The organism is Kitasatospora sp. NPDC051702, assembly GCF_040681575.1.
Classification (GTDB): domain Bacteria; phylum Actinomycetota; class Actinomycetes; order Streptomycetales; family Streptomycetaceae; genus Kitasatospora.
Genome location: NZ_JBFAZB010000003.1, coordinates 1 through 226,882, shown reverse-complemented (window position 1 = coordinate 226,882; position 226,882 = coordinate 1). Strand labels below are relative to the sequence as shown.

General features: G+C 73.9%; 204 protein-coding genes, 1 other RNA gene, 1 pseudogene and 4 riboswitches (1 of these 210 cut by a window edge). Of the genes and pseudogenes, 107 read left to right on the top strand and 99 right to left on the bottom strand.

The window, feature by feature from the left end; translation table 11 throughout:
* From ftsW to rsmH, 8 genes are all read right to left on the bottom strand, one after another.
* Positions 1 to 1,067 carry the 5' portion of a putative lipid II flippase FtsW gene (gene ftsW, locus AB0N04_RS04530; RefSeq protein WP_360207674.1) on the bottom strand. It extends 199 nt beyond the left edge of the window, so the window shows 1,067 of its 1,266 coding nt (coding positions 1-1,067); its start codon is at positions 1,065 to 1,067; its stop codon lies beyond the left edge, outside the window.
* Positions 1,068 to 1,262: 195 nt separating this feature from the next.
* Entirely contained in the window at positions 1,263 to 2,717 is a 1,455-nt protein-coding gene (gene murD, locus AB0N04_RS04525; protein WP_360207341.1) for a UDP-N-acetylmuramoyl-L-alanine--D-glutamate ligase, read from the bottom strand.
* Complete coding sequence (gene mraY / locus AB0N04_RS04520; protein ID WP_360207344.1) at positions 2,714 to 3,775, bottom strand: phospho-N-acetylmuramoyl-pentapeptide-transferase; 1,062 nt, start codon at positions 3,773 to 3,775, stop codon at positions 2,714 to 2,716. Before mraY ends, murD begins: the two co-directional genes overlap by 4 nt.
* On the bottom strand, positions 3,775 to 5,178 hold the full coding sequence (murF, locus tag AB0N04_RS04515) for a UDP-N-acetylmuramoyl-tripeptide--D-alanyl-D-alanine ligase (RefSeq protein WP_360207347.1): 1,404 nt from the start codon (positions 5,176 to 5,178) through the stop codon (positions 3,775 to 3,777). Before murF ends, mraY begins: the two co-directional genes overlap by 1 nt.
* A complete protein-coding gene (locus AB0N04_RS04510; protein ID WP_360207350.1) occupies positions 5,175 to 6,740 on the bottom strand; it encodes a UDP-N-acetylmuramoyl-L-alanyl-D-glutamate--2,6-diaminopimelate ligase in 1,566 nt (521 codons plus the stop codon). The genes murF and AB0N04_RS04510 overlap by 4 nt, the downstream gene beginning before the upstream one ends.
* A 93-nt stretch (positions 6,741 to 6,833) precedes the next feature.
* The gene (locus AB0N04_RS04505; protein ID WP_360207353.1) at positions 6,834 to 9,110 is read right to left on the bottom strand and encodes a penicillin-binding transpeptidase domain-containing protein; all 2,277 of its coding nucleotides are present in this window, start codon (positions 9,108 to 9,110) and stop codon (positions 6,834 to 6,836) included.
* Entirely contained in the window at positions 9,107 to 9,604 is a 498-nt protein-coding gene (locus AB0N04_RS04500; protein WP_360207355.1) for a hypothetical protein, read from the bottom strand. Before AB0N04_RS04500 ends, AB0N04_RS04505 begins: the two co-directional genes overlap by 4 nt.
* A gap of 158 nt (positions 9,605 to 9,762) precedes the next feature.
* Positions 9,763 to 10,737, bottom strand: a complete 975-nt coding sequence (rsmH, locus tag AB0N04_RS04495; protein ID WP_360207358.1) for a 16S rRNA (cytosine(1402)-N(4))-methyltransferase RsmH — start codon at positions 10,735 to 10,737, stop codon at positions 9,763 to 9,765.
* A 598-nt stretch (positions 10,738 to 11,335) separates the two neighbouring features.
* On the opposite strand from rsmH, the gene AB0N04_RS04490 reads away from it, so the two are divergent.
* From AB0N04_RS04490 to AB0N04_RS04475, 4 genes are all read left to right on the top strand, one after another.
* Positions 11,336 to 11,878 carry a carbonic anhydrase gene (locus tag AB0N04_RS04490; RefSeq protein ID WP_360207360.1) on the top strand — a complete coding sequence of 181 codons (543 nt, stop codon included), beginning with the start codon at positions 11,336 to 11,338 and terminating at the stop codon, positions 11,876 to 11,878.
* 348 nt (positions 11,879 to 12,226) lie between these two features.
* Positions 12,227 to 13,198 carry a MoxR family ATPase gene (locus tag AB0N04_RS04485; protein ID WP_360207677.1) on the top strand — a complete coding sequence of 324 codons (972 nt, stop codon included), beginning with the start codon at positions 12,227 to 12,229 and terminating at the stop codon, positions 13,196 to 13,198.
* 1 nt (position 13,199) lies between these two features.
* On the top strand, positions 13,200 to 14,519 hold the full coding sequence (locus AB0N04_RS04480; protein ID WP_360207363.1) for a DUF58 domain-containing protein: 1,320 nt from the start codon (positions 13,200 to 13,202) through the stop codon (positions 14,517 to 14,519).
* On the top strand, positions 14,516 to 16,951 hold the full coding sequence (locus AB0N04_RS04475; RefSeq protein ID WP_360207365.1) for a transglutaminaseTgpA domain-containing protein: 2,436 nt from the start codon (positions 14,516 to 14,518) through the stop codon (positions 16,949 to 16,951). Before AB0N04_RS04480 ends, AB0N04_RS04475 begins: the two co-directional genes overlap by 4 nt.
* Positions 16,952 to 17,053: 102 nt before the next feature.
* On the opposite strand, the gene AB0N04_RS04470 is transcribed toward AB0N04_RS04475, so the two are convergent.
* From AB0N04_RS04470 to AB0N04_RS04460, 3 genes are all read right to left on the bottom strand, one after another.
* Positions 17,054 to 17,443: a DUF3040 domain-containing protein gene (locus AB0N04_RS04470; RefSeq protein ID WP_360207367.1), complete on the bottom strand. Its 390-nt coding sequence runs from the start codon at positions 17,441 to 17,443 to the stop codon at positions 17,054 to 17,056.
* A gap of 408 nt (positions 17,444 to 17,851) precedes the next feature.
* Complete coding sequence (locus AB0N04_RS04465) at positions 17,852 to 18,604, bottom strand: methyltransferase domain-containing protein (RefSeq protein ID WP_360207370.1); 753 nt, start codon at positions 18,602 to 18,604, stop codon at positions 17,852 to 17,854.
* 45 nt (positions 18,605 to 18,649) lie between these two features.
* Complete coding sequence (locus AB0N04_RS04460) at positions 18,650 to 19,210, bottom strand: SAV_6107 family HEPN domain-containing protein (protein WP_360207372.1); 561 nt, start codon at positions 19,208 to 19,210, stop codon at positions 18,650 to 18,652.
* Between the two features lie 575 nt (positions 19,211 to 19,785).
* Between AB0N04_RS04460 and AB0N04_RS04455 the strand changes: the two genes are divergently transcribed.
* On the top strand, positions 19,786 to 20,424 hold the full coding sequence (locus AB0N04_RS04455; RefSeq protein WP_360207375.1) for a DUF4126 domain-containing protein: 639 nt from the start codon (positions 19,786 to 19,788) through the stop codon (positions 20,422 to 20,424).
* A gap of 31 nt (positions 20,425 to 20,455) precedes the next feature.
* Positions 20,456 to 21,946: an NAD(P)/FAD-dependent oxidoreductase gene (locus AB0N04_RS04450; RefSeq protein ID WP_360207378.1), complete on the top strand. Its 1,491-nt coding sequence runs from the start codon at positions 20,456 to 20,458 to the stop codon at positions 21,944 to 21,946.
* Positions 21,947 to 22,001: 55 nt separating this feature from the next.
* Here AB0N04_RS04450 and AB0N04_RS04445 read toward each other — a convergent pair whose 3' ends face one another.
* Both AB0N04_RS04445 and metF read right to left on the bottom strand, forming a co-directional pair.
* Entirely contained in the window at positions 22,002 to 22,886 is an 885-nt protein-coding gene (locus tag AB0N04_RS04445; RefSeq protein ID WP_360207380.1) for a hypothetical protein, read from the bottom strand.
* A gap of 203 nt (positions 22,887 to 23,089) precedes the next feature.
* Positions 23,090 to 24,010, bottom strand: coding sequence for a methylenetetrahydrofolate reductase [NAD(P)H] (gene metF, locus AB0N04_RS04440; protein ID WP_360207383.1), 921 nt, complete (start codon positions 24,008 to 24,010; stop codon positions 23,090 to 23,092).
* A 185-nt stretch (positions 24,011 to 24,195) separates the two neighbouring features.
* Between metF and AB0N04_RS04435 the strand changes: the two genes are divergently transcribed.
* Entirely contained in the window at positions 24,196 to 25,302 is a 1,107-nt protein-coding gene (locus AB0N04_RS04435) for a polyprenyl synthetase family protein (protein WP_360207386.1), read from the top strand.
* A gap of 29 nt (positions 25,303 to 25,331) precedes the next feature.
* Here AB0N04_RS04435 and thiE read toward each other — a convergent pair whose 3' ends face one another.
* Genes thiE through AB0N04_RS04420 form a run of 3 tightly spaced genes read right to left on the bottom strand, consistent with a single transcriptional unit; the run spans position 25,332 to position 27,612 of the window.
* The gene (gene thiE / locus AB0N04_RS04430) at positions 25,332 to 25,994 is read right to left on the bottom strand and encodes a thiamine phosphate synthase (protein WP_360207389.1); all 663 of its coding nucleotides are present in this window, start codon (positions 25,992 to 25,994) and stop codon (positions 25,332 to 25,334) included.
* On the bottom strand, positions 25,991 to 26,356 hold the full coding sequence (locus AB0N04_RS04425; protein WP_360207391.1) for an Rv2175c family DNA-binding protein: 366 nt from the start codon (positions 26,354 to 26,356) through the stop codon (positions 25,991 to 25,993). Before AB0N04_RS04425 ends, thiE begins: the two co-directional genes overlap by 4 nt.
* 47 nt (positions 26,357 to 26,403) lie before the next feature.
* Positions 26,404 to 27,612 carry an FAD-dependent oxidoreductase gene (locus tag AB0N04_RS04420; protein WP_360207394.1) on the bottom strand — a complete coding sequence of 403 codons (1,209 nt, stop codon included), beginning with the start codon at positions 27,610 to 27,612 and terminating at the stop codon, positions 26,404 to 26,406.
* A gap of 147 nt (positions 27,613 to 27,759) precedes the next feature.
* Positions 27,760 to 27,872, top strand: a riboswitch (TPP riboswitch).
* Between AB0N04_RS04420 and thiO the strand changes: the two genes are divergently transcribed.
* From thiO to pknB, 4 genes are all read left to right on the top strand, one after another.
* Complete coding sequence (thiO, locus tag AB0N04_RS04415) at positions 27,867 to 29,048, top strand: glycine oxidase ThiO (protein ID WP_360207396.1); 1,182 nt, start codon at positions 27,867 to 27,869, stop codon at positions 29,046 to 29,048. (Overlaps the previous riboswitch by 6 nt.)
* A complete protein-coding gene (gene thiS, locus AB0N04_RS04410; RefSeq protein ID WP_360207399.1) occupies positions 29,045 to 29,254 on the top strand; it encodes a sulfur carrier protein ThiS in 210 nt (69 codons plus the stop codon). Before thiO ends, thiS begins: the two co-directional genes overlap by 4 nt.
* A 2-nt stretch (positions 29,255 to 29,256) precedes the next feature.
* Positions 29,257 to 30,054 (top strand): thiazole synthase, encoded by a 798-nt coding sequence (locus AB0N04_RS04405; RefSeq protein WP_360207402.1) that lies wholly within the window; start codon positions 29,257 to 29,259, stop codon positions 30,052 to 30,054.
* A 120-nt stretch (positions 30,055 to 30,174) separates the two neighbouring features.
* Positions 30,175 to 31,953 (top strand): Stk1 family PASTA domain-containing Ser/Thr kinase, encoded by a 1,779-nt coding sequence (pknB, locus tag AB0N04_RS04400; RefSeq protein ID WP_360207680.1) that lies wholly within the window; start codon positions 30,175 to 30,177, stop codon positions 31,951 to 31,953.
* Between the two features lie 15 nt (positions 31,954 to 31,968).
* Here pknB and AB0N04_RS04395 read toward each other — a convergent pair whose 3' ends face one another.
* Entirely contained in the window at positions 31,969 to 32,598 is a 630-nt protein-coding gene (locus tag AB0N04_RS04395) for a molybdopterin-dependent oxidoreductase (RefSeq protein WP_360207404.1), read from the bottom strand.
* 229 nt (positions 32,599 to 32,827) lie between these two features.
* Between AB0N04_RS04395 and bfr the strand changes: the two genes are divergently transcribed.
* Positions 32,828 to 33,307, top strand: coding sequence for a bacterioferritin (gene bfr / locus AB0N04_RS04390; protein ID WP_030239990.1), 480 nt, complete (start codon positions 32,828 to 32,830; stop codon positions 33,305 to 33,307).
* Positions 33,308 to 33,327: 20 nt separating this feature from the next.
* On the opposite strand, the gene AB0N04_RS04385 is transcribed toward bfr, so the two are convergent.
* Together AB0N04_RS04385 and AB0N04_RS04380 are read right to left on the bottom strand one after the other, a co-directional pair.
* Positions 33,328 to 33,609, bottom strand: coding sequence for a (2Fe-2S)-binding protein (locus AB0N04_RS04385; protein WP_360207407.1), 282 nt, complete (start codon positions 33,607 to 33,609; stop codon positions 33,328 to 33,330).
* Between the two features lie 181 nt (positions 33,610 to 33,790).
* Positions 33,791 to 35,125, bottom strand: a complete 1,335-nt coding sequence (locus AB0N04_RS04380; RefSeq protein ID WP_360207409.1) for a class II 3-deoxy-7-phosphoheptulonate synthase — start codon at positions 35,123 to 35,125, stop codon at positions 33,791 to 33,793.
* Positions 35,126 to 35,428: 303 nt separating this feature from the next.
* Between AB0N04_RS04380 and AB0N04_RS04375 the strand changes: the two genes are divergently transcribed.
* Positions 35,429 to 37,363: an anthranilate synthase family protein gene (locus AB0N04_RS04375; RefSeq protein WP_360207412.1), complete on the top strand. Its 1,935-nt coding sequence runs from the start codon at positions 35,429 to 35,431 to the stop codon at positions 37,361 to 37,363.
* A gap of 57 nt (positions 37,364 to 37,420) precedes the next feature.
* Here AB0N04_RS04375 and AB0N04_RS04370 read toward each other — a convergent pair whose 3' ends face one another.
* From AB0N04_RS04370 to AB0N04_RS04360, 3 genes are read right to left on the bottom strand one after another with little or no spacing between them, the layout of a single operon-like run.
* Positions 37,421 to 38,101 carry a response regulator transcription factor gene (locus tag AB0N04_RS04370; RefSeq protein WP_360207414.1) on the bottom strand — a complete coding sequence of 227 codons (681 nt, stop codon included), beginning with the start codon at positions 38,099 to 38,101 and terminating at the stop codon, positions 37,421 to 37,423.
* The gene (locus tag AB0N04_RS04365; protein ID WP_360207417.1) at positions 38,079 to 39,305 is read right to left on the bottom strand and encodes a DUF5931 domain-containing protein; all 1,227 of its coding nucleotides are present in this window, start codon (positions 39,303 to 39,305) and stop codon (positions 38,079 to 38,081) included. Before AB0N04_RS04365 ends, AB0N04_RS04370 begins: the two co-directional genes overlap by 23 nt.
* A gap of 34 nt (positions 39,306 to 39,339) precedes the next feature.
* Positions 39,340 to 40,167: a lysophospholipid acyltransferase family protein gene (locus tag AB0N04_RS04360; protein ID WP_360207420.1), complete on the bottom strand. Its 828-nt coding sequence runs from the start codon at positions 40,165 to 40,167 to the stop codon at positions 39,340 to 39,342.
* Between the two features lie 221 nt (positions 40,168 to 40,388).
* On the opposite strand from AB0N04_RS04360, the gene AB0N04_RS04355 reads away from it, so the two are divergent.
* Positions 40,389 to 41,183 carry an alpha/beta fold hydrolase gene (locus tag AB0N04_RS04355; RefSeq protein ID WP_360207423.1) on the top strand — a complete coding sequence of 265 codons (795 nt, stop codon included), beginning with the start codon at positions 40,389 to 40,391 and terminating at the stop codon, positions 41,181 to 41,183.
* A 10-nt stretch (positions 41,184 to 41,193) separates the two neighbouring features.
* Positions 41,194 to 41,982 carry a hypothetical protein gene (locus tag AB0N04_RS04350; RefSeq protein WP_360207425.1) on the top strand — a complete coding sequence of 263 codons (789 nt, stop codon included), beginning with the start codon at positions 41,194 to 41,196 and terminating at the stop codon, positions 41,980 to 41,982.
* 25 nt (positions 41,983 to 42,007) lie between these two features.
* On the opposite strand, the gene AB0N04_RS04345 is transcribed toward AB0N04_RS04350, so the two are convergent.
* The 5 genes from AB0N04_RS04345 to AB0N04_RS04325 form a co-directional block, all read right to left on the bottom strand.
* The gene (locus AB0N04_RS04345) at positions 42,008 to 42,769 is read right to left on the bottom strand and encodes an endonuclease/exonuclease/phosphatase family protein (protein ID WP_360207427.1); all 762 of its coding nucleotides are present in this window, start codon (positions 42,767 to 42,769) and stop codon (positions 42,008 to 42,010) included.
* Between the two features lie 136 nt (positions 42,770 to 42,905).
* Positions 42,906 to 43,850, bottom strand: coding sequence for an ROK family glucokinase (locus AB0N04_RS04340; RefSeq protein WP_360207429.1), 945 nt, complete (start codon positions 43,848 to 43,850; stop codon positions 42,906 to 42,908).
* A gap of 192 nt (positions 43,851 to 44,042) precedes the next feature.
* Positions 44,043 to 44,420, bottom strand: coding sequence for a DUF5304 family protein (locus tag AB0N04_RS04335; protein ID WP_360207431.1), 378 nt, complete (start codon positions 44,418 to 44,420; stop codon positions 44,043 to 44,045).
* 223 nt (positions 44,421 to 44,643) lie between these two features.
* Entirely contained in the window at positions 44,644 to 45,816 is a 1,173-nt protein-coding gene (locus tag AB0N04_RS04330; protein WP_360207434.1) for an ArsA-related P-loop ATPase, read from the bottom strand.
* A gap of 25 nt (positions 45,817 to 45,841) precedes the next feature.
* Positions 45,842 to 46,303: an SRPBCC family protein gene (locus AB0N04_RS04325; RefSeq protein WP_360207436.1), complete on the bottom strand. Its 462-nt coding sequence runs from the start codon at positions 46,301 to 46,303 to the stop codon at positions 45,842 to 45,844.
* Positions 46,304 to 46,625: 322 nt separating this feature from the next.
* Here AB0N04_RS04325 and AB0N04_RS04320 point away from each other — a divergent pair, with 322 nt between their 5' ends.
* Positions 46,626 to 48,419: a long-chain fatty acid--CoA ligase gene (locus AB0N04_RS04320; protein WP_360207439.1), complete on the top strand. Its 1,794-nt coding sequence runs from the start codon at positions 46,626 to 46,628 to the stop codon at positions 48,417 to 48,419.
* A 50-nt stretch (positions 48,420 to 48,469) separates the two neighbouring features.
* On the opposite strand, the gene AB0N04_RS04315 is transcribed toward AB0N04_RS04320, so the two are convergent.
* Positions 48,470 to 49,606: a glycosyltransferase family 4 protein gene (locus AB0N04_RS04315; RefSeq protein WP_360207441.1), complete on the bottom strand. Its 1,137-nt coding sequence runs from the start codon at positions 49,604 to 49,606 to the stop codon at positions 48,470 to 48,472.
* 243 nt (positions 49,607 to 49,849) lie between these two features.
* Between AB0N04_RS04315 and AB0N04_RS04310 the strand changes: the two genes are divergently transcribed.
* Complete coding sequence (locus AB0N04_RS04310; protein WP_360207444.1) at positions 49,850 to 51,265, top strand: glycosyltransferase 87 family protein; 1,416 nt, start codon at positions 49,850 to 49,852, stop codon at positions 51,263 to 51,265.
* 79 nt (positions 51,266 to 51,344) lie between these two features.
* On the opposite strand, the gene AB0N04_RS04305 is transcribed toward AB0N04_RS04310, so the two are convergent.
* The 6 genes from AB0N04_RS04305 to AB0N04_RS04280 form a co-directional block, all read right to left on the bottom strand.
* A complete protein-coding gene (locus AB0N04_RS04305) occupies positions 51,345 to 52,412 on the bottom strand; it encodes a hypothetical protein (RefSeq protein WP_360207446.1) in 1,068 nt (355 codons plus the stop codon).
* A gap of 176 nt (positions 52,413 to 52,588) precedes the next feature.
* Entirely contained in the window at positions 52,589 to 53,635 is a 1,047-nt protein-coding gene (locus AB0N04_RS04300; RefSeq protein ID WP_360207448.1) for an NlpC/P60 family protein, read from the bottom strand.
* 227 nt (positions 53,636 to 53,862) lie between these two features.
* Positions 53,863 to 55,005, bottom strand: a complete 1,143-nt coding sequence (locus AB0N04_RS04295) for an NlpC/P60 family protein (protein WP_360207451.1) — start codon at positions 55,003 to 55,005, stop codon at positions 53,863 to 53,865.
* Between the two features lie 10 nt (positions 55,006 to 55,015).
* Positions 55,016 to 55,169: riboswitch (cyclic di-AMP (ydaO/yuaA leader) on the bottom strand.
* 346 nt (positions 55,170 to 55,515) lie between these two features.
* Entirely contained in the window at positions 55,516 to 56,553 is a 1,038-nt protein-coding gene (locus tag AB0N04_RS04290) for an NlpC/P60 family protein (RefSeq protein ID WP_360207454.1), read from the bottom strand.
* A 198-nt stretch (positions 56,554 to 56,751) separates the two neighbouring features.
* On the bottom strand, positions 56,752 to 58,113 hold the full coding sequence (locus AB0N04_RS04285) for an NYN domain-containing protein (RefSeq protein WP_360207683.1): 1,362 nt from the start codon (positions 58,111 to 58,113) through the stop codon (positions 56,752 to 56,754).
* Positions 58,114 to 58,350: 237 nt separating this feature from the next.
* The gene (locus AB0N04_RS04280; RefSeq protein WP_360207456.1) at positions 58,351 to 58,614 is read right to left on the bottom strand and encodes a hypothetical protein; all 264 of its coding nucleotides are present in this window, start codon (positions 58,612 to 58,614) and stop codon (positions 58,351 to 58,353) included.
* Positions 58,615 to 58,845: 231 nt separating this feature from the next.
* On the opposite strand from AB0N04_RS04280, the gene AB0N04_RS04275 reads away from it, so the two are divergent.
* Positions 58,846 to 59,628, top strand: a complete 783-nt coding sequence (locus AB0N04_RS04275) for a rhomboid family intramembrane serine protease (RefSeq protein WP_360207459.1) — start codon at positions 58,846 to 58,848, stop codon at positions 59,626 to 59,628.
* A gap of 39 nt (positions 59,629 to 59,667) precedes the next feature.
* Entirely contained in the window at positions 59,668 to 59,949 is a 282-nt protein-coding gene (locus AB0N04_RS04270) for an Lrp/AsnC ligand binding domain-containing protein (protein WP_030240061.1), read from the top strand.
* A gap of 22 nt (positions 59,950 to 59,971) precedes the next feature.
* Here the strand turns inward: AB0N04_RS04270 and AB0N04_RS04265 are convergent, their stop codons facing one another.
* The 3 genes from AB0N04_RS04265 to AB0N04_RS04255 form a co-directional block, all read right to left on the bottom strand.
* Complete coding sequence (locus AB0N04_RS04265; RefSeq protein WP_360207462.1) at positions 59,972 to 61,336, bottom strand: aminotransferase class V-fold PLP-dependent enzyme; 1,365 nt, start codon at positions 61,334 to 61,336, stop codon at positions 59,972 to 59,974.
* A 50-nt stretch (positions 61,337 to 61,386) separates the two neighbouring features.
* Positions 61,387 to 61,504: riboswitch (SAM riboswitch) on the bottom strand.
* A 115-nt stretch (positions 61,505 to 61,619) separates the two neighbouring features.
* Positions 61,620 to 62,696 (bottom strand): anthranilate phosphoribosyltransferase, encoded by a 1,077-nt coding sequence (trpD, locus tag AB0N04_RS04260; RefSeq protein ID WP_360207464.1) that lies wholly within the window; start codon positions 62,694 to 62,696, stop codon positions 61,620 to 61,622.
* Between the two features lie 137 nt (positions 62,697 to 62,833).
* The gene (locus AB0N04_RS04255) at positions 62,834 to 63,259 is read right to left on the bottom strand and encodes a hypothetical protein (RefSeq protein WP_360207467.1); all 426 of its coding nucleotides are present in this window, start codon (positions 63,257 to 63,259) and stop codon (positions 62,834 to 62,836) included.
* Positions 63,260 to 63,655: 396 nt separating this feature from the next.
* On the opposite strand from AB0N04_RS04255, the gene AB0N04_RS04250 reads away from it, so the two are divergent.
* From AB0N04_RS04250 to AB0N04_RS04230, 5 genes are all read left to right on the top strand, one after another.
* Positions 63,656 to 64,276: a heme-copper oxidase subunit III gene (locus tag AB0N04_RS04250; RefSeq protein WP_360207470.1), complete on the top strand. Its 621-nt coding sequence runs from the start codon at positions 63,656 to 63,658 to the stop codon at positions 64,274 to 64,276.
* A gap of 187 nt (positions 64,277 to 64,463) precedes the next feature.
* Positions 64,464 to 65,273, top strand: a complete 810-nt coding sequence (locus tag AB0N04_RS04245; RefSeq protein ID WP_360207472.1) for a c-type cytochrome — start codon at positions 64,464 to 64,466, stop codon at positions 65,271 to 65,273.
* An 8-nt stretch (positions 65,274 to 65,281) separates the two neighbouring features.
* Positions 65,282 to 66,334, top strand: a complete 1,053-nt coding sequence (locus tag AB0N04_RS04240; RefSeq protein ID WP_360207475.1) for a Rieske 2Fe-2S domain-containing protein — start codon at positions 65,282 to 65,284, stop codon at positions 66,332 to 66,334.
* On the top strand, positions 66,331 to 67,992 hold the full coding sequence (locus AB0N04_RS04235) for a ubiquinol-cytochrome c reductase cytochrome b subunit (protein WP_360207478.1): 1,662 nt from the start codon (positions 66,331 to 66,333) through the stop codon (positions 67,990 to 67,992). The genes AB0N04_RS04240 and AB0N04_RS04235 overlap by 4 nt, the downstream gene beginning before the upstream one ends.
* A gap of 162 nt (positions 67,993 to 68,154) precedes the next feature.
* Positions 68,155 to 68,526, top strand: coding sequence for a GntR family transcriptional regulator (locus AB0N04_RS04230; protein WP_360207481.1), 372 nt, complete (start codon positions 68,155 to 68,157; stop codon positions 68,524 to 68,526).
* A gap of 40 nt (positions 68,527 to 68,566) precedes the next feature.
* Here AB0N04_RS04230 and AB0N04_RS04225 read toward each other — a convergent pair whose 3' ends face one another.
* The 4 genes from AB0N04_RS04225 to coxB form a co-directional block, all read right to left on the bottom strand.
* A complete protein-coding gene (locus tag AB0N04_RS04225) occupies positions 68,567 to 69,823 on the bottom strand; it encodes an Ig-like domain-containing protein (protein WP_360207483.1) in 1,257 nt (418 codons plus the stop codon).
* Between the two features lie 176 nt (positions 69,824 to 69,999).
* Positions 70,000 to 70,416, bottom strand: coding sequence for a cytochrome c oxidase subunit 4 (locus tag AB0N04_RS04220; RefSeq protein ID WP_360207486.1), 417 nt, complete (start codon positions 70,414 to 70,416; stop codon positions 70,000 to 70,002).
* Entirely contained in the window at positions 70,416 to 72,098 is a 1,683-nt protein-coding gene (gene ctaD, locus AB0N04_RS04215; protein WP_360207685.1) for a cytochrome c oxidase subunit I, read from the bottom strand. Before ctaD ends, AB0N04_RS04220 begins: the two co-directional genes overlap by 1 nt.
* An 89-nt stretch (positions 72,099 to 72,187) precedes the next feature.
* Complete coding sequence (coxB, locus tag AB0N04_RS04210) at positions 72,188 to 73,042, bottom strand: cytochrome c oxidase subunit II (RefSeq protein ID WP_360207488.1); 855 nt, start codon at positions 73,040 to 73,042, stop codon at positions 72,188 to 72,190.
* A gap of 362 nt (positions 73,043 to 73,404) precedes the next feature.
* On the opposite strand from coxB, the gene AB0N04_RS04205 reads away from it, so the two are divergent.
* Complete coding sequence (locus AB0N04_RS04205) at positions 73,405 to 74,814, top strand: aminotransferase class V-fold PLP-dependent enzyme (RefSeq protein ID WP_360207490.1); 1,410 nt, start codon at positions 73,405 to 73,407, stop codon at positions 74,812 to 74,814.
* A 9-nt stretch (positions 74,815 to 74,823) separates the two neighbouring features.
* On the opposite strand, the gene AB0N04_RS04200 is transcribed toward AB0N04_RS04205, so the two are convergent.
* On the bottom strand, positions 74,824 to 75,801 hold the full coding sequence (locus AB0N04_RS04200; RefSeq protein ID WP_360207492.1) for a carbohydrate kinase family protein: 978 nt from the start codon (positions 75,799 to 75,801) through the stop codon (positions 74,824 to 74,826).
* Between the two features lie 280 nt (positions 75,802 to 76,081).
* Here AB0N04_RS04200 and AB0N04_RS04195 point away from each other — a divergent pair, with 280 nt between their 5' ends.
* A complete protein-coding gene (locus tag AB0N04_RS04195; protein WP_360207495.1) occupies positions 76,082 to 76,291 on the top strand; it encodes a hypothetical protein in 210 nt (69 codons plus the stop codon).
* Positions 76,292 to 76,431: 140 nt separating this feature from the next.
* Positions 76,432 to 77,130, top strand: a complete 699-nt coding sequence (locus AB0N04_RS04190; protein ID WP_360207497.1) for a hypothetical protein — start codon at positions 76,432 to 76,434, stop codon at positions 77,128 to 77,130.
* 105 nt (positions 77,131 to 77,235) lie between these two features.
* On the opposite strand, the gene erpA is transcribed toward AB0N04_RS04190, so the two are convergent.
* Entirely contained in the window at positions 77,236 to 77,589 is a 354-nt protein-coding gene (gene erpA / locus AB0N04_RS04185; protein ID WP_030391519.1) for an iron-sulfur cluster insertion protein ErpA, read from the bottom strand.
* Positions 77,590 to 77,836: 247 nt separating this feature from the next.
* Between erpA and AB0N04_RS04180 the strand changes: the two genes are divergently transcribed.
* Entirely contained in the window at positions 77,837 to 78,697 is an 861-nt protein-coding gene (locus AB0N04_RS04180; protein ID WP_360207688.1) for a GNAT family N-acetyltransferase, read from the top strand.
* A gap of 126 nt (positions 78,698 to 78,823) precedes the next feature.
* Here AB0N04_RS04180 and AB0N04_RS04175 read toward each other — a convergent pair whose 3' ends face one another.
* The 3 genes from AB0N04_RS04175 to AB0N04_RS04165 all read right to left on the bottom strand — a co-directional run bounded on the left by AB0N04_RS04175 (position 78,824) and on the right by AB0N04_RS04165 (position 81,953).
* Entirely contained in the window at positions 78,824 to 80,191 is a 1,368-nt protein-coding gene (locus AB0N04_RS04175) for a pyridoxal-dependent decarboxylase (protein WP_360207500.1), read from the bottom strand.
* 210 nt (positions 80,192 to 80,401) lie between these two features.
* A complete protein-coding gene (locus tag AB0N04_RS04170; RefSeq protein WP_360207502.1) occupies positions 80,402 to 80,866 on the bottom strand; it encodes an Lrp/AsnC family transcriptional regulator in 465 nt (154 codons plus the stop codon).
* 163 nt (positions 80,867 to 81,029) lie between these two features.
* Complete coding sequence (locus AB0N04_RS04165) at positions 81,030 to 81,953, bottom strand: NADP-dependent oxidoreductase (protein ID WP_360207505.1); 924 nt, start codon at positions 81,951 to 81,953, stop codon at positions 81,030 to 81,032.
* Between the two features lie 193 nt (positions 81,954 to 82,146).
* On the opposite strand from AB0N04_RS04165, the gene nadA reads away from it, so the two are divergent.
* Complete coding sequence (gene nadA, locus AB0N04_RS04160; RefSeq protein ID WP_360207508.1) at positions 82,147 to 83,331, top strand: quinolinate synthase NadA; 1,185 nt, start codon at positions 82,147 to 82,149, stop codon at positions 83,329 to 83,331.
* A 107-nt stretch (positions 83,332 to 83,438) separates the two neighbouring features.
* Here the strand turns inward: nadA and AB0N04_RS04155 are convergent, their stop codons facing one another.
* Together AB0N04_RS04155 and AB0N04_RS04150 are read right to left on the bottom strand one after the other, a co-directional pair.
* Entirely contained in the window at positions 83,439 to 83,732 is a 294-nt protein-coding gene (locus tag AB0N04_RS04155; RefSeq protein ID WP_360207510.1) for a hypothetical protein, read from the bottom strand.
* 38 nt (positions 83,733 to 83,770) lie between these two features.
* The gene (locus AB0N04_RS04150) at positions 83,771 to 84,574 is read right to left on the bottom strand and encodes a PspA/IM30 family protein (protein ID WP_360207513.1); all 804 of its coding nucleotides are present in this window, start codon (positions 84,572 to 84,574) and stop codon (positions 83,771 to 83,773) included.
* Positions 84,575 to 84,862: 288 nt separating this feature from the next.
* Here AB0N04_RS04150 and AB0N04_RS04145 point away from each other — a divergent pair, with 288 nt between their 5' ends.
* The gene (locus AB0N04_RS04145) at positions 84,863 to 85,459 is read left to right on the top strand and encodes a DUF3043 domain-containing protein (RefSeq protein ID WP_360207515.1); all 597 of its coding nucleotides are present in this window, start codon (positions 84,863 to 84,865) and stop codon (positions 85,457 to 85,459) included.
* Positions 85,460 to 85,656: 197 nt separating this feature from the next.
* Entirely contained in the window at positions 85,657 to 86,355 is a 699-nt protein-coding gene (locus tag AB0N04_RS04140; protein WP_360207691.1) for a methyltransferase domain-containing protein, read from the top strand.
* A 17-nt stretch (positions 86,356 to 86,372) separates the two neighbouring features.
* Here the strand turns inward: AB0N04_RS04140 and AB0N04_RS04135 are convergent, their stop codons facing one another.
* The gene (locus AB0N04_RS04135) at positions 86,373 to 86,573 is read right to left on the bottom strand and encodes a hypothetical protein (RefSeq protein WP_360207518.1); all 201 of its coding nucleotides are present in this window, start codon (positions 86,571 to 86,573) and stop codon (positions 86,373 to 86,375) included.
* Positions 86,574 to 86,704: 131 nt separating this feature from the next.
* On the opposite strand from AB0N04_RS04135, the pseudogene cobU reads away from it, so the two are divergent.
* The 7 genes and pseudogenes from cobU to AB0N04_RS04100 form a co-directional block, all read left to right on the top strand.
* Positions 86,705 to 87,259: pseudogene (cobU, locus tag AB0N04_RS04130) on the top strand (bifunctional adenosylcobinamide kinase/adenosylcobinamide-phosphate guanylyltransferase); the annotation flags it as partial.
* A gap of 69 nt (positions 87,260 to 87,328) precedes the next feature.
* Positions 87,329 to 88,444: a nicotinate-nucleotide--dimethylbenzimidazole phosphoribosyltransferase gene (locus AB0N04_RS04125; RefSeq protein ID WP_360207521.1), complete on the top strand. Its 1,116-nt coding sequence runs from the start codon at positions 87,329 to 87,331 to the stop codon at positions 88,442 to 88,444.
* 96 nt (positions 88,445 to 88,540) lie between these two features.
* Complete coding sequence (locus AB0N04_RS04120; RefSeq protein WP_360207524.1) at positions 88,541 to 89,320, top strand: adenosylcobinamide-GDP ribazoletransferase; 780 nt, start codon at positions 88,541 to 88,543, stop codon at positions 89,318 to 89,320.
* Positions 89,321 to 89,577: 257 nt separating this feature from the next.
* The gene (locus AB0N04_RS04115) at positions 89,578 to 91,083 is read left to right on the top strand and encodes a leucyl aminopeptidase (protein WP_360207527.1); all 1,506 of its coding nucleotides are present in this window, start codon (positions 89,578 to 89,580) and stop codon (positions 91,081 to 91,083) included.
* A 382-nt stretch (positions 91,084 to 91,465) separates the two neighbouring features.
* Complete coding sequence (lpdA, locus tag AB0N04_RS04110; protein ID WP_360207530.1) at positions 91,466 to 92,872, top strand: dihydrolipoyl dehydrogenase; 1,407 nt, start codon at positions 91,466 to 91,468, stop codon at positions 92,870 to 92,872.
* Positions 92,873 to 92,933: 61 nt separating this feature from the next.
* Positions 92,934 to 94,709: a 2-oxoglutarate dehydrogenase, E2 component, dihydrolipoamide succinyltransferase gene (gene sucB, locus AB0N04_RS04105; protein WP_363363218.1), complete on the top strand. Its 1,776-nt coding sequence runs from the start codon at positions 92,934 to 92,936 to the stop codon at positions 94,707 to 94,709.
* Between the two features lie 199 nt (positions 94,710 to 94,908).
* The gene (locus AB0N04_RS04100) at positions 94,909 to 95,424 is read left to right on the top strand and encodes a DUF4240 domain-containing protein (RefSeq protein WP_360207536.1); all 516 of its coding nucleotides are present in this window, start codon (positions 94,909 to 94,911) and stop codon (positions 95,422 to 95,424) included.
* Between the two features lie 39 nt (positions 95,425 to 95,463).
* Here AB0N04_RS04100 and AB0N04_RS04095 read toward each other — a convergent pair whose 3' ends face one another.
* Both AB0N04_RS04095 and AB0N04_RS04090 read right to left on the bottom strand, forming a co-directional pair.
* Positions 95,464 to 96,522 (bottom strand): DUF2510 domain-containing protein, encoded by a 1,059-nt coding sequence (locus tag AB0N04_RS04095; RefSeq protein ID WP_360207539.1) that lies wholly within the window; start codon positions 96,520 to 96,522, stop codon positions 95,464 to 95,466.
* Between the two features lie 112 nt (positions 96,523 to 96,634).
* Positions 96,635 to 97,138 (bottom strand): GNAT family N-acetyltransferase, encoded by a 504-nt coding sequence (locus tag AB0N04_RS04090; protein WP_360207541.1) that lies wholly within the window; start codon positions 97,136 to 97,138, stop codon positions 96,635 to 96,637.
* Positions 97,139 to 97,210: 72 nt separating this feature from the next.
* Between AB0N04_RS04090 and AB0N04_RS04085 the strand changes: the two genes are divergently transcribed.
* On the top strand, positions 97,211 to 98,116 hold the full coding sequence (locus tag AB0N04_RS04085; protein ID WP_360207544.1) for a TIGR01777 family oxidoreductase: 906 nt from the start codon (positions 97,211 to 97,213) through the stop codon (positions 98,114 to 98,116).
* A 503-nt stretch (positions 98,117 to 98,619) separates the two neighbouring features.
* Positions 98,620 to 99,948, top strand: a complete 1,329-nt coding sequence (locus AB0N04_RS04080) for an NAD(P)/FAD-dependent oxidoreductase (RefSeq protein ID WP_360207546.1) — start codon at positions 98,620 to 98,622, stop codon at positions 99,946 to 99,948.
* A gap of 155 nt (positions 99,949 to 100,103) precedes the next feature.
* Here AB0N04_RS04080 and AB0N04_RS04075 read toward each other — a convergent pair whose 3' ends face one another.
* Positions 100,104 to 101,996 carry a regulator gene (locus tag AB0N04_RS04075; RefSeq protein ID WP_360207549.1) on the bottom strand — a complete coding sequence of 631 codons (1,893 nt, stop codon included), beginning with the start codon at positions 101,994 to 101,996 and terminating at the stop codon, positions 100,104 to 100,106.
* A gap of 309 nt (positions 101,997 to 102,305) precedes the next feature.
* Between AB0N04_RS04075 and AB0N04_RS04070 the strand changes: the two genes are divergently transcribed.
* The 7 genes from AB0N04_RS04070 (at position 102,306) to AB0N04_RS04040 (ending at position 110,185) form a co-directional block, all read left to right on the top strand.
* Entirely contained in the window at positions 102,306 to 103,067 is a 762-nt protein-coding gene (locus tag AB0N04_RS04070) for a 3-hydroxybutyrate dehydrogenase (protein ID WP_360207552.1), read from the top strand.
* A gap of 128 nt (positions 103,068 to 103,195) precedes the next feature.
* The gene (locus AB0N04_RS04065) at positions 103,196 to 104,581 is read left to right on the top strand and encodes an MFS transporter (protein ID WP_360207555.1); all 1,386 of its coding nucleotides are present in this window, start codon (positions 103,196 to 103,198) and stop codon (positions 104,579 to 104,581) included.
* Positions 104,582 to 104,679: 98 nt separating this feature from the next.
* The gene (locus tag AB0N04_RS04060; RefSeq protein WP_360207557.1) at positions 104,680 to 106,731 is read left to right on the top strand and encodes a GAF domain-containing protein; all 2,052 of its coding nucleotides are present in this window, start codon (positions 104,680 to 104,682) and stop codon (positions 106,729 to 106,731) included.
* A gap of 210 nt (positions 106,732 to 106,941) precedes the next feature.
* The gene (lipB, locus tag AB0N04_RS04055; RefSeq protein ID WP_360207559.1) at positions 106,942 to 107,739 is read left to right on the top strand and encodes a lipoyl(octanoyl) transferase LipB; all 798 of its coding nucleotides are present in this window, start codon (positions 106,942 to 106,944) and stop codon (positions 107,737 to 107,739) included.
* 167 nt (positions 107,740 to 107,906) lie between these two features.
* Entirely contained in the window at positions 107,907 to 108,860 is a 954-nt protein-coding gene (locus AB0N04_RS04050; RefSeq protein WP_360207562.1) for a lipoyl synthase, read from the top strand.
* A gap of 109 nt (positions 108,861 to 108,969) precedes the next feature.
* On the top strand, positions 108,970 to 109,206 hold the full coding sequence (locus AB0N04_RS04045; RefSeq protein ID WP_360207694.1) for a hypothetical protein: 237 nt from the start codon (positions 108,970 to 108,972) through the stop codon (positions 109,204 to 109,206).
* Positions 109,207 to 109,495: 289 nt separating this feature from the next.
* A complete protein-coding gene (locus AB0N04_RS04040) occupies positions 109,496 to 110,185 on the top strand; it encodes a DUF4191 domain-containing protein (RefSeq protein ID WP_360207564.1) in 690 nt (229 codons plus the stop codon).
* 197 nt (positions 110,186 to 110,382) lie between these two features.
* Here AB0N04_RS04040 and AB0N04_RS04035 read toward each other — a convergent pair whose 3' ends face one another.
* On the bottom strand, positions 110,383 to 110,850 hold the full coding sequence (locus AB0N04_RS04035; protein WP_360207567.1) for an RDD family protein: 468 nt from the start codon (positions 110,848 to 110,850) through the stop codon (positions 110,383 to 110,385).
* 263 nt (positions 110,851 to 111,113) lie between these two features.
* Here AB0N04_RS04035 and glnA point away from each other — a divergent pair, with 263 nt between their 5' ends.
* Complete coding sequence (gene glnA, locus AB0N04_RS04030) at positions 111,114 to 112,526, top strand: type I glutamate--ammonia ligase (RefSeq protein WP_360207570.1); 1,413 nt, start codon at positions 111,114 to 111,116, stop codon at positions 112,524 to 112,526.
* 116 nt (positions 112,527 to 112,642) lie between these two features.
* On the opposite strand, the gene AB0N04_RS04025 is transcribed toward glnA, so the two are convergent.
* Both AB0N04_RS04025 and AB0N04_RS04020 read right to left on the bottom strand, forming a co-directional pair.
* Positions 112,643 to 113,740, bottom strand: coding sequence for a PP2C family protein-serine/threonine phosphatase (locus AB0N04_RS04025; RefSeq protein WP_360207572.1), 1,098 nt, complete (start codon positions 113,738 to 113,740; stop codon positions 112,643 to 112,645).
* Between the two features lie 213 nt (positions 113,741 to 113,953).
* Positions 113,954 to 115,171 (bottom strand): cytochrome P450, encoded by a 1,218-nt coding sequence (locus AB0N04_RS04020; protein WP_360207575.1) that lies wholly within the window; start codon positions 115,169 to 115,171, stop codon positions 113,954 to 113,956.
* A gap of 171 nt (positions 115,172 to 115,342) precedes the next feature.
* Between AB0N04_RS04020 and AB0N04_RS04015 the strand changes: the two genes are divergently transcribed.
* Positions 115,343 to 115,699 carry an arsenate reductase family protein gene (locus AB0N04_RS04015; RefSeq protein ID WP_360207577.1) on the top strand — a complete coding sequence of 119 codons (357 nt, stop codon included), beginning with the start codon at positions 115,343 to 115,345 and terminating at the stop codon, positions 115,697 to 115,699.
* A gap of 60 nt (positions 115,700 to 115,759) precedes the next feature.
* Here the strand turns inward: AB0N04_RS04015 and AB0N04_RS04010 are convergent, their stop codons facing one another.
* Positions 115,760 to 116,230 (bottom strand): pyridoxamine 5'-phosphate oxidase family protein, encoded by a 471-nt coding sequence (locus AB0N04_RS04010; protein WP_360207579.1) that lies wholly within the window; start codon positions 116,228 to 116,230, stop codon positions 115,760 to 115,762.
* A 79-nt stretch (positions 116,231 to 116,309) separates the two neighbouring features.
* Here AB0N04_RS04010 and AB0N04_RS04005 point away from each other — a divergent pair, with 79 nt between their 5' ends.
* Together AB0N04_RS04005 and AB0N04_RS04000 are read left to right on the top strand one after the other, a co-directional pair.
* Complete coding sequence (locus AB0N04_RS04005) at positions 116,310 to 116,858, top strand: DUF1697 domain-containing protein (RefSeq protein ID WP_360207582.1); 549 nt, start codon at positions 116,310 to 116,312, stop codon at positions 116,856 to 116,858.
* A 184-nt stretch (positions 116,859 to 117,042) separates the two neighbouring features.
* Positions 117,043 to 117,591 (top strand): DUF1707 and FHA domain-containing protein, encoded by a 549-nt coding sequence (locus AB0N04_RS04000; RefSeq protein ID WP_360207585.1) that lies wholly within the window; start codon positions 117,043 to 117,045, stop codon positions 117,589 to 117,591.
* Between the two features lie 80 nt (positions 117,592 to 117,671).
* On the opposite strand, the gene AB0N04_RS03995 is transcribed toward AB0N04_RS04000, so the two are convergent.
* Positions 117,672 to 118,634: a DUF1152 domain-containing protein gene (locus tag AB0N04_RS03995; protein ID WP_360207588.1), complete on the bottom strand. Its 963-nt coding sequence runs from the start codon at positions 118,632 to 118,634 to the stop codon at positions 117,672 to 117,674.
* A gap of 79 nt (positions 118,635 to 118,713) precedes the next feature.
* On the opposite strand from AB0N04_RS03995, the gene AB0N04_RS03990 reads away from it, so the two are divergent.
* The gene (locus AB0N04_RS03990; RefSeq protein ID WP_360207591.1) at positions 118,714 to 119,307 is read left to right on the top strand and encodes a hypothetical protein; all 594 of its coding nucleotides are present in this window, start codon (positions 118,714 to 118,716) and stop codon (positions 119,305 to 119,307) included.
* Between the two features lie 238 nt (positions 119,308 to 119,545).
* On the opposite strand, the gene AB0N04_RS03985 is transcribed toward AB0N04_RS03990, so the two are convergent.
* Both AB0N04_RS03985 and AB0N04_RS03980 read right to left on the bottom strand, forming a co-directional pair.
* Positions 119,546 to 120,349: a hemerythrin domain-containing protein gene (locus tag AB0N04_RS03985; RefSeq protein WP_360207594.1), complete on the bottom strand. Its 804-nt coding sequence runs from the start codon at positions 120,347 to 120,349 to the stop codon at positions 119,546 to 119,548.
* 339 nt (positions 120,350 to 120,688) lie between these two features.
* Positions 120,689 to 121,747, bottom strand: coding sequence for an alpha/beta hydrolase-fold protein (locus AB0N04_RS03980; protein WP_360207596.1), 1,059 nt, complete (start codon positions 121,745 to 121,747; stop codon positions 120,689 to 120,691).
* Between the two features lie 471 nt (positions 121,748 to 122,218).
* Between AB0N04_RS03980 and AB0N04_RS03975 the strand changes: the two genes are divergently transcribed.
* Positions 122,219 to 122,962: an SDR family oxidoreductase gene (locus AB0N04_RS03975; protein WP_360207599.1), complete on the top strand. Its 744-nt coding sequence runs from the start codon at positions 122,219 to 122,221 to the stop codon at positions 122,960 to 122,962.
* A 97-nt stretch (positions 122,963 to 123,059) separates the two neighbouring features.
* Here AB0N04_RS03975 and AB0N04_RS03970 read toward each other — a convergent pair whose 3' ends face one another.
* From AB0N04_RS03970 to pulA, 4 genes are all read right to left on the bottom strand, one after another.
* A complete protein-coding gene (locus AB0N04_RS03970) occupies positions 123,060 to 123,281 on the bottom strand; it encodes a hypothetical protein (protein ID WP_360207602.1) in 222 nt (73 codons plus the stop codon).
* Between the two features lie 157 nt (positions 123,282 to 123,438).
* Positions 123,439 to 125,178 (bottom strand): carbohydrate-binding module family 20 domain-containing protein, encoded by a 1,740-nt coding sequence (locus tag AB0N04_RS03965; RefSeq protein ID WP_360207604.1) that lies wholly within the window; start codon positions 125,176 to 125,178, stop codon positions 123,439 to 123,441.
* A 326-nt stretch (positions 125,179 to 125,504) separates the two neighbouring features.
* Positions 125,505 to 127,841: a M4 family metallopeptidase gene (locus tag AB0N04_RS03960; protein ID WP_360207607.1), complete on the bottom strand. Its 2,337-nt coding sequence runs from the start codon at positions 127,839 to 127,841 to the stop codon at positions 125,505 to 125,507.
* 562 nt (positions 127,842 to 128,403) lie between these two features.
* Positions 128,404 to 133,905, bottom strand: a complete 5,502-nt coding sequence (gene pulA / locus AB0N04_RS03955) for a pullulanase-type alpha-1,6-glucosidase (RefSeq protein WP_360207610.1) — start codon at positions 133,903 to 133,905, stop codon at positions 128,404 to 128,406.
* 316 nt (positions 133,906 to 134,221) lie between these two features.
* On the opposite strand from pulA, the gene AB0N04_RS03950 reads away from it, so the two are divergent.
* A complete protein-coding gene (locus tag AB0N04_RS03950) occupies positions 134,222 to 135,187 on the top strand; it encodes a phosphatase PAP2 family protein (protein WP_360207612.1) in 966 nt (321 codons plus the stop codon).
* Between the two features lie 141 nt (positions 135,188 to 135,328).
* Here AB0N04_RS03950 and AB0N04_RS03945 read toward each other — a convergent pair whose 3' ends face one another.
* Positions 135,329 to 138,361: a bifunctional [glutamine synthetase] adenylyltransferase/[glutamine synthetase]-adenylyl-L-tyrosine phosphorylase gene (locus AB0N04_RS03945; protein WP_360207615.1), complete on the bottom strand. Its 3,033-nt coding sequence runs from the start codon at positions 138,359 to 138,361 to the stop codon at positions 135,329 to 135,331.
* A 197-nt stretch (positions 138,362 to 138,558) separates the two neighbouring features.
* Entirely contained in the window at positions 138,559 to 138,780 is a 222-nt protein-coding gene (locus tag AB0N04_RS03940) for a hypothetical protein (protein WP_363363203.1), read from the bottom strand.
* Between the two features lie 273 nt (positions 138,781 to 139,053).
* Between AB0N04_RS03940 and AB0N04_RS03935 the strand changes: the two genes are divergently transcribed.
* The 4 genes from AB0N04_RS03935 (at position 139,054) to AB0N04_RS03920 (ending at position 142,728) form a co-directional block, all read left to right on the top strand.
* Positions 139,054 to 140,013, top strand: coding sequence for a hypothetical protein (locus tag AB0N04_RS03935; RefSeq protein WP_360207618.1), 960 nt, complete (start codon positions 139,054 to 139,056; stop codon positions 140,011 to 140,013).
* A gap of 177 nt (positions 140,014 to 140,190) precedes the next feature.
* Positions 140,191 to 140,592 carry a hypothetical protein gene (locus AB0N04_RS03930; RefSeq protein WP_360207621.1) on the top strand — a complete coding sequence of 134 codons (402 nt, stop codon included), beginning with the start codon at positions 140,191 to 140,193 and terminating at the stop codon, positions 140,590 to 140,592.
* 634 nt (positions 140,593 to 141,226) lie between these two features.
* Positions 141,227 to 141,886, top strand: coding sequence for an HAD family hydrolase (locus tag AB0N04_RS03925; protein WP_360207624.1), 660 nt, complete (start codon positions 141,227 to 141,229; stop codon positions 141,884 to 141,886).
* Positions 141,883 to 142,728: a DUF1932 domain-containing protein gene (locus AB0N04_RS03920; RefSeq protein WP_363363199.1), complete on the top strand. Its 846-nt coding sequence runs from the start codon at positions 141,883 to 141,885 to the stop codon at positions 142,726 to 142,728. Before AB0N04_RS03925 ends, AB0N04_RS03920 begins: the two co-directional genes overlap by 4 nt.
* An 18-nt stretch (positions 142,729 to 142,746) precedes the next feature.
* Here the strand turns inward: AB0N04_RS03920 and AB0N04_RS03915 are convergent, their stop codons facing one another.
* From AB0N04_RS03915 to AB0N04_RS03905, 3 genes are all read right to left on the bottom strand, one after another.
* Positions 142,747 to 143,160 carry a guanylate kinase gene (locus AB0N04_RS03915; RefSeq protein ID WP_360207630.1) on the bottom strand — a complete coding sequence of 138 codons (414 nt, stop codon included), beginning with the start codon at positions 143,158 to 143,160 and terminating at the stop codon, positions 142,747 to 142,749.
* 134 nt (positions 143,161 to 143,294) lie between these two features.
* The gene (locus AB0N04_RS03910; protein ID WP_360207633.1) at positions 143,295 to 144,296 is read right to left on the bottom strand and encodes an AAA family ATPase; all 1,002 of its coding nucleotides are present in this window, start codon (positions 144,294 to 144,296) and stop codon (positions 143,295 to 143,297) included.
* Between the two features lie 264 nt (positions 144,297 to 144,560).
* Positions 144,561 to 144,908 carry a GntR family transcriptional regulator gene (locus tag AB0N04_RS03905; protein ID WP_360207635.1) on the bottom strand — a complete coding sequence of 116 codons (348 nt, stop codon included), beginning with the start codon at positions 144,906 to 144,908 and terminating at the stop codon, positions 144,561 to 144,563.
* A gap of 333 nt (positions 144,909 to 145,241) precedes the next feature.
* On the opposite strand from AB0N04_RS03905, the gene AB0N04_RS03900 reads away from it, so the two are divergent.
* From AB0N04_RS03900 to AB0N04_RS03845, 12 genes are all read left to right on the top strand, one after another.
* Entirely contained in the window at positions 145,242 to 145,844 is a 603-nt protein-coding gene (locus AB0N04_RS03900) for a hypothetical protein (protein WP_360207638.1), read from the top strand.
* 143 nt (positions 145,845 to 145,987) lie between these two features.
* Positions 145,988 to 146,245 carry a hypothetical protein gene (locus AB0N04_RS03895; protein ID WP_360207641.1) on the top strand — a complete coding sequence of 86 codons (258 nt, stop codon included), beginning with the start codon at positions 145,988 to 145,990 and terminating at the stop codon, positions 146,243 to 146,245.
* 94 nt (positions 146,246 to 146,339) lie between these two features.
* Positions 146,340 to 147,365, top strand: coding sequence for a DUF2637 domain-containing protein (locus AB0N04_RS03890; RefSeq protein ID WP_360207644.1), 1,026 nt, complete (start codon positions 146,340 to 146,342; stop codon positions 147,363 to 147,365).
* Positions 147,362 to 147,718 carry a hypothetical protein gene (locus AB0N04_RS03885; RefSeq protein ID WP_360207647.1) on the top strand — a complete coding sequence of 119 codons (357 nt, stop codon included), beginning with the start codon at positions 147,362 to 147,364 and terminating at the stop codon, positions 147,716 to 147,718. Before AB0N04_RS03890 ends, AB0N04_RS03885 begins: the two co-directional genes overlap by 4 nt.
* A gap of 3 nt (positions 147,719 to 147,721) precedes the next feature.
* Positions 147,722 to 148,102 (top strand): RRQRL motif-containing zinc-binding protein, encoded by a 381-nt coding sequence (locus AB0N04_RS03880; protein WP_360207650.1) that lies wholly within the window; start codon positions 147,722 to 147,724, stop codon positions 148,100 to 148,102.
* Positions 148,103 to 148,151: 49 nt separating this feature from the next.
* Complete coding sequence (locus AB0N04_RS03875) at positions 148,152 to 148,574, top strand: RNase adapter RapZ (protein ID WP_360207653.1); 423 nt, start codon at positions 148,152 to 148,154, stop codon at positions 148,572 to 148,574.
* 803 nt (positions 148,575 to 149,377) lie between these two features.
* Complete coding sequence (locus AB0N04_RS03870; RefSeq protein WP_360207656.1) at positions 149,378 to 150,415, top strand: hypothetical protein; 1,038 nt, start codon at positions 149,378 to 149,380, stop codon at positions 150,413 to 150,415.
* A gap of 106 nt (positions 150,416 to 150,521) precedes the next feature.
* Positions 150,522 to 152,759, top strand: a complete 2,238-nt coding sequence (locus tag AB0N04_RS03865; protein WP_363363191.1) for a hypothetical protein — start codon at positions 150,522 to 150,524, stop codon at positions 152,757 to 152,759.
* A 256-nt stretch (positions 152,760 to 153,015) separates the two neighbouring features.
* On the top strand, positions 153,016 to 153,201 hold the full coding sequence (locus tag AB0N04_RS03860) for a hypothetical protein (RefSeq protein ID WP_363363190.1): 186 nt from the start codon (positions 153,016 to 153,018) through the stop codon (positions 153,199 to 153,201).
* 15 nt (positions 153,202 to 153,216) lie between these two features.
* A complete protein-coding gene (locus tag AB0N04_RS03855; protein ID WP_360211304.1) occupies positions 153,217 to 153,420 on the top strand; it encodes a hypothetical protein in 204 nt (67 codons plus the stop codon).
* Entirely contained in the window at positions 153,417 to 153,692 is a 276-nt protein-coding gene (locus tag AB0N04_RS03850) for a hypothetical protein (protein ID WP_360214626.1), read from the top strand. Before AB0N04_RS03855 ends, AB0N04_RS03850 begins: the two co-directional genes overlap by 4 nt.
* 15 nt (positions 153,693 to 153,707) lie before the next feature.
* On the top strand, positions 153,708 to 153,860 hold the full coding sequence (locus AB0N04_RS03845; RefSeq protein WP_360214624.1) for a hypothetical protein: 153 nt from the start codon (positions 153,708 to 153,710) through the stop codon (positions 153,858 to 153,860).
* 89 nt (positions 153,861 to 153,949) lie between these two features.
* Here the strand turns inward: AB0N04_RS03845 and AB0N04_RS03840 are convergent, their stop codons facing one another.
* Positions 153,950 to 155,002 carry a hypothetical protein gene (locus tag AB0N04_RS03840; RefSeq protein WP_360214622.1) on the bottom strand — a complete coding sequence of 351 codons (1,053 nt, stop codon included), beginning with the start codon at positions 155,000 to 155,002 and terminating at the stop codon, positions 153,950 to 153,952.
* A 156-nt stretch (positions 155,003 to 155,158) separates the two neighbouring features.
* On the opposite strand from AB0N04_RS03840, the gene AB0N04_RS03835 reads away from it, so the two are divergent.
* The 6 genes from AB0N04_RS03835 (at position 155,159) to AB0N04_RS03810 (ending at position 160,255) form a co-directional block, all read left to right on the top strand.
* A complete protein-coding gene (locus AB0N04_RS03835) occupies positions 155,159 to 155,752 on the top strand; it encodes a hypothetical protein (protein WP_360214620.1) in 594 nt (197 codons plus the stop codon).
* Entirely contained in the window at positions 155,749 to 156,111 is a 363-nt protein-coding gene (locus tag AB0N04_RS03830; protein ID WP_360214618.1) for a hypothetical protein, read from the top strand. Before AB0N04_RS03835 ends, AB0N04_RS03830 begins: the two co-directional genes overlap by 4 nt.
* Before the next feature lie 17 nt (positions 156,112 to 156,128).
* Positions 156,129 to 156,398: a hypothetical protein gene (locus tag AB0N04_RS03825; RefSeq protein WP_360214616.1), complete on the top strand. Its 270-nt coding sequence runs from the start codon at positions 156,129 to 156,131 to the stop codon at positions 156,396 to 156,398.
* A gap of 87 nt (positions 156,399 to 156,485) precedes the next feature.
* Positions 156,486 to 158,480, top strand: a complete 1,995-nt coding sequence (locus AB0N04_RS03820; protein WP_360214614.1) for a DUF3987 domain-containing protein — start codon at positions 156,486 to 156,488, stop codon at positions 158,478 to 158,480.
* A 266-nt stretch (positions 158,481 to 158,746) separates the two neighbouring features.
* On the top strand, positions 158,747 to 158,974 hold the full coding sequence (locus AB0N04_RS03815) for a helix-turn-helix domain-containing protein (RefSeq protein ID WP_360214612.1): 228 nt from the start codon (positions 158,747 to 158,749) through the stop codon (positions 158,972 to 158,974).
* Positions 158,975 to 158,977: 3 nt separating this feature from the next.
* A complete protein-coding gene (locus AB0N04_RS03810) occupies positions 158,978 to 160,255 on the top strand; it encodes a site-specific integrase (protein WP_360214610.1) in 1,278 nt (425 codons plus the stop codon).
* A gap of 75 nt (positions 160,256 to 160,330) precedes the next feature.
* Here the strand turns inward: AB0N04_RS03810 and AB0N04_RS03805 are convergent, their stop codons facing one another.
* Positions 160,331 to 161,692 carry a glutamine synthetase family protein gene (locus AB0N04_RS03805; protein ID WP_360214608.1) on the bottom strand — a complete coding sequence of 454 codons (1,362 nt, stop codon included), beginning with the start codon at positions 161,690 to 161,692 and terminating at the stop codon, positions 160,331 to 160,333.
* 174 nt (positions 161,693 to 161,866) lie between these two features.
* Here AB0N04_RS03805 and AB0N04_RS03800 point away from each other — a divergent pair, with 174 nt between their 5' ends.
* Positions 161,867 to 163,621: an NAD+ synthase gene (locus tag AB0N04_RS03800; protein ID WP_360214606.1), complete on the top strand. Its 1,755-nt coding sequence runs from the start codon at positions 161,867 to 161,869 to the stop codon at positions 163,619 to 163,621.
* Positions 163,622 to 163,647: 26 nt separating this feature from the next.
* Here the strand turns inward: AB0N04_RS03800 and AB0N04_RS03795 are convergent, their stop codons facing one another.
* From AB0N04_RS03795 to AB0N04_RS03785, 3 genes are all read right to left on the bottom strand, one after another.
* Positions 163,648 to 164,703, bottom strand: a complete 1,056-nt coding sequence (locus tag AB0N04_RS03795; protein WP_360214604.1) for an endonuclease/exonuclease/phosphatase family protein — start codon at positions 164,701 to 164,703, stop codon at positions 163,648 to 163,650.
* Positions 164,704 to 164,992: 289 nt separating this feature from the next.
* Positions 164,993 to 165,631 (bottom strand): TetR/AcrR family transcriptional regulator, encoded by a 639-nt coding sequence (locus AB0N04_RS03790; RefSeq protein ID WP_360214602.1) that lies wholly within the window; start codon positions 165,629 to 165,631, stop codon positions 164,993 to 164,995.
* Between the two features lie 165 nt (positions 165,632 to 165,796).
* Positions 165,797 to 167,407: an MFS transporter gene (locus AB0N04_RS03785; RefSeq protein WP_360214600.1), complete on the bottom strand. Its 1,611-nt coding sequence runs from the start codon at positions 167,405 to 167,407 to the stop codon at positions 165,797 to 165,799.
* Between the two features lie 279 nt (positions 167,408 to 167,686).
* On the opposite strand from AB0N04_RS03785, the gene panB reads away from it, so the two are divergent.
* The 3 genes from panB (at position 167,687) to AB0N04_RS03770 (ending at position 170,606) form a co-directional block, all read left to right on the top strand.
* A complete protein-coding gene (gene panB / locus AB0N04_RS03780; RefSeq protein ID WP_360214598.1) occupies positions 167,687 to 168,556 on the top strand; it encodes a 3-methyl-2-oxobutanoate hydroxymethyltransferase in 870 nt (289 codons plus the stop codon).
* Between the two features lie 233 nt (positions 168,557 to 168,789).
* Complete coding sequence (locus AB0N04_RS03775) at positions 168,790 to 169,797, top strand: ATP-binding cassette domain-containing protein (RefSeq protein WP_360214596.1); 1,008 nt, start codon at positions 168,790 to 168,792, stop codon at positions 169,795 to 169,797.
* Positions 169,794 to 170,606 carry an ABC transporter permease gene (locus AB0N04_RS03770; protein WP_360214594.1) on the top strand — a complete coding sequence of 271 codons (813 nt, stop codon included), beginning with the start codon at positions 169,794 to 169,796 and terminating at the stop codon, positions 170,604 to 170,606. The genes AB0N04_RS03775 and AB0N04_RS03770 overlap by 4 nt, the downstream gene beginning before the upstream one ends.
* 220 nt (positions 170,607 to 170,826) lie before the next feature.
* Here AB0N04_RS03770 and AB0N04_RS03765 read toward each other — a convergent pair whose 3' ends face one another.
* Complete coding sequence (locus AB0N04_RS03765) at positions 170,827 to 174,201, bottom strand: BTAD domain-containing putative transcriptional regulator (RefSeq protein ID WP_360214592.1); 3,375 nt, start codon at positions 174,199 to 174,201, stop codon at positions 170,827 to 170,829.
* A gap of 274 nt (positions 174,202 to 174,475) precedes the next feature.
* Here AB0N04_RS03765 and AB0N04_RS03760 point away from each other — a divergent pair, with 274 nt between their 5' ends.
* A complete protein-coding gene (locus AB0N04_RS03760; protein ID WP_360214590.1) occupies positions 174,476 to 175,291 on the top strand; it encodes a site-2 protease family protein in 816 nt (271 codons plus the stop codon).
* A gap of 92 nt (positions 175,292 to 175,383) precedes the next feature.
* Here the strand turns inward: AB0N04_RS03760 and AB0N04_RS03755 are convergent, their stop codons facing one another.
* Together AB0N04_RS03755 and npdG are read right to left on the bottom strand one after the other, a co-directional pair.
* The gene (locus AB0N04_RS03755) at positions 175,384 to 175,575 is read right to left on the bottom strand and encodes a hypothetical protein (RefSeq protein WP_360214588.1); all 192 of its coding nucleotides are present in this window, start codon (positions 175,573 to 175,575) and stop codon (positions 175,384 to 175,386) included.
* Positions 175,576 to 175,687: 112 nt separating this feature from the next.
* Positions 175,688 to 176,380, bottom strand: coding sequence for an NADPH-dependent F420 reductase (npdG, locus tag AB0N04_RS03750; RefSeq protein WP_360214586.1), 693 nt, complete (start codon positions 176,378 to 176,380; stop codon positions 175,688 to 175,690).
* 47 nt (positions 176,381 to 176,427) lie between these two features.
* Between npdG and AB0N04_RS03745 the strand changes: the two genes are divergently transcribed.
* Together AB0N04_RS03745 and AB0N04_RS03740 are read left to right on the top strand one after the other, a co-directional pair.
* Positions 176,428 to 177,033: a hypothetical protein gene (locus AB0N04_RS03745; RefSeq protein WP_360214584.1), complete on the top strand. Its 606-nt coding sequence runs from the start codon at positions 176,428 to 176,430 to the stop codon at positions 177,031 to 177,033.
* Positions 177,034 to 177,154: 121 nt separating this feature from the next.
* Positions 177,155 to 178,558, top strand: a complete 1,404-nt coding sequence (locus tag AB0N04_RS03740; protein WP_360214582.1) for an MFS transporter — start codon at positions 177,155 to 177,157, stop codon at positions 178,556 to 178,558.
* 14 nt (positions 178,559 to 178,572) lie between these two features.
* Here the strand turns inward: AB0N04_RS03740 and AB0N04_RS03735 are convergent, their stop codons facing one another.
* Positions 178,573 to 178,809: a hypothetical protein gene (locus tag AB0N04_RS03735; protein WP_360214580.1), complete on the bottom strand. Its 237-nt coding sequence runs from the start codon at positions 178,807 to 178,809 to the stop codon at positions 178,573 to 178,575.
* A 104-nt stretch (positions 178,810 to 178,913) separates the two neighbouring features.
* On the opposite strand from AB0N04_RS03735, the gene map reads away from it, so the two are divergent.
* Positions 178,914 to 179,759 (top strand): type I methionyl aminopeptidase, encoded by an 846-nt coding sequence (map, locus tag AB0N04_RS03730; protein WP_360214578.1) that lies wholly within the window; start codon positions 178,914 to 178,916, stop codon positions 179,757 to 179,759.
* Between the two features lie 21 nt (positions 179,760 to 179,780).
* Here map and AB0N04_RS03725 read toward each other — a convergent pair whose 3' ends face one another.
* The gene (locus AB0N04_RS03725) at positions 179,781 to 180,482 is read right to left on the bottom strand and encodes a bifunctional DNA primase/polymerase (protein WP_360214576.1); all 702 of its coding nucleotides are present in this window, start codon (positions 180,480 to 180,482) and stop codon (positions 179,781 to 179,783) included.
* A 499-nt stretch (positions 180,483 to 180,981) separates the two neighbouring features.
* Between AB0N04_RS03725 and AB0N04_RS03720 the strand changes: the two genes are divergently transcribed.
* Both AB0N04_RS03720 and AB0N04_RS03715 read left to right on the top strand, forming a co-directional pair.
* Positions 180,982 to 181,212, top strand: a complete 231-nt coding sequence (locus AB0N04_RS03720) for a hypothetical protein (protein ID WP_360214574.1) — start codon at positions 180,982 to 180,984, stop codon at positions 181,210 to 181,212.
* Between the two features lie 54 nt (positions 181,213 to 181,266).
* Entirely contained in the window at positions 181,267 to 181,464 is a 198-nt protein-coding gene (locus tag AB0N04_RS03715; RefSeq protein WP_360214572.1) for a hypothetical protein, read from the top strand.
* Between the two features lie 48 nt (positions 181,465 to 181,512).
* On the opposite strand, the gene AB0N04_RS03710 is transcribed toward AB0N04_RS03715, so the two are convergent.
* Positions 181,513 to 182,172: a helix-turn-helix transcriptional regulator gene (locus AB0N04_RS03710; RefSeq protein ID WP_360214570.1), complete on the bottom strand. Its 660-nt coding sequence runs from the start codon at positions 182,170 to 182,172 to the stop codon at positions 181,513 to 181,515.
* 166 nt (positions 182,173 to 182,338) lie between these two features.
* Here AB0N04_RS03710 and AB0N04_RS03705 point away from each other — a divergent pair, with 166 nt between their 5' ends.
* Together AB0N04_RS03705 and AB0N04_RS03700 are read left to right on the top strand one after the other, a co-directional pair.
* Positions 182,339 to 182,737 carry an ACT domain-containing protein gene (locus AB0N04_RS03705; RefSeq protein WP_360214568.1) on the top strand — a complete coding sequence of 133 codons (399 nt, stop codon included), beginning with the start codon at positions 182,339 to 182,341 and terminating at the stop codon, positions 182,735 to 182,737.
* Positions 182,738 to 182,838: 101 nt separating this feature from the next.
* Entirely contained in the window at positions 182,839 to 183,096 is a 258-nt protein-coding gene (locus AB0N04_RS03700) for a Prokaryotic metallothionein (RefSeq protein WP_360214566.1), read from the top strand.
* Positions 183,097 to 183,204: 108 nt separating this feature from the next.
* On the opposite strand, the gene rnpB is transcribed toward AB0N04_RS03700, so the two are convergent.
* From rnpB to AB0N04_RS03675, 5 genes are all read right to left on the bottom strand, one after another.
* Positions 183,205 to 183,603: RNase P RNA component class A (gene rnpB, locus AB0N04_RS03695), an RNA gene on the bottom strand.
* 13 nt (positions 183,604 to 183,616) lie between these two features.
* A complete protein-coding gene (locus tag AB0N04_RS03690; protein ID WP_360214564.1) occupies positions 183,617 to 185,104 on the bottom strand; it encodes an MFS transporter in 1,488 nt (495 codons plus the stop codon).
* Positions 185,105 to 185,131: 27 nt separating this feature from the next.
* Positions 185,132 to 186,604, bottom strand: a complete 1,473-nt coding sequence (locus AB0N04_RS03685) for an RNB domain-containing ribonuclease (protein ID WP_360214562.1) — start codon at positions 186,602 to 186,604, stop codon at positions 185,132 to 185,134.
* Positions 186,605 to 186,670: 66 nt separating this feature from the next.
* Positions 186,671 to 187,042: a Fic family protein gene (locus AB0N04_RS03680; protein WP_360214560.1), complete on the bottom strand. Its 372-nt coding sequence runs from the start codon at positions 187,040 to 187,042 to the stop codon at positions 186,671 to 186,673.
* Positions 187,039 to 187,449 (bottom strand): hypothetical protein, encoded by a 411-nt coding sequence (locus AB0N04_RS03675; protein WP_360214558.1) that lies wholly within the window; start codon positions 187,447 to 187,449, stop codon positions 187,039 to 187,041. The genes AB0N04_RS03680 and AB0N04_RS03675 overlap by 4 nt, the downstream gene beginning before the upstream one ends.
* 230 nt (positions 187,450 to 187,679) lie before the next feature.
* On the opposite strand from AB0N04_RS03675, the gene yaaA reads away from it, so the two are divergent.
* On the top strand, positions 187,680 to 188,465 hold the full coding sequence (gene yaaA, locus AB0N04_RS03670; protein WP_360214556.1) for a peroxide stress protein YaaA: 786 nt from the start codon (positions 187,680 to 187,682) through the stop codon (positions 188,463 to 188,465).
* A gap of 65 nt (positions 188,466 to 188,530) precedes the next feature.
* Here the strand turns inward: yaaA and AB0N04_RS03665 are convergent, their stop codons facing one another.
* Genes AB0N04_RS03665 through AB0N04_RS03655 form a run of 3 tightly spaced genes read right to left on the bottom strand, consistent with a single transcriptional unit; the run spans position 188,531 to position 191,275 of the window.
* Positions 188,531 to 189,667, bottom strand: a complete 1,137-nt coding sequence (locus AB0N04_RS03665; RefSeq protein WP_360214554.1) for a bifunctional RNase H/acid phosphatase — start codon at positions 189,665 to 189,667, stop codon at positions 188,531 to 188,533.
* 4 nt (positions 189,668 to 189,671) lie between these two features.
* Positions 189,672 to 190,415 carry a C4-type zinc ribbon domain-containing protein gene (locus AB0N04_RS03660; RefSeq protein WP_360214552.1) on the bottom strand — a complete coding sequence of 248 codons (744 nt, stop codon included), beginning with the start codon at positions 190,413 to 190,415 and terminating at the stop codon, positions 189,672 to 189,674.
* Positions 190,416 to 190,438: 23 nt separating this feature from the next.
* Positions 190,439 to 191,275 carry a Nif3-like dinuclear metal center hexameric protein gene (locus AB0N04_RS03655; RefSeq protein ID WP_360214550.1) on the bottom strand — a complete coding sequence of 279 codons (837 nt, stop codon included), beginning with the start codon at positions 191,273 to 191,275 and terminating at the stop codon, positions 190,439 to 190,441.
* An 871-nt stretch (positions 191,276 to 192,146) separates the two neighbouring features.
* On the opposite strand from AB0N04_RS03655, the gene AB0N04_RS03650 reads away from it, so the two are divergent.
* Both AB0N04_RS03650 and AB0N04_RS03645 read left to right on the top strand, forming a co-directional pair.
* A complete protein-coding gene (locus tag AB0N04_RS03650; RefSeq protein ID WP_360214548.1) occupies positions 192,147 to 194,138 on the top strand; it encodes an alpha/beta fold hydrolase in 1,992 nt (663 codons plus the stop codon).
* A gap of 200 nt (positions 194,139 to 194,338) precedes the next feature.
* Positions 194,339 to 194,512, top strand: coding sequence for a hypothetical protein (locus AB0N04_RS03645; RefSeq protein ID WP_360214546.1), 174 nt, complete (start codon positions 194,339 to 194,341; stop codon positions 194,510 to 194,512).
* A gap of 71 nt (positions 194,513 to 194,583) precedes the next feature.
* Here AB0N04_RS03645 and AB0N04_RS03640 read toward each other — a convergent pair whose 3' ends face one another.
* A complete protein-coding gene (locus AB0N04_RS03640) occupies positions 194,584 to 195,672 on the bottom strand; it encodes a Zn-dependent alcohol dehydrogenase (protein ID WP_360214544.1) in 1,089 nt (362 codons plus the stop codon).
* A gap of 183 nt (positions 195,673 to 195,855) precedes the next feature.
* Here AB0N04_RS03640 and AB0N04_RS03635 point away from each other — a divergent pair, with 183 nt between their 5' ends.
* The 4 genes from AB0N04_RS03635 (at position 195,856) to AB0N04_RS03620 (ending at position 200,164) form a co-directional block, all read left to right on the top strand.
* A complete protein-coding gene (locus tag AB0N04_RS03635; RefSeq protein ID WP_360214542.1) occupies positions 195,856 to 196,509 on the top strand; it encodes a class I SAM-dependent methyltransferase in 654 nt (217 codons plus the stop codon).
* Positions 196,510 to 196,774: 265 nt separating this feature from the next.
* The gene (locus AB0N04_RS03630) at positions 196,775 to 198,055 is read left to right on the top strand and encodes a hypothetical protein (RefSeq protein WP_360214540.1); all 1,281 of its coding nucleotides are present in this window, start codon (positions 196,775 to 196,777) and stop codon (positions 198,053 to 198,055) included.
* A gap of 7 nt (positions 198,056 to 198,062) precedes the next feature.
* Positions 198,063 to 199,070 carry an N-acetylmuramoyl-L-alanine amidase gene (locus AB0N04_RS03625; RefSeq protein WP_360214538.1) on the top strand — a complete coding sequence of 336 codons (1,008 nt, stop codon included), beginning with the start codon at positions 198,063 to 198,065 and terminating at the stop codon, positions 199,068 to 199,070.
* A 197-nt stretch (positions 199,071 to 199,267) separates the two neighbouring features.
* Positions 199,268 to 200,164, top strand: a complete 897-nt coding sequence (locus AB0N04_RS03620; protein ID WP_360214536.1) for a hypothetical protein — start codon at positions 199,268 to 199,270, stop codon at positions 200,162 to 200,164.
* A 111-nt stretch (positions 200,165 to 200,275) separates the two neighbouring features.
* Here the strand turns inward: AB0N04_RS03620 and AB0N04_RS03615 are convergent, their stop codons facing one another.
* The 3 genes from AB0N04_RS03615 to AB0N04_RS03605 form a co-directional block, all read right to left on the bottom strand.
* Entirely contained in the window at positions 200,276 to 201,337 is a 1,062-nt protein-coding gene (locus AB0N04_RS03615) for a prenyltransferase (RefSeq protein ID WP_360214534.1), read from the bottom strand.
* A complete protein-coding gene (locus tag AB0N04_RS03610; RefSeq protein WP_360214532.1) occupies positions 201,334 to 202,068 on the bottom strand; it encodes a class I SAM-dependent methyltransferase in 735 nt (244 codons plus the stop codon). Before AB0N04_RS03610 ends, AB0N04_RS03615 begins: the two co-directional genes overlap by 4 nt.
* Before the next feature lie 125 nt (positions 202,069 to 202,193).
* Complete coding sequence (locus AB0N04_RS03605; RefSeq protein ID WP_360214530.1) at positions 202,194 to 203,504, bottom strand: glycosyltransferase family 4 protein; 1,311 nt, start codon at positions 203,502 to 203,504, stop codon at positions 202,194 to 202,196.
* 221 nt (positions 203,505 to 203,725) lie between these two features.
* Between AB0N04_RS03605 and AB0N04_RS03600 the strand changes: the two genes are divergently transcribed.
* The 6 genes from AB0N04_RS03600 to AB0N04_RS03575 all read left to right on the top strand — a co-directional run bounded on the left by AB0N04_RS03600 (position 203,726) and on the right by AB0N04_RS03575 (position 210,376).
* Positions 203,726 to 204,355, top strand: a complete 630-nt coding sequence (locus AB0N04_RS03600; protein ID WP_360214528.1) for a TetR family transcriptional regulator — start codon at positions 203,726 to 203,728, stop codon at positions 204,353 to 204,355.
* 135 nt (positions 204,356 to 204,490) lie between these two features.
* A riboswitch (cobalamin riboswitch) is annotated at positions 204,491 to 204,565 on the top strand.
* Positions 204,566 to 204,682: 117 nt separating this feature from the next.
* Positions 204,683 to 205,924 carry a prenyltransferase/squalene oxidase repeat-containing protein gene (locus tag AB0N04_RS03595; protein WP_360214526.1) on the top strand — a complete coding sequence of 414 codons (1,242 nt, stop codon included), beginning with the start codon at positions 204,683 to 204,685 and terminating at the stop codon, positions 205,922 to 205,924.
* Positions 205,925 to 206,031: 107 nt separating this feature from the next.
* Positions 206,032 to 206,658, top strand: coding sequence for an SCO2322 family protein (locus tag AB0N04_RS03590; RefSeq protein WP_360214632.1), 627 nt, complete (start codon positions 206,032 to 206,034; stop codon positions 206,656 to 206,658).
* Between the two features lie 63 nt (positions 206,659 to 206,721).
* Positions 206,722 to 207,825 (top strand): energy-coupling factor transporter transmembrane protein EcfT, encoded by a 1,104-nt coding sequence (locus AB0N04_RS03585; RefSeq protein WP_360214524.1) that lies wholly within the window; start codon positions 206,722 to 206,724, stop codon positions 207,823 to 207,825.
* On the top strand, positions 207,822 to 209,423 hold the full coding sequence (locus tag AB0N04_RS03580) for an ATP-binding cassette domain-containing protein (RefSeq protein ID WP_360214522.1): 1,602 nt from the start codon (positions 207,822 to 207,824) through the stop codon (positions 209,421 to 209,423). The genes AB0N04_RS03585 and AB0N04_RS03580 overlap by 4 nt, the downstream gene beginning before the upstream one ends.
* A gap of 74 nt (positions 209,424 to 209,497) precedes the next feature.
* Positions 209,498 to 210,376 (top strand): ECF transporter S component, encoded by an 879-nt coding sequence (locus AB0N04_RS03575; protein WP_360214519.1) that lies wholly within the window; start codon positions 209,498 to 209,500, stop codon positions 210,374 to 210,376.
* A 57-nt stretch (positions 210,377 to 210,433) separates the two neighbouring features.
* Here AB0N04_RS03575 and AB0N04_RS03570 read toward each other — a convergent pair whose 3' ends face one another.
* Positions 210,434 to 211,189, bottom strand: coding sequence for an SDR family NAD(P)-dependent oxidoreductase (locus AB0N04_RS03570; protein ID WP_360214517.1), 756 nt, complete (start codon positions 211,187 to 211,189; stop codon positions 210,434 to 210,436).
* 89 nt (positions 211,190 to 211,278) lie between these two features.
* On the opposite strand from AB0N04_RS03570, the gene AB0N04_RS03565 reads away from it, so the two are divergent.
* The 3 genes from AB0N04_RS03565 to AB0N04_RS03555 all read left to right on the top strand — a co-directional run bounded on the left by AB0N04_RS03565 (position 211,279) and on the right by AB0N04_RS03555 (position 216,353).
* Positions 211,279 to 212,229 (top strand): helix-turn-helix transcriptional regulator, encoded by a 951-nt coding sequence (locus AB0N04_RS03565; RefSeq protein WP_360214516.1) that lies wholly within the window; start codon positions 211,279 to 211,281, stop codon positions 212,227 to 212,229.
* A gap of 277 nt (positions 212,230 to 212,506) precedes the next feature.
* Positions 212,507 to 215,323 carry a glycoside hydrolase family 3 C-terminal domain-containing protein gene (locus tag AB0N04_RS03560; RefSeq protein WP_360214514.1) on the top strand — a complete coding sequence of 939 codons (2,817 nt, stop codon included), beginning with the start codon at positions 212,507 to 212,509 and terminating at the stop codon, positions 215,321 to 215,323.
* 151 nt (positions 215,324 to 215,474) lie between these two features.
* On the top strand, positions 215,475 to 216,353 hold the full coding sequence (locus tag AB0N04_RS03555) for a LysR family transcriptional regulator (protein ID WP_360214512.1): 879 nt from the start codon (positions 215,475 to 215,477) through the stop codon (positions 216,351 to 216,353).
* Between the two features lie 76 nt (positions 216,354 to 216,429).
* Here AB0N04_RS03555 and AB0N04_RS03550 read toward each other — a convergent pair whose 3' ends face one another.
* Both AB0N04_RS03550 and AB0N04_RS03545 read right to left on the bottom strand, forming a co-directional pair.
* Positions 216,430 to 216,753, bottom strand: a complete 324-nt coding sequence (locus AB0N04_RS03550; protein WP_360214510.1) for an antibiotic biosynthesis monooxygenase — start codon at positions 216,751 to 216,753, stop codon at positions 216,430 to 216,432.
* Between the two features lie 90 nt (positions 216,754 to 216,843).
* Positions 216,844 to 217,254, bottom strand: a complete 411-nt coding sequence (locus tag AB0N04_RS03545) for a cupin (protein WP_360214508.1) — start codon at positions 217,252 to 217,254, stop codon at positions 216,844 to 216,846.
* Positions 217,255 to 217,317: 63 nt separating this feature from the next.
* Here AB0N04_RS03545 and AB0N04_RS03540 point away from each other — a divergent pair, with 63 nt between their 5' ends.
* The gene (locus tag AB0N04_RS03540) at positions 217,318 to 217,794 is read left to right on the top strand and encodes a MarR family winged helix-turn-helix transcriptional regulator (RefSeq protein WP_360214506.1); all 477 of its coding nucleotides are present in this window, start codon (positions 217,318 to 217,320) and stop codon (positions 217,792 to 217,794) included.
* 60 nt (positions 217,795 to 217,854) lie between these two features.
* Here the strand turns inward: AB0N04_RS03540 and AB0N04_RS03535 are convergent, their stop codons facing one another.
* Positions 217,855 to 219,819, bottom strand: coding sequence for an MFS transporter (locus AB0N04_RS03535; protein ID WP_360214630.1), 1,965 nt, complete (start codon positions 219,817 to 219,819; stop codon positions 217,855 to 217,857).
* A 430-nt stretch (positions 219,820 to 220,249) separates the two neighbouring features.
* Between AB0N04_RS03535 and AB0N04_RS03530 the strand changes: the two genes are divergently transcribed.
* The gene (locus AB0N04_RS03530) at positions 220,250 to 221,344 is read left to right on the top strand and encodes a hypothetical protein (protein ID WP_360214504.1); all 1,095 of its coding nucleotides are present in this window, start codon (positions 220,250 to 220,252) and stop codon (positions 221,342 to 221,344) included.
* A gap of 83 nt (positions 221,345 to 221,427) precedes the next feature.
* Here AB0N04_RS03530 and AB0N04_RS03525 read toward each other — a convergent pair whose 3' ends face one another.
* From AB0N04_RS03525 to AB0N04_RS03510, 4 genes are all read right to left on the bottom strand, one after another.
* Complete coding sequence (locus AB0N04_RS03525) at positions 221,428 to 222,018, bottom strand: TMEM165/GDT1 family protein (protein ID WP_360214628.1); 591 nt, start codon at positions 222,016 to 222,018, stop codon at positions 221,428 to 221,430.
* 199 nt (positions 222,019 to 222,217) lie between these two features.
* Positions 222,218 to 223,027, bottom strand: coding sequence for an ABC transporter permease (locus AB0N04_RS03520; protein ID WP_360214502.1), 810 nt, complete (start codon positions 223,025 to 223,027; stop codon positions 222,218 to 222,220).
* On the bottom strand, positions 223,006 to 224,532 hold the full coding sequence (locus AB0N04_RS03515; protein ID WP_360214500.1) for a phospholipid carrier-dependent glycosyltransferase: 1,527 nt from the start codon (positions 224,530 to 224,532) through the stop codon (positions 223,006 to 223,008). Before AB0N04_RS03515 ends, AB0N04_RS03520 begins: the two co-directional genes overlap by 22 nt.
* Positions 224,533 to 224,773: 241 nt before the next feature.
* Positions 224,774 to 226,066 (bottom strand): MFS transporter, encoded by a 1,293-nt coding sequence (locus AB0N04_RS03510; RefSeq protein WP_360214498.1) that lies wholly within the window; start codon positions 226,064 to 226,066, stop codon positions 224,774 to 224,776.
* A 158-nt stretch (positions 226,067 to 226,224) separates the two neighbouring features.
* Here AB0N04_RS03510 and AB0N04_RS03505 point away from each other — a divergent pair, with 158 nt between their 5' ends.
* A complete protein-coding gene (locus AB0N04_RS03505) occupies positions 226,225 to 226,785 on the top strand; it encodes a MarR family transcriptional regulator (protein ID WP_360214496.1) in 561 nt (186 codons plus the stop codon).
* The last annotated feature ends 97 nt before the right edge of the window (positions 226,786 to 226,882 follow it).

Here is a 226,882-nt window from a genome sequence, read left to right as displayed (position 1 = left end):
GAGAACAGCGGGAGCGGGACGCCCGCGATGGGCAGCAGTCCCAGCGCCGACCCCAGGTTGATCATGGCCTGCGCCATGATCCAGGTGGTGGCGGCTCCCGCGGCGTACCTGACGAAGGGGTCCCTCGTACCGATGGCCACACGGATACCCGCGTAGCCTAGTGCCGCGAAGAGGCCGATCACCGACAGCGTCCCCACCAGGCCCAGTTCCTCGCCGGTCGCGGCGAAGATGAAGTCGGTGTGCGCCTCGGGCAGCTGGCCCCACTTCTCGACGCCGGCGCCCAGCCCGGTGCCGAAGCCGCCGCCGTTCGCGAACGCGAAGACGCCGTGCAGGGCCTGGAAGCAGGCCCCCTCCGGGTCGAGCTTGGTGACGCCGATGCAGCTCAGCCGCTCGGCGCGGTGCGGGACGGTCACCACCAGCGCGGTGCAGACCACGACCGCCACCCCGAGGGTGGCCACGAACAGCCGCAGCGGCGCCCCGACCATCCAGAGCAGCGCGAACAGCATCGCCACCAGGATCATCGAGGTGCCCATGTCGCCGCCGAACATGATCAGCGCGAGCAGCAGCAGGGCCCCCGGCACCAGCGGGACGAGCAGGTGCTTCCAGGAGGTCAGGGTGCCGGCCTTCTGCTTGCGGGCGAGCAGGTCGGCGCCCCAGAGCACCAGTGCGAGCTTGGCGAACTCGGAGGGCTGGAACTGGAAGAACCCGAAGTCCAGCCAGTTCTGGTTGCCGTTGATCCGCACCCCGATGCCGGGCACGGCGACCAGTGTGAGCGCGCCGATCACCCCGAACATCACCGGGTAGACGATCACCCGCAGCACGGCCAGCGGCACGGAGGCGAAGCCGATCAGCAGGACCAGCCCCAGGGTGGCCGCGACCAGCTGTTTGAGGAAGTAGTACTGGGCCGAGTGGTGCTGGCCCAGCGCGAGGATCTGCGAGGCCGAGAAGACCATCATCAGGCCGAGGACGACCAGCAGCAGCGTGGTGCCGACGACCAGCAGGTAGGGCGTGAGCGGGCGGTCCAGCCAGTACCGCAGCCGGTCCCGGAAGGCCCGGACCCGGGCCAGCGGCCCGGCCGACTTGTACTTGGTCGTGGTGGCGGAGATCACTCGCCACGGCTCGGCGGCACCCTGCTCCGAAACGCCGGAATCCGCTCTGCCCTGCCCCGCCACCACGCCCCTACCCGTTCTCCCTGTACGCGGCTCGTCCGCCCGCGGGCCGCTCCGATCCGGCGCCGACGGTCGTCGGCGCGGTCCCGAGGCTCACTCGCCGGTGTCCGCCAGCTCCCGGACGGCCGCCGCGAAGAGGTCGCCGCGCTCGCCGTAGTTGGTGAACATGTCCATCGAGGCGCAGGCCGGCGCCAGCAGCACCGTGTCACCCGATCGGGCGAGCGACGCGGCCGCACGGACCACTTCGGCCATCGCCACCGCGCCAGTCTGGCCCTCGGCCGCCTCGATCACCGGGACATCCGGAGCGTGTCGCTCCAGCGCCTCCCTGATCAGCGCGCGGTCCTGGCCGATCAGGACGGCCCCCCGCAGCCGCTCGGCCGCGCCCTGGACGAGGTCGTCGAAGGTCGCGCCCTTGGCCAGGCCGCCGGCGATCCAGACGATCGGCCGGTAGGCGGCCAGCGAGGCGGCGGCGGCGTGGGTGTTGGTGGCCTTGGAGTCGTCGATGTAGGCGACCTCGCGGACCACCCCGACCTCGGCGATCCGGTGCGCGTCCGGGCGGAAGGCCCGCAGGCCCTCCCGGACGGCCTTCGGCTCGACGCCGTAGGCCCGGGCCAGCGCCGCCGCGGCGAGCGCGTTGGCGATGTTGTGCGGGGCCGGCGGGTTGACGTCCTCGACGGAGCCGAGCTCGGCCGCGCTCTTGGCCCGGTCGGCCACGAACGCGCGGTCCACCAGCAGGCCGTCGACCACGCCGAGGTTGGACAGGCCGGGGGCACCGAGGCCGAAGCCGACCGCCCGGCAGCCCTCCTCGACGTCGGCCTCGCGGACCAGCGCCTCGGTGGCCGGGTCGGCCAGGTTGTACACGCAGGCGACGACGTTGCCCTCGTAGATCCGGCCCTTGTCGGCGGCGTAGGCCTCCATCGAGCCGTGCCAGTCGAGGTGGTCGGGGGCCAGGTTGAGCACGGCCGCCGAGTACGGGCGCAGCGAGGGCGCCCAGTGCAGCTGGTAGCTGGAGAGCTCGACGGCGAGCACGTCGTACGGCTCCTCGGCGAGCACCGCGTCCAGCACCGAGACCCCGACGTTGCCGACGGCGGCGGTGCGCCGGCCGGCGGCCGTGAGGATCGAGGCGAGCATCTGGACGGTGGTGGTCTTGCCGTTGGTGCCGGTGACGGCCAGCCAGGGGGCCGGCTCTCCGGTGCCGGGCAGCGGGCGGCGCAGCCGCCAGGCCAGCTCGACGTCGCCCCAGACCGGGACACCGGCGGCGTCGGCGGCGGCGAACAGCGGGCTGTCCGGGGCCCAGCCGGGCGAGGTGACGATCAGCCGGGTGCCCTCGGGCAGGCTGTCGCCGTCGCCGAGGCGCACCGCGGCGCCCAGCGCCTCCAGTTCGGCGGCCCGGGCGACCAGGCCCGGGCCGCTGCCGCCGTCCACCACGGTGACCGCGGCGCCGAGGCCGCGCAGCACCCGCGCGGCGCTGATGCCGGAGACGCCGAGGCCGGCGACGACGACGGGCAGGTCGGTGAAGTCGGGGTCCGTCAGCCCGGGGTCGGTCATCCGGTCACCCATCCCGCGTAGAAGAGGCCGAGGCCGACGGCCACGCAGAGGCCCTGGATGATCCAGAACCGGACCACGATCAGGACCTCGGTCCAGCCCTTGAGTTCGAAGTGGTGCTGCAACGGGGCCATCTTGAAGACGCGCTTGCCGGTCATCCGGAAGGAGCCGACCTGGATGATCACCGACAGGGTGATGATCACGTAGAGGCCGCCGAGCAGCGCGACCAGCAGCTCGGTGCGCGAGCAGATCGCCAGACCGGCCAGGGCGCCGCCGAGGGCGAGCGAGCCGGTGTCGCCCATGAAGATCTTGGCGGGCGAGGTGTTCCACCACAGGAAGCCGAAGCAGGAGCCCATCAGGGCGGCGGCGACGACGGCGAGGTCCAGCGGGTCGCGGACGTCGTAGCAGTTGGCGGTGGCGGTGATGGAGTAGGCGCAGCTCTGGGTGTACTCCCAGATGCCGATGAAGGTGTAGGCGCCGAAGACCATCACCGACGCACCGGTGGCCAGGCCGTCCAGACCGTCCGTCAGGTTCACGCCGTTCGACATCGCGGCGATCATGAAGTACGCGAAGATGACGAACAGCACCGGGCCGATGGACCAGCCGTAGTCCCGCACGAAGGACAGGTGCTGGGAGGCCGGGGCCAGCCCGCGGTCGTCCTGGAACTGCAGCGCCAGCACGGCGAACCCGAGGCCGACGATCGACTGGCCGGCCAGCTTCGCCTTGGCCCGCAGACCGAGCGAGCGGCGCTTGACCACCTTGATGTAGTCGTCCAGGAAGCCGACCAGGCCGAGCCCGGCCGTCAGGAAGAGCACCAGCAGCCCGGAGACGGTGGGGCTCTCGCCCGTTATCGCCTTGGTCGCGAAGTACGCGATCAGGGTCGCCAGGATGAAGGCGATGCCGCCCATGGTGGGCGTGCCCTTCTTGCTGTGGTGCGCCTTCGGGCCGTCGTCGCGGATGTACTGGCCGTAGCCGTGCTTGGCGAGCAGCTTGATCAGGGCGGGGGTACCGAGCAGCGACAGGATCAGACCGATCATGCCGGAGAAGAGGATCTGCTTCATTACTCGGCCACACCGTCCGCGAGGAGGGCCTCGGCCACCTTCTCCAGTCCCACCGAACGGGACGCCTTCACCAGGACCACATCCCCCGGGAGCAGCTGACTGCGCAGCAGCTCGACCGCCGCGTCCGCGTCGGACACCAGCACCGACTCCTCACCCCACGAACCTTCGTTCCTCGCGCCGAGTTCCATGCAGGCCGCCTCGCGTCCGCCGACCGCCACCAGCTTGGTGACGTCGAGCCGGACCGCGAGCCGCCCGATGGCGTCGTGCTCGGCCAGGCTGTCCTCGCCGAGCTCCCGCATCTCGCCGAGCACCGCCCAGGTGCGACGGCGCTCCGGACCGCGGCCCCCCATCGAGACCAGCGCCCGCAGCGCGGCCCGCATCGAGTCGGGGTTCGCGTTGTAGGCGTCGTTGACGACGGTGACACCATCGGCCCGGTCGACGACCTCCATGCGCCAGCGGGACAGCGCACCCGCCTCGCCCAGGGCTGTCGCGGTGTCGTCGACGGACATCCCGAGCTCCACCGCCACCGCGGCGGCGGCGAGGGCGTTCGAGACGTGGTGCTCACCGTACAGGCGCAGCTGCACGGGCGCGGAACCGGCCGGGGTGGTGAGCGTGAACGATGGCCGGCCGGTGGCGTCCAGGCGAACGTCCGTGGCCCGGACGTGGGCGTCCGGTGATTCGCCGAACAGGACCACCTTCGCCCTGGTACGGGACGTCATCGCGCGCACCAGCCGGTCGTCCGCGTTGAGGATCGCGGTGCCCTCGGCGGGCAGCGCCTCGACGAGCTCGCCCTTGGCCTCGGCGATCGCCTCCTGGGAGCCGAACTCGCCGACGTGCGCGGTGCCGACGTTCAGCACCAGGCCGATCCGGGGCGGGGTGATCGTGGTGAGGTACTGGATGTCGCCCTTGTGCCGGGCGCCCATCTCCATGACCAGGTGCCGGGTGCCGGCCTCGACCCGCAGCGCGGTCATCGGGTGGCCGATCTCGTTGTTCAGCGAGCCGGGCGGGTAGACGGTCTCGCCCAGGCGCTGGAGCAGCTGGGCGATCAGGTCCTTGGTGCTGGTCTTGCCGGCCGAGCCGGTCAGCGCGACCACGGCGGTGGCCTCGGCGCGGGCGACGACGGCGCGGGCCAGCTTGCCGAGGGCGTCCACCACGCTGTCGACCATGACGGCGGGGACGCCGACCGGGCGGGAGGCCAGCACCGCGACGGCGCCGGCCGCGACGGCGGTCGCCGCGTAGTCGTGGCCGTCCACGTGCTCGCCGACGAAGGCCGCGAACAGGCCGCCGGGGCGCACCTTCCGCGAGTCGACCTCGACCGGGCCGGTCACCAGGGTGTCGGGGTCGGCGCCGTCCAGGGTTCCCCCGACTGCGGCGGCCACCTCGGCGAGGGTCAGTGCGATCACTGCTGCTCTACTCCTCGGTCGCCCCGGGCGGCCGTGGCCTGCGTGACGGACTCGCGCAGCACCTCCCGGTCGTCGAAGGGGCGGATCTCGTCTCGTACGTACTGGCCGAGCTCGTGGCCCTTGCCGGCCACCAGCACGGTGTCCCCGGCGCGGGCGCGCGCGACGGCGAGCCGGATCGCCTCCGCCCGGTCCGGGACGACCAGGACGGCCCCGCGCTCCGCCTCCGGCACCGCGGCGGCGCCGTCGAGCATGGTGGCGAGGATCGCCAGCGGGTCCTCGCTGCGCGGGTTGTCACTGGTCAGCAGGGCGGTGTCGGCGAGCCGGGCGGCGATGGCGCCCATCGGCCCGCGCTTGTGCGGGTCGCGGTCGCCGCCGCAGCCCACGACGACGTGCAGCCGGCCCTTGGTGACCTCGCGCAGCGAGCCGAGGACGGCCCGCAGGGCGTCCGGCTTGTGCGCGTAGTCGACCACCGCGACGAAGGGCTGTCCGGCGTCCACCCGCTCCAGCCGGCCCGGCACGCCGGGGACGGCGGCGACGCCGGCGACGGCCTGTTCCAGCGGCAGCCCGGCGGCGACCAGCAGGGTGATCGCGGCCACCGTGTTGGCGACGTTGAAGGGGCCGGGCAGCGGCGCGACGGCGTCGGCCTCGGCGCCGTCCGGGCCGAGCAGCCGGAAGGTGGAGCTCACCGGGCCCAGCTGGACGTCCACGGCCCGCCAGTCGGCCTCGACGGCACCGTTCGCGGAGAAGGTGGTCACCGGGATCTCGGCCTCGGCGGCCAGCCGGCGCCCGTACTCGTCGTCCAGGTTGACCACGCCGTGGCGGGACTTGCCGGGCTGGAAGAGCCGGGCCTTCGCCTGGAAGTAGTCCTCCATGTCCGGGTGGAAGTCGAGGTGTTCGGGCGTGAGGTTGTTGAACAGGGAGACGTCGTACGCCACCCCGTCGGTGCGGCCGTAGACCAGGGCGTGGCTGGAGACCTCCATGGTCACCGCGTCGGCGCCGCGCTCGGCCATCACGGCGAGGATCGCGTGCAGGTCGGTGGCCTCGGGGGTGGTGCGCTCGCTCTTGATCCGCTCGCTGCCGACCCGCATCTCGACGGTGCCGATCACCCCGGGGGCCCGCCCGGCGCCGCGCAGACCGCCCTCGACCAGGTAGGAGGTGGTGGTCTTGCCGTTGGTGCCGGTCAGCCCGATCATCAGCAGCCGCTCGGACGGACGGCCGTAGACGGCGGCCGCCAGTTCGCCCATCCGGGCCCGCGGCCGGTCGACGACGAGCAGCGGCAGACCGGTGCCGGCCGCCAGCTCGGCGCCGGCCGGGTCGGTGAGCAGCGCCACCGCACCCGCCGCCGCGGCCTGCGCCGCGAAGGCCGCGCCGTGGTGGTTGGCGCCGGGGAAGGCCACGTACACGTCGCCCGGGCGCACCGCGCGGGAGTCGTGGGTGACGCCGCTGACGGCACCCCCCTCGACGGGGTCGAGGCCCAGCTGGCGGGCCAGCTCGGCGAGCGGCAGGGCGGCGGTCCCGGCCGGGCGCGGCGGACTCACGGTGATTTGATCGGGTTTCGGCACGGCGGGAAGGCTATCCGCCGAAGGGTGCCCAGGGCCAAACCGGGCCTTCGCCGCGCCGTCGTCCAGGCCGGCCCGTTCGTTGCTCATCCTCGCTCACGGCTTCCACTCGACGGGCAGGTTCGGCGCCTGGCTGCCGCTCGGCGGGACCTGCAGGGTCTTCAGGGTGAACTCCATCACCTGCTTGAACACCGGGCCGCAGAGCTGGCCGCCGAAGTGGCCGTTGACCGGGCCCTGCAGGGTGCAGGAGACGGTCACCCGGGGTGCGTCGGCGGGGGCGAACCCGATGAAGGAGGAGGTGTAGCCGTCGTAGCCGACGCCGTTGGCGGCGCCCCGGTCGGCGGTGCCGGTCTTGCCGGCGACCCGGTAGCCGGGGATGGCCGCCTTGCCGCCGGTGCCCTGCTCGTCGTCGACGACCGACTCCAGCATCGAGGTGAGGGTCTTCGCGGTCTGCTCGCCGACCACCCGGGTCTGCTCGCCCGGCGGGGTCGGGGTGTACCGGCCGTCCGGGCTGGTGACGCCCTGGACGATGCTCGGCGCGACCCGGACGCCACCGTTGGCGATGGTCGAGTAGACCGAGGTCGCCTGCAGCGCGTTCATCTGCAGCGGGCCCTGGCCGAACGAGATGTTGTACTTCTCCGAGGCGACCAGGTCCTCCGGCTTCTTCAGCATCCCGGAGGCCTCCCCCGGGAAGTTCAGCCCGGTCGGCCGGCCGACGCCGAACTTGCGCATGTAGGAGTCCAGGACCTTGTTGGACTCCAGCTGGTCGGCGCCGAGCGTCTCGATCGCCTCGATGGTGCCGATGTTGGAGGACTTGGCGAGCACCCCGGCCAGCGTCAGGTACCAGGGGTCGTGAGGGACGTCGTCCTTGAACTGCTGCCCGGCCCGGACCAGCCGGTTGGGCACGGTGACCTTGGTGTCCCAGTTGGCCTTGCCGGTGTCCAGCACGGCGGCCAGGCTCATCACCTTGGCGGTGCTGCCCGGCTCGTAGGCGTCGACCAGCGCCGGGTTGCCCAGCTGCGACTGCTTGGCGGTGCTGAGGTCGTTCGGGTTGATGCCGGGGGCGGTGGCCATGGCGAGGACCTGGCCGGTCTTGACGTCCTGGACGACGACGTAGCCCTTCTCCGCCCCCGAGTTGGCCACCTGGTCGGTGATCGCCCGCTGGGCGGCCCACTGGACGTCCCGGTTGATGGTGAGCTTGATGTCGTTGCCGGGGACGGCCGGGTCCCTCGACCCGCCCGCGGTGGGCACCAGCCGGCCGCCGGACTGGGCGTAGCTGCTGTGCCCGTCCTTGCCCGCCAGCTGCTTCTGGTACTGCAGCTCCAGGCCGCCCGCGCCCTCGCCCTCGCCGTTGACGAAGCCGACCAGGTTGGCGGCCAGGCCGTCGGCCGGGTAGACCCGCTTCTGGGTCTCCCGGTTGAACACGCCGGCCAGCGGGTTGGCGCACTCGTTGTCGACCCGGGTGCGGCCGCCCTGGTCGGCGGGCTTGCCCAGGAGCCGCTTCTGGGCCTGGCAGGTGCGCGAACCGGCCTGCTTCTCCAGGCCCGCCTTGAGGTCGCTGATCTGGTTCTTGGCGGCCGGGGTCTGCTGGGCGGCGAGCCGCTTGTAGCGGGTCTTGGGGGTGTGCAGGTCCGCGGCGATCCGGTCCTTGGGCACGCCGATGATCGGCGACAGCAGCGCCGCCGCCTGCTCCGGGGCGTCGGGGATGCCGGTCGCCTCCGGGGTGAACATCGCCGGGTCGGCGGTGATGTCGTACGCGTCGACGGTGGTGGCCAGGGCGACGCCGTCGGAGGACGTTATCGAGCCGCGCTCGGCGGTGATCGGGATGTTGAGGTAGCGGTTGGTGTTGGCGTCCGCGGCCAGCGCGTCGGCGTCCAGCAGCTGGAGCTGCACCAGGCGCCCGGCGAACACCGAGAACACCAGCGACATCGCCACGGTGATCACTCGCAGGCGGCGCTTGGGCTCGGCCAGCCGGAGCGCCCTGGGGCGCTGCAGCGGGCGGCGCGGGCGGACGGCGGCCTGGCTGCGGGCCGGCGGTCGGCCCTCGGGGCGGCGCTGCTGCGGCGCCCGCGGGGTGCGGGCGGCGCCGGCCCCGGCGGGCTGCGCCTTGGCGGACGGACTGCGGCCGGGCTGCTGCGACCGGGCGGGCTGGGCCTTGGCGGCGGACTGCCCGCGGCCGGACTGCGGTTTGGCGGGCTGCGGCTTGGCGGGCTGGGCCTTCGGCTGCCCCTTGGCCGGCTGCCCCTTGGCGGGCTGGGCCTTGGCGCCGGACTGGCCGCGCGGCGCACCCGCGCGGGGCGCGGCGCCCTTGGGCGCCGGGCGGCGGCCGTTGCCGGAGCCCGAGCCGCCGGAGGGCTGACGTGGCGTGCTCATCGGCCGGCACCCCCGCTCGGCTGCGGAGCGGGCGCGACCGGGGAGGCCGGGTTGATCTGGACGACGGAGTCGCCGGCCGTCGCGGCCGGGCTCGGCGGCGCGGAGGGCGCGGCCGGGGCCGACGGGGCGGGCGCCGGAGCGCTCGGCTGGCCGGCCGCCGGAGGCTGCTGCTTCACCGGCCACGGCTCGACCGTCGACCGCTTCACCGGCGGGCTGTCCTGCGCCGGTCCGGGCGTGCCGATCACCTTGCCGCCGTTCGGGACGTCCAGGAAGGCCATCCCGCCGGCCGGGACCATGCCCATCTCGGCGGCCCGCTTCGCCAGCGCGTCCGGCGCCGAGCTCTGGTCGATCTGGTGCTGGAGGCCTTGCTGCTCGTCGGTCGCCACGGTGGTCTGCTTCTGCAGCCGGGACAGCTCGAAGGAGCCCTCGTTGAGCGCCGTGTTCAGCGCCAGCAGCCCGAGCAGCCCCGCCGCCAGCAGCACCACCACGAGCACGGCGAAGGGCGTGCGCCCCCGTACCGGACGCCGCCCCGGCCGGACCGTGATCCGTGCCCTGCCCTGTCCGGGGAGTGCTCCCCGCCCCGCCCGGACCTCACCGGCCACCGGCCCCACCGCTCTCCTCCGCCCTTCGGAACCCCACCGGGGCAAACGCCTCAGCCCCGCTTGCTACGGTCCCTGATCCTCTCCGCCACCCGCAGCCGCACGGGCGCGGCGCGCCGGTTCTCCTCGATCTCCTGCTCCGTGGCCAGCTCGGCACCACGGGTGATCAGCTTGAGCCAGGGCTGGTGCTCCTCCGGGATGAAGGGCAGCCCCGGCGGCGCGGTGTTGGTCGCCCCCGCGGCGAAGTACTGCTTCACCAGGCGGTCCTCCAGCGACTGGTAGGACATCACGGCGATCCGGCCGCCGACCGCGAGGACGTCCAGCGCCCCCGGGATCGCCCGGTCCAGGACCTCCAGCTCGCCGTTGACCTCGATCCGCAGCGCCTGGAACGTCCGCTTGGCCGGGTTCCCACCGGTCCGCCGGGTCGCCGCCGGGATGGCGTTGCGCACCAACTCGACCAGACGCGCGCTGTTGGTGAACGGTTCCTTCTCCCGCTCCCGCAGGATCACCGAGGCGATCTTCCCGGCGAAGCGCTCCTCGCCGTACACCTTGAGGATCCGGGCCAGGTCGCCGTGGCTGTAGGTGTTCAGCACCTCGGCCGCGCTGATCCCCCGGGTCTGGTCCATCCGCATGTCCAGCGGCGCGTCCTGCGCGTAGGCGAAGCCGCGGTCCGCCTCGTCCAGCTGCATCGAGGAGACGCCGAGGTCGAACAGCACGCCGTCGATCCGGTCGATGCCCAGGCGCTCCAGCACCTCGGGGATCTCGTCGTAGACCGCGTGCACCAGGGTCGCCCGGTCGCCGAAGGGGGCGAGCCGCTCGCCGGACAGCTTGAGCGCCTGCGGGTCGCGGTCCACCGCGACCAGCCGCACCTCGGGGAACTGGGCGAGCAGCGCCTCGCTGTGCCCGCCGAGGCCCAGGGTGGCGTCCACCACCACCGCCCCGGGGCGCGAGATCGCCGGCGCCAGCGCGTCCATGCACCGCTGCAGCATCACCGGAACGTGCTTGGGGCCCGGCTCATTGGTGGTCATGCGCGGTGGCGCCCTTCCTCAGGTGCGAAGCAGCCCGACGTCCGGGAGCTGGGACCATTCTCGCCCACCGGTTCACGGCACGACGACGCGGCCCGTGGTCCCCGCCCGCTCAGGGGGAAGGTCATGACCGCCCGGCGCCGGGGAAGGTGCGCCAGGTGGGCACGGAGCGGGTGGAGGCCACGGACCGCGTCGGGCCGGGCGCACCGACCGGACGGGCCCGGTTGACGGGCCCCGGCGGGTGTGCTCCACTGCGCCGCAACTCTATCGCCCAGGCCCCGGCAGTCAATGGTCCGCTCCGGCGCACCACCCGGGCGGCGGTACGGATCACCGCAGGTCGCGGCCGTGGGGGCGGCCCCGGTCCGGCACCGGCCGGGGGCCCTCGCGAAACACCGCGCGCCCCACCCCCGCGGCCGGCCCGGGAGCCCGGCCGCACCGGCCCCGGCACCGGCCCCGGCACGGGCACCGGCGCATGCACCCGTGCAGGCCGGCACCACCCCGGGGCCGGGCCGCCCGTTGTGGCGATGCACCCGATCGCGGCGGCTCGTTCTGTAGCTCCTCACCCCACCGCACGGGCCAGGACGGCACTAACGTCACCACCATGACAGTGACACCCGACCGGCCCACGCCGACCGCCGCTGCCGACTCCCCCAGCCCCGCCGTCATCGACCGCTTCGTCACGGCCAACCGCGAGTACGCGGTGACCTTCCGGGACGGCGGCATGGACGCCCGCCCGGTCCAGCGGATCGCCGTGGTGGCCTGCATGGACGCCCGCCTCGACCTGTTCGCGGCGCTCGGCCTCGAACTGGGCGACGCCCACGTCATCCGCAACGCGGGCGGCGTCGTCACCGACGACACCATCCGCTCCCTCACCATCAGCCAGCGCGCCCTCGGCACCCGCTCGGTCGCGCTGATCCACCACACCGGCTGCGGCCTGCTCGGCCTCACCGAGGACTTCCGCCGGGAGCTGGAACTGGAGGTCGGCCAGCGCCCGCAGTGGGCGGTGGAGTCCTTCGTCGACCTGGACGGCGACGTCCGCCAGTCCATGCAGCGGGTCCGCACCTCCCCGTTCCTGCTGCACACCGACGACGTCCGTGGCTTCGTCTTCGACGTCCACACCGGACTGCTGCGCGAGATCCACTGACGGCCGGCGCCCCGCCCGCCCCTCCCGGCCGACGGCGTCCGGGCCGGCGGGGCCTCCCGGCGGCCGCCCCGCTCCCGAGGGTGACTTCTGACCTCCGCACGGGGGAGAATGCGCCTGCCGGTCGGACCCCGAACCACCTGGGGCGGCCAGGCCGCAGGCCGCGCCGGGCGCCGGATCCCCGATCGGAACCGCCCCCGGAACGGCCGCGTCAAGCATGGGGTGGGGTCCGGCCTCGGGGTGAGGCGGGCACAGCGTGCCAGGGAGCGTAAACGGGTGACGAGCTACAGCGATCAGGCCGGTCTCGGCGGTCCCGCGGGGGGCGGCCAGGGGGCGGACGGTTACCACCGGATCGGACTTCCCGAGCTCGCCGCGGTCGTGGACCGGGTCCGCGCCAACATCGAGAGCGTCATCGAGGGCAAGCCGGAGGCCGTCCGGATCGCGCTGACCGTCCTGCTCGCCGAGGGCCACCTGCTGCTCGAGGACGTGCCCGGCGTCGGCAAGACCATGCTGGCCAAGGCGCTCGCCCGCTCGGTCGACTGCACGGTGCGCCGCATCCAGTTCACGCCCGACCTGCTGCCCTCGGACGTGACCGGCACCAACATCTACGACCAGCACCAGCGCGACTTCGAGTTCCGCCCGGGCGCGATCTTCGCGCAGATCGTCGTCGGCGACGAGATCAACCGGGCCTCGCCCAAGACCCAGTCCGCGCTCCTGGAGTCCATGGAGGAGCGCCAGGTCACCATCGACGGCACCAGCTACGAGCTGCCGTCCCCGTTCATGGTCGTGGCCACCCAGAACCCGGTCGAGATGGAGGGCACCTACCCCCTCCCGGAGGCCCAGCGGGACCGCTTCATGGCCCGGATCTCGATCGGCTACCCGAGCCCCGAGGCCGAGTTCGCGATGCTCGACGTCCACGCCGGCGCCAGCCCGCTGGAGGACCTCCAGCCGGTCGCGCACGCCGCCGACATCCTCAAGCTGATCGACCTGGTCCGCACCGTGCACATCGCCGACCCGGTCCGCCGCTACGCCGTCGACCTGGTCGGCGCCACCCGCAGCAGCCACGAGCTGCGCCTGGGCGCCTCGCCGCGCGCCACCCTGCACCTGGTCCGGGCCGCCCGCGCCGCCGCCGCGCTCGACGGGCGCGACTACGTCACCCCGGACGACATCCAGCGCCTCGCCGTGCCCGTCCTCGCGCACCGCCTGATGCCGACCGCCGAGACCCAGCTCAGCCGCCGCACCTCCGAGCAGATCGTGACCGACCTGGTCGCCCGGCTCCCGCTGCCGCGCCCGCAGGGCGGCCCGGCCGTCCGGAGGGGCTGAGGTGCCGTCCGACCCGACGTCAGGCGTGCGGGCCGGGCTGCGCGGCCTCACCACCCGGGGGCGTTCCTTCCTCGCCGCCGGCATCACCGCGGTGCTCTGCGCCTACCTGCTCGACCAGGACGCGCTGCTGCGCGTGGGCCTGCTGCTCGCCGCCCTGCCGCTGGCCGCCGCGATGGTGGTCGCCAACACCCGCTACCGGGTGGCCAGCGGGCGCCGGCTGAGCCCGCGCCGGGCCGTGGCCGGCCAGGAGGCCCGGGTCCACCTGCGGGTCGACAACGTCTCCCGGGTGCCCACCGGCCTGCTGCTCCTGGAGGACAAGGTCCCGTACGTGCTCGGGCCGCGCCCGCGCTTCGTCCTGGACCGGGTCGAACCGCGCGGCTACCGCGAGGTCTCCTACCGGGTCCGCTCGGACCTGCGCGGCCGCTACCCGCTCGGGCCGCTCCAGCTGCGGCTGTCCGACCCGTTCGGCATGTGCGAGGTCAACCGCTCCTTCTCCGCCTCCGACGTCCTCACCGTCGTGCCCCGGATCCAGGCCCTGCCGCACGTGCGGCTCAGCGGCGAGTGGGCCGGGCAGGGCGAGAGCCGCTCCCGCACGCTGGCGCTGGCCGGCGACGACGACGTGATCCTGCGCGAGTACCGCCCCGGCGACGACCTGCGCCGGGTGCACTGGAAGTCCACCGCCCGGTACGGCGAGCTGATGGTGCGCCGCGAGGAGCAGCCGCAGCGCGCCCGGGCGACCGTCCTGCTGGACACCCGCGAGATCGGCCACCGGGGCAGCGGCCCCGCCTCGTCCTTCGAGTGGGCGGTCAGCTGCGCCGCCTCCGTCGCCGCGCACCTGCTGGAACGCGGCTACCAGACCCGGCTGCTCACCGACACCGGCCAGAGCGTCCCCGGCCCCGGCACCGGCGGCACCAACACCGCCGCCGACTCCTCCGGGCTGATCCTGGACGCCCTCGCGATCGCCGACCTGTCCGACGGCGGCGGGCTCTCCCGCGCCGAGGAGCCGCTGCGCGCCGGCGGCGAGGGCCTGCTGGTCGCCGTCCTCGGCGACCTGGACGAGGAGCAGGCCACCCGGCTGGCCCGGCTGCGCAGCCGCACCGGCGGGGCCGTCGCCCTGCTGCTCGACACCGGCACCTGGGCGGGCCTGCGGATGCTCGCCCCGGACACCGGCGGCGAGCAGTTCCAGGCCCGCGTCCGGCAGCTGCGCGAGGCCGGCTGGACCGTCCTGCCGGTCCGCTCCGGTGACTCCCTCCCGGACCTGTGGCGGGCCGCCGACGGCGCCAGGACGACCTCCCCCTACCGAGAAGAGGCCGGCGCGTGACCACCCGGGCCAAACTGACCGTGTACTCGGCGCTGGCCACCGCCCTCGCCTCGCTCTGTCTGACCCCGCTGCTCACCACCAGCAGCTGGATCGCCCACGCCTTCCTGGTGGTCGTGGTGATCGCCGCGGCCGGCGCGGGCCTGCGCCGCTCCCCGCTGTACCGCTGGACGGTCCCGGTCGGGCAGCTGCTGGTGCTGCTCCTGCTGCTGCTCGTCGGCTTCGCCGGCTCCGGCGCCCTCTGGGGCGGCCTGGTGCCCGGCCCGTCCTCGATGCGCGTCCTCGACCAGGTCTTCGCCTCCGGTCTGGACGACATCCAGCAGTACGCGATCCCGGCACCGCCCAACGCCGGCCTGCGGCTGATCCTGGTCGCCTCGATCGGCCTGGTCGCCGTGGCCGTGGACACCATCGCGGTGACGTACCGGCACTCGGCGCTGGCCGGGCTGCCGCTGCTGGCCCTGTACTCGGTCGGCAACGGCCTGGCCGGGGACCGCGGCAGCTGGCTCTGGTTCGGCCTGGCCGCGGCCGGCTACCTGGTGCTGCTGTTCGCCGAGGGCCAGGACCGGGTGTCCCGCTGGGGCCGGGTCTTCCGGGGCACCTCGCGCGGCACCGAGGGCGGGCGGGCGGTCGGCGTGGGCGGCCAGCAGATCGGCATCCTCGCGCTCGTCGCGGCCCTGCTGCTGCCCGCCCTGCTCCCGCACTGGGAGTCCGGCCTGATCGGGTCCGGCTCGGCCGGGCCCGGCGGCAAGGGCGGCTACGGCGCCGCCACCAGCCTCGACCCGCTGGTCAGCCTGGAGTCGGAGGTCACCAAGCCCACCGACACCGAGCTGCTCAGCTACACCCTGGACACCGAACTCGCCGACCAGATCTACCTGCGGACCGGTTCGCTGGACCAGTTCGACGGCACCAACTGGAAGCTCAGCAGCACCGCGGTCACCGACCTCCCGACCACCCTGCCCTCCCCCGAGGGCCTGCGGGACGCCAACCTCCCGCGGATCGAGGGCGAGTTCCGGATCGGCAACCAGCTGGAGAAGAGCTGGCTGCCGATGCCCTACCCGGCCGCCACCGTGCAGGTCCCCAACCGGTCCGACTGGAAGCTCGACCCGCTGACCCGCACCGTCGTCCCGACCAACGACCGGGCGATCCGCGGCCTGAGCTACCACGTCACCGCCCTGGACCTGCGCCCCACCGCGAACGAGCTGCGCACCGTGCCGCTCGCCCCGCAGGACATCCGCGAGCGCTACACCGCCGTCCCCGCCGACCTGCCCCCGGTGGTCGCCCAGCAGGCCCGGGCGGTCACCGCCAACGCCCAGAACGACTACGACCGGGCGACGGCCCTGGTGAACTACTTCACCAGCTCGCAGTTCACCTACGACACCACGGTCAGCGGCGGCACCGGCAACAACGCGATCGCCGTCTTCCTGCGCGACCGCAGGGGCTTCTGCGTCCACTTCGCCTCCACCATGGCGGCGATGGCCCGCGTGCTGAAGATCCCGGCCCGGGTCGCGGTCGGATTCACCCCCGGCGACGCCAAGGGCGGGAACGTCTACTCGGTGAACGGCCGGATGTACCACGCCTGGCCCGAGCTCTACTTCTCGGGCTTCGGCTGGATGCGCTTCGAGCCCACCCCGAGCCGCGGCGTCCAGCCCCGCTACACCGAGCAGTCCAGCGTCCCGACCACCGCCCCGACCCAGCAGCCGACCGCGGCCCCGCAGAGCTCGGCGGCCGTCCCGGCGCCGACCACCAGCAAGGACTGCGACGCCAAGCTGCGTCAGATGGGCGAGTGCGGCGACAAGGGCAAGGCCGTCAGCAGCGCCGCCGACGACTCCTGGCTGCTCTCCGCCCAGGTGCTGGGCACCGCCGCCACCGTGCTGCTGGTGCTGGTGCTGCTGCTGGTGCCGATGTTCTGGCGCACGGCGCTGCGCCGGCGCCGCCTCGGTGGCGGCGGGCGCCGCCGCCCCGGCGGCAGCGGCCCGGCCGAGCTGGCCGACGCCCAGGTGCTGGCCGCCTGGGACGAGCTGGTCGACTCCGCCTGGGACCTCGGGATTCCCCCGGACGAGTCGCGCACTCCGCGCTCGGCCGCCCGGCGGATCGCCGAGGAGGCGGACCTGGACGCGGAGTCGGCGGCGGCCACCGGCCGTCTGGCACTGGCCACCGAGCGGGTGCTCTACGCCCCGTCCGGCCAGGTCACCACCGCCCCGCTGGCGGCCGACGTCCGGACGGCCCGGCAGGGCCTGCTGGCCACCGCCGGCCGGGCCGGGCGGACCAGGGCGGTGCTGCTGCCGCCGTCCTCGGCGCAGTTGTGGTGGCGGATCTCCGAGGCGCTGCTCACGGCGCGTACGGCGGCCGGCAACCGGACGGCCCGGCTCTCCGCGGCGATCACCGGCCCGGTGCGGCGGCTGACCTCCCGGCGCGGGCGCGACGGGGAGTCCTGACGGGGCCGCGCCCGGACGCGCGAAACGCCGGGGCGGGCAGTCGGACCGACTGCCCGCCCCGGCGTTCGTTCCGGCCGGCGCGCCCGGCGCCGTGCCGTGCGCTCAGAACCCGCCGGTCTGCTCGTCCCGGCGGCGCTGCCAGCGCTGCTCCACGCGGTCCATCATCCCGGCCTTGCGGCGCGGTGCGGCGGCCGGCCGGGGGCCGGAGCCCTGGCTCGCGGGCCCGCGGCGCCAACCCGTCACGGCGAACACCGCGCACCCGAGCATCACCAGGAAACCCACGACGCTGACCCAGATCTGGTCCGGGACGACCATGCCGCCCATCAGCAGGCCGATGCCCACCACGAAGCCGCCGACGGCCAGGTAGACCCGCCGACGGGTGTAGGTGCGCAGCCCGGTTCCCTCAAGCGCAGACGCGAATTTGGGATCTTCGGCATACAGCGCTCGCTCCATCTGGTCGAGCAGTCGCTGCTCGTGCTCCGAGAGCGGCACGGAGTCCTCCTACTCGTCGGTCGCGGGTGCGACCGGTCCGCCGACCCGGTCGGGGCGGCAAGTCCAATCAGCCATCGGTGCACACGGTCGGACGCCTGTGCGGGGGACCCGGCCCGTGTCGTCCATATGCCCCACGCATCCGGCTGTCATGCTTTCCGGCTTTACCCAGATCATACGGTCCGTGGGCCCGTTACGGGGTGGTCTGCGCCGCGTGGGACGGGCCACTTCGACCGGGCGGGGCCGCATCATCCTCAACGCGGTGGGGCGCGGACAAGTGCCCGAACGGGTGGAATCCATCCGGAGCTGGGGAGGTTCCGGAGCGCAGCGCGGCGACCGGCCGTCGTACGGGAAGCGAACCGCCGCCGCACGGTGCGCGAACCGTACGGCGGCGGAGGGGCCCGGAACGTCTCAGCCGAGCGTGGCCAGCAGGTGCAGCTGGGTCGCCACGGCGTGGAAGGCGGGCTGCGCGGCGGCGGCCTCCTCCAGCTTCAGCAGCGCCTCCATCGCGCCCGGCTCGGTGTCCACCAGCACACCGGGGACGAGGTCCGCGAAGACCCGGACGCCGTGCACGGACTCGACCGTCAGGCCCGCGCCCTCGGCCAGCAGGCCGAGCTCCTCGCCGGTGAAGCGGCGCGGCATCGGGTCCTGCTCGCCCCAGCGGCCGTCGGCGGCGGACAGCACCGTCCGGGCCTCGGTGAAGTGCCCGGACAGCGCGCGGGCCAGCACGGCGCCGTTGCGGTTGGCGGCCAGCAGGCTGACCAGGCCGCCCTTGCGCAGGGTGCCGGCGAGGCTGCCGAGCGCCTCCGCCGGGTCGTCCACGACCTCCAGCACTCCGTGGCAGAGCACCGCGTCCACCGTGCCCGGGGCGACCAGCTCGGGCAGCGTCTGGGTGTCGCCCTGGACGGCCCGGACCAGCTCCGTCACCCCGGCCTCGGCGGCGCGGCGCTCGAGGGCGAACAGCGCGTCGGGGCTGGGGTCGACCACGGTGACCCGGTGGCCCAGCTTGGCCACCGGCACGGCGAAGTTGCCGGTGCCGCCGCCGGTGTCGACCACGTCGAGCACCGGCTGGTCCAGCTCGGCCGCCCGCTTCTCCAGGGCTGCCCGCACCACCTCCCACACCACGGCGGTACGCAGGGCACTGCGGGGACGCGTCGGGTACACGGTGGGGCTCCTTGGCACGTGCAGATCGATCAGGATGCCTCCACCTTAGACCGACCGGTTGACGGGGCCCGTCACCACCGGCGGGTCGTCCACGTCCAGGGGTAACCGCGGGGCCGGCGGCGCCGGGCGCAGGCCCAGCAGCCGTTCGACCAGGCGCAGGAACAGGGCGGAGTTGCGGACCAGGTCATCGGCGTCGCGGGCGCTCGCAGCGCCCCTGATCCCGGCCTCGGCGGCGGCCCGGCGGCGCGCGCCCGCGCCGTAGTAGACGGCCCACTCGGCCAGCTCGGGGGCCACCTCGGGCAGCACCTCCCAGGCGCTGCGGATGGCTCTGCGCCGGCGCGGGTCCTTCTCCGGCCGGCCGCGCACCGCCAGCACGGCCGCCACGGTGCGCAGCGCCGCCAGGTGGGCCGCCGCGTACCGCTCCAGCGGATCCTCCAGGGCGCGCGCCTGGTCGAGGGTGCGGTGGGCGTCGGCCAGCAGGTCGAGGGCGGCGGGCGGCGCGGCCGTCCGGCGCAGGACGGGATGGACGTCGCCGCCGCGCGGCGGGTGCGGCAGGGCGGCGGAGTGGAGGCGGGCGGTGACGGGCTCAGGACGGCTGACGGTCATGGTCTCCCCCGTTCCGAGGCAGCGCGCGGACCGGGCGGTCCGTGCTCCTCCATCGTGAACGGGACCACTGACAACGCGGCCGGAAACGGGTGCCGGCGGCCGGCGCGGGCCTGTCCCCCCAGGTCCCGCGCCGCCGCCGTGCGCCGCCGCTCCGCCCCTCCCCCGAGGGCGGTGGTGGCGAGCTCCCCCCGAGCTCCCCCCACAGTGGCCGGTCTCCCCCCGGCCCGCTCCGCCGCCCCGTGTCGGCGGTGCGGTGACCGTGACCGGCACCCGAGGCGGACCACCGCCGCCGCCCCTCCGGCCCCTCGTGGCCGACTGGGGCGGACGTGGTCCGCCGACCGGTCCGTCGGCGCCCGACGCGCCGCCGTCCCGGTGCCCCTACTCTCCCGTCCCGAGGGGCCCCGGGGCCATCCGCTGACGTACTCAACCGCGGATCTGAGTATCCGTACTCAGATCCCCCGCGGCCGGTCCGCCGACGGCCGGAACCGGCGGGTCGGCGGGGGACGTCCCGGTACGGTACGGCGTGCAGTGCTCGAACGGAACGGGGGGAGCCACATCATGAGGAGGGGGAGACGATGACGGTCCTGCCGCTGATCTTCACCAGCGGACTCGCCAGCGGCATCAACGCCTACGCGGTGGTGCTGCTGCTCGGACTGCTGGGCCGGTTCGCCGGCGCGGACTCGGTGCCGCCCGCACTGGAACGCACCGACGTGCTGATCGCCGCCGCCGTGCTCTTCCTGCTGGAGGCGGTGGCCGACAAGATCCCGTTCGTGGACAGCCTCTGGGACTCCGTCCACACCGTCATCCGGCCGATCGCCGGCGCCACCGTCGGCGCCCTGATCGCGAGCGCCGACCCGGGCTCGCTGGGCGAGGTCGCGGCCGGTGCCATGGGCGGCACGACGGCACTGGTCAGCCATCTGGTGAAGGCCTCGCTGCGGATGGCCGTCAACACCTCGCCCGAGCCGGCCAGCAACATCGCGGTCAGCATGGCGGAGGACGTCTCGGTGGCGGGCCTGGTGACGCTGGCGATCTTCCATCCCTGGCTGGCCGCATCGATCGCCGCCGTCCTGCTCGCCGCGGGGCTGCTGCTGGTCTGGTTCGCGATCAACCGGATCCGGGCCTTCCGGGCCCGCCGCCGGGAGCGCCGCGCCGCCCGCGAGCAGCGCGAACAGCCCGGCCGGCCGTCGGAGGAGCAGTACGCCCGGCGTTTCTAGGCCGTGACCGCGGCGTCCTAGGATCAGTGCCATGGCACGGATCGTCATCATCGGCGCAGGAATGAGCGGGCTCGCGGCGGCCTCGCGGCTGGGCACCCTCGGACACCGGGTGACGGTCTGCGAGGCCGCCGGCACGTACGGGGGCATGGTCGGCCGGTACGAGCGCGACGGCTTCGCCTTCGACACCGGCCCCGGCCTGCTCACCCTCCCGGCCGTCTACCGCGACCTCGCCCTGAAGACCGGCCGGGAGCCGCTGGAGCAGCTCGTCGACCTGGCACCGGTGGACCCGGAGAGCCGGCACCTGTTCCCGGACGGCACGGCCGTCGACCTGCCCAACGCCTCCCGCGGCGGCGTCAGCCAGGCCCTGGACGCCGCCTTCGGCGCCGGCTCCGGCGCCCGCTGGAGCGAGGTCATGAACCACGGCCGGACGGTCTGGGAGGCGACCCGCCGCCCGCTCCTGGAGGAGCCGCTGCCCGCCGACCCGACCCCGCTGCACACCGACCCGTACCCCGTCCCGCCGCGGCGCGGCCTGCTCGCCAGGCTCGGCCGGCCGCGCCCGTGGACCCTGGCCGACGTCGCCGCCCGGGAGCTCGGCGGCCACCCCGGCCTCACCGCGCTGCTGCACGAGCACGCGCTGCGGTTCGGGCTGCACCCGCACACCGCTCCGGCCAGCGCCACCGTGCTGCCGTACATGGAGCAGTCCTTCGGCGTCTGGTACGTCCGCGGGGGTCTGCGGGCGCTGGCCGACGCCGTCCACCGGCGCTGCGAGCAGCGCGGGGTCGCGTTCCGCTTCGACACCGCGGTCACCCGGGTGGTCGTCGAGGAGGGCCGGGCCCGCGGTGTCGAGACCGCGGCCGGCCGGATCGACGCCGACCTGGTGATCGCCGCGACGGACGCCCGGACCCTCCTCGACCCCCGGAGCGCCGGCCTCCCCGCGCCGGCCGGCACCGGGCCGACCCCGGCGCCGGGCCGCTTCGGCGTGCTGCTCGCCCTGCGCGGCCCCCGGCCGGCGGGCGCCCCGCACCGGACCGTCGTGCACGCCGCCGACCCGGCGGCCGAGTCGGCCGTCCTGGCCGGCGCGGCCGCGCCCTGCGACCGCCCGACGGTGCAGGTGCTCCGCCCGGACGACCCGTCGCTGCGGCCGGACGACGGCCACGAGAGCGTGGTGCTGACCGCGACCGTGCCCGCCCAGGGCGCCGTCGACTGGACGGTCCCGGGGGTCGCTGAACGCTACGCCGACCGGCTGCTCGACCACGTCGACGCGGCCGGGCTCGGCCTGCGCGAGCGGGTGCTGTGGCGGGTCGTCCGCACCCCGGAGACCACGTTCCGGGAGACCGGCGCCCCCGGCGGCTCCGTCCCGGCCCCGGCCCTCGCCGGGCCCGCGGGCGAGTGGCTGCGGCTCCCCAACGAGTCCCCGACACCCGGCCTGTACCTCGTCGGCGGGTCGGCCCACCCGGGCGGCGGGCTGGCCCGCACCGGAATGTCGGCCTGCATCGCCGCGAACCTCGTCGGCCCGGCCTGAGCCCGGCCTGAGTCCGGCCTGAGCCCGGCCCGGGGCCCGCGCGGGCGGGCTCCGGTCAGCCCTGGTGCCAGGTGTTCTGCTGCTGGTAGCCGTAGGCGTGCTGGTCGTAGGCCTGCTGCTGGGGGATCCCCTGCTGGTGCTGCTGCTCCGGGTGCTGCTGGTGCTGCTGCTGGTCGGGGTGCTGCCAGTTCTGCTGCTGGTCCCAGCCGGCCTGCTGCTGCGGGTAGGCCTGGTACTGGTCCTGCTGCTGGTAGCCCGCGTACGGGTCCTGGACCTGCTGCTGGGGGTAACCGCCGTAGCCCTGGTCGTAGGCGAAGGCGGGCTGCTGCTGGGTCTGCCACTGCTGCTGGTCGTAGGCCGGCTGCTGCTGGGGCTGCACGGCGTCGTAGCCGGCCTGGTAGGCCTCGGCGTAGGGGTCGTGCGACTGCTGCTGCTCGTAGTAGGACTGGGCGTAGACGCCGTCCTGGGCGAGCTCCTGCATCTCGAAGGCGGCGGTCTGCTCGACCTCGGGGGCGGCCTCGGCGGCCGGGGCGACGGCCTCCGGCAGCGGGGGCTCCTCGACGGCGCTGACCTCGCCGACCCGGGGGGCGGCGGCCTCGACCGCGGCCACCGCGACGGCGCCGCCGGTCAGGGCGCCCAGCAGGGGCACCTTGGCGAGCGGGCCGGGCAGGCTGCCGTCGGCCTTGCGCAGCGACCAGCCGCCCTGGTGGCCGCGCTTCACCGAGAGGGTGACGAAGGTCTGGCCGACGGCGAACAGGGCGGCGCCGGCGCCGATCACCGGGACCGACCCGAGGACCATGCCGGCGGCCACCGCGAGGAAGCCGACCAGGGCGAGGGCCCGCCAGTGCAGCGGGGCGCGGTTCTGCAGCAGCACCTCCGCGAGGAGCCAGAGCGCCACCACCGCCAACGCGACGTACAGCAGCAGGTATCCGATGCCCATCCGCCCGCTACCTCCAGTCGCGTGCCCGCGCGCGCCGCGCGTGTGCGGCGACTGTACCGGTTCAACGGCCGGGGTACCGCATCGCGTTCCCGCCGCTCGGGAGCGGGGCGCACACGACCGAGCCCGGCACCGGCGGACCGGTGACGGGCTCGTGGGGGTGCGGCCGGGTGCGCGTCCGGGTGGGCGCGGCGCCGGGCGCCGCGTCAGGCGTGGCGCTGGTGCAGGCCCAGGTTCTGGTAGATCTCCAGCGTCGCCGTGGAGTGGTTGAGGGTGATGAAGTGCAGGCCGGGCGCACCCTCGGCGAGGAGCCGCTCCGCCATCGCGGTGGCGTGCTCCATGCCGATCGCCCGCAGCGCCGCCGGGTCGTCGATGGCGGCCCGCAGTCGGGCCTCCAGGTCGACGGGGAAGGCGGAGCCGCTCAGCTGCGGGAAGCGCTCCAGCTGCCGGGCGTTGGTGACGGGCATGATCTCCGGGATGATCGGCGTCTCGCAGCCGGCGGCGGTGACCCGGTCGCGCAGCCGCAGGTAGTCGTCGACCTCGAAGAACATCTGGGTGATCGCGTAGTCGGCGCCGGCCCGGATCTTCCCGACGAAGTGCCGGATGTCCTCGTCCCAGTCGGTCGAGCGCGGGTGCATGTTCGGCGAGGCCGCGACGCCGACGCAGAAGTCGCCGATGCCCTTGATCAGTTCGACCAGCTCGTACGCGTAGGTGACGCCCTCCGGGTGGCTGACCCACTCGCCCGTCGGGTCGCCGGGCGGGTCGCCCCGGACCGCGAGGACGTTGCGGACGCCCTGGTCGGCGTACTGGCCGATGATGTTGCGCAGCTCGGCGACCGAGTGGTCGACGGCCGTCAGGTGGGCGACCGGGGTGAGCGTGGTCTCGGTGGCGATCCGGCCGACCATGTTGACGGTGCGCTCGCGCGAGGAGCCGCCGGCGCCGTACGTCATGCAGACGAAGTTGGGGTCGAGCGGTTCGAGGCGGCGGATGGCGTCCCAGAGCTTCTGCTCCCCGGCTTCGGTGCGCGGGGGCATGAACTCGAAGGAGAAGGACCGCTTTCCGGCCGCCAGGAGCTCGCGGACCGTCTGTGCGCGGTCCGGTCTGGTGGAAGCGATTCCGAGTGCCATGCTGGCAGGTTATCCGGCGTTCGAAGGGGCCGGACAACTCGGTTCCACGGATTGAGACACCTGGTGGACGCCGTTCGGGTGGCCCTACCGGCCGGTAGGTCCGGGCCCGAACACCTGCTCGCACAGCCGTTCCCAGCCGCCCCGCTACGCTTGCTGCACCCCCAGCGAACCAGCGGAGCCTCATCGTGACCTCGTCCAGCAACCGGCCGGCCAACCCCATTGACGTGGAGGACGTCCGCACCCGCGTCAACGCCGCCCTCGCCGCGTTCATGGACGGCCAGGCCGCCCTGCTGGACAAGATCTCCCCCCAGCTGGCCCCCGCCACGGACGCCCTGCGCGACTTCCTGCTGGACGGCGGCAAGCGGCTGCGCCCGGCCTTCTGCTACTGGGGCTGGCGCGGCGCCGGCGGCCCGGCCGACGGCGCGGGGATCGCCAACGCGGCCGCCGCCCTCGAACTGCTCCAGGCGAGTGCCCTGGTGCACGACGACCTGATGGACCGCAGCGACACCCGCCGCGGCCTGCCCTCCGTCCACCGCCGCTTCGAGGCCCTGCACCGGGACAGCGGCTGGCGCGGCGACCGCGAGCAGTACGGGGCCTCGGCCGCGGTGCTGCTCGGCGACCTGCTGCTGATCTGGTGCGACGAGCTGTTCCTGCGCTCCGGCCTGGAGCCGGCGGCGGTGCTGGCCGCCAAGCCGGTGTTCGACCTGATGCGCACCGAGGTCATGGTCGGCCAGTACCTGGACGTGCTGGAGCCGGTGGCCGGCGACTCGGCGGACGCGGGCGCGCTGGAGCGGGCGCAGGCCGTGCTGCACTACAAGTCGGCGAAGTACACGATCGAGCGGCCGCTGCAGGTCGGCGCGCTGCTGGCCGGGGCCGGGCCGGAGCTGGTGGCGGCGTTCGGGGCGTTCGGCCTGCCGCTGGGCGAGGCGTTCCAGCTGCGCGACGACCTGCTCGGCGTCTTCGGCGATCCGGCGGTCACCGGCAAGCCCGCCGGGGACGACCTGCGCGAGGGCAAGCGGACCCTGCTGGTGGCGCACGCGATGCGCGGCCTGTCCGCCGCCGACGCCCGGCACCTGGACGAGCGCCTCGGCGCGCCGGACCTCGCCCCCGAGGAGGTCGCCGGGCTGCGCGCCCTGGTCGCCCGCAGCGGCGCGCCCGAACGGGTGGAGCGCCGGATCGAGGAACTGATGCGGCAGTCGCTGACCGCGCTGGAGGCGGCGCCGCTCGCCGACGAGCGGGCCCGGGCGGTGCTGCTGGCGCTGGCCGAGGCCGCCACCGTCCGCAAGTACTGAGGCACCGCGGACAGCGGCGGACGACGGGGTCAGGCCGCGCGCACCCGGCGCGACAGCTCGGCGGCGGCGGCCCGCGGGTCGTCCGCCGCGGTGATGGCGCGCACCACCACGATCCGGCGGGCGCCGGCGGCGAGCACCTCGTCGAGGTTCCCGAGGTCGATCCCGCCGATGGCGAACCACGGCCGGTCGGTGTCCCGCGCGGCCGCGTAGGAGACCAGGCCGATGCCCGGCGCCGGGCGGCCCGGCTTGGTCGGGGTCGGCCAGACCGGACCGGTGCAGAAGTAGTCCACGCCGGGCTCGGCGATCGCCGCGTCCACCTCGGACTCGGCGTGGCAGGACCGCCCGATCAGCACGTCCTCGCCGAGGATCGCCCGGGCGGCCGGCACCGGCAGGTCGTCCTGCCCGAGGTGCAGCACGTCCGGCCGGGCCGTGTGGGCGACGTCGGCGCGGTCGTTGACGGACAGCAGCTTGCCGTGGCGCCGGCACGCGTCCGCGAAGACCTCCAGGGCCTCCAGTTCCTGCCGCGCCTCCAGGCCCTTGTCCCGGAGCTGGACGACGTCCACCCCGCCGGACAGCGCCGCGTCGAGGAACTCGGCCAGGTCGCCCTGCTCGCGCCGGGCGTCGGTGCACAGGTACAGCCGGGCGTCGGCCAGCCGGGCCCGGGGGCCGGCGGCCGGCGCGGGGGTCGTCACAGCGCCATCGCCTGGGCGCGCCGCTTCACCTCGGTCGCCCGGTTCTCGCAGAGGGCCTGCGCCGGGGTCCCGGGCAGCGACGGGTCCTCGGTGAACATCCACTCGACGATCTCCTCGTCGCTGAACCCGCTGTCGCGCAGCACCGTCAGCAGGCCGACCAGGTGCTTGACCGGGCCCTCCTCGTCGATGAACGCGGCCGGGACCTGCAGCGACTTGTTGGGTCCGCGGCGTACCGCGATCAGCTCACCCTTCTTGACCATGTTGCGGACCTCGGTGACGAGCACGCCCCACCGCTCGGAGATGTCGGGCAGGTACAGCCACTCGGGGACCAGGGCATCAGTCTTCGCATCGATCTCACTCACGGCACCAGACTGCCACCTCGACGGGCCCCCGCGCACCAAGGGGCCGGTCAGAGGGCGGCGGCGGCCTTCAGCGGCACGGCCGGATCCGCCGCGCGGACCGGGTCCAGGGCGGTGCCGCGCTCGATCAGCCGCCGGCCCTGGGTGAGGTCGCGCGGCCGGTCGACGGTCAGCAGCGCGCTCGGCACCCCGTCGCGCAGCCAGAGCACCGCCCAGGAGGCGTCCCCGGGGCCGCCGCGCCACAGCATCCGGTCGCCCGCGGCGTGCCGCCCGGCGTACTGGACCATCCGCCCGAACTGCTCCGACCAGAAGTACGGCACCGGGTCGTACGGCGGCGCCTCCGCGCCGAGCACCGCGGCCGCCGCCGCCTCGCCGGACTGCAGCGCGTGGTCCCAGTGCTGGACGGCCAGCCGGGCACCGACCCGGGCGGAGGGGTAGCTGACGCAGTCGCCGGCCGCGAAGACGCCCGGCGCGCCCGTGCGCAGGCGCTCGTCGACCAGCACCGCGCCGGTGCCGTCCAGCTCGACGCCGGAGCCGGCCAGCCAGTCGGTCGCGGGCCGGGCCCCGACCCCGACCACCACCTCGTCGGCGGCCAGGTGCGAGCCGTCCGCCAGCAGCACCGAGCCGGACTCCACGGCGGCGACGCCGACCCCGCAGCGCAGCTCGACACCCGCCTCGGCGTACCAGGCGGCCATCGCCGAACCGACCTCGGTCGGCAGCGCACCGGGCAGCGGGGCCGGGCCCGCCTCCACCACCGTCACCGTGCAGCCGGCCTCGCGGGCCGCGGTGGCCACCTCGGCGCCGATCCAGCCCGCGCCGACCAGCACCAGGCGCAGCCCGGGCCGCAGCAGGGCCCGCAGCGCGAGCGCGTCGTCCAGGGTGTGCAGCAGGTGCGCGCGCTCGGCGCCGGGCAGCCGCCGCGGGGTGGCGCCGGTGGCGATCACCAGTGCGCCGTAGGGGAGTTCACCGCCGTCGGTGTGCAGCACGCCGGGGGTGAGGCCGGTGGCGCGGCGGCCGGTGAGCAGCTCGATGCCGAGGTGCGGGTAGTCGATGTCGAGGGGGGTGGCGTCGGTCTTGCCGAGCAGCACCTCCTTGGACAGCGGCGGCCGGTCGTACGGCGCGTGCCGCTCCTCGCCGACCAGCACGATCCGCCCCCGCCAGCCGCCCTGCCGCAGCTTGAGGGCGCACTGCGCCCCGGCCAGCCCGGCTCCGACGACGACCACCTGATCCGTTCCGCTCAGCTCTGCCACGCCCGTCACTGTACTCAGCGCCCTCGACGCCCGGTCGAGGCGTCCACCAGGGGGACCGCACGCCCGCCCGGCCGGCCGCGGGCACCCCCACCTGCGCACTCTCCGTCCACCCCTCGTACACGCCTTCGGCCGGGCCGACCACCGGCGTTATGGTGGGGGCACGATCACGGGAGCCCGGCGGACCGGGCTGAGAGGCGGGCTGGCACGGCCTGCGACCGTCCGAACCTGATCCGGGTCATACCGGCGAAGGGAGAAGAGCAGCTTTGACACGCTTGGCATCGGGCGCCCGCGCCGACGTGCTGGTGGTCGGCGGGGGCCTGATCGGTCTCGCCGTCGCCTGGCGGGCGGCGCAGCGCGGACTGGCGACGGTCGTGGTCGACCCCTCCCCCGGCGGCGGGGCGGCCCGGGTCGCGGCCGGGATGCTCGCGCCGGTCACCGAGCTGCAGTACGGCGAGGAGCCGTTGCTGCGCCTCGGCATGGCCTCGAACGAGCGGTACGCCGCCTTCGCCGCCGAACTGACCGAGGCGAGCGGCGGCGCGGACACCGGCTACCGGCGGTGCGGCACGCTCGCCGTGGCGCTGGACTCCGACGACCGGGCGGAACTGCGCGAACTGCACGCCTTCCACCAGCGGCTCGGCCTGGACTCGACCTGGCTGACCGGCCGGGAGGCCCGCCGCATGGAGCCGATGCTCGCCCCCGGCGTGCGCGGCGGCCTGCACGTCGCCGACGACCACCAGGTGGACGGCCGCCGGCTGCTCGCCGCGCTGCTGCTGGCCGGCGAGGCCGCGGGCGTGGTCGTGCGGCGCACCCCGGCGGTCGAGCTGCTGGTCGAGGGCGACCGGGCGGTGGGGGTGCGGCTCGGCGACGGCGGGGCGGTGACCGCCGACCGGGTGGTGCTCGCGGCCGGCCCGCACAGCCACCGGCTGCCCGGCCTGCCGGACGGGGTGCTGCCGCCCGTCCGCCCGGTGAAGGGGCAGATCCTGCGGCTGCAGGTGCCCGGGGCGTACCGGCCGTTCCTGTCCCGCAACGTCCGCGCCGTGGTGCGCGGGCAGCACCTGTACCTGGTGCCCCGGGAGGACGGCGAGCTGGTGATCGGCGCGACCACCGAGGAACAGGGCTACGACACCACGGTGACCGCCGGCGGGGTCTACGAACTACTGCGCGACGCACACGAGTTGGTCCCCGGGATCACCGAACTCCCGCTACTGGAGACCTCCGCCGGGCTGCGCCCCGGCTCGCCGGACAACGCGCCGCTGCTGGGCCCGACCGCCCTGCCCGGACTGGTCGCCGCCACCGGCCACTACCGCAACGGGGTGCTGCTCGCCCCGGTGACCGCCGACCTGCTCGCCGAGTACCTGGCGACCGGCGAACTCCCCGAGCTGGCACAGCCGTTCACCCCCACCCGGTTCTCCCCCGACCGCTCCACCACGAAGGCCTCCGCATGACCGAGATCGCACTGACCGTCAACGGCGAGCCCCGCCGGGTGCCCGCCACGACCACCCTCGCCGAGGTGGTGGCCACCCTCAGCACGGCCCACTCCGGCGTCGCCGCCGCGCTCAACGAGGCCGTGGTGCCCCGGGGTTCGTGGTCCGACACGGCGCTGTCCGCGGGCGACCGGATCGAGATCCTCACCGCCGTCCAGGGAGGCTGACCATGGCCGACGACCTGCTGACCATCGCCGGGGCGACCTTCGGCTCCCGGCTGATCATGGGCACCGGTGGCGCCCCGAGCCTGGAGGTCCTGGAGCGCGCGCTGCTGACCTCCGGCACCGAGCTCACCACCGTGGCGATGCGCCGGGTGGACGCCTCCACCCAGGGCTCCGTCCTGGACGTGCTGACCCGCAACGGCATCCGCGTGCTGCCCAACACGGCCGGCTGCTACACCGCCGGGGAGGCCGTGCTGACCGCCCGGCTGGCCCGCGAGGCGCTCGGCACCGACTGGGTGAAGCTGGAGGTGATCGCCGACGAGCGGACCCTCCTGCCGGACCCGATCGAGCTGCTGGACGCCGCCGAGACCCTCGTCGACGACGGCTTCACGGTGCTCCCGTACACCAACGACGACCCGGTGCTGGCCCGCAAGCTGGAGGACGTCGGCTGCGCGGCGATCATGCCGCTCGGCTCGCCGATCGGCTCCGGCCTGGGCATCCGCAACCCGCACAACTTCCAGCTGATCGTGGAGGGCGCGAACGTCCCGGTGATCCTGGACGCGGGCGCCGGAACCGCCTCCGACGTCGCGCTGGCGATGGAGCTGGGCTGCGCGGCCGTGATGCTCGCCTCCGCGGTGACCAGGGCGCAGGACCCGGTGCTGATGGCCGAGGCGATGCGGCACGCCGCCGAGGCCGGCCGGCTCGCGTTCCGGGCCGGCCGCATCCCGCGCCGCTTCCACGCCGAGGCCTCCTCGGCGATGGCCGGCCGGGCGGACCTGGACACCCGCGAGCGCCCCGCCTTCTGACGCCGGAACACCCGCGGCGCCCGGGGGCGTCCCGTGTCACAAGCCGGGCACAGCCGGGCCCGGGGGCGGTGTCCCCAGGGTCCGGTGCGCGCCCGCGGCACTAGACTCCCCCGGGTGGACATGGCACTGCACGACCCGCTGATCGGTACCCTGCTGGACGGCCGGTACCGGGTCGAGCAGCGCATCGCGACCGGCGGGATGTCCACCGTCTACAAGGGCACCGACACCCGGCTGGACCGGGTCGTCGCCCTCAAGGTGATGCACCCCTCGCTGGCCGGTGACGACGGCTTCACCGCCCGGTTCATCCGCGAGGCCAAGGCCGTCGCCCGGCTCACCCACCCCAACGTGGTCAACGTCTTCGACCAGGGCGCGGACGGCGGGAACGTCTTCCTCGCGATGGAGTACGTGCCCGGCCGCACGCTGCGCGACCTGCTGCGCGACCGCGGCGCGCTGTCCGTCCGGGCCGCGCTGGACGTGCTGGAGCCGGTGCTCGCCGCCCTGGGCGCCGCCCACCGGGCCGGGCTGGTGCACCGCGACGTCAAGCCGGAGAACGTGCTGATCACCGAGGGCGGCCTGGTCAAGGTCGCCGACTTCGGCCTGGTCCGGGTGCTCGGCACCGCGGACGGCGCCCCCACCTCGACCAGCACCGCGACCGGCGGCACCGTCCTGGGCACCGTCTCCTACCTCGCTCCCGAGCAGATCCTCCCGGACGCCCCCACCGACCAGCGGGTCGACGTCTACGCGGCCGGCATCCTGCTCTACGAGATGCTCACCGGCCGCCGCCCGCACACCGGCGACAACCCCGTCCAGGTCATGTACAAGCACCTGCACGAGGACGTCCCGGCCCCCTCGCTGACCGCCCCGGCCGTCCCCGCCGCGCTGGACGCGATAGTGGCCGGCGCCTGCGCGCGGACGGCCGACGCCCGCCCGTACGACGCGGTCGAGCTGCTCGCCGCCCTGCAGCGGGTCCGCCGCACGCTCACCCCGGCCGAGCTGGACGCCGAGCCGCCGGCCTCCACCCGGCCCAGCCCGCGCTACCCGACCAGCGAGCCGACCTCGGTCATCCAGCCGCTGCCGCACCCGGCCGACGCCCCGCCGCCCGAGCGCACCAGCGTGCTGGACGTCCCGGCGGACCTGATGGACCAGCTGCTGGTCGAGCCGCGCCCGTACGACGAGCCGACCCCGGTGCGCCGGCGCCGCCCCGGACGGCTGCGCCGCGTCCCGCGCCGCCCGCTGCTCTGGGTCGCCGCGCTGAGCGCCCTGGTGCTGGCGGTCGGCGGCGTCACCTACGGCCTCTCCGAGGGCCTGTACGGACCGGTGCCCGGTGTGCTCGGCAAGGACCGGGCCGAGGCGCAGCGGATCCTGGACAAGGAGGGCATGCACGGCCGGTTCGTCGAGGCGTTCAGCGAGAGCGTCCCGGCCGGGCAGGTCATCGCCACCGACCCCGGGGTGGGGGCGCGGGCCCGCAAGAGCGACACCGTGACGGTGACCGTCTCCAAGGGCCCCAAGCGGATCGCCGTGCCGGACGTCACCGGCAAGCCCGCCGGCCAGGCGGCCGAGGCGCTGGCCGCCGCCCAGCTGACCAGGGGCGGGGTGACCGAGACCTACGACGACACCGTGCCGGAGGGCGCGGTGATCAGCAGCTCTCCGGCGGCCGGGCAGCTGCTGCAGGAGAACGCCGCGGTGTCGCTGGTGGTCAGCAAGGGCATGGTGCCCGTGCCCGACGTCACCGGCATGAGCAAGGACGACGCGGCGAAGACCCTGCAGGCGGCCGGTTTCACGATGCAGACCACCGGGGTCAACCTGTTCGGCACGGGCAAGGTGTCCGGCCAGTCCCCCGCGGCCGGCGAGCGCCGCCCGCAGCACACCGCGGTGACGGTCAACTTCCCGTTCTTCTAGAGCGGGTCGGGCGGCTCAGCGGAGCGGGCCGTCGCCCGGCTCCTCCTGGTAGGAGTAGCGCTGCTCACGCCACGGGTCGGCCAGGTTGTGGTAGCCGCGCTCCTCCCAGAAGCCGCGGCGGTCGGCCCGCATGTACTCCACCGCGCGGACCCACTTGGGGCCCTTCCAGGCGTACAGCTGCGGGACGACCAGCCGGACCGGGAAGCCGTGTTCGGCGGTCAGCGTCTCGCCGTTGCGGTGGGTGGCCAGGACCGTCCGCGGGTCGGCGAAGTCGGCCAGCCGCAGGTTGGCGCTGTAGCCGTACTCGGCCCAGACCATGACGTGGGTGACGCCGGGCGCGGGGGGCACCAGGTCGAGCAGGGCGGCCGCCGGCACACCCGTCCACTCGTTGCCGAGCAGCGTGAACTTGGTGACGCAGTGCAGGTCGGCGACGACGGTGGTGCGGGGCAGGGTCTGGAAGGCGGTGAAGTCCCAGCTGTGCTTCTCCGCCGAGGCGGTCGCGCCGAACACCTGGAGGTCCCAGGTCAGCGGTTTGAAGCGGGGCACCGGACCGTAGTGCAGGGCGGGCCAGCCGCGCTGCGCGCGCTGCCCCGGGGGGATCCTCGGGTCAGACGGCGGAAGTGGTTCTTGTTCGGACTGACCCATGGCTCCATGGTGACAGACGGCGGCCGGGGCCCGGCGCGCGCCCCTTCTGCGGGCTGCACGCCCCGCTCGTACGGGCCAACGGTCGGCTGACCCCGGAACCTTCCCGGCTAAATCGGATATTCCGACACATGTCCTAGTGAGTGTGAACTTACTGGAATTTCCGCCCACCCCGGTGCCAGGATGCGCAACGCGGGACCCACCGCAGGCCGAAGCGCAGGGAGGCAGCGCCATGCAGGGCGATCCAGAGGTCATCGAGTTCCTCAACGAGCAGCTCACCGCGGAGCTCACCGCGATCAACCAGTACTTCCTGCACGCCAAGATGCAGGAGAACTTCGGCTGGACGAAGCTCGCCAAGTACACCCGGCACGAGTCCTTCGACGAGATGAAGCACGCCGAGACCCTCACCGACCGGATCCTCTTCCTGGACGGGCTGCCGAACTACCAACGGCTGTTCCACGTCCGGATCGGCCAGACGGTCAAGGAGATGTTCGAGGCGGACCGCCAGGTCGAGGTCGAGGCGATCGACCGCCTGAAGCGCGGGATCGTGGTGATGCGCGCCAAGAACGACGTCACCTCGGCGAACATCTTCGAGGACATCCTGGCGGACGAGGAGCACCACATCGACTACCTCGACACCCAGCTGGAGCTCCTGGAGAAGCTCGGCGAGGCGCTCTACCTCGCCCAGCTGATCGAGCAGCCGGAGTCCTGAGGCGCCGGAGCCCTGAGGCCTCAGGCCGCGCGCAGCACCCTGACCGGGGCCGGCGCCCCGGACGCCGGCGGGGCCTGCTCCGGGGCCTCCGGATCGGCCAGGCCGAGCTTCGCGGCGAGCCGGGCGGTCGGGCACGGCCGGGCGCCGTGCTCGCCGAGCAGCGCCTGGATCCGGCGGACGCAGGACCCGCAGTCGGTGCCGGCCTTGCAGCCCCTGGCGATCTGGCGGGGGCTGTCGGCACCGGCGTCGATCGCCTTCTTCACCTGGTCCTCGGTGACCGCATGGCACATGCACACGTACATCGCAGGTCTCCCGGGGGGGGGTGGAGCGGATTGGATCTTGACTAAGGCTTGCCTTAGTTCACTAAGCCTCACCTTACCCGGCGATCCGGGCACGAAAAAGCCCCTCCGGGCTCGGGAATCCCGAAACCGGAGGGGCCTTCGTCACATCTCGGTGATCGCCCCGCTCTCCGGGGCGGCCGCCTCACTGCCCGCGGTACATCTCCGCGACCAGGAACGCCAGGTCCAGCGACTGGCTGCGGTTGAGCCGCGGGTCGCAGGCCGTCTCGTAGCGCTGGTGCAGGTCGTCGACCAGCACCTCGTCGCCGCCGCCGACGCACTCGGTCACGTCGTCGCCGGTCAGCTCCACGTGGATGCCGCCCGGGTGGGTGCCGAGCGCGCGGTGCACCTCGAAGAAGCCCTTGACCTCGTCGAGCACGTCGTCGAAGCGGCGGGTCTTGTGGCCGCTGGAGGCCTCGAAGGTGTTGCCGTGCATCGGGTCGCAGATCCACACCGGCTGCGCGCCGGAGGCGGTGACCTTCTCCACCAGGGTGGGCAGGTGCTCGCGGACCTTGCCGGCACCCATCCGGGTGATGAAGGTCAGGCGGCCCGGCTCGCGCTCCGGGTCCAGCTTCTCGATCAGGGTCAGCGCCTCGTCGACCGAGGTGGTCGGGCCGAGCTTCACCCCGATCGGGTTGCGGACCTTCGAGGCGAACTCGATGTGCGCGTGGTCCAGCTGACGGGTGCGCTCGCCGATCCACACCATGTGGCCGGAGACGTCGTACAGCTCGCCGGTGCGCGAGTCCACACGGGTCATCGCGGTCTCGTAGTCGAGGATCAGCGCCTCGTGCGAGGAGTAGAACTCGACGGTCCTGAACTCCTCCGGGGCGACGCCGCAGGCGTTCATGAACGCCAGGGCGTTGTCGATCTCCCGGGCGAGCTGCTCGTAGCGCTGGCCGGCCGGCGAGTTGCGCACGAAGTCCTGGTTCCAGGCGTGCACCTGGCGCAGGTCCGCGTAACCACCGGTGGTGAAGGCGCGCACCAGGTTGAGCGTCGCGGCGGACGCGTTGTACATCCGCTTCAGGCGCTCCGGGTCCGGGATGCGGGACTCGGGGGTGAACTCGAAGCCGTTCACCGAGTCGCCGCGGTAGACCGGGAGGGTGACGCCGTCCCGGGTCTCGGTCGACTTGGAGCGCGGCTTGGAGTACTGGCCGGCGATGCGGCCGACCTTCACGACCGGCACCGAGGCGGCGTACGTCAGCACCGCCGCCATCTGCAGCAGGGTCTTCAGCTTGTTGCGGATGTGCTCCGCCGAGACGCCGTCGAAGGCCTCGGCACAGTCACCGCCCTGCAGCAGGAACGCCTCACCACGCGCCACGGCTCCGAGCCGGGCGCGCAGCTGGTCGCACTCGCCGGCGAAGACGAGCGGCGGATAGGAGGCGAGCTCGGCAAGGGTCTTGCGCAGAGCCTCTTGGTCCGGCCATTCAGGCTGCTGCGCCGCGGGCAGGGACTGCCAGGAGTGGGGATTCGTCACGGTCACACCGCCAAGGCTACGGGGTGACGCGAGCGATTCGTGACCATTGCCCGAGGGATGAGACACGACTCGGACAATCACGTGACGGGGCTCACCCGCCCGGCCCCATCCGCTACGCTCGAGCCATGCACGCGCCCCACACCCACTCCTGGTGGTGGGCCTCCCCCAAGGGTGGCCCACCGATCGCGCGTTCCTAGACGAACACGACGGCCGCCCCTCGGGGCGGCCGTCGGCGTCTGAGCAGCCGGCCCTCCGGGAGCGGATCCACGCACCGCACCTCGCCAGTCCACCCGGAAGGAAGCCGTTCCCGTGACCACCGCCGCCGATCTGCTCACCCGTCTCACCTCCCCCGGCGCCCCCGCCTTCGCCCTGCTGCACCGCCGCACCCCGCGGCTCGCCCCGGACACCGTCGAGGTGCTGCTGGGCACCGTCGACGAGTACCCGCACCTCGCCGACCTGCCGGTCCGCACCGGCGTGCCGGCCGCCGGCCCCGTCCACGACCTGCTCGCACTCGTCCCGTACCGGCAGATCCGCGAGCGCGGCTTCGAGGCACACGACGACGGCACCCCGCTGCAGGCCCTCTCGGTGACCGAGCAGTTCGCCCTGCCGTTGGCCGAATTCAACTCCGCCCTACCGCAGTTGCCGGTGAACCTCACCGGCGGCTCGTTCGACGTCGACGACGAGGCCTACGCGGCGATCGTCCGCCGGGTGATCGAGGACGAGATCGGCAACGGCGAGGGCGCCAACTTCGTGATCCGGCGCGACTTCCGCGCCACGCTCGAGGACTTCTCCCCCGCGCTCGCCCTCTCCCTGTTCCGGCGCCTGCTGGAGCAGGAGCGCGGCGCGTACTGGACGTTCCTGGTGCACACCGGCGAGCGCGTGCTGGTCGGCGCCTCCCCGGAGGTGCACGTCCGGCAGAGCGGCGGCACCGTCGTGATGAACCCGATCTCGGGGACGTACCGCTATCCGGCCGGCGGCTCGGACATCGACTCGCTGCTCCACTTCCTCCACGACCCCAAGGAGCTGGAGGAGTTGACGATGGTCGTCGACGAGGAACTGAAGATGATGTGCACCGTCGGCGACCTCGGCGGGCAGGTGCTCGGACCCCGCCTCAAGGAGATGTCCCACCTGGCGCACACCGAGTACGAGCTGCGCGGGCGCACCTCGCTGGACGTCCGCGAGGTGCTCCGCGAGACGATGTTCGCCGCCACCGTCACCGGCAGCCCGGTGCAGAACGCCACCCGGGTCATCAAGCGCTACGAGCCGGGCGGGCGCGGCTACTACTCCGGCGCGCTGGCGCTGATCGGCCGCTCCGCCAGCGGCGGGCAGCTGCTCGACTCCCCGATCTGCATCCGCACCGCCGACATCGACCCGGCCACCGGCGGCCTGGTCGTCCGGGTCGGCGCCACGCTGGTGCGCCACTCCGTCCCGGAGTCCGAGGTCGCCGAGACCCACGCCAAGGCCGCCGGGGTGCTCACCGCCATCGGCGCCCGGCCCGCCCCCGCCCGACTGCCCGGCCCCACCGGCCCCCGGCTGGCCGACGACCACCGGGTCCAGGCCGCGCTGGACGCCCGGCGGGCCGACCTCGCACCGTTCTGGCTGCGGATGCAGACCCCGGCGGTGGTCACCGAGCCCGCGCCGACCCTGGTCGTCGACGGCGAGGACACCTTCACCGCGATGCTCTCCCACCTGCTCACCTCGATCGGCCACCGGGTCACCGTGGTGCGCTACGACCGGCCGGCGCTGCGCGAGCTCGTCGCGGCGCACGACGGCCCGCTGGTGCTCGGCCCCGGACCGGGCGACCCGGCCCTCGCGGACGACCCCAAGATGGCCCTGCTGCGGCCGGTCGTCGCCGACGCGCTGGCCGCCGCCCGCTCCGGTGCCCGCAGCGCGCCGCTGCTCGCGGTCTGCCTCAGCCACCAGCTGCTCTCCGCCGAGCTCGGACTGGGCCTGGGCCGCAAGGCCGTCCCGTACCAGGGGGCGCAGGAGAGCATCGACCTCTTCGGCACCAAGCGGACGGTCGGCTTCTACAACGCGTTCACCGCGCGCTGCTCGGACGCCGACGCGGCCCGGCTGGCCGCCGAGGGCGTCGAGGTCGCCCGGGACGCCGTCACCGGCGACGTGCACGCCCTGCGCGGACCGGGCTTCGCGGGCCTCCAGTTCCACCCCGAGTCGGTGCTGACCCGCGACGGCGTGGACATCGTGGCGGGCCTGCTGCGCGAAACGGCGGCCGTCCGGCGCTGAGCGGGCGGCCGGCGGGCCGTCCCGGGCCGGGCGCTCGGGGCGGCCCGCGGCCGGCCGTCAGATCTCGTCGTCCAGGCCCTGCTCGATCGCGTAGCGGACCAGCTCCACCCGGTTGTGCAGCTGCAGCTTGCCGAGCGTGTTCTGCACGTGGTTCTGCACCGTCCGGTGCGACAGCACCAGCCGGTCGGCGATCTGCCGGTACGACAGGCCCTTGGCGACCAGGCGCAGCACCTCGGTCTCCCGGGCGGTCAGCTGCGGGACGGCCGGGGCGGAGGCGGGGGCCGGCTCGGTGGCCAGCCGGCGGAACTCGCCCAGCACCAGGCCCGCCAGGCCGGGCGTGAACACGGCGTCGCCGACGGCCGTACGGCGCACCGCGTCCAACAGCTCCTCCCGCCCGGCCGACTTCACCAGGTACCCGGTCGCCCCGGACTTCACCGCCTCCAGCACGTCCTGGTGCTCGCCGCTGGCCGACAACACCAGCACCCGCACCGCCGGATCGGCCGCGACCACCTGGCGGCACACCTCCGCGCCGGACAGGCCGGGCAGGTTGAGGTCCAGCACGACGACCTGCGGCGTGCAGGCGCGGGCCCGGCGGACGGCCTCCTCGCCGTCGCCCGCGGTGGCCACCACGTCCAGTCCGGCCTCCGCGAGGTCGCGCGAGACGGCGTCGCGCCACATCGGGTGGTCGTCCACGACCATCACCCGCACCGGCCGGTCAGTCGACGGCTGATCGGTCATCAGAACCCTTCCTCGGGACGCGCAGTTCCACCTCGACGCCCTCCCCGGGCGCCGAGTACAGCTCGGCCGTGCCGCCGAGGTCCAGCAGCCGGCCGCGGATGGACTGGGAGACGCCCAGCCGCCCGGCCCGCTCGGCCTCGCCGAGCCGGCCGGGGGCGAAGCCGGGGCCGTCGTCACGGATGCTGACCGTGACGGCCTCCGGCTCGTCCTCCACCAGGATCCAGGCCCGGGCCGGCTCCCCGGCGTGCCGGCGCACGTTGTCCACGGCCGCGCCGACCGCTGCGGCGAGTTCGCCCGCCGCCGGGGCGGGCAGCAGCACCGGGGTGCCGGGGGCGGAGAGCGTGATCCGTTCGTCGGCGTACGGGCGCAGCAGGGCGGTGAGGTCCTGCGGCTCGTCGGCCGCGCACTGCGGCGCGCGCTGTCCGGGGATCGGGCCCCCGGTCATCAACGCCCGCAGGGCGCGCTCCTGCTCGCCGGCCAGCCGGCCGAGTTCGGCGAAGTCCGCGCCGGCGTCGGCCTTCCCGGTGAGCTCGGAGCCGCGGCGCTGGACCAGCGCGAGCACCTGGAGCACGCCGTCGTGGATGTCGCGGGAGAGCCGCTCGCGCTCCCGGGTGGCGGCCTCGACCTGGAGCGCCCGGGTGAGCGTGGCCTCGCTGGCGCGGGCCAGTTCGATGACGTAGCCGATGGCGCAGCCGGCCACCATCAGCAGCACGATGTTGTGGATGTTGTCGCTGGTCGGGCCGCCGTGGCCGAGGATGTTGGCCACGCCGATCACCGAGCCGGAGGCGGCGGCCCAGCGCCAGCCCCCCTTGCCGGCGAAGCCGAGCACCGTGCCGGCGGCCCAGATGGTCGGCAGGGTGGGCGCGCCGTGGCTGATCCGGACCGGGTCGTCGGTCATCCCGCTCATCACGATGCCGGTGACGGCGAGGGCGAGGTCGGTGCCGAGCACCCACCGGGTGCAGCGCTGCGGGCCGGCGAAGGCCCGGGTGCTGGCGAGGGTCCAGAGGGTGAGCGCCCCGAGGAAGATCCAGCCGGCGACGGGGTGCAGGAAGTGCAGGTAGGAGTTGAGGTAGCGGAGCAGGGCGTAGCCGAGGGCCAGCAGCCGGAAGTAGGAGATGGCCTTCCAGAGCGGCAGTTCGACGGACATGCCCCCGGCCGCGACCGTGCCGCCGACCGCCGCGCCGGTTCTCCCGCCGTCCGTCATCCGTCCGCGCTCCCCCTGGCCCGTGCGGGCGGCGTCAGGCCGACCCGGTGTCCTTCTGCTGCTGCTCGGCGGCCTTCTCGGCCTCGGCCGCCGCCTTCTCGGCCTTCTCCGCCTCCGCGGCCTCGGCCTTCTCGGCCTTGGCGGCCGCCTTGCGCTCGGCGTCGGCCTTCTTCTTGTCGTCCGCGATCTGCCGCTTGGCGGCGGTCGCGTAGATGTCCACGTACTCCTGGCCGGAGAGCCGCATGATCTCGTACATCACCTCGTCCGTCACCGAACGGAGGATGAAGCGGTCGTTCTCCATGCCGTGGTAGCGGGAGAAGTCGAGCGGGCGGCCGATCCGGATGCCGGGACGGATCCCGAAGTTGGGGACCACCTGGCCGGGGGGCTGCACCTTCTCCGTGTCGATCATGGCGACCGGGATGACCGGCGCGCCGGTGGCCAGCGCGACGCGGGCCAGGCCGCCGACCTTGCCTCGGTAGAGCTTGCCGTCGGGCGAGCGGGTGCCCTCGGGGTAGACGCCGAACAGCTCGCCGCGGTCCAGCACCGCGATGGCGCTGCGGATCGCGGCCTCGCCGGCGCCGCGCACGCCGGAGCGGTCCACCGGCAGCTGGCCGACGCCCTTGAAGAAGGCGGCGGTCAGCCGGCCCTTGAGGCCCGGGGTGTTGAAGTACTCGGCCTTCGCGATGAAGGTCACCCGGCGCCTGATCAGCGCGGGGAAGAAGAAGGAGTCCGAGAAGGACAGGTGGTTGCTCGCGATGATCGCCGCACCCTCGGTGGGGATGTTCTCCTCACCTTCGATCCACGGCCGGAAGAAGATCCGAAGCAGTGGCGCGACGATCATCTTCATCAGTCGGTAGAACAACCCGGGCCTCCTGTTATGCGGACCGGTCGATCCTAATGCCCCGCGGCCGCCGCCCGCGCCGCGCCCCGCCCCGACGGGCCGCTGCCGGGGCCGGTCCGGCCGGGCACGGGGCCGCCGTCGGGGGTGTACGTCCCGGCCGGGGGCGTGGGACGATGCGGATTCCGCAGCTTCCCGTCCAGCGCCCCCTCCCCCAGCGCCACCCGCCCGCGAAGGAGCCCGCCATGCCGTTGCTGCCCGGTGTCGAACCGTACCGCCACCAGGGCGGACCGGTCGGGGTCCTGCTGTGCCACGGCTTCACCGGCTCCCCGCAGTCGATGCGGCCCTGGGCGCAGGAGCTGGCCGCGGCCGGGTTCACCGTCTCGCTGCCGCTGCTGCCCGGGCACGGCACCCGCTGGCAGGACATGCAGGTCACCCGGTGGGAGGACTGGTACGCGGAGGTGGAGCGCGAGCTGCTGGCGCTCGCCGCCGAGTGCGAGCAGGTCTTCGTCTGCGCCCTGTCGATGGGCGGTGCGCTGGCGCTGCGGCTGGCCGCGGTGCACGGCGCGACGGTCTCCGGGCTGGTCCTGGTCAACCCGTCGGTGCGCTCGGACACCCCCGCCAGTGTGTTGCTGCCGGTTCTGCGGCACCTCCTGCCGAGCGTGCCCGGCATCGCCGACGACATCGCCCGGCCCGGCGTGACGGAGCTCGGGTACGACCGGACGCCGCTGAACGCCGCGTGGTCGCTGGCCCGGCTGTGGCGGGACGTCCAGCAGCGGCTGCCGCAGGTGACCCAGCCGGTGCTGCTCTTCCGCAGTCCGCAGGACCACGTCGTCTCCGCGGCCAACTCCGACCTGGTGCTCGCCCGGATATCCTCGACCGACGTGACGGAGCGGCTGTGCCAGCGCAGTTTCCACGTCGCGACGCTGGACCACGACGCACCGGAAATATTCGCGGCCAGCCGGGACTTCATCCGACGGCTGGCTCCCGCGCGTTCGGCGGGCGTCACCCGGGTCGAATCCGACGATCACCATGGCTGAAGGGCCGGAAGTGCACGAGAGCAGCACGGCGGGCGGCGGGGACGAGGCACCCCGCGAGGACGGCGCGACGAAGGACGGCAGCACCGGGGAGGGCAGCACCGGGGAGGCCGGCGCGCAGAGCGCCGGGCCCGTCGACGGTGCGCCCGCCGGCGGTGCCCCCTCCGGCCCCACCGCGGCGGGGGGCGGCACCGCGAAGGCCGTCGACCGGCCGGTCCCGGAGCGGGCCGGCGAACCGGCCGACGAGCCGGCGGAGCCCCGCACCCGGCGCGCCCCCGAGCGCAGCCAGGCCGAGCAGGACGAGATCTTCGCCGCCCTGGTGGCCCAGTTCGACGACCCGGTGGACCTCACCAACCCCGACTGGCCGGAGGTCGAGAACCTCCGGGCGCAGGGCGATCTGAAGGGCGGTTTCAAGGACGGCGTCGGCCCCCGGACCGACCCGGACGACCTCGCCGACCTCGCCCCGCAGCCGCGCCCCCGCTCGGGCCGCCCGGTGCTGCCGGCGGCGGACTCCGGCCCGCGCGACTTCGAGCTGGCCGAGGAGACCGACGAGGGCCACTACGTCCCGCCGGAGCCCCCGCCGCTGCCGCCGGCCGACACGACCGCCAAGTTCGCCTGGCTCGCCGTGCTCGGCGGCCCCGCCCTGCTGCTGTTCGACGCGGTGGTCTGGCGGGAGATCTCCGGCTGGCCGGCCTGGGTCGGGGTCACCGCGTTCCTCGGCGGCTTCGTCACCCTGGTCACCCGGATGAAGGACCGCGACGAGGACGAGCCGGAGGACCCGGACCACGGCGCGGTCGTCTGAGCCCGGCCCGCCGGGCCCGGCGGGATCAGCCGGACGGGCCCCGGCCGGCCGGCAGTTCCAGCACCGCGAGCACCGGCAGGTGGTCCGTCGCGGCGCGCAGGTCGGAATCGGTGACGCCGGGGAGCCCGTGCGGCACCCCGCAGCCGAGGACGGTCGTCCCCGGGGTGGCGAAGACGGCGTCGATCCGCTGGTAGGGGCGTTCGGGGACGGACGTGAACTCGCCGCCCCAGGGCGCGGCCGGGTGCCCGTCCTGCAGCCGCGAGGCCAGCAGCCGCCAGCCGGGGCCGTCCGGGTGCTCGTTGAAGTCCCCCGCCACGATGCCGTGTTCGGCGATCCGGAGCTGGTCGAGGAGCAGTTCGAACTGGCCGTACCGCTCGTCGGCGTCCAGGCTGAGGTGGCAGCTGGTCAGGCTGAACGGGGCCGAGTCCGGCAGTCGCAGCAGCGCGGTGGCGAAGCCGCGGGCGTGCAGGCCGCGGGTCTTGGGCAGCAGCCGGTCGTACACGCCGAGCAGCCGGACCGCGCCGGGCCGGCCGAGCAGCAGCGGCCCGGCGGCGGTGCGCCCGCCGCCGGCCAGGACGGCCGTGCCGGTGCTGCGGGCGAGCCAGGCGGCCTGGCCCTCGGGCCGCCAGTAGCGCGGTGACTCCTGGATGCAGACGACGTCGGGTGCGCAGGCCCGGATCACCCGGGCCAGGGCCCGCCGGTCGTCCCGCAGGGAGCGGACGTTGTAGCTGAGCAGCCTGAGCCGGCGCGGGCCGGCCGGCGGCGGTTCCAGCGGTGGCGTGGTCATGGTCCTCCCCGGTCGCGGTCGCTGGGACGACCGTACGGCAGGGGCCGTCCGGGGCGTGCGACGGCGGCGGCGCGTCCGGGAACTGGTCGGGGTCCGGTCGCACCGCCGCCGGCGGGCTTCGGGGTGGGGTCGGGCGTCAGACGGTGCGGGCCAGGTCGGCGGCGCCGACGATGCCTGCGGCCGAGCCCATGGAGGCCAGCACGACCTCGGCGCGCGGGCGGTGCACGCCACCGGTCAGGTAGTGCTCGAAGGCCTTGGCGACCGGGTCGAGCAGCAGCCGGCCGGAGTCGGAGACGCCGCCGCCGAGGACGAAGACGCCCGGGTCGAAGAGGGCGGCGAGGTCGGCCATGCCGCGGCCGAGCCAGTCGGCCAGTTCGGCGTAGCACTCCAGGGCGAGCGGGTCGCCGGCCTCGGCGGCCTCGGTGATGTGGATGCCGCGGATGGTCTCGGCGACGCCGTCGTTGAGCTCCAGCATCCGCCGGCCGAGCACCGGGTTGGCGGCGGCCTTCTCGCGGCCGTAGCGGCGCAGCGCCCGCCCGGAGCCGTACTGCTCCCAGCAGCCCTTGCCGCCGCACCCGCAGGCCAGGCCGTCGGGGACCATGTTGAGGTGGCCGATCTCGCCGGCGACGCCGAACCGGCCGCGGTGCAGGCGGCCGTCGAGGACGATGCCGCCGCCGATGCCGGTGCCGACGGTGATCAGCACCATGTCCTGGTGGTCGGCGGCGGCGCCGAAGCGGAACTCGGCCCAGGCGGCGCAGTTGGCGTCGTTCTCGACGGCGGCGTCCAGGCCGGTGAGCTCCTCGATCCGCTGGCGCAGCGGCTCGTTCTCCCAGTCGATGTTGGGCGCGAAGATCACCGTGGAGCGGTCGCTGTCCACGAAGCCGGGGGCACCGACGCCGACCGCGCCCACGCCGGGGTGCTGCTCCTTGAGTTCGCGCACGGCCTGCGCGATGGCATCGACGGCCCACTGCGGGTCGGCCGGGGTGGGCACCCTGGTCCTGGCCAGGATCTCGCCCGCCTCGTCGACCACGCCTGCCGCGATCTTGGTCCCGCCGACATCGACGCCGATGGTCAGAGCCATGTGTCCCTCAGCTATTCACTCGTTCCCGCTGGACGGAACGGTACCGCCCAACCCGGCCCCCGTACACAGCCTCGCATACATTAACCGAAGCCAATTCTGGGCCAACCGGGCCGCCATGCTTCAAAAGTCGTATCGAAGTTCCCGTAACGTCACGCATGAGAGCAACGCGATCACCGTTCGAAGGTTACGGATTCACTGCTTGGCGGACGGCTCGTCAGGGGAGTCGAGGTCGATCCGCTCGGTCGGGGCGCTCTCGCCGGCGGTCCAACGGTGCTCGTGGCCGGTCACGGCGGCGCGGTAGGCGGCCAGCAGTTCGGACCCCGCGGCAGCCAGTCCGGAGCCCGCGGCGGCGAGGTGCCCGTAGACCTCGGGCTGCTGGGTGCGCAGCCGGTCGGCCAGCCCGGAGAGGGTGATGAGGGTGTCGGCGCTCGCCTCCTGCGCCTTCTGCCCGACGGCCGTGGCGAGCCTGCGCACCTCGTCCACCAGCGGGCCCAGCTCCGGACCGAACGGGTGGGCCTGCGGGCCGCCCTGCTCGGCAGTGGGCTCGGTCCGGTCGTCGGTGCTGGTCATCGCGGGCGCCTCCTCAGCCGTGGCCGCACCCCGCGGCCCTCGGGGCCGACGGTACCCGACGGCCGGAAGGCGCCGGGTCGGGCCGGGAGGCGGGGCAGGGCGGGGGCACGGCAGGGGCGGGGCGGCGTCGGGACGGGTCGCGGGGCCGGTGCCGGAAGGGGAGGCGGTGCCGGAAGGGGAGCGGGACCGGCCGCCGAGGGGCCGGGCGGCGTCGGGTGCGGTGTCAGCCCCGGGGCCAGAGCGCCGGGTCGGGCGCGAACCGCACCGAGAGCGCCCCGTCGTGCAGGCCCGCGCCGGCCACCGTGCAGCGGCGCAGCGCCGACGGCAGCGCCAGCACCCGGCGGTGCGCACCGAGGCCGACCACCAACTCGTCACCGCGGCGCACCAGGTCCAGGTCGGCCCGGTCGGCCCCGGGCAGATCCAGGTGCCAGACCAGCAGGCCCTCCTCGGCCAGCCGGTCCTCGACCGTCCAGGGCTCCGGGGCGAGCCGCTCCGGCCCGGGCCCGTCCCCGTACAGCCGGTCGGCGACCGACTCCAGGGTGGCGTCGGCCGGTCCGGTGGTCAGCACGGGGGCGTCCGTCGCCGCGGCGAGGTCGGCCAGCTCCTCCCGGCGGCGCCGGGCCAGCCCGGCCAGCCACGGGTCCGGCGAGTCCGCGGCGGCCTCCGGCAGCACGCCGTGCACCACGACCGCGTCCGGCCGGTGCCCGTGCAGGGCCAGCCCGGCCCGGATCCGGCGCAGCTCCCGGTAGGGGTGGCCGTCGGCCGGCACGACCAGCCGCACGCTGGTGCCGGGCGCGGTGATCGCGGCCCGGGACTCGGCGAGCACCGCGGACGCCTTGGTCCGCCCCTCGTACAACCACTCGGCGGGCATCGGGACGCCGGCCAGCCCCGCCAGCAGCGGGCGCAGCGCCCGGGCGGCCTGCCGCTGCTCGGGGACGAGCCGGTCCAGGTAGCGCTGGAGCTGCTCGGGCAGGGCGAGGGTGGCGATCAGCTCGGCGGGCGGCGGGGCCAGCACCACCAGGACGTCCTGGTCGGCGGCGGGCAGGGCGCGCAGCAGGGCGATCCGGGCGATGCCCGGCAGGGCGGTCAGTTCATCGGGGTCGAGCTGCTCGGCGCCGAGCAGGTCGAGGGCGGGCTTGAGCCGGGCGGTCAGCTCCCCGGCGGCGTAGCGGAAGGCGGCCTGCTCGTCGATCCGGGAGACGCTCAGACCGGGTTCGTAGCCGACGGGTTCCGGGTCCAGGCGCACCCCGAGGACGCCGTCCAGGGAGCGGTGCGGGTCGTCGGCGGCCAGCAGCCAGGTGCGGTGGCCGCGCCGGGCGGCGTGCAGGGCGGTGGCCGCGGCCACCGCGGGCGCGCCCGCGTCGCCGCTGACCAGGATGGTGCGCGTCGCCGTCATGCCGTCCGACCCCCGTTCCGTGCCGTCAGCCCTGCGCGGGCTTCTTGCCCTCGGCGTCCTCGACCCGCTTCTTCAGACCGGCCAGGGCGCGGTCGATGATGACCTTCTCGGCCTTGCGCTTGATCATGCCGAGCATCGGGATCTTGACGTCCACGGCGAGCTGGTACGTCACCTCGGTACGGCCGCCGGAGAGCGGGGCGAGCGTGTAGGAGCCGTCCAGCGAGCGGAGCATCTGGCTGCGCACCAGCGTCCAGCCGACCTCGCGGTCGCCGTCCCAGGTGTAGGCGAGGACGTGTTCGTCGCGGATGGCACCGGCGTCGAGCAGCAGACGCACCTTGGCGGCGCGGCCGTTCTCGCCGGTCTCGAGGACCTCGATCTCCTTGACCTCGCCGGTCCAGGCCGGGTAGGCGGCGAAGTCGGCGATCACGGCCATGACCGTGGCCGGGGTCGCGTCGATGGTGATGCTCGACCTGGTGTGCTCCGCCATGGAATGGCCCTCCGCCTCGTCCCTCTGCCTGCCGGTCCGGTCGAGCGATCGATCCGGTCCGCCCGGAGCAGGCTATCGCGACCGGGGATCGGCCCGGCCGCGCCCCTTTCCCGCGGGAGCGCCGGTCGGCGGACGCCGGGGCAGGCTACCGGCCGGTCACCGCGGGGCTACCGTAGGGTGCCATTCGAACGACCCGGTCACGGCCTGGTCCGACCCGGCCCGGGTGTGACACTTCGAACACCGGAGCCGACCCCCCTGGTCGAAGCTGCCTACCGGGCAGTAACGTCCTGCCGTCCCGCAGCGTCGCGAACGAGGAGCAGTCTTGCTCGACTTCAGCCTTCCGGCCCTCTACCAGGTACCGAGCGGCGGTAACCTCTCCGACCTCGTGCACCAGAACGCCGAGCGGCACCCGGACGTCGCCGTCCTCAGCCGCAAGGTGGACGGCCAGTGGCAGGAGTTGACCGCCGCACAGTTCCTCGTCGAGGTGCGGGCGGCCGCGAAGGGCCTGATCGCCGCCGGGATCCGCCCCGGAGACCGGGTCGGCGTCATGTCCCGGACCCGCTACGAGTGGACGCTGCTGGACTTCGCGATCTGGTCGGCCGGGGCCGTCACCGTGCCGGTGTACGAGACCTCCTCCGCCGAGCAGGTCGAGTGGATCCTCGGCGACTCCGGCGCGGTCGCCGTTCTCACCGAGACCGACCAGCACGCCGCGGTGGTCGAGGAGGTCCGCGGCCGGCTGCCGGAGCTGCGGCACGCCTGGCAGATCGAGCGGGGCGCGGTCGCCGCACTCGCCGAGGCCGGCCGCGAGGTCGCCGACGAGACCGTCACCGAGCGCCGCTCGACGGCCACCGCCGACTCGCTCGCCACCATCGTCTACACCTCCGGCACCACCGGCCGCCCGAAGGGCTGCCAGCTGACGCACCGCAACTTCATGGCCGAGTGCGGCAACGTGGTGGAGCGCCTGGCCCCGCTGTTCCGCACCGGCGAGAGCTCCGTCCTGCTGTTCCTGCCGCTGGCCCACGTGCTCGGCCGGATCGCCGAGATCGCCCCGGCGATGGCGCCGATCAAGCTCGGCCACGTCTCCGACATCAAGGACGTCACCGCCGAGCTGGCCGCCTTCCGGCCGACCCTGATCCTGGGCGTGCCGAGAGTCTTCGAGAAGGTCTACAACACCGCCCGCGCCAAGGCCCAGGCCGACGGCAAGGGCAAGATCTTCGACAAGGCCGCCGAGACCGCGATCGCCTACAGCCGGGCGCTGGACGCCGGCGGCGCGGGTCTCGTCCTGCGGATCAAGCACGCGGTCTTCGACAAGCTGGTCTACAGCAAGCTGCGCGCCGCGCTCGGCGGCCGGGCCACCCACGCCATCTCCGGCGGCGCGCCGCTCGGCGAGCGGCTCGGGCACTTCTACCGGGGCATCGGCTTCACCGTCCTGGAGGGCTACGGCCTGACCGAGACCTGCGCCGCCACCGCCTTCAACCCGTGGGACAAGCCGAAGATCGGCACCGTCGGCCAGCCGGTGCCCGGCGCCGACGTCCGGATCGCCGAGGACGGCGAGGTCTTCTTCCGGGGCCCGCACGTCTTCACCGGCTACTGGAACAACCCGCAGGCCACCGCCGACACCCTGAAGGACGGCTGGATCGCCACCGGCGACCTCGGCTCGCTGGACTCCGAGGGCTACCTCACCATCACCGGCCGCAAGAAGGAGATCATCGTCACGGCCGGCGGCAAGAACGTCGCCCCCGCCGTGATCGAGGACCGGATCCGGGCCCACGCGCTGGTCGGCGAGGTCATGGTGGTCGGCGACCGCAAGCCCTTCGTGGCCTGCCTGATCACCGTCGACCCGGACTTCTTCCCGAAGTGGAAGGAGCTCAACGGCAAGCCCGCCACCGCCACCGTCGCCGAGCTCAGCCAGGACCCGGACCTGCTGGCCGCCCTGCAGGCCGCCGTGGACGACGGCAACGCGGCGGTCTCGCACGCCGAGGCGGTCAAGAAGTTCCGCCTGCTGGACACCGAGTTCTCCGAGGAGAGCGGCCACCTGACGCCCTCGCTCAAGCTCAAGCGCAACGTCGTGCTGAAGGACCACGCCGCCGACATCGAGGCGATCTACCAGCGCTGACGCGGTACCGCGCGGGGCCCGGCTCGACGAGCCGGGCCCCCGCGCGCGTGTCAGCCCGCCAGCAGCGAGGTCAACCGCCCGGCCAGCAGGTCCCAGCGCCAGGAGCGCTCCACCCAGCGCCGTCCGGCCTCGCCCATCCGCCGCCGCAGCTCCTCGTCGCGCAGCAGCCGGACGATCCGCTCGGCGGCCGCGTCGGCCGAGCCGCCCGGCACCACGTACCCGGTCTCGCCCTCCAGCACCGCGTCCGGCGCACCTCCGGAGTCGCCCGCGACCACCGGCAGGCCGGTCGCCGAGGCCTCCAGGTAGACGATGCCCAGGCCCTCGACGTCCAGCCCCCCGCGCCGGGTGCGGCAGGGCATCGCGAAGACGTCCCCGGCGCCGTAGTGGGCGGGCAGCTCGGACCACGGCACCGAGCCGGTGAAGCGCACCGCGGAGCGCACGCCCCGGGCGTCGGCCAGCTTCTCCAGGTCCGCCCGGTACGGGCCGCCGCCGACGATCAGCAGCACCGCGTCCGGCACGTCCACCAGGATCTGCGGCATCGCCTCGATCAGGGTGTCCTGCCCCTTGCGCGGCACCAGCCGGGAGACGCAGACCACCACCGGCCGGTCCGCCAGCCCGAGCCGACGGCGCACCTCGGCGCCCCCCGAACCCGGGTGGAAGGTCGTCTCGTCCACGCCCGGCGGCAGCTGCACCATCCGGGCCGCCGCCTGCGGTCCGACCGCGCCCGCGATCCGGGAGCGGGTGTACTCGCCCAGGTAGGTCAGCACGTCGGTGCCCGCACCGATCCGCCGCAGCAGCTGCCGGGCGGCCGGCAGCTGCGCCCAGGCGGCCTCGTGCCCGTGCGTCATGCCCAGCAGCCGGCCGGCGCCCGCGCGGCGCAGCGCGGGAGCCATCAGTCCGAGCGGGGCGGCGGCGCCGAACCAGACGGAGTCGCACTTCTCCGCCCGCAGGATCTCGGCCGCCCGCCGGGTGACCCTGGGTGTGGGAACCATCACCTTCGTGCGGTCGCGGATCACCGGGAACGGCTGCTCCGCGTCGAAGCGGGCCACCTCGCTGCCGTCCCGCCAGGTCGAGGCGTACACCACGACGCTCCCTGCGGGCTGACGCACGGCCATGTTGTGCACGAAGGCCTGGATGCCGCCGGGGCGGGGCGGGAAGTCATTGGTGACGATCAAGGTTCTGTGCATCAGGCCACGGCTCGCTCGGTCGGGGGGTGCTCGGTGTACCGCTGGGTGATCCGTACGATAGGTCAACACCATGACCCGCCGGGAACGGATCCGCGCACGGCAACCGTTTCACCCCCGGGTCAGTCCTAGAACCTAGGCGGCCGATGGCGGCCCGGCCGACCACGCGCCGGGCCGCCACCGCCCGCCCGGGCGTCCGTCGCACGGCGCCTCCGGTGGGACGTCCGAGACGAACGAGGGAGCGCAGTGGAGTTGGCCCCGGCCACCGAGCCCGGTACACCCAGCGGCGCCGCCGGCCCCGGCCGGACGCCGGCCGTCCGGCAGGAGCCGGTCCGTGCCCCCGGCCGCCCCCTCGGGGCGCTCGCCGCGCTCGGCGCCACCTGGCTGGCCACCCGGACGGTGCTGGTGCTGCTGATGACCGGCGTGGTGAAGGGGCCCGGCGGGGACATCACCGCCGACGTCTGGATGATCTACCACGCCTGGTACGGCGTGCTGCAGACCGGCACCTTCCCGTTCGACGACGTGACCTGGCAGTACCCGCCCGGCGCCGCCCTGGTGATCCTCCTGCCGGGCCTGCTGCCCTGGTCCTACCTGGTCTCCTTCTGGGTGATCTGCGGGATCGCCGACGTCGCCGCCACGGCCCTGCTGGTGCGCACCGGCCTGCGCCGCGGCCGCGCGCTCACCGGCGCCTGGCTCTGGGTGGTGGCCGTGCCGCTGCTCGGCCCGATGGTCTACAACCGCCTGGACATCATCGTCACCGCGATCGCGCTGGCCGGACTGCTGGCCCTGGTCCGCCGCCCGGCGATCGGCGGGATGCTGCTCGGCCTGGGCGGGATCGTGAAGATCTGGCCGCTGCTCGGCCTGATGGGCACCCCCTCCGGCCGGCGCACCCGCCGCTCCTGGACGCTGGCCGCGGCCACCGCCGTCTCGGTGGGCTTCCTGCTCGCCGCCGGGATGAACGGCGCCTTCGGCTTCCTGGCGTTCCAGAAGGAGCGCGGCATCGAGGTGGAGTCGCTCGGCGCGCTGCCGCTGCACTTCGCCCGGCTGGCGGGCGCCTGGGACGGGAAGGTCACCATGAACTACGGCTCGCCCGAGATGCTCGGGCCGTGGGTCCCGGTGATCAGCAAGGTGATGATGGCCGGCACCCTGCTGGGCTTCGCCTGGCTGCTGCTGTGGCGCTTCACCGCCAAGCGCCGCAACGCGGCCACCATGTACGACGCGGCGCTGTGCGCCCTGCTCATCTTCACCGTGACCAGCCGGGTGATCAGCCCGCAGTACCTGGTCTGGCTGATCGGCGTCGCCGCCGTCTGCCTCACCGTGCACGGCACCAGCCAGCGGCCGGTGGCGCTGCTGCTCCTGATCGCCTGCCCGCTGACGCTCGCCGAGTTCCCGCTGATGTTCAGCCGGATCCTGTCCAGCGAGCCCTGGGGCGTCACCGTGCTCGGCCTGCGCAACCTGCTGCTGCTGGCCGCCACCCTGCTGTCCTGCGTCCGGCTCTGGCGCTCCACCCGCGGCCCGGTCCAGCTGCCCGCCACGGTGGTGCTGACCACGCCCGAGCCGGTGCCGGCCGGTGTCTACCCGGTGCGTCCGGGCATCGCCTACGAGCAGGACCTCCTGGACGGCATCGACCGGCCCGGGGCACCCGCCGAGCAGCGGCGCTGACGGCGGCGTCCGCGCGGCCCGGCCCGGCGTCCAGCCCGCACGGCCCGGCGCTCGGCGCCCCCGCCTCGACGCCCCGGCCTCAGCGCCCCAGCGCGGCCACCTCGTCCAGCCAGAGCCGGGTGAACCCGTCCAGGCCCACGCCCAGTTCCGAGCGCAGCAGCCCGTCCAGCCACCGCTCCCGGTCCTCCCCCGGCCCCGCGGCGGCGACCGCCCGGTAGAACGCCACCAGGCGGTCGGCCCCGTACCTGCGCGCCAGCAGCTCGCAGGCCAGCCAGGCCTGTTCGTAGGCCTGCGCGATGCCGTCGGCGCCCGCGGCGAACGCCCCGTCGGCCGGCAGCGCGGTGGGCAGCCGGCCCGCGGCGACGTCCCGGGCCAGCTCGGGCGCGATCTGCTGCGGGCTGCGGCCGGAGCCCCGGTAGGCGGTCCAGTCGGCCACGCCCTCGGAGAGCCACAGCGGCGTCCAGGGCCGGGTGTCGGCCCGGGTGGCGACGTGGGTGGCCTCGTGGGTGACGACCACCTGGCGGCCGAACCCGCTGAGCCGCCCCCACGCCTCGGGGTTGACGGTCACCCGGTCCGCCGGGGTGCGCCGGGGCGCGCCGGGGGCGGCCACGGTGACGGCGGCCATGCCCGCCCAGCCGGCCGGATCGCCCTCCAGCAGCCGGGCGAACTCGGCCTCCGTCGTGGTCAGTTCGAGCAGCAGCCGGCCGGCCCAGGCGGACCCCCAGACCTCGCTCACGGCGGGTACCGCCCGGTCGGCCACGGTGACCAGCTCGGCCGGGTCGGGCCCGCCGGCGAGCGCGAGCACCAGGCAGTGCGCGCCCGGCGCGGACCGCACGGTGCCGAGGTCCCAGAGCGCCGGGGGCCCGCTCGCGGCCTCCTCCCGCTCGACCCGCCAGCCGCCCCCGCCCCGGCCCCCGGCCTCGCCTCCGCCACCGCCTACGGCCCCGAGCCGGTCCCGGACGAGGGTGATCCGGCGCGGGTGGACGACGGGGTACTCGTCGTAGCCGGTGATCCGGACCGCCAGGTCGGCGGCGGCGGTCAGCCCGTCCGGTCCGGCGGCGGCACCGAGGACCAGGTTGCGGTACTCCGCCACCGCCTCCGCCGGGCCCGACCGGGTCGGCAGCGTCCGCGCCCGCTCGGCCAGCACCGCGGCCACCTCGGCACGCCGGTCCGCCGCCTGCCGGGCCGCCGTCTGTGGAACCGGGGGCGCCGGAGCGGCCGGCGGCAGCGACAGCTGGGCCAGCCCGCCGACCGCGAGCAGCAGCGCGGCTCGCCGCGACAGCCCGCGGCGGGGTATGTCGACCGGATCGGACGGCGGCGGGCTCAGAGCCGGACCACCCCGGCGACCGGCATCGCGTTGACGCTCTCGTAGCGGACCTTGGCGCCCGGGTAGGGGGCGTGCACGATCACCCCGCCGCCGGCGTACATCCCGACGTGGTGCATGTCCCGGTAGAAGATCACCAGGTCTCCCGGCCGCGCTTCGGAGAGGCTGACCCGCTGGCCGGCGTACGCCTGGGCCTGCGAGGTGCGCGGCAGGGTCACTCCGGCCTGCCGCCAGCTGTAGTACATCAGACCGGAGCAGTCGAAGGCGCGCGGCCCGGTGGAGCCGTAGACGTAGGGCGAGCCGATCATCCGCACCGCGGCGGCCAGTGCGGCCGCCCCGCGCTCGGAGGCGGGCGGGGCGCTGCCGAGGTCCAGCCGGTCGGTGCCACGGGTGGCCCGCTGCTCGGCGTCCCTGGCGTCCTGGGCGGCCAGCCGGGCGCGCTCGGCGGCGCCCAGGCTGTTGAGCAGCCGCTGCGCCTTGGCGAGCCGCTGCTGGACCTGCTGCTTGCCCTCGGCGAGCGAGCGGCGGGCCTGTTCCAGTTCGGCGAGCTTGCCGGAGGTCTCGGTGCGGCGCTGGTCGAGCCGGCGCTGGCGGGTGACCAGCTCGTGCAGGGTCTCCTGCTGCCGCTCGGCGGCCTGGTCCAGGGTGCGGGCCCGGGTCAGGTAGCCCTCGGGGTCGGTGGAGAGCATCAGCTGGACGGTCTGTGCCAGGCCGCCGCCGCGGTACTCGGCGCCGGCCACGCTCGCCAGGTCGCCGCGCAGCTGGTTGAGCTGTTCCTGGCCGACGGCGATCTCGCCCTGGAGGGCGGTCGTCTCGCCCTGGAGGCGCTGCTGGGCCTCCAGCGCGGCGTTGTACCGCTCGGACGCCTGCTCGGCCTCGTCGTAGAGCTGTTCGACCTGCGCCTTGACGTCCTTGCGGCTGGGCGGCTCGGGCGCCCCGGGGGCGGCCTGGGCACTGCCGCCGGTCGTGACGCCCAGGGCGGTGGTGGCGGCCGCGGTCAGCACCAGCGCACGGGCGAGCAGTTGGGAACGGCGGTGCACGGGCATGGCGGCGGCGGCTCCAGTCCTGCGGCACGGCCCCGCCGCCGCACCCGGTGGGCGGTCTGGAAGCGGGAGTCCGGTGGCAGACGTTAGCGAGTCCGGGCAAGCGAGTCCAAACCCCTCCGGACCCGAATATTCGACCACCAATCGGACATCCGTCCGTGCCCGGTGGAAAAGCCGCAGGCCCGGCCCTCCGTGACGGAGGGCCGGGCCCGGGTGCTCCGGAGCGGGGATCAGACCCGCACGATGGAGGCCAGCGGCATGTTGGAGACCGCCTCGTAGCGCACCGACGCACCCGGCTTGGGCGCGTGCAGCACCTGGCCGTTGCCGGCGTAGATCCCCACGTGGTGGGCGTCGCTGTAGAAGATGAGCAGGTCGCCGGGCTGCGCCTGGGAGAGGTCGCTGCCGATCCGGGTGCCGGCACCGGCCTGCTCCTGCGAGGTCCGCGGGAGCGACACGCCGGCCTGGTTGAACGCCCAGACCATCAGGCCCGAGCAGTCGAACGAGCTGGGGCCGGTGGCGCCGTAGACGTACGGCGAGCCGACCTTGGTGGCGGCGATGGACAGCGCCGCGGCACCGCGGGAGCTGCCGGCGGCGACCGGCTTGGGGGCGGGCGCCGAGGTGGTCGGGGCGCTCAGGTCGGTGCGGTTGCTGTCCCGCGAGGAGCGGTCGGCGGCCTGCTGCGCGGCCTGCTGCTGGGCGGCCTTCGCGGCGGCGTCGGCCTTGGCCTTGGCCTCGGCGGCGGCCTTCTCCTCGGCCGCGCGGAGCGCCTGGCGCTCCTGCTCGGTCAGCGTGTTGAGGAGGTCCTGCGCGGCCTTGAGCTTGCCCTGGACCTCGTCCTTGGCGGCCTTCAGCTGCTGAGTGGTGGTCTCCATCTCGGCGAGCTTGCCCTGGGCCTCGGTGCGCACCTGGTCGAGCTTGCGCTGCTCGTCCTGGAGCTGCTTCAGCTGCCCCTTCTGGGTGTCACCGGCCTGGTTCAGCGTGCCGGCCTGGTTGAGGAAGTTGTCCGGGCTCGCGGAGAACATCAGCTGGACGGTCTGGGATATGCCGCCGTTGCGGTACTGCTCGCCGGCGATCTCGGCCAGGCCGCCCTGCAGGTCGGTCACCTGCGCCTGCTGCCGCGCCACCTGGTCCTGCAGGCCGGTGACCTGCTTCTGCAGCTCCTGCTGCTTCTCCTGGGCGGCGTTGAGCTTCTCGGTGGCGACCTCGGCCTGCTCGTTGAGCTGGTCGACCTGCTCCTTGACCTGGTCCTTGGTCGGCTGCGGGTCGGCGTGGGCGCCGGACTGCGCGGACAGCGCGACCGCCGCGGCGGCGACACCGGTCAGGATCGACACCCTGGCGCGGCCGGCGGGCTTGGGACGACGATGGGACGCCACGAAGGCGGGCTCCTTCTTCCTACGTCCGCCTACCGGGTGAGCTGACGGGTTCGGGCCGGAAGCGGGCCCTACGGCGCCTCACGGCCGTTCCACCGGCCGACCTGACGCCGATTCACCCCGGAGGAACGTGGTTCCCCGGCTCCGCTCCACAGCGCCCCCGACCACTGGGCTCCCCGCCGGGCGGCCCTTCGGCCTGCCCCGCTGCTTCGCGAACTCGACGGAAACCACCGCCGCCACCCTGGCTGGGCGATCGACAGTGCGGTGGTTCGAGGCACGACCCTAGTAACTGAACCGTGATCCGTTCAAATCCTTGTCAGAAAAAAGATGGAAGAAGACCCAAGTTCATTTGTGAATATGACCGATGGTGATCACCACCGCACGCAAAGCTGATCGGCTTTCATCGCAAGGCCGTTCAGGAACCCGGGGCGCGCAGAAATCCGAACGCCACCCCCGGTCGGGAGTGGCGGGGATCACAGGGCCGGCGACGGCCCCGCGGCGGCTGTCCCGCCGTCAGACCCGGCGGATGGTGTTGATCGGCATCGCGTCGGCCTTCATCACCTTCACCACGTCACCGGTGTGCGGGGCGTGCACCACCATGCCGTTGCCGATGTACATCCCGACGTGGTGCCGGTCGCTGCCGTAGATCACCAGGTCGCCCGGCTGGGCCTGGTCCAGCGAGGGCACCCGGGTGCCGACGTTGCCCTGCTCCTGCGAGGTGCGCGGCAGCGAGACGCCGGCCTGAGCGTACGACCAGACCATCAGGCCCGAGCAGTCGAAGGTGGTCGAGCCGGTGGCGCCCCAGACGTACGGCGAACCCTGCTTGCTCATCGCCTTGGCGACGGCCACGGCCGCGTACCCGCTCGCGGGCGGCAGGCTGCTGAGGTCGACCCGGTCCGCGCCGCGCGAGGCCCGGTCGTCCTGCGCCTGCTGGGCGCGCAGCGCGGCCCGCTCGGAGGCGCTGAGCGAGTTCAGCAGGTCCTGGGCGGCCTTGAGCTTCTGGTTGACGTCCGACTTGGCCTGGTTCAGGTCCTTGGTCGTGGAGTCCAGCGAGGCCAGCACGGCGGCGGCCTCGGCCTTCTCCTGGTCCAGCCGGCGCTGCTGGTCCAGCAGCCCCTTGAGCGCCTCGGCCTGGCTGGTGCTGGCCTGCTGGACGCTGGAGGCCTTGTCCAGGTACCCGGACGGGTCGGAGGAGAGCATCAGCTGGACGGACGGGTCGATGCCGCCGGTGCGGTACTGCTCGCCCGCCACCTCGGCCAGGCCCGTCTGCAGCTGGGTCATCTGCTCCTGGCTGCGGGCCACCTGGTCCTGCAGCTGGTCGGCCTGCTTGCGGAGCTGGTCGGACCGCTCCTTGGCGCCGTTGTACTTCTCGGCCGCCTGCTCCTGCTCCTGCTGGAGCTGGTCGATCTGCGCCTTGACGTCCGTCTTGTTCGGCTGGGGCGCGGCGTGCGCGGCCACCTGGGCGGAGAGGGCGACCGCGGTCGCAGCAGCAGCGGTGAGCACGGAGACCCGCGCGCGGCTCGGCTGCTTGGGACGGCGGTGGGAGGCCAAGGACCGGCTCCTTCTTCCATCGGCCTCACCCGATCAGGTGAGAATCCGGAAAATAGGTTTGACGCCAGACCCTAGTGAAGATCCAAGGGATTTTCCACTCCCCCGATGGCGTGAACTCCACCCTCCCGCTGACTTCACGAGATCCCCACACCACCCCGAACCGGTCGCTGACCAGCCGTCATCCCGCCCGGGCGGGGTTCAGGGCCGCGCCAGGCGGTTCAGCAGCAGCACCGACGCCACCGGGCGTGCGCCCGCCTTCCGCACGCCCTCGGCCACCTCGCGGTCGGTGGACACCACCACCACCGGACGGCCCTGCGGCTCGGCCCGCACCAGACGCCGGATCAGCTCGTCCGCCGTCTCGCCGGTCCGGCTGAACCGCACCCGCACCCCGCGCGGTGGCGCCATGATCACCGGGACGTCCAGGTCCTGCCCGTCGAACACGCAGGTGACCTCCGCCTGGGTGCGCTGGGCGAGCATCGCCAGACCGCCCAGCAGCCGCAGCCGCTGCTGCTCGAGCGGCAGCGTCGGATAGCCGGTCTTCGTCACGTTGTAGCCGTCCACCACCAGGTGCACCTGCGGGATCGCCAGCAGCTGGTCCAGCAGCGCCGGGTCGTCCTCGGCCAGGCCGCGCCGGGCCACGTCGTGCGGCGAGGCCGACCCGGGCACCACGGCCTCGACCAGGTCCGCTGGCCGGATCTGCGAGACCGGCAGCGCCAGCTCCCGCTGCAGCCCCTGCGCCGACTGCAGCACGGTGTCCAGCAGCAGCCGCAGCCGCATGTCCTCGACGCTGCGCCCCTCCCGGGCCGACCGGCGCGCCTGCTCGGCCGAGGTCTCCAACTCGCCGACCCGGTGCCGCAGGCGGCGCGCCTCGGTCTCGGCGGCGCCGCGCTCGGCGGCCGCCTGCGCCTTCACCGCCTCCAGCTCGCCGGCCAGCCGGCGGGTCTCGGCCTGCGCGCGGCGGGTGTCGCTCTCCAGGGAGCGCACCTTCTTGCGCAGCGACTCCGCCTCCCGGCGGACGTCCTCGGACTCCGCGCGCTGGCGGTCCAGGTCCGCCCGGGCGGCGGAGCGCAGCTCCGCCAGTTCGGCCTGCAGCTTCTCCACCAGCCGGGCGGCCTCGGCGGCCGCGCCCTCGGCCCCGACCCGCTCCGCCTCGTCGCCGGCCTCGGCGACCAGCCGGCTCCAGCCCGCCGAGCGCACCAGGTAGGCGGCGGCCGCGACGTCCATCGGATCGGCGGCGCTCGGGACGCTGCCCGACTCCAACGCCTTCACCAGGTCCGGCTGGCCCAGCCGCAGCCGCTCCGCTATCCGCACCCGGAAGGCCGGCTCCGACTCCAGCGCCGCGGCCAGCGCGGTCGCCGCGTACTTGGCCCGGCGGGCCGGGGTGAACTTCACGTACTGACGCAGGCTCTGCGGCAGCTCACCGGGCGGCAGACCGCCGAGCGCGTCCGAGGCCAGCCCGACCACCCGTCGGCGCACCCCCTCGGGCAGCGGCCGGTCCAGCTTCTCCACGACGCGCTCCGGCGCCGGGCCCTCGCCGGCGCCGGGGTCCTCGCCGGGCACCACGGACTCGGACGCGGCGGCGCCGGCCGCCGGCGGCTGCGCGTCGGCAGCGGGCTGAAGCCCCTGCGCTTCGGCGGGCTCCCTCGCTGCGTCCACCACGTCCTCGGCTCCGATCCTGGTCCTACGGGGTCCGCGGCCCGCGGCCGCCGCCCCTGTCGTCACGCTCCGTGCGTCCTGTCTGCATTGTCCCAGCGCGGTGGGCGGGCGCGCCGCGCACCGCCCGCCGCACCGGGGGCGTCAGCCCTGCTCGGCCGGGTCCGCCGCGTCCTCGGCACCGGGACGGGCGACCAGCTCGACCTGGTCGACGGCGTTGCACCAGCGGCAGCGCACCGACTCGACGGTCTCGCTGAGCACCTCGGTCTCCTCGACCTTGGACTCGCCGGCCAGGTCGAAGTGCAGGAACTCGGTGACCCGCGCGGAGCGGGTCACGTCGAAGCGGGTGAGGTTGCCGCACAGCGTGCAGCGCCAGCGCGTCTCGGCGGTCAGGGCGGGGACGGTCATCGGGGGTCCTCTCGGGTGGTCCCTGGGCGGGCTAGGCGCTCCCCCCGGAGCCCCGGCGTCGGCGGCGGGAGGCGGGAATGCCCGCGCCAAGCCTATTGCCTGGGGCAACCATCGCGGCCACCGGTTGCACGAAGCCGCAGGCCCGGCCCCGGCCCCGGTCCGGGGCCCCGAGTAGGCCACCTGCCGTACAGCGCGGTGTCACCCGCCCGGGCCGGAGGGATGCTTGGCCGCATGGCGCTGACGGCCCCGGGCCACACCGACGAGCGGGACGGCCGGCCGGCCGTGCCCGCCCCGGTGGTCACCTACGCCCTGATCGCGCTCAACACCCTGGTGTTCCTGCTGGGCCCGGCCGCCGGGCTCAACCCGCTGTACGGCACCGGCCAGGCCCGGGTCTGCGCGGAGCAGCGGTACGAGCAGCGCTGGGGCGCCGTCCCGGTCGAGCTGCTGACCGGGCACCCGTTGACCGCCGGGCAACTGGCCGAGGCCCCCGACCCCGTCCCCGGCTGCCCGGCCGCCCCGACCCCGGGCAAGCACCCGGCGCTGTCGGTGCTCAGCGGGCTCTTCCTGCACGCCGGCTGGCTGCACCTGCTGGGCAACCTGCTCTTCCTGCACGTCTTCGGCCCCACCGTCGAACTACGGCTCGGCCGCGCCCGGTACGCCGTCTTCTACCTGGCCGCCGGCAGCGTGGCCACGTACGGCTTCGCCCTGGCCGAGGCGCACTCCGCGGACTCGACCCGGGTGCTGATCGGCGCCTCCGGTGCGATCTCCGCCGTCCTCGGCGCCTACCTGCGCTTCCACCCGCGCTCCCGGGTGACGACGCTGGTCCCGCTGCTGCTGTTCCTGCCGCTGCGCTTCCCGGCCTGGCTGGTGCTCGGCCTCTGGTTCGCGCTGCAGTGGTGGTCGGTCCACGCGGCCGGGCCCGGGGTGGCCTACCTGGTGCACGTGATCGGCTTCTCGGCGGGCTTCCTCTACGCCTGCACGGTGGTCAGCCACCCCCCGAGACGACCCGGCTGACGCCCGATACGCTGGCGGCACCCCACAAAGGAGCCGAACGTGATCACCGCCATCGTCCTGATCAAGACCAGTGTCGACCGCATCCCGGAGATCGCCGAGGCCATCGCAGCCATCGAGGGCGTCAGCGAGGTGTACTCGGTGACCGGTGGCTACGACCTGGTGGCGATGGTCCGGGTGCGCCGGCACGACGACCTGGCCGAGGTCATCCCGGGACGGCTGAACAAGGTCCCGGGCGTGGCCCACACCGAGACCCAGATCGCCTTCCGCACCTACTCCCAGCACGACCTGGAGGCGGCGTTCGCGCTCGGCCTGGACGAGTAGTCCCCGCCGGCTCCCGGGCCGCTCAGCCCTGCCGACGGGTGTCGGCGACGCAGCGGCCGCCCTCGTTGCGGTAGTTCCAGGCCGCGCCGTCCGTGACCAGCTCCCGGACGGCGGTCAGGAAGCGGTCGACGTGCTCGTCCGGCGTGCCGGCCCCGAAGCTGACCCGGATCGCGTTCAGGCTTCGCTCGCCCGGCAGCGAGGGCTCCGGCGCACCGCACTCGGAGGGGGCGACGTCCTCGTCCCCGAGCAGGGTGCGCAGCAGCGGGTGCGCGCAGAACAGCCCGTCGCGGACGCCGATGCCGTACTCGGCGGACAGCGCGGCCGAGAAGTGCGAGCTGTTCCAGCCCTGGACGACGAAGGACAGCACGCCCACCCGGGCCGAGCCGGCACCGAACAGGTTCAGCACCTTGACCTGCGGGATCTCCGCCAGGCCGGCCGTCAGCCGGGCGACCAGCTGCCGCTCCCGGGCCTCCAGGGCGTCGAAGCCGGCCTCGGTCAGCGCCCGGCAGGCGGACGCGATGGCGTAGGCGCCGATGACGTTCGGCGAGCCGGCCTCGTGCCGGGCCGGGCCGGTGTGCCACTGGACGGCCACCGACCCGTCGTCCTGCCGGGCCACCGTCCGGGTCGCGCCGCCGCCGGCCAGGTACGGCTCGGCCGCGTCCAGCCAGTCCGCCCGGCCGGCCAGCACGCCGGCGCCGAACGGTGCGTAGATCTTGTGGCCGGAGAAGGCGATCCAGTCGACGTCCAGCTCGCGCACCGAGACCCGGTGGTGCGGGGCCAGCTGGGCGGCGTCCAGCACCACCCGGGCGCCGTGCCGGTGGGCGGTCGCGGTCAGCTCGGCGACCGGCCACAGCTCGCCGGTCACGTTGGAGGCGCCGGTGACGCAGAGCAGCTTGGGGCCCTCGGGCGCGTCGGCGAGCGCGGCGTCGAGGGCGGCGACGGCCTCGGCGTGCGAGCGCGGGGCGCGCAGGTAGCGGACGTCCAGCCCGGCGTGGGCCCAGGGCAGCAGCGAGGCGTGGTGCTCGGTCTCGAAGGCGAACACCCGGGTGCCGGCCGGGACGGCGGAGGCGAGCAGGTTCAGCGAGTCGGTGGTGGCGCGGGTGAAGACCACCTGGTCGCCCTCGCGCAGGTCGAGGAACTCGGTGACGGTGCGGCGGCTCTGCTCGAACAGGTCGGTGGAGAGCTGCGAGAGGTAGCCGGCGCCGCGGTGCACGCTGCCGTAGTAGGGGGCGTAGGCGGCGACGTCGTCCCAGACCCGCTGCAGCGCCGGGGAGCTGGCCGCGTAGTCGAGCGCCGCGTAGCCGACCTTCTCGCCGTTGGCGAGCGGGACCTGGACGTCGTGGCCGAGGACGGCGAGCGGGGCGCAGATTTCGGTGGCGATCGACACGGGGATGCACTCCTCCTGGGTGTGGGACCCCGGGAGTGTGAGTCGTCCGGCGTCCGCGCTTGCCGCACGGACGATTCGCCGAGCGACCCGGTCCTCACCCAGGGCACCCCGCCACGGACGGAGGGTTGCCGGACAGCCAGCTGGGGCTTGACGCTGTCACTCATGACCTGGACAGGACTCTAGGTCGGCCCGCGCCGGGTGGTCAAACGACCGTCCACCATCCGGACGTCCCCGGACGTGCCGGGGCCCGCACCGGCTTCCCGGCGCGGGCCCTGCGACCGCCTCAGATCCGGCTGGTCGCCTCCGACCAGCGGCGCAGCAGCTCCTGCGCCGTCCCGGAGTCGATGGCCCGCGCGGCCCGCTCCATGCCGGCCGCGAGCTGCTCGGCGAGCGGCGCCTCGCCGAGGTCCAGCGCGACCAGCGCGGCCGCGGTGTTCAGCAGGACGGCGTCCCGCACCGGCCCGCGCTCCCCGGCCAGCATCCGGCGCGCGACCTCGGCGTTGTAGGAGGCGTCCGCGCCGCGCAGCGACTCGATGCCGACCAGCTCGATGCCGACGTCCCGCGGGTCGAAGGCGGTCTCGGTGACGGTGCCGCCCTGCACGATCCACACCCGCGAGGTGGTGGTGATGGTCAGTTCGTCGAGGCCGTCGTCGCCGCGGAACACCAGGGCGGTCGAGCCGCGCCGGGCGAGCACCCCGGCGATCAGCCCGGCGAGCCGGGTGTCGAAGCAGCCGATCGCGTGCGAGGTCACCTTGGCCGGGTTGGTCAGCGGGCCGAGGATGTTGAAGGCGGTGGGCACGCCGAGGTCGCGCCGGGCGGTGGCGGCGTGGCGCATCGACGGGTGGAACTTGGCCGCGAAGCAGAAGGTGAGGCCGACCTCCTCGGCCACCTCGGCGACCCGCCGGGCGGGCAGGTCGAGGCGGACGCCGAGCTTCTCCAGCACGTCGGAGGAGCCGCTCGCCGAGGAGGCGGCCCGGTTGCCGTGCTTGACCACCTTGGCGCCGGCCGCGGCCGCGACGATCGCCGACATGGTGGAGATGTTGACCGTCTTGGCGCGGTCACCGCCGGTGCCGACGATGTCCACCGCCGGCCCGGGGACGGTGAGCGGCTCGGCGTGCGCGTACATGGCGTCGACCAGGCCGGTGACCTCGTCGACCGTCTCGCCCTTGGCCCGCAGCGCGACCATGAAGCCGGCTACCTGGACGGGGGACGCCTCGCCGCTCATGATCCGGTCCATCGCCCACGCGGTGGACGAGCGGTCGAGGTCCTCCCCCTTCAACAGCGCCGCCAGGACGTCCGGCCAGGTGCGGACCACCTGCGCGGGGTCGGTACCACCGTTCGCAGGGTTCACGTTCACCATGGCTGACTCCAGCTGTTGTCGGTCTCCCCGTGGCGGGGGGACGTCCGTACGGATGGAGTCAGCCTATCGAGCGGCGGGGTGCCCTCGGCGCTGTCTTCTCTAGTACTGAGACGGCCCGGTCCGAAGACCGGCCGGGCTCACTGGCCGGCCGGGGCCCGCTTGGCCAGCCGGGCCCGCAGCAGGGTGGCGACGGCCTCGGCCAGCGCCACCGGGTCCACCGGGTGGGAGATCGCGGCGTCGGCCCGGCTCCAGGCGGCCAGCCAGGAGTCCTGCGGCCGGCCGATCAGCACCAGCACCGGCGGGCAGCCGTAGATCTCGTCCTTCAGCTGGCGCCCGAGCCCGAGCCCGCCGGCCGGAACCGCCTCGCCGTCCAGCACGCAGAGGTCCACGCCGCCCTTCTCCAGGGCCTTGATCACCGCGGGGGTGGTCGCGCACTCCAGGTAGGACAGTTCCGGAAGGTCCTCGGCGGGCCGGCGGCCGAGTGCCGTCAGCACCTGCTCGCGGGTGTTGCGGTCGTCGCTGTAGACGAGGACGGTGAGCGTCTCGTCGGTCGTGTACGCCATGGGCCCTGCTCCCTCAAGTGTGATCCGGACCACGTTCGCCTGATCCGGATGCTACTCCCGATCACCCGCCGTCGAGGCCCCCTCGCGGACGTTCCCTCCCCAAGCCGCCGCGCCCGGGGCTCACCCGCCCGGAGGACGCGCCGTCACCCGGACCCGCCCGGTCCACCCGTACGGCCGACAGGGCGCCCCCGCACTACCCCGGGAGGCCCTGCAGGGCGTGCAACGACACGCAGGGCAAGGGGGTCGTAGGGCCCTCCGAGGAACCGTCAGAAAAGGGACACGCCGCTGCTCAGCCCCCGTCCGGGCACCCCGCCGCCCCCCAGGGGGGCATACCGCACGCACCGGACACTCCGAGGGAGACCCCCCGGCGTGAAGACGGAATAAGGGACCGACATAATGTCCGTCGTGGCGACAGCAACAGCAGTAGAAACCGGGCACGCGCACGGATCGGTCAACCGGCCGAACATGGTCAGCGTCGGAACGATCGTCTGGCTCAGTTCCGAGTTGATGTTCTTCGCGGCCCTCTTCGCGATGTACTTCACGCTCCGCTCCGTCAAGGGGCCGGAGTTCTGGACCGAGAAGGCGAGCGCACTCAACGTGCCGTTCTCCTCGGTCAACACCACGATCCTGGTGCTCTCCTCGCTGACCTGCCAGCTCGGTGTGTTCGCTGCCGAGCGCGGGGACGTGAAGAAGCTCCGCTCGTGGTTCGTCATCACCTTCGTGATGGGCGCGATCTTCATCGGCGGCCAGATCTTCGAGTACACCGAGCTGGTCAAGAAGGACGGCCTGTCGCTGTCCTCCGACCCGTACGGCACGGTGTTCTACCTGACCACCGGCTTCCACGGTCTGCACGTGACGGGTGGTCTGATCGCCTTCCTGCTGGTCCTGGGACGGACATACGCAGCCAAGCGCTTCACGCACGAGCAGGCCACCGCCGCGATCGTGGTGTCGTACTACTGGCACTTCGTCGACGTCGTGTGGATCGGCCTGTTCGCGACCATCTACCTGATCAAGTAACCAGCTGATCAGGTCGCTGGCCACCGGCTCCGGCCCCGCCCTCACCGGCGTCGGGCCGATTCTGCCGGTGGCGACGCTCCCAACCGACCGACCGCGCGCGCAGCCCTAGACAGGCAGCCTCGTGCCGGCCAGACCGGCCGCCGGGTGCACCCACCAGTCGACCAGATCCTGACACCGGGGTTATTCCGTGAAAAAGCTCTCCGCACGACGGCGCCACCCATTGGCGGCGCTGGTCGTCCTACTTCTCGCCCTGGCGGCAACCGGGGGGCTGTACGCCGCGTTCGCGCCCGCCGACAAGGCGCAGGCGGACGTCGCCGCGCAGTCGCTCGCGATCGATGAGGGCAAGAAGCTCTTCGCCGTGGGCTGCTCCTCCTGCCACGGCCTGAACGGCCAGGGCAGCAGCGACGGTCCTAGCCTGGTCGGCGTCGGCTCCGCGTCCGTCGACTTCCAGGTCGGCACCGGCCGCATGCCGGCCCAGCAGCCCGGCGCCCAGGTGCCGCGCAAGAAGAACATCTACTCGCAGGCGGAGATCGACCAGCTCGCCGCCTTCGTGGCGTCGCTCGGCCCCGGCCCGGTGACGCCGAGCCAGGAGCAGTACACCTCGACCAACCCGGACGACATCTCCAAGGGTGGCGAGCTGTTCCGCACCAACTGCGCCCAGTGCCACAACTTCGCCGGCCAGGGCGGTGCCCTGACCAAGGGCAAGTACGCCCCGTCGCTGGAGGGCGTGGACGCCAAGCACATCTACGAGGCCATGCAGACCGGCCCGCAGAACATGCCGTCGTTCCCGGACACCACCATGCCCGAGGAGCAGAAGAAGCAGATCGTGGCCTTCGTCCGCCACACCACCTCCGATGAGCCCAACCCCGGCGGTCTCACGCTCGGCAGCCTCGGTCCGGTGACCGAGGGCCTGTTCGGCTGGATCTTCGGTCTCGGGACGCTCATCGCGGTCGCGATCTGGGTCGCCGCCCACACCACCAAGGCCAAGAAGTCATGAGCCACGACATGTCAGAAGAGAAGCTTCCGGAGTCGCACGGCTCCGCCGGCGAGGTCGCCGGTCACGGCGACCCGTTCGCCGACCCGGGCCTGCCGGCCCACGAGCCCCGTCGCACCGACATCGACGAGCGGGCCGCCAAGCGGGCCGAGCGTCAGGTCTCGCTGATGTTCGTGGTCTCGATGCTCGCCACCGTCGGCTTCATCGCCTCGTACGTGGCCATCGACCCGGACAAGATCGTCTACATCTTCCCGCTCGGTCACGTCAGCGCACTGAACTTCGCGCTCGGCCTGACCCTGGGCGTCGCGCTGTTCATGATCGGCGCGGGCGCGGTCCACTGGGCCCGCACCCTGATGTCGGACGTCGAGCTGCCGGCCGAGCGTCACCCGATCGAGGCCGACGACGAGGTCCGCGCGGACGTCATCCAGCAGTTCCAGACCGGTGCCGCCGAGTCGGGTTTCGGCCGTCGCAAGATGATCCGCAACACCCTCATCGGCTCGATGGCGCTCGTCCCGCTCTCGGGCGTCGTCCTCCTCCGCGACCTCGGGCCGCTGCCCGAGAAGAAGCTGAAGGAGACGGGCTGGAACGAGGCCACCCCGGCCCACCCGATCCAGCTCATCAACATGAACACCAGCCAGCCGATGAAGGCCGAGGACGTCGTCGTCGGCTCGCTGACGTTCGCCATGCCCGAGGGCCTGCACGTCCACGACGAGGACTTCCAGCAGGCGATCGCCAAGGACGCCCTGATGCTGGTGCGCATCGCACCGGAGGACATCAAGGACGACAAGTCGCGTGAGAAGGGCTTCGAGGGCATCCTCGCCTACTCGAAGATCTGCACCCACGTCGGCTGCCCGATCAGCCTCTACGAGCAGCAGACCCACCACGCGCTCTGCCCCTGCCACCAGTCGACCTTCGACCTGGCGGACGGCGCGCGCGTCATCTTCGGCCCGGCCGGCCACCCGCTGCCGCAGCTGAAGATCACCACTGACGAGAAGGGCTTCCTGGTCGCCACCGGCGACTTCGACGAGCCCGTCGGCCCGAGCTACTGGGAGCGTGCTCGATGAGTAGCGCGAGCAGCACCACCTCCGGTGCCACCAAGCCCGCCAGCACGCGCGCCAAGCCCGCCAACAAGTGGGAAGCCGCCGCTGACTGGACGGACGGCCGGCTGGGGATCTACTCCCTCGCCAAGGCCAACCTGCGCAAGATCTTCCCGGACCACTGGTCCTTCATGCTGGGCGAGATCTGCCTCTACACCTTCGTCATCATCATCCTGACCGGCGTCTACCTGACGCTGTTCTTCAAGCCCTCGATGGCCGAGGTCGTCTACAACGGCTCCTACGTCCCGCTCAAGGGCATCGGGATGTCCGAGGCGTACGCGTCGACGGTCGACATCAGCTTCGAGGTCCGCGGCGGTCTGCTGATCCGCCAGATCCACCACTGGGCCGCGCTGGTCTTCGTGGCGGCGATGCTCGTGCACATGATGCGCGTGTTCTTCACCGGCGCGTTCCGCAAGCCCCGTGAGATCAACTGGGTCTTCGGCTTCCTGCTGCTGGTCCTGGGCATGTTCGACGGCTTCTTCGGCTACTCGCTGCCGGACGACCTGCTGTCGGGCACCGGCATCCGCTTCATGGAAGGCGCGATCCTCGCCGTCCCGCTGGTCGGCACCTACGTGCAGATGTTCCTGTTCGGGGGCGAGTTCCCCGGCCACGACATCGTGCCGCGCTTCTTCACGATCCACGTGCTGCTGATCCCGGGCATCATGCTCGGCCTGCTGGTGGCGCACCTGATCCTGGTCTTCTACCACAAGCACACCCAGTGGGCGGGCCCGGGCAAGACCGAGAAGAACGTCGTCGGCATGCCGCTGATGCCGGTCTACATGGCCAAGGCCGGTGGCTTCTTCTTCCTGGTGTTCGGCCTCATCGCCGCCATCTCGGCGATCGCCACGATCAACCCGATCTGGGCGTACGGCCCCTACCGCCCCGACCAGGTGTCCACGGACGCCCAGCCGGACTGGTACATGGGCTTCTCCGAGGGCCTGATCCGCGTCATGCCGGGCTGGGAGATCAGCGTCTGGGGCGGCCACACCCTGAACCTGGGTGTGTTCATCCCGCTGATGATCTTCCCGCTGGTCCTGGTCGCCATCGCCGTCTACCCCTTCATCGAGGGCTGGATCACCGGCGACAAGCGCGAGCACCACATCCTGGACCGCCCGCGCAACGCGCCCGTCCGCACCGCGCTCGGCGCCGCCTGGATCAGCCTGTACCTGGTGCTCCTGGTCGGTGGTGGCAACGACCTGTTCGCCACCCACCTGCACCTGTCGATCAACTCGATCACCTACTTCGTCCGCGTCGGCTTCTTCGTCGTCCCGGTCATCACCTTCATCGTCACCAAGCGCTGGTGCCTCGGCCTCCAGCGCCGTGACAAGGAGAAGGTGCTGCACGGCCGCGAGACCGGTGTCATCAAGCGCCTGCCGCACGGCGAGTTCGTCGAGGTGCACGCCCAGCTGCCGCAGAAGGACCTCTTCAAGCTCACCGCCCACGAGCAGGTCCAGCCGGTCGAGCTGCCCGCCCAGGCGGACGAGAACGGCGTGGCCCACCGGGCCGGCCTCCTCACCCGCACCCGGGCCAAGCTCTCCCGCGGTTTCTACGGCGAGGGCGCCCAGATCCCCAAGCCGACCTCCGAGGAGCACCACGAGATCACCAGCGGCCACGGCCACCACTGATCCCGTACGCCCCGCGGCGTCGCACCCGAGGGCCGCTGACCAGAGTTCTTCTGGTCGGCGGCCCTCGGGCTTTGCCGTCCCCCGCCCGACCCCGTCAGACCGGCCCCCTCCACCCGGCCCCGTCCGACCGGCCCCACCCGTCCGCAGCCCCCAGGAGCCACCGTGCAGCTGTCCGTCGACCCCGCCGCCGCCACTCCCCCGTACGAGCAGATCCGGGCCCAGATCGCCGAGCGCGCCCGCTCCGGCGAGCTGCCCACGGGGCTGCGGCTGCCCACCGTCCGGGCGCTGGCCGAGGAGCTCGGACTGGCCGCCGGGACGGTGGCCCGGGCCTACCGGGAGCTGGAGGCGGACGGCGTGGTGGAGACCCACGGCCGGCGCGGCACGCTGATCGCCGCCACCGGTGACACCGCGCACCGGCTGGCCGCCGCGGCGGCGGCCGACTACGCGGACCGGGCGAGCCGGCTGGGGCTCTCCCGCGCGGACGCCCTGGCCGCGGTGGACACCGCCCTGCGGCTGGCCCTCCCGGAGGCCTAGGGTCCGGGAGGGCCGGTCGCAGGGCCGTGCCGGAGGCCGGTCAGACCTCGGGGCGGACCATCCCGGAGGCGTGCGCCTGGGCGGGCGGCTCGGTGGTGCTGACGGGCTGTCCGAGGGCGCTGTGCTTGACCCAGTCCGTCCAGGTGAGGTTCCAGTCCCCGAAGCCGTTGCCGAACGGCTCCATGGTGGCGCCGAGGCTGTTCACCACCGTCACCAGGTCCCCCACCCGGGTGTTCTGGTAGAACCACTTGGCGTTGTCGGTGCTCATGCCGGTGCAGCCGTGGCTGACGTTCGCCACGCCCTGTGAGCCGACCGACCAGGGCGCCGCGTGGACGTACTCGCCGCTCCAGGTCACCCGGGTGGCCCACTCCACGTTGAGGTCGTAGGACTCCGAGCTGCCGGCGGCTATGCCGATCGTCTCGCCGCTCATCCGGACCGAGCGCTCCTGGCCGAGCACCACCTTGACGCCGTTGCGGGTGTCGAAGCCGGGCTTGCCGGTGGTCACCGGGATCGTCCGGACCACCTCGCCGTCCCTCTTGAGGGTGAGCTCGTGGGCGGCCGCGTCGACCACCGACTCGACCCGCTCGCCGATCCGCAGCCGCAGCGTGCTGCGGTCGCCGCCGTAGAGGCCGTCGGCGATGCGGCTGCCGGTGGCGTCGAAGGCCAGCGAGACGGTGGTCCCGGCCGGCCAGTACTCCTGCGGACGGAAGTGCAGGTTCTTGTCGTCCACCCAGTACCAGGCGCCGGTGACGGCGGGCTGGGAGGTGACCGTCAGCAGGCGCTCGACCTCCTGACGGGCCTGCGGGTCCTTGACGGCCTCGGAGAGCTGCACGGTGAGCGGCTGGCCCACCCCGTAGACACCGGTGCCGGAGGAGTCCGGGCCGAGCTTGGCGGTCAGCAGCCGCTGGGCGGCCAGGGTGCTGAAGCCCGCGGTGGTGTCGCCGCGGCCGCCCTTGCCGTCGTCGGCGGCGATCCGCACCGAGTAGTCGGTGGCGGCCTTGAGCCGGCCGGTGGTCCGCCAGCTGCGCTGGTCCTCGGCGAGCTGCCCGGCCACCACCCGCCCGTCCGGGCCGACCACGGTGACGTCGGTGAGCCTGCTGCCGTCCACCGCGGTGACGGTGACGGGCTGGGACGGGTCGACCTTGCCCTCGGCCGAGAGGTGGACCAGCGGGGCGGCGTCGATCCGATGGGGGCCGACCGCCTCCTCGTCGCCGGACGAGCAGGCGGCCAGCGGGGCCAGCACTGCGAGGGCCAGCGAGATGCCGCCGATGCCTGCGATTCCGCGCCTGTCGGGCATGACCGCCTCCGGGGTTCGCACGATTGATCAGATCGTAGGAACGGCGTCCGGAGAAGCGACATCCGAGCGACCCCGGGTTCGCCCGGGTGAGTGAGTCCGTCACCCCGGGGACGCAACGGGGCCGCTCCCCCCGTGCGGGAGGAGCGGCCCTGGTGTGCGTGGCTCGAACCGGAGGACTACTGGTTCTGGTTCTCGCCCCGGTAGAACTCGAAGACCCAGCCGAAGAGGCCGACCAGGATCACCGGCAGCGCCCAGAACATCAGCCACCAGCCGAAGATCACGCCCATGAACGCGAGCGCGCCACCGATCGCCAGCGAGAGCGGCTGCCAGCTGTGCGGGGCGAAGAAGCCCAGCTCGCCGGCGTCGTCCGCGACCTCGGCCTCGGGGTTGTCACCCGCGCCGCTGTCCACCCGGCGGGCGGTGAAGGCCAGGTAGTACCCGATGAAGGCGCAGAGGGCGAAGGCCAGGAACAGCGCGGTGGTGCCGGCCGCCTCGATGCCCAGGTCCGAGTGGTTGGTCCACAGGCCGTAGGTGATGGCCATCGCCAGGACGAAGACCGCGAGGCCGAGGAAGATCTTTCCCTGTTCCTTCATCAGGCGTCGCCCTCCTTCTTGCCCTTGTCCAGCTTCGGGGCGTCGTACTTCGCCGGGGTCACGCCGGCGAGGTGCTTGGCAGGCTCACCGTGGTTCTCGAGGTAGTCCAGCGCGGCGATCTCCGGGTGGTGGAGGTCGAAGGCCGGCGATTCGGAACGGATCCGCGGCAGCGTCAGGAAGTTGTGCCGCGGCGGCGGGCAGGAGGTCGCCCACTCCAGCGAGCGGCCGTAGCCCCACGGGTCGTCGACCTCGACCTTCTCGCCGTACTTGGCCGTCTTCCACACGTTGTAGATGAACGGCAGGATCGACAGGCCGAGGATGAACGAACCGATGGTCGAGACGGTGTTCAGCGTGGTGAAGCCGTCCGAGGCCAGGTAGTCCGCGTAGCGGCGGGGCATGCCCTCCGCGCCGAGCCAGTGCTGCACCAGGAAGGTGGTGTGGAAGCCGATGAACAGCGTCCAGAAGGTCATCCGGCCGAGGCGCTCGTCGAGCATCTTGCCGGTCATCTTCGGCCACCAGAAGTGGAAGCCGGCGAACATCGCGAAGACGACGGTGCCGAACACCACGTAGTGGAAGTGGGCGACGACGAAGTACGAGTCCGAGACGTGGAAGTCGATCGGCGGCGAGGCCAGCAGGACACCGGTCAGACCACCGAAGAGGAAGGTGACCAGGAAGCCGACCGTCCACAGCATCGGCGTCTCGAAGCTCAGCGAGCCCTTCCACATGGTGCCGACCCAGTTGAAGAACTTCACACCGGTCGGGACCGCGATCAGGAAGGTCATGAAGGAGAAGAACGGCAGCAGCACCTGGCCGGTGACGTACATGTGGTGCGCCCACACCGTCACGGACAGACCGGCGATCGCGATGGTGGCCGCGATCAGGCCGGAGTAGCCGAACATCGGCTTGCGGCTGAAGACCGGGATGATCTCCGACACGATGCCGAAGAACGGCAGCGCGATGATGTACACCTCGGGGTGACCGAAGAACCAGAACAGGTGCTGCCACAGCAGCGCCCCGCCGTTGGTCGGGTCGAAGACGTGCGCCCCGAACTTGCGGTCCGCCTCCAGGGCGAACAGGGCGGCGGCCAGGACCGGGAAGGCCAGCAGGACCAGCACGGCGGTCAGCAGGACGTTCCAGACGAAGATCGACATCCGGAACATCGTCATGCCGGGGGCGCGCATGCAGATGATCGTGGTGATGAAGTTGACCGCACCGAGGATCGTGCCGAAGCCGGAGAAGGCCAGGCCCATGATCCACATATCGCCACCGACACCCGGCGAGTGGACGGCGTCCGACAGCGGCGAGTAGGCGAACCAGCCGAAGCTGGCGGCGCCGTTCGGGGTGACGAAGCCGGCCACCGCGATGACGGAGCCGAAGAGGTACAGCCAGTACGCGAACATGTTCAGACGCGGGAACGCCACGTCCGGAGCGCCGATCTGGAGCGGCATGATCCAGTTCGCGAAGCCCGCGAACAGCGGGGTCGCGAACATCAGCAGCATGATCGTGCCGTGCATGGTGAACGCCTGGTTGAACTGCTCGTTCGACAGGATCTGGGTCCCGGGACGAGCCAGCTCGGCGCGCATGACCAGGGCGAGGATGCCACCGATCAGGAAGAAGGCGAACGACGTGCCCAGGTACAGGGTGCCGATCGTCTTGTGGTCAGTGGTGGTCAACCACTTGATGATGGTCGAACCCGGCTTCCGGGTCCGCTGCGCCCCGACCGTGACGGCCCCGGCGCCCCCGCCGGCCGCGGCGGGCTCGTTGAGGATGGTCACTTGTCTTCACTTCCCATGGAGATGACGCCGGAGGGCACCGCGCCGTTCTGGCCCTTGGCTCGCAGCTCCGCCAGGTGCTTGTCGTAGTCGGCGCGGTCGACGACCTTGACGTTGAACAGCATGCGCGAGTGGTCGGTGCCACACAGCTCGGCACACTTGCCCATGTACTCGCCCTTGACGTTGGGGGTGACCTCGAACTTGTTCACCACGCCCGGCACGACGTCCATCTTCATCAGGAAGTTGACGGGCCAGAAGTCGTGGATGACGTCACGCGAGGTGAGACGGAACTGCACCGTCTCGTTGACCGGCAGCCACAGCGTCGGAGCGTCCTTGGGCGTACCGACTTCGTACGCGGCGTCCTTGTTGGCCGGGTCGGGGGTCTCGGTGTTCTCGTAGTTGAACGCCCAGCTCCACTGGAAGCCCACCACGTTGACCACGTGCTGCGGCTTCTCGGAGACGGAGATCAGCTTCGACTCGTCGCGGGCGACGAAGTAGAAGAGCACCGAGACGATGATGATGGGGACCGCGGTGTAGAGCGCCTCGATGGGCACGTTGTACCGGGTCTGCGGAGGAACCTCCACACCGGTGCGCTTGCGCCGGTGGAAGATCACGCTCCAGAGGATCAGACCCCACATCAGTGCGCCGACCACCAGTGCCGCGATCCAGGAGCCCTGCCACATGTGAAGGACCAGGGGTCCTTGCTCAGTGACGGGACTCGGGAGGCCAAGCCTGGGGAGGTCGTTGGCCGAGCAGCCGGTGGCGGTCGCGATGACGAGGCCCAGTGCCAGCGCCTGAGGCAGCTTCCGCCGCATCGTGCGCCGCGGCGAGCGGTCGGAGCCGTTGGGACTCACGTAGCGCCTTCCCGAAGTCTCGCCCGCCTTCGCGTCGCCCCGTGGAGGATTGTGAGCCTCCCCGGCGACCCGTCCACGGGCACGGTTTGAATGCTTATGCGGGCCAAACCCTACTCCAGCCTTATGCGCTCCTGACGGGGAGCCCCCCGTAACGCGCCGCCCGGTCGCCCGATCAGGCCCGGCAAGGGCTGCACCGCAGGTCATCGCAGGCATTCGAGGTCGATACGCCCGATCGGGGGATCACCTCGAACAACCCGGGTGACGACCCGTCGGACGCGGACGAAGCGGACATTCGGGGTGATCGACTGACGGCCGGTAAGTGATGTCGCCCCGCCGGAACGCCCCCGGGAGTGCCGTTAAATGTGACCGTGTACTTCGACGCGGCCTCGACGGCCCCCCTGCACCCCGTCGCACGGCAGGCGCTGACCGCCGCCCTGGACGAGGGCTGGGCCGACCCGGCCCGGCTGTACCGCTCCGGCCGGCAGGCCCGGATGCTGCTGGACGCCGCCCGCGAAACGGTCGCCGAGGCCCTCGGGGCGCGGGCCGACGAGATCTCCTTCACCGCGAGCGGGACGCAGGCGGTGCAGCTCGGCGTGCTCGGCGCGCTGGGCGGGAACCGGCGGCGCGGCGGCCACCTGGTGCACTCCGCGGTGGAGCACTCCAGTGTGCTGCACGTCGCGGAACGCCGGGAGGCCGAGGGGGGCACCGTCTCGGTGGCGCCGGTGGACCGCACCGGACGGGTCGACCCGGACGCCTTCGCCGCACTGCTTCGGGCGGACACCGCACTGGCCGTCCTGCAGAGCGCCAACCACGAGGTGGGGACCGTCCAGCCGGTCGGCGAGGTCGCCGACCGCTGCCGGGAGGCCGGCGTCCCGCTGCTGGTCGACGCGGCGCAGAGCGTGGGCCGGGTGGACGTGCCCGCCGGCTGGTCCCTGCTGACCGCGAGCGCGCACAAGTGGGGCGGGCCGCCCGGGGTGGGGGTGCTGGCGGTGCGCAAGGGCGTCCGCTACGCCTCGCCGCTGCCGGCCGACGAGCGCGAGGGCGGGCGGGTCCCGGGCTACGTGAACGTCCCGGCGATCGTCGCCGCGGCCGCCTCGCTGCGGGCGGTGCGGGCCGCGGCGGAGCAGGAGAACGCCCGGCTGCACGCGCTGGTGGAGCGGATCCGGGCCCGGGTGCCGCGGCTGGTGCCCGAGGTCGAGGTGGTCGGCGACCCGGTGCGGCGGCTGCCGCACATCGTCACCTTCTCCTGCCTGTACGTCGACGGCGAGGTGCTCCTCACCGAGCTGGACCGGGCCGGCTTCGCCGTCTCCTCCGGCTCCTCCTGCACCTCCTCGACGCTGACCCCGAGCCACGTGCTGGCCGCGATGGGGGTGCTCACCGAGGGCAACGTCCGGGTCTCGCTGCCCACCGGCACGTCGGAGCAGGACGTCGAGCGCTTCCTCACCGTGCTGCCGGACCTGGTCGCGGGGGTGCGGGCGCCGCTCGGGCTGGACCTGCCGGCGCCGGTGGCGGACCCGGCGGCGGGGACGCCGGAGACCCTCGTGCTCGACGCGCTGGGCAAGCGGTGCCCGCTGCCGGTGATCGAGCTGGCGAAGCGGATCGGCGAGGTGCCGCCGGGCGGCACCGTCGCCGTGCTGGCGGACGACGAGGCGGCCCGGCTGGACATCCCGGCCTGGTGCGGGATGCGCGGCCAGGAGTACGCGGGCGAGGCCCCGGCCGCCGACTTCGGCGGCGACCGGGGCTCGGCCTACCTGGTGGTGCGCCGGTCCTGAGGGGCCCGGTTACCTGACCAGGTGCGCGCGGACGTCCGCGGCGGCCTCGGCGCCGTAGGCGGCCTCGAAGCGCTTCAGAAAGGCGACCGGGCGCAGCTCGTACTCCTGGGTGCCGACGGTCTCGATCACCAGGGTGGCGAGCATGCAGCCGAGCTGGGCGGCGCGCTCCAGCTCGAGCTGCCAGGACAGGCCGGTCAGGAAGCCGGCCCGGAAGGCGTCGCCGACGCCGGTCGGGTCGACCTTGGCCTCCTCGGCGGCGCAGCCGACCAGGATCGGCGCCTCGCCCTTGCGGTCGATCCGCACGCCCTTGCTGCCCAGGGTGGTGACCCGGGTGCCGACCCGGGTGAGCAGCTCGTCCGCGTCCCAGCCGGTCTTGGTCTCGATCAGCGCGGCCTCGTACTCGTTGGTGAAGAGGTACGCGGCGCCGTCGACGATCTCGCGGATGTCGTCGCCCTCCAGGCGGGCCAGCTGCTGGGAGGGGTCGGCGGCGAAGGCGTAGCCGCGGGTGCGGCACTCCTGGGTGTGGCGGACCATGCCCTGCGGGTCGTCGGCGCCGATCAGGACGAGGTCGAGGCCGCCGACGCGGTCGGCGATCGGCTTGAGCTCGATGTTGCGGGCCTCCGCCATGGCGCCGGTGTAGAACGAGGCGATCTGGTTGTGGTCCTCGTCCGTGGTGCACATGAAGCGGGCCGTGTGGCGGGTCTCGGAGATGTGGACGGAGGTGCAGTCCACGTTGTTGCGCTCCAGCCAGCTGCGGTACTCCGCGAAGTCCGCGCCGGCCGCGCCGACGAGGATCGGGCGCAGCCCGAGCACGCCCATGCCGAACGCGATGTTCGGGGCGACCCCGCCGCGACGGATGTCCAGGGTGTCGACCAGGAAGGACAGCGACACGGTGTGCAGCTGCTCGGCGACGAGCTGGTCGGCGAACCGACCGGGGAACGTCATCAGGTGGTCGGTGGCGATCGAGCCGGCGACGGCGATACGCACGGGAGGTCTCCTCAGGATGGCTTCAGGGCCAACGGGCAGGCACGGGTGAACCCACTCACGGTACCGGGCCCCGGCCGGGCAGCAGCAAGAGTGCCGCAAGCGGCTCCGCCCGCACCGCCATGGTGGCACCCGTTGACGTCGAACGTGTACTACCTCCGGGTAGCACTGGTGGGGGGCCGAACCCCGGCCTAGGGTCGGCGACAGGGGCCGTGCCGAGCCGGGCGGGCCCCGTCGTCGACCGTGGCGGTGCGGCCACGGCCCCTGATCGGAGCGATGCCCGATGATGCCCGACCACCTCCCGCTGTCCGTCCTCCGGCCCGACGCGGACGGCGAGACCCTCGACGCGCTGGTGAGTTCGTCCCGGCGGCTGCGCCGCTTCTGGCCGCTGCTGGCGGCCGGCCCGGAGCCCACCGCGCCCGTGCGGGCCGGCATCCGGGTGCCGTCCGGCGCGCAGCGGCTGGTCGCGGGGATGGCCGAGTACGGCAACTGATCCGGCGGCCCGATCCCCCGCCCGTCCCCGCTCCCCCGTGACGGGCGGGGCGGGGCGGAACCGGATCGGCCCGGGACACGTCACATCCGCGCGGAGCGGCCGAGCGGCCGGAGCCGCCCAGCTCTCGGGAGGATGTGCAGATGGATCTGGAGACGACGCCCCGGCGCGGTCGGCGGGCGATGGCCCTGGCGGGTCTGGCCCTGGCGGCGGCGGTCACGGTGACCGGGTGCAACGGCGACGGCAAGTCGGCCTCGGACGCGGCACCGGCCGGCGCCACGGCCTCGGCATCGGCCTCCGGGTCCGCCTCGCCCGGCCCGACGGCCTCCCCGCAGGCCCCCACGCCGGACGCCACCCCGCCCTCCTCCGCCCCGGTCACCGCGCCCGTCCCGGCCAGCCCGGCCCCGCAGCCGACCGGTGCGGCCCCGGCCCCCTCGCAGCCCTCCGCGACCGCCACCCCGGGCACTCCCCCGGGCAACGGGATCGCGGTGGGCGAGCCGAACCCGAACGGGACGGCGGGCGCCCGGCCGGCCGTCTCCTACCGGGTGGACGGCGGCACCAAGCTGACCGTGTACTTCTTCGGCGGGGTCTGCCAGCAGTACGGGCTGAAGGCGGACGAGTCGCACCCGGGCCGGGTCGACGTCCGCGTGGTGGTGGCGGCGCCGATGACGCCCGGGCAGGTCTGCAACGCGCTGGCCAAGCGGCAGTCGGTCTCCACGGACCTGCGGTCGCCGCTGACCGGGCGGACGGTGACCGACCAGTCGTCCGGCCAGGAGGTGCCGCTGGACGCCGATCCGCACATCGGACCGGACCCGGTCACACCGGACGTCGCCGGGCGGTAGGGCCGGCCCGCGGCCGGACGGGCCGGTGCGACGCGAAGGCGGCCCCGGGGAGGGATCCCCGGGGCCGCCTTCACGCGTGCCGTGCTGCTCGACGGAGCGGCGGGCCTAGCTGAACGAGTCGCCGCAGGCGCAGGAGCCGGTGGCGTTCGGGTTGTCGATCGTGAAGCCCTGCTTCTCGATGGTGTCGACGAAGTCGACGGTGGCGCCGCCCAGGTACGGGGCGCTCATGCGGTCGGTGACGACCTTCACACCGTCGAAGTCCTTGAGCACGTCGCCGTCGAGCGAGCGCTCGTCGAAGAACAGCTGGTAACGCAGGCCGGAGCAGCCACCGGGCTGGACGGCGACGCGCAGCGCGAGGTCGTCGCGGCCTTCCTGCTCCAGCAGGCCCTTGACCTTGGCCGCGGCGGCATCGGTGAGGAGGATGCCACTCTCGACGGTGGTCTCGTCCTGGACGGTCATCTGCTTTCTCCCGGTCTTTGACGACGGTCTGCCGCCAGTGCCAACCAACGGCCGCCCGGATTCATTTCCCGGACGGAGGTCGTTTTCGCAGGCCTGTCGGCGGCGGAATTTCCGTGGACCGGGTGTGCCACCCGCGTCCCATACGCTCCCCATGCTCGCACAACCCGGGAGGACCGGGCACCGCCCCGAGCTGCGGATCCGGTTGAACGGGCCCCGCGGCGGCCCGCCGGGCGCCAGGATGGTGGCCATGATCCTGCGCCCGGTCAGGGACACCGCCGCCGACGCGGAGGCCGTCCAGGACGTCTCCGCCGCCGCGTCCGCCGATCCGTCCGAGCCCGGCACCGCCGCCGCGCCGACCCCGCTGCAGCTGGCCGGGACCAGGCACCTGGCCCGCACCGATCCGGGCGGCTGCTGGCTGGCGGAGAGCGGCGGGGAGCCGGTCGGGGCGGTGCTGTCGCTGCGCCGCGAGGGCCTGTGGATGCCGTCCCTGTTCGCGGTCCGTCCGCAGGCGCAGGGCAAGGGCGTGGGCCTGCTGCTGCTGGAGCGGGCGGCGGCGCACGCCGGGGGCTGCCTGCGCGGGATGGTCTGCGCCCCCGACTCCCCGGCGGCGGTGCGGCGCTACCGGCTGGCGGGGTTCACCCTGCACCCGGCGATGCGGCTGGCCGGGCGGGTGGACCGGGCCGGGCTGATCGACCCGGGAGACATCCCGGTGCACCGCGGCAACGCCACCCACCGGCACCTGCTGGACTCGGTGGACCGGCGGCTGCGCGGCTCGGCGCACGGGCCGGACCACGAGCTGATGCTGGGCCACTTCGAGGAGCTGCTGATCGCCGACTCGCTGGCCGGCAGCGGCTACTGCTACCGGGACGGCGGCGCCGTGCGGCTGTTGGCGGCCACCACCAAGCGGATCGCCGCCCGGCTGCTGCGCGAGGCGCTGGCCCGGGTGCCGGACGGAGTCGAGGCGCGGGTGGACTTCGTCACCGCCGAGCAGGAGTGGGCCCTGGACGTCGGCCTGGAGGTGGGGCTGGCCGTGCGCGGGCGCGGCTTCCTCGGGCTGCGCGGGATGCGGCCGCCGGCGCCGTACCTGCCGAGCGGCTCCTTCCTGTGAGTCCGGGCGGCCGGGTCCGGGCGGCCGGGTGCGGGCGGCCCGCGGGCGCCGCGGCCACGGCCCGGGCACGACGGAACCCCCGCCGCGGGGTGCGGCGGGGGTCCCGTCAGGAGCGTCGGCCCGGACTCAGGCCATGGTGGCCAGGATCTCCCGGACCATCTCCATGGTGGTGCCCGGGTGCAGGAAGGCGAAGCGGGCGACCGTCTCGCCGTCCCAGCCGGTCGGGGTGACGAAGCCGATCTGGTCGGCGAGGAGCTGCTGGGACCAGCGGTAGTAGTCCTCGTTCGTCCAGCCGGTGCGCTTGAAGCAGACGGCCGAGAGCTGCGGGTCGAACAGCAGCTCCAGGTGCTCGGTCTCGCGGATCAGCTGGGCGGTGTCCCGGGCGAGCTGGAGGCCGGTCTCGATGGCGTCGGTGTAGGCCTGGGTGCCGTGGACGGCCAGCGAGAACCAGAGCGGCAGGCCGCGGGCGCGCCGGGTGAGGTGGTAGGCGTAGTCGGTGGGGTTCCACTCGTCGCCCTCGGTGTGCAGGACGTCGAGGTAGGAGGCGTCCTGGGTGTGCACGGCGCGGGCGAGCTGCGGGTTGCGGTAGACCAGCGCCGCGCAGTCGAAGGGCGCGAACAGCCACTTGTGCGGGTCGACGACGAAGGAGTCGGCGTGCTCGATGCCGTTGTAGCGCTCGCGGACGGAGGGGGCGAACAGGCCCGCGCCGCCGTAGGCGCCGTCCACGTGGAACCACAGGTCGCGCTCGCGGGCGACCTCGGCGAGGCCGGCGAGGTCGTCGACGATGCCCTCGTTGGTGGTGCCGGCGGTGCCGACGACGGCGATGACCGTCTCCGGGTGGGGGTCGGCGGCCAGCGCGGCGCGCAGTGCCTCGCCGGTGAAGCGGCGGTCGACGGTCGGGACCTTGAAGGCCTCGACGCCGATGATGTTGAAGGTGTTCTTGACCGAGGAGTGGACCTGGTCGGCGACGGCTATCCGCAGGCGCGCCTCGGGGCCGACGCCGAGCCGGCGGCGGGCGGTGTCACGGGCGACGACGAGGGCGGAGAGGTTGCCCGCGGAGCCGCCGGAGACGAAGGTGCCGCCGGCCGAGGCGGGCATGCCCGCGCGGTCGGCGATCAGGCGCAGCACCTGGTTCTCGGCGGCGATCGCGCCGGCCGCCTCCAGCCAGGAGATGCCCTGCAGGGAGGCGCAGGAGACCACCATGTCGAAGAGCAGCGCGGCCTTGGTCGGGGCGCACGGGATGAACGACAGGTAGCGCGGGCTGTCCGCGGAGATCACCGCGCGGGACAGCTCGTGGTCGTAGAGCTTGAGCACGTCGGCCGGGCTGTTGCCGTGCTCGTTGAGCAGGCCGGCCAGCTGGGTGCGCAGGTGCTCGCCGTCACCGGGGTGGTCGAGGGGGACGGGGTCGTACTGCAGCCGGTCCCGCATGTAGTCGAAAACCAGGTCGACCAGTTCGATGTCGGGCCGGTGCATGCGGTCGGGGGCTGCGGACACGGCTGTCCCTCTCGGCAGTGGGGGTGCGGGGGTGTGGTGGATCGTGTCCGGTCGGCGGGACGGTTCACCGCGTTGGCCGGACGTGATCAGCGTAGGCAGCCGGAGGGCTTCGCCGCGCGTCGGAACGCGGCTGGTCAGGCAGGTTTCGGGCGTCTTCGGGCCGGTCGGCGCAGCTTTCCTGCGCGGTGTGCCGTTACCGCCGGACGGGTTTCAGCCGATGAGCTGGGAGAGCACGACGGAGGAGCGGCTGCGCTGGACGCCGGGCTCGCGCCGGATGCGCTCGATGACGGCCTCCAGGTGGCGCATGTCGGCGGCGCGCAGGTGCACCAGGGCGTCCGGGTCGCCGGTGACCGTCCAGGCGGCGACGACCTCGGGGAACTGCCGCAGGCTGGCGAGGATCTCCTCGGGGGCGGTCCGCTCGCGGCAGTAGACCTCGACGAAGGCCTCGGTCTGCCAGCCGAGCACCGAGGGGTCGAGCACGACGGTGAAGCCGCGCACCACGCCGCGCGCCCGCAGCCGGTCGATCCGGCGGCGCACGGCGGTGGCGGAGAGGTTCACCTGCAGGCCGATCTCGGCGTAGGAGGCGCGGCCGTCGCTGCCGAGTCGGGCGAGCAGGAGCCGGTCGGTCTCGTCGAGATCGGCCCCGATCACCTCGTGCGCTCGGCTGCTGGTCATCGGTGCGGTGCTCCACGGGTCGTACGGTGGCCGGCGGCGGGGCCGACAGGGCGGCGCCGCCGTCATCCGTCACTGCTGAAACGGTTCGCCACCATTCTGGCGGATCTCGGCAGCGGGTTCACCGCGATCGGATGACGGCCCCGGGTCGGCCGGCCGTCCGCCGTCAGTCGACCAGCAGGACGATCTTGCCGCGGGTGCGGCCCTCCGCGCCGAGCGCCTGGGCGGAGGCCGCCTGGGCCAGCGGGAAGGTCGAGGCGACGGTCACCGTCAGCCGGCCGTCGTCGGCGAGCGCGGCCAGTTCCGCCAGGCCCTCCCGGTCCGGGCGGACCCAGACGTAGTGGCCGCCGAGCGCCTTCACCCCGAAGTCGGTGGTCGAGGCGATCCGGCCCGGATCCGCGACCAGGCCCGCCGAGACCTGCACCGCGCCGCCGCCGACCAGGTCCAGGGCCGCGTCCACGCCGCCCGGGGCGAGCTCCCGGACCCGGTCGGCCAGGCCCTCGCCGTAGGTCACCGGTTCGGCGCCGAGGCCGCGCAGGTAGTCGTGGTTGCGCTCGGCCGCGGTGCCGATCACCCGGGCGCCCCGGGCCCGGGCCAGCTGGACGGCCAGGTGGCCGACACCGCCGGCCGCGGCGTGCACCAGCAGCGTCTCCCCCTCGCGCAGCCGCAGCGCCCGCAGCGCCTGCAGCGCGGTCAGCCCGGCCAGCGGCAGGCCGCCGGCCTGCGCCCAGTCCAGTGCGGCCGGCTTGCGGGCGAGGGTACGGACCGGGGCGGCGACCAGCTCGGCGTAGGTGCCGTGCTCCACCGCGTCCTTGCGCACGTAGCCGTACACCTCGTCCCCCGGCGCGAACTCGGTCACGCCGCCGCCCACCGCACGGACCACGCCGGCCGCGTCCCAGCCCATGACCATCGGGAAGTGCGCGTCCAGCAGGCCGTCCAGGACGCCCTCGCGGACCTTCCAGTCCACCGGGTTCACCCCGGCCGCGCGCACCTGGACCAGGACGGAGTCCGGGCCGACCTTCGGGTCGGGCAGCTCGGTGTACTCGACCACCTCGGGGCCGCCGTAGCGGTTGATCGCGATTGCCTTCATGGCCCCAACCCATACCCCCGACCGGTGCCGCCACCGATTCGGCCACGCCGGGAAGGGTCCGATCCGGCGAGCGGTTCTCGTCACATCGACAGGATGGCCATCGTCACTCTGACGCTAACCGGTTATCATAGATAGTGTCAGATAGACGAAAAGGCTTCACCGCTTGATCGGCCGCACAGAAGGGCACCCGCCCGTGACCACCACCATCACCGAGACCCACGGCGTCGACCCCGCTCCGACGCCGCTCGCTCTGCTGCTGCTCGGCCGTGAGGCCGACCCGAACAGCGAGCGCGGCGTCGACTGCCCCGGCGACCTCCCCCCGGCCTCCGACCCGAACCTCGTCGAGCGCGCCCGCGCGGCCAAGGCCGCGCTCGGCGACCGCGTCTTCATCCTCGGCCACCACTACCAGCGCGACGAGGTGATCGAGTTCGCCGACGTCACCGGCGACTCCTTCAAGCTCGCGCGCGACGCCGCGGCCCGCCCGGAAGCCGAGTACATCGTCTTCTGCGGCGTGCACTTCATGGCCGAGTCCGCGGACATCCTCACCACCGAGGCCCAGCAGGTCGTCCTGCCGGACCTCGCGGCCGGCTGTTCGATGGCCGACATGGCCACCGCCGAGCAGGTCGCCGAGTGCTGGGACGTGCTCACCGACGCCGGCATAGCCGACGTGACCGTCCCGGTCTCGTACATGAACTCCTCCGCCGACATCAAGGCCTTCACCGGCCGGCACGGCGGCACCATCTGCACCTCCTCCAACGCCCGGCGCGCCCTGGAGTGGGCCTTCGAGCAGGGCCAGAAGGTGCTCTTCCTGCCCGACCAGCACCTGGGCCGCAACACCGCGGTGCGCGAGATGGGCCTCTCGCTGGACGACTGCGTCCTGTACAACCCGCACAAGCCCAACGGCGGCCTGACCGTCGAGCAGCTGCGCAACGCCAAGATGATCCTCTGGCGCGGCCACTGCTCGGTGCACGGCCGGTTCAACCTGGACTCCGTGAACGACGTGCGCGAGCGGATCCCCGGCGTCACCGTGCTGGTCCACCCCGAGTGCCGGCACGAGGTCGTCGAGGCCGCCGACATGGTGGGCTCGACCGAGTACATCATCAAGGCCCTGGACGCCGCCGAGCCCGGCTCCAAGTGGGCCATCGGCACCGAGCTGAACCTCGTCCGCCGCCTCGCCAAGGCGCACCCGGACAAGGAGGTCGTCTTCCTGGACCGGACGGTCTGCTTCTGCTCCACCATGAACCGGATCGACCTGCCGCACCTCGTCTGGGCGCTGGAGTCGCTGGTCGAGGGCCGGGTGCCGAACGTGATCACCGTCGACCCGGAGACCGAGAAGTACGCCAAGGCCGCGCTGGACCGCATGCTGGCCCTGCCGTAGCCGGCCGGCGGCCCGCGGGGAGCGGGCCGCCGGGCGCACGCGAAGGGCGGGCCCCCTCCCAACGGAGGGGGCCCGCCCTTTCGTCTGGCACCGGACCTGCGGCGAGGCTACTCGGGGTAGCCCGGGATCACGCCCTCGCCGTCGGCCATCAGCAGTTCGCGGACCTCGTGGATCGTCGCCTCGGCGCTCGGCAGGATCAGCTCGGACGGCTCCAGCGAGTCCAGCGGCACCGGGGTGCCGAACCGCTTCACCGCCTCCAGCAGCTTGCCGTACGCCCGGCGGAAGAGCTCCTCGTCCCCCGACTCCACTGCGGTGACGAGCTCGGCGTCGAGCTCGTTGAGCAGGTCCAGGTGGGCGTCGCCCACCTCGTACTGCCCCTCACCCATGACCCTCATGATCATGCCGTGCGTCTCCCTGCTTCGTGGGGGTGGAGCTCAGATCACTTGTTGTAGTTGATGCGCGGGGTGTCCTGCTGCGGGTGGGCCTCCGGCTGCTGCGGACGGCCCTGCTCGATCGCGGCCGGACCGGAGGACGGGCCCGCCAGCTCGGCCTTCATCCGGGCCAGCTCCAGCTCGACGTCGGTGCCGCCGGCCACCCGCTCCAGCTCCGCCTCGATGTCGTCCTTGCGGCCGAGGCCGCTCGCGTCGTCGAGCGCGCCGGACGCCAGCAGCTCGTCGATCGCACCGGCGCGGGCCTGCATCTGCGCGGTCTTGTCCTCGGCCCGCTGGATGGCCAGGCCGACGTCGCCCATCTCCTCCGAGATCCCGGAGAAGGACTCGGCGATGCGGGTCTGCGCCTGCGCCGCGGTGTAGGTCGCCTTGATGGTCTCCTTCTTGGTGCGGAAGGCGTCCACCTTGGCCTGCAGCCGCTGGGAGGCGAGCGTGAGCTTCTCCTCCTCGGCCTGCAGGGCCTGGTACTGCGTCTCCAGGTCGGTGATCTGGGACTGCATGTTGGCCCGGCGGGTCAGCGCCTCGCGCGCGAGGTCCTCGCGGCCGAGGGACAGCGCCTTGCGGCCCTGGTCCTCGTACTTCGCGGACTGCTGCTGGAGCTGGGTCAGCTGGAGTTCCAGGCGCTTGCGCGAGGTCGCGACGTCCGCGACGCCACGCCGTACCTTCTGCAGCAGTTCGAGCTGCTTCTGGTAGGAGTAGTCGAGCGTCTCACGGGGATCCTCCGCCCGGTCCAAGGCCTTGTTCGCCTTGGAGCGGAAGATCAGCCCCATACGCTTCATGATTCCGTCGCTCATGGGCCTCGGGTGCCCCCTTCTCCGGCCTGCGGTCTCTATCTCGGTACCAGACACGACGAGTGTATGTGCAGCGAGCCCGTCGCCGCAGTGCACCTGCCTGCTACAAGACTGCTACAGCGGCAAGTGGTAGTTCCTCCTCCCCGGGGTGGATCCGCCTCTCATCCCCTCCATGGTCCATCCGATCGATCCCCTACGGGAAGGGTCGGGAGGCCCCGGCGGCGACGATCGATATGCGTTTGGGTCCGAGGGCACCCGTGGAAGCCGCGCCGCACCCCGTACGCTGGTGGTGTGTTCCGACGCCGTTCAGATGATGCCGCTGCCTCCGCCGCCGTGCTGGAGCAGGACGAGACGACCCAGGCCCGCCACCCCGAGGCCAAGAAGGGGCGCCCCACCCCCAAGCGCAACGAGGCCGAGGCCAACCGGCGTACCCGGGTGACGGTGCCCAAGGACCGCAAGGAGGCCGCCCGCCAGGCCCGTGACCGGATGCGCACCGAGCGCGAGAAGCAGCGCACCGCGCTGCTGGAGGGCGACGAGCGCCACCTCCCGGCCCGTGACAAGGGCCCGGTGCGCAAGTTCGCCCGCGACTTCGTGGACGCCCGCTGGTCGCTCGCCGAGTTCTTCCTCCCGGCCGCCGTGGTCATCCTGGTGCTCAGCATCGTCAAGGTGCCGACCCTCCAGCTGCTGTCCACGGTGCTGTTCCTGCTGTTCTTCGTGCTGGTGATCCTGGACTTCGTCCGGCTCGGCTTCGGTCTGCGCAAGCAGCTCGCCGAGCGCTTCGCCGGCCAGAACACCCGCGGCGCCGTCGCCTACGGCCTGATGCGCATCCTGCAGATGCGCCGGCTGCGACTGCCCAAGCCGCAGGTGCGTCGCGGGGAGAAGCCCTGACCGCCGAACCGGTGGACTACGGCTGGGCCCCGCCCTCCTGGGAGGGGCCCGGCCTGTACGCGTTGCCGGGGCAGGGCGACGGCGGGCACGACCGGATCCAGGAGCGCCGGCTGCCCTCCCGCAGCGGCTCCTTCGCCGGCGGCACCGGTGCCTGGCTGGAACGCCACGGCGGCCTGCGCGACTTCGTCAGCCAGGAGCTGGTCTCCCGGCAGCTCGCCGAACAGCTGACCGGCCGCACCGCGCAGCGCGTCCTCGACATCGGCTGCGGCCAGGGCACCCAGGCGCTGCGCCTGGCCCGGGCCGGCCACTACGTCACCGGCATCGACTCCGACCCGGTCGCGCTCGGCGTCGCCCAGGGGGCGCTCGCCGAGGAGCCGGCGGAGGTCCGCGGGCGGCTTCAGCTGCTCAGCGGCGACGCCCACCAGTGCGGGCGCTGGTTCGGCCCGCGCAGCTTCGACGTCGTGCTCTGCCACGGCGTGCTGATGTACCTGCCCGACCCGGATCCGATGATCGCCTCGCTGGCCCGCCTGCTGGCGCCCGGCGGGCTGCTCTCGCTGCTGGTCCGCAACCGCGACGCGCTCGCCCTGCGGCCCGCCGCCGCCGGGGACTGGCGGGCCGCACTGGACGCCTTCGAGACCGACCGGTACTACAACCGGCTCGGCCTGGCCGCCCGCGCCGACCGGCTCGCCGACGTCACCGTCACGCTCTCCGAGGTGTCGGTGCCGCTGAAGCACTGGTACGGCGTGCGGGTCTTCACCGACACCGCGCCCGAGGACACCGCCCCGCCCGTGGACGGCCGGCAACTGGCGCAGCTGCTGGAGGCCGAGTACCGGGCCGGACGCACCGACCCGTACCGGCAGGTCGCCGCGCTGCTGCACGTGGTCGGGGCCAAGTAGGCCCCGCCCGGCGCGGGTTACGCCTCGTGCAGGCTCATCGAGTAGATCACCCGGTCGTCGTCGAGCAGGACGGCCGTGTCGACGCCGCCCTCGGCGAGCTGCTTCCAGCTCTCCCCGATCCACGTCTCGGCGTCCCCCTGGCCGGCGAACTCCTCCTGGCCGCCGTCGGGCGCCACCACGGTGCCGTCCGCCTTCTCGTACCGCCACGTCCAGACCATGCTGGCTCCTCCCACTGACGACGCTGCCTGTGCACTGCCCTGTGTGCTGCGCACCTTAGCCTGCCCGGCCCGATCTTCCGTATGCCTCGTCGGGCAGGATGAGCACCATGGCGACCCACCCCGCACTCCCCCGCACCCTGCTGCTCGGCGGTGCCCGGTCCGGCAAGTCCACCCGGGCCGAGCAGCTGCTCGCCGACCGCCCCGACGTCCTGTACGTCGCCACCGGCGGCACCCGGGACGGCGACGCCGAGTGGGCCCAGCGGGTCGAACTGCACCGCGAGCGGCGGCCGTCCGGCTGGCGCACCGCCGAGACCTGCGACCTGGAGGCCGTGCTGGCCGACTCCGCCGACCCGGCGCCGGTGCTGATCGACTGCCTCGCCCTGTGGCTGACCGCCGTGATGGACGAGTGCGGCGCCTGGGACGACCGGGTGTGGGCGGACGGCGGCGAGGCCGCGGTGCAGCGGCGGTGCGAGGGGCTGGCGCGCGCCTGGGCGGCCACCGCGCGCTCCGTCGTCGCGGTGAGCAACGAGGTCGGGATGGGCGTCGTCCCGGCGACCGCGGCCGGCCGGCGATTCCGCGACACCCTGGGCCGGCTCAACATGGCCGTGGCGGACGGCTCGGAGCGGGTTCTGCTGGTCGTGGCCGGACAGGTGATGGCGATCAAGGACGAGCGACCGGTGCGCTGAGCGCCCCCGGCCGACGGCATCGCACGCCAGCCTCGGCCCGAACATCCGCGGCGTGTAGCCTTCCGGACGATGGACACGACCGTGGATCTCGATACGTTCTCCTCGCTCGTCGAGCGCCCCGACGAGAGCGCCCGCAGGGCCGCCGAGGAACGCTGGCAGGAGGCCGGCCGGCCGCGCGGCGGCCTGGGCAGGCTCGAGGAACTGGGCAGCTGGCTGTCGTCCGTGCAGGGGCGCTCCCCGGTGCGGCCGGTGTCGGCCCCCAAGGTGCTGCTGTTCGCCGCCGACCACGGCGTCGCCGCGCTCGGCGTCTCCCGGCTGCCCGCCGAGGGCGGCACCGCCGCCCGGGTCCGCGCGGTGCTGGACGGCACCGCGCCGGTGGCCCGGCTGGCCCGGCGCTACGGCGCCGAGGTGCGGGTCGTCGACGTCGCGGTGGACGCCGACCCCGCCGACTTCCCCGACGAGGTGGTCACCCACCGGATCCGGCGCGGCTCCGGCCGGATCGACGTCGAGGACGCGCTCACCCCCGAGGAGACGGCACGGGCCTTCCGGGCCGGCATGGCCGTCGCCGACGAGGAGGCCGACGCCGGCACCGACCTGGTGCTGCTCGGCGACCTCGGGGTCGGCGCGACCACCGTCGCCGCCGTGCTGGTCGGCGCCCTGTGCGGGACGGACGCGGCCGCGGTCACCGGGCGCGGCTCGGGCATCGACGACCGGGTCTGGATGGTCAAGTGCGCCACCGTCCGCGACTCGCTGCGGCGGGCCCGGCCGGTGCTCGGCGACCAGCTGGCCCTGCTCGGCGCCACCGGCGGCGCCGACTTCGCCGCGATCACCGGCTTCCTGCTGCAGGCCGCGGTCCGGCAGCTGCCGGTGGTGCTGGACGGCGTCGTCTCGGCCGCCTGCGCCCTGGTCGCCCAGCGGATCGCCTTCCGCGCCCCGGAGTGGTGGCGCGCCGGGCAGTCCAGCGGCGAGCCGGCCCAGGCCAAGGCCTACGACCGGCTCACCCTGACGCCGCTGCAGGACCAGGGGATCACCCTCGGCGAGGGCGTCGGCGCGCTGCTGGCCCTGCCGCTGCTGCAGGCCGCGGGCGACGCGCTCGCGGACGAGGCGCCGAAGGCGTTCGTCCCCGCGGGGCCGAAGGAGCAGCCGAAGCTGCCGTCGGCGGCTGACCTGCTGCGCCGGCTGTAGCCGCGCCGCCAGGGATCACCAGCGCCCCGTCCGGGGCCGGGGAGGGCCAGCCCCGGCACCCCGGCCGGGGCGCTTCCGGTCGAAGGGAAACACGCCGTGCAGGGCGCCAGTTGGGCCGAGGGCTTGCGGTTCGCCTTCGGGACGTTGTCGGTGCTCCGGGTCCGGGTGGAGCGGTGGGACCGCGCCGCCGGCGGGCGGGCGATGACGGCCGCCCCGCTGGTGGGCCTGGTGCTCGGGGCGCTGGCCGCCGGGGCGGGGGCCCTGGTGGCCTGGCGGGCCGGCGGAGCGCTCGGCGCGGTCACCGCGGTGGGTGTGCTGGCCGCGCTGACCCGGGGGCTGCACCTGGACGGGCTGGCGGACGTCGCGGACGGCCTGGGCAGCGGGAAGCCGGCCGAGGACGCGCTGCGCATCATGAAGCAGTCCGACATCGGCCCGTTCGGCGTGCTGACCCTACTGCTCGTGCTGCTCGCGCAGGTCGCCGCGCTGGCCGGGCAGTTCGCGGAGTCCCTCCCGCGCGGGGCCCTCGCGGTGCTGGCCTCGGCGGTGGCCGCGCGCTGCGCGCTCGCCTGGGGGTGCCTGCGGTCGGTGCCGCCCGCCCGGCCGGGCGGGCTGGGCGCGATGGTGGCGGGGACCGTCCCGCCCGCCGGCGCGGCGCTGGGGACGACCGCCGCGGCGCTGGTGCTGGCCGCGCTCGGAACGTTCGACGGATCGTCAGCCCTTCGCCTCCCCGCGTCCGTTGTGCTCGGCGTCGGCTGCGCATGGCTGCTGCTGGGACGGTGTGTGCGGCGGTTCGGCGGGATCACCGGGGACGTGCTCGGAGCGATGGCGGAAACCGCCGCGACCGGGACGCTGTTCGCCTTGGCGTTGCTGGGCTGACACCGGGCGGCGCGTGATCCCACCATGCGGACTACCATGCGGGGAGCACCGCAGCCCTGCACCGTGGCAGGTCCTGCCCGCCCGGCGTTCACCGAGGAGCCGGGGCCTCTGGTGTGCGCGCCCGCCGCGGGCGGCCGCGCGCGCCAGGGGGCCCGGACCCGGCTCGCGCCGGCGGACCGGCCCGCGACGGCTGGCTGCGCCGGTGCGGCAGTCAGGCCGCGACCGGCCGTGGACCGCGAAAGAACAGGACGCATTACGTGACTGCATTGTCTGTGAGCACCTCCTCCGCCGCCTCGCTGCGCGCGGACGCGCTGGTGGTCGGTGTCGCGAAGGGCCCCAAGGGCATCGCGCTGGCCCCCGGCGCCGAGGCCGTGAACGAGGCGTTCGAGGGCAAGCTGGCCGAGGTCCTCGGCACCCTGGGCGCGACCGGCGCCGAGGGCGAGGCCGTCAAGGTTCCCTCCGCCGCCGGCCTGAAGGCCGCGCTCGTGCTCGCGGTCGGTCTCGGCGAGGCCGCCGAGGACGGCTACCAGGCGGAGACCCTGCGCCGCGCGGCCGGTGTCGCCGCCCGCACCCTGGCCGGCGCCAAGAAGGTCGCCCTGGCCCTGCCCGTGGAGTCCGCGGACGACGTCGAGGCGGTCGCGCTCGGCGGTCTGCTCGGCTCGTACGCCTTCGGCGCCTACAAGGGCAACGGCAACGGCAAGGAGCCGGTCGGCGAGCTGGTCGTGCTGACCGCCCGCAAGGGCAGCAAGGACGCCAAGGCCGCCGTGGAGCGCGCCGCCGTGGTCGGCGAGGAGATGAACCGGGCCCGCGACCTGGTCAACACCGCGCCGAACGACCTGAACCCGAAGAGCTTCGCCGCGATCGCCCAGGCGGCCGGCAAGGAGCACGGCCTCAAGGTCGAGGTGCTGGACGAGAAGGCGCTGCTCAAGGGCGGCTTCGGCGGCCTGCTGGGCGTCGGCGGCGGCTCCGCCAACCCGCCGCGGCTGGTGAAGGTGGCGTACACCCACCCGAAGGCGAAGGCCTCGCTGGCGTTCGTCGGCAAGGGCATCACCTACGACTCGGGCGGCATCTCGCTGAAGCCGGCCGGCCACAACGAGACCATGAAGTGCGACATGGCCGGCGCCGCCGCCGTGTTCGCCGCCGTGGTGGCCGCCAAGCGCCTGGGCCTGGTCGTCAACGTGACCGCCTGGCTGGCGCTGGCCGAGAACATGCCGTCCGGCTCCGCCACCCGCCCGGGCGACGTGCTGCGGATGTACGGCGGCAAGACCGTCGAGGTCCTGAACACCGACGCCGAGGGCCGCCTGGTGCTGGCCGACGCGATCGTGCGGGCCGGCGAGGAGAACCCGGACGTCATCGTCGACGTGGCGACCCTGACCGGCGCGATGGTGCTGGCCCTGGGCCACCGCACCTTCGCCGTGATGTCCAACAACGCCGAGCTGCGCGAGAACCTGCACACCATCGCGGGCGAGGCGGGCGAGCAGTCCTGGCCGATGCCGCTGCCGGCCGACCTGCGCAAGGGCATGACCGAGTCGACCATCGCCGACCTGGCCAACATGGGCGAGCGGATGGGCGGCGGCCTGGTGGCCGGCCTGTTCCTGCAGGAGTTCGTCGCCGAGGGCACCGACTGGGCGCACCTGGACATCGCCGGTCCGGCCTTCCACGAGACCGCGCCGTTCGGCTACACCCCGAAGGGCGGCACCGCGAGCGCGGTGCGCACCCTGGTCCGCTACGCCGAGCAGACCGCGGCGGGCGCCAAGGCCTGATCGGCCACCCGCTCCACGGGGGTCCGGCGCGTCCGCGCCGGGCCCCCGTCGACGTTCCCGGGCCGGTTACCTGCGAGTAGACGCGGGGACCGCCCCGCACCCCTGTTCGCTGCGGGCGAAACTTTGTTCCACACTGCGGAAGAGGCTGCCGCAGGGGAGCTCGACAACTCCCGGAAAGCAGCTGTCAACCCCCCGTTGAGCTGCAACGATGCCCTTCCGTCGGGGGTGTTCCCGCCCCGGTGACCACTCCGTGGGACACCCCTGGGGTGGACCCGGACATCAGCCACCGCGAACAAGTGCGAAGATGTATTTCCGGCACGACTGGGCGCCCCACAAAGGCTTCCGACCCACCGGACCGCGACCGGCCCGGCGACCCACCCCATTGCATGGAGGACGTGACGTGGCGAACGACGCCAGCACCGTTTTCGACGTAGTCATTCTCGGAGGCGGAAGCGGCGGTTACGCCGCGGCGCTCCGCGCCGCTCAGCTGGGCCTGAGTGTCGCCCTGGTCGAGAAGGGTGAGCTGGGCGGCACCTGCCTGCACCGCGGCTGCATCCCGACCAAGGCGCTGCTGCACGCCGCCGAGATCGCGGACGAGACGAAGGAGGCCGCCGAGTTCGGCGTGCTGGCCACCTTCCAGGGCATCGACATCAACGGCGTCCACAAGTACAAGGACGACGTCATCGCCGGCCTGTACAAGGGCCTGCAGGGCCTGGTCGCCTCCCGCAAGGTCACCTTCGTCCAGGGCGAGGGCAAGCTCTCCTCGCAGACCTCGGTGGACGTCAACGGCCAGCGCATCGAGGGCCGCCACATCGTCCTCGCCACCGGCTCCGTCCCGCGCTCGATCCCGGGCCTGGAGATCGACGGAAACCGCGTGATCTCCTCCGACCACGCCCTCAAGCTCGACCGCATCCCGAAGTCGGCCGTCATCCTCGGCGGCGGCGTGATCGGCGTCGAGTTCGCCTCGGTCTGGAAGTCCTTCGGCGTCGAGGTCACCATCGTCGAGGCGCTGCCGCACCTCGTCCCGCTGGAGGACGAGAACTCCTCCAAGCTGCTGGAGCGCGCGTTCCGCAAGCGCGGCATCAAGTTCGAGCTGAAGGCCCGCTTCTCCGGCGTCGAGTACACCGAGACCGGTGTCCGCGTCTCCACCGAGAACGGCAAGCAGATCGACGCCGACCTGCTGCTCGTGGCCATCGGCCGCGGCCCGGTCTCGGCCGGCCTCGGCTACGAGGAGAACGGCGTCGCGATGGACCGCGGCTACGTCCTGGTCGACGAGTACATGCGCACCAACGTGCCCACCATCTCGGCCGTCGGCGACCTCGCCCCGACCCTGCAGCTGGCCCACGTCGGCTTCGCCGAGGGCATCCTGGTCGCCGAGCGCCTGGCCGGCCTCAAGCCGGTGCCGATCGACTACGACGGCGTCCCGCGCGTGACCTACTCCAACCCCGAGGTCGCCTCCGTCGGCATCTCGGAGGCCAAGGCCGTCGAGCTGTACGGCAAGGAGAAGGTCGTCACGCTCAAGTACAACCTGGCCGGCAACGGCAAGAGCAAGATCCTGAAGACCGCCGGCGAGATCAAGCTCGTCCAGGTCAAGGACGGCGCCGTGGTCGGCGTCCACATGGTCGGCGCCCGCATGGGCGAGCAGGTCGGCGAGGCTCAGCTGATCTACAACTGGGAGGCGCTGCCGGCCGAGGTCGCGCAGCTCATCCACGCGCACCCGACCCAGTCCGAGGCCCTGGGCGAGGCGCACCTGGCGCTGGCCGGCAAGGCGCTGCACGCGCACGACTGATCACGCCCCGCCCCCACACCCCATTTCCAGTACGCAAGACTTGATAGGAGTCGCTGAAACCATGGCGGTCTCAGTAACACTGCCCGCGCTGGGCGAGAGCGTTTCCGAGGGCACCGTCACCCGTTGGCTGAAGGCCGAGGGTGAGCGTGTCGAGGTCGACGAGCCGCTGCTCGAGGTCTCCACCGACAAGGTCGACACCGAGATCCCGGCGCCGGCCTCCGGCATCCTGGCCTCGATCAAGGTCGCCGAGGACGAGACCGTCGAGGTCGGCGCCGAGCTGGCGATCATCGACGACGGCTCCGGTGCGCCGGCCCCCGTCGCCGCCCCGGTCGCCGAGGCCGCGCCCGTCGCCGCCCCGGCCCCGGTCGCCGAGGCCCCGGCCGCCGAGGCCCCGGCCGCCGCTCCGGCTCCGGTCGCCGAGGCGCCGGCCGCCCCGGCCGCCCCGGCCGGCGACGCCACCCCGGTGCTGCTCCCCGCCCTGGGCGAGTCCGTCACCGAGGGCACCGTCACCCGCTGGCTGAAGGCCGAGGGTGAGACGGTCGAGGTCGACGAGCCGCTGCTCGAGGTCTCCACCGACAAGGTCGACACCGAGATCCCGTCGCCCGTCGCCGGTGTCGTCGTGAAGATCCTGGTCGGCGAGGACGAGACCGCCGAGGTCGGCGCCCAGCTCGCGCTGATCGGTGCCGCCGGCGCCGTCGCCGCCGCTCCGGCCCCGGCCCCGGTGGCCGCTCCGGCTCCCGTGGCCGCCCCGGCTCCGGCTGCCCCGGCCGCTCCGGCCCCGGTCGCCGCTGCCCCGGCCCCCGTCGCCCCGGCCGCCCCCGTGGCCGCCCCGGCTCCGGCTGCCCCGGCCGCTCCCGTGGCCGCTCCGGCCCCGGTCGCCGCCGCTCCGGCCGCCCCGGTGGCCGATGCCGGTGACGCCTACGTCACCCCGCTGGTGCGCAAGCTCGCCGCCGAGTACGGCATCGCGCTGACCTCCGTCACCGGCACCGGTGTCGGCGGCCGCATCCGCAAGCAGGACGTCATCGCCGCCGCGGAGGCCGCCAAGGCCGCTCCGGCCCCGGTCGCCGCCGCCGCTCCGGCCGCTGCCGCGCCGAAGGCCGCCGCCGCGCCGTCCGCCCTGCGCGGCCAGACGGTCAAGATGACCCGCATGCGCAAGGTCATCGGCGACAACATGATGAAGGCCCTGCACGAGCAGGCCCAGCTCACCAGCGTGGTCGAGGTGGACGTCACCAAGATCATGGCGCTGCGCGGCCGTGCCAAGGACTCCTTCCTCGCCCGCGAGGGCGTGAAGCTGTCCCCGATGCCGTTCTTCGTCAAGGCCGCCGCCCAGGCGCTGAAGGCCCACGCGGTCGTCAACGCCCGGATCAACGACGCCGAGGGCACCATCACCTACTTCGACACCGAGAACATCGGTATCGCGGTGGACTCCGAGAAGGGTCTGATGACCCCGGTCATCAAGGGTGCGGGCGACCTCAACATCGCCGGCATCTCGAAGAAGACCGCCGAGCTGGCCGCCAAGGTCCGCGACAGCAAGATCACCCCGGACGAGCTGTCCGGTGCCACCTTCACGATCAGCAACACCGGCTCGCGCGGTGCCCTGTTCGACACCGTGATCGTGCCGCCGAACCAGGCCGCCATCCTGGGCATCGGCGCCACCGTCAAGCGCCCGGTCGTCATCGAGGCCGACGGCGGCACCGCCATCGGCATCCGCGACATGACCTACCTGTCGCTCTCCTACGACCACCGCCTGGTGGACGGCGCCGACGCCGCCCGCTACCTGGTCGCGGTCAAGGAGATCCTGGAGGCCGGCGAGTTCGAGGTCGAGCTCGGCCTGTAAGGCGCTCCCCGGTCGCTCCGACCCCGCGGAACCCCGCACCGTCCCCGGACGGTGCGGGGTTCCGCCGTTCCCGGAGGGGGGCGGTCGCGGCGGCGAGCGGTCGGGCGGGGGCGGTCACGTCACTCCCGGGAGGATCGCCCAGCGTTTCGCCGGGCCATGGCATGCGCCGGGGCGGGCGAACGGGGATGCTTGAGCGGTGATGGACGAGACCGACTTCTGGCAGATCATCGACGAGACCCGGGAGGCCGCCGACGGCGACCCGGACGATCAGGCCGACCGCCTGGTGGAACGGCTGGTCCAACTGACCCCGGACGACGTCATCGACTTCGCCCGGCTGTTCGAGGCCCGGTTCCAGCGCGCCTACCGCTCCGACCTGTGGGGCGCGGCCTACCTGCTGCTGGACGGCGCCTCCGAGGACACCTTCGACTTCTTCCGCTGCTGGCTGATCGGCCAGGGCCGGGACGTCTTCGAGGGCGGGCTGGCCGAACCGGACGACCTGGCGGACCTGCTGCCCGAGTTCGACGAGGAGGAGGACGGCGAGGCCGAGGACCTCGGCTTCGCCGCCGACGAGGCGTACGAGCAGCTCACCGGGCTGCCGCTGCCCGAGGTGGGCGGGCGGCAGGCCGGCCGGCCCTCGGGGGCGTCGCTGGACTTCGACGACCCCGACGTCATGGCGAAGCGGTTCCCCAAGCTCTGGGAGCGCTACGGCGACTGACCCCTCGCCCGGGCACCCGATCCGGGCGCCGGCCCCGGATCAGGTGGTGCTGCCGCCGCCCGACGTGCCGTCCTGCTGGATCCCCTTGAGGATCTGGTCCAGCACGGAGGCGTCGGGCGCCTTCGGGTCGTCGTCCACGCCGCCCTGGAAGACCACGAAGCCGCCTCCCTTGGCCGGCACCGCGGCCAGCAGGACGTAGCCCTGGGTGCCGTCCGAGGTGCGGACGTGCCAGCGCACGGCGTAGCCGAAGACGCCCGCGACGGTGGCGTAGCCGGAGCCGGAGTCGGTGTGCGAGGTGATCCCGGTGAAGATCTGCCCGGCGTAGGTGGGCATCGTCGCCTCGGCCGCCGCCTTGGCGGTGGCGCCCTGGACGGTGTCCTTCTCGACCGAGAACTGCCCGCGGATGCAGGAGTTGCCGTCCGCGCAGGTGTAGCGGCCGGTGCCGAGGAAGACCGTGGAGTGGGTGGAGTCCGTCCCGGCGTCCCAGCCGTCGAGCACCGGGACGGTGATCGCGTGCTGCGCGTCCGGGACGGTGGACTTCACGGCCGGGGCCGGCTTCGGCGTGGGCAGCGTCGGGGTGACGGTGGGCGCGCTCGCGGTCGGGCTCGGGGAGGGGCTGGAGCCCTGGGTGATGGTGACCGTCGGGACCGGAGTCGGGTCCGCCTGCGGGGAGCCGCCGCTGTTGAGCACGATCCCGGCGATGATCCCGCCCACGGCCAGCACCCCGAGGCCGATGCCGACGAGCACGCCGGGCCTGACCCGGCCGGGCGCGGGCTGCGCCGGGTAGCCGTAGCCGTAGCCCACGCCCTGGGCGGGCGATCCGCCCTGACCGTCCTGGCCGGGGTAGCCGTAGCCCGGGGCCGGGGCGCTGCCCGGGTAGCCGTAGCCGGGGGTGTCCTGCGGGCCGCCGTAGCCGTAACCGGGCTGCTGCGCGGAGGGCTTCCAGCCCTGGGTGGGGGCGTCGGCCACCCCGGCGGCGCCGCCCTGCAGCGGGCGCACCTCACTGGTCCAGGCGTTGCCGTCCCACCAGCGCTCGTGACCGGCGGTGCCGTCCGCACCGGAGACCGGGTACCACCCGGGGGGCGTCGAGTTGCTCACGGCCGTACGGTACCCGGCACGGCGGCGGTCCAGACAGGGCGCTTTGGTCACGACTCTGCACCACCCGGGCGCGACTGACGGGCCGTCAGGTGCGGCCGTTGGCGGTGCTCGGTCAGGTTCGGTCGACGAGCCGGCGAGCCATCCATACGTCGTCCACGTAGGACCCGTCGATCAGGAACTCCTCGGCCAGCGAGCCCTCGACGACGAAGCCGCAGCTCTCGTAGAGGCGGCGGGCCGGCACGTTCCAGCCGAGCACCCGCAGGGTCATCCGGCGCGCGCCGTCCGCCCGGGCCGCCTCGCAGGCCGCCTCCACCAGGCGACGGCCGACGCCCCGGCCGCGGACCGCGCCGTCGACGGCGAGGCCCTGGATCTGGCGGACGTGCCGGTTGCTGGCCAGCGGGGTCGGCGGGACCTGGCGGACGTAGCCGACGATCCGGCCGCCCAGGAGGGCGAGCAGGAACTGCTCCGGGGCGTGCCGGTCGTCGAAGACGCCGTCCCCCTCGGGCGGCAGCGGGGCGACCTCGGACAGCGGGGACCACGCGGCCCGGTTGAGGACCGCGAGTTCACGCTCGTCCTCGGGCCGGGCCGGGCGGATGATCAGTTCGTCGTCGAGCATGCGCGTCATGCTAGTGAGACGCGCCCGGACGTCACAGCGGTTAACCGCCGGCACGACTGGAAGGATGGGCGCATGCGCATCGCTGTCACGGGCTCCACGGGATTGATCGGTTCGGCACTCGTCCGCTCCCTGCTGGCGGACGGCCACGAGGTGGTCCGGCTGGTCCGGCGCCGGTCCAGGACGGGCCCGCAGCCCGACGGCAGCACGGCCATCGGCTGGAACCCGCTGCTCGGCCAGGTCGAGCGGGGCGGACTGGCCGGAACGGACGCGGTGGTGCACCTGGCCGGCGCCGGGGTCGGCGACCACCGCTGGACGGACTCCTACAAGCGGGAGATCCGGGAGAGCCGGGTCCTCGGCACCGAGACGCTGGCCGTCGCCCTGGCCGAGCTGAAGGAGCCGCCGCGGGTCCTGGTCAGCGCCTCCGCGGTCGGCTGGTACGGGCAGACCGGCGACCGGGTGATCGACGAGGACTCCCCCGCCGGCGACGACTTCCTCGCCGAGGTCTGCGTGGAGTGGGAGGCGGCCGCCCGGCCCGCGGAACGGGCCGGGATCCGCGTGGTGCACCCGCGCACCGGGATGGTGCTCTCCGCCGCCGGCGGGGCCGGTGCGCGCCTGCTCCCCCTGTTCAGAATGGGCCTGGGCGGGCGGCTCGGCGACGGCCGGCAGTACTGGAGCCTGCTCTCGCTGGAGGACGAGGTCGCCGCGCTGCGCTTCCTGATCGACCGGGACGACCTCTCGGGCGCCGTCAACCTCAGCGCGCCCGAGCCCGCCACCAACGCCGAACTGACCGCCGCGCTCGGCCGGGCGCTGCGGCGCCCGACTCCGTTCCCGGTGCCGGAGGCGGTGCTCCGGGTGGTGCTCGGGGAGCTGGCGGTCGAGGTCGTCGGCAGCCACCGGGTGGTGCCGCGGCGGCTGCTGGACGCCGGGTTCCGCTTCGCGCACCCGGACGTGGACGCGGTGGCGCGCTCGGCGGTGTGACGAGTGGTCCGACGGGCGGGTGCCCGTGTGGTGCGGCCGGCGGTCGACGAGTGGTCCGACGGGCGGGTGCCCGCGGTGGTGCGCTCGGCGGTGTGACGGGCGGTGGCGGGGCGGGTGCTCCGCCGCCACGGTGCGACGGGTCGGCGGCCGCGTGCCGGTAGGCCCGTCGGCGTACCCCGGCTACGGCATCCACCCTGGCCAGGGGCATATGCCGGGCTGAGGCCGGACGGGGCTCCGGGAGGGGGCGCACGGGAGCACACCCCGGGCGCGTTGCACGCCCCCGGTGACCGTGCGCGCCCGTCGACCCCGGAACCCGGCCGTCACGGCGCACTGTCCGTGACCGCGCCCCCGCCCGGTGCCGCACGACCCCTCCCTGCCCTCGGATCGGGCCCGGTGCGTCTGTCTGATGCTCACACCGACTGGGCATCACATCGTCGGACCGTGTCCCGGCACCCCGCTGCCTGCGTCGGCCGGAGCCCCGGGACCAGGGAGGGAGCACGCCCGTGCCCACGTACGACTTCACCCGCCGCGCCCGCCGTCCGTCCGACCCGGACGTCGTCGTGGTCGGCGCCGGACTCGCGGGCCTGGCCGCCGCCCGCGCACTCACCGGCCACGGCCTCACCGTCCAGGTCCTCGAGGCCACGGACCGGATCGGGGGCCGGATGGCCACCCGCGAGCTCGACGGATTCCGGCTCGACGACGGCGGCCACCTGCTGAACACCGCGTTCCCCGAACCACGCCGCGTGCTCGACCTCGACCGGCTCGACCTGCGCCCGCTCGCGCCCGGCGTACTCGTGCACAGCGGCGGCCGCCGCCACCGCACCGGGGACCCCCAGCTCACCACCGCCCGGCAGGCCGCCACCCGGGCCCCGCTCGGCACCACGCTCGACAAGGCCCGGCTCGGCAGCTGGCTCGGCCGGCTCGCCGCCACCCCCGCCGGCAGGCTCCAGGCCCGCCCGGAGACCACCACCGCCCGCGCGCTGACCGGCCACGGGCTCGCCCCGCGCACCGTCGACGGTTTCCTGCGGCCACTGCTCAGCGCCCTGCTCAGCGACCCGGCCCTCGGCACCAGCAGCCGGATCGCCGACCTGGTGCTGCGCTCCTACGCGCGCGGCCGGCTCTGTCTGCCCGCCGACGGGATCGCGGCCGTGCCGGCCCAGCTGGCCGCCGCCCTGCCCGCCGGCACCGTGCGCACCGGGGTGCAGGTCACCTCGGTCACCGCCGACGGCGTGGAGACCCTCACCCACGGGCGGATCGGCGCCCAGGCCGTCGTGCTCGCCACCGACGCGCGGTCCGCCGCCGACCTGCTGCCCGGGCTGCGGCTGCCGGACTTCCACCCCGTCACGACCTTCTACCACGCGGCCGACCGCGCCCCGCTGAGCGAGGCCGTCCTGCTGCTCGACGGCGACCGGCCCGCCGGGCAGCCGCCGCTGGTCTCGCACTCGCTGGTGCTCAGCGAGCTGCACCCCTCGTACGCCCCGGCCGGGCAGGCGCTCATCGCCACCACCGTGCTCGGCCGGCGGTCCTTCGACGCGGGCGGCCCGGCCGGGCTGGAACCGGCGGTCCGGGCCCGGCTCGCGGAGCTGTACGGCACCCCGACGACGGGCTGGCAGTTCCTGAGCGTGCGGCACGTCCCGGACGCCGTGCCCGCGATGCCGCCGCCGCACAACCCCCGGCGCCCGGTGCGGGTGCTGGCCGGCCTCTACGTCGCCGGGGACCACCGGGACACCAGTAGCGTGCAGGGGGCACTGGTGTCCGGCCGGCGGGCAGCGCAGGCGGTGCTGCGCGACCTCGGCGTGCCGGCCTCCGCCCGGGAGGCCGCGGCGGCCTGACGGCCCCGGGGCCGCCCCGCGGACGGGGTTCGACGACGGACCGGGGCCCGGCCGGGCCGGTGGTCCGGGCCGGCGACGGGATCGGCTCCGCCGAGCTGCGCGGCGGCCCGCCGGAACGGGCGGGCGCCGCGTGGCCGACCCCGCCGCCCCGGGCCTCAGATCACCCCCGCCTGGCGGGCCGTCTCCTCGAAGGCACGGGCCACCGGGCTGCCCCGGTAGGGGGTGAGGCGGCGGTGGAAGTCCCTGACGTACTCCAGCGAGCGGGCCGAGCGCATCTCCCCCGCCGCCCGCAGCGCGTCGGTGGCCATCGTGCAGGCCTCGTCGAGGTCCCCCATGCCGAGCCGGGCGGTGGCCAGCACCAGCCGGCAGAAGATGCGGCTGCGCGCGTAGGCGGGCGAGCGCAGCCGCAGCGACTTCTCGGCGTGCTGCGCCGAGGTGCGCCACTGCTGCAGGTCGCGGTAGCAATGGGCGAACTCGTCGGAGAGCTGTGCCTCGTCGAAGTACCGTGCCCAAGAAGGGAGTTCGTCGCCGGGGCGGGCCGCGGCCAGGGCCCGTTCGGAGCGCACCAGGGCGGTGGTGCAGGCCCTGACGTCACCCAGCAGGCCGTGCCCGCGCGCCTCGGCGGCGTGCATCAGCGACTGCACCACCGGCGGCACCGCCGTGCCCACGCCCTGCTGGGCGACCCGGGCCAGCTGGACGGCCTCCCGGCCGTGGCCCAGGTGGACGGCCTGCTGGCTCATCGTCACCAGGACGTACCCGCCGAGCGCGCGGTCCCCGGCCGCCTGCGAGAGTCGCAGCGCCTGCACGAAGTAGCGCTGGGCGAGGCCGTGCGCGGCGATGTCGAAGGACGTCCAGCCGGCCAGCCTGGTGAGGTCGGCGACCGCGCCGAACAGCGCCCGGCCGATCTGCTCGCCGTAGCGGCCGCGCAGCATCGGCTCGGCCTCGCTCTCCAGGTAGCGCACCAGCGCCTGCCGGGCGTGCCCGCCGCCGTAGGCGTGGTCGAGCGCGCGGAAGAGGTCGCCGACGGCGCGGATCGCGGCGATGTCGCCGCGGCCGACCCGCAGCGCGGGGCGGGACTCGCGGGCCGGGTCGTGGTACGGCGGCTCGACGGCGGCCGGCGGGCGTCGGCTCTGGGTGGGGACCCGGCCGACGGCGGGCACGGCGGCGGTGCCGGTGGTGCCGGCGGTCGGGCGTGCGCCCGGGCCCTGGGCGCGCGCCGGGCCCGCGGCGGACGCACCGGGCGGGCCCTGGGCGGCCGTGCCCGTGGGGGGCGGTCCGGTGGCGGCGTCGGGGCGGGCCAGCGTGGAGCCGTCCCGGGCGACCCGCTCGTCGGTGCGCCCGATCAGCCAGTCCCGGCTGGGGACGACCAGGCCGGCCGGGGTGAAGGCGATCCGGCGCAGCTCGGACTGCGGGCCGTTGTCCTTGCGCCACATGCTCGCCACGATGTCCACCGCCTCCTGCGGGGTCTCGGCGAACTCCAGGCCCGCGTACACCGGGGCGCAGGCGTCCAGGCCGAGGTCCTGGGCGGTGAGGCGGCGGCCGAGGCGGCGGGTGAAGACCTCGGCGATCAGGGCCGGGGTCGCGCCGCGCGGCTGCTGGCCGCGCAGCCAGCGGGTGACGGACGTCTTGTCGTAGCGCAGGTCGAGACCGTGCTCCAGGCCGAGCTGGTCGACCCGGCGGGCCAGACCGGCGTGCGAGAAGCCGGCCTCCTCGATCAGCGCGGCGAGCTGGCCGTTCTGCGGGGCCGGACCGGAGTGACCGGTGTGCCCGCCGGAGGGCGCCGGGGCCGGCCCGGCGCCTTCGTGCCGGTCGGCTGCGTGCCGGTCGCCTTCGTGCCGGTCGGGTGCGGCCTGCGCGGGCAGCCGCGGGTCGCCCGCGGTCGGGTCGTCGGCCGTCAGAGGGTCGGCCGTGAGGGTATCGGCGGTCCGGGTGTCGGCGGTCAGGGTGTCGGGGGCGTCCGGAAGGGCCCGGCCGACCGGACCTCGGTGCTGGCCGAGCGGGTCGAGCGGTCCGTACGCCGGGCGGTCGGTAGCAGGCCGTTGGGGCATGTCAGTCAACACCTCTCGGACGTCGCACCTGGCTCCACCAGCGCTTCGGCTGCCTGGGGCGGCGCCCCCTGTCGGGAATCGGCGTGAATGTAGCGAGCATTCGGGCGCTATGGGTGGATCTGACCGAGCAATCCTCCGAACGGGTGAAGCAACCGCGCCCATTGTGGGGAAGCGGGGGCAGGATGTGTTTGGCGTTCCGCGGTCGAACCGTCGATCGGCCGTCATGGCGGTGAGCACCACTGTCGTTCGACGGGCTGTGGCGGTCCACCACATGGGAGCCGGGGCCCCGGATTCCTACCGTTCTCGGCCATGGACACCACTTCAGCCCGCCCGCTCGACGGCCGGACGGCCCTGGTCACCGGGGCCGCCTCGGGCATCGGCCGGGCCTGCGCCGAGGCCTTCGCCGGGGCCGGCGCCCGGGTCTACGTCGTCGATCTCGCGGCCGGCCCGGCCCGGGAGCTCGCGGAGCGGATCGGCGGCCTGGCCGTCGTCGCGGACCTCGCCGACCCGCAGGCCGTGGAGGCCCTGCCGGACGACGCGGACATCGTGGTCAACAACGCCGGCCTCCAACACGTCGCCCCCGTGCACGAGTTCCCGCCCGACCGCTTCACCCTCATGCAACGCGTGATGGTGGAGGCCCCGTTCCGCATCCTGCGCCGCACCCTCCCGCACATGTACGGGCAGGGGTGGGGCCGGGTCGTCAACATCTCCTCCGTCCACGGCCTGCGCGCCAGCGCCTTCAAGTCCGCCTACGTCACGGCGAAGCACGCCCTGGAGGGCCTGAGCAAGACCGTCGCCCTGGAGGGCGCCCCGCACGGCGTCACCAGCAACTGCGTCAACCCCGGCTACGTCCGGACCCCCCTGGTGGAGAAGCAGATCGCCGGCCAGGCGCTCGCCCACGGAATCGGCGAGGACGAGGTCGTCGAACGGATCATGCTCGAGCGCACCGCCGTCAAGCGCCTGATCGAGCCCGCCGAGGTCGCCCAGCTCGCGCTCTGGCTCTGCACGCCCTCCGCCGCCTACGTCACCGGCACCAGCCTGCCCATCGACGGCGGCTGGACGGCGCACTGACCCCTCGCCACCCGTGGCCGCCCGCCCCGTCCCGACCACCGGGACTGTGTGGGTGGCCCACATCGTCCCGACGGTCGGCGCTCCCTACCTTGTGGCGACACCGTCCCCCCGTCCCGGAAGTGGTGACCATGACCTCCCCCGCACCCGCTCCAGCAGCGAGCCGTTCACTCCCCCGAGTGGTGGCCGCGAGCCTGATCGGCACGACCATCGAGTGGTACGACTACTTCCTCTACGGCACGGCCGCCGCGCTGGTGTTCAACAAGCTCTTCTTCCCCAACAGCGACCCGCTGACCGGGACCCTGCTCTCCTTCCTCACCTACGCGATCGGGTTCGCGGCCCGACCGGTCGGGGCCCTGGTGTTCGGCCACTTCGGCGACCGGGTGGGCCGCAAGAAGCTGCTGGTGCTGAGCCTGCTGCTGATGGGCGGGTCGACCACCCTGATCGGGGCGCTGCCCACCTACGACTCCATCGGGGCGGCGGCCCCCGTGCTGCTCACCGCGTTGCGCCTGGTGCAGGGCTTCGCGCTCGGCGGGGAGTGGGGCGGCGCGGTGCTGCTGGTGTCGGAGCACGGGGACCAGCGGCGGCGCGGGTTCTGGGCGTCCTGGCCGCAGGGCGGCGCGCCGGCCGGGAACCTGCTGGCGGCGGGGGTGCTGTCGCTGCTGACCTCGGTGCTGCCGGACGACGCCTTCCTGTCCTGGGGCTGGCGGGTGCCCTTCCTGCTGTCGGCGGTACTGGTCGGGGTCGGGCTCTGGATCCGCCTCGCGGTGGACGAGTCCCCGCTGTTCCGGCAGGCGCTGGCCGCGGCCGAGCAGCGGCGCAAGAGCGAGGCCGAGGCCGAGCAGCCGCCGCTGGTGGCGGTGCTGCGCCACCACTGGCGGGAGGTGCTGGTGGCGATGGGCGCCCGGATGGCGGAGAACATCTCGTACTACGTCATGACCACGTTCGTGCTGGCGTACGCGGTGACCCACGCGCACTTCGCGAAGCAGACCGCCCTGAACGCGGTACTGATCGGATCGGCGGTCCAGTTCGCCCTGATCCCGCTGTTCGGCGCGCTGTCCGACCGGGTCGGCCGCAGACCGGTCTACCTGGTGGGCGCGGTCGGCGTCGGCGTCTGGGCGTTCGTCTTCTTCGGGCTGGTGGACACCCGGTCCTTCGGACAACTGGTGGTCGCCGTGACGGTGGGGCTGGTCTTCCACAGCGCGATGTACGCGCCGCAGGCCGCCTTCTTCTCCGAGATGTTCGCGACCCGGATGCGCTACTCGGGCGCCTCGATCGGCGCCCAGTTCGCCTCGGTGGCGGCCGGCGCACCCGCGCCGCTGATCGCGACCGCGCTGCTCAAGGACTACGGCAACGCCACCCCGATCGCGGTGTACGTGGCCGTCGCGGCGGCGGTCACCGTCCTGGCGGTGCTCTGCGGACGGGAGACCCGGGGCCGGGACCTCACCGGGGTGGAGCCGGCCGCGGGGGCCGGGGCCGCCGACACCACCGCGATCGGAACGCCCGCCACCACCTGACGGCGCGACGGACGGCGGCTCGGCCCGGCGGCCGAGCCGCTACGATCGCGCTTCCGTCCCAAGGGCACGCGACCCACTGCCGATTGGCGGCACGCACGATGAACGACCCCCTCGACCCCGGACCCGTCGCGGACCGCACGGCGAACGGCACCGCGGACAGCTCCGCGAACAGCTCCGCGGACCGCACCGCGAACGGCTCCGTCCAGGACGGCCCGGACGGCTCCCCCGCCGTCCCGACCCCCCGGGCCGCCCCGGACGACCCCGCGGCCGCCGCGCCCGCGCTGCGCCGGCTGCTGGACCTGCTCGCCTCGGGCGCCGCCACCGAGGACTTCGCCGACGTGCTCGCCGACGCCCGCCGCCGGGGAGCGCCCGCCGATGTGCTCGCCGAGCTCGACGACGCCACCTGGCAGGCCCTCCGCGTGCACCGCACCCTGCGCCAGCACCGCCGCCGGGAAGCCGAGTTGACCGCCCTGTTCGACACCGCGGGCGACCTCGCCGCCTCCCGCGACCTGGACGCCGTGCTGCAGGCGATCGTCCGCCGGGCGCGGATGCTGCTCGGCACCGACACCGCGTACCTGACCCTGCCGGACGAGGCCGCCGGCGACACCTACATGCGGGTCACGGACGGCTCGGTCTCCGTCCTCTTCCAGACCCTGCGGCTCAGCCTCGGCGACGGGCTCGGCGGACTCGTCGCGCAGACCGCCCGCCCGTACGCGACCCCCGACTACCGCACCGACGAGCGGTTCCACCACACCGGCACCATCGACGCCGGCGTCCTGGACGAGGGCCTGGTGGCGATCATCGGGGTGCCGCTGCTGCTCGGCGGGCGGGTCATCGGGGTGCTCTTCGCCGCCGACCGCTCGCCGCGCGCCTTCTCCCCCGACGAGGTGGCGCTGCTCTGCACGCTCGCCGCGCACGCCGCGATCGCCCTGGACACCGCCAAGGCCCTGGCCGACACCCGGGCCGCGCTCGCCGAACTGAACAGCGCCAACGAGCTGGTCCGGGCGCACTCGGCCGCCGTCCAGCGCGCCGAGCAGGCGCACGACCGGCTCACCGACCTCGTGCTGCGCGGCGCAGAGGTGCCCGACGTGGCTGCCGCCGTCGCCGCGCTGCTGGGCGGGGAGATAGCCGTCCTGGACGCCGAGGGGGAGTCGCTCGCCGGGCGGTCCGCACCCGCCGCCGAGCTGGCCGGGGCGGTCGCCGCGTCCCGGGCCGAAGGCCGCTCCGTCCGGCACGGCGACCACTGGGTGTGCGCCGTCCTCGCCGGGCACGACACGCTCGGCACCCTGGTGCTGCGCGGCCGGCCGGACCTCGACGACGCCGACCGGCGGCTGTTCGAGCGGGCCGGCGTGGTGACGGCGCTGCTCCTGCTGCTGCGCCGCTCGGTGGCCGAGACCGAGAACCGGATCCGCGGCGAACTGCTCACCGACCTGCTGACCGCCCCCGACCGCGACCCGGCCGGGCTCACCGCCCGCGGGCGCCGGCTCGGCGTCGACCTGGCCCGTCCGCACCTCGTCCTGGTCGCCGAACCGGCCGGCCCCACCGGGCCCCCCGACCGCGGCCGGCTGGTCGGCGCGGCCCGGCGCCACCTGTTCGGCACCCGCGGCGTCAGCGCCGAGCACGGCGAGGCCGTCGTCCTGCTGCTGCCCGAGGCGGGCGACCCGGAGGAGGCCGCGCGGCAGGCCGCCGAGCGGCTGGCCCGACTGGCCGGTTTCCCTGTCACCGTCGGCGCCGGCCGCCCCGCCGCCGGCCCGCCCGCACTGGCCGCCGCGTACGCCGAGGGGCTGCGCTGCGTGCGGGCCCTGCGGGTGCTCGGCCGCGCCGGGGAGGGCGCCTCGGCCCGCGCACTGGGCTTCCTCGGAGTGCTGCTCGGCGGCGGGCACGACGTGGACGGCTTCGTCGGCACCACGCTCGGCCCGCTGCTGGCCTACGACGCCCGGCGCGGCACCGAACTCGTCCGCACCCTGCGCGCGTACTTCGACTGCGGCGGCAGCCTCACCCGGGCCAAGGACGAGCTGCACGTCCACGTGAACACCGTCGTCCAGCGGCTGGACCGGGTCGAGGCGCTGCTCGGCCGGGACTGGAACCAGCCCGAGCGCTCCCTCGAACTCCAGCTGGCGCTGCGGCTGCAGCTGCTCTCCGGCGACTAACCGGCCTGCTCCGGACAGGGCCGCGCCGCCCCCGGAGGGGCGCCGGGGAGCTCCGATCGGGTGGCTGGACGGTCCGTCCGGGCGTGGGCGTACAGTGGCGAGGTTGGTCTCGAACGCCTGGCAAGGAGCAGTCGTGAGCGAGCGGAGCGAGCGGTCGATCGGGAGTTGCGCGTCCCGCGGAGCGACCGCCCAGCGCAGCGAGGTGGGCGCGTGAGCGAGAACGTGCGGTTCGTCCGGATGGGCATCGGCGAGGGCGCCGTCGCCTACCAGGAGGCCTGGGAGGAGCAGCAGCGCCTGCACGCGCTGCGGGTCGCGGACGAGATCCCCGACACCGTGCTGCTGCTGGAGCACCAGCCCGTCTACACGATGGGCAAGCGCACCAACCCCGCCGACCTGCCGCTGGACGGCACCCCGGTGGTCGAGGTCAACCGGGGCGGCGAGATCACCTGGCACGGCCCCGGCCAGCTGGTCGGCTACCCCATCGTCAAGCTGCCCGACCCGATCGACGTGGTCGCGTACGTCCGGCGGCTGGAGGAGGCGCTGATCCGCGCCTGCGGCGAGTTCGGCGTCGGGACCACCCGGGTCGAGGGCCGCAGCGGGGTCTGGGTGCTGGGCGATTCCATCCCGGACGCCGTCGTCGACCCGGCCCAGGTCGTCGACATCGGCAAGCTGACCCTGCGGATGGGCCTGCCGCTGGGCATCGACCCGCGGCTCGCCGGCCCCGAGTACGCGCCCTCCAACGCCGGCCAGCGCGGCGACGACCGCAAGCTCGCCGCGATCGGCGTCCGGGTCGCCCGCGGGGTGACGATGCACGGCTTCGCGCTCAACTGCGACCCGGACATGACCTGGTTCGACCGCATCGTGCCGTGCGGCATCCGGGACGCCGGGGTCGCCTCGCTCGCCGGGGAGCTGCGCCGCGACTTCACCGTCGGTGAGGCCCTGCCGGTGGTCGAGCGGCACCTGGCGGACGTGTTCGCCGAGCTGCCCGAGCCCGCGCTCAGCCGCTGAGGCCCCCGCCCCCGGGTACCCTCCCTGGGGCCGCCCCGGCGGGAACCCCCGGGAATCTACCGGCCGGTAGCTCTGTTGCCCTGCGATTGCAGGGCGGTAGGCCCGGCGAAGGCCGTACAACCACAGGCGTACCCTGGGGGTACCCCGTCTAGTTCTAGGAGTCGCACGTGTCCGCTGTCGCGCCCGACGGCAGGAAGCTGCTCCGCCTGGAGGTCCGCAACAGCGAGACCCCCATCGAGCGGAAGCCCGAGTGGATCAAGACCCGCGCGAAGATGGGCCCGGAGTACAACGCCCTCCAGTCGCTGGTGAAGAAGGAGGGGCTGCACACGGTCTGCCAGGAGGCCGGCTGCCCCAACATCTTCGAGTGCTGGGAGGACCGCGAGGCGACCTTCCTCATCGGCGGCGACCAGTGCACCCGCCGCTGCGACTTCTGTCAGATCGACACCGGCAAGCCCGCCGAGTTCGACCGTGACGAGCCCCGCCGGGTCGCCGAGTCGATCGTCACGATGGACCTCAACTACGCCACCATCACCGGCGTCGCCCGCGACGACCTCGCCGACGGCGGCGCGTGGCTGTACGCCGAGACCGTCCGCCAGGTGCACGCGATGACCGCCGAGCGCCAGGGCGGCCGCACCGGCGTCGAGCTGCTGATCCCCGACTTCAACGCCGTCCCCGAGCAGCTGGCCGAGGTCTTCTCCTCCCGCCCCGAGGTGCTCGCGCACAACGTCGAGACCGTCCCGCGGATCTTCAAGCGGATCCGCCCGGCGTTCCGCTACGAGCGCTCGCTGGACGTCATCACCCAGGCCCGCGCGGCCGGGCTGGTCACCAAGTCCAACCTGATCCTCGGGATGGGCGAGACCCGCGAGGAGGTCAGCCAGGCGCTGGCCGACCTCGTCGGCGCCGGCTGCGAGCTGATCACCATCACCCAGTACCTGCGCCCCTCGCTGCGCCACCACCCGGTCGAGCGCTGGGTCAAGCCGCACGAGTTCGTCGAGCTGCAGCAGGAGGCCGAGGAGCTCGGCTTCGCCGGCGTCATGTCGGGCCCGCTGGTGCGCTCCTCGTACCGGGCCGGCCGGCTCTACCGGCAGGCGCTGGAGCGGCGCGAGCAGGCCGCGGTCTGACCCGGCGCCACCGCGCCACCCGCACCCCGCGAAAGGGCGGAGCTCCGGCTCCGCCCTTTCGGCTTCACCGTGCTTTGACTGGCTGGTCACGGGCTGGTAACACGGGGTGGTGACGATGGAACTCGTCGCGATCGTTCGATTCTTCTCAGCCACCAGGGAGCTGTTCGGCATGCGGATGCGGATCCGGTCGGTGGGTGTCGCCCTGCGGCTCGCCGAGAACGTCCTGCTGGCGGGCGGCCAGCGGCAGGCCCGGCGCAACGCCTGGGCGGCGGTCTGCGAGAACCGCCGGTACGCGGCGGACCGCCGGCACGACGCCGGAGCCGTCGGCGCCAAGTCGGCCCCGTAGCGCCTGCGGGGCCCGACCGCGCCGGGCCCGACCGCGGGGCCGACCGCGCGGGGCCCCGACCCACGCCGGGCCGACCGCGCGGCGCTGGAGCGGTCTCGGCCGCGGACCCGGCCGGCACCGCGCCGGACGGCGGGCCCGAGCGCCCCGGAGTCCCGCGGTCGCAGGACGTCACCGCCCCGGGCACAGCCGTCGCCGTACGCAGTCGGGTACCCGCACACGGGTCACGGTTGGGGGCGAACGGGTACCCGGGCTTGGATATCCCGTACCCGTGCCACGTACCATGAGCGTTATGGCGAGGGAAACATCCGAGAACCCCGGGCGACTGAAGCAGATCCGCCTGGCGTACACCATGACCAAGAAGGTCGACACCAAGATCGGCCTGATCATCGCCGGCGTCGGCCTGCTGACCTTCGGCGTGTTCCTCGCCATCGGCTTCGCAATCGACCACCCCGTCTACCTGGGGATCCTGGGCTTCATCGTGGCCTTCCTGGCCATGGCGATCGTCTTCGGGCGCCGGGCCGAGCGCGCGGCGTTCGGACAGATGGAGGGGCAGCCGGGCGCCGTCGCGGCGGTGCTGAACAACATCCGGCGCGGGTGGAGCTCCAACTCCACCCCGGTGGCGGTGACCCGCAACCAGGACGCGGTCTACCGCGCCGTGGGCCGGGCGGGCATCGCGCTGATCGGCGAGGGCAACCCGAACCGGGTGCGCCAGCTGCTGGCCTCCGAGAAGAAGAAGATGGCCCGTGTCGTCGGCGACGTGCCGGTGCACGACATCGTGGTGGGCAACGGAGAGGGTGAGATCCCGCTCAAGAAGCTGCAGATCCACCTGATGCGCCTGCCCCGCGCCATCACCGCCGCCCAGGTCACCGAGACCAACGACCGGCTGCGCGCGCTGGGCGACCTGCTCTCCAAGGCGCCCATCCCCAAGGGCCCGATGCCCAAGGGTGCCCGGATGCCCAAGGGCGGCCAGGTCCGCTGACCCCTCCCCACCACGAACGCGAACGGCCCCGCCGCGGAGACTCCGCAGCGGGGCCGTTCGCTTGCCGTGGTGCGCTGGCCGTGGTGCGCTGGCCACCGACCGCGGCCCGTCGGCCGTCCGGCGTGCTGACGAGCCGGCCGCCCGGATCCGGACCTCCGGATCGGAGCCCCTGGATCCGCACCTCTGGATCCGGACCTCTAGATCCGGACCTCGACCGTGCCGACGGCCTTGTCGTGCAGGCCCCGGGTGTCGCGGTCCCAGACCAGCGGCGGCACCACCAGGCACAGCAGCAGGGTGCGCAGCAGGACCTGCGGGATGGTGGCGCGGCCGCCGTCGAGGCGGACCACCCGGAGGCCGAAGAGCCGCTTGCCGACGGTCGTGCCGGTGGTGGCGAGCAGCACCGACGCGACCAGGAAGTAGAGCGGGCTGGTCCACAGGTTCGCGTGGCCTGCGCTGCCCTTGCCGATCAGCCCGTAGGCGATCAGGGCGACGAGCCAGCCGTCGACGAACAGGGCGCCGATCCGGCGGCCGGGGCCGGCGAGCGAGCCGGAGCCCTCCTTGGGCAGTCCGAGACGCTCGCCGCGGTGGCCGAAGTCGGCGCCCATCTTCTCGGCGGCCGCCTTCGGGCCGTCGATCCACGATCCCAACGCTTCTCTGGTGTCCACGAATCCACACTAACCGGGCGGTCGGCCCGGACCGCCACCGGCTCCCCCGAACGCCACGAGCGGGTGAATCGTGTCGCCGGGGCTTTCCAAGTGGTCCAGACCACTTGCGGAGGGGCGCCCCTGACCGGGAGGCGTTTTGCCCCGTCCCGTACGTCTTTGCCGCCCGCGCGAGGGCCGTGGTTAACATTTACGAAACGGCCGGGTCACCGGCCGGAAACGGGCCATTCCTAGGGTGAGCCCCATTCGCACGCCGAGGAGGATGTATGTTCAACAACGCCGCCGAAGTGAAGCAGTTCATCCAGGACAACGATGTGAAGTTCGTCGATGTCCGTTTCTGCGATCTGCCGGGCGTCATGCAGCACTTCTCCGTACCTGCGGCGACCTTCGACCCGTCCGAGACCCTGATGTTCGACGGCTCGTCGATCCGCGGCTTCCAGGCCATCCACGAGTCCGACATGGCCCTGGTCGCGGACCTCGCCACGGCCCGCCTCGACCCGTTCCGGGCCGAGAAGCACCTCAACATCAACTTCTTCATCCAGGACCCGGTCACCGGCGAGGCCTACAGCCGCGACCCCCGCAACGTCGCCAAGAAGGCGGAGGCCTACCTCGCCTCCTCCGGCATCGCCGACACCGCGTTCTTCGGGCCCGAGGCCGAGTTCTACGTCTTCGACTCGGTCCGCTTCGACACCAGCGCCAACGCGTCCTTCTACCACATCGACTCGGAGGCCGGCGCCTGGAACAGCGGCGCCGCCGAGGGCGACGTCCGCGGCTACAAGGTCAAGTACAAGGGCGGGTACTTCCCCATCCCGCCGGTGGACCACTTCGCCGACCTGCGCGCCGAGATGTCCCTGGAGCTGGCCAAGTCCGGCCTGGAGGTCGAGCGGCAGCACCACGAGGTCGGCACGGCCGGCCAGGCCGAGATCAACTACAAGTTCAACACCCTGCTGCACGCCGCCGACGACCTGATGCTGTTCAAGTACATCATCAAGAACGTCGCCTGGCGCAACGGCAAGACCGCCACCTTCATGCCGAAGCCGATCTTCGGCGACAACGGCTCGGGCATGCACGTCCACCAGTCGCTGTGGAGCGAGGGCTCGCCGCTCTTCTACGACGAGCAGGGCTACGCCGGCCTCTCCGACATGGCCCGCTACTACATCGGCGGCCTGCTCCGGCACGCCCCCTCCCTGCTGGCCTTCACCAACCCGTCGGTGAACTCCTACCACCGCCTGGTGCCCGGCTTCGAGGCACCGGTCAACCTGGTGTACTCCCAGCGCAACCGCTCCGCCGCGATCCGCATCCCGATCACCGGCTCCAACGCCAAGGCCAAGCGCATCGAGTTCCGCGCGCCCGACCCGGCCTCCAACCCCTACCTGGCCTTCTCCGCCATGCTGATGGCCGGCCTCGACGGCATCCGCAACAAGATCGAGCCGCTGGAGCCCGTCGACAAGGACCTCTACGAGCTGGCCCCGGAGGAGCACGCCAACGTCCCGCAGGTGCCCTCCTCGCTCCCGGCCGTCCTCGAGGCCCTGGAAGCCGACCACGAGTACCTCCTCGCCGGCAACGTCTTCACCCCGGACCTGATCGAGACCTGGATCGACTTCAAGCGCACCAACGAGATCGCCCCGATCGCCCTCCGCCCCCACCCCCACGAGTTCGAGCTCTACTACGACCTGTAGGACGGGTCGCGGCCGATCCACTGGTCAGGACCGGTGGGTCGGTTCGGACGGTCGGACCACTCGGGCCCCGTCGTGCTCCTTCGGGAGGGCGGCGGGGCCCGGTGCGTGGGTGGGGGTCACGGGGCGTCGGGGGTGAGGGCGAGGACGGCGAGGTCGTCGGCGAGGAGGCCGGCGTACTCGTGGACGTCCTGGGCCAGGAAGGACACCAGCCGGTCGGGCGAGGTCGTCCCGAGGGCGGCCAGCCGCGGGGCCAGCGGGTAGAAGGTGCCGGTGGCGTCCCGGGCCTCGCTGACGCCGTCGGTGTACAACAGCACCGTGCGGCCCGGGGGAAGGGCGACGGCGGTCGGCTTGCCGCGCTCCTCGGCGGGGCCGAGGTGGCCGAGGCCGAGCGGGAGCTCGTCGGCGCAGGACACCGGGGTGATGGTGCCATCGCCGAGCAGCAGCGGGGTGGTGTGGCCCCGGTTGACGATCTCCACGCAGTCGGAGCCCGGCCGGTACTGCAGCAGGACGGCGGTCACGAAGAGCTCGTCGTCGCCGCGGTCGGCGGCGTCGCGCAGCACGGCCCGGTCCAGCTGGTCGGCGAGGTCGACCAGCTCCGGGGTGTCGTGCGCGGTGGCCCGGAAGGCGCCGAGCACGTCGGCCACCGTCCGGACCGCGCCGAGACCCTTGCCGCGGACGTCGCCGAGCAGCACCCGGACGCCGAAGCGGGTGTCGCACACCTCGTACAGGTCCCCGCCGACCAGCACCTCGGCCTGGGCCGGGCGGTAGAGGCCGGCCACCCGCAGGCCGCCGGCCCGGTCCGGCACCGGGCGCAGCACCGTGCGCTGCAGGGTCTCGGCGACCGTCCGGGCCTGCAGCAGGTTGCGGTTCTGCCGGGTGCGCTGCCACGCGAGGGCGGTGCCCATCACCCCGGAGAGCAGGGTGGCGATGTAGACCCAGACGTGGTGCTGCTCGTTGATGTGGCCCGCGCGCAGGGCGAGGACGAGTTGCAGGGCCAGCGAGCCGACGGTGGTGGCGGCGGTCAGCACCGGGCCGTAGCTGAACGCCGCGACCACCGGCAGGGCGGTCAGCAGGAAGCCGGCGGCCACCGCGTCCGGGACGACCGCCTCGGCGGTCAGGTCGAGCAGGAGCAGCAGCACCGGCAGCCAGGGCACCCAGCGCGGCACCCTGGGTTCCACGGCCACCGGGTGCGGTGGGCGGGGCGCTGTGGGCACGGCGGGGACCTCCTGAACGAATGTCCCGGATTGACCGGGTTCGCCCCTCCATGCTCTCCCACGGACGGCCCTGCCACGAACGGTCGAACGTCCCGGATCCCGACGGACTGCCGGCCGGCACGTGCCACCGGGCCGACCGAGGCCGAGCGGGCCGACCGGACCGAGCGGGCCCGACCGCCCGGCAGTCCGGCAGTCCGGGCGGTCGGGGCGCGGTCAGCGGACGGAAACGGGCAGCGTCTCGAAGCCGCGCAGGACCAGGCGGTCGCGGCGGGTCGGAACGCCGCCCGGGGCGAGCCGGGGGAAGCGGGCGAGCAGCGCCGGCACCGCCACCTCCGACTCCAGCCGGGCCAGCTGGGAGCCCAGGCAGTAGTGCGGCCCGCCGCCGAAGCTCAGCGGCTGGCTGTCCGTGCGGCGCGGGTCGAACACCTCGGGGCGGTGGTGGCGGGCCGGGTCGTGGTTGGCCGCGCCGAGCAGCAGCAGCGCCACGTCGCCGGGCGGCACCGGCAGGCCGTCGACGGCCAGGTCGTCGGCCAGGGCCACCCGGGAGGTGAGCTGGACCGGGGAGTCGAAGCGCAGCACCTCGTCGGTGAAACCGGCCGGGGTGACCGCGCCGCTGCGCAGGCCCGCCACCACCTCGGGGTGGCGGAACAGCAGGGCCAGACCGTTGCCGAGCAGGTTGGTGGTGGTCTCGAAGCCGGCGACCAGCAGCAGCACCAGGTTGGCCAGCAGCTCCCGGGCCGGCAGCCGCTCCGGGTCGTCGGCGGCGATCCGGGCCAGGTCGGTGACCAGGTCGTCCTGCGGACGGGCGAGGCGCTCGGCCGCCAGCGCCGTGAAGTAGTCGGCGAGCTCGTCGGCGGCCGCGTCGGCCTCGGCCAGCTCGGAGCGGTCGTCGACGAACTCCAGCGCGACGGTGAGGTCGGAGGCCAGGCCGCGGAAGCGGTAGCGGTCCCGCTCGGGGACGCCAAGCAGCTCACAGATCACGCCGACCGGAAGGCGGAAGGCGAAGGCGTCCATGAAGTCCACCGGGGAGCCGTCCGCGCCCTGCTCGGCCATCTCGTCCAGCAGCCGGGCGACCGCGGCCTCCACCGCCGGACGCAGCGCGGCGACCCGCCGGGCGGTGAACACCGAGGCGATCAGCGGGCGGACCCGGGGGTGGTCGGGCGCGTTGCGCTGCAGGATCGAACGGCCGAACAGCGCCAGCGAGGTGTGCTCGGCGAACTCCGGGGTCAGGCCCGCCATCATCTCGGCGGTCGCGACCGCGAAGGCCGGGGTGCGCAGCACCCGGTCGACCGCCGCGTGCCCGACCACCAGGAAGGTGCCCGGGCCGGCCGGCATCACCGTGCCCAGCTCGTGCGCCCGCGCGTACAGCGGGTACGGGTCCGCCGTGCCCTCGCCCGTCAGCAACTGCTCGATGATCGCCGCGCCGTCCATCCGCTGCTCCCCTCCGGGGGCCCTTCTCCTCGGGCCCCGATTCCTGGTTCGTGAACCACCGTCGGGCGCGGCGGAGTTCCCGTCCCGGCCGGGCCATCCGGGCGGGACGGCCCGGCCTGCCCGGCCACCGGTGGGCGGAGGGCCGTCGGCCGGCTCGGTAGGCTGGACGGCATGGAGATCTGGATCAACCCGCGTTGCGGCAAGTGCCGGTCCGCGCTCGGCGTGCTGGAAGCCGCCGGGGCCGCGTACACCGTCCGGCGCTACCTGGAGGACCCGCCCACCGCGGCCGAACTGGAGCAGGTGCTGGAGCGGCTGAACCTGGAGCCCTGGGACATCACCCGCCTCGACGAGCAGGTCGCCAAGGACCTCGGGATGAAGCAGTGGACCCGGGAGGAGGGCGACCGGGCGCGCTGGATCGCGGCGCTGGCCGAGCACCCGATCCTGATCCAGCGCCCGATCATCACCGCGGACGACGGCCACGCCGTCGTCGCCCGCACCCCGGAGGCCGTCAAGTCCGTCCTGCCCTAGCCCTCTCTTCCGGATCCCGCCGGGCCGGAATCGAGCCCTGCGGACCCTGGCCCGGGCCGGTCAGTGCAGCTGGATCCGCTGCACCGGCCGGCCCGGGTGCCAGTTGAGGACCCAGAGGTGGCCCTCCCCCACCGCGGTGTGCACGACCTGCTCCAGCTCCAGCCGGAAGGCGTGGAAGGGGGTGGGCGGCGGCTCGGGCAGATCCGCCGCGTAGGCGGCCAGCTCGGTCTCGTCGGTGATCTCGACCGCGCGGCCGGAGACCTTGGAGTCACCGCCCTCCATCCGCTCGCCCCCCGGGTGGGCGTGCAGCGCGAAGCGGCCGTCCCGCTGGAGGTCACGCGCCTTGGCGGAGCCGTACATCGACCCGAGCATCAGGTCGGCGCCGACGAAGTCGACCTCGGTGCCGCTCACCCGGGGCGATCCGTCCTTGCGCAGCGTCGCCAGGACGTGGTGCTTCTCGGCCTCGAACCGGGCCCGCACGAGGGGCGCGAGGTCCGGGGCCTCCTGCTCGAAATCCTGCCAGGTAGCCATGGCGCCAGTCTGGCACCCGGTACCGACACCCGCCGGGCACCGCCGGACGGCTGTCGGTGCCCGGTGCCAGACTGGCGGGGTGACCACCACGACCACGTACATCGCCTTCCTCCGCGCCATCAACGTCGGCGGCCGGACGGTGCGGATGGAACGGCTGCGGGAGCTCTTCACCGAGCTCGGGCTGGACGGCGTCCGGTCCTACATCCAGAGCGGCAACGTTTTCTTCACCACCGACGAGCCGGACCGCGCCGCCCTGACCGCACGCATCGAGCAGCACCTGGAGCAGTCCCTCGGGTACCCGGTGCCGGTGCTGCTGCGCACCGTCGACGAGGTGGCCGAGCTGCTCGCCGCCGAGCCGTTCCGGGGCGTCGAGGTGACACCGGACGTCCGGCTGGTGGTGGCCTTCCTGTCCGAGCCGCTGCCTGCCGACCTCGCCGTCCCGTACACCTCGCCCAAGGGCGACCACGAGGTGATCGGCGCCGACCCGGGCGCCGCGTACGTGGTGATCCACCTGAGGAACGGCAAGTGGGTGACCGGGGAGCTGTTCGGCAAGGCCTATCGGGGCTCGGTGACCTCCCGGTTCCTGCACACCACGGAGAAGATCCTGGCGGCGGCCCGCAAGGGCTGACACCCCGTCGGGCCGGTCGCCTGACCGGTCGTCGGGACGGTCGTCGGGACGGCCCGTGGACCGCCCCCGGGCGGCCGGAACCGCGCGCGCCCGGCCAGCGTCTGGAGTGCAGTGACGTACTCATCGGGCGCCGGCGGGCGGCGCGTTCTGGACAGTCCCGGCCGGCTGAGCCGACAATCGGGCCATGACGACGTCTCCTGAGTTCCGCGGCGGCGCGCTCCGGCCGTCCGACGCCGAACGGGAGCAGGCCCTCGGCGCGCTCCGGGACGGCGCGGGCAGCGGGCGGCTGTCGCACGACACCTTCCTCGGCCGGATGGAGATCGTCCTCCAGGCCACCAGCAAGGGCGAGTTGGACGCGGCGATGACCGGGCTGCCGACCGGGAACCCGGTCGAGCGCCTCGTGCTGCGGGCGGTCGGCAGGGTCTCCGCGTTCGGGGACCGGCTGAACCGCGCCTGGCGCACCGAGCGGCTGCCGGGGCTGAGCCTCCCGCAGGCCGGTGCCGTCCAGTTGACGATCGGCCGGATCCCCGGCTCCGGGCTGCGGCTGCACGACGCCTCGGTCTCCCGCCAGCACGCCGAACTCCGGCACGAGGGTGGCGGCTGGGTGCTGTACGACCTCGGTTCGACCAACGGCACGCACGTGAACGGCCGCCGGATCGCGGGCGGCGTCCGCGTCCGGGCCGGCGACCAGGTCCGCTTCGGGAACCTGGAGTTCCGGCTGGCCTCCGGCTGACCGTGCCCCGGCCCGGCGGCACGGAGGGCGGTGCCGGGTGGCGCTGACCGCGGGCCGCCGGCGCCCGGTGGCGCTCTGCGTCAGTGCGGGAACTGCCGGGGCGGGCGCTGCCGGGGCAGGTCGTCCCGGAACTCCTCGATGACGGTGCTGATCTGGCGGGTCAGCACGGTGTGCTCGATCCGGTCCAGGTAACGGTTCTCGGCGGCCAGCGCCTCGACGGTCACCCCGAAGTAGAGCGTCATCAGCGGATTGACGAAGAGCTCGCCGCCCTTCGTCCGGTCGGTGAACCGGACGTCGCCGAACTCGCCGCGCAGCGCCGCCGCCACCGAGCCGTTGACGATGCTGGGGTGCTCGGGGAAGGCGGCCCGGGCGTGCTCGACGGCGTCCAGGTAGAGCACGCCCTCCCGGCTGCCGCGGGGGATGGAGAAGGCGCCGAGGTAGCCGCCCGCGCGCTCGATCGCCGCGAGGTTCTCCAGCACCAGCGCGTGGTTGACGCCGTGGTGGGCGTCGACGCCGAAGCCCAGGCAGGCGACCAGCCGTTCGGGCACCCCGGTGAGACCGGCCACCGCGGCGAGGCTGGCCATGTCCTCCTCCGGGGTGCCGAGACCGGCCTCGTCCCCGCGCATCAGGATGTCGGTGCCGCCGTCGACCAGCAGCACCGCGTCGACGCCCAGGCGGCCGGTGAGCGCCCGGTAGGCCTCGCGCAGCGGCTGGACGCCCACGGACGGGAACGCCCACACCGTGTCGGGCATCCCGTGCCGGTGCAGCCAGCGCGCCAGGGTGCGCTCCGGGAAGTAGCCCTCGGGGGCGGCGGTGTCCGGGCCGATCCGGGCCACCTCGGGCTCCGCCCAGACCTCGGCGGGCAGGCCGTAGAGGTGGGTGAAGGAGAGGTTCGCCAGGTGCACCTCCTTGCCCGCGGCGCGCAGGGCGAGGGCGATCGGCAGACCGGCGTACACGTCGAAACCGCCCCCGGCGCCGGCGATGAGGATGCGCTCGGCGGCCAGCAGCCGGGTGAGCAGCGGGGGTTGCAGCAGTGAGGTCATCGGCGGACGGTAGCACCGGGTACCCGCGGGCCGGCGCCGAGGGCCGGGCGTTGTCAGTGGCGGGTGCGAGGATCGCCGCATGACCCAGGAGACGGACGTCGACCCCGAAGTCCTGCGCGAAGCCCGCGAGCGGGCCCGCGAGTTGATCCGGTGCGGCTTCCAGGAGCCGGACGAGATAGCCGAGTCCCTGGTCGAGGTCCTCGACGACCAGGGACTGACGCAGGAGGAGGCGGAGCGGATCGTCGCTCCGCTGTGGGACGAGCGGCTGGCCGAGCAGGCCTCCTGGCCCGCGACCACGGACGTGGACCGCCTGGAGGCGGCGTTCGACGCGCTGGAGGAGCAGGGCGTCGTCGCGGCGATGGACTTCACCTGCTGTGCCACCTGCGGCTACGAGGAGATCGGCGGCGAGGCCGACGAGGGCTCGCACGGGTTCGTCTTCTTCCACCAGCAGGACACCGAGGCGGCCGCCGCCGGCCAGGGCCTGATGCTGCGGTACGGCGGTTTCCGCACCGGGGCGGAGCCCGCCGGGGTGGCGGAGCGGCGGACGGTCGAGGTCGGCCGGGCGGTGGTGGCCGCCCTGACGGCGGCCGGGTTGCCGGCGGAGTGGGACGGCTCGCCGCACACGGCGATCCGGGTCGCTCCGCTGCTGTGGCTCAACCGCCTGCCGGAGTGACGGTGGTGGCGTCGGCGCCGGGGCCGCGGTGGCGACCTGCGCCGGGGCACCGGGGGTCAGCCCCTGAGGGCACCGAGGACTCCGAGGGCACCGTGAACGCCGGGGACGCCGGGGAGTGAGGCCTGCGCGCAGACGCCGGGGAGATGGGCCTGTGCGGTGGACCGCGGCGCGGGCGTCGGCATATGCCTCCGGCGCATGCCACGCGCGTAGACGAACGGCCCGAGAAAAGGCCGGGCAGTCAGTCGGCGATGCCGCCCAGGTCGCCGGGCACGCTGTCGCCCGGCCCGCCCGACGCGCCCCAGAGCTGGGCGGTGCAGCGCTGGTAGGTGGCCTGCCAGTGCGGCCAGTTGCGGGCCACGTCGTCGTCGCAGTCGGCGAGCAGCCGCTCGACCGTCGCCGGCTCCACCCCGTCCAGCAGCCAGGCCAGCGCGTCCGCCGTGCCCGGGCCGTCCGCCGAGCGCAGCAGGTCCAGCAGCTCGCCCAGGCCGCCGAGCCGGGAGGTCTCCGGGACCACCAGCTCCATCCGGGGCAGCAGTTGGCGCTCCTCGATCCGCAGGTGCGTCTCCAGCCGGGCCGCCAGGTCCTCCATCGCGTACGCCACCGGCCAGGCGCTCCCGGTGTCCCGGCTGGCGATCCGGACCAGCGTGGTGACCCGGGTGAAGGAGTGGTCGAGGTTGTGGTGGTCGGCCTCCAACCAGTTGAGCAGCAACCGCAGCTCGGGCGCGAAGCGGCGCACGATCGGCCAGATCCGGGTGTCCTGCTGCTCGTGGTGGCAGGTCAGCATCGCGGTCACGAAGGTCCAGTGCCGCAGCAGCGCCTCACCCGCGTCGTCCTCGCCGGGCTGCAGCAGGCGCAGCGCGTTGGGCAGCCGGGCGAGGTCGCGGCGCAGCGCGGAGTGCACCAGCCGCAACCCGGCGAAGCGGGCCGTCGCCGGCTCCTCGTCGGCGGCCAGCGCGGACGCGGCCGCACCCCTGGAGTCGGCCCCGGACTGCGCCTGCTCGGGCACGGCGGGGGACGGCTGGGGCAGCAGGTGGATCGGCATGGGACTCTCTTCACGAGGTGGCGGATCGGGCGGGCCGGCCGGTGGGACGCGGCGCCATCCAAAGTGCTCACAGTCGATCAGAAGCGAATCAATGTCCGATTGACGCGCAGGTCACAGGCGTTTATGCACCCCCGGGCGGCTGCGCCGGGGACGCCGCCGGAACGCTGCGGCGACCACCGCCGGACGGGCGGCGGCGGGGCCGGGCACAGCCCGACGCAGCCGGGCCCGGGGTGGGAACGGGGGCCGGCCCGGGAACACCGAGGGCCCGGGACACCCGTGCGGGTGTCCCGGGCCCTCGGCCGCGTTCGGCGTGCGCGCGCACCCGTCCGCCGTACCGGGTCAGTCGGCCGCAGGCCCGGCCAGGTTCTTGCTCAGCCACTGCAGCGTGTCCGGGATCATCTTCTTGAAGTCCGAGGTCAGGTGCTTGCCACCGGGCTGCTCGTAGTACTCCAGGGAGGTGGGCGGGGCGGCCTTGGCCACCCAGGCCTTGACCAGCTTGGTCTCGTACGGGTTGGCGCCGCCCGCGGTGACCAGCATCTTGACGTCCGCCTTGCTCTGGGCGACCAGCACGTCCGGGTTGTTGGCCGCGCGCTCGGCGTCGTGGCCCTTCCAGAGCCCCGAGTCGGGGACGTAGTAGCCGTCGATCGGGACGGCGGCCTTGTAGACGTCCGGGTGCTGCAGGGCGAGCTTGGCGCTGCAGAAGCCTCCGGTGGAGGCGCCCATCACGCCCCAGCCGTCGCGGCCCTTGAGGGTGCGGAAGTTGGCGCGCACGAAGTCCGGGATGTCCTGGGTCATCCAGGTGCCCATCTTGGGCTGGCCCGGGATGTCGGAGCAGTCCAGCGCGTTGTGCTCGTCGCCGTTGAAGTTCTGCACCGGCATGATCATGATGAACGGGTGGGCCTTGCCGGCCTTCACCAGCTCCGCGTTGCTCTCCTGGATCGGCAGCTGGTTGTCGGTCCAGGTGTTGTAGCCGTTGCTCTGGCCGCCCGCGAAGAGGGTCAGCACCGGGAAGCCGGTCTTGGCGAACTTGGGGTCGTTGTACTCCGGCGGCAGCCAGACCCAGACCTTGCCGGACACCCCGGACTTCGCGCCGGTCACCGTGGTCACCATGATCGGGCCGGCCGCGGTGTCCCGGGCCTTGGTCAGGGCGGCCTGCGGACCGGTGGGCATCAGCACCTTCCCGGTGGCGGCCGTGGGCTCCGCGGTGGTGGGCGATCCGGTGCCGGTGCCGCTCGGGCTGCCCGCCGCAGTGGTCCCGCTCGCGCCCGGGGTGCCGGCCGCCTTGGCGCCGTCCCCCTTCCCGCCGCCGGAACTCCCGCAGGCCGCGAGCGAGGCGGCCAGGGCGAGTGCGGCGGCGCCGGTCAGGACGGCGCGGGAACGGGACGACTGCCTAAGCACGGTGAGGACTCTCCGACCGATGTCGCGCCCGGTCCGTCTGACCGGGCGGCGGCCCCCCGGTGGGGCCGGACAGGCCCGGGGGCACGACGGTGGTACGGCCCCCGGGACGGCGGCGTGCCGCCCCTCGCGGTGGCGCGCCGTCCTGCGATCTTATGACGTGGGCCGGGGTGACCCGGTTGCGCGGCGGGCACCGTAAATCCAATGTTTGTTCGCGATCGGGTAAAGGTCTTCACCGCTCCCGCCGGACGGCGGGGGCCGGACGGCGGGGGACACAGCGGTCGGCCTGCCCGGGGGCGCCGATTTTGGGGCCTTCGACCAGTGACGCCGGCCGCCCCATCCGCGACGATCGCGTCGACGGGGCCGCCCGGCGGCCCCGGCTGGCCCCGCCGGACCGGGTCCGCACGGACCGAGCAGGGCACCCGAGCAGAGCAACCGAGCAGAGCAACCGCACAGAGCACCGAGGAGAGCGCCATGCCCCAGCAGATCGCCGTCGTCACCGGAGCCGGGAGCGGCGTCGGCCGGGCCGTGGCGGTCGAGCTGGCCGGGGCCGGCTGGCAGGTGGTACTGGCCGGCCGGCGCGCCGAACCGCTGCGGGAGACGGCGCGACTGGGCGGCACCCCGGCCGTCGCGGTGCCGACCGACGTCACCGACCCGGCGGCGGTGGACGCGCTGTTCGCGGAGACCGCCGAGCGCTTCGGCCGGGTGGACCTGCTGTTCAACAACGCCGGCACCTTCGGCGCGGCCGTCCCGGTGGAGGAGCTCGAGGTGGCGGCCTGGCGGGCCGTGGTCGACCTCAACCTGACCGGTGCCTTCCTCTGCGCCCAGGCCGCGTTCCGGCAGATGAAGGCACAGGACCCGCAGGGCGGCCGGATCATCAACAACGGTTCGATCTCGGCGCACGTCCCGCGGCCGCACTCGATCGCCTACACCGCCACCAAGCACGCCGTGACCGGGCTGACCAGGTCGCTGTCGCTGGACGGCCGCCCGTACCGGATCGCCTGCGGGCAGATCGACATCGGCAACGCGGCGACCGACATGACCGCCGCGATGGGCGCCGGGGTCCGGCAGGCGGACGGGCGGATCGCGCCCGAGCCGACCATGGACGTGGCCGACGTGGCCCGCACCGTCCGGCACATGGCCGAGCTGCCATTGGAGGCGAACGTGCAGTTCGCCACCGTGATGGCGACCGCGATGCCGTACATCGGCCGCGGCTGACGGCCGGGAGCGGGCGGACGGAACGGCAGGGCGCGGCGGGGCCGACGGAACGTCGCGACGCGGCGGGGGCCGGCAGGACGCGGGCCCGGCCGCCCGCCTACTCGTCGTGCGAGTGCCGGTACCGCAGCCCGCCGCCGCCCTCGTCCAGCCGGTAGACGCTGGTGGTCGGCCAGTACTCGCCGTTCTCGGCGACGGGCAGTCGGGCCCGCAGGACCATCCGGAGCACGGGCGGCGGGGCGGCGGCGTGGACGAGCTTGCGGTGTCCGTCCCAGCGGCCGCCGCACAGTTCGAGGTCGAGGACGAGGGGGGTGGTTCTCATCCCGCGATGGTGTCAGCGCCGGACCGCCGCCCGCGGGGCGAAGCGGTGCGGCCACTCACACGGGGGACCCCTGTCAGCCTGGGCTGACAGGGGTCCCCGCATCACGGACGGCCCCGGGGGCCGTCCCGAGGGCCCGGCCCCCGGGGCCGGACGGGCCTTACGGGCGCCAGGTGTCGTTCAGGGTGACCGTGCCCGAGGAGGGCGCGGTGGCGCTCCGGTTGGCCCCGGACTCCCAGGTCACCGCGCCGTTGGCGTCCTTGCGCACGTACTTGTACTGGAAGGCCGTGCCGGCTGGCAGGGTGAGCGACAGCGACCAGACGGGGTAGCCGGCCGAGGAGAGCGGCAGAGCCTTGGCCGGGTCCCAGCCGCCGAGGGCGGGGACGTCCCCGACCACGTAGACGTTCTGGCCGTACGCGGTGGTCGCGTTGACGTTGAACGAGGCGCCGGTGGTCGCGGCGACCGCGCCCTGGACGTAGAGCGCGACCGCGTCGCCCGCGCCGACCGTCGCGGTGAACTGGCCGTTGGCGCCCACCTGGTAGGTCGGGCCGGTGCAGCCGCCGCCCGGCTGCGGGTCACCGTGCTGGACGTCGCAGTAGGTACCGGCCGGCAGCCCGGTCTGGAAGGTCTGGGTGATCGCGCCGTTCTCGTGGTTGATCGCGACGTAGCCCTTGTTGCCGCGGCCGAACGCGATGGCGTTGTTGCCGTTGGACCACCAGTTGGTGACGCCGGTGCCGGCGACGGCGTTGCGGAAGCCGACCATGTTGGCGACCTGCCGCCAGGCGTGGGTGCAGTTCCAGCCGTCCTGGTAGCAGGCGTTGACGGTGCCACCGTTGGGCGGGCCGTCGTCCTTGTTGGTGAAGGAGTAGCCGGAGTAGACGTTGGGCGCGCCGTACGGCGAGGCCAGCAGGAAGACGTTGGCCAGCGTGTAGGTGTTGCCGTAGGTGTAGTTGAGGGTGGAGCCGTTGCGCTCGGTGTCCCAGTTGTCGATGAAGCTGCGCGCCTGGCCGCTCGGCAGGTAGCCCCAGGACGCGCCCCAGCCGTTCAGGTTGGCGAGCTTGTCGCTGGTGAACATCCGCTTGAGGTCGGTGCCGACCCGGAACTCGTCCACGTCGCCGGTGCCGGTGTACTCACCGGGCTGGATCGGCTCGCCGGCGCCGTAGATGACCTCCTGCACCCAGTAGGCGCCCGGGTTGGCCATCTTGGCCTTGATCGCGGCGAGGTCGGCGGCGGCGATGTGCTTGGCCGCGTCGATCCGGTAGCCGTCGACGCCGAGCGCGCCCAGGTCGTCGAGGTAGTGCGCGATGGTGGTCCGGACGTAGGAGCTGCCGGTGTCCAGGTCGGAGAGGTTGACCAGCTCGCAGTTCTGGACGTTGGAGCGGTCCTGGTAGTCGGTGATCGGCTGGCGGCAGGAGTGGAAGTCCTGGTCCTGGTAGGTGCCGGGGTAGGTGTACTTGCTGTACGCGGTGCCGCCGGTGCCGGTGCCGGAGCCGGCCGCCATGTGGTTGACCACCGCGTCGGCGATCACCTTGACGCCGGCGGCGTGGCAGGTGTCGACCATGTTCTTGAAGGACGTCCGGTCGCCGAGCCGGCCGGCGATCCGGTAGCCGACGGGCTGGTAGGAGGTCCACCACTGGGGGCCCTGGATGTGCTCCTGGGGCGGCGAGACCTCGACGAAGCCGTAGCCCTTGGGGCCGAGGGTGGAGGTGCAGGCCTGGGCGACCGAGTCGAAGCGCCACTCGAAGAGCGTGGCGGTGACGTCCTTGCCGTTTGCGGTGGGCGGGGTGGCCCCCGCGGTGGGGGCGCCGAGGGTGGTGCCGAGCGAGAGCGCGAGCGCCGCCGAGGCGGCGAGCGCTCCGGCCGCGCGGACGGGCCGGCGGGTGGGGGCGGTGGTGACCACGTCGTCTCCTGGGGGTGGCTGGGGTGGGGCAGCCGGAGGGTGAAGCCTGCAGGAAGTTTCTGTAACTTGCCGGAAACTTGCAGCGCTGAACCTAGAGCCGTCGACACACACCGTCAAGAGCCTGGAAAGAACGTTTCTGCATACCCCGCGCCGGGCTCGTAACCCACCCCGCCGGACCCGGCGCCCAGCCCCGGCCGGACACACGACAAGGACCCGCCGGACGCACGACAAAGGCCCGCCGGACGCACGACAAGGGCCCGGCAGCCGTGGCTGCCGGGCCCCTCACCTGTCCTGGTTCACCGGGCCCGAGGAGGCCCGACCCGACCTCAGCCGGTCTGGACGGAGGTGTCGTCGATCACGAAGCTCGTCTGCAGCGAGGAGTCCTCGACGCCGTTGAACTTCAGGGTGACCGTCTGGCCCGCGTAGGACGAGAGGTCGAAGGTGCGCTGCTGGTAGCCGGCCGCGGCGTCCACGTTGCTGTAGGTCTTCAGCGTGGTGCCGTTGACCGAGACGGTCAGCTTGTCGTAGACGGTGGAGCCGGTCTCGGCGGTGTCGATGTGCAGCCAGAAGCTCAGCGTCGCCTTGCAGCCGGCCGGGATGGTGACCGTCTGGGACAGCGAGTCGGTGTGGCTGGAGCCGTAGCCGTTCAGCCAGGCCTTCCAGGAGCCGCCGTGGGCCGCCTGCGAGGAGCTGTTGTCGACGACGCCGGAGCTCGCCGTCCACGGGGAGGCGCTGCCGGTCTCGAAGCCGGCGTTGCCCAGCAGCTGCGCCGGGGTGCAGCTGCCGCCGCCACCGCCGGTGACGGTCCAGGTGAAGCTGGTGTTGCCGCTCTTGCCGGCCGAGTCCGTGGCCGTGACGGTCACGTTGGAGGTGCCGGCGGCCGTGGCGGTGCCGCTGATCACGCCGGTGGAGGCGTTGATCGACAGGCCGGCGGGCAGGCCGGAGGCGCTGTAGGACAGCGGGGCGGTGCCGCCCGTGGCCTTGATCTGCAGGTTCACCGAGCCGTTGAGCGCGGTCGACTGGTTGCCCGGGTTGGTGACGGTGACGCCGCCCGGGTTGGGCAGCGAGCCGACGTTGACGCCCGCCCAGGCGGTGCTGACGGCCGTGAGCTCCGCGCTGCCGGCACCGTACAGGTCGGTCGCCGCCTTCTCCGTCGCGGTGCGCGCCGCGGCGTAGTTGGTGGTGGAGGTCATGTAGGTGGTCAGGGCGCGGTACCAGACCTGCGCCGCCTTGTCCCGGCCGATGCCGGTGACCGCGATGTTGTTCTGGGTCGGCGAGTTGTAGCTGACGCCGTTGATGACCTTCGCGCCGCTGCCCTCGGCCAGCAGGTAGAAGAAGTGGTTGGCGACGCCGGAGGAGTAGTGGACGTCCTTGTTGCCGACGGTGGAGGACCAGTAGTCGGCGGACTGGCCGTCCTTGGACGGCTTGTCCATGTACCGCAGCGGGGTGCCGTTCCCGTTGATGTCGATCAACTCACCGATCAGGTAGTCGGGGTTGTCGGTCGGGATGTTGGCGTAGAACTCCACCATGGTGCCGAAGATGTCCGAGGTGGCCTCGTTGAGGCCGCCGGACTCGCCCGAGTAGTTCAGGTTGGCGGTGGCCGCCGTGACGCCGTGGCTCATCTCGTGGCCGGCGACGTCGAGCTCGGTGAGGGGGTGGGTGTTCGAGTCACCGTCACCGTAGGTCATGCAGAAGCAGGAGTCGTCCCAGAACGCGTTCACGTAGTTGTTGCCGTAGTGGACCCGGCTGTAGGCGCCGACACCGTCGTTGCGGATGCCGTTGCGGCCGAAGGTGTTCTTGTAGTAGTCCCAGGTGGCCGCGACACCGTAGTGGGCGTCGACCGCCGCCGACTCGCCGTTGGCGACGGTGCCGTCGCCCCAGGTGTCGGTGGACTTGCTGTACAGGGTGCCGGTGCCCGAGGTCCCGTGGTTCAGGTTGGTGGTGTACATCCCACCGCGCGTGGTGTCCTTCATCTGGTAGGACGACCCGGACTGCGAGGTGCCGATGTTGACGTTGCCGACGAAGACGCCCTTGCCGGTGCCGGTCTGGATGCCCTCGAACTTCTGGATGACCTGACCGCTGGTGGCGTCGGTGACCACGTGCAGCTTGCTCGGGGTGCCGTCCGACTCGGTGGAGGAGACGACGGTCTCCCAGGCGAGGCGGGGGTTGTTGTCCGCGGCCCAGACGACCAGGCGGGGCGCGCTCTCCAGCGCGGCGCCCGACTCGGCGGCGAGCGCGGCCGACTGCGCGGCCGGCGCCGCCAGCTTCGGCGTGGTGCCGACTCCGCTCAGCGAGGCGCTGCTGGCCCGGTCCACGCCCTTGGTCGCGCCGGTGGCGGACTGGTGGACCACCAGGTCGCCGCCCAGGACGGGCAGCCCGTTGAGGGTCCGCTCGTACCGCAGGTGACGGGTGCCGTCCGCGTCCTGCACGACGTCCTTGGTGACGAGCTTCTCGTCGCTGCTCAGGCCGAGGGTCTGGGCGAGGGGCGCGGACTGCTGGTTCGCCGAGGCGATCAGCGCGGCCCGGGTCGTCTGCTGGGCGGCGACGGCGGCCGGGGCGTCCGGCGTGGCGGCCTGGGCGATGACCGGTATGCCGGTCACCAGCAGCGCGGTGGTGGCGGCCATGACAACCGCCGCCTTCCGGGCGTGAGCGTAACGGGACATGCGGACTCCTTTTCCGACCGGTGCGGGTTCGCACGCGGTGGAGAGAACCTGGGCCGCAGGGTTGCGGCGCAGTGGGGGCCCCCGCCCGCGGTGTGCGACGGGGGTGCGGATGCGGTGCTCACAAGTCGTTGCAGGATCGGGACGCGCTGCACCTGAACTGGCCGGCTGCACCGGGGGGTGGGGCCCCCTCGTCTGCAGCCGGAGGAATCGTGGCAGCAAACGAGCCGTTAATGACAGATGCATGCCACGGAATGGCCGATTCATTACCGAAACCGTATGCACGACGGTCCGTCAGTTGTGTTACCCCTTTGCGAACTCGTGAACACGGTTTTCATGGTCCGGGTAAAGTTCGATCACTTCCGGATGTCACTGACCAGCGCTCAGGGCTCCCGCCCGGCCCGGCGGGCGGCCGACAGCGCCCCGTGGGCGCGGCACATCACAGTTCCGGCCGTGCCAACGGCTGTTTCCGGCCACCTCGCGGCCAAAACGACACGGGTCCCGCGCCGCCACAACGGCGGTGCGGGACCCGTGAGTTCCGGTTACGGTCCGATCGGCTCCGGGATCACCCCTGGACGAACACCGCCACGGTGCGGCCGGGCACGGTGAAGGTGCCCGTCGCGGCCTCGAAACCGGACTGCTTGACCACCTGGTCCGTGCCGCCCGCCTGGACGGGGTGCAGGGCCTGGGCCGTCCCCTTCAGGGCCGCCACGGTCTGCGTCTGAGCCGTGGGCGTGGCGTTGAAGACCACGGTGACGCCCTTCTCCGCCCCCTTCAGCCCGGTGCCGTCCAGGTGCAGGGTGATCACCCCGGGCGTCTCGCCGGACGTGCCGGAGAGCGGGTAGGAGAGCCGCTGCTGGACCGCCGCCAGGGTGGGCAGCGAGAACAGCGGCGAGGACTGCTTGATCCGCAGGAACTGCTGGTACTGCGCGGCGGTCGCGCGGATGTCGGCCGCCCCCACGGTGAGCCGGGGGTTCGCCAGCAGGGACTTCGCGGTGGGCCACAGGTCCTTGTTGTCGGCCGCGGGCGGCAGCCCCCGTCCCCAGCCGTTGCCGTCTGCCGCGTCCCAGTGGATCGCGTTGAACCAGTCGCCCGAGTCGTAGGAGTTGGCGTCCAGCGACTTGGAGCGCAGCTGGTCGCTGCCGGCCTGGGCGAAGCCCGCCCCCTGGGTGAGCGCGGTGAGCGAGAGCCCGAGCGCCTGCATCCGGGCCCGGTCGGCGGGCGCGGTGCCGGCCGGCAGCTTGTAGGCGAGCGCGTCGAACAGGTCGGTGTTGTCGTGGGCGTCCACGTACTCCACCGCCTCGCCCGGCACGGCCGCGTACCCGGTCGGGGCGCCGTTGTAGTCGACCTGGGCGCCGGTGACGCTCCGGCCCCGGCTGTCGGTGAAGGAGTACCCGGCCAGGTTGCCGGTCAGTCCGACCTTCAACTGGTCCATCTGGTGGAGCAGTCGGGCCTTCTGCTCGTCCGCGGTGCCGTTCGCGGGCGAGCCGTTCGGGTCGGTGTACAGGCCCGAGGCGAAGCCCTGCTGGGGTGCGGAGGAGAGCATGAAGTTGCCGCCGCGGGCGGCGTCCCGGATCCGGTCGTCGAAGGTCGCGATGCCGGTGCCGGCCATGTTGAGCTGGGTGGCCTGCTCGAAGCGGGCGCCGTTCGCGACGACGCCGAAGTTCCAGCCCTCGCCGTAGAGGAGGACGTTCTTCCCGTCCACGCCGTCGGAGTCGGGCGTCATCTTCCGCAGCGCGGCCTGCACGTCGAGCATGGTGGACTTCGGGTCCAGGCCCATCAGGTCGAAGCGGAACCCGTCGACCTTGTACTCGCGGGCCCAGGTCGTCACCGAGTCGACCACCAGCCGGTTCATCATGGCGTGCTCGGGCGCGGTGTCGGCGCAGCAGCTGTCCGTGGTGATCCTGCCGTCGGCGTCCAGCCGCTGGTAGTAGCCGGGCACCACCCGGTCGAGCACCGAGTGCTCGGCCTGACCGCCGGCGGCGGTGTGGTTGTAGACGACGTCCAGCACGACCCGCAGGCCGGCCTGGTGGATCGCCTGCACCATCCGCCGGAACTGCACCGTGCGGGCGGTGCCTTCGGGGTCCGTCGCGTACGAGCCCTCGGGCACGTTGTAGTGCAGCGGGTCGTAGCCCCAGTTGTAGGCGTCGTCGGCGGCGACCGCCGCCACGCACTCCTGCTGCTTCGAGCCGTCCGCCGGGAGGGACTTGAGGTCGCAGGCCGGCAGCTTCTGCTCGGCCCGGTTCTCCCGGATGGTGGCGATGTCGAAGGTCGGCAGCAGGTGGATCGTCGTCACGCCGGCCTTGGCGAGGTCCCGCAGGTGCTGCATGCCCGCGGACTGCGACTCGGTGAACGCCAGGTAGGTGCCGCGTTCGGCGGCGGGCACGGTGCCGTCCTCGACGGAGAAGTCGCGGACGTGCAGCTCCTGGATCTGCTGCTGGGCGGCGGGGACGGCCTTCGGGCGGGCGTGGTCGTCCCAGCCCTGCGGCTTGAGCGCCCCGGCGTCGAGATCGGCGACCAGGCTGCGCCGGGAGTCGGTGGACAGCGCGACGGAGTAGGGGTCGGTGACGGTGTTGACCACCAGCTGCTGCACCGAGGGCGCCCAGACCTTCACCTGGTACAGGTAGTACTTGCCGTCCAGTTCGGCCTTGTCGCGGACGACCTCCCAGACGCCGGTCTCGTCGTCCCGCTTCAGCGGGAGCGTCCGCGGGGTGCCGCCGGTGGCGCCGTCGAAGACCTGGACGGACACCTCCTGCGCGGTCGGCGCCCAGAGCGAGAGCGCCACCTTGCCGTCGTAGTACGCCGGCCCGAAGTCGACCTTCCCGGTCCGCCGGGCGTACAGGTCGTCCAGGACGCCGGGGGTCTGCACACCGGTGGCGGCGAGCACGGCGCCGCTGGGCAGGTGCTCGGTGAACAGCAGCTGGCTGCGCAGCGCCGCCGGGACGCGGGCGGTGTCCCGGGCGTCCACGGTGAAGGCCCGGTAGCCGGCCAGGTGCGGGAACGCGGCCTTCTGCGCCGCGGTCAGCCCGCCCTGGACGGGGGTGAGCCGGATCCACCGGCCGGGCCCGGTCAGCACGCCCTTGTCGGCCTTGATGCCGCCCGCGGGGTCGTAGACCAGCTGGGCGCTGGTCCCGCCGGCGAGGGCCTGGTCGCTCGCGCCGTGGTTCGCCGGGACGACGACGGTCCTCGCGTCGATCCACTGCGCCTTGGCGGTGCCGAGGTCGATCTGCGAGGAGGAGGCGGCGTTCTGCGGCAGCAGGTGGCCCTCGCGGCCGCCGAGGATCCAGATCTCGCGGCCGTCGACCGCGAAGTCCAGCGACTGGTCGGCGGGCAGGTCCTTGTCGTTGCCCTTGTGCAGGATGTAGCTGAGGCTGGTCGCGCCGGGGGCCAGCGGTACCTCGAAGACGGCGCCGAAGGCGTCGCGGCGCGCCGGCGTCAGCGGCTTGCCCCAGTCGGTGGGGGTGGCGGCGCCGGTCCAGTCGTGCAGGCCCCAGCCGTCGTAGTCGCCGTCGGCCCGGTTGTAGTGGATGACGGCGGTGTTCGCCGGCGGCGTGCCCGTCGGTCCGGGGTTCGCGGTGCGGACGGCCGGGTCGCCCTGGGCGAGCCAGACCTCACCGGTGCTGCCGACGTCGACGTGCCGGTCGGCGTCGACGTCCTTGACGCCGTTCTTCTCGACGATGAAGCCGACGTCCGAGGCGCCCGGCTTGAGCCGCACGTACGCGAAGGCGCCGTACGCGTCGCGGCCGGTGAAGGCGTGCCCGGCCGGCCACGGGGTGGATTCGCCGTCGGCGAGGTCGCCCCAGGCGTAGAGGTTCCAGCCGTCGTAGTCCCCGTCCGGGCGCTTGTAGTGGACGACGGCGTACGGGCGGGAGCCGGCCGTGGGCAGCGGCTTGGGGGCGGGGGTGCCGGTGGTGAAGCTCGCGGTGGCGGAGCGCAGCCGGCCGGCGGAGTCCTGCACGACGGCCTTGTAGCGGACGACCGTGCCGGGGGCGACGGCGCTCAGGTCCTGGGTGACGAGGTACTTCCCGGTGTCGGCGGTGCCCAGGGTCTGCCAGGGCCCGGTGCCGATCTGGGCGGCGAAGGTGACGCGGTCGAAGCCGCCGCCGGTCGTGGCGCCGACCGTGACGAGGCCGGTCGAGCCGTCCGCGGGTGGCTGCAGCGAGAGCTGCGGGCCGGCGGCGGGGGCGGCGAGCCGGGCGTCGGCCTTGAGGACGACCGAGGAGAGCGCGGGCACCGTGACGGTGACCTTGCGGTCCGCGCCGCTGGTGACCCGCTCCCCCGCCGAGGGGTAGATCCGGTCGAAGCCCGTCCCGGCCGAGAAGGTGTCGAGGGTGACGGTCTTCGCCTCGGTGGCGTTGTTGACCGCCACCAGGTACTCGACCTGCTGCCCGGCGTCGATCCGGGAGAAGGCGTAGACGCCGGGGCCGTCGGCCGCGTAGCGCTCGATCTGGGCGCCGTCGGCGAGGGCCGGGTTCTCCCGGCGCAGCGCGGCCAGGGCGGCGACGTCCCGGTAGAGCGGGCCGCCCTGTCCGTAGCGGTCTGCCGGGCCGGTGGCGCCGCCGAGCACGCGGTCGGTGTTGTAGGAGGGCGTGGCGGAGGCGAACACGTCCTGCCGGGCGTCCTTGTCGCCGCCCGCTCCGGTGAAGCCCTGCTCGTCGCCGTAGTAGACGACGGGCTGGCCGCGGGTGAGGAACTGCAGCTCGTTGCCGAGCCGGTCCTTCTTCAGCAGGGTGGCGTCGTCGGCGCCGGGGTTGTCGGCGAGCAGGAAGGAGCCGAACCGGCCCATGTCGTGGTTGCCGAGGAAGGTGGGCAGCTCGTAGGCGTCGGTGTCGGCCGTGGTGTAGCGGTAGTCCTGGCCGTAGACGTCGGCGAGGTTGCGGGCCGAGCCGCCCTGGGAGACGTAGGAGCGGGCCGCGCCCTGGAACGGGAAGTCCAGGGTGGCCTGGAGCCTGCCCTTGGTGACGTACGGGGAGGTGGTCGCCGGGTCGCCGGAGTAGACCTCGCCGAACATGAAGAACCGCTTGTTGCCCTGCTTGGCGGCGAAGTCCTTGAGAGCGGGGGCCCACTGCTGCCAGAACGCCATGTTGACGTGCTTGACGGTGTCGATCCGGAAGCCGTCCACGCCGGTGTCCTGGACCCACTGCTGGTAGACCTTCTCGAAGCCCTTGACCACCCTGGGGTTCTGGGTGTCGAGGTCGTCCAGGCCGCTGAAGTCGCCCTCGGTGGCGGACTCGCCGACGAAGGTCGAGTCGCCGCGGTTGTGGTAGAGCGAGGGGTCGTTGAGCCAGGACGGGGTCTTGGCGGTGGCGTCGGCGGGGGTGCGCAGGACCGGGGTGTAGGGGAAGGAGTCCTTGGTGATCCGCGGCCAGGGCGCCGCGGAGTCGGCGACCGCGGTCTCGTCGACGGGGTTGCCGTCGGCGTCGAGCGTCGGGTAGGCGCCGGTGGAGCGGTAGGCGTGCTGCTGTTCGGCGGCGTCGACGACGTCGGCGGTGTGGTTGGTGATGACGTCGAAGAAGACCTTGATGCCGCGGGCGTGGGCCTTGGCTATCAGTTCCTTGAGCTGCTCGTTGGTGCCGAAGTGCGGGTCGACCTGGGTGAAGTCGGTGATCCAGTAGCCGTGGTAGCCGGCCGAGGCCTGGTCACCCGTGCCCTGCACCGGCTTGTTCTTGAAGATCGGGGCCATCCAGATCGCGGTGGTGCCGAGGTCCTGGATGTAGTCGAGCCGCTGGATCAGGCCGGCCAGGTCGCCGCCGTGGTAGAAGCCCTTGTCGGCGGGGTCGAAGCCGTTGTCCATCCGCCCGCCGGTGATGCCGCCGGTGTCGTTGCGGGTGTCGCCGTTGGCGAAGCGGTCGGGCAGGACGAAGTAGAACTGTTCCCGGGTGAGGTCGTGCCGCCCGGAGGTGGCCGCCAGGGCGGCGTCCGAGGGCGGGGCCGGCGGGGCGGCGGCCAGGGCGGCGGGGGCGCCGCCGAGGGTGGCGGCGGTCAGTGCGGCGGCCAGCAGGACGGCCGTGCGGCCGGGTCTGCGTCGGTGGGTGCTCCGCGGCGGGTGGAGCCGGGCATCGGCCACTGAGGGTCTCCCTTAGGGGAAGGGCGATCGAGTTCCCTGGAAGCTAGCGGCCTGCAATATGTTTCAGCAAGATGCAGAAACCGTTTCGTCCCGGGAAAACGCAGGCCCCAGGCCCTCTCGACCACCCCGATTACTCCCTTCGAGCGGGCGGCGTGACAATGGGACGTATGTCCGTCCCACCGGTAGCCACCAGACCCGATCGCACCCCCTCCCCCGGTGGGAGCCGGCCCCTAGCCCTCAAGGGGGACAACCGGTGAAGAATCCACTGCCGGAGGATGAGCAGACGGCGACGGGAGGTCTGGCAGACTTCTCGACCATGGGGGAACCGACCGAGATCCAGCAGCGCCGCACCGAGCGCGCCGACGCGGCGCACGGCGACGGCTCCGACGCACGGCCGGCCTCCCCGGGGCGCCTGCCCGACGGAGCCACCCGCGCCGCCCGGTCCCGCACCGCCGTGCTGCGCGGCCGCATCCGCGACCAGCGCCGCTCACCGGCCCGGCCGAGGCTCTGGTTCGAGCTGGCCCTGATCGGGATCAGCTACTGGATCTACTCGATCGTGCGCAACGCCGTCCCCGAGCAGGCGACGACGGCCCAGAAGCACACGACGTGGATCTGGGACCTCGAACAGCACCTGGGCATCGCCGTCGAGCGCTCGATCAACCACGGCGTGGACAGCGTCGGGTGGCTCATCACCGGGATGAACTACTACTACGCCACACTGCACTTCGTCGTCACGATCGGCGTGCTGGTCTGGCTGTACCGGCGCCACCCCGGCCGCTACGCGGCCGCCCGCACGGTGCTCTTCGTCACCACCGCGATCGCCCTGGTCGGTTTCTACTTCTTCCCGCTGGCACCGCCCCGCCTGATGACCGACGGCGGGTTCATCGACACGGTGAAGGCCCACGGCACCTGGGGCTCGATGGCCTCCGGGCCCGCCGCCCACGTCTCGAACCAGTACGCGGCGATGCCCTCGATGCACATCGGCTGGTCGATGTGGTGCGGCCTGGCGATCTTCTTCCTGGCCCGCCGGACGTGGGTGCGGGTGCTCGGCCTGCTCTACCCGGCGGCCACCCTGGTGGTCATCGTCTCCACCGCCAACCACTTCTGGATGGACGCCGTCGGCGGCGAGATCTGCCTGGCCGTGGGCTTCCTCGCCGCCCGCTGGCTCTACCACTCCTGGGCGTACCGGCTGCCACAGGTGCCCGCCCGGGAGACGGCGGAGGAGCCGATCACCGTCCCGGAGCAGTGGAGCGAGCCCGCCGTCAGCAGCGCCCGGCGGTAACCGCCCGCCCGCACGACCCACCAGGAGGGGCCCCGACCGGGGCCCCTCCGGTGCGTCCGGGACCACCCGTGTCCTGGCGCCTCCGGGCTCACCCGTGGTCCTCGCGCCTCCGGGACACCCGTGGTCCTCGCGTCTCCGGGCTCAGCCGTAGAACAGCCGCTCCACCACCGCCCGGGCCCGCCGGGTGGTGCGCCGGTAGTCGTCCACCAGCTCCCCGCTGTGCCCGGCCCCGTACCCGAGGTAGCGGGCCACCCCCGCCAGCTCCCGGGCCTCCCCGGGGAAGCTGTCGCCCGGCCGGCCGCGCACCAGCATCACCGCCGACCGCACCCGGGACGCCAGCACCCAGGCCGCGTCCAGCACCTCCGCGTCGGCCGGATCGACCAGACCGGCCCCTGCGGCGGCCGCCAGCGCCGCCCTGGTCCGGGTGGTGCGCAGGGCCGGCAGCTCGTGCCCGTGCTGGAGCTGCAGCAGCTGCACCGTCCACTCGACGTCCGCCAGCCCGCCGCGACCGATCTTGGTGTGGGTGGTCGGGTCGGCCCCGCGCGGCAACCGCTCCGCCTCGATCCGCGCCTTGATCCGGCGGATCTCCATCAGGTCCCGCTCCGGCACCCCGGTGCCCGGGTAGCGCAGCGGGTCCACCAGCTGCCGGAAGCGGGCCCCCAGGTCCTCGTCCCCCGCCACCGGCTCGGCGCGCAGCAGCGCCTGGCTCTCCCAGGCGTGCGACCAGCGCCGGTAGTACGCCGCGTACGAGGCGAGGGTACGCACCAGCGGGCCGCTGCGCCCCTCCGGCCGCAGGTCGGCGTCGACCAGCAGCGGCGGCTCGGTGGACGGCGCGCCCAGCAGGGTCCGCAGCTCGTGGCAGACGGCCTGGGCGGCCCGGGCCGCGTCCTCGTCCAGCGAGCCGAGCAGCGGCTCGTGGACGAAGAGCACGTCGGCGTCCGAGCCGTAGCCCAGCTCGCGGCCGCCGAGGCGGCCCATCGCGATCACCGCGATCCGGGTCGGCAGGTCCCCGTGCTCGGCCTCCCAGCCGGCCACGCAGGCGCGCAGCGCGCCCTGCAGGGTGGCCGCGTTGATCGCGGTCAGCGCCTCCCCCGCGGCGTCCAGCGCCTCGGCCGGGTCCTCGCCGAGCCGGCCCAGGACGTCCGCGGCGGCGGTCCGGAACAGCTCCCGGCGGCGCACCGAACGGGCGGCCGCCACGGCCGCGGCGGTGGAGCCGGCCCGGCCGACGGCGGCCAGCACCTCCTGCTGCAGGGCGGCCCGGCCGCGCGGTTCCAGGCCCTGCGGGTCCCCCAGCATGGCCACCGCCTCCGGGGCCCGCAGCAGCAGGTCGGGGGCGAGCCGGCCGGCCGACAGCACCCGGGCCAACTGCTCGGCGGCGGCGCTCTCGTCCCGCAGCAGCCGCAGGTACCAGGGGGTGCGGCCGAGCGCGTCGGAGACCTGGCGGAAGTTGAGCAGACCGGCGTCCGGGTCGGACGAGTCGGCGAACCAGCCGAGCAGCACCGGCAGCAGGGTGCGCTGGATCGCGGCCTTGCGGCTCACCCCGGAGGCGAGCGCGCTGAGGTGGCGCAGCGCGGCGGCCGGATCCGCGTAGCCCAGCGCCTCCAGCCGGGCCCGGGCCGCGTCCGGGGTGAGCCCGGTCGCGCCCGCCGGCAGCTCGGCGACGGCGTCCAGCAGCGGCCGGTAGAACAGCTTCTCGTGCAGGCGGCGCACCTCCACCGCGTGCCGCTTCCACTCGCGCTGCAGCGCGGCCACCGGGTCCGAGCGGGTGTCGTCGTTGATCAGCCCGGCCAGCGACCGGGCCAGCCGGCGCTGGTCCTCCTCGCCGGTCGGCATCAGGTGGGTGCGGCGCAGCCGGTGCAGCTGGATCCGGTGCTCCAGCGAGCGCAGGAAGCGGTAGGCGGTGTCCAGCGAGGCGGCGTCCGCCCGGCCGACGTACCCGCCGCGGGAGAGCGCGGCCAGCGCCTCCAGGGTGTTGCCGCTGCGCAGCGCCCGGTCGGTGCGGCCGTGCACCAGCTGGAGCAGCTGCACCGAGAACTCGACGTCCCGCAGCCCGCCCGGGCCGAGCTTGAGCTGGCGGTCCAGCTCGGTGGCGGGGATCGAGTCGATCACCCGGCGGCGCATCTGCTGCACGTCGGTGACGAAGTTCTCCCGGGCGGCGGCCTGCCAGACCATCGGTGCGAGCGCCTCGACGTACGCGGCGCCGAGCTCGGCGTCCCCGGCGACGGGGCGGGCCTTGAGCAGCGCCTGGAACTCCCAGGTCTTCGCCCAGCGCTGGTAGTAGGCGAGGTGGCTGGCCAGGGTGCGCACCAGCGGGCCGTTGCGGCCCTCGGGGCGCAGGTTGGCGTCCACCGGCCAGATGGTGCCCTCACCGGTGGTGTCCGAGCAGAGCCGGGTCAGGGCCGCGGCCAGCCGGGTGGCGGCCCGGACCGCCTCCTGCTCGTCCACGCCCTCGCGCGGCTCGGCGACGAAGATGACGTCCACGTCCGAGACGTAGTTGAGCTCCCGGCCGCCGCACTTGCCCATCCCGATCACGGCGAGCCGGCAGGCCCGGGCCGCGTCCGGGTCCTGTTCGGCGGCGAGGTCCAGGGCGGTCTGCAGGGTGGCGCCGGCCAGGTCGGCGAGTTCGGCGGCGGTCTGCGCGAGGTCGGTGGTGCCGGTGAGGTCGCGGGCCGCGATGGCGAGCAGGCAGCGGCGGTAGGCCGTGCGCAGGGCGTCCGCCGGGGTGCGCGCACCCTGCCGACCGCCGTCCTGGACGCCCTCGGCGAGCGCGCGGCGGAAGTCCTCCGGGCCCGGGTGCATGTCGCGCAGCTCGAAGGTGACCAGCACGTGCCAGTCGTGCGGGTGACGGGCGAGGTGGTCGGCGAGCGCGGTGGAGACGCCGAGCACGCCGAGCAGCCGGTCGCGCAGCGGCTTGGAGGTGGTCAGGGTGTCGCGCAGGGTGTGCCGGTCCGCCTCGTCGGCGGCCTCCAGCAGCCGGGCCAGGCCGAGCAGGGCGAGGTCGGGGTCGGCGGTGGCACCGAGCGCGTCCAGCAGCACCGGGTCGTCGGCGAGGCCCTCCAGTCCCGGACCGGCCAGCAGCCGCACCGCCTGCGCCGGGTCGGTGAACCCGCGCCGGACCAGCCTGATCTCCGGCCGGCTGACCCGGCTCCCGGCCCGCTGCTCCTCCACCGCCATGGCCCCTCCATCCGTCCGCCCCAGCAGGTTACGCGCCCGCGCGGCCCGCCGCCGGGCGCGAGCGCCGGACGGCCCCACCGGGCGGGGAGCCACCCGGCGGGGGGGCCGCCGGGGAGTCGCCCCCCCCACACGGGACGGCCCGCCGTCATCCGGTCGGACGACAGCGGGCCCCGGCCGTTCGACCGAACGTCAGCCGCTCACAGCACCTGCAGGTTCTTGCGCAGCTCGAAGGGGGTGACCTCGGAGCGGTACTCCTCCCACTCCTGGCGCTTGTTGCGCAGGAACTGATGCAGCTGCAGGACGGAATCGATCAGCCGCCGGATACCGGCCGCGGAGGGGTCGTTGGGCGGTGCTGTTGGTCGCTGCTGGCCAGCCCCGGACGGCCCACAGACGGCCCCAGGCAGGGGACTGCTTAACAAGAACGCCGGTCCGCCTCCTCGCGTGACCTGCGCCCTGTGCCGTCTGCCAGTTCCCCGGCCACCGCGCCGCAAGCGCCCACGACTGACCGCCACGTACCGCCCGTTCAGGCACGGCGGTGGCACGGGAAAACTGATCTCGGACTCATCCGATGATCACACGCTTCCATGCGGCAACGAGTTGGCCACATTCGGTAGCCAAAGCGCAAGTATGCGGCCATACTACTGACCCATGCGCAGCGCGAGGATCTAGCGCACATCGCCAGGGGGTGCTTTATGGCTAATTCGGAACGCAAGAAGACCGTCGCCTTCTACGAGATTGTCCGCCCCAAAGAGGCAGGCGATATGCGCATGTCCCAGGTGGATTGGCAGGCCGTACTTTCAAATATCGGCGACATTTCACCACAGCAGCGCCTCTACCGAGACACCAATGACGTCTACTTCGGCGAGCCAGTTTCGGCGGGCGGAGAATATCACCTTGGCCTGGCCCGACTTCGAGACGGCGACATCCAGCAGGTCGACTGGGAGCATGGCCATATCGACCATCTGCAGCTTGAAGAGAATCGCAGCATCGTCGACACAACAGTGGCGTGCTTTCTCCCCTTTGGGAACGTCATCGGCGTGCTCCAGGGCACCATGTCAGCCCCTCGCATCAGCGCCGTTCAAAGATGGCTGAACTCCATGGACTCCGGGCTGAATCGTGACATCGCCATCATTCCCCTGATCGGCAAGAGCGCCTGGGAGAAATTGAAGAATGCAGAAGAGGTAAATTTCTTCGAGATGCGAATGCGCCCCGGGCCTGACCTCCTCGCCTCCGAAGTAGGAGGCCTCGGAGATATGTCGCGACGCGTTCACAGGCACAACCCAGACGCACTCATTACCCTCAGCATGAAGATTCCGAAGCAAGGATTTTTTAGCCGCGGCACCCCCCGGGCTCGCGGCGAAAGGCAACTGCGCGAGGATGTGCAGACCTTTATCTCCCAGTATGCCGGACTCGTCGGCCAAAATGGTGCTGTCGATCGCGCCATCGCACACGTGACGCTTGCAAACGCCGACGGCGAACTCGTGGAGGAGAAGATCAATTTCGTCTCCGACCACATCACCTCACAGAAGCAGGTCATTATGCGCCGGAGCGAGGGTGGCGCCCCTTGGCACGAGGCCGCCGTGCGAGCGATCTTGCAGGTCGCCAACGAGCATGAGCGAGAGCTCCGGGACGCTGTCAGTACCGTGCCCTAGGCTCACAGGAGCCGAAGGGGGAAAGCAATGGCCCGCTGGACACGGATCACCCGATCCACCCATAACACCTGGAGCGAACACCCGATAAGTGACTGGCTCATTGCACTTGCCATCACGGCGCTCCATGCCGCGCTCTCACGGAGACATGTCCTTTCTGAACATCCAGCAGATCAACGCATGAGCATCTATGCGACAGTAGCATCAGTCGCTGCAATCATCGGCGGATTTGGCACTGCCGCCATTAGCCAGTACGCCTCCAGCTCTGGTCGCCGCATGACGTTCTTGCGTGCAAGATTCGGCGATAGCCTGCGCCGGAACTGGGTTAGCATCTTGACATCCATGGCGGCGGTAGCAATTGGCTGCCTAGCAGTAATGATTTATGACACGCGCGATTCAATCGGCAGGGCCGGTTGGCTAGTTGAAATGCTGCTAGCCGTGGGCACCGCCAGGACAGTGCGCCTAATCTGGCTCTTCAGGCTATTGATTGATGTATCGGATCACGATGGAACGAACGATCCAAACCGCGAGGAGGTGCAGGTGGTCAATAGGCGCTCCCTAGGAGCTCGGAACGGCGAATGAGCTCAGATATCAACGAGGCAGTGGAACGGATCTGGCTGGTGTCCTACCTGGTTCGGGGTCGAGCATGATCGGGAGGCCGTAAGCCGTTGCGACTCGGTCAAGGCTTCTGGGCCTGCCCAATTTGGCCGAGTGCCCCCGTTCTTGCTCGGCTCGGGTACCGAGCCTGTGAGGTGGGAAATGCGTGGGGCTGCCCGACCCCGGCCACGACAGGCTCTAACCTCGGTTATCCTCCCGGCTGCACGTTCGGCGTGCGCGGCCGGCCGCCGATGGTGTAAGGCGCAGACAGGAGCGGCGGCAACCGGCCGGGCCGCGTGCTGGCACCGTGCACGCCCTTGACCCGTAGGAAAGATCTATCCACCGGTTGCCGGCCTGCCTCCGGCCCGAGGAGCTGAGCCACGCCATCGAGCTGCCCCAGGACCAGGCTCGCCCAATTACAGGTACTCGGCGACACCCATCCCAGCACCCTGACCGGCCACGACAACCTCACGATCCCGATCCACAAACGAGACGGATTCCCCAAGTCTGTAACCAGCGGCCACCCACGCCGGGGCTGGATGCTATTCCCTGATCGCAGTCCGAAATACTCGGCACCCGACGCCGTGTGCCGGCTCGCGACGTAGGTAGGGTCGTCGCCATGGGCAGGCTCGTCCTCATGGACCTCGATGACACGCTGATCAACCGGCGCGACGCGGTGATCGCGTGGGCGGCCGACTTCAGCGCCGATCGACGCCTACCGCCGGGGGCCACGCAGATGCTGGCCGAGGCGCTGCAGGACCGCGCCCGGCCCGAGACCTTCGAAGGCCTGCGAGTCGAACTCGGGCTGGCCGACCCGCCGGAGGAGCTGTGGGCCACCTACCGTGCGGGAATGGCCGCGAAGGCGGTGTGTGACTCGGCCACGTTGGCCCGCCTGGATCTGCTCAGAGCTGCCGGGTGGTCCGTAGGCGTGCTGACCAACGGCCCGACGGACATCCAGCAGGCCAAGCTGACCGCCGCGGGCATCCTCGACCACGTGGATGCGGTGTGCATCTCCGAGGAGGCCGGGGCTCGGAAGCCGGATCCTGCAGCCTTCAGGACGGCTGCTTCGCGCTGCGGCATTGAACTTCCGGCAGAGGCCTGGATGGTCGGGGACAACCCGGTGACGGACATCGCCGGGGCCAGCGCTGCCGGCCTGCGAACGGTCTGGATCTCGGCGGGCACCGCCTGGACCGTGCCGGGGCTGACCCCCGACCACATCGCAACGACCGTCGTCGATGCGGCGGACTTCCTGCTCGGACTTCCAGAGGGTGCACGATGACCATCAAGCCGACCGTTGGGATCCTTCACCCCGGGAGCATGGGCGCCGCGGTAGCCGCCTGCGCCCGACCGAACGCGGCGCGGGTGCTCTGGTGCCCAGCGGGCCGCAGTCCGGCCACCGCGGCTCGGGCCGAGCAGGCCGGTCTGGAGCCGGTCGCCGATCTGGGCGACCTGGTGGAACAGGCCCACGTCATCGTCAGCCTCTGTCCGCCGGCCGCTGCCGAGCGCCTGGCTCACGACGTCGCCGAGCGCCAGTACGCCGGCATCTACGTGGAGGCCAACGCCATCAGCCCGGAGCGCATGGCCCGCATCGCCGAGCTGCTGGGGAGCTCCGCCCGGGCCGTGGTCGACGGCGCAGTCATCGGCTCTCCGCCGATCAACGGGAAGCGAACCCGGCTGTACCTCTCCGGTCCGTCCGCCGCCGTCTCGGTGTTGGAGAGGCTGTTCGTCGGGAGCGCGGTGGCAACTCCCGTCCTCGGGGACGAAGTCGGGCGGGCATCGGCCCTGAAGCTGGCGTACAGCTCGTACCAGAAGGCGTCCCGTGTGCTCGCAGCGGTCGCCTTCGGCGCGGCGCGAGCACACGGCGTGGATGATGCGCTGCTCGACGTTGCCGGCGCGCGGCAGGGCAGCTACCTGCTGGAGACCGGGTACATCGCCAAGACGGCCGCCCGGGCGTGGCGATGGGGGCCCGAGATGGACGAGGCCGCCGACATGGTGTCCGGGGTCGGGTTGCCTGAGGAGTTGCTGAGGGCCGTCTCGCAGACCCTCGCTCGGTGGGAGGGCAGCAAGGGCCTCGCCGAGCTGACGCCCGACGAGGCCCTTGACCAACTCGCCCGCCCGTAGGAGCTGTTGCGGCGGCCGCTACCGACCGCCGCCCACGATGAGCTCGTCGATGAGCAGGGCGGCGCCTGCAGGGTCCACTGTGCTGGTGTCCAACGACAGATCCCACACCTGCCCAGGGTGCGCCTCGACGTCAGCTTGGGTGGCGTCCCAGGCACTCAGGCGTGCCTCTGTGTCGTGGTCCCCCCGACCAGCAGAGCGGGCCGCGGTCACTTCCCGTCCGCACCACAGGAGCACCACGGCCCAGTCCGCCGGATAGCCGTCGAGCAGGGCGGCGATGCCGTCGACCTGCCCCAGGTGCACGATCGGGGTGCCTGCCTCGAAAGCGGCGTCCATTCCGGGGCGGTCGATGACGTAGGTATTGCCGTACCGGCTGTTCTGGTAGATGACATCGCCCGCCGACTCCAGCTCGGCAAGCTGCTCGGGAGTGCCCATTCGGTACCCCTCAGACTTTCCGCTTCCGACCTTGAGCCTGGAGAACAGTCGGTAGTCTCCAAGCTCCTGGAGGGCCCGGGTCACCGTGTCCTTTCCGGCTGCCGGCGGGCCGTAGAGGACAAGGCCGCGGGGGGTCACAGCCCGCCCCCGCTCAGCGCGTCGCGGGCCTGGTCCGCGGCGGCGACGGCCGCACCGAGTCGGTTGTCCACCACGAAGTGCGGACCGGCCGGCCTGAGCTTCAGGTCGACTGTGGCCAGGTAGTCCTCCCAGGCCTCCATCTTCCACATGTCCCGGGCTGCACCTCGGAACTCGATGTACTCCCTCATGGAGTCGGGGTCACACTCGACCCAGATCGCGGCCACGGCAACACGCTTCGCCTTGCATCGGTTGTAGAAGCGCTGCATCCAGTCCGCCTGCGAGAACTCCGCCAGGAACGGCGCGTCGAGAATCACCGAGGTCCCGCAATTCAGGTTGTCCCACGCAGCCTCCATGAGGCAGCGGTATTCGAGAGGCCTCACCTTCTCCCGATAGAGGCTGGAGCTCCGGTCGTTGGCCTCGCCTCCGAGAGCCAGCAGCAGCTGGTCGACCAGCGGCCGCGTCAGTGAGTCCTTATCGAGAATCGGCCATCCCGTGAGGCGCCCGATGAACTTGGCGTACTCGGATTTTCCGGAACCGGCGTAGCCGCCAACCAGGAGAATGACCGGGTTGGCGACATCGCCGCCTGCGCGGCGCCTCCACTCCTCCACGATGCGGGTTCGGAATGCCTCGACGTCAACCCCTTCCACACCTTCGCGGATACTGCCGAGCGCCTCAAGGATGGTCTCGGCCAGATCTGGGGCAGCCTCTGCTGAACGCGGCTTGGGCACTGTAGCGACCTCTCCGGGGAGAGCTCGGCGAAAACCCAGCTCCGCCTCATTGAGACGGTAGAGAATGCAGTAGGCCCGGCGATAGTCAGGGCGGGGGTACGCGGTCCCCTTCTCGTGTGCCCAGACTGTCTGAAAGTTGGCCGCAAGGCTGAACTTGTGCCGCTCGCCGATTTCCCGCAGCTTCTCGCCGACTTCCTCAAGGGTCAGACCGTGGGACTCCCTGACCCCTTTGAGAGCTGTCGGATTCCAATCTGGGCGCTGCCGAGCCATATTCCCCTCCTAGGAAACTGCTCGTGCCGCGAGTGTAGCGGCTCGTTGAGTCACCTGAAAATCGCGATAGAAGTCGTGATACTACTCGTGTAAAGATGCTCCGCCGAATACCGGTAAAGCTCCGTGATACCGATTCCTTGGCTGCCGGCGTGAACTGAGATCAGTCCACACCACCAAGGAGGTAGCAATGGGGAGCCAGCCGCCCCGATATGCAGAGAGGGGACCGCGGCGAACCCGCGATCCCCCGATCCCCCCGCCCGACCGTCACCTGGCCTCAAGCTCCGCAACGCGAGCAGCCAGCGCGCGAAGTTCGTCTCGGACCTCCGCCAGTTCCCGCTGCAGCTGCTCGGCGCCGCCGGCCAACACACCTGCCCTGATCCCTGCATCCGAAGCCAGGAACGCCGCCTTGCCCTGGTGGCTCACCACCAGACCAGCCTCTTTCAGGTGCGTCACGGCCGCCCGGGCAACCGTCTGCGTCACCTCGTACTGCTCCCGGAGCTCCGCCAACGACGGAATCCGCCCGCTGGCAGCGAACTCACCGGCAGCGATCCGCACGCAAAGGGCATCTGCCACCTGACGGTAGGCGGGCTTCCCTCCGGTCCACTCGACCATCAACACTCCACATCTCTGCGTCTCTGCCTCATAGTGCCGCACCCATCGCCCGGAACCAATGGTTCCGCATGTCGCTCGCCCGATGGACTTGCCAACTCTGCCCACTCTGCCTCACAGTTGAACTGTGCGGCAGAGAGAACAAAGCTCTCAAGCCGCGCTATTCCAGCACGCCAACGTGCTGATCCCGCCTGAGCTCCACCTGACGATTCAGGAGGCTTCGCCATGCTCGCCACGTCCCGCACGACCTCCGCTCCGACTGTGACCGGCCGTTCCTACGCCTGCCGTGTGGCGTCGCTGACCAGCGGTTCCTCCCGGACGTCAGAGGGAGCGTGGGTGGCGAACGCACAGGGCGACGAGCGGCGGCGGCGGGCAGTGGCGTGCCGGCTGGGCCGGTTGACCGGGAATCGGGCACCGCGGTGGAGCGGCGAGATCAGCGAGCAGGACTGGCGGACGGTGCTCGCGGCCGGCGCGGTGGCCTTGGCCGAGGCCGGAACAGTCGCCCGCGAAGCCGTCGAGGAAGAGCACGCCACGTGCACCACCTGCGGGGCCCGGCTGAACCGGGTCAACACTGGCACGCTGTGCAACCCCTGCCAGGCCGCGGCTGCCAGCGAGCAGGAGAGCCAGCAGCAGGCAACCGCCGGTAGGCGCCTCGAACCCGACCGCGACCGCCTGGCCGACACGGCAAGGGAGTTCGCCCGGAGTGCCGCCGCGCGCAAAGACTCCAGGGTGGTCGACCGGACCCGAATGGGCCGTGTAGAGGCCCTGATCGACGAGCTGCTGGCTGCCCGCCCGGCGAGTGCACTGGACGTGGTCGGCGAGGACGAGCGCAAGCTGGTCGCCGCCTGGAGCCCGTTCCGCAACGGGCCGCGTCACATCGTGCTGTGCGCCGACGGCTCCCGCCGTTACGGCAACGGCGCGCTGGCGCCGGAGCACTAAGCCCCAGCTCAACCTACTTACCGCCTGCGCGGTGGACGGCTCCCGTGTCCTTGGCCGGAAGAGGAGCCGCCCCCGCCGGACCCACCCCTCAACACGAGAAACGAGGCAGACCCATGTGGTCGATTGTTGCAGGCCAGACAGCCATGGACGACAACGAGTTCGCTGAGCTGGCGCTCGGCGTGGACTCGGAGCTGACCCGGCTGTTCGCCGGGGTGCCGGGTGAAAGCGACGCCGAACGCGAGGTCCGCATGGACGCCGCGGCCGACATCCTGGCGGACCTGCACCGGGAGGACCTGGCGCTGGCCGCCTACGCCGAGCGCTTGCTGAACACGGCGCCGGTGCCGCTGCGACGCCGAGCCGGCACCCGCCCGGACGCGGCCGCTCGGCAGGTGGCGGCGTGAGGGCGGGCCCCGCGCTCACGGCGCTCACGGCCGCTCACCACGTACTCACGACCCGCTCATCCCGCACCGGGTGGTGGTCGCGGTGAAGGCGCCGATGAGCGCGGAGCAGATCCGGTCCGCGGAACGGGCGCTGGCTGTGGGGACGTGGACGATCACGCTGGGCGCGGTCCTCTACAGCGTGCTCACGGTGACCCCGCTGATGTCCCACCACACCCCCGACGGCTGGGAGTGGACGGCGCCGATCCTGCCGCTCGTCGTGGATGCGGCGGTGGTGATCGTGGTCCGGATGGACAGCACCCTGGCACGCCTGGGCGGCGACGGCGGCCGGTGGCCGGTCGTGCTGCGCTGGATGACCGGCGCCATGACGGTGCTGCTCAACGTAGGCCAATCCGCCCTGGACCGGGACAAGGTCGGGGTGGCGGTCCACGCGGTGGCGCCGCTGCTGCTGATCGTCACGGCGGAGACATCGCTGGCCTACCGGCGGGCGATCGCCGCCGCGCTGGCCGCCCGGGAGGCCCGTGAGCGCGATGAGCGAGCCGAGCGCGAACGCCGTGCCGAAGAGCGCCGCCGGCAGGAACGCGCGGACCGCCTGGCCGAGTACGACCGTGCCGACCGGGCCGAGCGTGAGCGCCGTGAGCACGACGCCCGGATGGCCCGTGAGCACGATGAGCGGGTCGCGCGCATGGCCCGCGAGGACCGCGAGGAACAGGCCCGCCGGGTTGCCGCCGAGCGCGAGGAACAGCAGCGCCGCCGCGACGCAGAGCAGGCCGAGCGGGAGCGCCGTGAGCGCGAGGTGAGCGAGCGTGAGCGCCGTGAGCACGAGCGTGAGCAGAGCGCGAAGCAGGACGTGGAGCGGCTGCGACAGAAACTCCTGACCGCGCCCCCGCCGGCCGAGCGCCTGCCCGAAGCCGACGCCCGGATGACCGTGCTGAACGCCTTCACGCTCAGCATCCCGCAGCGCCGTGCGGTCGACCTGACCGGCTGGTCCGCCGGGTGGGTCGCCGCCCGCTACCAGGAACTCCGCTCCGCCCGCTACCAGGAACTCCACACGGCACACCAGGAGCGCCCCGCCCTGCAGGCCGTCCCCACCACCGACACCACCGAGGAGCAGGCATCGTGACCACCGCCGAGACGACCACCACCGCGACCGCTGGGGGCCAGGCCGACGCCGCCCGCGCCCTGCTCGCACTCCTCACCACCAACCCGGACCTGCCGACGCCGAACGCTGGCCTGCATGAGCTCCGGACGTCCGGCAGGCCGTGGATGTGGGGTGTGCGCCTGGCCCTGCACGACGGTCTCGACCAGTTCGAGCAGTGGCGCGCCGCCCTCGACCTCGACCCCGCCGCCGTCGACCAGAAGTGGCAGCTGGGCGGCACCCTGGCCTGGCTCATCGCCCGCGGCACCGCCTACGGCGTCCCGATCGAGCTCGTCGGCTACTACGAGCTGCCCGAGCCCGCCGACACCTGGGCCTGAACGGTGAGTCGGCCCCAGTTCTGGGACCCGGAGGGCCGCCGGCACGGGGGCACCCCCACCTACCCGTGGAGGATGGCCCCCGCCGGCCTGCTCACCCGCCGACAGCTCCGCGCCCGCGGCCTGCGCCCCGGCGGGCAAGACGTCGCCGCGCAGATCATGTGGCGCTCCCGCCGCTCGAAGTCGGGCGTGCGGGTCGCCTACCTCTACCGCCTCACCCTCGCCGCGCCCGTGCGCCCCATGACCCCGGGGCGCCGGCGGGCGCTGGCCGCCGCGAACACGGCCCGCCGCACCTGCCCCGTCTGCGGCACGGATGCCGGCTACGTGCTCCCCGCGCACCTGGGCACCTGCCTGCCCTGCGCCGAGCCCACCGCCCTCGCGGCCTAACCCACCCCCCTGAGCTGCTCTCTGCCACCTGAGCATGGAGGCCCCTGTCATGTCCGTGACCGAAATCCGCGTGATCTCGTTCGGCTACCTGCACGGCCCCGCCCCGGAGTCCGCGCACCTCACCCTCGACCTGCGCCGCCACTTCCGTGACCCGCACGTCGACCCCGCCCTGCGCCACATGACCGCCGATGACCTGCCCGTCCGCGCCGCGGTCCTCGCCACCCCGGGCATTCAGGAGGTCATCGCCGCCACCGCCGCGCTGGCCGACGCCTACGACTTCGGCCCCGCGGACGCACCGCTGACCGTCGCGGTCGGGTGCGCAGGTGGTCGCCACCGCGCCGCCACGGTGGCCCGCATCCTCGCCCGGCGCCTCGGCAAGACGGGCGTCCCCGTCGAGCTGACCCACCGTGACCTCGCCCGGCCCGTGGTCGAGCGCACCGCCACCGGCGACGCCGTCGCCACCCGCCCGTGACCCAGAACGGAGGTACCGGCATGCCCGACACGCTCGCCCCAGCCACCACGGCGGGGGCAGTCGTCGAACCGCCCTTCCCGCAGCCCCCTTCCCCCACCGCGCCGCAGCGTCCGACGACGGACAGCACGGCGCCGCGCACGACGGCGCGCCTGGCCCACACCCGCGGCGGCCTGCCGGCCGTGCCGCTCGCGGTGGCCACCGGGAACTCCGCGGTCGCCGCCGTGAGTGCGGCCGCGCTGGCGGGCGGGCCCGCGGTGTGGGTCGCCCTCGCAGGCGGCACCGCTGCAGCCGCCGGGGCCGCGGCCGTGCGGGCCCGACGCAACCGCCAGCGCCGCGGCCAGAACACGCGGCAGACCAACCGCCAATCCGGCACCAACCCCGGCTCCAGCGGCGGCGGTTCGTACAGTCGGATGCCTGGCCTGTCCGGGGCAGGCGGGCGGCGTCCGGCGCCGTCCGGTGGACTGCTGGGCGGTGTCCCGGCCGGCCGCGGCCAGCAGCCCCGCGCGGTCGGGCACCGTGGCGCGGCCGGGCACCACCCGGCCGGCGGCCCGACGCGTCCGGCCCAGCACGGCAGGCACGGTGCCCACCCGACGCCCGGCGGCACCACCGCGGGCACGCACCGCCAGGCCGCAACCAGCACGGGTGCCCGGTCCGGGGCCGGCACCGGGTACGGGTCCCGCCAGGGTGCTGCTGGTCGGGTGCCGGGCGCCGGGGCGGTGTCGGCGGCTGGGGTGCGGGCGGCGCAGGTGCGCGCGGCCCGGGCCGAGAGGGCCCAGGCCGGGCCGTCGCGGCGGGATCGGCGGGTGCAGGACACCGCGGCCCGCCGCAGCGTCGGAGACACCCGCCGCGCCGCCCGCCAGGCCGCCCGCGACGACAAGCGCGCCGCCAAGACGGCCGCGGCCGCACAGCGGAAGCAGCGGGCGGGCACGCCCACGGGAGGGCCGGGGTCCGGGCCGGTGGTGTCGTCGTCCGGTCGGGCTACCCGCAGTGCCCGGGAGACTGCCCGGCAGGCCCGGCGTCAGGCCCGGCAGGAGCGGCGGGCAGCCCGCCGGCAGCTGCGGGACGCACGGGCCGACGATCGAGTGCGGGAGCGACGCATCGCCCGGCGCCGGGCCGCCGCCGCCCGCGGGGCCCGCCGCCGTCTTCGCCGCTCCGCCGCCCGCTACTGGGCCCGATGGGCCGCCGCGGCGCTGCTGGCCGGAGCGGTCGGCCTGGTCGGCGCCGTCACGACCCCGATCGGCCGGCACCTGGGCCTGCCCTGGCTGATGCACCCCGGTCGCAGGCTGTTCGCCCGGCTGATCGGCGCCGCCGCCGCGGCCCGCGAGGAGCGGGACCAGGCCATCGCCGCCGACCTGGAAACGGACCTGCAGGCCGCCGAAACCCTCGACCAGACCGACGAGCCGGACGCCGCCGCAGTCGAGGACACCGTGCCCCGGGCCCCGCGCAACCACAACGCCACCGACAGCACCACGACCACGGGAGTACCCATGGAAAACGTCGCCTCGTTCAGCTTCGCCGCCGTCGCCGCGGAGATGGAGGTCATGGCCGCCACCTTCGACCCCGACGGGATGATGCAGGTCCTGGCCATGGTCGAGGAGCTGCCCGACGCCCTCACGAGCATCGCCAACGTCTTCAAGATTCTCTCCGAGCGGTGCGACGCGGAGTTCCCGCTCGACCCGCAGGTCGGCATGGCCCTGCAAGAGATCTACATGTTCCTGCAGCTGGCCGTCGGGGCCGCCAGTGAGGCCGGCCCCGCGTTCCGCCAGGCCCACGAGGGCGACATCCGTCGCCACGAGGACCCCCGCAACGGCGAAGACAAGTGGGACACCACCAACAACTAGCCAACTGCGCAACCTAGTTCCACCACATCCCGCATCTCCCACCCTTGTTCGGGGCGGGCCGCGCACCGTGCGGCCCGCCCCGGCCCGTCCCTGGAGACGAACACCCGTGGTCGAGAACCTGAACCTGACCAACCTGCCCACCGACCCCACGCCGCCGACGGGGTCCCGCACCGACAAGCCCAAGACCCCCAAGCCCAGCCGGGCCGGACAGGGGGTGCCGTTGGACTGGGCGGCGCCGCACGGCCCGATCACCGGCGCCGTGTCCGCGGCGACCGGCGCCGGAGCCATCGCCCTGCTCGGCGCTGCGACCGGCATGCCCGAGGCACTGCCGCTGGCGGTCGGGGCGGCCGGAGCGATCGGTCACGGCGTCGGCTGGAGTGTCCACCGGCGCCTGACCGCGATGACCGTCGTCACCCGCGCCGCGTCCTGGCTGCTCGCCGGTGGCTGGACCACCTGGGCCATCCACACCGGCCCCCTCTCCTGGGCCGCGGCCGGGACGCTCGCCGGGCTCGGAGTCGGGATCGGCGCGATGGCCTCCACCGCCGCCGTCCACGAGGAAGCCGCGGAGGAGGAGCGCCTGGCCCTCACGCCGCAGGCGAGCCGGGCCGCCGACGCGCTCGACCAGCGCCGCCGCACCATCGCCCGCGAGTGGGAGGACCGCATCCAGCGCGTCGCCGCGGTGACGGTGCGGGTGTTCGCGGTCGAGTTCTGGACGACCGGCGGCGGGTTCTCCCTCGCGGTCGAGCTGCCCGGCGGGGCGGCGACGTGGGACCAGATCGCCGCCAAGGCCCGGGCCCTGGCAGGCGACGCGAAACTGCCGCTGGGCTGCGTCATCGCGGTCGAGGAGGGCGACATCCAAGGGCGGGTGGTGCTGGACGTGCCGACCGTCAACGGCATGGCCGAGTCGCACGACTACCCCGCCGACTACAGCCCCCTGTCGATCCTGACCGGCATCCCCTGGGGCCTGCTGCCCAACCAGGACCCCGTCACCGTCTACCTGCGGGAGGCGTGCGCGCTGCTGCTCGGCCCGCCCGGATCCGGCAAATCCACCCTGGTCGACGGCGTCATCACCGGCTTCGCCCGCTGCACCGACGTCGTGACCTGGGTCATCGACCTGAAAGCGGGGGCGGTGGGCATCCCGTGGATGCGCCCGTGGCTGGAGGCCACCGGCCGCAAAGCCCCGAAGGCGGGCACCGAGGCGGCGCCCGCCGGCACCCGCCCGGGCGTCGACTGGGTCGCCTCCACCCCGGAAGAGGCCCTGCGGATGATGACCGCGGTCCTGCGGATCAACGCCGCCCGCCAGCAGCACTACCAGGACCTGCTGGACCGCGAGGACACCACGCTGCTGCCCGTCTCCGCGGCCCTGCCACAGATCATGGTCGTCGTCGACGAGGGTGCCGAGCTGCTGTCCGTCCATCCCACCGCCCCGAAGGTCCTGAAGGACCTGCGTGAGGCCGTCCGCAAGGCGATGCGCACCACCCGGGCCATGGGTGAGCGGTTCGTGCTGACCGCCGTCGACGGCAACGTCTCCGCGCTCGGCGACACCGAAGTGCGCAAGTTCTCCCCGGTCGGGGTGGCGCTCACCAGCGGGGAGAGCGCCGGGAACAACGTCGTCAAGGTCTTCCCCCGGTCCCGGGTCGACACCCGGCAGCTGAACACCAAGGGCAGCGGTGTCATCGGTGCCAGCGGTGAGGGCGGGTTCGCCCCGACCCCCTTCAAGACCTGGCGGACCAGCCCCAGCCAGGTCCGGGCCGCGGTCCTCGCCACCAACCACACCCGCCCCGTCCTCGACGCCGTGTCTGTCCAGGCCGCCGGGGAGGACTACGCCCACCGCTGGGACGACGAACGCGCCGGATGGCTCTGGGCCAACCCAGACAGCACGGACTCCGACCCGACCCCGGCCGCGGCGGCCGGGCGCCCCGCCGGCGGGCTCAGCCTCTCGTTCAGCAAGGGCCCGGCCGACCTCGCGGCCGCCCGGGAGTGGTTCCTGAAGGACCGCCGACCCGCCGGCGGCGGGCTCAACCTCTCCGGCACCCGCCCCGCGCCCGCGGGGGACCCGTTCGACGACTCGAGCGTCTACGAGCCCGCCGCCGACCCCGCGCCGGAACTGCTCGTGCGCGCTCACGCCGCGATCACCGCCGACGGCGGGGACCGGATGTCCACCGCCGACCTCGCCGCCGCGCTCGGCGCCGACGCCCACACCCTCGGGTCCGAACTTGGCGCGCTCCTGCGTGCGGTGGGGGTCGAGCGGCCCGGTGCCGGCACCGTCCGCATCGACGGCACGACCCGCACCGGCTTCTACGCGGCGACCCTCGCCGACGCCCTCACCCGCTACCGCCAGTAGCCAACCGGCCTCACCCACCCCCACACGCCAGCCCCACACACCCCCACACATGGCCGTGGCCCCACACAGACGCGTGTGGGGGCGTGTGGGGCCCTGACCTGCCCGTGTGGGGCGTGTGGGGCCCACACCCAGCCCCACACAACCCCCGCCCTGGGCCCCGAAACCGGGGCCCAGCCCCACACAGCCCCACACGCGTGTGCCACCCACACGCCTCACGACGCTCCGTCACCGACATGCACGGAAAGGGACCGCCGCCATGGCCGTCACGATCAGCCTGACCGTCCTGCTCGCCGTCATCGCCATCCTCCTCGTGAAGGCCCGCCGCACCAGCCTCGGCACCGCCGTCATCGTCTGGCTGTCCGGCTTCACGGTGGCCTCCACCGGACTCGCCGACCCGGTCAACACCGCACTGGCCGCCATCGTCGGCCTGTTCCACCACTGACCGGCCGGCCCCGCCGTGACCGCCCCCGCCGCGATCCGCCCGCTCGCTGCCGTCCACCTGCGTGAGGCCCTCACCGCCGCCGCCAACGGCCAGGGCCCCGCCGCCCTGGCCGCGCTCATGCACATCGACCCCCAGTCCTGGACCGCGATCGAGCAGCGCGCCGCCCTGCTCGGCACTGACCTGTTCACCCTCCTCACCCACACCGGAGGAACCCCGTGAGCACGACCACCGACGCCCTCACCACCGCCGTCCTCCTCGCACCCGGCATGGCTCTGTCCGCCGCGGTGCTCATCTCCCAGCGCCGCGGCCGCGCCGAATCCGCCGCCGTCCTGCAGGTCCTCGCCGACTCCGCCGCCCAACGCGCCAACCGCGCCGCCAACGCCGCCGGCACCGCCCCGCCCGACGGCGGCGAACCCACCCTCGCCCCCACGGCCGACGCCCCGGCCCGACTCGCCACCGTCCTGCAGTTCCGACCCCGCAACGCCGCCTGAACAGGAGAAACCCACGTGCCGTACTGCGACGACTGCGCGTCCCCGTACTGCCCCGGCCACCAGTGGTGCGAGGAATGCGGCGAAGCTCTGTGCGACGACTGCGCGGGCTGTGCCTGCCCCGACTCCTACTGCCCCGGCTACATCGCCCACCAGACCGGCGAGTTCTGACGGCCTGTACCGGCCCTCGTGTCGCCCGCCGGTCTTGGCCAGGCCGCCGCTGCGTTGTAGCGACGACAGCCGCAGGCCACCACTTCCCGTCAGCTGAAGGGGAGGCCCTCGAATCCGTCAGCGGTGCGGATCACCAGGGCGATGCCGAGCGTGTCGAGCAGGGCGCGCAGGTCCTTACCCGGGTCACCCGGCAGCAAGACCGCAAGCCGCAGACCTTCGGGGGAGTCGATGTGGCGCCGGTAGTCGAAGAGCTGCCCGATGGCCATGCGTACGTCGTCGCGACGCACGGTTCCCTTAGCCTCGTAGAGGACGTTGTCGGTGACGTCGTACAGGTCCGTCTTCAGCGTAGTGGCCACGCCCGGCACCGAGATCTGGAATCGTTTGACCGTGTGGCCAACAGCGACCAGGTGGGCCTTGTAGGCCTGGGTCAGCCGGCCTTCCCGACGCTGGATGGTCCGCTGGCCACCGGGGATGTTCGTCACCGCTTCATCGGTGAAGTGCTCCTCCGTCTCGACCTGCGACGACGACGGGCCCGCAGGCACCGCGTCCTCAGCTTCGGCGTCGGTTTCAGGCTCCGTCTCGGTGTCGAGGTCCACGACGACGTGCCCGGTCGCCGGAGGGATCGCGTCCGCCGGTGTGAACACCGGCGGGAACGTGGCCTGCAGGTCCGGCCTCAGGTGGAACACGATCACCCACCGCTCCGCACCATCCGTGCCGGGCGCGCGCCGCCACTCGTAGGGCTCGTCGGGGTCCACGACCATCTGCCCGATGTAGCGCTGCCGCTTGCCCTTCTTCTTCTTGCCAGTGATCGGGTCGATCACGTTCCCATCAGCCACGAACAGCTGCACCGTGCGGTTGTCCTTGGCGTGGTCCCGGAGCGCCTTGTTTCCGTCTGTGAACGCCTGGTCCCCGGTCTTCCCCTCGCCGGTGTAGAGGTACAACGGCCCGCGGTCGTCATCCTCAGCCTGGCCATCGAAGGTGTAGCCGTGCAGCTCGCCGACCTTCGGGTCGGAGTACACGAGCACCATGTCGGAGTCGACCGCCGGCTCAATACCGCCGTAGCGGGCGCCTCCAAAGGCTGCGGCTACTTCCGCCCGGGTGGTCAGCAACCCCGGAACAAGCTCAAGGTCATGGTTCGCCATGCCGGGACTCTAACCGTCAACGCTGACAGGCCCGTTCACGTCCGCCAACCGCTTCCGACTCTCCAACGCGAAGACCCGCAGCAGCCGTCCACCTTGGCCGGAACAACGGCTGCCACGGGGCACTCCGATCCCCTTCTCAGAGACCAGAGGTTTAGCATGCCCGAGTTCGACCGCTTCACGCTCGCCGTCATCGACGACGGCTACGACCAGCGCCACGCCTCCAACGGCCAAAGCCGCTTCGGCGCCTACCTCGACCACCACGCCGACGAGCTCGATGACAGCGACTGCCGGATCTCCGGGGCGGAGTTCGCCGCCCTCGTCTGGACCGTCGCCACCGCCCCGACCATGGCACCCGGCTACGTGCGCATCCGCCCCGACCTGCTCGCCGTCACCGCCACTCCGGCCGAGGACAACCCGACCGACCTGGTGGTGCGCATCACCGTCCCCGTCCCGCACCACGTTCTCAACACCCACCCCGGGAACGGCCGGTGGCTGGACTGGGAGAGCGACTGCTACCAGTGCGGCCCCTGGTCGGCCAAGGTCGAGCCGCTTCCCGGCCAGCACTCGGTGCTCACCCTCACCGCCGACGTCCTCCTGCCCATCCCCGCCAACGAGTTGCCCGCCCCGGTTACGCCCCTGCCCCGCACGGAGCTGACCCGCACTGCGAAGCACACGGTCGCCCGGCTCGCCGAGCACATCAACCAGCTCGGCGGCCCGGCCGTCGCGGCCCTGCTCGGGGCGACGTCGTGACCAGCCGCGTCCCGCCGCTCGGCGACACCGAAGGACTGTGGCGGGCCGTCCTGGCCGCCGCCGCGGGCCGCTGCCAGTGCCGCGGCACCTGCGGCAAGTCCCACGAAAAGGACGGCGGCCGGTGTCCCGCCGTCCACGGCACCTACCAGACGAAGCAGGGGCGGGGCTGGGTGCACCTGCTCGCCGCGCCAGCCGACCCGGCCGCGCTCCTGCTGCCCCCGCACCGCGCCGCCGCCCTGCCCAAACGGGAGCTGGCCGCCTGGTGCGAGTACTGCCACCAGGCCACCCACCGTGTCGCTGACAAGGCCCGACAGGCCGCTCTCCCAGCCGCCGAGCCGGACTCCCTCTTCGACCTCTGACCCGCCGGGAGAACCCTGTGCCCATCAAGACCGTCACCTGCCACGTCGCCGTCTGCGACGTCTGCGCCACCGTGTTCGGCTCCGACCACGACGACGAGTGCGCCATCCACTGCACCACCCGCGAGTCCGCCATCGATACCGTCCGCGACGACCCCGAGTGGCTCGTCACCACCGACGGCCGCGTCATCTGCCTGCTCTCCGACCCGGACCACCAGGCCGCCCTCGACGCCCTGCTGCCGCCCGCCCCGGCCGCCGTCTGCGACGGACAGCTCCCGCTCGACCTCTGACCTCCCCCACTGTCGGGCGGTCCGCGCCCGACACCCTCATCCCGGGCTCGGGCCGCCCCGCTTTGCTCCGCACGAAAGGAGCCCGCGTTGAGCACCGAGTACGCGCCGAACGTGATCCCGTTCCGCCCCGAGCCCGCCGAGGTCAAGGCCGCCGAGCAGGCCGTCATCGGCTCCGCCCTGCTCGACCCCACCCAGATCCCCGCGCTCGCCGCCCAGCTCGGCGACCCCGGCGCCTTCCACCACCCCGCCCACGAGACGATCTGGCGCGCCATCACCCGCATGGCCGGCGGCGAGCGGCCGGTCGACCCGCTGCTGCTGACCGGCGTCCTGCGCGCCCAGGGCGACCTCGGCCGCGTCGGCGGGCCCGGCTACCTGCACACCTGCATCGAGGCCACCCCCACCGCCGCCAACGGCGACTACTACGCCGAGATCGTGCGCACCGCCGCCGAGCGACGCCGGATCGGCACGAACACCAGCCGCCTGGCCCACATGGCCGGCGACGACCAGGCCGACCTGGAGGCCGTTCGCACCGCCGCCCTCTCAGTACTCGCCGACCTCGCCGCGGGTGACACCTGGCTCGACCCCGTTCCCCTCGGCTCCCACACCGGCCTGCCGACCTTCCCCGTGAAGGCCCTGCCCGGATGGGTCGGCGCCTACGTCGAAGCCGTCGCGGAGTTCACCCAGACCCCGCCCGACGCGTCCGCCACCATGGCCCTCGCCGCGCTGTCGACCGCCGCCGGCGGCCGGGTGAACGTGGAGATCCGGCCCGGCTGGCGCGAGCAGTCCAACCTCTACCTGACCTGCGCGATGCCCCCAGCCAGCCGCAAATCCGACGTGTTCGCCTTCACCATGGGCCCCGTCTACAAGGTCGAGGCCGAGCTCCAGACCGAGGCCAAGGCCGCCATCATCGAGGCCGAGACCGCCCGCGACGCAGCCCTCGCCGAGGTCGACGCCCTGATGGCCAAGGCCCGCAAGAACCCCGACACCGACCGCACCCAGCTCGTCGCCGAGATCGCCGCGGCCAAGATGCTCGCCGAACAGATCATCGTCCCGCCGAACCCGCGCCTGACCCTGTCCGGGGACATCACCCCGGAGACCGTCACCAGCCAACTCGCCGTCCACCGGTGCCTGGCCGCGCTCAGCCCCGAGGGTGACCTGTTCGACAGCATGGTCGGCCGCTACTCGAGCAAGCCGAACCTGGGCGTGTTCCTCCAGGCCCACAAGGGCGAGCGCCTCCAGGCCGACCGGATCACCCGCGAACAGCCCACCGTCGACAAGCCCGCGCTCACCATCGGCGCCACCCCGCAGCCCGCCGTCCTCCAGGAACTCGGCTCCGCCCCCGGCGCCCGCGACCGCGGCCTGCTCGCCCGCTTCCTCTACTCCCTCCCGCCCTCCAACCTCGGCTACCGCAAGATCCGCACCGACCCGATCCCCGACAAAGTGGCGAACGCCTACGACCGCAACCTCACCCGCCTGCTCCGCGCCATGACCGACCTCACCGAGCCCGTGGTCGTCCTCATGGACCAGGCCGCCGACCTCGCCGTCGAGAAGCTGCAGGAGCGTGTCGAGGTGCAGCTCCGGCCCGACCAGCCGCTCGCCCACATCAAGGACTGGGCCGGCAAGCTCGTCGGCCACATCGCCCGCATCGCCGTCCTGCTCCACCTCGCCGACCACATCGCCTCCGACCAGGACCAGGGCGCCTGGCGGGCCGATCTGGACGCCGCGACCGTCGAGCGGGCCGCCGAGATCGCCGACTACTACACCGCCCACACCCTCGCCGTCTTCGACCTCATCGCCGCCGACCCCGCCACCGAGGACGCCCACGCCATCCTCCAATGGCTCCAGCGGCCGAAGAAGGACGGCGCCCACCGCACCCACATCAAGGCCCACGACGCCGTCGCCAGCAGCCGCCGGTTCAAGAAGGTCGCCGACGTCGAACCCGCCCTCGCCCTCCTCGAACAGCACGGCTACCTGCGCGCCGACCAGCACACCGCGACCGGCCAGCGAGGGCGCCCCCAGGCCGCTACGTACCGTGTCCACCCCGCCATCGAGAGGCCCGTGGACGGAGAGGAAGCCCCGTAACCGTCAGGGATGTCAGGACAAATCCCTGACCAGCAGAAACGACCCCGGACACGGCGTCAGGGATTGTCAGGGATGTCAGGAAAAACCCGGCGTCGGCGCTTTTCCCTGACATCCCTGACAATCCCTGACGCCCTGCCAGGAGCCAAAACCCCAGGTCAACGATTTGTCCTGACATCCCTGACGCTTTCCGGCCCCAATCCCCGTCCACACACAGGGGCCATCACGCACTGCAACCACCATCCGTACTCGCCAACGGAGGCTTCGCCATGCCCTCGAAGGGCCGCAGCACGGGCACCGGCTCGAACATCCGCCCCCTCCCGGACGCGTACCTCGAACCCGAGGACATCGCCCGGATCTTCAAGGTTCCGCTGGAGACCGTCTACCAGTGGCGCCGCAAGCGCACCGGCCCGCCCGGCTTCCGTGTCGGTCGGCACGTCCGCTACCACCCCGCCGCCGTCGCCGAATGGGCGCACAACGGAGAAGAGGCTGCCTGACCCATGGCCGGACACATCCAGGACCGCTGGTACAAGACCGAACCCGGCCCCGACGGCAAGTCTCGCCGCGTGCGCACCGAGCGCTACGGCATCGGGCTGCGCTACCGCGCCCGCTACGTCGGCCCCGACGGCACCGAAAAGAGCAAGAGCTTCCCCGACCGCCAGAAGCGCCAGGCGGACGAGTGGCTGGCCCGGATCGAGGCCGACATGTCCCGCGGCCAGTACGTCGACCCGAAGGCCGCCCGCACGACCTTCAAGCAGTTCGCGGAGAAGTGGCTGGCGTCCCAGAACACCGACCTCGCCACCCGCTCGTCCGTCCACGCGCAGATCCGGCGGCACGCGATTCCCTACATCGGCGCCCGCCCGATGGACTCGTTCCGGCCGTCGCACATCAGGGAGTGGCTGGCCGAGCTGGAGAAGGCGGTCCCTGCTTCCTCCTACCGCCGGGTCATCTTCGGGAACGTCTCGGGCATCTTCACTGCCGCGGTGGAGGACGAGCTGCGGACCTCGAACCCCTGCCGTTCCCGTTCGGTCACCGCCCCCAGCCGCGCCCCGGGCCGCGTCCGGCCGTGGACGCCCGAGCGCGTCACCGCCGTCCGGGCCGGACTGCCTGAGCGCTACCAGGCCATGGCCGACGCCGGCGGGGGTTGCGGGCTTCGGCAGGGTGAGATCTTCGGTCTCCCCGTGGACGAGATCGGGTTCGACACGGGGTGGCTGCACGTCGGCTACCAGGTCAAGGACATCGGGGGGCGCCTGGTGTTCGCGCCGCCGAAGCGCGGCAAGGTGCGGGACGTACCGCTGCCGGAGCGGGTCGGACAGGTCTTCAAGGCCCACATGGAGGCGTTCCCGCCAGCGGAGGTCACCCTGCCATGGCTGACGCCGGACGGCTCGCCGGTCACCAAGCTGCTGCTGTTCTCCCGGGCGGAGGGCGGTTCCGTCCGGCGGAGCGACTTCAACACCTACGCCTGGAAGCCGGCTCTCGTCGAGGCCGGGGTCATCCCGGCCCCCGAGAAGGGCAAGCGGCACCAGGCGTCCCGGGAGGACGGGATGCACGCCCTCCGGCACTTCTACGCCTCCGTCCTGCTGGACGCCGGCGAGAGCGTGAAGGCGCTGAGCGGGTACCTCGGGCACACCGACCCGGGCTTCACGCTCCGCGTCTACACCCACCTGATGCCGAGCAGTGACGGCCGCACGCGCCGGGCCGTGGACAAGCTCTACGAAACCCTCGGATGGACCACCGATCCGGGCGCTGACGGCCCCCAGACGGCCCCGGGCGAGTGAGAAGGCCCCGGGTCGGCGACACGACATCGCCGACCCGGGGCCCTCACTCGCCCGGAAATGTGCTCTGACCTGCGGTTACAGCACCTGCAGGTTCTTGCGCAGCTCGAAGGGGGTGACCTCGGAGCGGTACTCCTCCCACTCCTGGCGCTTGTTGCGCAGGAAGAAGTCGAAGACGTGCTCGCCGAGGGTCTCGGCGACGAGCTCGCTGCGCTGCATCAGGTCGATCGCCTCGCCGAGGTTCTGCGGCATCGGCTGGATGCCGAGGGCGCGGCGCTCGGAGTCGGAGAGCGCCCAGACGTCGTCGTCGGCGCCGGGCGGGAGCTCGTAGCCCTCCTCGATGCCCTTGAGGCCGGCCGCGAGGGTGACGGCGTAGGCGAGGTACGGGTTGCAGCCGGTGTCGAGGGAACGGACCTCGACCCGGGTGGAGCCCTGCTTGCCGGGCTTGTACATCGGCACCCGGATCAGCGCCGAGCGGTTGTTGTGGCCCCAGCAGATGTACGAGGGGGCCTCGCCGCCGGCGCCGGCGGTGCGCTGGGAGCCGCCCCAGATGCGCTTGTAGGAGTTCACCCACTGGTTGGTGACGGCGGCGGTCTCGGCGGCGTGCTTGAGCAGGCCGGCGATGAAGGAGCGGCCGACCTTGGAGAGCTGGTACTCGGCGCCCGTCTCGTGGAAGGCGTTGCGGTCGCCCTCGAACAGCGAGAGGTGGGTGTGCATGCCGGAGCCCGGGTGGTCGGAGAAGGGCTTCGGCATGAAGCTGGCGTGCACGCCCTGCTCCAGCGCGACCTCCTTCATGACCAGACGGAAGGTCATGATGTTGTCGGCGGTGGACAGCGCGTCGGCGTAGCGCAGGTCGATCTCCTGCTGGCCGGGGGCGCCCTCGTGGTGGGAGAACTCCACCGAGATGCCCATCGACTCCAGCATGGTGATGGCCTGGCGGCGGAAGTCGTGGCCGACGCCGCGCGGGGTGTGGTCGAAGTACCCGGACTGGTCGGCGGGGATCGGCGGGGTGCCGTCGCCGGGCAGGTTCTTCAGCAGGAAGAACTCGATCTCGGGGTGGGTGTAGAAGGTGAAGCCCTGGTCGGAGGCCTTCTCCAGGGTGCGCTTGAGCACGAACCTGGGGTCCGCGAAGGAGGGCGAGCCGTCGGGCATCAGGATGTCGCAGAACATCCGGGCGGTGCCGGGGGTCTCGGAGCGCCACGGCAGGATCTGGAAGGTGGTCGGGTCCGGCTTGGCGATCATGTCGGACTCGTAGACCCGGGCGAAGCCCTCGATCGCCGAACCGTCGAAGCCGATGCCTTCCTCGAAGGCCTGTTCCAGTTCGGCCGGTGCCACCGCCACCGACTTGAGGAACCCGAGCACGTCGGTGAACCAGAGCCGGACGAACCGGATGTCACGCTCTTCGAGCGTCCGAAGCACGAACTGCTGCTGCTTGCCCATGGGGACAGTCTCACCTCTGCTCTTTACGCTCGTGTTACGCCCGGAGAACCCTCGGGAGACCTCCGGAGGCGACTGCCCCCATCATGGCCGATCACCGGCCCGGACGGCAGCGCCGACCCCCGTTCCGCCCCCTCGGACCGCACATTGCGTCAGATCGACGATTACACTCGGGGCATGCCCAATCTCCGTCTCGCCCTGAGCCAGATCGACCCGTGGGTCGGTGACATCGCCCGCAACAGCGATGAGGTGGTGCGCTGGACCGAGCAGGCCGTGGCGGCCGGCGCCCAGCTGGTCGCCTTCCCCGAGATGGTCCTGACCGGCTACCCCGTCGAGGACCTCGCCCTGCGCCGCTCCTTCGTCGAGGCGTCCCGCACCGCGCTGGTCGGGCTGGCCGGGCGCCTGGCGGCCGGCGGACTGGGCGAGGTGCCCGTCGTGGTCGGCTACCTCGGACGCTCGGAGCACGCCTCGCCGCGCTTCGGCCGCCCGGCCGGGTCCCCGCAGAACTGCGCCGCCGTGCTGCACCGGGGCGAGGTGGTGACCCGCTTCGCCAAGCACCACCTGCCCAACTACGGCGTGTTCGACGAGTACCGCTGGTTCGTCCCCGGCGACCAGCTGCCGGTGCTGCGGGTGCACGGGGTGGACGTCGCGCTGGCCGTCTGCGAGGACATCTGGCAGGACGGCGGCCGGGTCACCGCGGCGCGCGAGGCCGGGGCCGGGCTGCTGCTGGTGGTCAACGGCTCGCCGTACGAGCGGAACAAGGACGACCAGCGGCTGGAGCTGGTCCGGCGCCGGGCCGCCGAGGCGGGCTGCACCCTGGCGTACGTCAACATGGTCGGCGGCCAGGACGAGCTGGTCTTCGACGGCGACTCGATCGTGGTCGGCGCGGACGGCGAAGTGCTGGCCCGCTCCCCGCAGTTCGAGGAGCACCTGCTGGTGCTGGACCTCGACCTGCCGGCCGCCAGCAGCGACCACACCGACGGCCTGCTGCTGAGCGACGGGCTGCACCTGGTCCGCACCGAGCTGGACGGCGGCCCGCGGGACGCACCCGCCCTCCCGGTGGCCGCCGGGGTCGCGCCGCGGCTGTCCGACGAGGCCGAGATCTGGGCCGCGCTGGTCTCCGGCACCCGGGCGTACGTCACCAAGAACGGCTTCCGGTCGGTGCTGATCGGCCTCTCCGGCGGCATCGACTCGGCGCTCGTGGCCTCGATCGCGGTGGACGCGATCGGCGCCGGGAACGTGTACGGCGTCTCGATGCCCAGCCGTTACTCCTCCCAGCACTCCCGGGACGACGCGGCCGAACTGGCCCGCCGCACCGGCCTGCACCTGCGGACCGTCTCCATCGCGCCGATGTTCGACGCGTACGTGGCCGCCACCGAACTGACCGGCCTGGCCGAGGAGAACCTGCAGTCCCGGCTGCGCGGCACGCTGCTGATGGCGATCTCCAACCAGGAGGGGCACATCGTGCTCGCGCCCGGCAACAAGAGCGAACTGGCCGTCGGCTACTCGACCCTGTACGGCGACTCGGTGGGCGCGTACGGGCCGATCAAGGACGTCTACAAGTCCCTGGTGTTCCGGCTGGCCCGCTGGCGCAACGAGGAGGCCGAGCGGCGCGGCGAGGTGCCGCCGATCCCGGAGAACACCATCTCCAAGCCGCCGTCCGCCGAGCTACGGCCGGACCAGAAGGACACCGACTCGCTGCCCGACTACGACCTGCTGGACAGCGTCCTGGACCGCTACATCGAGGGCGACGAGGGCCGGGACGCGATCGTCGCGGCCGGTTTCGACCCGGCCGTGGTGGACCGGGTGGTCCGGCTGGTGGACACCGCCGAGTACAAGCGGCGGCAGTACCCGCCGGGCCCCAAGATCTCGGTGAAGAACTTCGGCCGGGACCGCCGCCTGCCGATCACCAACCGCTGGCGGCGCGGCTGAGACCGTCCCGCGGACGGCGGCCGGGGCTACTGGAACCGGTAGGTGGCGGCCACCGCGAGGTGGTCGCTGCCGTCCTGGGGCAGGGTGCGGGAGTCGACCGGCTTGAGGCCGCCCTTGCTCATGATCTGGTCGATCCTGGCCATCGGGAAGGCCGCCGGCCAGCTGAACCCGAAGCCGTCCCCGGCGGCGCCCTGGGCCGAGCGCATCTGCGAGGTGACGGGCGCCAGGCTGCGGTCGTTCATGGTGCCGTTGAGGTCCCCGAGCAGCAGGACCTTCTTCACCTGCTCGGCCTGGATCGCGTCGCCGAGCGCCTGCGCGCTGACGTCCCGCTGGTGGACGGTGAAGCCGCCCTCGGCCTTCAGCCGCACGGAGGGCAGGTGCGCGACGTACACCGCGACCGGGCCCTGCGGGGCGGCGACCTGGGCCCGGAACGCCCTGGTCCAGCCCATCCTGAGGTCCACCGGCGAGACCCCGCTGATCGGGTACTTCGACCAGAGGCCGACCGTCCCCTCCACCGCGTGGTACGGGTACGCCTCGGCGAGCCCGGTCTCGTAGGAGTGCAGCGGCTTGCCGGCCAGTTCCTGGAGGGCGATGATCTGGGCGCCCGAGGCGACCAGCCCGCGGACGGTGCCGGGCACGTCGGTGTTGGCGGCGGCGACGTTGTGGCTGACCACCGTGAAGTCGCCGGAGCCGCCGTTCTTGTCGCTGAGCAGGCCGCCGAACAGGTTGAGCCAGATCGCGACGGGCAGCAGCAGGGCGATCAGCGCGGTGGCGGAGCGGCGCAGCAGCGCGGGCACCAGCAGCACCGGGACGGCCAGACCCAGCCAGGGCAGGAAGGTCTCCAGCAGGCTGCCGAGGTTGCCGACGCTGTTGGGGACCTCGGCGTGGAACGCCAGCAGGGCGGCGGTGAGCACGGCGAGTGCGGCGACGACCAGTCCGCGGCGCCAGGTGGTGCTGCCGCGGCCGTCCCGGCCCCAGTGCCGCAGGCCCAGGAATCCTCCGGGACGGTCGACGGGCTCCGGGGCGTCCTGCTCCCCCCGCTCCGCGGCCGTGGTCCGGTCGGTCCTGTCCGCCTGCGTCATCCGTGGCTCCCGCCTGTCGTGCCGTCCGCCGCTCCGGGGTCCGGCCCGCGGGTTCACGGGCGTGTGCCGGACCGGTGCCGGTTCGTTCGGATACCGGCTCAGCCTATGCCGGGACAGACGCGGGGCCCGGCGGAGCGGGTTCCGGCGCGGCCCTCTTTGGTGAGCCAGGCCACGTCGGGCGCCGCCGGGCGGTCGGTGGACGGTCGGCGGGCGGCCCGGCGGCGGGGGTCCGGGCGGTCGGTGGACGGTCGGCGGGGGTCCGGGCGCACGGGGGCCAGGGTGCCCGGGGTCAGGAGGCGGCGCGCGGCGCGAGGCCCTCCAGCAGTGAGTCGACCATGGTGCGGGCCAGGTCCGGGTCCTCCAGGTCGGAGTCGTCCCAGAGGATGCTGCGGTAGAGGATCGGGCCCATCAGCAGGTCGCCGAGCAGCTCCACGTCGAGGTCGGCGCGGAGCACGCCCTCGTCGACGGCCCGGCGGATGAGGTCGAGCGCGGCCTCCCGGCGCGGCCTGACCACCCGCTCGCGGTACACCTTGTACAGGTCGGGGAGGCCGTGCATCTGACCGAAGGCGGCCTTGAGCACCCAGCGGCTGCGCTTGGCGAGGCCGCGCCGGCGCATGTAGTCGACCATCTCGACCAGGTCGTCCCGGGCCGTGCCGCCGGTCGGCTCGGGCATCGGCACCTCCAGCCGGCTGACCACGTCGACCAGCAGGGCCTCCTTGTTGGGCCAGCGCCGGTAGATGGTGGCCTTGCCGACGCCGGCCGCGGTGGCGATGCCCTCGATGGTGAGGTCGGACAGCGTGGTGCCGCCCGCCATCAGGTCCTCGACGGCGGTGAAGATGGCCTGTTCGGCGGCCTCGCTGCGCGGTCGGCCGCGCCGGGCGGCGACGCAGGGTCGTGCGGTCCCTGCGGCCGGGGTGTCCGTCGTCATCCCCGCTGTTCTCCCTCGCTGTCCGCGTGGCGCGCGGGCGCCGCTCGTCGTCCGGTGGTGGCCCGTGGGCCGGGCCCGCGGGTGGCCGCCGCCCTGGACCACGGCCCCACCACCCGGGGGTTCATCCGGGTGGCAGGGCCCATTGTCGCTCAGTTCAACCGCGGATCAGGCGTCCGCGGGGACGGTCGGGCGGCTGTGGTCGGGCTGGTCGGCGCCCTGCCCGGCCGGTCCGCCGGGGGCGGCCGAGCGGCGCGGGAGCAGGAACCAGGCGATCAGGGCGCCGGCCACCGTGATGCCGGCGGACAGCGAGGCCACCACGTGCATGGCGCTGATGAAGGCGTCGTCGGCCGGGGCGACCAGGGCGGCGCCCTTCGGCCCCATCCGCCCGGCGATGGCCAGGGTGGCCTCCAGCGACTCGCCGGCCTTGTCGCGCAGCTCGGCGGGCAGCTGGTTCAGCGTGTCGGACATGTGGTCGCGGTAGACGGTGGAGAGCACCGCGCCGAGGACGGCGACCCCGAGCGAGCCGCCGACCTGGCGGAAGGTGTTGTTGACGGCCGAGCCGGCCCCGGCCTTCTCGCGGGGCAGCGAGCCCATGATCGCGACGGTGACCGGCGGCATGACGTGCGCCATGCCGGTGCCCATCAGCAGGCCGAGCACGATCAGCACCCAGATCGGCGTGGCGACGCCGAGCAGCGCGTAGCCGACGAAGCCGGCCGCGATCAGCAGCATGCCGACGGCGGCGGTGGCGGCGACGCCGAAGCGGTCGACGACCAGCCGGGCCCGCGGCGCGAACAGCAGCTGGGCGACGGCCAGCGGCAGCATCAGCAGGCCGGCCTGCAGCGCGCTGTAGCCGCGCACGCTCTGGGTGTAGAAGACGCCGAAGAAGGAGACGCCCATCAGCGCGAAGAAGACCACGCCGACGACGACCACGGAGGCGCTGAACACCTTGTTGCGGAACCAGGTGACGTCCAGCGCGGGGAAGCGGGTGCGGCCCTCGAACCAGACGAAGGCGGCCAGCGCCAGCAGGCCGACCAGGGTCGGGCCCCAGGCCTCGACGGCGGTGAAGTCGGCGAGCTCGCCGCCCTTGATGATGCCGTAGATCAGCGCGACCAGGCCGATGATCGACAGCAGCACGCCGACCGGGTCCAGCTTGCCCGGGTTCGGGTCCTTGGACTCGGGCACCAGGACCACCATCGCGATCACCGCGACGATCACGATCGGGACGTTGATCAGGAAGACCGAGCCCCACCAGAAGTGCTCGATCAGCACGCCGCCGGTGATCGGGCCGATGGCGATGGCCAGGCCGACCGCGCCGGCCCAGATCCCGATCGCCTTGGGCTGCTCGGAGCGCTCGAAGACGTTCATGATGATGGCCAGCGTGGCGGGCATCGCGAGGGCGGCGCCGACGCCCATCAGGGCGCGGTAGCCGACGAGTTCACCGGGCGAGGCGGCCATCGAGGAGAGCAGCGAGGCGATGCCGAAGACCACCATGCCGCCGAGCAGCGCGCGCTTGCGCCCGAAGCGGTCGCCGAGCAGGCCGGAGGTGAAGAGCAGCCCGGCGAAGACCAGCGTGTAGGAGTTGATCGACCATTCCAGGTCGCTCTGGCTGGCGCCGAGGCCGACCGGCGCGGGGGTCGCGATGGTCTTCATCGCGACGTTGAGGATCGAGTTGTCGAGGACGACGACGAGCAGGGCGAGCACCAGGGTGCAGAGGATCGCCCAGCGCCGACGGTGGATGGCTTCCGGCACGCGGGGTGGCGCGGCTGCGGTGGTCATTGGTCTTCCCGTCCGTGGTGGTGTGGCACTGGCGGGCAATTCCGAGCCATCGTCGTCTCGTAACCCCCCGCACCAGAGTAGCGGCCATTACGATACGAGACGACCCCGTTTCGTAAAATGAAGGCAAAGTCCGGGCACCCCCCCGGCCACCGGTGTGCCGTAGATCGCACCCGGTCGCACGCACGCCTCTTTGCGCCCGCGCCGGGGCGTGCAAGCATGGAGGTGATCCGGGGACGCCGCACGGCGCCACGAGACGACAACCCTTCAGGAGTCCGTTCCATGAACGCTTCTTCGCCTTCGCCTGCCCAGAACCAGGCGACCACCGCCTCGCTCTACGGCGGGGTCACCAACCGCCGCGTCACCGTCCGGGACCTCGCCGCCGCCAAGCAGCGCGGCGAGAAGTGGTCCATGCTGACCGCGTACGACGCCCTCACCGCCGGGGTGTTCGACGAGGCCGGCACCCCGGTCCTGCTGGTCGGCGACTCCGCGGGCAACTGCCACCTCGGCTACGAGACGACCGTCCCGGTGACCATGGATCAGATGGTGATGCTCTCCGCCGCCGTCGTCCGCGGCACCAAGCGCGCGATGATCGTCGCCGACCTGCCGTTCGGCTCGTACCAGGAGTCCCCGGCGCAGGCCATGCACAACGCGGCCCGGCTGATGAAGGAGGCCGGCGTCGGCGCGGTCAAGCTGGAGGGCGGCGAGCGCAGCGCCCGCTCGATCGAGCTGCTGGTCGAGGCCGGCATCCCGGTGATGGCGCACATCGGCCTCACCCCGCAGTCCGTGCACGCCTACGGCGGCTACCCCGTCCAGGGGCGCGGCGACGAGGCGGCGCACCAGCTGCTGCGCGACGCCAAGGCCGTCCAGCAGTCCGGCGCCTTCGCGGTCGTGCTGGAGGCGGTGCCGGCCGAGCTGGCCGCCCAGGTCACCGAGCAGCTGATGATCCCGACCGTCGGCATCGGCGGCGGACCGGACACCGATGCCCAGGTCCTGGTCTGGACGGACATGGCCGGGATGACGGCGGGCCGGGTGCCGAAGTTCGTCAAGCAGTACGCCAACCTGCGGGCCGTCCTCGGCGACGCCGCCCGCGCGTTCGCCGAGGACGTCCGCGGCGGCGCCTTCCCGGCGGAGGAGCACAGCTTCCACTGACGGCGCCCGCCCGGCCGGGCGAGCAGCAGGGCCCCGCTCCCGACCGGAGCGGGGCCCTCGTCGTCCCCGGACCCGACGCGCCCGGCCCGGCGAGCCCGCTCCCCCCGCTCCAGGCCCTCCCGGGGCGGCGGGCCGCACCGGTGACAGCGGCCCGACAGCGCGCTGACAGCGGCCCCGCCGGTCCGCCACCGCCACGACAGCCCGCTGACAGCCGGGCCGGACAACCTGGTGGCATGACACGAATCGCCACCGCCCCGAACGACCGGGGGAACGCCGTCGAGGTGCACGGCATCGTCAAGCACTACGGCAGCACCAAGGCCCTCGACGGGGTCGACCTGACCGTCCGCGAGGGCACCGTCCTCGGCGTGCTCGGCCCCAACGGCGCCGGCAAGACCACCCTGGTCCGGATCCTCTCCACGCTGATCAAGCCGGACGCCGGCACCGCCTTCGTCGGCGGCTACGACGTGCTGCGCCAGCCCAAGCAACTGCGCCGCACCATCGGCCTCACCGGCCAGTACGCCTCGGTCGACGAACTGCTGTCCGGGTACGAGAACCTCTACCTGATCGGCCGGCTGCTCGACCTCTCCAGCCGCGACGCCAAGGCCCGGGCCACCGAGCTGCTGGAGCGGTTCTCGCTCACCGAGGCCGCCAAGCGGTCCGCCAAGACCTACTCCGGCGGCATGCGCCGCCGCCTCGACCTGGCCGCCAGCATGATCGGCCGCCCCCGGGTGCTCTACCTGGACGAGCCCACCACCGGCCTGGACCCGCGCACCCGCAACGAGGTCTGGGACGAGGTCCAGCGGATGGTCGCCGAGGGCACCACCGTGCTGCTGACCACCCAGTACATGGAGGAGGCGGAGCAGCTCGCCGACGAGCTGACCGTCATCGACCGCGGCCGGGTCATCGCCAGCGGCGGCGTCACCGAGCTCAAGGCCCGGGTCGGCGGCCAGACCCTGCAGGTGCGCCCGGCGGACCCGGCCGACCTGCCGGAGATGACGCGCTGCCTGCAGGAGACCGGCATCGCCACCGCCACCTACTCCGCCGACACCGGCCTGCTCGCGGTGCCGCTCACCGACGACGGGCAGCTGACCACCGTCATCGGGGTGCTCGGCGGCCGCGGCTTCGCGATCGCCGGCATCGACACCAAGGTGCCCAGCCTCGACGAGGTCTTCCTCGCCATCACCGGCAAGCCCGCCGCCGCGGACACCGCCCTCAGCCTCGCCAAGGAGCCCGTCGCATGACCACCGCCACCGTCGCCCCCGCCCGGGTGGAGGACACCCGGATCGGCCTGGCCGGCACCATGCGCCACGTCGGTGCGCTGACCAGGCGCAACCTGATGCGGATCAAGGCCGACCCGGAGTCGATGTTCGACGCCGTCCTGATGCCGGTCATCTTCACCGTGCTGTTCGTCTACGTCTTCGGCGGCGCCGTCTCCGGGGACCAGGACGCCTACAAGCAGTACATGATCCCCGGCCTGCTCGGACAGACCGGGCTCACCCTCGCGATGGCCGTCGGCACCGGTCTGAACAGCGACTTCCAGACCGGGGTGATGGACCGCTTCCGCACCCTGCCGATCGGCCGCTCCGCCGTCCTGCTCTCCAAGATCGCCGCGGAGACCTGCCGGGCGCTGCTCTCCTTCGTCATCCTCATCGGCTTCGCGATGTGCATCGGCTTCGAGGTGAAGACCGGCCTGCCCGAGGTGGTCGCCGCCGTCGGACTCTCGCTGCTGTTCGGCATGTCGATCGTCTGGATCTCGATGCTGCTGGGCATGTCGCTGCGCAGTGCCCAGGCCGTCCAGGGCGTGTCCATGCTGGTCCTGATGCCGATGCAGTTCGGCAGCTCGATCTTCGCCCCCACCAGCACCATGCCGGGCTGGCTGCGCTCGTTCACCGAGGTCAACCCGCTCTCGGCGCTGGCCGACGCCTCCCGCGCCCTGCTCAACGGCCACGAGCCGGTGGCCCACCCGGTGATGATCGTGCTCGTCTGGTCGGCGGCCTCGACCGCGGTCTTCGCCCCGCTCGCCGTCGCCCGGTTCCGCAAGCGGACCTGAGCCGACGGCCCCGGAACGCCCGCCGCCCCCTCCCCCGGGCCCGGCGGACGACCGGCCGGCACCCGGGACAGGTGCCGGCCGGAGCACGGGCGGGCCGGCCGGTGACCAGGGGACGGGCACCGGCCGGCCAGGCCCTCGCCGCCAGGTGGCCCCGGGCCCGTTCGGCGGATTCCGCCGGGCGGGCCCCGGGCGCGCCCCGGCTGATCGGCTGGGGCGGGCCCTAGCCGATCAGCTCCTCCAGCAGGTCCCGGGTCTGCCGCGTGGTCAGGCCCTCCCCGGCGGCGCGGGCCGCGTCGAACCCGTCGTCCCCCAGCAGCCGCCGCAGCTCGGCCTCCGCCCGCTCGCGCTCGGCGCGCTCCAGGAAACCGCCCTTCGGGCCGTTCAGCCCGCCGTGCGCCCCGTGCAGCGCGGCGGCCTGCCGGGCCTTCGACAGGTCGCCGTCTCGGACGGCGAAGGCCCGCAGCACCCCGACCGCCGCCGGGACCACCATGACCGTCATCTGCTCGGCGAAGCCGCTCGCGACCTCCATCGAACGGAGCAGCCGCCGCCCTTCGCGGAGCAGGGCGAGCCCCTCCTCGGGGTCGCCGCCCCGGGCGGTGATCCAGCCCCGGGAGGTGGTCAGCAGCCCGGCCACGATCCCGGGGGCGAAGCCGCCGACGCTGGACACGGTCAGCTGGTCCAGCTCGGCCAGGGCCAGCCGGTACTCGCCGCGGTAGGCGTGGATGCCGCAGAGCGTCAGCCGCCCGAACAGCAGCGCGCCGGTGGTGGCCTGGTCCACGGCCGGCGAGTCGATCCCCGCGAGGGTCTCCCGGATGATCCGCTCGCCCTCGGCCATGTCCCGTTCCAACAGGGCGGCGCCCATGTTCACCTGCAGGATCGGCACCTCCTGCGGCGCCCCCAGCTCCTCGGCCAGCGCGATCGCCCGCCCGTAGGCGGCGACCGCGCCCTCGGCGTCGCCGCCGTTGGCCAGCGACTCCCCGCGGGCCGCCAGCGCCTGGGAGGTCCCCCAGAGGTCGCCGGCCTGCTGGTACAGCGCCAGCGAGCGCTCGCCGTCCAGGATCCCCTGCTCGGCCCCGCCCGGCCAGTCGTTCATCATCTTGGCCCGCACCTGCAGGATGAAGGCCAGGTCGCTCGGCTCGCCGTGCTCCTCGCAGCCGCGCACCGCGTCGTCCAGCAGGTCCTTCATCTTCTCCAGGTGGCCGGCCAGGAAGGCGCCGAACACCCGCATCAGCGCCGGGAAGCGGTAGGACTGCGGCAGGTCCGGGGTGTAGACCGCGAGCAGGTGCTCGGCGACGGCGAGGGCGTCCGCGTCCCCCAGCACCTCCAGGTTGCCCTCGAACAGCCCGATCAGCCGGTGCATCGCCAGCAGTCGCCGGGCCTCCTCGACGACCCCGTCGGGCATCGGCACGCCCTGGGCCAGGACGCCGCGCTCCAGCGGCACCGGTGGCGGGGTGCCCGGGGCGAACGGGTCCGGGCCCAGCCCGGCGACCGCGGTGTACCAGCCGCGGGCCTCCATGCTGTAGCCGCGCAGCGACCAGTACCAGCTCATCCCGAGGGCGAGGACCAGCGCCTGCTCCTCGTCCGCCAGGTCGATCGCGCGGCGCAGCGCGGCCCGGATGTTGTCCTGCTCGCGCTCCAGCGTCGACAGCAGGTGCAGCTGGCGGGGGCCGTGGATGTCCAGGTCGGCGGCGGCGACCACCGCGCGGAAGTGCGCCAGGTGCCGGGCCTCCGTCGCGCTCCGCTCCTCGCCCGACTCGGCCAGCCGCTCCGTCGCGTACTCGTGGATGGTCTCCAGCATCCGGTAGCGCGGCAGGGCGCCGTCGTCCAGGTCGGCCACCAGCAGGGACTTGTCGACCAGCGACAGCAGCAGGTCGGCGACCTCCTCGCGGGCGACCCCGGTGCCGTCGGCGCAGATCGCCTCGGCGTCCTCCAGCTGCCAGCCCCCGGCGAACACCGAGAGCCTGCGCAGCACCGCCCGTTCGCGCTTGCCCAGCAGGTCCCAGCTCCAGTCGACCACCGCGCGCAGGGTCTGCTGGCGCGGCAGCAGGGTGCGGCTGCCCGCGGTCAGCAGGGCGAACCGGCCGTCCAGGCGGTCGGCGATCTGACGGGCCGTCATCACCCGAAGCCGGGCGGCGGCCAGTTCGATGGCGAGCGGCAGGCCGTCCAGGCGGCGGCAGATCTCGGCGCAGGCCTCCGGGTCCCCGCCCGGGTCGAAGCCCGGTCGGGCGGCGGCGGCGCGCTCGGCGAGCAGCCGCAGCGCCACCGGGTCGGGCAGCGGCTCGACGGGCAGCACGCTCTCGCCGGGGACGCCGAGCGGCTCGCGGCTGGTAGCGAGCACCGTCAGCCCGGGGCATTCGGCGAGGAGGACGTCGGCGAGGTCGGCGGCGGCCTGGATCAGGTGCTCGCAGTTGTCCAGGACGAGCAGCATCCGGCGGTGGCCGCAGTGCTCGACCAGGCGGCGCACCGGGTCCTCGGCGCGCTTCTCCATCACCTCGGCGACCATGTTGGAGCTGTGCAGGACGATCTCGCGCAGGCCGAGCGCGGAGACCACCGCGGCGGGCACCGCGTCCGGGCTCTCCAGCGGGGCGAGTTCGGCCACCCAGACGCCGTCCGGCCACAGGCCGGCGGACTGCTCGGCGCGGCCGGCCTCGATCGAGAGCCTGGTCTTGCCGGAGCCGCCGGGGCCGGTCAGGGTGACCAGCCGACTGTCCGTCAGGGCCGCCCGCAGCGCCGCGAGGTCGGCCTCCCGGCCGACGAAGCTGGTCAGCCGTCCGCGCAGGTTCCCGCGCGGGAACGGTACGGGCGCGGCGGGCGGGCCCGCTGCGGGCGCCGGTATCGGCTCCGGCGCGGCGGCCTGCGCGGACGGCTCCGGTACGGGCTCCGCCGGTGCCAGCAGCTCGGCGTACAGGGACTGGAGCCGGCGCCCCGGGTCGACCCCGAGCTCCTCGGCGAGGGCCCGCCTGGTCCGCTCGTAGTGGCGCAGGGCCTCCGCCGTCCGACCGCTCTCGTGCAGCGCCCGGATCATCAGCTGCTGCAACGGCTCGTCCAGCGGCTGCCGTTCGCACAGCTCGGCGAGTTCGGCGACGAGGTCGGCGGCCCGGCCCAGCCCGAGGTCCGCGGTGATCCGGTGCCGGCGGGCCTCGTCGCGCTGGGCCTCCAGCCGGGCGGCCGGGCCGCCGCGGTCCGGCAGGTCGGCCAGCGCGGGCCCGCGCCACAGCGCCAGGGCGGCCCGCAGCCGGTCGGCGGCGAGCGCGTGGTCGCCGGTGTCGAGGGCCCGGCGGCCCTCGGCGCCGAGCCGCTGGAACTCGGCGAGGTCGGTGGCCGGGCCGGTCAGCCAGTACCCGGCCGGGCCGGAGCCGACCTCGTCCCGGCCGATGGTGCGGCGCAGCCGGCCGACCAGGGTCTGCAGTGCGGCGGAGGAGTCCTGCGGCGGCTCGGCCTCCCACACCTCGTCCACCAGCAGGTCGGCCGGCACCGGGCGGCCCTGCCGCAGGGCCAGTGCGGTGAGCAGCGCCCGCAGCCGGGCGCCGCCGAGCGGCACCGGCGTGCCGTCGTCGTGGTGGGCCGTGGTCGTTCCGAGGATGCCGTAGTGCACCGGACCATTCTGGTCGATGGGCGCCTCCGGGGCCGCACAATTGTCCTGTCGGCCGTCCCGTCCGCCGCCCGTCGGCCGTCCGCCGGCCCGCTCCGGCCCCGCCACCGGGGGCGGAACCCGGGACGGGGTCCCGGACGTTCACCCTGGGCGGCTTGTCCGTCCACCGGAGCGCCGGGCATGATCGGTCCCCGGTCCGGTCACCCGGACACCAGCCCGCACGCCCGGCCCGGACAGCCGGCCCGGCCACCCCTCGGACCCCCGGAGCACCCACGCCATGACCTTCGCCGCCACGCAGCGCTCACGCAGCGAGGACCGCCGGATCAGCCCGGTGTTCTGGGTGCTCCTCGCCGTCCTCGGCACGTCCGGCTGGGCGGTGTACGCCGGCTACGGCAACGCCTCGTTCGGGGTGTTCCTGTTCGTGGTGGCGGGCTGGATGGTCTCGCTCTGCCTGCACGAGTACGCGCACGCGCGCACCGCGCTGCACGGCGGCGACATCACCGTCGGCGCCAAGGGCTACCTGACCCTCAACCCGCTGAAGTACACCAACGTGCTGCTCAGCTTCGTGCTGCCGATCGTCTTCGTGATCCTCGGCGGCATCGGCCTGCCCGGCGGCTCGGTGTGGATCGAGCGGCACCGCATCCAGGGCCGGCTCAAGCACAGCCTGATCTCGGCGGCCGGACCGCTGGTGAACGTGGTGTGCGCCGCCCTGCTGCTGATCCCGATCGGCGCCGGCTGGCTGGACGACCCGAAGGTGCACGCGGTCTGGAACGGCTACGAGCTCACCGTGTCGCCGTTCGCCGGGGCGCTCGGGTTCCTCGGCCTGCTGCAGCTCAGCGCCGCCCTGCTGAACCTGCTGCCGGTGCCCGGCCTGGACGGCTACGGGATCGTCGAGCCCTGGCTGTCGCTGAAGACCCGGCGCGCGGTCGAGCCGTTCGCGCCGTACGGCCTGCTGGCCGTGTTCGCGCTGCTCTGGCAGCCCGAGGTGAACTCCTTCTTCTTCGGCGTCATCCACGACCTGATGAACCTGTTCGGCGTGGACCAGGACTACGCGACGCTGGGCCGGTACCTGTTCAGCTTCTGGAAGAACTGACGGCTCCCGGCCTCGGGCCGGGGCGGACGCGGGCCGGGGCCCGTCCGGTGGATCCCGCCGGGCGGGCCCCGCTCCGTCCGGCGGATCCGCCCCTACGCCTGCTCGGCGGCCTCGACGGCCTCGGCGATGCGCGCGCGGCGGCGGTTCAGCCAGAGCACGTTGCTCGCCACGCCGGCCATCGGGAGCCAGATCAGGCCCAGCCAGAAGCCCTGGGTCAGCGAGACCACGGCGGCCGCCAGCGCGAGGACGACGACGATCAGGGCGAAGAGGGACGTGCGGGGCATGGCGGGAGGCTCCTAGGGGCGGCTACGGACGGCCGGGTCGTGGCCGGAGCCCATTGTCGCCGACCTCACCTCCGGACCGGGTCCGGGGGTGAGGCCGACACGCCCGTCGGGCTCAGACGTCGGTCACCCGCAGGCCCGCGTGGGCCTTGTAGCGGCGGTTGACCGAGATCAGGTTGGCCACCAGCGCCTCCACCTGGTGGGCGTTGCGCAGCCGGCCCGCGAAGACGCCCCGCATGCCGGGGATCCGGCCGGCCAGCGCCTGCACGACGTCGGTGGCGGCCCGCTCCTCGCCGAGCACCATGACGTCGGTGTCGATCCGCTCCACCGACTCGTCCTGCAGCAGCACCGCGGAGAGGTGGTGGAAGGCCGCGGTGACCCGGGAGTCCGGCAGCAGGGCGGCGGCCTGCTGGGCGGCGCTGCCCTCCTCCGGCTTCAGCGCGTAGGCGCCCTGCTTGTCGAAGCCGAGCGGGTTGACGCAGTCGACGACGATCTTGCCGACCAGCTCCTCGCGCAGCGCGGTCAGGGTCGCGGCGTGCCCGTCCCACGGCACCGCGACGATCACCACGTCGCTCTCCCGGGCGGCGGTGGCGTTGTCGGCGCCGCGCACGCCGACGCCCAGCTCGGCGGCGGAGGCCTCGGCGCGGGCCGCGTCGCGCGAGCCGATGATCACCTGCTGGCCGGCCCTGGCCAGTCGGAGGGCGAGTCCGCGCCCCTGGTCGCCGGTGCCGCCCAGGACACCGACCACCAGGTGCGAGACGTCCGGCAGTTCGTGGGCCGGGTTTGTCGCTGAATCGAGGGAAGTCATGGGCCGATCCTGCCAAATGCCCGGCCGGGCGCGACATTCTGGGCCGCATGGACGCGGTGAGAGTTTCGGCACTCCGGCAGCACCTGGCGGGCACCGGCTGGCTGGAGGCGGTCGGCGGCTTCGCCGGATCGCTGCGGCGCGCGGTGTCCCGGCGCGGGGCCGGCGAGCTGCTGCTGGTCGGCACGGAGGCATACGAGCCCTGGCACCTGGCCGCGCACCTCGCGGACGAGGCCGCCTGGTCGGCCGTTCCCCGACTGGCGCCCACCCTGCTGCGGCACCGCCCGCCCGCCGGCGCCGCGGCCCACCTCGCGCACGACCTGGACCGGCTCGCCGCGGCCCGGCGCGGCGCCACCGTCCTGGTGGTGGCCCCGGACGCGGCCGGCGCGCCGCTGCTGGAACGGGTTCAGGACGCCCGGCGGCACGGCGCGACGGTGCTGGCGCTGGACGGCGCCGCCCCGACCTCGCCGGGCGACCTCGGCGGGCTGGCGCACGAGCGGCTGGCCGTCGGCACCGCCGCCGAGGAGCCCTTCGACCTCGCCCAGCACCTGGTGAGCGCGGCCGCCGGGCACCCCCCGGCCCGCCGGCCGGCGCTGGAGCGGCTCGCCGGGCTGGCCCGGCGGCTGACCGCGCCGCCGGCGATCAGCCGCTGGTAGCGCCGGCGCCGTCAGCCACGGCCGGACGGGCGGAGCCGCGGGCGGGCAGGCGGGGCCGCGGGCGGCGCCGGCCGGAAAACCCTTTGCGGCGGCGGGAACGCCCGCCGCAGGATGGTGGTTCGTGAACGACGACGAACCACCGCATCCCCCCGGCCGGGTGCGGTCGCTGCTGCGTGCCCTCCGACCCGACCTCGCGCCCTGGCACGCCTCCCGCGACTTCCGCTTCCTCTGGCTCTCCGGCTGCGTCACCAGCTTCGGCAGCTTCCTGACGTACGTGGCCGTGCCGATGCAGATCAAGCAACTGACCGGCTCCTCGTTCGCGGTCGGCCTGGTCGGCGCCTTCGAGCTCGTGCCCCTGATCGTCTTCGGCCTCTGGGGCGGCGCCCTCGCCGACGCCCTGGACCGCCGGAAGCTGGTGCTGCGCTCCGAGGCGGCCCTCGGGCTGCTGGCCGGGCTGCTGCTGCTCAACGCGCTGCTGCCGTCGCCGCTGCTCTGGCCGGTCTACGTCGTCGCCGCACTCGTCGCGGCCTGCGACGGGCTGCAGCGCCCGGCGCTGGACTCGCTCACCCCGCGGATCGTCCCGCACCAGCACCTGGCCGCCGCGTTCGCCCTCAAGTCGCTCTACCACAACGCCGCTTCGGTGGCCGGCCCGACGCTGGCCGGCGTGGTGGTGGCCTTCTCCGGGGTGCAGACCGCGTACGCCCTGGACGTGCTGACCTTCGTCGTCTCGCTGCTGCTGCTCGCCCGGATCCGGGCGGTGCCGCCGGCCACCGGCGCCGAACGGCCCTCGGTGGCCGCGGTGCTCACCGGTGTGCGGTACGCCTGGAGCCGCAAGGACCTGCTCGGGACCTACGCGATCGACCTCTGCGCGATGCTGTTCGCCTTCCCGGTGGCCGTCTTCCCCTTCCTGGCCGCCGAGTTGGGCGCGGACTGGGCGCTCGGCCCGATGTACGCGGCCTCCGCGGCCGGTGCCCTGCTGGTCGGGGCGACGAGCGGCTGGACGTCCCGGATCCACCGGCACGGCCGGCTGCTGCTGGTCGCCGCCGTCGGCTGGGGCGCGGCGATGACGCTCGCGGGCCTGTCCGACGGCGTCTGGCCGGTGCTGTTCGGGCTGGCGCTGGCCGGCGGCGCCGACCAGATCAGCGGGATCGCCCGCTCGACGATGTGGAACCAGTCCATCCCGGACGAGGTCCGCGGCCGGATGGCCGGGGTCGAGCTGCTCAGCTACTCCGTCGGCCCGCAGCTGGGCCAGGTCCGGGCGGGCACCATGGCCGGGCTGATCGGCGTCCGCGCGGCCGTCTGGACCGGCGGCCTCGCCTGCGTCGCCGCCGTCCTGGCGGTCGCGGCCGCGCTGCCCCGCCTGCTCGCGTACGACGACCGGACCGATCCGCACGCCGCCGCCGTCCGCGCCCGGCACGAGGCGGCCGAACGCGAACAGGCCGAACGCGAGCAGGCCGAGCCCGAACCCACCGGGTCCGCACGGACGGACGGCGAGCGCGCCGGGCGGGCGCCGGCGGCGAACTGACGGCCGGACAGGACCTACTCGGCCCGGTCCTCGGGCTGGTCCGTCCGGTCCGTCCAGCGCGGGTCGTTTTGCCACTCGCGGTTGCGCTCGTCCGCGGTCTGCAGGGCGTGCGCGGCCTCCTCCGGGCTGCCGTACGGCCCGAGGCGGTCCTTGGCGGGGCACTCCGGCCCCTCCTCGACCTTGCCGTGCTTGATGCAGTAGAACCACTCGCCGGGCTTGCCGGTCGGCTTGCGGTGGAATCCCAGGGGCATGGTGCCCTCCCGTCGACGTGTTGGGGTCGTACTGATCATTCCCCGGCCCGGGCCGCCGCGCACACCACCCGATCGGTCCGGGGCCGGCCGATAGACTCGCGGCCATGGCACTCGTACCCGGCATCCAGTCCCCCACCCGCAAGGTCCCGTCGCACATCGCGCGCCCCGAGTACGTCGGCCGGCCCGCCCCGGCGCCGTACACCGGGCCCGAGGTGCAGACCGCCGAGACGATCGAGAAGATGCGGATCGCGGGCCGGATCGCCGCGCAGGCGATGGCGGAGGCCGCCGCGCTGATCGCCCCCGGCGTCACCACCGACGCGCTGGACGCCGTCGCCCACGAGTACATGTGCGACCACGGCGCCTACCCGTCCGACCTCGGCTACCGCGGCTTCCCCAAGTCCGTCTGCACCTCGATCAACGAGGTGATCTGCCACGGCATCCCGGACTCGACCGTGCTGCAGGACGGCGACATCGTCAACATCGACGCCACCGCCTACATCCACGGGGTGCACGGCGACCTCAACGCCACCTACCTGGTCGGCGACGTGGACGAGGAGTCCCGCCTGCTCGTCGAGCGGACCAGGGAGTCCCTCGACCGGGCGATCAAGGCGGTCAAGCCGGGGCGCCAGATCAACGTCATCGGGCGCGTCATCGAGTCCTACGCCAAGCGCTTCGACTACGGCGTGGTGCGGGACTTCACCGGGCACGGCATCAACACGTCGTTCCACTCCGGCCTGATCATCCCGCACTACGACAGCGAGCGGGCCACCGAGGTGATCAAGCCCGGGATGACCTTCACCATCGAGCCGATGCTGACCCTCGGCACCTACGACTACGAGATCTGGGCGGACGGCTGGACGGTCGTCACCAAGGACCGCAAGCGCACCGCCCAGTTCGAGCACACCCTGGTGGTCACCGCGGACGGCGCGGAGGTCCTCACCCTGCCGTGACCCCCGCGCGGCGCGCCGCCGTCAGCCGATGAGCCACTGCTCCTCGGCGACGGCGCCCACCTCGGTGCAGGCGTCGGTCAGCACGTCCAGGACGCGCAGCGGGTCCGGCAGCGGCTGCTCGGGACCGCGCAGCCAGCGCACCCGGGAGCCGTCCGGCAGGGCGGCCGGCGGCAGCAGGGTGTACGAGCCGCGGCAGTGCCAGCGCAGGCCGGGGTGCTCGGACATGGTGTCCGGCGTGGAGTCGAGCGCGCTCGGCCACCACTCGTCCTCGTCCTGCGGGGTACCGCGGGTGGCGGTGAAGAAGAGGTACCGGTCCTCGCCGACGGCGGCGACCGGGCCCTCGACGCCCAGCTCGGTCAGCCGCTCCAGGGCGAGCCGGCCGGCCTCCGCCGGGACGTCCAGCACGTCGTGGGCGCGGCCGGTGGCGGTGACGAAGTTGGCCTGGGGGTCGCGGGAGAGCCAGCGGGCGAGCTGTTCGGGGTCGGTGGTCGCCTGCGTCTGCCAGGCGAAGGACACCGGGTGCTGGGCGGGGGCCGGACAGGCCACCCGGTCACAGGAACACCGGTACCCGGCCGGATGGGCGGCGGGCGCGAGCGGGAATCCGGCGCGGACCGCGCCGAGCAGCTGATCCAGTCTGGCCGCGGGGCCGTCCACGTCGCCCGACCGGGCCCGCTGACGATCACGCTTCTGCCACCAGGTCGTCCACCTGCCGCCGGCTTCCATCGGGCCCCTTCCGCGCACTGCCGTGCCTGGTGCGACACAGCGTTCGACGTACCACTCCGACGCAACGCACAGCGCCCCCCGCTGCTTCCCGGGACGGTGCTCGGCCCTGCTGTCCGCGCCCTGCCGACCGGATCCGGGGTCACCGGAGGCCGACGCCCGGGTCACGGTACGAAGTCGCGGCAGCACGCTGTCCGCGCCATCTCGGCCGGAACGCACGCGGATTCGCGCCTCGCCCGGCCCGTACGGGGCCCGCTGACCCGGGTGAACCCCGAGGGCGTAACAGGAAGGATAAGGGTGCGCGGGGCATCCGGATGACCGGGGGCGGTGCCTCTCCGGTCACACTCCCGGCACCCGGCCGACACACGGCCTGCGCCGGACCCCCCTGCCACGTCCTCCCGGCACGGCCCGGACCAGCCGTGCGGCCCGTCCGCACGGCCCCGCCGGCCGACTGCTCCGGCCGGCGCTCCGGTCACCCGTGCGGAGGTGAGACCCTGGTGGGGTGAAGAGCACGGACACCGCATTCGTCGGCGGCCCCCTGGACGGCCGGATCCTCCCCGTCCCGCTGGGGCCGATGTTCGGCGTGCCGAAGAAGTACACGGTGCCGGTCCCCGCGCACGGGGACACCCCGGCGCGCACACTGGTCTACGTCCGGTCCAAGCAGGTGCGGGGCATCAGCTGGCACTGGCGCTACGAGTTCGACGAGGCGGCCACCGCCCGCGCGTCCGGCTGACGGCCGCGCCCCGCGCGTCCCGGGCCGCCCTCGCAGCCTCCCCGGGAGGACGGCATGGCGAGAACGGTACGGCACCCCAGGTCCCGCTCCCAGGCGGTCGCGCACCACAACCGGCAGGTCGCCGGCGTCACCGGGGCCCTGCTGGTGGTGGTGAGCCTCTACACCGTGGTGATCGGCCCGAACGGCTGGCTCTGGTTCGGCTGGGCGGTGCTGCTGCTCGCCTGCGTGGCCCTGTTCGCGGTCCGCTCCTGAGCGGCCGCACCGCCCGTCGCCCCGGTACCGGTCGGCACCCCGCACCGGTCAGTCGTCCTCGGCGAGGATCAGGTACAGCTTCTTGCGGGCCTCGGTGAGCACCGCCAGGCCCTTGGTGCGCTGCGCCTCGGTGCCCGTCGTCATGACCTGACGGATCGCCTGGTCGACGGCGGCCAGCGCCTGGCCGACCTCCTGGACGGCCTCCCAGTCGACCTCCCGGCCGGCCTCCGCCCACGGCTCGGCGGGCCCCGCCTCGGCCACGGCCCGGCCCGCCTCGGTGAGCGAGACCAGCCGCTTGCCGCCGACCTCCTCGGCCGTGATCAGGCCCTCCTCCTCCAGCAGCTGGAGGTTGGGGTAGATCGAGCCGGGGCTGGGCCGCCAGGCCCCGCCGGTCCGCTCGACGATCTCGGCGATCATCTCGTAGCCGTGCATCGGCCGTTCCTTGAGCAGGGCCAGCAGCGAGGCGCGGACGTCCCCGCGCCGGGCCCGGCCGCCGCGCCGACCGTGCGGACCGCCGCGCCGGCCGCCGTGCCCGCCGAAGCCGTGGCCGAACGGGCCGCCCATCGGGCGACCGGGGCCGCCACCGCCGAACGGCGGGCCGAAGCCGCCGAAGGCCTCCCGGCCGCCGAAGCCCTCGAAGCCCTCCGGCCCGGGGCCCGGCCCGAACCGGCGCCGAGCACCGCGCGGGCCCTCTCCCCTGAATCGCATTCCCGGGTTTCCTGAGCGCATGGCGCCCACCTCCTTGTCGACCGAGCCAGTCGAGTTACTGTCTCGATAGCTCGACGATATATCGGTGACTGTCGCTCGTCAACGGATTCCGACACGGCCGCCGGACGCGGCGCCCGTCCGCGACCCAGCCGCTACGGTGGCGCGCATGGCCGGAGAACGAGACCTTGCGACCCTGCTGCGCGGAATGCGCCCGCTGCTCAACCCGGGGCGGTACGTGTACTGCACGCTCCCCGCGAAGGTGCCCGCCGGAATGCGGCCGGTGGTGACCGTCGCCGAACCGGAGGGGGTGACGGTGGTGGTGACCCAGGAGGAGGCCGACGCACTCGGCCTGCGCTACTCGTACGTGGCGGCCTGGATCACCCTCCGGATCCACTCCGCCCTGGAGGCCGTCGGTCTGACCGCGGCCGTCTCCGGGCGGCTCGCCGAGGAGGGCATCAGCTGCAACGTGGTGGCCGGCTTCCACCACGACCACCTGTTCGTCGGCGCCGACGACGCCGAGCGCGCCGTCCGGGCCCTCGAGGAGCTGGCCGCCCGGTCCACCTGACGCAGCCGCCGGGTGGCCGCCCCCGGGCGGCCCCCAGACACTGGGAGCAGGCCGCCCGGCCACCCCGGCCGGCCGGCCCCGACCGGAAGGAGACGGCCGCCATGGCCATCTGCGTCACCTGCGGCAACGACTACTGGCTCGCCTTCGAGATCAGGACGGTCACCGGCGACACCTACACCTTCGACAGCTTCGAGTGCGCGATGGAGAAGCTCGCGCCGCGCTGCGAACAGTGCGACGTCCGCATCGTGGGCCACGGCGTGGAGGTCGCGGGCATGTTCTTCTGCTGCGCCAACTGCGCCCGGGTCAACGGCGGCCTGGGCGAGCAGATCCGCGACGCCGTCGGAGTCCACCCGTCCTGACCCCGCCGGGGCCCGCATCCGGAACTCCACGGCGGGGCGCCGGAACACCACCGAGGGCCCTCCCACCTGTCGTTTCCGCAGGTCGGAGGGCCCTCGTGAAGTCAGGGGCGGAAGAGTCGGCCTTGTACGCCGGGTTCTGTCTCCCGGGTTGCTCGCGCGGCCCGGGGAGGCGGCCATCCATCTAGGACTGCCGTTGCCGACAGCCTCGTGCGGTCTACCCGCGAGCTCGGGCGAGCAGCCCTCGAACACTCGCGCACGGTGCCCGAGGACACCGATCTTGACCTTGCTCCAGGTGGGGTTTACCGAGCCGGCCGGGTCACCCCGGTCGCTGGTGGTCTCTTACACCACCGTTTCACCCTTACCCTCCGCCGAAGCGGTGGGCGGTCTGTTTTCTGTGGCACTGTCCCGCGGGTCACCCCGGGTGGGCGTTACCCACCACCCTGCTCTGTGGAGCCCGGACGTTCCTCGGCGGGTCCTGGGACCCGTCGCGACCGCCCGGCCGGCTCTTCCGCCGTAGTGGTCATCGTAGCCGCTCGGGCGGCGCCTCCCGCACACCGGACCGGTCCACCGGCGGATCGCCGCCGAGGCGGGCGGCCACCCGGGCGGCCGTCCCGGTGGCCCACGCGGTCGTGGTGACCAGGCCGAGGAGGGAGATCGCGCAGCCCAGGCCGACCAGGATCCACCAGCCGGCGTGGGTCGCCGGGGCGAAGCCCGTCGCCACCGGGCCGACCACGGCCGCCGTCACCACCGTGCCGATCACCGCCACCCCCAGCGACTGGCCGACCTGCCGGCTGGTCGAGGCGACCGCCGCGGCCACCCCTGCCTGGGCACGCGGCATGCCCGAGACGGCCGCGTTGGTGATCGGCGCGTTGACCGTGCCGAAGCCGAAGCCGAACAGCGCGTACGCGACCAGCAGCAGCGCCGGCGGGGAGTCCGCGGCCAGCCGGGTCAGCAGCAGTCCGCTCGCGGCCAGGCCCAGCCCGGCCGCGACCAGCGGCCCGCGCGGCCCCCGGGCCGCGACGACCCGCCCGGACAGCGGCGCGCAGACCAGCATCATCCCGGCCATCGGCAGCGTCCACAGGCCGGCCTCGATCGGGCCGTAGTGCCGGACGCCCTGCAGGTAGAGGGTGTTGAGGAAGAGGAAGCCGCCGAGCGCCGAGAAGGCGCAGACCGCGGTGACGGTGGCCCCGGTGAACGGCGCACCGGCGAAGAACCGCGGGTCCACCAGCGGCTCGGCCACCCGCCGCTCCCAGAGCGGGAAGGCGACCAGCGCGGCCAGCGCGGCCGCCGCCAGGGCGAGGATCAGCGGGGACGTCCAGCCGTGGCCCGGGCCCTCGATGATGGCGGCGGTCCCGCAGCCGAGCAGGACGACCATCAGCAGCTGTCCGACCGGGTCGAGCCTGCGCGGCCGGGGCGAGCGGGACTCCGGGACGAAGCGGACGGTCAGGGCGATCGCGACCAGGGCGACCGGGACGTTGATCAGGAAGATCGACGGCCAGCCGGCCGCGTCGACCAGGAAACCCCCGAGCAGCGGGCCCAGCGCCATCGAGAGGCCGACCACCCCGCCCCAGACGCCGATCGCCCGGGCCCGCTCCCGCGGGTCGGTGAAGGTGTTGGTGATGATCGACATGGCCACCGGGTTCAGCATCGAACCGCCGACCGCCTGCAGGGCGCGGAACGCCACCAGCCACTCGAGGTCCGCCGCCAGGCTGCACAGCAGCGAGCCGAGCGCGAAGCACGCCAGCCCGGTCGTGAACACCCGGCGGCGGCCGAAGCGGTCGGCCACCGAGCCGAACAGCATCAGCAGGGAGGCGAGGACCAGGGTGTAGGCGTCGATGATCCACTGGAGCCCGGACGCCGGGGCGTCGAGGTCCCGCTGGATCGCCGGGAGCGCGACGTTCACCACGGTGTTGTCCAGACCGACGATGAACAGGCTCAGGCAGCAGATCGCGAGGACGAGCAGACGGCGGCGGCGCTCCGGGGCGCTGGAGGGGTCGGCTTCGGGCACGCACCGATCCTCCCATCCCCGCGGCGCTCAGACGGCGGCGAAGCGGACCGTCCGGGTGGCCGGGTCGGCCCGGGTCAGCCGGACCCGGACCAGGCCGCCGAGCGGCAGGGCGCCGGGCGCGGCGGCGCCCGCCTCGGCCGGGCCGTCGCAGCGGGCCCGGACGGCGGGCTCGCGCAGCTGCACCGTGCCGGAGCCGGGCCGCTTCCCGTCCACGTCGACCACCACCGCGGTGAAGTCCTCGCCCTCCCGGCCCGTGAGCAGCTCCGCCTCGACCAGGTCCACGCAGGCCCGTTCGACCTCGGCCGCCCGGCGGTCCCCGGTCGCCATCAGGCCCGGCACCTCGGTCAGCGCCTCGCGCGCCCAGTCCGGCACCTCCTCCCCGGCCGCCACGGCGGCGCACACCTCCTGCGCGAAGCGGTCGCCGAGCCGGCGCAGCGGCGCCGTGCAGTGCGCGTACGGGGCGGCGAGCGCGGCGTGGGCCGGATCCGCCGGGGCGGGCACGCCGCGGGCTTCGTCGAAGGCCCGGTAGCCGGCGCCCCGCAGCAGGCCGGTGCACGCGTTGAGGAAGGCGGCGTCCAGCGGGGTGTCCGGGTCCAGCGAGCGGACCAGCTCCGGGTACGGGAGCCCCTGCGGCCAGTCCACGTCCAGTGCGGCGGCGATCCGGCGCAACCGCTCGTACGCGGCGGCGGGGGCGGCCGGCAGGGTGCGCAGCAGGCCGACGCCCGCGTCCAGCATCAGTTCGGCCGCGGCCATGCCGGTGAGCAGCGAGATCTGCGCGTTCCAGCCGTCGGCGGGGCCGGCGGCGCGGTAGCCGAGCACGTACCCGTGCAGGGTCTCCTCCACCTCCTGCTCGGGCACCGGCAGGCTGACGCCGCCCCGCGCGCGCTCCTGCTCCTCGCGCAGCCGGCCGACGGCGGCCAGCAGGGCGAGCTGCTCGTCGGCGCCGCCCAGTTCCACCGCGCGCTCGACGGCGGCGTAGTCCAGGCGCCGGTGCGAGCGGACCAGGGCGCGGCGCAGGTCGGCGAGCAGCACGGCGCCGTCGGCGTCGAGGTCCAGCTGCCAGAGCAGCGCGGGCCGGGGCTCGCCGGGCAGCAGGCTGGCGGCGTCCTCGGAGATCCGGGCGGGGTGCAGCGGGACGCGGTGGTCCGGGAAGTAGAGGGTCTCGACGCGGCGGCGGGCCTCGGCGTCGATCGCGCCGCCCGGGCGGACGAAGGCGGCGACGTCGGCGATGGCGTAGTACACCCGGTACCCGCCGCCGGGGCGGTGGGTCAGGTGCATGGCCTGGTCGAGGTCGCGGGAGCCGGGCGGGTCGACGGTGAACAGGGGCAGGTCGGTGGCGTCGTACTCGGGGAGCCGGGGGCGTTCGGCGGCCTCCTCCGCCTCGGCCAGCACCGGTTCGGGCCACTCGGTGTGGACCTCCAGGCTGGCGCGGAGCTCGGCCAGTTCGGCGTTGATCCGGGCGGAGTCGGCGGCCTTGACGCGCAGTTTTCGGCGAGGCATGCAGGCAGCGTAGGGCGAATCGGGTGATTCCGGACGGAGGCGGCCGCCCGGCGGCGTGCCGCGAACTCACCGCCCCAGCAGGGACTTGAGGTCCTTGGCGGCCAGCGAGACCGCGTCGTCGTAGCCCCCGGTGGCCAGCCGCAGCATGAAGGCCACGGCGTCGTCCGGGTGCGGGTCGGTGTACGGCTCGGCGTTGTAGTCGAGGAACAGCAGCATCGCCTCGAAGGCGGTGCGCTTGTTCCGGTCGACCAGCGGGTGGTTGCGGGCCAGGCTCTGGCCGAGGGCGGCCGCCTTGGACCAGAGGTCCGGGTAGGCGTCGCCGCCGAACAGGCTCGCCTGCGGGCGGGCGATCGCCGAGAGCAGGCCGCCGAGGTCGCGGACGTTCCCCGGACCGCCGGCGAGGTAGGTGACGTCGTCGAGGTCCAGGTACTCGGTCACAGGTCCTTGAGCCTCTCCAGCGTCTCCGCGTTGGCCGCACGGATCCGGGCCACCAGGGCCGCACGGCGCTCGGCCCGGCCCGGCCCGGCACGTTCCGGGGGCTCCGACGGATCCGGGGACTCCGGGGACGGCTGCGCCGCCGGCCGGGACGGCGGCCTCGGGTGCTCGGTGAGGACGTCCGGGACGGCGGAGCGGCGGACGTCGAAGGCCAGCTCGGCGGTGTCCGAACCGGCCGGCGCCTCCGTCACCCGGACCCTCCCGGCCATCACGGCCTCGGCGGCCGCGCGCACCGCGAACTCCAGGGCCTGCCGGGTCTCCGCCGGCAGGCCGGCGGGCACGGGCACGGACAGGGCCTCCGCCGCGGCGTCGTCGTCGCCGGGCACCGGGTCCAGGGGTCGCAGGGTCATCTCGTTCACGCTCCTCGTTGCTCACGGTAGTGGCGGACGCCGGCCGGGCCCACCGGATTTCAGGGGCGCGGGCACGGACCGGGCGCGGAAGGTGCGGGAGGTACGCGCGCGGGAGGTACGGGCGGGGGCAGCCGGGCGGCCGTCCCGGCGACGGTCGCCCCCGCCGGGGTCCGGCGGCCCGGCGGTAGGGTGGCGGGGTCCGTCTGCCACAAAGTGTTGAGGAGTCCGCTGTGCTGGTGCTGTTGCCGCCCTCGGAGGGCAAGGCCGCGTCCGGGGACGGCGTGCCGGTGGCACTCGACCGGCTGTCGCTGCCCGGGCTGACGGCCGCGCGCGGCGCGGTGCTGGACGCGCTGGTCGGCCTCTGCCGGGGCGACGAGGACACCGCCGCCGGGGTGCTGGGGCTCAGCCCGGGCCTGCGCGGGGAGGTCGCCCGCAACGCCGGGCTGCCGACGGCGGGGGCGCGGCCAGCCGGCGAGGTGTACACCGGCGTGCTGTTCGACAACCTGGGCCTGGCCACGCTGGACGCCGCCGCGTACGACCGCGCGGAGCGTTCGCTGCTGGTCTTCTCCGGTCTCTGGGGCGCCGTGCGGATCTCCGACCGGATCCCGCCCTACCGCTGCTCGATGGGCGTGAAACTGCCGCCGCTGGGGGCGCTCGGAGCGTACTGGCGGGGCGCGATGGCCGACGTGCTGCCCGAGGTGGCCGACGGGTTGGTGCTGGACCTGCGCAGTTCGGCGTACGCGGCGGCGTGGAAGCCGGCTGGTGAGGTGGTGTCCCGCACGGCGACCGTCCGGGTGCTGCAGGAGCGCAACGGCAGGCGCACGGTCGTCAGCCACTTCAACAAGGCGACCAAGGGCCGTCTGGTGCGGGACCTGCTGGTCGCGGGGGCCGAGCCGAAGACGCCCGGTGAACTGACGGACGCGCTGCTGGGCCTCGGCCACCGGGTGGAGGTGGCGGCCGAGGGGACGGCGCGCAAGCCCTGGCAGCTGGACCTAGTGGTCACCGAGGTGCACTGAGCGCGGCGGCCCCGCGGCGCGCCTCCGGGGCGGGGCACCGGCCCCGGCCCCGGCGGCGCGGACGCTCAGCGCAGGTGCGAGGTGTCGTTGAGCAGCCGCAGCGAGGCGTTGCCGTCCGCGTAGTACTGGACGGAGCACAGCGCGGCGGCGGACAGCTCCATCCGGTACATCGAATCCGGCGGGGCGCCGAGGGCCAGGCGGACCAGCGTCTTGATCGGGCTGACGTGGGAGACCACCAGCACCGTCCGGCCCGGGTTCCGCGCGATGATCTTGTCCCGGGCGACGCCGGCCCGGTGGGTGAGCGTGGTGAAGCTCTCGCTGCTGCCGGTCGGCTTGGCCTTGGCCGAACCGAGCCAGGCCGCCAGGTCGTCCGGGTAGCGCTCCTGGACCTCGGCGAAGGTCAGGCCCTCCCAGTCGCCGAAGTCGACCTCGCGCAGCCCGTCCTCGTACCGGACCTCCAGGCCGAGCCGGGCCGCGACGATCTCCGCGGTCTGCCGGGTGCGGCGCATCGGGGAGGCCACCACGGCCTGGACGCTGCCGCGCGCGGCGAGCGCCGCGGCGGCCCGTTCGGCCTGCCAGCGGCCCCGGTCGGAGAGCTCCGGGTCGGTGCCGCCGCTGCCGGAGAACCGCTTCTGCGGGGTCAGCGCCGTCTCGCCGTGGCGCAGCAGGACGAAGGTGGTCGGGGTACCGAGGTCGGCCTCGGCCGCCCAGCCGGCCCTGGGGGCGGCGGTCTCCAGCGGCGGTTCCGCGGCGACGGCGGCGGCCTTCGGCCGGGGCTCCCACTGGCGGCCGGCCCGGCCCGCGTCCATCGCCTCGTTGGCGAGCCGGTCGGCGTCCTTGTTCCGCTCGCGCGGGATCCAGGTGTACGTCACCCGGCCGCGCGGCAGGACGGTGCGCGCCTCGGCGGCCAGCGGCTGCATGTCGGGGTGCTTGATCTTCCAGCGGCCCGACATCTGCTCGACGACCAGCTTGGAGTCCATCCGGACGTCCACCGAGGCGTCCGGGTCGAGGTCCCGGGCCGCCTTGAGGCCGGCGATGAGGCCCCGGTACTCGGCCACGTTGTTGGTGGCGTGGCCGATGAACTCGGCGGCCTCCGCGACGATCTGCCCGGTGTCGCCGTCCCGGACCACCGCGCCGTAGCCGGCCGGCCCCGGGTTGCCCCGGGACCCGCCGTCAGCCTCGACGATGAAGCGTGCCGCCACCGGTTCAGACGCCCGAGTCGGCGGTCCGGACCAGGATCCGCGAGCAGTTCTCGCAGCGGACCACCTTGTCGGCCGGCTCGGCCTTGATGGCGTTCAGCTCGGTGATGGAGAACTCGGTGCGGCAGCCCTCGCAGCGGCGCTGGTACAGCCGGGCCGCGCCGACGCCGCCCTGCTGCTCGCGCAGCTTGCCGTAGACCTTGAGCAGGTCGGCGGGGATGACGGCGGCGACGGCCTCGCGGTCCCGCTTGACCTTCTCGGCCTCGCCGTCGATCTCGGCGAAGGCGGCGTCGCGGCGGGCCTCGGCCTCGGTGAGGACGACGGTGGAGTGCTCCAGGCGGGCGCCCAGCTCGACGACCCGGCCCTGGGCGCTCTCCAGCCGCTCCATGACCTCCAGCACGACCTCCTCCAGGTCGCCCTGGCGCTTGGCCAGCGAGCCGATCTCGTGCTGGAGGTTCTCCAGGTCCTTCGGCGAGGTGATCGCGCCGGAGTTGAGGCGCTGCTGGTTGCGGGCGGACCGGGCGCGGACCTGCTCCACGTCCCCCTCCGCCTTGGTCAGCTCACGGGTGGTGTCGCCCTGCTGGGCCTCGGCGGCGACCACCAGGTCCTTGAGCGCGGTGTGGTCGGCGGAGGCCTTCTCGATCTCGGCGTGCTCGGGCAGGGTCCGGCGCCGGTGGGCCAGCTGGTCGAGCTTCGAGTCGATGGCCTGGAGGTCGAGCAGGCGGATCTGGTCGGCGGGCGCGGCGTTCAAGCGGAGGGCTCCTGTGAATCGGGTCAGGCGGTGAAGGACATGGGGGCGTGCGCGGTCCACGGGTCGGTGACCCGGTGGGAGACCTTGGTCTCCACGGCCCAGCCGCGCTTGTCCGCGGCGGCCAGCAGGGCCCGCTCGGCCAGGGTCAGCCAGGGCCATTCGGTGGCCCAGTGCGCGGCGTCGACCAGCGCGACCGGCGCCGCCTCGGCGGCCTCGGACGCCGGGTGGTGGCGCAGGTCGGCGGTGAGGTAGGCGTCCACCCCGGCCGCCCGCACCTCGGCGAAGAATCCGTCGCCCGAGCCGCCGCACACGGCGACCCGGCTCAGCAGCCGGTTCGGGTCCCCGGAGACGCGGACCCCGGCGGCGGTGGCGGGCAGGCCCCTGGCGACCTGCGCGGCGAAGGCGGACAGCGTCAGCGGGGGCTCCAGCAGGCCGATCCGGCCGGAGCCGCGGCGGCCCAGCGGGTCGGTCGGGTCCGGCACCAGCGGGCCGGTCACCCGGAGTCCGACCGCCTCCGCCAGCGCGTCCGAGACACCGGGGTCGGCGTGGTCGGCGTTGGTGTGCGCGACGTGCAGGGCGATGCCGTTGCTGATCAGCGTGTGCACCACCCGGCCCTTGAAACCGGTCGCGGCGACGCTGGTGGTGCCGCGCAGGTAGAGGGGGTGGTGGGTGACGACCAGGTCGGCGCCCCATTCGACGGCCTCGTCCACGACCGTCTGCACGGGGTCGACGGCGAACAGCACGCGGCCGACCTCGGCCTGAGGGTCCCCGCAGACCAGGCCGACGGCGTCCCAGGACTCCGCCCACTGCGGGGGGTAGACCTCTTCGAGCGCGGTGATGACGTCGGACAGTTTCGGCACCTGTCGAGACTACCGTGCGCGCGGGGGCGGTCGGGCCCCGGCCGTGGGGCGGGGCGGGCCGGGCCGCGGGAGCCGGAGGAGTCCGGGGTGCCGTTCGGGCGGGGCGCGGGCCCCCGTCGGGCGGGGGTCGGGCCCGAGCGGGGGGCGGCGTTCGGACGGAGGTGCCGTCGGCGTACGGATGCGCGTCAACCGGCGGAGGGGGCGGCCGGGAGCGACCGGCGCGGCCTCCGCGCCTCCGCACGCCGGGCGCGCGTTGCTCACACCGGGGCCCTCGCACGAAGGCGAAACGAAGCCCGGATCACCCTTATGAGTGAAGTGACCGGCGCTCCGTTGAGTCACCCCCGCCTCGAAAGTAACTTCAGTCCTGCGAACGGGAGTTGCCCCGGGAGGCGCCCCGACTTGGCGGTCCGGACGGCGCTCCGCCCCGCGCGGGCCCGGCAGGAGCGGGCACCGGGCGGGGCACGGCGGGGCCGGTGACTCCGGCCCCCGGGGCTCCCGCTCCTTCCGAGGAACCGATCAGGCCGGGGCGTCGGCCCGGGTGCCGGAGCAGTGGGCACCCGGGCCGGCGGCCCAGACGAAGGGATGTGGCGGCGCATGGAGGCGGACACATCGCTGCGTACGGCCGCGGGCGGGGAATCGGCGGGCCACGGGCCGGATGCGGCGGCCCCGTGGCCGGGGACGACGCGGGCGGCGCCGGCCGGCGCCGGAGGCCGGGGAGGCGACGACGACCGGGAGGTCGCCGTCGAGGGCCTCCGGTGCACGGCCGGGCCGTCTGCGTCGGGTCCACCGGATCCGCGACGGGCCCGCGTCCGGAGCCGGCACGGCCGGAGGTCCACCGGTGTCGCGGCACGACGAGCGGGGTGATCGGGACGTGAACCTGGCCACCCGGACCGTCGCGCCGGCGCTGCGCCGGCTGGGCTTCGCCTTCGCCGCCGACGGCGGACACGCTGCCTGCCTGGCCTCGGCCGCCGACGGCGGCTGGTACGCGGAGAGCTGGCGGCTGCCCCCGGACGGCGGCCCGGCCGCCCCGCTCGCCCTGCCGCTGTCCGGCAACCGCTCGGAGGACCTGCGCTCCCACCTGGTCGCACTGCCGGACGGCTCGGTGCTGATCTGCCGCCACGACGGGGACCGCCACGACCTGGTCCGCCTCTCCTACGGCGGGACCTCCGCCGCGGAGCAGCCGGTGGCCACCATCCGGATGCCCGGACTGCGGCTGCTGGCACTCCCGACGGGCCCCGGCGCCGGCCCCGGCACGCCCGTCGCCCTGGCCCTCGGCACGGACAACCGCCCGGCCACCACCGCCTGGCTGGTGCGCACGGACGGCAGCGAGCCCGAACGGGTCGCCGAGATCCCCGGACTGCACGGCGGCGGCACCTGGCTGGACCGCACCGGTGACCTGCTGGCGCTGGACCGGGTCGACGCCGGGCTCGTCCGCAGCGTGCTGCTGGACTTGCGCAGCGGCACGACCGCCCCGCTGCTGGAGATCGGCGGGCACAGCAACGACCGGCTGGTGCTGTTCGACCCGGACAGCGGGTTCGCGATGGTGCGCAGCGACGCACCGGGCACCGACCGGCTCGGCTGGGGCGTGCTGGGCGGCGGCGAGCCGCTGCGGTTCCCGGCGTGCCTGCACGTCGCGGGCACCGTCCTGCGTCCGGTGGCGCTGCGGCCGGACGGCGACGGCCTGCGGGTCGCGGTGCAGGTCGACCACGGCGCCGGCTCGGCGCTCGCCCTCTGGCGGCCGGGCACCGGCCGGCTCGAACCGCTCCCCGTCCCGCCCGGCCGGCTCGGTTCGGTCGGGCACTGGGGCGAGGCGGCACTGCGGCTCCCCTACTCCTCGCCCGACCACCCCGCGGCGCTGGCCGCCCTGGACGTCGACGCGCTGCTCGCGCACGGCCCCGCCCCGGCCGCCGGCGGCCCGACGCCGCTGCCGCTGCAACTGGCACCACTGGGCTCCGGGCCCCCCGGCCCCTGGCGGGGGGCCGGGCTGCCGTGGCAGCCCGACGGCCCCCGGGCCACCCGCACCCCGCCGCCGGGCTGGCGGGTGGACGGCAGCACCGCACCCGGCGACGGCGGCCGCTGGCAGCCCGCGCAGAGCCTCGAACTCGCCGGCCCCGCAGGGCCCCTGGAGGCCGTGGTGTACGGCGGGGACGCCTGGCTGAGCAGCCCGCACCTGGTGCTGGCGCTGCACGGCGGCCCGGCCGACGCCTGGCGGCTGGAGTTCGATCCCGCGCTGCAGCGGATGTCCGCCGAGGGGCTGGCCGTCGTCGCCCCCAACCAGCGCGGCTCCACCGGTTACGGGGTGGCGCACGCGATGGCCATCCGGGGCGCCTGGGGCGGACCGGACCTGGACGACGTGCTGCACCTGCTGGACGGCATCGCCGGGCAGCGTGCGGCGCTCGGCCTGGAGCCCCCGGCCCTGTTCGGGGTCAGCTACGGCGCGTTCCTCGCCCTGCTGGCGGCCGCGCACGCACCCGCGGAGCAGGTGTCGCGCTGCGCGGTGGTCGCCCCGTTCCTGTCCGGCGCCCGGCTGCTGGCCGAGGCCGCCGGGCCCGTCGGGGCGTTGACCACCCGGCTGGGCGGCGGCGAGACGATCGCCGACGCCCGCGGCCCGCGCGACGTCCTGCAGCTCGCGCACCGGCTGACCGCACCGCTGCTGATCGTGCACGGCAATCGGGACGAGGTCGTCCCGGTCGGCCAATCCCGCTCGCTGCGGCACGAGTTGCTGCGGATCGGCCGGGTCGAGGGAGTGGACTTCCGGTACGTCGAGGCGGCCGGCTCCGGCCACGAGGTGCTCGCCGAGGAGGGCGCCGCCGTCCTGCACGAGCTGCTCGCCGGGTTCCTGCGGACCGGCCGACCGGGCTGATGACACCGCCGCGCCCGGCCCCCGGGCGCGCATCGTGATCTCGATAGGGTCTCGTCCGCTCCGGCCGTTATGGTGGCCGGGGCACGGGCCGCGATCACCGGCTGTGGCGCGTACCGAGCGCCCGATCGGGGACCGGGCCGCGCGCCACGCGCCGGCCGGGCGCCGATGACCTGCACCCTCGCACGGAGAAGACGATTCTGATGTCCGACACCCTCACCGACACCACCGGACCCGCGGCCAACGGGACCGACGCCGACGAGAACACGGCCGAGGACACCGCGTCGCACGGTCGGCACCGCGGACGGTCCGCCGCCGACGACAGCCCCGCGGCCGACCCGCACGGCCGGCACCGCGCCGCGGCGCGCCTGGGCTGAGCACGCACGCACGGAAGGGCCCGCCGGGGACGCACCCCCGGCGGGCCCTTCCGCGTCCGGTGCCGGCCGCCTCAGCCCAGCGTCACGACCGTGCGCAGGGCCTCGCCGCTGCGCATCTGCGCGACGGCCTCGTTGACGTCCGTCAGCGGGACCCGGTGGGTGATCATGGCGTCGAGGTCGATCCGCCCGGCCCGCCAGAGGTCGACGACCAGCCCGATGGTGCGGGCGACGGGCGCGCCGCCGTAGAGCGAGGGCAGCAGGCGCTTCTCGTTGAAGAACAGCTCGCCCATGGTGAACTGCGCGCGGTCGTCCTGCGCGCCGGCGCCGATCACCACGACCGCGCCGCCGCGCCGGGCGGCGTCGTACCCGGCCCGGACGGTGGCGGCCCGGCCGACGGCCTCGAAGACGTAGTCGAAGCCGCCGCCCGGCAGGCCCTTGGCCGCGGCCCTGAGCTCCTCGGGGGCGAGGGCCTCGGTGGCGCCGAAGGAGAGCGCCCGCTCGCGGCGGGACGCGACCGGGTCGACGACGGTGATCCGGGCGGCCCCGCAGACCCGGGCGCCCTGGACAGTGGCGATCCCGACCCCGCCGGCGCCGATCACCGCGACGGAGGAGCCGGGTTCGACCCGGGCGGTGTTGACGGCGGCGCCGACGCCGGTGGTGACGCCGCAGCCGATCAGCGCGGCGGCCTCGTGGGGCAGGTCGGCGGGCACCTTGATGACGGCGTCGGCGGAGACCACGACCTCCTCGGCGAAGGCCCCGGTGCCGTAGAACCCGGAGGCCTCGACGGCGGCGCCGCCCTCCTCGAAGCGGAAGCCGGGCGCGCCGAGCCGCCGCAGGCTGGCGACGCACAGGTGGCCCCGGCCGTGCTCGCAGTGCGCGCAGCGGCCGCAGGGGGCCATCCAGCAGAGCACCACGCGGTCGCCGGGGGCGATGCCCCGGACGCCGTCGCCGACCTCGACGACGTCCCCGGCGCCCTCGTGCCCGGGGACGAACGGCGCGGGCTGCGGCAGGACGCCGCTCATGGCGGAGAGGTCGGAGTGGCAGAGGCTGGCCGCGCGCATCCGGACCCGTACGGTGCCCGGGCCGAACCCGACGGCCGTCACGTCCTCCCGGACGTCGAGGGTGTCCTGGCCGGTCTTGTGCAGGACGGCTGCGCGCATGGGGCTGCTCCCGGTGTGCCTGGTGTGCCTCGGATCGGCGGTCGGGCCGATTCTGGCACGGGCGGCCCGGCGGGACTAGAACACGTTCCAGGGCCCCTGTGGTCCCCCCGTCTACCGTCGAGTAGGGTCCGGGGCGAGCACGTCCGCCCCCGTCCCGGACGTCCCGAACCCGAGGAGCACGGCATGTCCGACCTGCTGGAGAGCGCCCGCCCGGCGCCCGAGGTGCTGGCGGCGTTCGAGGCGGCGACCGGGTTCATGCCGGTGGACGAGGGGCTGGCGCTGTACGCGGCGGCGGTGACCGCGGCGCGCGGCACCGGGCTGCCGGTGCTGGAGATCGGCACCTACTGCGGGCGCTCCGCGGTCCTGCTGGCCGCCGCGGCCCGGGAGACCGGGACGGTCGCGCTCACGGTGGACCACCACCGCGGCTCGGAGGAGCAGCAGCCCGGCTGGGAGTACCACGACCCGACGCTGGTGGACCGGGAGGTGGGGCTGATGGACACCCTGCCGCGGTTCCGCCGCACCCTGCACGCGGCCGGGCTGGAGGAGCACGTGGTGGCCCTGGTGGGCCGCTCGCCCCGGATCGCCGCCCTGTGGGGGCGGCCGCTGGCCCTGGTGTTCATCGACGGCGGTCACACCGACGAGCACGCGACCGGCGACTACGAGGGCTGGGTCCCGCACCTGGCGCCGGAGGGGCTGCTGGTGGTGCACGACGTGTTCCCGGACCCGGCGGACGGCGGCCAGGCCCCGTACCGGGTGTACCTGCGGGCGCTCGCCGAGGGCTTCGAGGAGGTCTCGGTGACGGGCTCGCTGCGGGTCCTGCGCCGCACGGCGGGCTGAGCCTCCCCCGCCGTCCGCCCCGGCGCCCGCCGCACCCCGCCCGTCGCACCCCGCCCGGGGAGCCCCGACGGGCCCCGCGAACCCTCCCGCCCGGCCCCGACGCGCACGGACGACCGCCGCGCCTCCGACCGATCCGCCGAGCCGCCCCACAGCCACACCCCGATGCTCTAACGTCGTGCCGGGGCTGTCGGGCGGGGGTTCGAACGGTACGGTGTCCGCGCAGCACCAGGCAGAGCAATCGGCGGACGGTGGGGGCTAGCGGCACATGACGGACCAGCACAACACCGCTCCGGCGGTCTGGGACCCCACCGCGCGCGGTGGTGCGGGCGGCTGGGTGCGCGGCCCGCAGCAGGCCCCGGGCGAGGAGGCCGCCGGCCCGCCGCCGCTCGTGACCGGCCCCGTCCCTCCCGGCCCCGTGGCCCCGCCGCCCACCGCGGGCGCCGTGGGCGACCAGGGCCCCCCGCTGGCCGCCCGCCCCTACCTGGCCGCCGCACCCGGCCACGAGGCGCCGACCGCGCCCGCCTTCCCCGCCGCGGCCCCGCAGCCGCCCGCCGCTCCGTTCCCATCCCACGCGACGTCCCAGCGCACCGCCCCGGGCCCGGGTCACGTCTCGGGCCGGGAGGCCGGCCCCGGCTACGTCTCCGGCCAGGCCCCCGGGCCCGGCTACGTGTACCCGCCGCAGCCGCCCGCCGGCCCCCCGCAGGCCCCGTACGGGCACGGCCCGGGCCCGTACCCGGGCGGTCCCGGGCAGCCGGGGTACCCGGCCGGCCACCCCGCCGACTACCCGAACGACTACGCGGACCCGGACGACGAGGACCGCCCGGGCAACCGGAAGGCCCCCCTGCTGATCGGCTTCGCCCTGCTCCTGGTGCTGGCGGTCGGCGGCGGCCTGCTGATGGCCGCCAGGAACGGCGACGACAAGAACGGGCAGGCCGCGCCCGCCCCGTCGGCCACCGCCCCGACCTCGGCCGGCAACCCGCCGCCGGCCCCGGCCCCGACGGGCACCGACGCCGCGCCGAGCGGCGCCGCGACCGACCCGGCCTCGGCCGGCGCCACGCCGAGCCCCACCGCCTCCGGAGCCGGCCCGAACGCCAAGGGCCAGGCCCAGGCGCTGGACGACCTGCTCACTCAGGGCGAGAGCGCGAAGGCCCCGATCGGCAGCGCGGTCGCCAAGGTGACCAGCTGCCCGGCGAAGGCCGACATCGAGAGCGCGGCGCAGGTGTTCGACAACGGTGCGAAGCAGCGCGACGACCTGCTGCGCAAGCTCGCCGGGGTGGGCGTCGGCGACGTGCCGGGCGGCGCCGACGCGGTGGCCTCGCTGAAGCAGGCCTGGCAGCTGTCGGCCGACATCGACCGGGCGTACGCGAGCTGGGCCCGGGCGGTGGCCGGCCAGGGCTGCTCGGGTTCGGCCCCGAACACCGCCGACAAGAAGCACGCCGACGAGCTCAACCCGCAGGCCACCCAGGCGAAGAAGGACTTCGCCGCCAAGTGGAAGCCGATCGCCGACAGCTACGGCCTCACCCCGCGCACCCAGGACAGGATCTGAACCACCCGTGACCGGCTCCGCCTCCCGACCGCCCCGCCATTCCGCCCTGCTGCGCGTCACCACGGTGGTGGGCGCGGCCGTACCGCTCTGCATGGCGGGCTGGTTGGGCTGGCAGGCCCTCGAAGGCCCCACCCCGGTGAGCGCCGCGGGCACCTCCGCCGCGGCGCCCACCACCCCGTCCGGCACCGACCCGTCCGGAGGACCGGGGACGCCGGGTGCGTCCGGCGCGCCGGACGCCTCGGGCACCCCGGCCGCGGACCGGCCCACCGCGGCCTCCCCGGCTCCGTCGGACACCGCGGCCGCCACCGCCTCCCCCGGCGCCTCCGGCTCGCCCGACGCGACCGCGCTCAGCGGCCGCACCGTCGTGCTCGACCCCGGCCACAACCCGGGCAACTCGGCGCACACCACCGAGATCAACCGTCAGGTCGACATCGGCAACGCCCACAAGGAGTGCGACACCACCGGCACCGAGACCAACGCCGGCTACACCGAGGCCGAGTACACCCTGGACGTGTCCCGCCGGGCGCGGGCCATCCTCGCCGCCCGCGGCGCCACCGTGGTGCTGGTGCAGGACGGTGACCGCCCGTGGGGCCCGTGCATCGACGAACGCGCCCGGGCGAGCGCCGCCGCGCACGCCGACGTCGCGCTCTCGGTGCACGGCGACGGCGGCCCGGCGAGCGGCAGCGGCTTCCACGTGATCATGCCGGCGCGCGTGGTGGCGGGGAAGGCGGACACCTCCGCGATCGTCGAACCCTCGCACCGGCTCGGCCTTCTGCTGCGCGAGCACTTCCGCGCGGCGACCGGCGAGCAGTACGCGGACTACGTCGCGAACCAGGGCCTGGACACCCGCTCCGACCTGGGGGGCCTCAACCTGTCCACGGTCCCCAAGGTGTTCATCGAGTGCGGTAACATGCGCAACCCGGCGGACGCGAAGCGGATGACGGATCCTCAGTGGCGGCAGCAGGCGGCACAGGGGATCGCAGACGCGCTGACGGCGTATCTGACCACGCGGTAAAGGGAGTTGGGGCGGGCCGGCCCGGTGGGCGGCAGCGCGCCCGGCCCGCGCCGTTTGCAACGACTTCGCCCCATTACCGGTCCCGCCGTGCGCCGGCGGCGCGGTTGGGCCTAGGCTTCTGGTCCGTTCGGGAGTTTCGGCCGGTCAGCCCGACCGCACGAACCGCCGACCACGACACGTCAACGAGGGGAACGTTAGTGAATCTGCGCGCTCTCACCAGGGGAGACGCCGCCGTCGCAGGCGCGGCCGTCCTGCTCTTCATCGCCTCCTTCCTGCCCTACTGGACCGTGGACTGCAGCGGCCGGTACTGCGGCGACACGTCGCAGAACGCGTGGAGCACCCAGCTGTTCCCCATCCTGCCCTCGATCTACCTGCTCGGCATCGCCGCCGCGGTGCTGATCCTGCTGCAGCGGTTCCAGGGCCCGGCCGCGGCCGGCCGCCAGGTGCTCGGCCTCCGGCTGGACCAGTGGGGCATCGCGTTCGCCGTCACCGCGCTGTGGACGGCGCTGTGGTCGCTGGGTGGCGGTCCGTCGGGTTCCGGCTTCGGTCACGGCTTCGGCGCCTGGCTCGGCCTGATCTCGCTGATCGTGCTGGCGGGTGCGGCCGCGGCCGCGCCGCTGGTGCCGGCGCTGAAGGCCCCGCTGGTCACCGACCGCCCGGCCGCCGTGCCGTACCAGGGCTACCCGGCCCCGGGCCAGCCCGGTCAGCCCGGCCAGTACGGCTACCCGGGCCCGGGCCAGGACCCGAACCAGGCCCCGGCGTACGGCGCCCAGCCCGGCGGCTACGGCTACCCGGCCGGTGCGGCCGCCGGCCAGCCGCAGGACGCGGCCGCCCCGGCCCCGCAGCCCGTCCCGGCCGCGCAGGCGCAGCCGGCCCCGGCCGCCCCGGCGGCCGACTTCGCGCCGTTCTGGTTCGCCGTGCCGGCCCCGCGCCCGCTGGCCCCGAAGGACAACCCGGTCGGTGCCCCGATCGGTGAGCTGGTGCCCGGCACCTGGTACCTGGCGGTCGAGCAGCGCGGCTCCGCGCTGGTCGCCCAGCTGGCCGACGGCAGCCTCGGCCTGCTGGCCGACACCGCGGGCATCCAGCGCGGCTGACGCCCCGGCGGTACGGCGAAGGGGCGGGACCGGATCTCTCCGGTCCCGCCCCTTCGCGCTGTCACGTCCCTTCGCCGTCCCGCCCCTTCGGGCCGGCCCGGCGCGGGCGGGTCAGCAGCAGTCCCGGACCACCAGCCCGGCGGGCAGCTGCTCGCCGCCGAAGACCGCGACGGTCGCCGGGTCACCGCCGAGCGCGGCGACCGCGAGCAGCAGTGCGCCGGCCGTCCAGGTGGTGCGCTCCTCCGGCCAGATGGCGTCGTCCTCGAAGACGTACCCCGTCCAGTACGAGCCGTCCTCGTGCCGCAGGTGCTCCTGGATCCAGCGCAGGATGTCCACCGCGCGGTCGGACTGGCCGATCGCCCAGAGCGCCAGGGCCAGTTCGGCGCTCTCCCCGCCGGTCACCCAGGGGCGGTCGCTGACGCAGCGCACGCCGAGGCCGGGGACGACGAAGCGGTCCCACTCCCGGTCGATGCGCTCGACCGCCGCGTCGCCGCGCAGGCCCGTGCCGAGGACCGGGTAGTACCAGTCCATCGAGTAGCGGTCCTTGTCGAGGAAGCGCTCGGGGTGGTGCGCCACGGCGTGCCCCAGCCGGCCGGCCGCGAGCTCCCAGTCCGGCTGCGGCTCCTCCAGGTACTCGGCGATGGCCAGGCCGCAGCGCAGCGCGTGCAGGATGCTGGACGAACCGGTGAGCAGCGCCTCGTCGGTGGCGGTGCCGTCCTCGTCGAGGCGCCAGGCGATCGGGCCGCCGGGCAGCCGCAGGCCGACGATGAAGTCCAGGGCGCGCCGGACGACCGGCCAGATCCACTCCAGGAAGGCGTCGTCGCCGGTGCTGAGGTGGTGGTGCCAGACGCCGACGGCCACGTAGGCGCAGAAGTTGGTCTCCTTGGCGTGGTCGGTGACCACGCCGTCGGTGTAGGCGGCGTACCAGGAGCCGTCCGGGTTCTGGCTGGCGGCGAGCCAGCGGTAGGCGGCCTCGGCGGCGGCGTGCTCGCCGGCGGTGTCGAGGGCCATGGCGGCCTCGGTGTGGTCCCAGGGGTCCAGGTGGTGGCCGGCGAACCAGGGTATGGCACCGTCGGGGCGCTGTTCGGCGAGGATGCTGCGGACGGTGCCGGCCGCCTGCTCGGCGTCGAGCACCCCCTCGAGCAGCAGCACCTCGGGGACGGCCGCGGTCATGCGCCCGCCCTCCGCGGCTTCGAGGCGTACGCGACGAAGCTCTTGCCGATGACCGGGTTGAGGGCCCGCTCGGCGGCCTTGGTGAGGGTGCTGATCACCGGGGTGCCGACGATGTCCCAGACCAGCAGCTGGTGGTAGGCCTTGACCGGCAGCGCCTTGTCGTTGTCCACGCCGACGGCGCACTTGATCCACCAGTACGGCGAGTGCAGCGCGTGCGCGTGGTGGGTGCCGTACGGCTCCAGGCCGGCGTCCTTGAGCTTGCCGAGCAGTTCGTCGCCGCGGTAGATCCGGATGTGGCCGCCCTCGACCTCGTGGTACTCGTCGGACAGCGCCCAGCAGATCTTCTCGGGCAGCCAGCGCGGCACGGTGACGGCGAGCAGGCCGCCGGGCTTGAGGACCCGGAACATCTCGTTGAGCACGCCCTTGTCATCGGGTATGTGCTCCATCACCTCGGAGATGATGATCTTGTCGAAGTACTCGTCCTCGAACGGCAGCGCCAGCGCGTTGCCCTCCATCGCGACCGCCGACGCACCCTCGGGCGCCTCGCCGGCCTGCTCCATCGCGGCGAACCACTTCTTGACCTCGGCGATCTCCTCGGTGTTCTGGTCGAGGGCGATCACGTTGGCGCCGCGGCGGTAGCACTCGAACGCGTGCCGGCCCCCGCCGCAGCCCAGGTCGAGCACCCGGTCGCCGGGGGCGAGCGGGAAGCGCGAGAAATCGACGGTCAGCACTGCAGGGCTCCCATTCCTTTTGCTACCAAGCGGACTTGACGCCGCGTCAGAACGATTCGCGCCGGGCCGGCGGCCGGGTGGGTCGGGGCCGCCGGAGCGCGCCCGGGCCGGCCGGGGCGGGTGGCTCAGGGCACGTAGCGCCAGCCCGGCCCCGAACGGGCCCGGGCCCCGGCCCCGGTGGCGATGGCCGCGCGGTAGGCCTCGGCGGTCAGCTCGGCGGCCCGCTCCCAGGTGAACCGGGCCAGCACCCGCTCGCGGCCGGCGCCGCCGAGCCGCCCGCGCAGCTCCGGGTCGTCCAGCAGCCGTCCGAGCGCCGCCGCCAGCCCGTCCGCCTCGCCCGGCGGCACGGCCAGGCAGGTGCGCCCGTCCGGGCCGGCCACCTCGGGGATCGCGCCGCCGGTGGTGGCCACCAGCGGGGTCCCGGTGGCCATCGCCTCGGCGGCGGGCAGCGAGAAGCCCTCGTACAGCGACGGCACGCAGGCCACCTCGGCCGAGCGGTAGAGGTCCACCAGCTCCCGGTCGGTGAGGCCGCTGCGGAACTCGATGTGCTCGGCCAGTCCGAAGCGGCGCACCGCCTCGGCCACCGGGCCGTCGTCCTTCTGCGGCTTGCCGACCACCACCAGGTGCGCGGGGCGCTCGGTGCGCACCTTGGCGAGCGCCTCGACCAGGAACACCAGCCCCTTCAGCGGGACGTCGGCGCTGGAGGTGGTGACGATCCGGCCCGGCACCCGCTCGACCGCGTCCGAGGGCGACCACAGCCGGGTGTCGGCGCCGATCGGCACCACCGAGATCGCACCGGGCGCAACGCCCAGGTGCTCGGCGATCTCGCGCTGCGAGCTGCCGGAGACGGTGATCACGTGGTCCAGGCGGGCGGCGACCCGGCGCTGCATCCGGGTGAAGGCGTACCAGCGGCGCAGCGACAGCCTGCGCAGCCGGGTGTCGGCCGCGTCCAGCTCCAACTGCCGGTCCACGGTGATCGGGTGGTGGATCGTGGTGACCAGCGGGAAGCCGTGCCGGGCCAGGCCGAGCAGGCCGTAGCCGAGGGTCTGGTTGTCGTGCACCACGTCGTAGCGGCCCTTGTGCCGGGCCAGGTACTGCCGGGCGCGCAGCGAGAAGGTCAGCGGCTCGGGGAAGCCGCCGGTGCGCATGGTGGCGAACTCCAGGACGTCCACCGGGCCGCGGAACTCCCCGCGGGCCGGCGTGCGGAACGGGTCGTCGGCGCGGTAGAGGTCCAGGCTGGGGAGTTCGACCAGGCGCACCGAACCGGGGCCCTCGACCTCGTCCAGCACCGGGAAGGGCTGGGCCCCGATCACGTCCACGTGGTGGCCGAGCCTGGCCAGCTCGCGCGACAGGTGCCGGACGTACACGCCCTGACCGCCACAGAAGGGGTCCCCGCGGTACGACAGCAGGGCAATCCGCAGCGGCTGCGCGGTCATCCTCGGGCCCTCATCTCTAGCTGCTATCTGTGCTGCTGGTCGCTAAAGTAGATCAGGTTTCAGTGGGTGTGGAACTCGTCATCGACCATGTGAACAATGAGAGACCTCGAAGATACCGGCCCGTAGCTTTCCCTCAGGAGCCAGGGCTGGTGATTCCCGCCACGCCGGACCATGCCGACCTTGTGGAGCACACCGCCACCCACGCGCCCCGGGAGCACTCCTTGCCGCCTCCGACCACCTCCACGAGCCCCGCCGCACCGCCGCCCGCACCGCCCGGTGAGCCGTCGCTGACCGCGCGCCAGGCCGAGCGCCGCCGGCGGATCCTGCGGGCCGCCACCGCCCTGGCCGCCCGGGGCGGGTACGAGGCCGTACAGATGCGGGAGGTCGCGGAGAGCGCCCAGGTCGCCCTCGGCACGCTCTACCGGTACTTCCCGTCCAAGGTCCACCTGCTGGTCGCCGTCATGCTGGAGCAGCTGCAGGGCCTCCAGGAACACATCCGGCGGCACCCGCCGACCGACCTCGAACCGGCCCCCCGGGTCGCCGACACGCTCACCCGGGCCTTCCACGCCCTGCAGCGCGAGCCCCTGCTCGCCGAGGCGATGGTCCGGGCGCTGTCCTTCGCGGACCGCTCCGTCGGGGCCGAGGTGGACCAGGTCAGCTCCGCCACCGGACAGCTCATCCTGGACGCCATCGGCCAGTCCGGGCCACCCAGCGACAGCCAGCGCGCGGCCGTCCGGGTGATCGAGCACACCTGGCACTCGGCCCTGGTCGCCTGGCTCTCCGGCCGCGCCTCGATCGCCGAGGTCCGCGCCGACCTGCAGACCGCGGCCCGGCTGCTCACCCTGCCCTGAACCGGGCCCCGACTGGAACCTGTTCCTCCCCGGGCGGCACCCCGGCGGGCTGCCCCGGACGGGCCCTGAGCCCGGCGGCGGACCCCAGGGCTTAGAGTCGACGGGCAGCACAACTCCATCCCGCCCCTCCCGCGGGGGAAGCCGGTGCGAATCCGGCGCTGACCCCGCAACCGTGAGTCCGGAGCCGCCGCGGCCCCGGCGAGTCGGACCGCCCGCGGAGGGGCGAGCGGCCAGTCCGGGCCCGCCACCGCGCACCGCCCGGCACCGTCGAGGACTACGGAACGGCCCCCGGGGCCACCACCGCTCACCGAAAGGCACCACTCCACCATGCTCACCGCCGCCCGCCTGGGCGCCGCCGCCCTGTCCGCCGCGCTGCTCACCGGCGCCGCCGCCGCACCGGCCCTCGCCGACAGCCCCGCGCCGACCACCGCGGTCGTCCCCGACGGCCTGTACGGCAAGGGCGACCCGACGTACGACGGCGTCTGGCGGCAGTCGCTCGCGCTCACCGCCCTCGCGGCGGCCAAGGTCACCCCGGCGGCGTCCGCGGTCGGCTGGCTCACCGGGCAGCAGTGCGAGGACGGCGGCTGGCCCTCCTACCGGGCCGCCGGCGCGGCCTGCGACGCCAAGACCGAGGACAGCAACGCCACCGCCGTCGCCGTCCAGGCCCTGGTCGCGCTCGGCGGGCACCAGGACGCCGTCGACAAGGGCGTCCAGTGGCTCAAGGCCAACCAGAACGCGGACGGCAGCTGGGCCTACAACCCGGGCAGCCCCGGCGACGCCAACTCCACCGGCCTCGCCGTCAACGCCCTGTTCGCCGCCAAGGCCGACCCGGCGGCCGTCGCCAAGGCCGGCCGGAACGCCTTCGACGGGCTCGCCCTCTACCAGCTCGGCTGCGCCGCGCCCGCCGACCAGCGCGGCGCCTTCGCCTACCAGCCCGACCCGGCCACCGGCGCCCTCGCGCCCAACGCCCTCGCCAGCGGCCAGGCCTCGCTCGCCGCCGCCGGCGGCCACCTCCCGGTCGCCACCACCGCCCGCGCCGACGCCGCGCCCAAGGCCCTCGGCTGCCCCGACGGCGCCCCCGCCGCGCCCGTCGCCCACGCCGACTCGGGCGAGGCCGCCGCCGCTTACCTGAGCGCCCAGCTCACCGCCGGCGGCGACCACCTCTCGCTCACCACCCCCGGCGCCCCGGCCACCCCCGACTACACCGCCACCGCCTGGGCCGCCCTCGGCCTGATCCAGAGCGGCCACCCGCAGCAGGCCACCGGCGCCGTCGACTGGCTCGGCAAGGAGGGCGCCACCTGGACGAAGGGCGGCACCGACGCCGGCGCCACCGCCACGCTCCTGCTGGTCACCCAGGCCGCCCAGCGCGACACCGCCGCGCTGACCGCCCAGCTCACCGCCCTCGGCCCGGCCCCCGCGGCCACCGCGAGCCCGGCGGCCGCCGCCACCCAGCCGGCGAAGAAGAGCGACGGCTTCGGCCAGTACTGGCTGATCATCGTCGGCCTGCTGATCGGCGTCGGCGGCGGCCTGGTGCTCAGCCTCCAGCGCAAGCGCGGCGCCAGGCCGTGACCCCCCGCACCACCGGCCCCGCCCGGGGCGGCCCGGCGGGCTCCCCGCGGACGGGCCCCGGGGCCCGTCCGGGCCGGCGGCCCCGCACCGCCCTGCCGCTCGCCCCGCTGCTGCTCGCCCCGCTGCTGGGCGCGCTGCTGCTGGTCGCCACCGCCTCGCCCGCCGAGGCCGCCGGGTACCGGTACTGGTCGTTCTGGCGCGCCACCGACACCGGCTGGGCCTACCAGCAGCAGGGGCCGGCGGTGTCGGTCCCCCCGGACGGAGCGGTGGACGGCTGGCGCTTCGCCGTCAGCCCGGACGGCGGCCGCGACGCCGCCCGGCCGCGTGCGGCCACGGGCTTCGCCGCCGTCTGCGCGGACACCCCCGCCCAGGAGGGCCGCAAGCGGGTCGCCGTGGTGCTGGACTTCGGCACCGCCGCCGACGCCGGCTCCACCGAGGCGCCGCCCGAGCAGCGCACGGCGTGTGCCGCCGTCGCCCCGAACGCCACCTCGGCCGAGGTGCTGGCCGCCGTCGCCCCGCCGCTGCGGTACGACACCAACGGCCTGCTCTGCGCCATCGCCGGCTACCCCAGGGCCGGGTGCGGCGAGCAGCTCGGCGGCGCGGCCGCGGCGGGCGGCCCCGCCGACGGCGGGGGCCACGGCGGACCGGACCTCGGCCTGATCGCCGGCGGAGCGCTGGTCGCCGTCCTGGCCGGCGGCGCCGTCTGGCAGACCCGCCGCCGCCGCTCCTCCTGATCCCCCGAACAAGCCCTACCCGCCCGACCCGATCCCGATCCCGATCCCGACCTGGACTGATCCGTGCGCCCAGCCCGCAGCACCCGACCCCCCACCGGCCCCCGTCAACTGCACCCCGGGGCCTGGTGGCTGTGGGCGCTCGGGCTGGGCGCCGCGGCGACCCGCACCACCAACCCGGCGATCCTGCTGCTGCTCGCCGCCGTCGCCGGGTACGTGGTGGCGGCCCGGCGCGGCGACGCGCCCTGGTCCCGTTCGTACGGCGCGTTCCTGCGCCTGGGCCTGCTGGTGCTGGGCATCCGCCTGGTGTTCGCGATCCTCCTCGGCTCGCCCGTCCCCGGGACGCACGTCCTGTTCACCCTGCCCGAGGTACCGCTCCCGGCCTGGGCGCAGGGGGTGCGGATCGGCGGCCGGGTGACCGTCGAGGGGCTGCTCGCGGCGCTGTACGACGGCCTGCGGCTGGCCACCCTGCTGGTCTGCGTCGGCGCCGCCAACGCCCTGGCCAGCCCGGCGCGCCTGCTGCGCACCCTGCCCGGGGCGCTGTACGAGGCGGGTGTCGCGGTCGTGGTGGCGATGACCTTCGCGCCCAACCTGGTCGCGGACGTGCGCCGGCTGCGCGCCGCCCGCCGGCTGCGCGGCCGCAGCGACAAGGGCGTCGCCGCCGTGCTCAGGGTCGGACTGCCCGTCCTGGAGGGCGCGCTGGAGCGCTCGGTGGCGCTGGCCGCCGCGATGGACACCCGCGGCTTCGGCCGCACCGCCGACGTCCCGCGCCGCCTCGCGCGGGTGACGGCCGCACTCACCCTGGCCGGCCTGCTCGGGGTCTGCCTGGCCGCGTACGGGCTGCTCACCGCCGGGGGCGCCGACTGGGCGCTGCCGGTCCTGCTACTCGGTCTGGCCGCCGCCTTCACCGGGCTGCTGCTGGGAGGCCGACGGTCCGTCAGGACCCGCTACCGGCCCGACCCTTGGGCGCTGCCCGAATGGCTGACCGCAGGCTCCGGCGCCGCCGTCGCCGCGCTCACCGTCCACCTCTCCTCCGTCGATCCCGCCGCCTTCGCCCCCACCGTCGTCCCGCCGACCGTCCCCGCGCTGCCGCTGGCCGCCGTCCTGGCCGTACTCCTGGGCCTGGTACCGGCGTTCGCCACCCCGACCCCGCCCCGGAGGGCCTCGTGATCACCTTCGAGCAGGTCTCCGTCCAGTACGCGGACACCGCCGAGCCGGCCCTGAGCGGCGTCGACCTGACGGTGCCCGAGGGCGAACTGTGCCTGCTGGTCGGCCCGTCGGGCTCCGGCAAGTCCACCCTGCTGGGGGCGGTCAGCGGCCTCGTCCCGCACTTCACCGGCGGCGTCCTGCACGGCCGGGTCACCGTCGGCGGCCGGGACACCCGCGAACACCGGCCCCGCGACCTCGCCGACCTGGTCGGCACCGTCGGACAGGACCCGCTGGCGCACTTCGTCACCGACACCGTCGAGGACGAACTCGCCTACGGCATGGAGTCGCTGGGCCTGCCCGCCGACGTGATGCGGCGCCGGGTCGAGGAGACCCTCGACCTGCTCGGCCTCGCCGACCTGCGCGACCGCGCCCTCGCCTCGCTCTCCGGCGGCCAGCAGCAGCGCGTCGCGATCGGCTCGGTGCTCACCGTGCACCCCCGCGTCCTGGTCCTCGACGAACCCACCTCGGCGCTCGACCCGGGTGCGGCCGAGGAGGTGCTCGCCGTCCTGCAACGGCTGGTGCACGACCTGGGCACCACCGTGCTGATGGCCGAACACCGGCTGGAACGGGTCGTCCAGTACGCCGACCAGGTGCTGCTGCTGACCCCGGGCTCCCCGCCCGTCCTCGGCGGACCTGCGGAGGTGATGGCGCACTCGCCGGTGCACCCGCCGGTGGTCGGCCTCGGCCGGCTCGCGGGCTGGCGGCCGCTGCCGCTGTCCGTCCGCGACGCCCGCCGCAAGGCCGGCCCGCTGCGCGAACGCCTCGACGGCCGCCACCCGGCCACCGCCGGCACCCCGACCGGCACCCCGGTCGCCACCGTCGAGCGCCTCGCCGTGCGACGCGGCCCCGTCCAGGCCCTGCGCGGGGTCGACCTCACGCTGCGCCCCGCCGAGATCACCGCCCTGATGGGCCGCAACGGCGCCGGCAAGTCCACCCTGCTGGGCGGCCTGGTCGGCCTGCACGCGCCCGCCTCCGGCAGCGTCCGGGTCGGCGGCCGCACCCCGCACCGCACCCGGCCCGCCGAGCTGGTCCGCGAGGTCGGCCTCGTCCCCCAGGACCCGCGCGACCTGCTGTACGGCGAGAGCGTCGCCGCCGAGTGCGCCGCGGCCGACGGCGACGCGGGTGCCGACCCCGGCACCTGCCGCGCCCTGGTCGAGCGCCTGCTCCCGGGGATCCCCGACACCGCCCACCCGCGCGACCTCTCCGAGGGCCAGCGGCTCACCCTGGCCCTGGCCGTGGTGCTCACCGCCCGGCCCCCGCTGCTGCTCCTCGACGAGCCGACCCGCGGCCTCGACTACGCCGCCAAGGCCCGGCTGGTGGAGATCCTGCGCGACCTCGCCGCCGACGGCCACGCCGTCCTGCTGGCCACCCACGACGTCGAGCTCGCCGCCGAACTCGCCCACCGCACGGTGATCCTGGCCGAGGGCGAGGTCGTCGCGGACGGGCCGACCGCGGAGGTCGTGGTCTCCTCCCCCGCCTTCGCCCCGCAGGTCGCCAAGGTGCTGGCGCCCGGCCCGTGGCTCACCGTGCGGCAGGTCGCGGAGGCGCTGAGCTCATGAGCCGCCCCGACCCGGGCCCGCCCCGCCCGAACCGCCCGGAAGCCCACCGCCCGGAGCCCCGACCCCCGGCACCCGTGCGCCCGGAGCCCGGGCAGCCCGAGGCGGCCCGCCCCCGCACGCTCGCCCGGCCCGTCCCGCTCGGCCGCCGCTCCGTCACGACCCTGCTGCTGGTCTCCGCGGTCGGCGTCGCCGGCTTCGGCTGGCCGCTGCTCGCCGCCACCGACTCCGCCCTGGTCGGGCACTCCGCCGACGCCCCCTGGCTGTTCGCACTGCTGCTGCCGCTGCTGCTCGCCGTCGTGGTCGCCCAGATCTCCGAGGGCCGCACGGCCGGCGGCGGGGCCCCCGGACTGGACGCCAAGTCCGTGGCCCTGCTGGGCGTGCTGGCCGCGACCGGCGCGGCCCTGCGCCCGCTCGGCGCGGGCACGGCGGGCCTGGAGCCGATGTTCTTCCTGATGGTGCTCTCCGGCCGGGTGCTCGGGCCGGGCTTCGGCTTCGTCCTCGGCGCGCTGTCGATGTTCGCGTCCGCGCTGCTGACCGGCGGCGTCGGGCCGTGGCTGCCGTTCCAGATGCTCGCCATGGGCTGGGTCTGTCTCGGTGCGGGCCTGCTGCCCGGCCCGGCCACCCTGCGCGGCCGGCGCGAACTCTGGCTGCTCGCGGTCTACGGCGCCCTCGCCGCCGTCCTGTACGGCACCGTCATGAACCTCCAGGGCTGGCCCTACATCGCGGGGCTGTCCGGCTCCATCTCGTTCGTCCCCGGCGACCCGGTCTCCGCCAACCTGGTCCGCTTCGCGGCCTACTGCCTCACCACCTCCCTCGGGTGGGACCTCCCCAGGGCGGCCCTCACCGTCGTGCTGTGCCTCACCCTCGGCACGCCCGTGCTGCGCGCCCTGCGCCGCGCCACCCGCCGCGCCGCCTTCGACGCCCCGGTGTCCTTCCGCCCGCCGGGCGGGTGAGGCCGCACCCGGGGCGGGCCCGCCGGCCACCGGCCCGTACGCGCGCCGCCGGCGCCGTCAGGTGTCGCGCAGCAGCCGGTACGCCGTCGGGGGGTGCAGCCGGAGCAGGGCCAGCAGCGTGCGGGCGGCGCCGATCGGGATGGTCGGGCGGCCCCGGCGGATGCCCTCCAGCAGGGCGGCGGCCGCGGTGGCGGCCGGGATCTTGCGGACGGCGCCGTCCCGGCCGGCCGTCATGGGCGTGTCGACCAGCGGCAGGACCGCCTCCTGGACCCGGATCCACGGGGTGGACTCCTCGGCCTGGTAGCGCAGCGACCGCAGCAGGGTGTGCACGGCGGCCTTGGTGGCGCAGTAGACGGGGGCGGAGCGCTTGGGGGCGTAGGCCAGTCCGGAGGTGACGGCGACGAAGGCCGCGGGCTCGGCGCCACCGCCGGCGGCCAGGTGGGGCCAGGCCGCGGCGGCCAGTTCCACCACCGAGCGGAGGTTGACCTCGATCTCCTCGGCGGTCCGGTCGAGGACGGCGGCGCTCGGGCCGCCGGTGAGGTCGACGAGGTGCTGCACGCCCGCGTTGGCGACGACCACGTCGAGCCCGCCGAGCGCGGCCGCCGCCCGGTCCACCACCCGGGCGGCCTCGCCGCGGCGCCCGAGGTCGGCGGCGAGGGCCGTCACCCCCTCCGCCGGCGGCGCGCCGCCCTCGACGACCCGGCGGCCGCAGACCGCCACCCGCGCACCCGCCGCCGTCAGTTCCGCCGCCAGGGCCAGTCCGACCCCGCTGGTGCCGCCGGTGACCAGGACGCGTCTTCCGTTCACGTTCATGCCCCCACGATGGCCTCCCCGGCCGGTCCGCACTTGTACCATCGCGCCATGCCGCACGCCTGGCCGCTCCGCCCGGCGGGGCCCGACCGGTGACCCGCACCGTCAGCCCCGAGCTGGCCGCCGCCGCCCTGCACGGGGTGCTCCGGCACGGCCGGGGCCCGCTCGCGCCCTCCGCCGGCACCGTCCGGGCGCTGCTCGCCGAGGGCGCACCGGTGCCCGAGGGCCTGCACCGCGAGCTGCTCGGCGCCCTGTACTCCTGCGGGCCGGCCGCCGTGCTCGACGCCGCGCGCCGGCTGTTCGAGCGCCCCCGGGACGCCCGGCTGCGGGCGCTGCTCTGCGCCGCCGACGTCGCCGACCTGCTCGCCCGGGCGAGCCTGGCCGAACCGTGGCTGCACGCCGGCCACCGGACGAGCACCCTGCTGCGACCCGGCCGCCTGACCGTCGAGCACCTGCCCTACCTCGGGCGTCGCCCGGCCGTGGCCGAGACGGTCTTCGTCTGCGCCCTGCACGCCGCCGGGGTGGGGGCGGTGGTCGACGGCCCGGTGCGCGTCACCCTGCTCGGGGCGGCCTCGACGGCCCTTCCGGCGGACGCCCCCTGGCGGCCCGGCGGGGCCCCGGAGATCCACGGGTGGCGACTGGAGTGGTCGGACCGGCCCGCCCCCACCGCCGCGCCCACCCCCGGGCCGCGGGCCGGACGGGCCCTGGTGGACGCGGCCCGCGCCCGGTTCGCCCGGGAGCCGGCCGCGGCCTGGCGCGTCGCCGCGCTGGCCGGCGAGCTCGCGGTGGCGCCGCGCTCGCTGCAGCGGGCCTTCGCCCGGGCGGGCACCAGCTTCCAGGCGGAGCTCGCGGCCGTGCGCCTGGACGTGGCGGGCCATCTGATCCGCCGCACCCGGCTCCCGCTGGCCGAGATCGCGGCCGCCGCCGGGTTCACCGACCACCCGCACCTGACCCGCCGGTTCCGCGCGCACCACGGATGCACCCCGACGGAGTTCCGCCACCGCGGTCCCGCCGCCGAACGTCGCGCGCCGCAGTCGGGTTGACGCCCCGCCGGGCGTCCCGAAACCCGATCGCCCCCGCCCTCGGCGGACGGGGGGCACACGAAGGGCGCCCACCGCGGAAGCCCTCCGCTCCCGCCGACCTGCACGACACACCCCCGCACGACGTGTAACCAGGCGTTCACCATGGGTAAGTTTGACAGGCAGTCACATTTTCTCGGCCGCCCCACACGGCCGCAGTTCATCGATCGGTGTCGCCATGCGTCGAACCTCCTCCTGGACGCGAACCCTCCGCCTCGGCCTCGGTGGCTGTCTCCTCACGGTGACCACCGCCTCCGGAACCACCACCGCGGTCGCCGCACCCGCCCCCGCCCCCACCACACCCCCCACCACCCCCAGGACCGCCACCGCGGCCTCCCCGGAACAACGGGTCGAGGCCCTGCTCGCCCAACTGACCACCGACGAGAAGGCCCGGCTGCTGCTGGGCGTCACCGCGCCGGACGACGCCCACTCGGTGGGCTACGTCGAGGGCGTGCCCCGGCTCGGGATCCCCCCGCTGCTGCTCTCCGACGGCCCGGCCGGCGTCCGGGACGGCCTGCCGGCGACCGCGCTGCCCGCGCCGGTCGCCCTGGCCGCCGCCTTCGACCCCGCCCTGGCCACCACCTACGGCACCGTCCTGGGCCGCGAGGCACGGGCCCGCGGCTACCAGGTGCTCTACGCCCCGATGGTGAACATCGTGCGCGTCCCGCAGGGCGGCCGGAACTTCGAGACGCTCGGCGAGGACCCGTTCCTGGCCTCCCGGGTCGCGGCCGCCGAGGTACGCGGCATCCAGTCCCAGGGCGTCGCGGCGCAGGTCAAGCACTACGCGGCGAACAACCAGGAGGACAACCGGCAGTCGTACAGCTCCGAGGTCGACGAGCGGACGCTGACCGAGATCGAGCTGCCGGCCTTCCGGGCGGCCGTCCGGGACGGCCGTGCCTGGTCGGCGATGTGCGGCTACAACCCGGTCGAGGGCGTCTGGGCCTGCGAGAACTTCCCGCTGCTGCGCGACGTGCTGAAGGGCCGCTGGGGCTTCGACGGGGTCGTCGGCTCCGACTACCCCGCCACCCACTCCTCGGTGAACGCCGCTGCGGCCGGACTGGACCAGGAGTTCGGCGGCTCCACCTGGTTCACCGACCTGCCCGCCGCCGTGGCCGACGGCCGGCTCGCCCCGGCGGTCCTGGACGACCAGGTGCGCCGGGTGCTGCGGCTGATGGTCCGCACCGGGGCCCTGGACGGCGGCCAGGCACCCGCCGCCGATCCGGCCGCCGGGGCCCGCGACGCCCGGACGGCCGCCGCGGCCGGCACGGTCCTGCTGCGCAACCAGGGCGCGGCACTGCCCCTGGACGCCTCCCGGCTGCACTCGATCGCGGTCATCGGGCCGTGGGCCGACCGCAGCTACACCGGCGGCTACGGCTCCTCGCACGTCACCCCCTACGACGGCTACACGGTGACGCCCCGCCAGGGGATCACCGCCAGGGCCGGCGCCGGGGTCCAGGTGCGCTACCACAAGGGTGACGACGCCGGCGCCGCCGCCTCGGTGGCCGCCGGGGCGGACGTCGCGGTGGTCGTGGTCGGGGACGAGGAGACCGAGGGCGCCGACCGCGGTTCGCTGGACCTCGCGCCGGCGGACGACGCCCTGATCCGGGCCGTCGCCAAGGCCAACCCCCGGACGGTGGTGGTGCTCGACACCGGCGGCCCCGTCACCATGCCCTGGCTGGACTCCGTCCCCGCGGTCGTCGAGGCCTGGTACCCGGGCGAACAGAGCGGCACCGCGCTCGCCGACGTGCTGTTCGGCGACGTCGACCCCGGCGGCCGGCTGCCCGTCACCTTCCCCACCTCGGCCGCGGCCACGCCGATCCGCGACGCGTCGCAGTACCCCGGCACCGACGGCGCCTACCACTACACCGAGGGGCTCGACGTCGGCTACCGCTGGTACGACGCCTCCGGCACCCCGCCGCTGTTCCCCTTCGGGTACGGCCTGTCCTACACCTCCTTCGGCTACTCCGGGCTCACCGTGACGGGCCCGGACGCCGCCGGCCGGGTCCGGGTCGGCTTCGACGTCACCAACCGGGGCACCCGGACCGGCACCGAGGTCCCGCAGCTGTACGTCGCCTTCCCGTCCGCCGCCGGGGAGCCGCCGCAGCAGCTCAAGGGCTTCGACAAGGTCACCCTGGCGCCGGGCCGTTCGACCCACGTGGAGCTGCGGCTGGAGCGCCCGGACTTCTCGGTCTGGGACTCCGGGGTGCACGGCTGGCAGGTGCCCGGCGGCCGGTACGGCCTCACCGTCGGATCCTCCTCCCGGGCCCCGCGGCTGCAGGGTGCGGTCGAGGTGCCGGGCTCCCCGGCCGTCTCCACCTGGTCCGGCCGGATCACCGGCGCCGACGGGTCCTGCCTGGACGCCGAGGTCGCCGCGGCGGACCCGGACGAGGCGGTGCGGTCGGCCGGTTGCGCGGGCACCGCGGCCCAGGACGCCACCGTCGGCTCCGACGGCGGCATCGCGTTTCCGGGCGGCTGCCTCGCCCCGGCCGGCACCGCCGACGGCTCCGCGGTGCGCCTGCGGGACTGCACCGGCGGCGCCGGCCAGGAGTGGCGGCTCCGCCCGGACGCCTCCCTGTTCCAGCCCGCCTCCGGCCGCTGCCTGGCCGCCGCCGACGGCCGGCTGCTCCTGCGGGACTGCTCGGGAGCCGCCGACCAGCGCTGGAACACCCCCCGGCCGAGCGGCCCGGTGACCGGCATCGCCGGCCAGTGCATGGACGTCATCCGCGCCGCGACCGTCAACGGCACCACCGTCCAGCTCTACCACTGCAACTCCACCGGCGCCCAGGACTGGACCGTCCAGCAGGACGGCTCGCTGCACGCCTTCGGCAAGTGCCTGGACGTCACCAACGGCTGGACCGCGGCCGGGACACCGGTCCAGCTGTACGAGTGCAACGGCACCGGAGCCCAGCACTGGCAGCCGCGCCCGGACGGCACCCTCGTCAACCCGCTCTCCGGCCGCTGTCTGGACGCCCGCGACGGCAGCAGCGCCGACTGGACCCGGCTGCAGATCTGGGACTGCCACGGCGGGGCCAACCAGCGCTGGATCCTGCCCTCCTGAGCCGCCCCGCACCGCACCGCCCCGGACCCGGCCCCCGCGCCGGGCCCGGGGCGGTGCGGTGGTGACGATCCGTCGTACCCGTACGCGACCACGCGTCCCACCCGTACGCTGTCCCGCGGAACGAGCAGCAAGGACGTTCGAGGGGTGCCGGGTGGAATTCCGTCAGTTGCGCGTCTTCGAGGCCGTCGTGGCCCACCGGACCGTCACCGGCGCGGCCGTGGCGCTCGGCCTCGCACCCTCCTCGGTGTCCGAGCAGATCCGGACGCTGGAACGGAGCCTGGGCACCGAGCTGTTCGACCGGGCCCCGCGCGGAATGGCCCTCACCGCCGCCGGCGAACGGCTGCTGCCCTGGTCCCGCCGCCTGCTCGACCAGGCCGACCGGGCCCGCCGGGAGGTGGCCACCGCCCGCCCCCGGCTGCGGCTCGGCGCCCTGGAGACCGTCGCGGCGACCCACGTGCCCGCCGTGCTGGCCCGCCTCGCCGAGCGCCGGCCCGACCTGGCGGTCTCACTGCACACCGGCACCGCCCGGGACGGCCTGCTGGGCGGCGTCGCCGCCGGGGCCCTGGAGGCGGCGCTCGTCCTGGACACCGCGGGCCCGCTCGGCGAACTCGGCTTCTACCTGCCGCCCGCCCCGCTCGACCACCTGGACCTGTGCGACGTCCCGCTCTCGCTGGTCGCCGCGCCGGCCCACCCGCTCGGCCGCGCCGGCGGCCTCCACCGCGAGGACCTGCGCGGCCGGCACCTGCTGGTGGACTCCCCCGCCTGCTCCTTCCGGCTCGCCGGGGAGCGCCTGCTCGGCAACGACGTCGAGCGCGTCCGCACCGGCGGTGTCGCCGTCACCCGCGCCTGCGCGGAACAGGGCCTCGGGATCGCCCTGCTCCCCGACTTCGCGGTCCGGGAGCAGCTCGCCTCGGGCACCCTGGTCCGGCTCCCCCTGGAGGTGCCGGGGCTCCGGCTGCGGCTGGTCTGGCGCGCCGACCGCGAGCCCGTCCCCGGCCTGCGCGAGGTCCTCCGCCCCGCCGCCGCGTGACGGCGCCCGACGGGGCGTCCCGCCGCACACGACGGCGCGCCCCGGAACCCCGGGGCGCGCCGCCACCGCCGTCGGATCAGCCCTTCGGGCCCGCCGACTGGACGACGTCGAAGGACCAGAGGGTGGAGCCGGAGGCCGCGGGGCGCTTGGGCGCCTCGCCCTCGCCGCCGTTCTGGTGGGCCGACTTCATCGGGCCCTCCATCCAGGCCTGGAAGGACTCCTCGTCACGCCAGCGGGTGTAGACGAGGTAGCTGTCGGTGCCCTCGACCGGGCGGAGCAGCTCGAACCACTCGAAGCCGTCGGAGCCCTCGACCGAACCGGCGCGGGAGGCGAAGCGCTTCTCCAGCACCTCGCGCTGCTCGGCGGGAACGGTCAGTACGTTGATCTTGACTACGCTCATGGCTCCATCCTGCCCCACCGAACAGCGCACGGAACGGAGCGGTGCCCCGAAGCGGTCGGCGACCCGGAGCCGCACCGCCCGGGCGGCGGCTCAGGCGATCCAGGCCGGGAGGACCCGCTCGGCGTCGCGCGGGGCCATCGCGCAGGCGCCCTCGGGGGTGACGGCGTCGAGGTTGTAGGCGTGGGCCGGGGAGGGGCCGGCGACGACGGCGGTGAAGCCGTCGGCGGTGGTGAACTGCCGGGCGGTGTCGGCCGGGAGGACCAGGGTGTCGCCGGCCGCGACGGTGACCGGGCCCTCGACGAGGTCGACGGTGGCGGAGCCGGTGAGGAGGGTCCAGACCTGCTCGACGTCCATGGCGTGCAGCGGGCCGGTGCCGCCGGCGCGCATGTCGACGCGCCACAGGGCGAGGCCGGTCGAGCCCTGGGTGGGCGAGGCGTAGGTGGTCATGACGGCGTTGGGGGTCTCGGTGCGGCGGGCTTCGGCGTGACGGATGACGGGCATGGCTGAGGAATCCCCCTAAGATGGTCAATGGCGTTGTCTATATGGTCAATGAGGTTGTCTATCGTGTCAAGTGAACCCGCCCCGCCCGGCTTCGAGCTGCCGCTGCGCCTGCTGTCCGCGTTCCGCACGATCATCGACGAGCTGCACGAACGCATCGCCCGCGAGGGCCACCCCGACCTGCGCCCGACGCACGGCTTCGTCTTCCAGGCGATCGGACCGGACGGCACCACCGCCGTCGAGCTCGGCCGCCGCCTCGGCGTCTCCAAGCAGGCCGCCGGCAAGACCGTCGAGCACCTGGAGCAGCTCGGCTACGTCGAACGCGCCGCGGACCCGGCCGACGCCCGCCGCAAGGTGGTCCGCCTCACCGCCCGGGGCGTCGACTGCCTGGTCCGCTCGGCCCGGATCTTCGACGAGCTGCGCGCCGAGTGGTCCGCCGCCCTCGGCGAGGAGCGGCTGCGCGAGCTGGAGGCCGGTCTGCGGCTGCTCGCCCCCGGCGACCCGTTCCGCCTCGACACCGCCCGGTGGTTCGGGGGCCCCTGACGGTCGCCCACCGGCCCGGGCCCTACGCCTCCGGAACGACAGCGCCCGGAACGACCGCGCCTAGAGCGTCCGGCCCTCCGCGAAGTTCGGCGGCTCGGGCTCGACCCGGTCGGGGCGGTCGCGCCGGTCGGCGCAGAGCGCGGAGCTGAGCCGGGTGAGCAGGTCGGCGAGGTCGGCGTACTGCTGCTCGTCCCAGTCGCCGAGCAGTTCGGAGAGCTGGGCGCGCCGGGCGGCGACCAGCTTCAGCGCGGCCTCCTCCCCGGCCTCGGTGAGCCGCAGCGGCAGGCCGCCGGAGCGGGCCGCCAGGCCGCGGCCCTCGACCTCCCGGACCGCCGCCTCCACGACGGCGAACGGGACGACCCGGTGCTCGGCGAGCTCCGCCGGCTCGACCGAGCCGTGGTGGTGGATCTGCAGCAGCAGCCAGCTGGAGGCCGGGAGCAGGTCGAGCCCGGCGGTGGCGGTGATCCGCCGGAAGAGGTCGCGCCGGGCCTCGCGGGTGTTCAGCACCGAGAGGGCCCGGGCGATCTCGTCCAGCGAGGAGCGTTCGACCGGGTTGAGGCCGATGGACTCGCTCAGGTCGGGCGCGGTGACGGTGGAGCGCAGCGGTTGCTCGCGCAGGAACAGCGAGAGCACGAAGGCGACCGCCGTGACGGGCACCGCGTAGAGGAACACCCGGGTGATCGACTCGGCGTACGCGTGGTGGACGCTCTCCTGGACGGCGGCCGGCAGGGCGGTGATCACCCGTGGGTCGGAGGTGATGGCGCCGGGGTCGAAGCCGGGCGGCAGCGGCACACCGGCCAGGGCGTCGGCGAGCCGGTCGCGCAGTCCGCCGGCGAAGACCGTCCCGAAGACGGAGACGCCGAAGGAGGCCCCGATGGAGCGGAAGAACGTGGCACCGGCGGTGGCCACGCCGAGGTCCTGGTAGCCGACGGAGTTCTGCACGATCAGCACCAGCACCTGCATCACCAGCCCCAGCCCCAGGCCGAAGACCAGGAAGTAGAGGCTCATCTCGGCGGTGCTGCTGTGCTCGTCGAGCCGGGAGAGCAGCAGCAGGCCGACGGTGGTGACGGCCGTACCGGCGATCGGGAAGGCCCGGTAGTGGCCGGTGCGGGCGACGACCTGGCCGGAGCCGATCGAGGTGACCAGCATGCCGAGCACCATCGGCAGCATGTGGATGCCGGACAGGGTGGGCGAGACCCCCATGACGACCTGGAGGAAGGTCGGCAGGTAGGTGAGCGCGCCGAACATCGCGAAGCCGACCACGAAGGAGATCACCGCGACCAGGCTGAACGTCCGGGAGCGGAACAGCCGCAGCGGCAGCACGGGCTCCTCGGCCGTCCGCTCGACCTCGACGAAGGCCAGCAGCAGCACCAGCCCGAGCACCCCGAGGCCGACGACCTGCCAGGAGCTCCAGGCCCAGGTGGTGCCGCCCAGCGAGGTCATGAGCACCAGGCAGGTGGCGACGGCGGCGATCAGCGCGGTGCCGAGGTAGTCGATCCGGTGCCGGCGCCTGACCTCCCGCCCGTGCAGCACCACCGCGATGACCACCAGGGCGACGGCGCCGATCGGCAAGTTGACGTAGAAGACCCAGCGCCAGCTGAGGTGGTCGACGAACAGCCCGCCGAGCAGCGGGCCGAGGACGCTGGTGACGCCGAAGACGGCACCGAACAGGCCCTGGTACTTGCCGCGGTCCCGGGGTGAGACGAGGTCGCCGACGATGGCCTGGGAGAGCACCATCAGACCGCCGCCGCCGAGGCCCTGCAGGGCGCGGAAGGCGATCAGCTCCCCCATGTCCTGCGCCGCTCCGCAGAGGGCGGAGCCCAGCAGGAAGATCACGATGGAGGCCTGGAAGAAGCGCTTCCGGCCGTACATGTCGCCGAGCTTGCCCCACAGCGGGGTGGCGGCGGTGGAGGCCAGCAGGTAGGCGGTGACCACCCAGGAGAGGTGTTCCAGGCCGCCGAGGTCGCTGACGATGGTGGGCAGCGCGGTGGAGACGATGGTCTGGTCGAGGGCGGCGAGCAGCATCGCCAGCAGCAGGGCGCCGATCGGCAGCCACAGGTTGGGGACGGTGACCTCCGGCGGCCCGGGCGCGGGCGCCGGGCCCCGGTCGGACGCGGCGAGCGGGTCCGTCATGGCGTCTCCGTAGGGTCGCGGGCCGGCCGACGCGGCGGTCCGGGCGGATGATCACTCCCAGCTCACCATGCTGTCAGAAATGCCCTGGTTTGCGCCTCGTGGTTGAGCCGAACGTAAGCACGGGGGACATCCGCTCCTCCCCGACCGTTCATCAGGAGCCAACCACCACCAACCGGCACAACACCCCCACCCGGGGTCGGACGCCCCTGTCCACCCTCCGGGACGTCCTGCATAATCAGGCGCGATCGTGGGCCGGGGGGCACCGCGATCGTGAGCCCGGGACCGCCCCGGAGACCACCCGAGTACCGAGGAGGGCCGGCCGATGCCGGACCAGCACTGCCCGACGTGCGGCACCGCACGCTCCACCGGGTGCGGCTGCCTCCCGGACCCGAGCCTCACCGAGACGGCCGTCCTCCCGCACCTGGAGGGCCCGCCGCTGGTCCGCCCCTACGTGGCGCAGGCGGCCGGCCGGCCCACCGACGGGGCCGCCGCGGGATTCCCCGCGGCGGACGCCTTCGCCACCGCACTGCTCCCGCCGGTCGCGCCCCCGGCCGGGCCCGCCGCGCCGGTGGCCCCGCCGCTCGGGCCGGACGCCGACGCCTACGCCACCACCGTGCTGCCGCCGGTGCCCGCCTCCGGGCCGGGCGCCTACGCCGCGGCGGCGCCGCCGCAGGCCCCGCCCGGCGGCGACCTCGGCGTCTTCCCGTTCGAGTACGCGGCGCCGGCGGCGGAGGACCCCGACCGGGCCGGCGGCCGGGCCGCGCGCCGGGCGGCCGAGCAGTCCGCGCAGAACCCGCTCGCCCGGCACAAGCTGGTGCTGGCCGGGGCCGGTGCGGGACTGCTGGCGCTGACCGTCGGCATCGCCTACGCGGTGACGCCCTCGCCCGGGGCGGGCCACCGGCAGGCGCAGCCGCTGCCCACCACCACCCTGGCGCCCGCCCCGGTGGATCCGACCACCCCGGCGGTGCCGACCCCGAGCGCGCAGCCGCCGACCAGCGAGGCGCCGAGCCCGACGCCGACCAGGACGAGCCGGCCGAGTCCGACGAGGACGCCCTCCCCGGTGGCGACCAGTCAGGCCCCGCCGGCCGCTCCCCCGGCCCCGGCCGCCACGCCGACCCCCACGCCCACCCCGACCCCGACGCCGACGACCACCCCGTCGCCGACCGCCACCCCGACGCCGACCGCGACCACCCGGGTGCTGCAGCTCGGGATGTCGGGCCCGGACGTGAAGGACATGCAGCAGCGCCTGTGGGCCGCCGAATGCGGATTCGTCGACAAGTCGATCGTGACCGGCACCTTCGACTACTGGACCCAGTCGGTGCTGACGGACTACCAGAACTACAACCGGATCAAGGGCGAGAAGAACGTCTACGGGCCGAAGACCCGGGCCGCCCTGGAGGCCGACCCGGGCTGCTGACCGGCCGGCGCCCCCGGAACCCGGGCGGCCGTCCGCCGGAGGGCGACCGCCCGGCCCGTCGCCGGAGAGTGGCCGACCGGGCGTCAGCCGGTGATCGCCTTGACGATGCTGACGCCCGCCAGCACCACCATGATCGACGCCGCGACCCGGATGATCAGCTTCATCGGCACGTGCTTCAGCAGCTTCTGCCCGCCCACGATGGCGACCCCGCCGACCGCGCACAGCGCCAGCCAGGAGCCCAGGCCGACGGCCAGCGGGTCGGCGTACTTGGCCGCCAGGTTGGCGGTCATGATCTGGGTCAGGTCGCCGAACTCGGCCACCGCGACGACCACGAAGCTCGCCCCGGCCACCTTCCAGAAGCTGTTCGAGGAGGGCTCCTTGGCGGCGTGGCCGTCCTCGTCCTCGCCCCCGCCGTGGAACAGCAGCATCGCCGCGCCGGCCAGGAACAGCACGCCGGTGACGCCCTCGACCCAGCGCTGCGGCAGCAGCGAGAGCAGGTGCCCGGCGGCGAGCGCGAGGCCCACCTGCAGGGCGAAGGCGGCGGCGATGCCCGCGAACACGTAGCTCGCGCGGTACTTGGTACCGAGCACCAGGCTGGCCAGGGCGGTCTTGTCCGGCAGTTCGGCCAGGAAGATGATGCCGAAGGTCAACGCGGCAACGGTCAGGCTCATCAGGGGGATTCCCTCGGTCGGGCTGCCCGGCCTCCGCAGCTCCGTCAGGGGACGCCTCGGCCCGACAGCACTGGTCATGGTCACAGCACTGCGGCCGAAGGTCTCGCCGGCACCGACCCGGAGGTACGGGTGCCCCGGGCGCCGGGCCCCGGGGGGCCAGTGTGTCGACGGTCCGGTGGAGGGCTACTCCCCTTCAACGTCGTCAAGGGTACCCGACGTCGCCCGGTGCCCCGGCGGCCACCAGTCCGCGGCCCACCAGTTCCAGCACCACCACGATCGCCACCGACTCCACCGCCAGCAACCCGACCAGCACGAACAGCTGCACCGCCCCCGCCTGGACGGGCGAGGCGCCGCCGAGCAGCATCCCGACGAAGGCCCCGGGCAAGGTGACCAGGCCCACCGTGCGGGTCTGGTCGAGCGCGGGCACCAGCGAGGTCGCGGCGGCGGTGCGGCAGATCTCCAGCCGGGCGTCGCGGTCCTCGAAGCCGAGCGCCAGCGCGGCCTCCACCTCGCCGCGGCGCTGCCGCAGCTCGTCCAGGGCCCGCCGCCCGGCCAGCGAGGTGGCGGTGAGCCCGCCGCCGATCAGGATGCCCGCGACCGGGATGACCGACAGGCCCTTCGGCGGCAGCAGCCCGACGGCCAGCAGCAGGCCCAGGACGGGCAGCACCCCGGCGCCGATCGGGGCGGCCGCCCAGACCCAGCCGGGGCCCGGCGTCATCCGCCGCCCGGCGGTACGCACCGCGACCGTGAACATCAGCAGCACGAAGAGCGCCGACCACCAGAGCGAGCCGACCACCCAGGTGATCACCGCGGCGACGGCGGCCAGCTGCACGACCGCCCGCAGCCCGGCCCGCAGCACCGCGTGCCCGTGCCCGAGCAGGCCCCACCCGGCCACCGCGACGGCGGCCAGCAGCAGGACGGCGGTGACCGCCCCGAGCACCGGGGTGACGGGCAGCAGCTGGCCCCCCTGGGCGGCCAGCGCCACCGGCGTCAGATCCAGCTGGTGAACCACATCCGGTCCTGCCAGGACGACATCGGGATCACCTCCGCCGTGTACAGCGGGTAGAAGAAGGCGAAGCAGCCGACGATGGCGAGCACGATCAGCCCGGCCCCGGCCGCGCCGATCCGGCGGCGCTCGGGGCTGCACCCGGGCGGGCCCAGGATCGCGCCGAGCATCTGGGCGACGGCCAGGCACAGGAACGGCACCAGGACGACCATGTAGAAGGAGAAGACCGTCCGCTCCTGGTACTGGAACCAGGGCAGGTAGATCCCGGCCACCGCGCACAGCACGGCGCCCGAGCGCCAGTCCCGGCGGAAGAACCAGCGCCACAGCAGGTAGACCAGGGCGAAGCAGGCCGTCCACCAGAGCAGCGGGGTGCCGAGGCCGAGGATCTGCGCCGCGCAGCCGCCGGAGTCGGTGCAGCCGCGCTGGCCGTTCGGGACCTGCTCCCAGTACATGGAGACCGGGCGCCCGACCACCAGCCAGCTGAAGGGGTTGGACTGGTAGGTGTGCGGGGTGCTCAGGCCGGTGTTGAAGTCGTACATCTGCGAGTGGTAGTGCCAGAGGCTGCGCAGCGCCGCCGGCACCCAGCTCATCGGCACCTGCGGCAGCGGGACGCCCAGGAAGCGGTCCGGGGACAGGCCGGCGCGCCCGTCGGCCCAGTGCCGGTCGTAGCCGCCCTCGCCGTTGCCGCCGCTGGCGAGCCAGCCGCCCCAGGCGCCGACGTAGACCACCAGGGCGGAACCGACCATGGCGAGGAGGGCGGGGACGGCGTCCCGGCGCAGCATCGAGCGCCACGGGCGGCGGGCACCCGCTCCGCGGCGGCCGGACTGGTCCCACAGGACGGTGAGCAGGCCGAAGGCGGCGAGGATCATCACGCCGTTCCACTTGACCGCGCAGGCCGCGCCGACGAGGACGCCGGCGGCGATCCGCCAGGGCCGCAGGCCCAGCCGGACCCGGTCGGCGTCGGCGACCCCGGCCAGCCGGGCGCGGACGTGGTCGCGGTCGATCAGCAGGCTCCCGAAGGAGGCCAGCACGAAGAACATCTGGATGCCGTCGAGCAGGCCGACCCGGCTCATCACCAGCTGGAGGCCGTCGACGGCCATCAGCAGCGCGGCGGTGCAGCCGATCAGGGTGGAGCCGAAGAGCCGGCGGCCGATCCGGGCGAGCATCAGCACGGTGACGGTGCCGAGCAGCGCGGTCATGAACCGCCATCCGAACGGGTGCAGGCCGAACAGCTGCTCGCCGATCGCCATCACCCACTTGCCGAGCGGCGGGTGCGCGATGAACTCGGGCGAGGGGGTGAGCGGGACGGTCTGCGGGACGGCCAGGATGTCGGTGTTGGCGTGGTCCGGCCAGCTGCCCTCGTAGCCCTGCCGGAGCAGCGACCAGGCGTCCTTGGGGTAGTACGTCTCGTCGAAGACGAAGGCGTTGGGGTAGCCGAGGTTCCAGAACCGCAGCAGGCCGGCGAAGAGCGCGACGGCGATCGGTCCGAGCCAGCCGGCGTGGTCGGCCACCCAGGGGGGCAGCCGGCGCGGGGCCGGTGCGGGGGCGGCGGGGGCCGCTGCCGCCGGGGGGTGCGTGAGCGCCGCTTGCGTCATTGCCTCGCCGATCCGACTGTCTGCTGTGCCCGGGTCCGCCCCGTCGGCCGGGGGCCGGGCGGCCAACAGCCACTGACACTATGTGGCGGTGGTCGCGAAGCCAAGCGCGACGGGCGCCGACCAGGTGACCTGGTCGGCGCCCGTTCGAACGGCTCTGCTACGCGGCGGTCTGCAGCTCCCGGACCGGGGCGACGCGGACCACGGCCGGTGCGGCGTTGTCCTGCTCCGGCGTGAGGTGCGGGCGCAGCCGCAGCGCCAGGGCGACGATCAGCAGCGTGGAGCCCGCCATGGCCGCGAGGTAGAGCGGCCAGGTGCCGGAGCCGACCAGCAGCACGCCGACGGCCGGGCCGACCGCGATCGCGATCTGCTTCACGAGGGCGTAGCCGGCGTTGTAGGTGCCGAGCAGCCGGGCCGGGGCGAGGTCGGCGACGATCGGGCCCATGGTGGGCGCGAGCAGCGACTCACCGACGCCGAACAGCGCGTAGATCGAGACGATCGCGACCGTGGCGGCCATGGTCTCGGTCCGGATCAGGCCGGCGACCAGGGCCATCGTCCAGGCGCCGAGCCAGACCACGCCGGCCGCGGCCATCGCGGTGGTGCGGCGGCGGCGCGCGGTGATCCGCACCACGAACATCTGCAGGACGACGATGGTCAGCGCGTTGGCGCCGATCGCGAAGCCGAGGGTGGAGGGCGCGGTGCCGACGGTGTCGGTGGCGAAGGCCGCGACACCGGACTCGAACTGGCCGTAGCAGGTGAAGAAGATCAGCCCGGCGAGCAGGCAGAGCCGCAGCATCGCCTTGTCGGCGACCAGGGCGCGCAGGCCGGTCGGGCCGTCCGCCTTCCCGTGCAGGACGGTCAGCGGGGCGGCCGGCATCCGGGCGGTGCCGGTGACCAGGGCCAGGCCGAGGAAGGTCGCCGCCTCGATGGTGAACAGCCGGGTGAGGCTGGCCGGGTCGGCGACGTCCACGATCTGCCCGCCGACCAGCGCGCCGATGCCCATGCCCAGGTTGACCAGGGTGAACTGCAGCGCGAAGGCGTGCGAGCGGGTCGCGGCCGTCGAGCAGCGGACGATCATCGTGGCGAGCGCCGGCTGGCAGGTGGTGACGCCCGCGCCGAACAGGAAGGACGCGACCAGCAGCGCCGGGGTGCCGGTGGCGTGGCCGAAGGCGAACGCGCCGGTGGCGGCGAGCGCCGTGCCGGCCAGCAGGACCGGGCGGGGGCCGTACCGGTCGATGCCGCGGCCGGTGAACGGGAGCACGGCGAGCGCGGCCAGCGCGAAGACGGTGAACACCATCCCGGCGGCCAGCGAGCCCAGCCCGCGCACCTGGTCCACGTACACGAACATGTACGGCATCGTGAACCCGCTGCCGAACGCGCTGAGCGCGTTGCCGATCTGGACGCGGCGCAGCGGGCTGCCCGCCCCACGTCGCTGCTGCCTCTGCTGCTTCACCGTGCCGATCACCGTGCACATCCCTTCCTGGCTTCAACTGGATACTCTTAAGTCCAGAAGATTTCAGAGCTAAAGTTTGACGAGATAAAGTCTTAGCACCGGAAGACTGCGGAGTCAAAGGCTTAAGAGATGCACGCCCCCGTGCGACACTGGTCCGCATGACTACGGACAAGCCCGCGCCGGCCACCGACCGGGAGCTCGGCATCGCCGAGCAGGTGGCCGTCTACCAGCGGGAATTCCCCACCGTGGACCCCCAGGTGGAGACCATCGTGCAGACCCTCTCCCGGGTCGCCCGGCGGATGGGCGTGGCCTACGACCGGCAGCTGACTGTGCTGGGGATCACGGCCGCCGAGTGGGAGGTGCTCAAGGCCCTGGTGGTCTCGGGCAGCCCGTACCGGCTCGGACCGGGCGAGCTCGCCAAGCGGCTCGGGCTCACCCCGGCCGCGATGACCCACCGGATCGACCGCATGGTGGCCGAGGACCTGGTCACCCGGGAGCGGGACGAGAGCAACCGAGTGCGGGTGATCATCGAACTGACCGAGAACGGCCGCGACAAGTGGCTGGAGTCGATGCGGATGGCGGCGGTCTTCGAGGAGGAGCTGCTCCAGGACATCACCGGCGAGGAGCGGGCGGTGCTGTCCGGGCTCCTGGCCCGGATGCTGCGGCGGATCGAGGAGAGCCAGCCGGACGCCCTCGGGCGCACCGCCGACCTGGCCTGAGTCCGGGTCCGGCCCGAACGCGAGGAGTCCGGCCCGCCGGGGGGAGCACCCCCGGCGGCGGCTGCGGACGGTGCCGCACCGGGCCCGGGCGCGGGAG

Coding starts and splice junctions, on each gene's coding strand:
- AB0N04_RS03970 (WP_360207602.1), bottom strand. CDS start 123,281: ATGAGAACCACCCCCCTCGTCCTCGACCTCGAACTGTGCGGCGGCCGC.
- murD (WP_360207341.1), bottom strand. CDS start 2,717: ATGACCGACCCCGGGCTGACGGACCCCGACTTCACCGACCTGCCCGTC.
- AB0N04_RS03915 (WP_360207630.1), bottom strand. CDS start 143,160: ATGGGCACTCCCGAGCAGCTTGCCGAGCTGGAGTCGGCGGGCGATGTC.
- AB0N04_RS03795 (WP_360214604.1), bottom strand. CDS start 164,703: ATGACGCAGGCGGACAGGACCGACCGGACCACGGCCGCGGAGCGGGGG.
- erpA (WP_030391519.1), bottom strand. CDS start 77,589: ATGACCGTCCAGGACGAGACCACCGTCGAGAGTGGCATCCTCCTCACC.
- AB0N04_RS03905 (WP_360207635.1), bottom strand. CDS start 144,908: ATGGTCGAGTGGACCGGAGGGAAGCCCGCCTACCGTCAGGTGGCAGAT.
- AB0N04_RS03710 (WP_360214570.1), bottom strand. CDS start 182,172: ATGCGATTCAGGGGAGAGGGCCCGCGCGGTGCTCGGCGCCGGTTCGGG.
- AB0N04_RS03930 (WP_360207621.1), top strand. CDS start 140,191: ATGAGCATCTATGCGACAGTAGCATCAGTCGCTGCAATCATCGGCGGA.
- AB0N04_RS04180 (WP_360207688.1), top strand. CDS start 77,837: ATGATCCTGCGCCCGGTCAGGGACACCGCCGCCGACGCGGAGGCCGTC.
- AB0N04_RS04170 (WP_360207502.1), bottom strand. CDS start 80,866: ATGACCAGCAGCCGAGCGCACGAGGTGATCGGGGCCGATCTCGACGAG.
- AB0N04_RS04355 (WP_360207423.1), top strand. CDS start 40,389: ATGCCGTTGCTGCCCGGTGTCGAACCGTACCGCCACCAGGGCGGACCG.
- AB0N04_RS04125 (WP_360207521.1), top strand. CDS start 87,329: ATGGACACGACCGTGGATCTCGATACGTTCTCCTCGCTCGTCGAGCGC.
- AB0N04_RS03890 (WP_360207644.1), top strand. CDS start 146,340: ATGAGCGCGGAGCAGATCCGGTCCGCGGAACGGGCGCTGGCTGTGGGG.
- AB0N04_RS03705 (WP_360214568.1), top strand. CDS start 182,339: ATGGCCGGAGAACGAGACCTTGCGACCCTGCTGCGCGGAATGCGCCCG.
- AB0N04_RS03715 (WP_360214572.1), top strand. CDS start 181,267: ATGGCGAGAACGGTACGGCACCCCAGGTCCCGCTCCCAGGCGGTCGCG.
- AB0N04_RS04450 (WP_360207378.1), top strand. CDS start 20,456: ATGGCACGGATCGTCATCATCGGCGCAGGAATGAGCGGGCTCGCGGCG.
- AB0N04_RS03635 (WP_360214542.1), top strand. CDS start 195,856: ATGTCCGACCTGCTGGAGAGCGCCCGCCCGGCGCCCGAGGTGCTGGCG.
- AB0N04_RS03745 (WP_360214584.1), top strand. CDS start 176,428: ATGGACGCGGTGAGAGTTTCGGCACTCCGGCAGCACCTGGCGGGCACC.
- AB0N04_RS04455 (WP_360207375.1), top strand. CDS start 19,786: ATGACGGTCCTGCCGCTGATCTTCACCAGCGGACTCGCCAGCGGCATC.
- AB0N04_RS04300 (WP_360207448.1), bottom strand. CDS start 53,635: ATGCCCGTGCACCGCCGTTCCCAACTGCTCGCCCGTGCGCTGGTGCTG.
- AB0N04_RS03645 (WP_360214546.1), top strand. CDS start 194,339: ATGTCCGACACCCTCACCGACACCACCGGACCCGCGGCCAACGGGACC.
- bfr (WP_030239990.1), top strand. CDS start 32,828: ATGCAGGGCGATCCAGAGGTCATCGAGTTCCTCAACGAGCAGCTCACC.
- thiS (WP_360207399.1), top strand. CDS start 29,045: ATGACCGAGATCGCACTGACCGTCAACGGCGAGCCCCGCCGGGTGCCC.
- AB0N04_RS04075 (WP_360207549.1), bottom strand. CDS start 101,996: ATGCCCCAACGGCCTGCTACCGACCGCCCGGCGTACGGACCGCTCGAC.
- AB0N04_RS04330 (WP_360207434.1), bottom strand. CDS start 45,816: ATGACGGCGACGCGCACCATCCTGGTCAGCGGCGACGCGGGCGCGCCC.
- AB0N04_RS04345 (WP_360207427.1), bottom strand. CDS start 42,769: ATGACCACGCCACCGCTGGAACCGCCGCCGGCCGGCCCGCGCCGGCTC.
- AB0N04_RS03840 (WP_360214622.1), bottom strand. CDS start 155,002: ATGGCGAACCATGACCTTGAGCTTGTTCCGGGGTTGCTGACCACCCGG.
- AB0N04_RS03505 (WP_360214496.1), top strand. CDS start 226,225: ATGACTACGGACAAGCCCGCGCCGGCCACCGACCGGGAGCTCGGCATC.
- AB0N04_RS04060 (WP_360207557.1), top strand. CDS start 104,680: ATGAACGACCCCCTCGACCCCGGACCCGTCGCGGACCGCACGGCGAAC.
- AB0N04_RS03595 (WP_360214526.1), top strand. CDS start 204,683: ATGCTCACCGCCGCCCGCCTGGGCGCCGCCGCCCTGTCCGCCGCGCTG.
- AB0N04_RS04405 (WP_360207402.1), top strand. CDS start 29,257: ATGGCCGACGACCTGCTGACCATCGCCGGGGCGACCTTCGGCTCCCGG.
- AB0N04_RS04385 (WP_360207407.1), bottom strand. CDS start 33,609: ATGTACGTGTGCATGTGCCATGCGGTCACCGAGGACCAGGTGAAGAAG.
- AB0N04_RS04225 (WP_360207483.1), bottom strand. CDS start 69,823: ATGCCCGACAGGCGCGGAATCGCAGGCATCGGCGGCATCTCGCTGGCC.
- AB0N04_RS03530 (WP_360214504.1), top strand. CDS start 220,250: ATGCCGGACCAGCACTGCCCGACGTGCGGCACCGCACGCTCCACCGGG.
- mraY (WP_360207344.1), bottom strand. CDS start 3,775: ATGAAGCAGATCCTCTTCTCCGGCATGATCGGTCTGATCCTGTCGCTG.
- AB0N04_RS03675 (WP_360214558.1), bottom strand. CDS start 187,449: ATGACCCTGCGACCCCTGGACCCGGTGCCCGGCGACGACGACGCCGCG.
- AB0N04_RS03815 (WP_360214612.1), top strand. CDS start 158,747: ATGCCCTCGAAGGGCCGCAGCACGGGCACCGGCTCGAACATCCGCCCC.
- AB0N04_RS04155 (WP_360207510.1), bottom strand. CDS start 83,732: ATGATCATGAGGGTCATGGGTGAGGGGCAGTACGAGGTGGGCGACGCC.
- AB0N04_RS04150 (WP_360207513.1), bottom strand. CDS start 84,574: ATGAGCGACGGAATCATGAAGCGTATGGGGCTGATCTTCCGCTCCAAG.
- AB0N04_RS04275 (WP_360207459.1), top strand. CDS start 58,846: ATGGCGCTGACGGCCCCGGGCCACACCGACGAGCGGGACGGCCGGCCG.
- AB0N04_RS03770 (WP_360214594.1), top strand. CDS start 169,794: ATGACCACCGCCACCGTCGCCCCCGCCCGGGTGGAGGACACCCGGATC.
- AB0N04_RS03805 (WP_360214608.1), bottom strand. CDS start 161,692: ATGGGCAAGCAGCAGCAGTTCGTGCTTCGGACGCTCGAAGAGCGTGAC.
- AB0N04_RS04070 (WP_360207552.1), top strand. CDS start 102,306: ATGGACACCACTTCAGCCCGCCCGCTCGACGGCCGGACGGCCCTGGTC.
- AB0N04_RS03790 (WP_360214602.1), bottom strand. CDS start 165,631: ATGACGACGGACACCCCGGCCGCAGGGACCGCACGACCCTGCGTCGCC.
- pknB (WP_360207680.1), top strand. CDS start 30,175: ATGGCACTGCACGACCCGCTGATCGGTACCCTGCTGGACGGCCGGTAC.
- AB0N04_RS03910 (WP_360207633.1), bottom strand. CDS start 144,296: ATGGCTCGGCAGCGCCCAGATTGGAATCCGACAGCTCTCAAAGGGGTC.
- AB0N04_RS04235 (WP_360207478.1), top strand. CDS start 66,331: ATGAGTAGCGCGAGCAGCACCACCTCCGGTGCCACCAAGCCCGCCAGC.
- AB0N04_RS04195 (WP_360207495.1), top strand. CDS start 76,082: ATGATGCCCGACCACCTCCCGCTGTCCGTCCTCCGGCCCGACGCGGAC.
- AB0N04_RS04040 (WP_360207564.1), top strand. CDS start 109,496: ATGGCGAGGGAAACATCCGAGAACCCCGGGCGACTGAAGCAGATCCGC.
- npdG (WP_360214586.1), bottom strand. CDS start 176,380: ATGACTTCCCTCGATTCAGCGACAAACCCGGCCCACGAACTGCCGGAC.
- AB0N04_RS04325 (WP_360207436.1), bottom strand. CDS start 46,303: ATGGCGGAGCACACCAGGTCGAGCATCACCATCGACGCGACCCCGGCC.
- AB0N04_RS04010 (WP_360207579.1), bottom strand. CDS start 116,230: ATGGCTACCTGGCAGGATTTCGAGCAGGAGGCCCCGGACCTCGCGCCC.
- AB0N04_RS03975 (WP_360207599.1), top strand. CDS start 122,219: ATGCCCCAGCAGATCGCCGTCGTCACCGGAGCCGGGAGCGGCGTCGGC.
- AB0N04_RS03800 (WP_360214606.1), top strand. CDS start 161,867: ATGCCCAATCTCCGTCTCGCCCTGAGCCAGATCGACCCGTGGGTCGGT.
- AB0N04_RS03995 (WP_360207588.1), bottom strand. CDS start 118,634: ATGACCTCACTGCTGCAACCCCCGCTGCTCACCCGGCTGCTGGCCGCC.
- rsmH (WP_360207358.1), bottom strand. CDS start 10,737: ATGACCACCAATGAGCCGGGCCCCAAGCACGTTCCGGTGATGCTGCAG.
- AB0N04_RS04445 (WP_360207380.1), bottom strand. CDS start 22,886: ATGGGCATCGGATACCTGCTGCTGTACGTCGCGTTGGCGGTGGTGGCG.
- AB0N04_RS03950 (WP_360207612.1), top strand. CDS start 134,222: ATGGGGGAACCGACCGAGATCCAGCAGCGCCGCACCGAGCGCGCCGAC.
- AB0N04_RS03535 (WP_360214630.1), bottom strand. CDS start 219,819: ATGCTGCTCGCCGCCCTCGACCAGACCATCGTCTCCACCGCGCTGCCC.
- AB0N04_RS04000 (WP_360207585.1), top strand. CDS start 117,043: ATGACGACGTCTCCTGAGTTCCGCGGCGGCGCGCTCCGGCCGTCCGAC.
- AB0N04_RS03550 (WP_360214510.1), bottom strand. CDS start 216,753: ATGAGCGTAGTCAAGATCAACGTACTGACCGTTCCCGCCGAGCAGCGC.
- AB0N04_RS04065 (WP_360207555.1), top strand. CDS start 103,196: ATGACCTCCCCCGCACCCGCTCCAGCAGCGAGCCGTTCACTCCCCCGA.
- AB0N04_RS04015 (WP_360207577.1), top strand. CDS start 115,343: ATGGAGATCTGGATCAACCCGCGTTGCGGCAAGTGCCGGTCCGCGCTC.
- trpD (WP_360207464.1), bottom strand. CDS start 62,696: ATGGTGAACGTGAACCCTGCGAACGGTGGTACCGACCCCGCGCAGGTG.
- AB0N04_RS03605 (WP_360214530.1), bottom strand. CDS start 203,504: ATGACCGCGCAGCCGCTGCGGATTGCCCTGCTGTCGTACCGCGGGGAC.
- AB0N04_RS04250 (WP_360207470.1), top strand. CDS start 63,656: ATGTCCGTCGTGGCGACAGCAACAGCAGTAGAAACCGGGCACGCGCAC.
- AB0N04_RS03700 (WP_360214566.1), top strand. CDS start 182,839: ATGGCCATCTGCGTCACCTGCGGCAACGACTACTGGCTCGCCTTCGAG.
- AB0N04_RS04190 (WP_360207497.1), top strand. CDS start 76,432: ATGGATCTGGAGACGACGCCCCGGCGCGGTCGGCGGGCGATGGCCCTG.
- AB0N04_RS03925 (WP_360207624.1), top strand. CDS start 141,227: ATGGGCAGGCTCGTCCTCATGGACCTCGATGACACGCTGATCAACCGG.
- AB0N04_RS03735 (WP_360214580.1), bottom strand. CDS start 178,809: ATGCCCCTGGGATTCCACCGCAAGCCGACCGGCAAGCCCGGCGAGTGG.
- AB0N04_RS03810 (WP_360214610.1), top strand. CDS start 158,978: ATGGCCGGACACATCCAGGACCGCTGGTACAAGACCGAACCCGGCCCC.
- map (WP_360214578.1), top strand. CDS start 178,914: ATGGCACTCGTACCCGGCATCCAGTCCCCCACCCGCAAGGTCCCGTCG.
- AB0N04_RS04315 (WP_360207441.1), bottom strand. CDS start 49,606: ATGCACAGAACCTTGATCGTCACCAATGACTTCCCGCCCCGCCCCGGC.
- AB0N04_RS03960 (WP_360207607.1), bottom strand. CDS start 127,841: ATGTCCCGTTACGCTCACGCCCGGAAGGCGGCGGTTGTCATGGCCGCC.
- AB0N04_RS03860 (WP_363363190.1), top strand. CDS start 153,016: ATGGCCGTCACGATCAGCCTGACCGTCCTGCTCGCCGTCATCGCCATC.
- AB0N04_RS04085 (WP_360207544.1), top strand. CDS start 97,211: ATGCGCATCGCTGTCACGGGCTCCACGGGATTGATCGGTTCGGCACTC.
- AB0N04_RS04365 (WP_360207417.1), bottom strand. CDS start 39,305: ATGACGGACGGCGGGAGAACCGGCGCGGCGGTCGGCGGCACGGTCGCG.
- AB0N04_RS03755 (WP_360214588.1), bottom strand. CDS start 175,575: ATGCCCCGCACGTCCCTCTTCGCCCTGATCGTCGTCGTCCTCGCGCTG.
- AB0N04_RS03895 (WP_360207641.1), top strand. CDS start 145,988: ATGGACGACAACGAGTTCGCTGAGCTGGCGCTCGGCGTGGACTCGGAG.
- AB0N04_RS04490 (WP_360207360.1), top strand. CDS start 11,336: ATGACAGTGACACCCGACCGGCCCACGCCGACCGCCGCTGCCGACTCC.
- AB0N04_RS04280 (WP_360207456.1), bottom strand. CDS start 58,614: ATGACCGTCCCCGCCCTGACCGCCGAGACGCGCTGGCGCTGCACGCTG.
- AB0N04_RS04335 (WP_360207431.1), bottom strand. CDS start 44,420: ATGACCAGCACCGACGACCGGACCGAGCCCACTGCCGAGCAGGGCGGC.
- AB0N04_RS03570 (WP_360214517.1), bottom strand. CDS start 211,189: ATGAACGTGAACGGAAGACGCGTCCTGGTCACCGGCGGCACCAGCGGG.
- AB0N04_RS04370 (WP_360207414.1), bottom strand. CDS start 38,101: ATGACCGATCAGCCGTCGACTGACCGGCCGGTGCGGGTGATGGTCGTG.
- AB0N04_RS03545 (WP_360214508.1), bottom strand. CDS start 217,254: ATGCCCGTCATCCGTCACGCCGAAGCCCGCCGCACCGAGACCCCCAAC.
- AB0N04_RS03630 (WP_360214540.1), top strand. CDS start 196,775: ATGACGGACCAGCACAACACCGCTCCGGCGGTCTGGGACCCCACCGCG.
- AB0N04_RS03775 (WP_360214596.1), top strand. CDS start 168,790: ATGACACGAATCGCCACCGCCCCGAACGACCGGGGGAACGCCGTCGAG.
- AB0N04_RS04395 (WP_360207404.1), bottom strand. CDS start 32,598: ATGGGTCAGTCCGAACAAGAACCACTTCCGCCGTCTGACCCGAGGATC.
- AB0N04_RS04100 (WP_360207536.1), top strand. CDS start 94,909: ATGGACGAGACCGACTTCTGGCAGATCATCGACGAGACCCGGGAGGCC.
- AB0N04_RS03990 (WP_360207591.1), top strand. CDS start 118,714: ATGACCCAGGAGACGGACGTCGACCCCGAAGTCCTGCGCGAAGCCCGC.
- AB0N04_RS03875 (WP_360207653.1), top strand. CDS start 148,152: ATGTCCGTGACCGAAATCCGCGTGATCTCGTTCGGCTACCTGCACGGC.
- AB0N04_RS03640 (WP_360214544.1), bottom strand. CDS start 195,672: ATGCGCGCAGCCGTCCTGCACAAGACCGGCCAGGACACCCTCGACGTC.
- AB0N04_RS03760 (WP_360214590.1), top strand. CDS start 174,476: ATGACCTTCGCCGCCACGCAGCGCTCACGCAGCGAGGACCGCCGGATC.
- AB0N04_RS03945 (WP_360207615.1), bottom strand. CDS start 138,361: ATGGCGGTGGAGGAGCAGCGGGCCGGGAGCCGGGTCAGCCGGCCGGAG.
- AB0N04_RS03615 (WP_360214534.1), bottom strand. CDS start 201,337: ATGACCGCGGCCGTCCCCGAGGTGCTGCTGCTCGAGGGGGTGCTCGAC.
- metF (WP_360207383.1), bottom strand. CDS start 24,010: ATGGCACTCGGAATCGCTTCCACCAGACCGGACCGCGCACAGACGGTC.
- glnA (WP_360207570.1), top strand. CDS start 111,114: ATGTTCAACAACGCCGCCGAAGTGAAGCAGTTCATCCAGGACAACGAT.
- AB0N04_RS03725 (WP_360214576.1), bottom strand. CDS start 180,482: ATGGAAGCCGGCGGCAGGTGGACGACCTGGTGGCAGAAGCGTGATCGT.
- AB0N04_RS04165 (WP_360207505.1), bottom strand. CDS start 81,953: ATGAAGGCAATCGCGATCAACCGCTACGGCGGCCCCGAGGTGGTCGAG.
- AB0N04_RS03835 (WP_360214620.1), top strand. CDS start 155,159: ATGCCCGAGTTCGACCGCTTCACGCTCGCCGTCATCGACGACGGCTAC.
- AB0N04_RS03920 (WP_363363199.1), top strand. CDS start 141,883: ATGACCATCAAGCCGACCGTTGGGATCCTTCACCCCGGGAGCATGGGC.
- AB0N04_RS04505 (WP_360207353.1), bottom strand. CDS start 9,110: ATGAGCACGCCACGTCAGCCCTCCGGCGGCTCGGGCTCCGGCAACGGC.
- AB0N04_RS04020 (WP_360207575.1), bottom strand. CDS start 115,171: ATGGACGGCGCGGCGATCATCGAGCAGTTGCTGACGGGCGAGGGCACG.
- sucB (WP_363363218.1), top strand. CDS start 92,934: ATGGCGGTCTCAGTAACACTGCCCGCGCTGGGCGAGAGCGTTTCCGAG.
- AB0N04_RS03785 (WP_360214600.1), bottom strand. CDS start 167,407: ATGACCACCGCAGCCGCGCCACCCCGCGTGCCGGAAGCCATCCACCGT.
- AB0N04_RS04135 (WP_360207518.1), bottom strand. CDS start 86,573: ATGGTCTGGACGTGGCGGTACGAGAAGGCGGACGGCACCGTGGTGGCG.
- AB0N04_RS04240 (WP_360207475.1), top strand. CDS start 65,282: ATGTCAGAAGAGAAGCTTCCGGAGTCGCACGGCTCCGCCGGCGAGGTC.
- AB0N04_RS04340 (WP_360207429.1), bottom strand. CDS start 43,850: ATGGCTCTGACCATCGGCGTCGATGTCGGCGGGACCAAGATCGCGGCA.
- AB0N04_RS03685 (WP_360214562.1), bottom strand. CDS start 186,604: ATGCCTCGCCGAAAACTGCGCGTCAAGGCCGCCGACTCCGCCCGGATC.
- panB (WP_360214598.1), top strand. CDS start 167,687: ATGAACGCTTCTTCGCCTTCGCCTGCCCAGAACCAGGCGACCACCGCC.
- AB0N04_RS04220 (WP_360207486.1), bottom strand. CDS start 70,416: ATGAAGGAACAGGGAAAGATCTTCCTCGGCCTCGCGGTCTTCGTCCTG.
- AB0N04_RS03985 (WP_360207594.1), bottom strand. CDS start 120,349: ATGCCGATCCACCTGCTGCCCCAGCCGTCCCCCGCCGTGCCCGAGCAG.
- AB0N04_RS03935 (WP_360207618.1), top strand. CDS start 139,054: ATGGCTAATTCGGAACGCAAGAAGACCGTCGCCTTCTACGAGATTGTC.
- AB0N04_RS04460 (WP_360207372.1), bottom strand. CDS start 19,210: ATGACCGTCAGCCGTCCTGAGCCCGTCACCGCCCGCCTCCACTCCGCC.
- AB0N04_RS04255 (WP_360207467.1), bottom strand. CDS start 63,259: ATGGCGTACACGACCGACGAGACGCTCACCGTCCTCGTCTACAGCGAC.
- AB0N04_RS04090 (WP_360207541.1), bottom strand. CDS start 97,138: ATGCTCGACGACGAACTGATCATCCGCCCGGCCCGGCCCGAGGACGAG.